190 protein-coding genes and 2 pseudogenes (2 of these 192 cut by a window edge) are annotated in these 230,686 nt (G+C 70.9%); 100 read left to right on the top strand and 92 right to left on the bottom strand.

Going from position 1 to position 230,686, the window contains the following annotated elements; genetic code table 11:
* On the bottom strand, positions 1–263 hold the 5' portion of the coding sequence (locus AS97_RS28465) for a MarR family transcriptional regulator (protein WP_185930012.1). 238 nt of this gene lie to the left of the window's left edge; only the first 263 of its 501 coding nucleotides appear in the window; it begins with the start codon at positions 261–263; its stop codon lies off the left edge, out of view.
* Positions 264–491: 228 nt separating this feature from the next.
* On the opposite strand from AS97_RS28465, the gene ilvA reads away from it, so the two are divergent.
* The 3 genes from ilvA (at position 492) to AS97_RS28480 (ending at position 4,179) form a co-directional block, all read left to right on the top strand.
* Positions 492–1,934, top strand: a complete 1,443-nt coding sequence (gene ilvA / locus AS97_RS28470) for a threonine ammonia-lyase (protein ID WP_247204519.1) — start codon at positions 492–494, stop codon at positions 1,932–1,934.
* 395 nt (positions 1,935–2,329) lie between these two features.
* Positions 2,330–3,316 carry an ATP-binding cassette domain-containing protein gene (locus tag AS97_RS28475; RefSeq protein WP_059147879.1) on the top strand — a complete coding sequence of 329 codons (987 nt, stop codon included), beginning with the start codon at positions 2,330–2,332 and terminating at the stop codon, positions 3,314–3,316.
* Complete coding sequence (locus AS97_RS28480) at positions 3,316–4,179, top strand: ABC transporter permease (RefSeq protein ID WP_059147880.1); 864 nt, start codon at positions 3,316–3,318, stop codon at positions 4,177–4,179. The genes AS97_RS28475 and AS97_RS28480 overlap by 1 nt, the downstream gene beginning before the upstream one ends.
* Positions 4,180–4,250: 71 nt before the next feature.
* Here the strand turns inward: AS97_RS28480 and greA are convergent, their stop codons facing one another.
* Both greA and AS97_RS28490 read right to left on the bottom strand, forming a co-directional pair.
* Complete coding sequence (gene greA, locus AS97_RS28485; protein WP_014054533.1) at positions 4,251–4,748, bottom strand: transcription elongation factor GreA; 498 nt, start codon at positions 4,746–4,748, stop codon at positions 4,251–4,253.
* A gap of 187 nt (positions 4,749–4,935) precedes the next feature.
* Positions 4,936–5,340, bottom strand: a complete 405-nt coding sequence (locus tag AS97_RS28490) for a DUF4307 domain-containing protein (protein ID WP_059147881.1) — start codon at positions 5,338–5,340, stop codon at positions 4,936–4,938.
* Between the two features lie 97 nt (positions 5,341–5,437).
* Between AS97_RS28490 and mca the strand changes: the two genes are divergently transcribed.
* Both mca and AS97_RS28500 read left to right on the top strand, forming a co-directional pair.
* Positions 5,438–6,310: a mycothiol conjugate amidase Mca gene (mca, locus tag AS97_RS28495; RefSeq protein ID WP_079059770.1), complete on the top strand. Its 873-nt coding sequence runs from the start codon at positions 5,438–5,440 to the stop codon at positions 6,308–6,310.
* 7 nt (positions 6,311–6,317) lie between these two features.
* Positions 6,318–6,566, top strand: a complete 249-nt coding sequence (locus tag AS97_RS28500; RefSeq protein ID WP_059147898.1) for a hypothetical protein — start codon at positions 6,318–6,320, stop codon at positions 6,564–6,566.
* Positions 6,567–6,743: 177 nt separating this feature from the next.
* Here the strand turns inward: AS97_RS28500 and AS97_RS28505 are convergent, their stop codons facing one another.
* Both AS97_RS28505 and AS97_RS28510 read right to left on the bottom strand, forming a co-directional pair.
* A complete protein-coding gene (locus AS97_RS28505) occupies positions 6,744–10,028 on the bottom strand; it encodes a tetratricopeptide repeat protein (protein ID WP_079059771.1) in 3,285 nt (1,094 codons plus the stop codon).
* A gap of 128 nt (positions 10,029–10,156) precedes the next feature.
* Entirely contained in the window at positions 10,157–10,552 is a 396-nt protein-coding gene (locus tag AS97_RS28510) for a hypothetical protein (RefSeq protein ID WP_210565891.1), read from the bottom strand.
* 227 nt (positions 10,553–10,779) lie between these two features.
* On the opposite strand from AS97_RS28510, the gene AS97_RS28515 reads away from it, so the two are divergent.
* Positions 10,780–12,816, top strand: a complete 2,037-nt coding sequence (locus AS97_RS28515; RefSeq protein WP_059147884.1) for a thioredoxin domain-containing protein — start codon at positions 10,780–10,782, stop codon at positions 12,814–12,816.
* A 46-nt stretch (positions 12,817–12,862) separates the two neighbouring features.
* Here the strand turns inward: AS97_RS28515 and AS97_RS28520 are convergent, their stop codons facing one another.
* Positions 12,863–13,576, bottom strand: coding sequence for a TetR family transcriptional regulator (locus AS97_RS28520; RefSeq protein ID WP_210565892.1), 714 nt, complete (start codon positions 13,574–13,576; stop codon positions 12,863–12,865).
* A gap of 1 nt (position 13,577) precedes the next feature.
* A complete protein-coding gene (locus AS97_RS28525; RefSeq protein WP_125759293.1) occupies positions 13,578–14,279 on the bottom strand; it encodes a hemolysin III family protein in 702 nt (233 codons plus the stop codon).
* Positions 14,280–14,534: 255 nt separating this feature from the next.
* Between AS97_RS28525 and AS97_RS28530 the strand changes: the two genes are divergently transcribed.
* Complete coding sequence (locus AS97_RS28530; protein WP_059147887.1) at positions 14,535–16,424, top strand: phosphoenolpyruvate carboxykinase (GTP); 1,890 nt, start codon at positions 14,535–14,537, stop codon at positions 16,422–16,424.
* An 86-nt stretch (positions 16,425–16,510) separates the two neighbouring features.
* Here the strand turns inward: AS97_RS28530 and AS97_RS47720 are convergent.
* From AS97_RS47720 to AS97_RS28540, 3 genes and pseudogenes are all read right to left on the bottom strand, one after another.
* A pseudogene (locus tag AS97_RS47720) lies at positions 16,511–16,723 on the bottom strand (hypothetical protein); the annotation flags it as partial.
* Between the two features lie 172 nt (positions 16,724–16,895).
* Entirely contained in the window at positions 16,896–17,309 is a 414-nt protein-coding gene (locus AS97_RS28535) for a hypothetical protein (protein ID WP_086711222.1), read from the bottom strand.
* Positions 17,310–17,380: 71 nt separating this feature from the next.
* Positions 17,381–18,592 carry a pyridoxal phosphate-dependent aminotransferase gene (locus AS97_RS28540; RefSeq protein WP_059147900.1) on the bottom strand — a complete coding sequence of 404 codons (1,212 nt, stop codon included), beginning with the start codon at positions 18,590–18,592 and terminating at the stop codon, positions 17,381–17,383.
* A 265-nt stretch (positions 18,593–18,857) separates the two neighbouring features.
* Between AS97_RS28540 and AS97_RS28545 the strand changes: the two genes are divergently transcribed.
* From AS97_RS28545 to AS97_RS28570, 6 genes are all read left to right on the top strand, one after another.
* Entirely contained in the window at positions 18,858–20,486 is a 1,629-nt protein-coding gene (locus AS97_RS28545) for an ABC transporter substrate-binding protein (protein ID WP_125759291.1), read from the top strand.
* A gap of 5 nt (positions 20,487–20,491) precedes the next feature.
* Complete coding sequence (locus AS97_RS28550; RefSeq protein WP_210567297.1) at positions 20,492–21,451, top strand: ABC transporter permease; 960 nt, start codon at positions 20,492–20,494, stop codon at positions 21,449–21,451.
* Positions 21,448–22,380, top strand: coding sequence for an ABC transporter permease (locus AS97_RS28555; protein ID WP_107119347.1), 933 nt, complete (start codon positions 21,448–21,450; stop codon positions 22,378–22,380). Before AS97_RS28550 ends, AS97_RS28555 begins: the two co-directional genes overlap by 4 nt.
* On the top strand, positions 22,380–24,242 hold the full coding sequence (locus tag AS97_RS28560; RefSeq protein ID WP_210565893.1) for an ABC transporter ATP-binding protein: 1,863 nt from the start codon (positions 22,380–22,382) through the stop codon (positions 24,240–24,242). Before AS97_RS28555 ends, AS97_RS28560 begins: the two co-directional genes overlap by 1 nt.
* Positions 24,243–25,022: 780 nt before the next feature.
* On the top strand, positions 25,023–27,035 hold the full coding sequence (locus AS97_RS28565) for a CocE/NonD family hydrolase (protein WP_210565894.1): 2,013 nt from the start codon (positions 25,023–25,025) through the stop codon (positions 27,033–27,035).
* Positions 27,032–27,670, top strand: a complete 639-nt coding sequence (locus AS97_RS28570) for a TetR/AcrR family transcriptional regulator (protein ID WP_236670305.1) — start codon at positions 27,032–27,034, stop codon at positions 27,668–27,670. The genes AS97_RS28565 and AS97_RS28570 overlap by 4 nt, the downstream gene beginning before the upstream one ends.
* Positions 27,671–28,103: 433 nt before the next feature.
* On the opposite strand, the gene AS97_RS28575 is transcribed toward AS97_RS28570, so the two are convergent.
* From AS97_RS28575 to AS97_RS28585, 3 genes are all read right to left on the bottom strand, one after another.
* Complete coding sequence (locus AS97_RS28575; RefSeq protein ID WP_059146287.1) at positions 28,104–28,733, bottom strand: hypothetical protein; 630 nt, start codon at positions 28,731–28,733, stop codon at positions 28,104–28,106.
* A gap of 148 nt (positions 28,734–28,881) precedes the next feature.
* Positions 28,882–30,501 (bottom strand): D-aminoacylase, encoded by a 1,620-nt coding sequence (locus AS97_RS28580; protein WP_210565895.1) that lies wholly within the window; start codon positions 30,499–30,501, stop codon positions 28,882–28,884.
* Between the two features lie 46 nt (positions 30,502–30,547).
* Complete coding sequence (locus AS97_RS28585; protein ID WP_210565896.1) at positions 30,548–31,837, bottom strand: alanine racemase; 1,290 nt, start codon at positions 31,835–31,837, stop codon at positions 30,548–30,550.
* Between the two features lie 146 nt (positions 31,838–31,983).
* Here AS97_RS28585 and AS97_RS28590 point away from each other — a divergent pair, with 146 nt between their 5' ends.
* The 7 genes from AS97_RS28590 (at position 31,984) to AS97_RS28620 (ending at position 41,455) form a co-directional block, all read left to right on the top strand.
* Positions 31,984–33,177, top strand: a complete 1,194-nt coding sequence (locus tag AS97_RS28590) for a sugar kinase (RefSeq protein WP_059146284.1) — start codon at positions 31,984–31,986, stop codon at positions 33,175–33,177.
* The gene (locus AS97_RS28595; RefSeq protein WP_125758705.1) at positions 33,174–34,007 is read left to right on the top strand and encodes an IclR family transcriptional regulator; all 834 of its coding nucleotides are present in this window, start codon (positions 33,174–33,176) and stop codon (positions 34,005–34,007) included. Before AS97_RS28590 ends, AS97_RS28595 begins: the two co-directional genes overlap by 4 nt.
* Entirely contained in the window at positions 34,004–34,417 is a 414-nt protein-coding gene (locus AS97_RS28600; protein WP_059146282.1) for a RidA family protein, read from the top strand. Before AS97_RS28595 ends, AS97_RS28600 begins: the two co-directional genes overlap by 4 nt.
* A gap of 177 nt (positions 34,418–34,594) precedes the next feature.
* Positions 34,595–36,067 carry a gluconate:H+ symporter gene (locus tag AS97_RS28605; protein WP_093464286.1) on the top strand — a complete coding sequence of 491 codons (1,473 nt, stop codon included), beginning with the start codon at positions 34,595–34,597 and terminating at the stop codon, positions 36,065–36,067.
* A gap of 317 nt (positions 36,068–36,384) precedes the next feature.
* The gene (locus AS97_RS28610) at positions 36,385–37,326 is read left to right on the top strand and encodes an ABC transporter ATP-binding protein (RefSeq protein ID WP_059146280.1); all 942 of its coding nucleotides are present in this window, start codon (positions 36,385–36,387) and stop codon (positions 37,324–37,326) included.
* The gene (locus tag AS97_RS28615) at positions 37,323–38,699 is read left to right on the top strand and encodes an ABC transporter permease (protein ID WP_210565897.1); all 1,377 of its coding nucleotides are present in this window, start codon (positions 37,323–37,325) and stop codon (positions 38,697–38,699) included. Before AS97_RS28610 ends, AS97_RS28615 begins: the two co-directional genes overlap by 4 nt.
* Positions 38,700–38,704: 5 nt before the next feature.
* A complete protein-coding gene (locus AS97_RS28620) occupies positions 38,705–41,455 on the top strand; it encodes an alkaline phosphatase family protein (RefSeq protein ID WP_210565898.1) in 2,751 nt (916 codons plus the stop codon).
* A gap of 81 nt (positions 41,456–41,536) precedes the next feature.
* Here AS97_RS28620 and AS97_RS28625 read toward each other — a convergent pair whose 3' ends face one another.
* Together AS97_RS28625 and AS97_RS28630 are read right to left on the bottom strand one after the other, a co-directional pair.
* Positions 41,537–41,764, bottom strand: a complete 228-nt coding sequence (locus AS97_RS28625) for a DUF397 domain-containing protein (protein ID WP_086706133.1) — start codon at positions 41,762–41,764, stop codon at positions 41,537–41,539.
* A complete protein-coding gene (locus AS97_RS28630) occupies positions 41,751–42,572 on the bottom strand; it encodes a helix-turn-helix transcriptional regulator (RefSeq protein WP_210565899.1) in 822 nt (273 codons plus the stop codon). Before AS97_RS28630 ends, AS97_RS28625 begins: the two co-directional genes overlap by 14 nt.
* A 291-nt stretch (positions 42,573–42,863) precedes the next feature.
* Here AS97_RS28630 and AS97_RS28635 point away from each other — a divergent pair, with 291 nt between their 5' ends.
* The gene (locus AS97_RS28635) at positions 42,864–43,193 is read left to right on the top strand and encodes a hypothetical protein (RefSeq protein ID WP_059146275.1); all 330 of its coding nucleotides are present in this window, start codon (positions 42,864–42,866) and stop codon (positions 43,191–43,193) included.
* Positions 43,194–43,530: 337 nt separating this feature from the next.
* Here the strand turns inward: AS97_RS28635 and AS97_RS28640 are convergent, their stop codons facing one another.
* Complete coding sequence (locus AS97_RS28640) at positions 43,531–44,886, bottom strand: M14 family metallopeptidase (protein WP_210565900.1); 1,356 nt, start codon at positions 44,884–44,886, stop codon at positions 43,531–43,533.
* 193 nt (positions 44,887–45,079) lie between these two features.
* On the opposite strand from AS97_RS28640, the gene AS97_RS28645 reads away from it, so the two are divergent.
* Together AS97_RS28645 and AS97_RS28650 are read left to right on the top strand one after the other, a co-directional pair.
* A complete protein-coding gene (locus AS97_RS28645) occupies positions 45,080–46,717 on the top strand; it encodes an IS200/IS605 family element transposase accessory protein TnpB (RefSeq protein WP_086706136.1) in 1,638 nt (545 codons plus the stop codon).
* 107 nt (positions 46,718–46,824) lie between these two features.
* Positions 46,825–47,709, top strand: a complete 885-nt coding sequence (locus AS97_RS28650) for a serine protease (protein ID WP_125758719.1) — start codon at positions 46,825–46,827, stop codon at positions 47,707–47,709.
* A gap of 84 nt (positions 47,710–47,793) precedes the next feature.
* On the opposite strand, the gene AS97_RS28655 is transcribed toward AS97_RS28650, so the two are convergent.
* Together AS97_RS28655 and AS97_RS28660 are read right to left on the bottom strand one after the other, a co-directional pair.
* Positions 47,794–48,804 carry a chitinase gene (locus tag AS97_RS28655; protein WP_059146271.1) on the bottom strand — a complete coding sequence of 337 codons (1,011 nt, stop codon included), beginning with the start codon at positions 48,802–48,804 and terminating at the stop codon, positions 47,794–47,796.
* A 285-nt stretch (positions 48,805–49,089) separates the two neighbouring features.
* On the bottom strand, positions 49,090–50,802 hold the full coding sequence (locus AS97_RS28660) for a glycoside hydrolase family 18 protein (protein ID WP_059146270.1): 1,713 nt from the start codon (positions 50,800–50,802) through the stop codon (positions 49,090–49,092).
* Positions 50,803–51,083: 281 nt separating this feature from the next.
* On the opposite strand from AS97_RS28660, the gene AS97_RS28665 reads away from it, so the two are divergent.
* The 12 genes from AS97_RS28665 to AS97_RS28720 all read left to right on the top strand — a co-directional run bounded on the left by AS97_RS28665 (position 51,084) and on the right by AS97_RS28720 (position 62,285).
* The gene (locus tag AS97_RS28665; protein ID WP_210565901.1) at positions 51,084–51,989 is read left to right on the top strand and encodes a hypothetical protein; all 906 of its coding nucleotides are present in this window, start codon (positions 51,084–51,086) and stop codon (positions 51,987–51,989) included.
* A gap of 26 nt (positions 51,990–52,015) precedes the next feature.
* Positions 52,016–52,720 (top strand): Flp pilus assembly protein CpaB, encoded by a 705-nt coding sequence (gene cpaB / locus AS97_RS28670; RefSeq protein WP_059146268.1) that lies wholly within the window; start codon positions 52,016–52,018, stop codon positions 52,718–52,720.
* Positions 52,721–52,736: 16 nt separating this feature from the next.
* Positions 52,737–54,479: an AAA family ATPase gene (locus AS97_RS28675; protein WP_086710816.1), complete on the top strand. Its 1,743-nt coding sequence runs from the start codon at positions 52,737–52,739 to the stop codon at positions 54,477–54,479.
* Between the two features lie 256 nt (positions 54,480–54,735).
* A complete protein-coding gene (locus tag AS97_RS28680; protein WP_059146298.1) occupies positions 54,736–55,122 on the top strand; it encodes a TadE/TadG family type IV pilus assembly protein in 387 nt (128 codons plus the stop codon).
* Complete coding sequence (locus tag AS97_RS28685) at positions 55,119–56,585, top strand: CpaF family protein (RefSeq protein ID WP_210565902.1); 1,467 nt, start codon at positions 55,119–55,121, stop codon at positions 56,583–56,585. Before AS97_RS28680 ends, AS97_RS28685 begins: the two co-directional genes overlap by 4 nt.
* Positions 56,586–56,593: 8 nt before the next feature.
* Positions 56,594–57,532 (top strand): type II secretion system F family protein, encoded by a 939-nt coding sequence (locus tag AS97_RS28690; protein ID WP_059146265.1) that lies wholly within the window; start codon positions 56,594–56,596, stop codon positions 57,530–57,532.
* Positions 57,533–57,568: 36 nt separating this feature from the next.
* Positions 57,569–58,456: a DUF5936 domain-containing protein gene (locus AS97_RS28695; RefSeq protein WP_210565903.1), complete on the top strand. Its 888-nt coding sequence runs from the start codon at positions 57,569–57,571 to the stop codon at positions 58,454–58,456.
* 275 nt (positions 58,457–58,731) lie between these two features.
* Positions 58,732–58,896, top strand: a complete 165-nt coding sequence (locus AS97_RS28700; protein WP_037950645.1) for a Flp family type IVb pilin — start codon at positions 58,732–58,734, stop codon at positions 58,894–58,896.
* 8 nt (positions 58,897–58,904) lie between these two features.
* Entirely contained in the window at positions 58,905–59,612 is a 708-nt protein-coding gene (locus tag AS97_RS28705; protein ID WP_210565904.1) for a pilus assembly protein TadG-related protein, read from the top strand.
* A gap of 42 nt (positions 59,613–59,654) precedes the next feature.
* Entirely contained in the window at positions 59,655–60,242 is a 588-nt protein-coding gene (locus tag AS97_RS28710) for a hypothetical protein (RefSeq protein ID WP_086710819.1), read from the top strand.
* 8 nt (positions 60,243–60,250) lie between these two features.
* Positions 60,251–60,886, top strand: a complete 636-nt coding sequence (locus AS97_RS28715; RefSeq protein WP_059146261.1) for an OmpA family protein — start codon at positions 60,251–60,253, stop codon at positions 60,884–60,886.
* Between the two features lie 136 nt (positions 60,887–61,022).
* Positions 61,023–62,285, top strand: a complete 1,263-nt coding sequence (locus AS97_RS28720; RefSeq protein ID WP_210567298.1) for an SLC13 family permease — start codon at positions 61,023–61,025, stop codon at positions 62,283–62,285.
* 109 nt (positions 62,286–62,394) lie between these two features.
* Here the strand turns inward: AS97_RS28720 and AS97_RS28725 are convergent, their stop codons facing one another.
* Complete coding sequence (locus AS97_RS28725; protein WP_059146260.1) at positions 62,395–62,802, bottom strand: cold shock domain-containing protein; 408 nt, start codon at positions 62,800–62,802, stop codon at positions 62,395–62,397.
* A 102-nt stretch (positions 62,803–62,904) separates the two neighbouring features.
* Positions 62,905–63,378: a DUF192 domain-containing protein gene (locus tag AS97_RS28730; protein ID WP_086711914.1), complete on the bottom strand. Its 474-nt coding sequence runs from the start codon at positions 63,376–63,378 to the stop codon at positions 62,905–62,907.
* 83 nt (positions 63,379–63,461) lie between these two features.
* On the opposite strand from AS97_RS28730, the gene AS97_RS28735 reads away from it, so the two are divergent.
* The 5 genes from AS97_RS28735 (at position 63,462) to AS97_RS28755 (ending at position 69,882) form a co-directional block, all read left to right on the top strand.
* Entirely contained in the window at positions 63,462–64,205 is a 744-nt protein-coding gene (locus tag AS97_RS28735; RefSeq protein ID WP_210565905.1) for an A24 family peptidase, read from the top strand.
* 284 nt (positions 64,206–64,489) lie between these two features.
* Positions 64,490–65,251: an isoprenyl transferase gene (locus AS97_RS28740; RefSeq protein WP_059146257.1), complete on the top strand. Its 762-nt coding sequence runs from the start codon at positions 64,490–64,492 to the stop codon at positions 65,249–65,251.
* Positions 65,252–65,647: 396 nt separating this feature from the next.
* Positions 65,648–66,982 carry a PhoH family protein gene (locus AS97_RS28745; protein ID WP_059146256.1) on the top strand — a complete coding sequence of 445 codons (1,335 nt, stop codon included), beginning with the start codon at positions 65,648–65,650 and terminating at the stop codon, positions 66,980–66,982.
* 427 nt (positions 66,983–67,409) lie between these two features.
* Complete coding sequence (locus AS97_RS28750) at positions 67,410–68,123, top strand: transglycosylase SLT domain-containing protein (RefSeq protein ID WP_059146255.1); 714 nt, start codon at positions 67,410–67,412, stop codon at positions 68,121–68,123.
* Between the two features lie 145 nt (positions 68,124–68,268).
* Complete coding sequence (locus AS97_RS28755) at positions 68,269–69,882, top strand: AI-2E family transporter (protein WP_210565906.1); 1,614 nt, start codon at positions 68,269–68,271, stop codon at positions 69,880–69,882.
* A 100-nt stretch (positions 69,883–69,982) separates the two neighbouring features.
* Here AS97_RS28755 and AS97_RS28760 read toward each other — a convergent pair whose 3' ends face one another.
* Both AS97_RS28760 and AS97_RS28765 read right to left on the bottom strand, forming a co-directional pair.
* Positions 69,983–70,522, bottom strand: a complete 540-nt coding sequence (locus tag AS97_RS28760; protein WP_014054603.1) for an alkyl hydroperoxide reductase — start codon at positions 70,520–70,522, stop codon at positions 69,983–69,985.
* A gap of 11 nt (positions 70,523–70,533) precedes the next feature.
* The gene (locus AS97_RS28765) at positions 70,534–71,088 is read right to left on the bottom strand and encodes a peroxiredoxin (RefSeq protein ID WP_059146252.1); all 555 of its coding nucleotides are present in this window, start codon (positions 71,086–71,088) and stop codon (positions 70,534–70,536) included.
* A gap of 139 nt (positions 71,089–71,227) precedes the next feature.
* Here AS97_RS28765 and AS97_RS28770 point away from each other — a divergent pair, with 139 nt between their 5' ends.
* Positions 71,228–72,187 carry a hydrogen peroxide-inducible genes activator gene (locus AS97_RS28770; protein ID WP_086707320.1) on the top strand — a complete coding sequence of 320 codons (960 nt, stop codon included), beginning with the start codon at positions 71,228–71,230 and terminating at the stop codon, positions 72,185–72,187.
* Positions 72,188–72,190: 3 nt separating this feature from the next.
* On the opposite strand, the gene AS97_RS28775 is transcribed toward AS97_RS28770, so the two are convergent.
* From AS97_RS28775 to AS97_RS28800, 6 genes are all read right to left on the bottom strand, one after another.
* Complete coding sequence (locus AS97_RS28775; RefSeq protein ID WP_125757471.1) at positions 72,191–72,790, bottom strand: Uma2 family endonuclease; 600 nt, start codon at positions 72,788–72,790, stop codon at positions 72,191–72,193.
* Between the two features lie 168 nt (positions 72,791–72,958).
* Positions 72,959–75,376 carry an FtsX-like permease family protein gene (locus AS97_RS28780; protein WP_059146249.1) on the bottom strand — a complete coding sequence of 806 codons (2,418 nt, stop codon included), beginning with the start codon at positions 75,374–75,376 and terminating at the stop codon, positions 72,959–72,961.
* A complete protein-coding gene (locus tag AS97_RS28785; protein ID WP_059146248.1) occupies positions 75,373–76,059 on the bottom strand; it encodes an ABC transporter ATP-binding protein in 687 nt (228 codons plus the stop codon). Before AS97_RS28785 ends, AS97_RS28780 begins: the two co-directional genes overlap by 4 nt.
* Entirely contained in the window at positions 76,056–76,580 is a 525-nt protein-coding gene (locus tag AS97_RS28790; RefSeq protein WP_014054635.1) for a PadR family transcriptional regulator, read from the bottom strand. Before AS97_RS28790 ends, AS97_RS28785 begins: the two co-directional genes overlap by 4 nt.
* An 87-nt stretch (positions 76,581–76,667) precedes the next feature.
* Positions 76,668–76,916 carry a hypothetical protein gene (locus AS97_RS28795; protein ID WP_247204833.1) on the bottom strand — a complete coding sequence of 83 codons (249 nt, stop codon included), beginning with the start codon at positions 76,914–76,916 and terminating at the stop codon, positions 76,668–76,670.
* A 47-nt stretch (positions 76,917–76,963) separates the two neighbouring features.
* Entirely contained in the window at positions 76,964–77,920 is a 957-nt protein-coding gene (locus AS97_RS28800) for an SPFH domain-containing protein (RefSeq protein WP_086707310.1), read from the bottom strand.
* 216 nt (positions 77,921–78,136) lie between these two features.
* Here AS97_RS28800 and AS97_RS28805 point away from each other — a divergent pair, with 216 nt between their 5' ends.
* Complete coding sequence (locus AS97_RS28805) at positions 78,137–80,368, top strand: transglycosylase domain-containing protein (protein WP_210565907.1); 2,232 nt, start codon at positions 78,137–78,139, stop codon at positions 80,366–80,368.
* A 65-nt stretch (positions 80,369–80,433) separates the two neighbouring features.
* Here AS97_RS28805 and AS97_RS28810 read toward each other — a convergent pair whose 3' ends face one another.
* From AS97_RS28810 to AS97_RS28820, 3 genes are all read right to left on the bottom strand, one after another.
* A complete protein-coding gene (locus AS97_RS28810; RefSeq protein WP_125757448.1) occupies positions 80,434–81,876 on the bottom strand; it encodes an Nramp family divalent metal transporter in 1,443 nt (480 codons plus the stop codon).
* 68 nt (positions 81,877–81,944) lie between these two features.
* Positions 81,945–83,750, bottom strand: a complete 1,806-nt coding sequence (locus AS97_RS28815) for a sugar phosphate isomerase/epimerase and 4-hydroxyphenylpyruvate domain-containing protein (protein ID WP_210565908.1) — start codon at positions 83,748–83,750, stop codon at positions 81,945–81,947.
* Between the two features lie 2 nt (positions 83,751–83,752).
* Positions 83,753–84,661, bottom strand: coding sequence for a shikimate dehydrogenase (locus AS97_RS28820; protein WP_210565909.1), 909 nt, complete (start codon positions 84,659–84,661; stop codon positions 83,753–83,755).
* A 120-nt stretch (positions 84,662–84,781) separates the two neighbouring features.
* Here AS97_RS28820 and AS97_RS28825 point away from each other — a divergent pair, with 120 nt between their 5' ends.
* Positions 84,782–85,429: a TetR/AcrR family transcriptional regulator gene (locus AS97_RS28825; RefSeq protein WP_059146241.1), complete on the top strand. Its 648-nt coding sequence runs from the start codon at positions 84,782–84,784 to the stop codon at positions 85,427–85,429.
* A 55-nt stretch (positions 85,430–85,484) separates the two neighbouring features.
* On the opposite strand, the gene AS97_RS28830 is transcribed toward AS97_RS28825, so the two are convergent.
* From AS97_RS28830 to AS97_RS28855, 6 genes are all read right to left on the bottom strand, one after another.
* Positions 85,485–87,932, bottom strand: coding sequence for a SpoIIE family protein phosphatase (locus AS97_RS28830; protein ID WP_210565910.1), 2,448 nt, complete (start codon positions 87,930–87,932; stop codon positions 85,485–85,487).
* A 57-nt stretch (positions 87,933–87,989) separates the two neighbouring features.
* On the bottom strand, positions 87,990–88,709 hold the full coding sequence (locus AS97_RS28835; protein WP_059146239.1) for a class I SAM-dependent methyltransferase: 720 nt from the start codon (positions 88,707–88,709) through the stop codon (positions 87,990–87,992).
* A 133-nt stretch (positions 88,710–88,842) separates the two neighbouring features.
* Positions 88,843–89,544 carry a DUF402 domain-containing protein gene (locus AS97_RS28840; protein ID WP_086707639.1) on the bottom strand — a complete coding sequence of 234 codons (702 nt, stop codon included), beginning with the start codon at positions 89,542–89,544 and terminating at the stop codon, positions 88,843–88,845.
* Between the two features lie 68 nt (positions 89,545–89,612).
* A complete protein-coding gene (locus AS97_RS28845; RefSeq protein ID WP_086707642.1) occupies positions 89,613–91,031 on the bottom strand; it encodes a class II fumarate hydratase in 1,419 nt (472 codons plus the stop codon).
* 78 nt (positions 91,032–91,109) lie between these two features.
* Positions 91,110–93,197, bottom strand: a complete 2,088-nt coding sequence (locus AS97_RS28850) for a bifunctional polysaccharide deacetylase/glycosyltransferase family 2 protein (protein ID WP_059146296.1) — start codon at positions 93,195–93,197, stop codon at positions 91,110–91,112.
* 287 nt (positions 93,198–93,484) lie between these two features.
* Positions 93,485–94,351: a hypothetical protein gene (locus AS97_RS28855; protein WP_210565911.1), complete on the bottom strand. Its 867-nt coding sequence runs from the start codon at positions 94,349–94,351 to the stop codon at positions 93,485–93,487.
* Between the two features lie 166 nt (positions 94,352–94,517).
* On the opposite strand from AS97_RS28855, the gene AS97_RS28860 reads away from it, so the two are divergent.
* Entirely contained in the window at positions 94,518–95,612 is a 1,095-nt protein-coding gene (locus AS97_RS28860; RefSeq protein WP_210565912.1) for a chitinase, read from the top strand.
* Positions 95,613–95,785: 173 nt separating this feature from the next.
* Here AS97_RS28860 and AS97_RS28865 read toward each other — a convergent pair whose 3' ends face one another.
* A complete protein-coding gene (locus tag AS97_RS28865; RefSeq protein ID WP_210565913.1) occupies positions 95,786–97,489 on the bottom strand; it encodes a fumarate hydratase in 1,704 nt (567 codons plus the stop codon).
* A gap of 207 nt (positions 97,490–97,696) precedes the next feature.
* On the opposite strand from AS97_RS28865, the gene AS97_RS28870 reads away from it, so the two are divergent.
* Together AS97_RS28870 and AS97_RS28875 are read left to right on the top strand one after the other, a co-directional pair.
* Entirely contained in the window at positions 97,697–98,452 is a 756-nt protein-coding gene (locus tag AS97_RS28870) for a DUF1707 domain-containing protein (RefSeq protein WP_210565914.1), read from the top strand.
* Positions 98,453–98,631: 179 nt separating this feature from the next.
* On the top strand, positions 98,632–98,988 hold the full coding sequence (locus tag AS97_RS28875) for a WhiB family transcriptional regulator (protein ID WP_020868722.1): 357 nt from the start codon (positions 98,632–98,634) through the stop codon (positions 98,986–98,988).
* Positions 98,989–99,086: 98 nt separating this feature from the next.
* On the opposite strand, the gene glpX is transcribed toward AS97_RS28875, so the two are convergent.
* Complete coding sequence (gene glpX / locus AS97_RS28880) at positions 99,087–100,118, bottom strand: class II fructose-bisphosphatase (RefSeq protein WP_059146233.1); 1,032 nt, start codon at positions 100,116–100,118, stop codon at positions 99,087–99,089.
* A gap of 185 nt (positions 100,119–100,303) precedes the next feature.
* Here glpX and AS97_RS28885 point away from each other — a divergent pair, with 185 nt between their 5' ends.
* Positions 100,304–100,843 (top strand): DUF4245 domain-containing protein, encoded by a 540-nt coding sequence (locus AS97_RS28885; RefSeq protein ID WP_079059561.1) that lies wholly within the window; start codon positions 100,304–100,306, stop codon positions 100,841–100,843.
* 100 nt (positions 100,844–100,943) lie between these two features.
* On the opposite strand, the gene AS97_RS28890 is transcribed toward AS97_RS28885, so the two are convergent.
* The 3 genes from AS97_RS28890 to xseA form a co-directional block, all read right to left on the bottom strand.
* Positions 100,944–101,534, bottom strand: coding sequence for a malonic semialdehyde reductase (locus AS97_RS28890; protein WP_059146232.1), 591 nt, complete (start codon positions 101,532–101,534; stop codon positions 100,944–100,946).
* Positions 101,535–101,810: 276 nt separating this feature from the next.
* Positions 101,811–102,119 (bottom strand): exodeoxyribonuclease VII small subunit, encoded by a 309-nt coding sequence (locus AS97_RS28895; RefSeq protein WP_059146231.1) that lies wholly within the window; start codon positions 102,117–102,119, stop codon positions 101,811–101,813.
* A 10-nt stretch (positions 102,120–102,129) separates the two neighbouring features.
* Positions 102,130–103,350 (bottom strand): exodeoxyribonuclease VII large subunit, encoded by a 1,221-nt coding sequence (gene xseA / locus AS97_RS28900; protein WP_210565915.1) that lies wholly within the window; start codon positions 103,348–103,350, stop codon positions 102,130–102,132.
* 53 nt (positions 103,351–103,403) lie between these two features.
* Between xseA and AS97_RS28905 the strand changes: the two genes are divergently transcribed.
* Together AS97_RS28905 and ppgK are read left to right on the top strand one after the other, a co-directional pair.
* Positions 103,404–104,444 (top strand): 4-hydroxy-3-methylbut-2-enyl diphosphate reductase, encoded by a 1,041-nt coding sequence (locus AS97_RS28905; protein ID WP_210565916.1) that lies wholly within the window; start codon positions 103,404–103,406, stop codon positions 104,442–104,444.
* Entirely contained in the window at positions 104,441–105,232 is a 792-nt protein-coding gene (gene ppgK, locus AS97_RS28910; RefSeq protein ID WP_185929822.1) for a polyphosphate--glucose phosphotransferase, read from the top strand. The genes AS97_RS28905 and ppgK overlap by 4 nt, the downstream gene beginning before the upstream one ends.
* On the opposite strand, the gene AS97_RS28915 is transcribed toward ppgK, so the two are convergent.
* A complete protein-coding gene (locus tag AS97_RS28915) occupies positions 105,138–105,812 on the bottom strand; it encodes a DUF6542 domain-containing protein (protein WP_210565917.1) in 675 nt (224 codons plus the stop codon). The genes ppgK and AS97_RS28915 overlap by 95 nt on opposite strands.
* A 208-nt stretch (positions 105,813–106,020) precedes the next feature.
* On the opposite strand from AS97_RS28915, the gene ychF reads away from it, so the two are divergent.
* Complete coding sequence (gene ychF / locus AS97_RS28920) at positions 106,021–107,109, top strand: redox-regulated ATPase YchF (protein WP_059146229.1); 1,089 nt, start codon at positions 106,021–106,023, stop codon at positions 107,107–107,109.
* Between the two features lie 250 nt (positions 107,110–107,359).
* Here ychF and AS97_RS28925 read toward each other — a convergent pair whose 3' ends face one another.
* Positions 107,360–107,902, bottom strand: coding sequence for an SUMF1/EgtB/PvdO family nonheme iron enzyme (locus tag AS97_RS28925; protein ID WP_247204521.1), 543 nt, complete (start codon positions 107,900–107,902; stop codon positions 107,360–107,362).
* Positions 107,903–107,926: 24 nt separating this feature from the next.
* Between AS97_RS28925 and AS97_RS48675 the strand changes: the two genes are divergently transcribed.
* Positions 107,927–108,061, top strand: coding sequence for a hypothetical protein (locus AS97_RS48675; RefSeq protein WP_282615694.1), 135 nt, complete (start codon positions 107,927–107,929; stop codon positions 108,059–108,061).
* Between the two features lie 537 nt (positions 108,062–108,598).
* On the opposite strand, the gene AS97_RS47725 is transcribed toward AS97_RS48675, so the two are convergent.
* From AS97_RS47725 to AS97_RS28940, 3 genes are all read right to left on the bottom strand, one after another.
* Positions 108,599–109,651, bottom strand: a complete 1,053-nt coding sequence (locus tag AS97_RS47725; protein ID WP_247204522.1) for a hypothetical protein — start codon at positions 109,649–109,651, stop codon at positions 108,599–108,601.
* Positions 109,652–110,510: 859 nt separating this feature from the next.
* Positions 110,511–111,728, bottom strand: coding sequence for an IS110 family transposase (locus AS97_RS28935; protein WP_210565918.1), 1,218 nt, complete (start codon positions 111,726–111,728; stop codon positions 110,511–110,513).
* Positions 111,729–112,057: 329 nt separating this feature from the next.
* A complete protein-coding gene (locus AS97_RS28940) occupies positions 112,058–113,281 on the bottom strand; it encodes an IS4 family transposase (protein ID WP_247204523.1) in 1,224 nt (407 codons plus the stop codon).
* A gap of 808 nt (positions 113,282–114,089) precedes the next feature.
* On the opposite strand from AS97_RS28940, the gene AS97_RS28945 reads away from it, so the two are divergent.
* Both AS97_RS28945 and AS97_RS28950 read left to right on the top strand, forming a co-directional pair.
* Positions 114,090–114,272 (top strand): helix-turn-helix domain-containing protein, encoded by a 183-nt coding sequence (locus AS97_RS28945; RefSeq protein ID WP_059145335.1) that lies wholly within the window; start codon positions 114,090–114,092, stop codon positions 114,270–114,272.
* Positions 114,273–114,307: 35 nt separating this feature from the next.
* Entirely contained in the window at positions 114,308–115,567 is a 1,260-nt protein-coding gene (locus AS97_RS28950) for a site-specific integrase (RefSeq protein ID WP_210565919.1), read from the top strand.
* Positions 115,568–115,680: 113 nt separating this feature from the next.
* Here AS97_RS28950 and AS97_RS28955 read toward each other — a convergent pair whose 3' ends face one another.
* From AS97_RS28955 to AS97_RS28980, 6 genes are all read right to left on the bottom strand, one after another.
* Positions 115,681–117,855 (bottom strand): DEAD/DEAH box helicase, encoded by a 2,175-nt coding sequence (locus AS97_RS28955; protein ID WP_247204524.1) that lies wholly within the window; start codon positions 117,853–117,855, stop codon positions 115,681–115,683.
* The gene (gene brxD, locus AS97_RS28960; RefSeq protein ID WP_059145333.1) at positions 117,852–119,183 is read right to left on the bottom strand and encodes a BREX system ATP-binding protein BrxD; all 1,332 of its coding nucleotides are present in this window, start codon (positions 119,181–119,183) and stop codon (positions 117,852–117,854) included. Before brxD ends, AS97_RS28955 begins: the two co-directional genes overlap by 4 nt.
* Positions 119,180–121,933 (bottom strand): BREX-2 system phosphatase PglZ, encoded by a 2,754-nt coding sequence (gene pglZ / locus AS97_RS28965; protein WP_059145332.1) that lies wholly within the window; start codon positions 121,931–121,933, stop codon positions 119,180–119,182. The genes brxD and pglZ overlap by 4 nt, the downstream gene beginning before the upstream one ends.
* Entirely contained in the window at positions 121,930–125,850 is a 3,921-nt protein-coding gene (locus AS97_RS28970) for a hypothetical protein (protein WP_210565920.1), read from the bottom strand. The genes pglZ and AS97_RS28970 overlap by 4 nt, the downstream gene beginning before the upstream one ends.
* A 262-nt stretch (positions 125,851–126,112) precedes the next feature.
* Positions 126,113–126,580, bottom strand: a complete 468-nt coding sequence (locus tag AS97_RS28975) for an NUDIX domain-containing protein (RefSeq protein WP_210565921.1) — start codon at positions 126,578–126,580, stop codon at positions 126,113–126,115.
* Positions 126,573–127,328 carry a DUF5919 domain-containing protein gene (locus AS97_RS28980; RefSeq protein ID WP_210565922.1) on the bottom strand — a complete coding sequence of 252 codons (756 nt, stop codon included), beginning with the start codon at positions 127,326–127,328 and terminating at the stop codon, positions 126,573–126,575. The genes AS97_RS28975 and AS97_RS28980 overlap by 8 nt, the downstream gene beginning before the upstream one ends.
* Before the next feature lie 313 nt (positions 127,329–127,641).
* On the opposite strand from AS97_RS28980, the gene AS97_RS28985 reads away from it, so the two are divergent.
* Genes AS97_RS28985 through AS97_RS28995 form a run of 3 tightly spaced genes read left to right on the top strand, consistent with a single transcriptional unit; the run spans position 127,642 to position 128,398 of the window.
* A complete protein-coding gene (locus AS97_RS28985) occupies positions 127,642–127,866 on the top strand; it encodes a hypothetical protein (protein WP_210565923.1) in 225 nt (74 codons plus the stop codon).
* Complete coding sequence (locus AS97_RS28990) at positions 127,863–128,180, top strand: hypothetical protein (RefSeq protein WP_210565924.1); 318 nt, start codon at positions 127,863–127,865, stop codon at positions 128,178–128,180. The genes AS97_RS28985 and AS97_RS28990 overlap by 4 nt, the downstream gene beginning before the upstream one ends.
* Entirely contained in the window at positions 128,177–128,398 is a 222-nt protein-coding gene (locus AS97_RS28995) for a hypothetical protein (RefSeq protein WP_349017607.1), read from the top strand. Before AS97_RS28990 ends, AS97_RS28995 begins: the two co-directional genes overlap by 4 nt.
* 154 nt (positions 128,399–128,552) lie before the next feature.
* Here AS97_RS28995 and pglX read toward each other — a convergent pair whose 3' ends face one another.
* From pglX to pglW, 5 genes are all read right to left on the bottom strand, one after another.
* Positions 128,553–132,389 carry a BREX-2 system adenine-specific DNA-methyltransferase PglX gene (gene pglX / locus AS97_RS29000; RefSeq protein ID WP_247204525.1) on the bottom strand — a complete coding sequence of 1,279 codons (3,837 nt, stop codon included), beginning with the start codon at positions 132,387–132,389 and terminating at the stop codon, positions 128,553–128,555.
* A gap of 96 nt (positions 132,390–132,485) precedes the next feature.
* Positions 132,486–133,973, bottom strand: coding sequence for a hypothetical protein (locus AS97_RS29005; protein WP_210565926.1), 1,488 nt, complete (start codon positions 133,971–133,973; stop codon positions 132,486–132,488).
* Positions 133,970–135,367, bottom strand: coding sequence for an AAA family ATPase (locus AS97_RS29010; protein ID WP_059145325.1), 1,398 nt, complete (start codon positions 135,365–135,367; stop codon positions 133,970–133,972). The genes AS97_RS29005 and AS97_RS29010 overlap by 4 nt, the downstream gene beginning before the upstream one ends.
* Positions 135,364–135,876, bottom strand: a complete 513-nt coding sequence (locus tag AS97_RS29015) for a hypothetical protein (RefSeq protein WP_156107552.1) — start codon at positions 135,874–135,876, stop codon at positions 135,364–135,366. The genes AS97_RS29010 and AS97_RS29015 overlap by 4 nt, the downstream gene beginning before the upstream one ends.
* 41 nt (positions 135,877–135,917) lie before the next feature.
* Complete coding sequence (pglW, locus tag AS97_RS29020; RefSeq protein WP_210565927.1) at positions 135,918–140,363, bottom strand: BREX system serine/threonine kinase PglW; 4,446 nt, start codon at positions 140,361–140,363, stop codon at positions 135,918–135,920.
* 215 nt (positions 140,364–140,578) lie between these two features.
* Between pglW and AS97_RS29025 the strand changes: the two genes are divergently transcribed.
* A complete protein-coding gene (locus AS97_RS29025; protein ID WP_210565928.1) occupies positions 140,579–142,678 on the top strand; it encodes a UvrD-helicase domain-containing protein in 2,100 nt (699 codons plus the stop codon).
* Between the two features lie 653 nt (positions 142,679–143,331).
* Here the strand turns inward: AS97_RS29025 and AS97_RS29030 are convergent.
* The 4 genes from AS97_RS29030 to hisD all read right to left on the bottom strand — a co-directional run bounded on the left by AS97_RS29030 (position 143,332) and on the right by hisD (position 148,852).
* Positions 143,332–145,119: a thiamine pyrophosphate-binding protein gene (locus AS97_RS29030; protein WP_059145320.1), complete on the bottom strand. Its 1,788-nt coding sequence runs from the start codon at positions 145,117–145,119 to the stop codon at positions 143,332–143,334.
* A gap of 36 nt (positions 145,120–145,155) precedes the next feature.
* Positions 145,156–145,824 (bottom strand): ThuA domain-containing protein, encoded by a 669-nt coding sequence (locus tag AS97_RS29035; protein WP_086706118.1) that lies wholly within the window; start codon positions 145,822–145,824, stop codon positions 145,156–145,158.
* On the bottom strand, positions 145,821–147,431 hold the full coding sequence (locus tag AS97_RS29040; RefSeq protein WP_079059478.1) for an amino acid permease: 1,611 nt from the start codon (positions 147,429–147,431) through the stop codon (positions 145,821–145,823). Before AS97_RS29040 ends, AS97_RS29035 begins: the two co-directional genes overlap by 4 nt.
* 95 nt (positions 147,432–147,526) lie before the next feature.
* Positions 147,527–148,852 carry a histidinol dehydrogenase gene (gene hisD / locus AS97_RS29045; RefSeq protein WP_059145318.1) on the bottom strand — a complete coding sequence of 442 codons (1,326 nt, stop codon included), beginning with the start codon at positions 148,850–148,852 and terminating at the stop codon, positions 147,527–147,529.
* 127 nt (positions 148,853–148,979) lie between these two features.
* Between hisD and AS97_RS29050 the strand changes: the two genes are divergently transcribed.
* Positions 148,980–150,587: a PucR family transcriptional regulator gene (locus AS97_RS29050; protein ID WP_059145317.1), complete on the top strand. Its 1,608-nt coding sequence runs from the start codon at positions 148,980–148,982 to the stop codon at positions 150,585–150,587.
* A 28-nt stretch (positions 150,588–150,615) separates the two neighbouring features.
* Here the strand turns inward: AS97_RS29050 and AS97_RS29055 are convergent, their stop codons facing one another.
* Complete coding sequence (locus tag AS97_RS29055) at positions 150,616–152,199, bottom strand: GMC family oxidoreductase (protein WP_059145316.1); 1,584 nt, start codon at positions 152,197–152,199, stop codon at positions 150,616–150,618.
* Positions 152,200–152,396: 197 nt separating this feature from the next.
* Here AS97_RS29055 and AS97_RS29060 point away from each other — a divergent pair, with 197 nt between their 5' ends.
* Positions 152,397–153,977, top strand: a complete 1,581-nt coding sequence (locus AS97_RS29060) for a GMC family oxidoreductase N-terminal domain-containing protein (RefSeq protein WP_086706116.1) — start codon at positions 152,397–152,399, stop codon at positions 153,975–153,977.
* Positions 153,978–153,993: 16 nt separating this feature from the next.
* Here AS97_RS29060 and AS97_RS29065 read toward each other — a convergent pair whose 3' ends face one another.
* On the bottom strand, positions 153,994–154,755 hold the full coding sequence (locus tag AS97_RS29065; RefSeq protein ID WP_086706124.1) for a DeoR/GlpR family DNA-binding transcription regulator: 762 nt from the start codon (positions 154,753–154,755) through the stop codon (positions 153,994–153,996).
* A gap of 90 nt (positions 154,756–154,845) precedes the next feature.
* Here AS97_RS29065 and AS97_RS48680 point away from each other — a divergent pair, with 90 nt between their 5' ends.
* From AS97_RS48680 to AS97_RS29090, 5 genes and pseudogenes are all read left to right on the top strand, one after another.
* Complete coding sequence (locus AS97_RS48680) at positions 154,846–154,977, top strand: hypothetical protein (protein ID WP_282615695.1); 132 nt, start codon at positions 154,846–154,848, stop codon at positions 154,975–154,977.
* Positions 154,935–155,666: pseudogene (locus tag AS97_RS29070) on the top strand (MFS transporter); the annotation flags it as partial. The gene AS97_RS48680 and the pseudogene AS97_RS29070, both read left to right, overlap by 43 nt.
* A gap of 102 nt (positions 155,667–155,768) precedes the next feature.
* Entirely contained in the window at positions 155,769–156,755 is a 987-nt protein-coding gene (locus AS97_RS29075; RefSeq protein WP_210565929.1) for an LLM class flavin-dependent oxidoreductase, read from the top strand.
* 35 nt (positions 156,756–156,790) lie between these two features.
* Positions 156,791–157,402: an HAD family phosphatase gene (locus tag AS97_RS29080; RefSeq protein WP_210565930.1), complete on the top strand. Its 612-nt coding sequence runs from the start codon at positions 156,791–156,793 to the stop codon at positions 157,400–157,402.
* A gap of 947 nt (positions 157,403–158,349) precedes the next feature.
* Entirely contained in the window at positions 158,350–158,724 is a 375-nt protein-coding gene (locus tag AS97_RS29090; RefSeq protein ID WP_059145308.1) for a hypothetical protein, read from the top strand.
* A 139-nt stretch (positions 158,725–158,863) separates the two neighbouring features.
* On the opposite strand, the gene AS97_RS29095 is transcribed toward AS97_RS29090, so the two are convergent.
* From AS97_RS29095 to AS97_RS29110, 4 genes are read right to left on the bottom strand one after another with little or no spacing between them, the layout of a single operon-like run.
* Complete coding sequence (locus AS97_RS29095; RefSeq protein WP_210565932.1) at positions 158,864–159,874, bottom strand: DUF5914 domain-containing protein; 1,011 nt, start codon at positions 159,872–159,874, stop codon at positions 158,864–158,866.
* A complete protein-coding gene (locus AS97_RS29100) occupies positions 159,871–160,902 on the bottom strand; it encodes a phytoene/squalene synthase family protein (protein WP_210565933.1) in 1,032 nt (343 codons plus the stop codon). The genes AS97_RS29095 and AS97_RS29100 overlap by 4 nt, the downstream gene beginning before the upstream one ends.
* A complete protein-coding gene (locus tag AS97_RS29105) occupies positions 160,899–162,674 on the bottom strand; it encodes a phytoene desaturase (protein WP_210565934.1) in 1,776 nt (591 codons plus the stop codon). Before AS97_RS29105 ends, AS97_RS29100 begins: the two co-directional genes overlap by 4 nt.
* On the bottom strand, positions 162,671–164,008 hold the full coding sequence (locus tag AS97_RS29110; RefSeq protein WP_210565935.1) for a polyprenyl synthetase family protein: 1,338 nt from the start codon (positions 164,006–164,008) through the stop codon (positions 162,671–162,673). Before AS97_RS29110 ends, AS97_RS29105 begins: the two co-directional genes overlap by 4 nt.
* Before the next feature lie 265 nt (positions 164,009–164,273).
* Between AS97_RS29110 and AS97_RS29115 the strand changes: the two genes are divergently transcribed.
* From AS97_RS29115 to AS97_RS29130, 4 genes are read left to right on the top strand one after another with little or no spacing between them, the layout of a single operon-like run.
* Complete coding sequence (locus AS97_RS29115; RefSeq protein WP_210565936.1) at positions 164,274–165,551, top strand: lycopene cyclase family protein; 1,278 nt, start codon at positions 164,274–164,276, stop codon at positions 165,549–165,551.
* Positions 165,548–166,276: a class I SAM-dependent methyltransferase gene (locus AS97_RS29120; protein ID WP_125761612.1), complete on the top strand. Its 729-nt coding sequence runs from the start codon at positions 165,548–165,550 to the stop codon at positions 166,274–166,276. Before AS97_RS29115 ends, AS97_RS29120 begins: the two co-directional genes overlap by 4 nt.
* Positions 166,273–167,853 (top strand): FAD-dependent oxidoreductase, encoded by a 1,581-nt coding sequence (locus AS97_RS29125; protein ID WP_185930335.1) that lies wholly within the window; start codon positions 166,273–166,275, stop codon positions 167,851–167,853. Before AS97_RS29120 ends, AS97_RS29125 begins: the two co-directional genes overlap by 4 nt.
* Complete coding sequence (locus tag AS97_RS29130) at positions 167,850–168,818, top strand: SDR family oxidoreductase (protein ID WP_247204526.1); 969 nt, start codon at positions 167,850–167,852, stop codon at positions 168,816–168,818. Before AS97_RS29125 ends, AS97_RS29130 begins: the two co-directional genes overlap by 4 nt.
* 246 nt (positions 168,819–169,064) lie before the next feature.
* On the opposite strand, the gene AS97_RS29135 is transcribed toward AS97_RS29130, so the two are convergent.
* Entirely contained in the window at positions 169,065–169,817 is a 753-nt protein-coding gene (locus tag AS97_RS29135; protein WP_059145301.1) for an SDR family oxidoreductase, read from the bottom strand.
* A complete protein-coding gene (locus AS97_RS29140) occupies positions 169,814–170,131 on the bottom strand; it encodes a hypothetical protein (RefSeq protein WP_059145300.1) in 318 nt (105 codons plus the stop codon). Before AS97_RS29140 ends, AS97_RS29135 begins: the two co-directional genes overlap by 4 nt.
* A 70-nt stretch (positions 170,132–170,201) precedes the next feature.
* Here AS97_RS29140 and AS97_RS29145 point away from each other — a divergent pair, with 70 nt between their 5' ends.
* Positions 170,202–171,092, top strand: coding sequence for a LysR family transcriptional regulator (locus tag AS97_RS29145; protein ID WP_125761610.1), 891 nt, complete (start codon positions 170,202–170,204; stop codon positions 171,090–171,092).
* Positions 171,093–171,196: 104 nt separating this feature from the next.
* Here the strand turns inward: AS97_RS29145 and AS97_RS29150 are convergent, their stop codons facing one another.
* Complete coding sequence (locus AS97_RS29150) at positions 171,197–172,663, bottom strand: M1 family metallopeptidase (protein ID WP_210565937.1); 1,467 nt, start codon at positions 172,661–172,663, stop codon at positions 171,197–171,199.
* Between the two features lie 463 nt (positions 172,664–173,126).
* Between AS97_RS29150 and AS97_RS29155 the strand changes: the two genes are divergently transcribed.
* From AS97_RS29155 to AS97_RS29175, 5 genes are all read left to right on the top strand, one after another.
* A complete protein-coding gene (locus tag AS97_RS29155; protein ID WP_059145297.1) occupies positions 173,127–173,879 on the top strand; it encodes a GntR family transcriptional regulator in 753 nt (250 codons plus the stop codon).
* A gap of 241 nt (positions 173,880–174,120) precedes the next feature.
* Entirely contained in the window at positions 174,121–175,824 is a 1,704-nt protein-coding gene (locus tag AS97_RS29160) for an APC family permease (RefSeq protein ID WP_247204527.1), read from the top strand.
* A 160-nt stretch (positions 175,825–175,984) separates the two neighbouring features.
* On the top strand, positions 175,985–176,170 hold the full coding sequence (locus AS97_RS29165) for an SPOR domain-containing protein (RefSeq protein ID WP_059145295.1): 186 nt from the start codon (positions 175,985–175,987) through the stop codon (positions 176,168–176,170).
* Positions 176,171–176,322: 152 nt separating this feature from the next.
* Entirely contained in the window at positions 176,323–176,823 is a 501-nt protein-coding gene (locus AS97_RS29170) for a (deoxy)nucleoside triphosphate pyrophosphohydrolase (protein WP_086709635.1), read from the top strand.
* Positions 176,824–177,160: 337 nt separating this feature from the next.
* Positions 177,161–179,764 carry a SpoIIE family protein phosphatase gene (locus AS97_RS29175; protein ID WP_201724635.1) on the top strand — a complete coding sequence of 868 codons (2,604 nt, stop codon included), beginning with the start codon at positions 177,161–177,163 and terminating at the stop codon, positions 179,762–179,764.
* 104 nt (positions 179,765–179,868) lie between these two features.
* Here the strand turns inward: AS97_RS29175 and AS97_RS29180 are convergent, their stop codons facing one another.
* The 4 genes from AS97_RS29180 to AS97_RS29195 all read right to left on the bottom strand — a co-directional run bounded on the left by AS97_RS29180 (position 179,869) and on the right by AS97_RS29195 (position 183,819).
* Positions 179,869–180,639, bottom strand: coding sequence for a succinate dehydrogenase/fumarate reductase iron-sulfur subunit (locus tag AS97_RS29180; RefSeq protein ID WP_059145293.1), 771 nt, complete (start codon positions 180,637–180,639; stop codon positions 179,869–179,871).
* Positions 180,636–182,591 (bottom strand): fumarate reductase/succinate dehydrogenase flavoprotein subunit, encoded by a 1,956-nt coding sequence (locus AS97_RS29185; protein ID WP_059145292.1) that lies wholly within the window; start codon positions 182,589–182,591, stop codon positions 180,636–180,638. Before AS97_RS29185 ends, AS97_RS29180 begins: the two co-directional genes overlap by 4 nt.
* Before the next feature lie 15 nt (positions 182,592–182,606).
* Positions 182,607–183,458: a hypothetical protein gene (locus AS97_RS29190; RefSeq protein ID WP_210565939.1), complete on the bottom strand. Its 852-nt coding sequence runs from the start codon at positions 183,456–183,458 to the stop codon at positions 182,607–182,609.
* A gap of 76 nt (positions 183,459–183,534) precedes the next feature.
* Positions 183,535–183,819, bottom strand: a complete 285-nt coding sequence (locus AS97_RS29195) for a hypothetical protein (protein WP_059145290.1) — start codon at positions 183,817–183,819, stop codon at positions 183,535–183,537.
* Positions 183,820–184,126: 307 nt separating this feature from the next.
* Between AS97_RS29195 and AS97_RS29200 the strand changes: the two genes are divergently transcribed.
* From AS97_RS29200 to AS97_RS29230, 7 genes are all read left to right on the top strand, one after another.
* A complete protein-coding gene (locus tag AS97_RS29200; protein ID WP_210565940.1) occupies positions 184,127–186,244 on the top strand; it encodes an ABC transporter family substrate-binding protein in 2,118 nt (705 codons plus the stop codon).
* Between the two features lie 811 nt (positions 186,245–187,055).
* Positions 187,056–188,951, top strand: coding sequence for a translational GTPase TypA (gene typA / locus AS97_RS29205; RefSeq protein WP_059145288.1), 1,896 nt, complete (start codon positions 187,056–187,058; stop codon positions 188,949–188,951).
* A 514-nt stretch (positions 188,952–189,465) separates the two neighbouring features.
* Positions 189,466–191,109 carry an ABC transporter substrate-binding protein gene (locus AS97_RS29210; RefSeq protein WP_059145287.1) on the top strand — a complete coding sequence of 548 codons (1,644 nt, stop codon included), beginning with the start codon at positions 189,466–189,468 and terminating at the stop codon, positions 191,107–191,109.
* A 148-nt stretch (positions 191,110–191,257) separates the two neighbouring features.
* Entirely contained in the window at positions 191,258–192,184 is a 927-nt protein-coding gene (locus tag AS97_RS29215) for an ABC transporter permease (protein ID WP_059145286.1), read from the top strand.
* Positions 192,177–193,154: an ABC transporter permease gene (locus AS97_RS29220; RefSeq protein WP_059145285.1), complete on the top strand. Its 978-nt coding sequence runs from the start codon at positions 192,177–192,179 to the stop codon at positions 193,152–193,154. The genes AS97_RS29215 and AS97_RS29220 overlap by 8 nt, the downstream gene beginning before the upstream one ends.
* Positions 193,155–193,165: 11 nt before the next feature.
* Positions 193,166–194,224 carry an ABC transporter ATP-binding protein gene (locus AS97_RS29225; protein ID WP_059145284.1) on the top strand — a complete coding sequence of 353 codons (1,059 nt, stop codon included), beginning with the start codon at positions 193,166–193,168 and terminating at the stop codon, positions 194,222–194,224.
* The gene (locus AS97_RS29230) at positions 194,217–195,374 is read left to right on the top strand and encodes a dipeptide ABC transporter ATP-binding protein (protein ID WP_125758754.1); all 1,158 of its coding nucleotides are present in this window, start codon (positions 194,217–194,219) and stop codon (positions 195,372–195,374) included. The genes AS97_RS29225 and AS97_RS29230 overlap by 8 nt, the downstream gene beginning before the upstream one ends.
* A 79-nt stretch (positions 195,375–195,453) precedes the next feature.
* Here AS97_RS29230 and AS97_RS29235 read toward each other — a convergent pair whose 3' ends face one another.
* From AS97_RS29235 to AS97_RS29245, 3 genes are all read right to left on the bottom strand, one after another.
* On the bottom strand, positions 195,454–195,729 hold the full coding sequence (locus AS97_RS29235; RefSeq protein WP_086710079.1) for a hypothetical protein: 276 nt from the start codon (positions 195,727–195,729) through the stop codon (positions 195,454–195,456).
* Positions 195,726–196,085 (bottom strand): hypothetical protein, encoded by a 360-nt coding sequence (locus tag AS97_RS29240; protein ID WP_059145282.1) that lies wholly within the window; start codon positions 196,083–196,085, stop codon positions 195,726–195,728. The genes AS97_RS29235 and AS97_RS29240 overlap by 4 nt, the downstream gene beginning before the upstream one ends.
* A 62-nt stretch (positions 196,086–196,147) precedes the next feature.
* Positions 196,148–196,585 carry an ATP-binding protein gene (locus AS97_RS29245; protein ID WP_059145281.1) on the bottom strand — a complete coding sequence of 146 codons (438 nt, stop codon included), beginning with the start codon at positions 196,583–196,585 and terminating at the stop codon, positions 196,148–196,150.
* Between the two features lie 157 nt (positions 196,586–196,742).
* Between AS97_RS29245 and AS97_RS29250 the strand changes: the two genes are divergently transcribed.
* Both AS97_RS29250 and AS97_RS29255 read left to right on the top strand, forming a co-directional pair.
* Positions 196,743–197,633, top strand: coding sequence for a helix-turn-helix transcriptional regulator (locus tag AS97_RS29250; RefSeq protein ID WP_125758751.1), 891 nt, complete (start codon positions 196,743–196,745; stop codon positions 197,631–197,633).
* Positions 197,634–197,646: 13 nt separating this feature from the next.
* Positions 197,647–197,847 carry a DUF397 domain-containing protein gene (locus tag AS97_RS29255; RefSeq protein ID WP_125758749.1) on the top strand — a complete coding sequence of 67 codons (201 nt, stop codon included), beginning with the start codon at positions 197,647–197,649 and terminating at the stop codon, positions 197,845–197,847.
* Between the two features lie 105 nt (positions 197,848–197,952).
* Here the strand turns inward: AS97_RS29255 and AS97_RS29260 are convergent, their stop codons facing one another.
* The 4 genes from AS97_RS29260 to AS97_RS29275 form a co-directional block, all read right to left on the bottom strand.
* On the bottom strand, positions 197,953–198,243 hold the full coding sequence (locus AS97_RS29260) for a hypothetical protein (protein WP_143670583.1): 291 nt from the start codon (positions 198,241–198,243) through the stop codon (positions 197,953–197,955).
* A 39-nt stretch (positions 198,244–198,282) separates the two neighbouring features.
* The gene (locus tag AS97_RS29265) at positions 198,283–198,507 is read right to left on the bottom strand and encodes a hypothetical protein (protein ID WP_349017608.1); all 225 of its coding nucleotides are present in this window, start codon (positions 198,505–198,507) and stop codon (positions 198,283–198,285) included.
* A gap of 107 nt (positions 198,508–198,614) precedes the next feature.
* Positions 198,615–198,812, bottom strand: a complete 198-nt coding sequence (locus tag AS97_RS29270) for a hypothetical protein (protein WP_086711230.1) — start codon at positions 198,810–198,812, stop codon at positions 198,615–198,617.
* 109 nt (positions 198,813–198,921) lie between these two features.
* Entirely contained in the window at positions 198,922–200,046 is a 1,125-nt protein-coding gene (locus AS97_RS29275; protein WP_125758747.1) for an epoxide hydrolase, read from the bottom strand.
* A 482-nt stretch (positions 200,047–200,528) separates the two neighbouring features.
* Here AS97_RS29275 and AS97_RS29280 point away from each other — a divergent pair, with 482 nt between their 5' ends.
* The 5 genes from AS97_RS29280 to AS97_RS29300 are packed head-to-tail and all read left to right on the top strand — an operon-like array spanning position 200,529 to position 206,148.
* A complete protein-coding gene (locus AS97_RS29280) occupies positions 200,529–202,169 on the top strand; it encodes an ABC transporter substrate-binding protein (RefSeq protein ID WP_210565941.1) in 1,641 nt (546 codons plus the stop codon).
* 3 nt (positions 202,170–202,172) lie between these two features.
* The gene (locus tag AS97_RS29285) at positions 202,173–203,096 is read left to right on the top strand and encodes an ABC transporter permease (protein WP_086710738.1); all 924 of its coding nucleotides are present in this window, start codon (positions 202,173–202,175) and stop codon (positions 203,094–203,096) included.
* Positions 203,089–204,126: an ABC transporter permease gene (locus tag AS97_RS29290; RefSeq protein WP_059145274.1), complete on the top strand. Its 1,038-nt coding sequence runs from the start codon at positions 203,089–203,091 to the stop codon at positions 204,124–204,126. The genes AS97_RS29285 and AS97_RS29290 overlap by 8 nt, the downstream gene beginning before the upstream one ends.
* An 8-nt stretch (positions 204,127–204,134) precedes the next feature.
* Positions 204,135–205,130: an ABC transporter ATP-binding protein gene (locus AS97_RS29295; protein WP_210565942.1), complete on the top strand. Its 996-nt coding sequence runs from the start codon at positions 204,135–204,137 to the stop codon at positions 205,128–205,130.
* Complete coding sequence (locus AS97_RS29300) at positions 205,123–206,148, top strand: dipeptide ABC transporter ATP-binding protein (protein ID WP_210565943.1); 1,026 nt, start codon at positions 205,123–205,125, stop codon at positions 206,146–206,148. Before AS97_RS29295 ends, AS97_RS29300 begins: the two co-directional genes overlap by 8 nt.
* Here the strand turns inward: AS97_RS29300 and AS97_RS29305 are convergent.
* Complete coding sequence (locus AS97_RS29305; protein WP_185930254.1) at positions 206,138–206,674, bottom strand: hypothetical protein; 537 nt, start codon at positions 206,672–206,674, stop codon at positions 206,138–206,140. The genes AS97_RS29300 and AS97_RS29305 overlap by 11 nt on opposite strands.
* Here AS97_RS29305 and AS97_RS29310 point away from each other — a divergent pair.
* A complete protein-coding gene (locus AS97_RS29310; RefSeq protein ID WP_210565944.1) occupies positions 206,673–207,458 on the top strand; it encodes a GNAT family N-acetyltransferase in 786 nt (261 codons plus the stop codon). The two genes, AS97_RS29305 and AS97_RS29310, sit on opposite strands and share 2 nt — an antisense overlap.
* A gap of 77 nt (positions 207,459–207,535) precedes the next feature.
* On the opposite strand, the gene AS97_RS29315 is transcribed toward AS97_RS29310, so the two are convergent.
* From AS97_RS29315 to AS97_RS29335, 5 genes are all read right to left on the bottom strand, one after another.
* Positions 207,536–208,681, bottom strand: a complete 1,146-nt coding sequence (locus tag AS97_RS29315) for an oligopeptide/dipeptide ABC transporter ATP-binding protein (protein ID WP_210565945.1) — start codon at positions 208,679–208,681, stop codon at positions 207,536–207,538.
* A 19-nt stretch (positions 208,682–208,700) separates the two neighbouring features.
* Complete coding sequence (locus tag AS97_RS29320) at positions 208,701–209,774, bottom strand: ABC transporter ATP-binding protein (RefSeq protein ID WP_125761154.1); 1,074 nt, start codon at positions 209,772–209,774, stop codon at positions 208,701–208,703.
* A 19-nt stretch (positions 209,775–209,793) separates the two neighbouring features.
* On the bottom strand, positions 209,794–210,771 hold the full coding sequence (locus tag AS97_RS29325) for an ABC transporter permease (RefSeq protein ID WP_059145267.1): 978 nt from the start codon (positions 210,769–210,771) through the stop codon (positions 209,794–209,796).
* 253 nt (positions 210,772–211,024) lie between these two features.
* A complete protein-coding gene (locus AS97_RS29330; RefSeq protein ID WP_185930256.1) occupies positions 211,025–212,818 on the bottom strand; it encodes an ABC transporter substrate-binding protein in 1,794 nt (597 codons plus the stop codon).
* Positions 212,819–212,889: 71 nt separating this feature from the next.
* Positions 212,890–213,894 carry an ABC transporter permease gene (locus AS97_RS29335; protein WP_059145266.1) on the bottom strand — a complete coding sequence of 335 codons (1,005 nt, stop codon included), beginning with the start codon at positions 213,892–213,894 and terminating at the stop codon, positions 212,890–212,892.
* Positions 213,895–214,369: 475 nt separating this feature from the next.
* Between AS97_RS29335 and AS97_RS29340 the strand changes: the two genes are divergently transcribed.
* Positions 214,370–215,611: a hypothetical protein gene (locus AS97_RS29340; RefSeq protein WP_210565946.1), complete on the top strand. Its 1,242-nt coding sequence runs from the start codon at positions 214,370–214,372 to the stop codon at positions 215,609–215,611.
* 273 nt (positions 215,612–215,884) lie between these two features.
* Here the strand turns inward: AS97_RS29340 and AS97_RS29345 are convergent, their stop codons facing one another.
* Complete coding sequence (locus AS97_RS29345; RefSeq protein WP_125760748.1) at positions 215,885–218,047, bottom strand: alpha/beta fold hydrolase; 2,163 nt, start codon at positions 218,045–218,047, stop codon at positions 215,885–215,887.
* Positions 218,048–218,366: 319 nt separating this feature from the next.
* Between AS97_RS29345 and AS97_RS29350 the strand changes: the two genes are divergently transcribed.
* The 8 genes from AS97_RS29350 (at position 218,367) to AS97_RS29385 (ending at position 226,305) form a co-directional block, all read left to right on the top strand.
* Entirely contained in the window at positions 218,367–218,561 is a 195-nt protein-coding gene (locus tag AS97_RS29350) for a hypothetical protein (RefSeq protein WP_014054695.1), read from the top strand.
* Positions 218,562–218,623: 62 nt separating this feature from the next.
* Positions 218,624–219,508 (top strand): N-acetyl-1-D-myo-inositol-2-amino-2-deoxy-alpha-D-glucopyranoside deacetylase, encoded by an 885-nt coding sequence (gene mshB / locus AS97_RS29355; protein ID WP_210565947.1) that lies wholly within the window; start codon positions 218,624–218,626, stop codon positions 219,506–219,508.
* Complete coding sequence (locus AS97_RS29360) at positions 219,505–219,873, top strand: DUF6113 family protein (RefSeq protein ID WP_059145262.1); 369 nt, start codon at positions 219,505–219,507, stop codon at positions 219,871–219,873. The genes mshB and AS97_RS29360 overlap by 4 nt, the downstream gene beginning before the upstream one ends.
* A gap of 196 nt (positions 219,874–220,069) precedes the next feature.
* On the top strand, positions 220,070–222,253 hold the full coding sequence (locus AS97_RS29365) for a hypothetical protein (protein WP_210565948.1): 2,184 nt from the start codon (positions 220,070–220,072) through the stop codon (positions 222,251–222,253).
* A gap of 197 nt (positions 222,254–222,450) precedes the next feature.
* Positions 222,451–223,440, top strand: coding sequence for an ABC transporter ATP-binding protein (locus AS97_RS29370; RefSeq protein WP_125760744.1), 990 nt, complete (start codon positions 222,451–222,453; stop codon positions 223,438–223,440).
* Positions 223,437–224,180: an ABC transporter permease gene (locus AS97_RS29375; protein WP_210565949.1), complete on the top strand. Its 744-nt coding sequence runs from the start codon at positions 223,437–223,439 to the stop codon at positions 224,178–224,180. Before AS97_RS29370 ends, AS97_RS29375 begins: the two co-directional genes overlap by 4 nt.
* 154 nt (positions 224,181–224,334) lie before the next feature.
* Positions 224,335–225,606, top strand: coding sequence for a sensor histidine kinase (locus AS97_RS29380; protein ID WP_079059471.1), 1,272 nt, complete (start codon positions 224,335–224,337; stop codon positions 225,604–225,606).
* A gap of 84 nt (positions 225,607–225,690) precedes the next feature.
* Positions 225,691–226,305 carry a response regulator transcription factor gene (locus AS97_RS29385; RefSeq protein WP_093464452.1) on the top strand — a complete coding sequence of 205 codons (615 nt, stop codon included), beginning with the start codon at positions 225,691–225,693 and terminating at the stop codon, positions 226,303–226,305.
* A 307-nt stretch (positions 226,306–226,612) separates the two neighbouring features.
* Here AS97_RS29385 and AS97_RS29390 read toward each other — a convergent pair whose 3' ends face one another.
* Together AS97_RS29390 and AS97_RS29395 are read right to left on the bottom strand one after the other, a co-directional pair.
* A complete protein-coding gene (locus AS97_RS29390) occupies positions 226,613–227,449 on the bottom strand; it encodes a transglutaminase-like domain-containing protein (protein WP_059145258.1) in 837 nt (278 codons plus the stop codon).
* Between the two features lie 18 nt (positions 227,450–227,467).
* Positions 227,468–228,484, bottom strand: coding sequence for a GNAT family N-acetyltransferase (locus AS97_RS29395; protein ID WP_210565950.1), 1,017 nt, complete (start codon positions 228,482–228,484; stop codon positions 227,468–227,470).
* Positions 228,485–228,598: 114 nt separating this feature from the next.
* On the opposite strand from AS97_RS29395, the gene fdxA reads away from it, so the two are divergent.
* Both fdxA and dapC read left to right on the top strand, forming a co-directional pair.
* Entirely contained in the window at positions 228,599–228,925 is a 327-nt protein-coding gene (fdxA, locus tag AS97_RS29400; RefSeq protein ID WP_059145256.1) for a ferredoxin, read from the top strand.
* 215 nt (positions 228,926–229,140) lie between these two features.
* Positions 229,141–230,262 (top strand): succinyldiaminopimelate transaminase, encoded by a 1,122-nt coding sequence (gene dapC / locus AS97_RS29405; protein WP_059145255.1) that lies wholly within the window; start codon positions 229,141–229,143, stop codon positions 230,260–230,262.
* A 76-nt stretch (positions 230,263–230,338) separates the two neighbouring features.
* On the opposite strand, the gene AS97_RS47730 is transcribed toward dapC, so the two are convergent.
* Positions 230,339–230,686, bottom strand: the 3' portion of a protein-coding gene (locus AS97_RS47730; RefSeq protein ID WP_236670102.1) for an ATP-binding protein. The gene runs 204 nt beyond the window's last position; 348 of the gene's 552 nt are visible here — the last part of the coding sequence; its start codon lies beyond the right edge, outside the window; it ends in the stop codon at positions 230,339–230,341.

The raw sequence follows: 230,686 nt of genomic DNA on the forward strand, positions 1-230,686 counted from the left end.
GAGTCGACCAGCGGGGCGACCTGGCGGGTCACGGTGGACGAGTCGATGCCCATGCTCCCCGCGAGCGCCTTGACCCCCATCGGGCCTTCCTGGTCGAGCCGGTTGAGCAGCAGATACGCGGCTCGGTCCATGGAGTTGCGGGCCTGGCCGACGCCGCCGAGCCGGGTCTGTTCCGCACGGCGGGCGAAGACGGCGACCTGATGCTGGAGCGTGTCCAGTACGCCGGTGTCGAGTTGAGTCGTCATGTCCGATTGGGTGGGCATGGCCTAGGGCTCACTTCATGCGGTGGTCTGTGGGATGTGGCACAGAGTACGCGGCCGGGGCCCTGCCCGTACGGGGGCTGCAGAAACCTGACGACCTCCGAGCCACAACCTGCCGTTCTGAGCCGTTCTCCGTCGCCGTGGCCCGCCGGTGGGCCTTGGCCCGGCGCCCGGCCGGCACCGGCCCGGGGCGCGGGGGCCCGCCGGGGGTGAGCTGCGAGACTGGGGACCATGGCTGCACGACACGGCGACGAGGACGGGCCCGGCTCCGGGGCCGGCCCGGCCTCGCACCCCACCTCCTCCGCTTCTGCTTCCGCCTCCACTGGTTCCGCGGGGTCTGGCCTCGCTTCCGACCCCGCTTCCCGCTCCGGGCGGTCCGCCTCCGCTTCTGGCCCCGAGGGGTCCGGGTCCGCGGGCTCCGCCCCCGGGGGCTCTGCCGCCGCTTCCGCCTCCGGGGAGCCCGAGACGATCAAGACGATCACGCTCGACGACATCCGCGGGGCGCAGAAGACGCTGTCGGGGATCTCCCGGCTCACCGCGCTGGAGGGCAGCCGCTATCTGTCCGGTCTGGTCGGCTCGCCGGTCCACCTCAAATGCGAGAACCTGCAGCGCACCGGGTCGTTCAAGTTGCGCGGCGGCTATGTGCGGATCTCCGGGCTCAGCCCTGAGGAGCGGGCGGCCGGGGTGGTCGCGGCGAGCGCCGGGAACCATGCGCAGGGCGTCGCCCTCGCGGCCTCGCTGCTGGGGGTGCGCTCGACGGTCTTCATGCCCGAGGGCGCCCCGCTGCCGAAGATCGCGGCCACCCGGGACTACGGCGCCGAGGTGCGGCTGCGCGGCCAGATCGTGGACGAGACGATGCGGGCGGCGCAGGAGTACGCCGAGCGCACGGGCGCGGTCTTCATCCACCCGTTCGACCACCCGGACATCATCGCGGGGCAGGGCACGGTGGGGCTGGAGATCCTGGAGCAGTGCCCCGAGGTGCGCACCGTGGTGGTGGGCATCGGCGGGGGCGGGCTGGCGGCCGGGATCGCGGTGGCGGTGAAGGCCCTGCGGCCGGATGTGCGGGTGGTGGGGGTGCAGGCGGAGGGCGCCGCGGCGTATCCGCCGTCGCTGGCGGCCGGGCGGCCGGTCTCGATCGAGGCGCCCGTGACGATGGCGGACGGCATCAAGGTGGGGCGGCCGGGCGATGTGCCGTTCCAGATCATCGACGATCTCGTCGACGAGGTCCGTACGGTCACCGAGGACGAGCTGTCCAGTGCACTGCTGCTCTGCCTGGAGCGGGCGAAGCTGGTGGTGGAGCCGGCGGGCGCGAGCCCGGTGGCTGCGCTGCTGTCGGCGCCGGAGTCGTTCGAGGGGCCGGTGGTCGCGGTGCTCTCGGGCGGCAATGTCGATCCGCTGCTGATGCAGCGCATCCTGCGGCACGGCATGGCCGCGGCGGGACGCTATCTGTCGCTGCGGCTGCGGCTCACGGACCGGCCGGGGGCGCTGGCCACGCTGCTCGGGGTGCTGTCGACGCTGGACGCCAATGTGCTCGATGTCAGCCATGTACGCACCAATCCGCGGCTCGGGCTGAGCGAGGCCGAGGTGGAGCTGCACCTGGAGACGAAGGGGACCGACCACTGCGAGGAGGTCCGGGAGGCGCTGCGCGGGGCCGGCTACACGGTGATGGCCTGACGACGGGAGACGGCCCGCCCCCGCGGCTCCCGCCGCTGCCGCGGCTCCCGCCGCTGCCGCGGCTCCCGCGGCTCCCGCCGCTGCCGCGGCTCCCGCGGCTCCCGCCGCTGCCGCGGCTCCCGCGGCTCCCGCCGCTGCCGCGGCTCCCGCCGCTGCCGCGGCTCCCGCGGCTCCCGCGGCTCCCGCGGCTCCTGCGGCTCCCGCGGTGGGGCTGATGCCCTGGCTCTGCCCGGGGGCCGCCGTCGCCCCCGGGCTTAACTATCTTCGCCTCGCGTATGTCGCGATGTATCGCGTTCCCGGTACCATTGCCGTCCAGTTGCTGCCGAGCGCTGCCCATATGGGCGGACTTATGCCTTGATTGAGTGTGGAACGGCCCCAACCCCGGGAGTGCCAACATGCCAGGCGCTATTCACGCCGAGGGTCTGGTGAAGACCTTCGGCGACGTAAGGGCTCTGGACGGCGTCGACCTCGACGTACCGGAAGGAACCGTGCTCGGATTGCTCGGCCCCAATGGCGCCGGCAAGACCACCGCGGTGCGCGTGCTCACCACGCTGCTGCGCCCGGACAGCGGAACGGCGGTGGTCGCGGGGGTGGACGTGCTGAAGAACCCCGACGAGGTCCGCCGCTCCATCGGGCTGTCCGGCCAGTTCGCCGCCGTGGACGAGTATTTGACCGGCCGCGAGAACCTCCAGATGGTCGGCCAGCTCTACCAGATGGGAGCGCGGGTGGCCAAGGCCCGCGCGAGTGAGCTGCTGGAGCGGTTCAGCCTCGCCGAGGCGGCCGACCGCACCGCCAAGACGTACTCCGGCGGGATGCGCCGGAGGCTGGACCTCGCCGCGGCCCTGGTGGTCAGCCCGCCCGTGATGTTCATGGACGAGCCGACCACCGGTCTGGACCCGCGCAACCGGCAGGCGCTGTGGGAGGTCATCCAGGAGCTGGTGGCCGGTGGCACGACGCTGCTGCTGACCACGCAGTATCTGGAGGAGGCGGACCATCTGGCGCATGACATCTGCGTGATCGACCGCGGCCGGGTCATCGCCCGCGGCACCTCCGACCAGCTCAAGGCCCATACGGGCGGGGAGCGGGTGGAGGTCGTGGTGCACGAGCGCGAGCACATCGCGGTCGCCGAGCAGGTCCTGCGGGTCCTGGGCAAGGGCGAGACGACCGTGCAGCAGCACACCCGTCAGGTCACCGTCCCGGTCGTGGGCGGTGCCAAGCTGCTCGCCGAGGTCATCCGCGAACTGGACACCCGCGGTGTGGAGATCGACGACATCGGACTGCGCCGCCCGACCCTGGACGACGTGTTCATCTCCCTCACCGGCCATGGAACCGAGGACGGACTCCAGGGCGGCGGCGAGGCCGAGAGCAAGGGGGTCGAGTGATGGCCGTCGTCGAGGAGACCGGTGCCACCGTCGCGGCGGCCCCCCGGCCGCGCGGCGGTCCGCTGCGGTCCGTCCGGGACTCGCTGGTGGTCGCCAAGCGCAATCTCCTGCGGATGATGCGCATCCCGGAGATGGTGGTGTTCGGCCTGGTGCAGCCGATCATGTTCGTGGTGCTGTTCAGCTATGTCTTCGGTGGCGCGATCATGGTGCCGGGACAGGCCAGCGCGGATGCCACGGTGTATCGCGAGTTCCTGATGGCGGGGATCTTCGCGCAGACCGTGACGTTCGCCACGGCGGGCGCGGGGGCGGGGATCGCCGACGATATGCACAAGGGGCTGATCGACCGCTTCCGCTCACTGCCGATGGCGCGGGGCGCGGTGCTCACCGGCCGTACGCTCGCCGATCTCGTGCAGACGGCGCTGACGCTGGTGGTGCTGGCGATCGTCGCGGTCATCGTGGGCTGGCGGGTCCATGACGGCGTCCTGAAGGCGCTGGGCGCGTTCGCCCTGCTGCTTCTGCTCGGCTACGCCTTCTCGTGGATCGGCGCGCTGATCGGCCTGTCGGTACGGACGCCGGAGGCGGCCACCTCGGGCGGGCTGATCTGGCTCTTCCCGCTGACGTTCATCTCGAACGCCTTCGTGCCGTCCAGCAAGATGCCCGCCGTGCTGGGCCATATCGCCGACTGGAACCCCTTTAGCGCGACGGTGCAGGCGTCCCGGCAGCTGTTCGGCAATCCGGAGGGCGTGGTCTCGGATGCCTGGCCGATGCAGCACCCGGCGCTGGCGTCGATCCTCTGGTCGCTGCTGATCATCGTGCTCTTCCGGACGCTGGCGGTGCGCAAATACCGCTCGGCGACCGCCTGAGCGGCCCCGCTGAGGGGTGTGGCGATCGTGGAGGAGCCCCGGCCGTCCGGCCGGGGCTCCACACCGGGCGCTCAGCCCTGGTACGGCTTGGCCTCCAGGATCCGCACCGAGGCGGTGCGGCCGTTGGGCAGCTCGTATTCCGCGTCCTGGCCGACCTTCTTGCCGTTCACACCCGAGCCCAGCGGGGACTGCGGCGAGTAGGTCTCGATGTTCGCGCTCGCGTACTCACGGGAGGCGAGCAGGAAGGTCAGGGTGTCGTCCGGGTCGCCGTCGAACGCGATGGTGACGACCATGCCGGGGGCGACCACGCCGGTGTCCGCGGGTGCCTCGCCGACCTTCGCCTGCTGCAGGAGCTGCGTCAGCTGACGCACTCGGAGCTCCTGCTTGCCCTGCTCCTCCTTGGCGGCGTGGTAGCCCCCGTTCTCCCGGAGGTCACCTTCCTCCCGGGCAGCCTCGATCTTCTTCGCGATCTCGACACGTGCGGGACCCGACAGGTACTCCAGCTCGGCCTTGAGCTGGTCGTACGCCTCCTGGGTCAGCCAGGTGACGTTCTCGCTGGTCTGGGTCACAGGTGCTCCTCGTCGGTGCTGGGAATACAAATGAACGCCCTACTCAGAAGGGTGCGCCTTCAAAGCGGGGCGAAACCACGAGCCTAACAATTCCGGCAAGAAACGGGGAGGAGGGAACTGGGCGCAATGCGCAGGAAAGCCGTCAGTGCTGGTCAGATCGGGGCAGCCGCCGACACGTGCGGTTCGATTATCGTCCGGGCTCGCAGCCGATCAGCTCGGCGGTGGTCGCCCGGGCCGTGGTGCGCACGGTCACCACCTTGACCAGGTCGCCCTCGCGCTGGTCGAAGGTGAAGTCCTTCCGGCCCACCTCGTCGTGATACTCATCCAGGGTACGCACGGTGCAGACACCGGTTACGTCCTTGTCCTTGGTGATCTCCAGCCGGACGTCGACGGCGTCGTCGGCGACCACCTTGAAACCGGTCAACCGCCCGCTGACGTCCTGACCGGCGATGTAGTCGTATCCGAACCACGCGATCAGGGCCAGCAGCCCGGCACCGAGCACCGCGCCGACGATCTTCAGCGTGCGGTCGGCACGCGCGTCCGCGGACCGGCCGTAACGCCCGTCGGGCAGACCCTCGCGCACGGCGGCCATGTGCGTTCCTCCTGCTGGGAGAGACATCGGAATTATTTGTCCCTGGTTTAGGTCACTATAGAAGCCGTCTCCCACGACGAATCACTGAGGATCGAACTTGACTGAGCAGCTGCGTTTGATGGCCGTGCACGCGCACCCCGATGACGAGTCGAGCAAGGGCGCGGCCACCATGGCCAAGTACGTGTCTGAGGGGGTGGACGTGCTGGTCGCGACCTGCACAGGTGGAGAGCGCGGCTCCATCCTCAACCCCAAGCTCCAGGGCGACCCCTACATCGAGGAGAACATCCACGAGGTCCGGGCCAAGGAGATGGACGAGGCGCGCGAGATCCTCGGCGTCAAGCAGGAGTGGCTGGGCTTTGTGGACTCCGGACTGCCCGAGGGCGATCCGCTGCCGCCGCTGCCCGAGGGCTGCTTCGCCCTGCAGGACGTCGAGGCGGCGGCGGAGCCCCTGGTGAGGCTGATCCGCTCGTTCAAGCCGCAGGTGATTACCACCTATGACGAGAACGGCGGCTATCCGCACCCCGACCACATCATGACCCACAAGATCACGATGGTGGCCTTCGAGGCGGCGGGTGACCCCGAGAAGTACCCGGAGGCGGGGGAGCCCTGGCAGCCGCAGAAGCTCTACTACAACCAGGGCTTCAACCGGGCGCGCACCGTCGCCCTGCATGAGGCGCTGCTGGCCCGCGGGCTGGACTCGCCGTACGAGGAGTGGCTGGAGCGCTGGAAGACCTTCAACCGGCCCGAGCGCACCCTGACCACCTATGTGCCCTGCGCCGACTTCTTCGAGATCCGCGACAAGGCGCTGATCGCGCACCGTACGCAGATCGATCCCGACGGCGGCTGGTTCCGGGTGCCCATGGACGTCCAGCGGGAGGTCTGGCCCACCGAGGAGTACGAACTCGCCAAGTCTCTTGTGGACACCTCCCTCCCCGAGGACGACCTCTTCGCCGGCATCCGCAACAATTGAGCCCATGATGAGCGCCACCAGCACCCTCGCCATGACGCACCTCGTCCCGCTCGCCAAGGACCTGGACGAGAACAAGGTGACACCGGGCGTCCTCGGTTTCATCGTCTTCGCCGTGATCGGCGCGGCGGTGTGGTTCCTGATGAAGTCCATGAACAAGCACATGAAGCGGGTGGACTTCGAGGAGGGGCCGGAGCCCGGCAAGGCACCGGCGACGGCCTCCGCCGAAGCCACCAAGGGCGAGGAGCGCACGGCCTGAACCCTGGCCGGGTCCGACCGCGTGCCCCGCGTGAGCGGGGCCCCACGGCCCGGCCGACGGGATCTCGCGTATCCCGGCCCGGCCGACTCGACGGGATCCCATGTATCCCGGCCCGGCCGACGGGATCCCACGTATCGGCCCCCTCTCCGCGCTCTTCGTGACCAGGCCCTGCCCGGCCTAGCCGCGAGGCTCCGCCAGCACGGCCATGACCTCGCGCGAGTGGCGGCTCGGCACCATGCCGAGCTGCCATGCCTGCCACCCCGTTTCCGGCTCGACGCCGCGCTCCAGCACCAGCGCGAACGCCTCCGCGCACCCCTCCAGCCGGGAATCGCCCGCCGTGCCCTCCTCGCGCATCTCCCGCGCCAGCTCCGCCAGCTCCTCCTGGGCCACCGCCGTGCCGATGACCGAGCCCCCCGCGGAGGCGAACGGCAGCAGGGTGCAGCGCAGGAACCGGGCCCAGGAGCGGCCGCGCCGGTCCCCGTACCCCGCGAACAGCCCGGCCGCCTCGTCCACCAGCTCCAGCGCCTGCGCCGCCTTGCCGTTTCCCGCGTCGATCACCGCCAGCTCGACGCAGGACCATGCCTCGCCATGGGCCACGCCCACCCGCCGGAAGTCATGCCGCGCGTCCTGGAGCAGCTGCCGGGCGAAGCCGCTGTTGCGCAGCGAGCCCGTCTGCGCCGCCCGCAGATCACGGGTGACCCGAGCTGAGTGATGACGGGAGCACGCCAGCCCGTACACATCCCGCATCCGGTTGAACATCAGGCGGGCCCGCTCCAGCTCGCGCAGCGCCGAATCGTGGTCGCCGCGCTCCTCCAGGGCCTGACCCAGGTAGTACAGCGTCCATGCCTCACCGCGCGCGTCCTCGTTCTCCCGGTGGCGGGAGAGGGCCTGGCGCAGCTGGTCGACGGCCGCCGACGCCTCCCCGGCCACCAACCGGGCCCGGGCGAGCTGGGTGAGCGCCCATGCCTCACCGCGCTGGTCATGGGTGCGGCTGTAGGCGTCCAGCGCGCCCCGCAGCTCGTCCTCGGCGCGTGGCACATCGCCCATCCGCAGACATGCCTGGCCGAGCTGGAAATGCGCCCACGCCTGGCCGTGCAGGCTCTCGTTCTCCTGATGCAGCTCCAGGGCCGCGTCCAGCAGCTCCAGCGCCTCGGCCAGGCCGCCGCGGTCACGCTCCACCGCCGCCAGGGCGTGCATCGTCCAGCCCCGGTCACCGCGCAGCTCCTCGGCCTGCTGGAGCTCCAGCGCCTCGCGCAGCTTCGCCGCGGCCTCCCCGAGATTGCCCTGGTGATGCAGGGTGATGCCGAGGCTGCACAGGGCACGGGCCGCGCCCGCCTGGTGCTGGGCCTCGAAATACAGGTCCACCACCGAGGACAGCGTGGTGCGCGCCTGGTCCAGCTCACCGAGCTGGCGGGCCGCGATACCGGTGCGCCACTGCACGGACCGCATCAGCAGCCCCTGGTCCACGGCCTGGGTGAGCTCGCTGATCTCGCCCAGCCGGTAGAGATCGCCGCGCAGCAGGCAGTAGTCGCACAGGGCGCCCAGCAGATGCAGCACCGCGGACTGGTCCACGCCCTCCGCATGGCGCAGCGCGGCGGTGATGAAGCTCGATTCGTCGTCCAGCCAGCGCAGCGCCGCGTCCAGCGAGGTGAAGCCATGGCCGCCCGCGGCGCCCTTGCCGAACATGTCGGCACGGGTGGAGGTCTTGCCGTCGACCAGTCGGATCACCGAGTCGGCCAGCTCGGCATAGCTGCGGATCAGCCGCTCCTGCGCGGCGGTGCGCTGCTCCGGCTGCTCCTCGTCGAGCAGCCGGGCATGGGCGAAGGAGCGCACCAGGTCATGGAGGCGATAGCGGCTGCCGCGCACATGCTGGATCAGCCCGGCCCGGCCGAGCGCCTCCAGATGGCGGCCGGCCTCCTGCTCATCGGTGTCCAGCAGCGCCGCGGCCGCCGCGCCGCCCAGGCTGGCCCGCCCGGCCAGCGCCAGCCGGCGCAGCAGCCGCCGGGCGCCGTCCTGCTGATCGGTGTAGCGCAGCCATAGGGCGCGCTCGATCGCGCCCACCGGGCCGTACGCCTCCAGCTCGGTGACCAGGGCGGCGGGGGTGCGCGGGCCGAGCGAGGAGCCCGCGATCCGCAGCGCCAGCGGCAGCCGCCCGCACAGCTCGGCGATCCGCTCCACGGACTGCCCGTCATAGGGGCCCGCCCCGGTGGGCTCCTCGGCGGAGGTCCGCAGCAGCTCCTCGGCGCCCGGCTCGTCCAGCGGGCCCACCTCCATCCGGTGCACCCGGGCGGCGAGGTCGGCCGGCAGATCGAGCGGAGTGCGCGAGGTGATCAGGACCAGGCTGTCGGACCGCTCCGGGATCAGGGTGCGCACCTGCTCGGCGTCGCGGGCGTCGTCCAGCACGATGGTGACCGGCAGTCCGGTCAGATACTGGTGATACAGCTCGGTGAGCCGTCTGATGTGCTGGTCCTGCGTGGACCGCTCCCGGAAGAGCAGCTGGTCGCGGGGTGCGCCGAGCCGGTTCAGCAGATGCAGCAGCGCGTCGCGGGTGGGCAGCGGGGCCTGCTCGGGGCTGTCGCCGCGCAGGTCGACCAGGCACGCACCGCGGAACTGATCGCGCAGATGGTGGGCCGCCCGCACGGCCAGCATGGTCCGGCCGGATCCCGGCGGACCCTCCAGCAGCACCACCGTGGGCTGGGTCTCGGTGGACACGCGGGCCTGCTGCACCCACTGCGCGATCTGCGTGAGCTGCGCCCGGCGCCCGGCGAACGGGCCCTCCGCCTCGGGGAGATGGGCGAAGGACTGCTCCAGCACGGTGCGCCTGCGGGCCGCCTGGCTGCGGTCCGCACCGCGCAGCCTCGGCGCCTGACCGGCGGCGGAGGCGGAGCGCTTGGCCGAACCGCCGCCCTGGCGGGTGGCGGCCGAGGTCATCCGGTGCTGGTCGATGAACGGCCGGATGCCGCGCACCTCGACCGCCGTGAGCCACTGCAGCCGCAACTGCTCGGGCCCGCCGGGCTGGTTGCGCAGCGCGGCCTGGCGATGGGCGGCGGGCCAATGGCGCGCCGTGAGCTTGACGAAGGCGGCGGCCGAACCGGCCACGGCGGCCGTCACCCCCGCGCCCAGCGCTGTGCCCGCCGAGGTGCCATAGGTGAGATCCGCGCCGAAGGCCGCCGCCGCGGCGACCGTCGCGGCCAGCGCCGGGGTGCCGAGCTGACCGCGCGACAGCCGCGCCGAGAGCGGACTGCTGCCCGCGTCGGATTCGTCCAACGCGCTCACATACGCCCCGTACTCCTCCGCGGCGGTCGCGGCCATCTCATCCAGCGCGCCCCGCGCCCGGCTGAGCAGCACCCCGCCATCGGTGCGCCCGCCCGAGCGGCGCACTTCCTCCTCCACGGCCCGCGACAGCAGCCGCTCAACTTCCGTCCGGTGGCTGTCCCGCAGCACCGCCAGTGACCCCGGCATGTGATCCCCCTCCTGCAGCAGTGCCCTCAGTCTTCCCTTTCTGGCTCTTTTCCGGCAGCCCTGTGGATAACTCCCCTGTGGACAACTCCGCCTGCCCCGCGCGGCGGTGACGCCCGGTCTTCAACTCGCTACGGCCCCCTGACCGGCGGGGCTGAGGGGTCAGCGGTCGCCGTCGGCCCGTCGTTCTCGGACTCCGACGCCGGCTCGGCCGTCGTGCGGCACCTCGACCTGGTCCTGCCAGCCGTCCGCAGCAGCCGGACGTCCAGTCCCGGGTGGCGGGAGGCCAGGGCGCGCACCGCCGGGGTCACCGTGATGCCCGGCATGAAACCGATGGTGAACCTCGGGGTCTCGGCGGCCGCGGCGGTGACCGCGCGGACCATCGCCGTGCTGGCCGCCAGCAGCCGGGGGGCTTCCGCCAGGAGCCGGGCTCCGGCCGCGGTCAGCTCGGTGCCCCGCCGGTCGCGGCGGCCATGGTCCGGATGATCGGCTCGGTGAAGGTGCCGGCAGCCGTCGAGGAACGTCATATACGGGATCAAAGCCCCGCATAACCATCGTCGCGCCGTCGGGCCGTATGCGCCCACTCCGCGCTCCCGGCCCCACCCCCGGCCGCGCTCATAGGATTGCCGCCTTCCGCATCCCCACGCAGGGTGAGCCGCCGAGTCCGCTGCGGTGCACCGCGGATTCGGGGGCCTGTTGGTTACGCGCTGTGGATAACTTCGGTCTGCCTCGCCGGGTGGGGGAGGATGGACCCATGCCGAACCGTCTGGCGCACGAGATGTCCCCCTATCTGCTTCAGCACGCCGAGAACCCGGTCGAATGGTGGCCGTGGTCGGACGAGGCGTTCGAGGATGCGCGCCGCCGCGGGGTGCCCGTGCTGCTGAGCGTCGGCTATGCGAGCTGCCATTGGTGCCATGTCATGGCCCATGAGTCGTTCGAGGACAAGGAGACCGCCGAGTATCTCAACGCCCACTTCGTCTCCGTGAAGGTCGACCGCGAGGAGCGGCCGGACGTCGACGCGGTGTACATGGAGGCGGTGCAGGCCGCGACCGGGCAGGGCGGCTGGCCCATGACGGTCTTTCTGACCCCCGAGGCCCAGCCGTTCTACTTCGGCACGTACTTCCCGCCCCGGCCCCGGCCCGGTATGCCGTCCTTCCGGCAGGTGCTGGAGGGGGTCAGCGCCGCCTGGGCGGACCGCCGCGAGGAGGTGGTCGACGTCGCCGGCCGGATCGTGGAGGACCTGGCCCAGCGCACCGGGATCGCCCTGGGCTCGGATGCGCCCGCGCCGCCCGGCGAGGAGGATCTGCACGCCGCGCTCATGGGGCTGACCCGTGAGTTCGACGCCACGCGCGGCGGTTTCGGCGGTGCGCCGAAGTTCCCGCCGTCCATGGCGCTGGAGTTCCTGCTGCGCCACCACGCCCGCACCGGCTCCGAGGGCGCGCTCCAGATGGTGTCGGCCACCTGCGAGGCGATGGCCCGCGGCGGTATCTACGACCAGCTCGGCGGCGGTTTCGCCCGCTATTCCGTCGATGCCGGCTGGACCGTGCCGCACTTCGAGAAGATGTTGTACGACAACGCACTGCTGTGCCGGGTCTACGCCCATCTGTGGCGCGCCACCGGCTCGGATCTCGCGCGCCGTGTCGCCCTGGAGACGGCGGACTTCATGGTCCGCGAGCTGCGCACCGCGCAGGGCGGCTTCGCCTCCGCGCTGGACGCCGACAGCGACGACGGCACCGGCAGGCATGTCGAGGGCGCGTACTACGTGTGGACGCCCGAGCAACTGCGCGAGGTGCTGGGGGAGGCCGACGCGGAGTTCGCCGCCGGGTATTTCGGCGTGACCCAGGAGGGCACCTTCGAGCAGGGAGCCTCCGTGCTGCAGCTGCCCGACGGGGAGCGGCCGGCGGACGCGGGCCGAGTCGGCTCCGTACGGGAGCGGCTGCTGGCCGCCCGGGAGCGGCGGGCCCGCCCCGGCCGCGACGACAAGATCGTGGCCGCCTGGAACGGGCTGGCCGTCGCGGCTCTCGCCGAGACCGGTGCCTATTTCGACCGCCCCGACCTGGTGGACGCGGCGACCGAGGCGGCCGACCTGCTGATGCGCCTCCACATGGACCAGCGCGGGCGGCTGGCCCGCACCTCGCTCGACGGCATCGCGGGCGCCCACGCGGGCGTGCTCGAGGACTACGCGGATGTGGCCGAGGGCTTCCTCGCCCTGTCCGCCGTCACCGGAGACGGGGCGTGGGTGGACTTCGCCGGGCTGCTCATGGACACCGTACTGACCCGGTTCACCGCCGAGGACGGCACGCTGTTCGACACCGCCGATGACGCCGAGGCGCTCATCCGCCGCCCCCAGGACCCGACGGACAACGCGGCGCCGTCCGGCTGGACGGCCGCCGCCGGGGCCCTGCTGTCCTACGCCGCCATCACCGGCAGCTCCCGCCACCGGGAGGCCGCCGAGCGCGCCCTCGCCGTGGTGCGGGCCCTCGGCCCCCGCGTGCCCCGCTTCATCGGCTGGGGCCTGGCGGTGGCCGAGGCCCGGCTCGACGGGCCGCGCGAGGTGGCCGTGGTCGGCCCCGGCGATGACCCGGCGACCCGCGCCCTGCACCGCGCCGCACTCCTGGCCACCGCCCCCGGGGCGGTCGTCGCGGTCGGCGAGCCCGGCTCCGAGGAGGTCCCGCTGCTGCAGGACCGCCCCCTGCTGGAGGGACGCCCGGCGGCGTACGTCTGCCGCGGCTTCACCTGCGACGCGCCCACGGCCGATGTCGAGGCCCTGACGGCGAAGCTGGGGGGCTGAGCCGCCGGAAGCGCACGGCAGGGCACCGCGGGCCCCGCACCGCGGGTCAGAGCGGGATGCCCCGGGAGAGGAGGTCCAGGGCCCGGTCGATGGCCGTCGTCATGGCGTCGGCGCGGGTGGCGGTGGCCTTCGCGGTGCTCGCCGTGGTGGCCGGCGGCCGGTGGTGGTCCAGGCAGTGGAAGACGGCTTCGCGCAGGGCGCCGAGGACGGCGCCCACCGCGACCCGCACCTCGAAGTCGTCCGGGGCCCGGCCGCTGCGCTCGGCCAGTGCCTCGCCCAGCAGCGTTCCGCTGTCGCCCAGGCCGCCGCTCATCCGAGCGCGCAGCGCCGGGACCTGCCGTACGAGGGCCAGCCGGGCCAGCAGTTCCTCGCGCTCAGCACCCGCCGCGGGCCCCAGCAGCCCCACGACGGCATGGCGCAGGGAGGCGGCCGGGGTTTCGTCCCCCGGGCGCTCGCGGATCGCCTCCGCCATGAGCGCGTCGTACTCATCGGTGAGGACGATGTCCTCCTTGGCCGGGAAGTAGCGGAAGACGGTGCTGGTCGAGACGTCGGCGGCCGCGGCGATCCGGTCCACCGGAGTGGCGTCGTAGCCCTGCTCCGCGAAGAGCCGCAGGGCGGCGCGCCGGATCGCCTGCCGGGTCTTGATCTTCTTCCGTTCGCGCAGCCCTGGCCCGGGCCTGCGCTCCGGCTGCGAGGGCTGCGAGGGCTGCGAGGGCTGCGAGGGCTGCGACGGCTGCGACGTGGTGGTGGCCTTGGACATCTCAGGCGTGCTGATACGCCACCAGGGAGATGCCGATGTAGTGCACGACGAAGGCGGCCAGCGTGAAGCTGTGGAACACCTCGTGGAAGCCGAACCAGCGGGGCGAGGGGTTGGGGCGCTTGGTGCCGTAGATCACCGCGCCCACGCTGTAGAGCAGCCCGCCGACGATGATCAACGTCATGACGGCGGCGCCGCCGGTGCGCAGGAAGTCCGGCAGGAAGAAAACGGCGGCCCAGCCCAGCGCGATGTAGCACGGGGTGTACAGCCAGCGCGGGGCGCCGACCCAGAAGACCCGGAAGGCGATTCCGGCGAGCGCCCCGGCCCACACCAGCCACAGCAGCAGCTGTTTCTTGCCGTCTGGCAGGAGCAGCATCGTGAAGGGCGTATACGTGCCCGCGATGATCAGGAAGATATTGGCGTGGTCCAGCCGCCGCAGCACCGCGGCGGCGCGTGGTCCCCAATTGCCGCGGTGGTAAAGCGCGCTGGTGCCGAACAGCGCACACGCGGTGAGCGTGAAGATGGCGCAGGCCAGCCGCCCGCGCGGACTGTCGGCGAGGGCCGTCAGCACCACCCCCGAGACCAGGACCGCGGGAAACATGCCGGCATGCAGCCAGCCGCGGAGCATCGGCTTCAGGGGGAGCGGCGGGGCCGCTTGGGGTGCTGGGGGGTTCTCAACGGCGGCATCGGGTGCGGCGGCAGTCATGGCGCTCATGCTACCTACGCCACCGTAAGTTACCGGTTCATGCCGAGTGGTGATGGTCACCAAAGCGCCCACTGGACAGATGGCCCACACAGTCGGATGATCAAATGAGCGCGGTCGGCACCGGATGAGCTGAGCATCCGGGTCGCAGCCCCCAAGGGGTAGCTGTCTCCATAAACGAATATGAGTGCACATATTCGTCCAAAACCCTCAATCAAGTCGCCGGAGCGTGTGCGGTTCCGGCGGGATGGAGCGATCGTGGCGCCCAGCAATGTGGCTTCCTCTCTCACGACCACCCCGAGCCCCACGAACCACCAGGAGCTCGTCTCCTGGGTCGGCGAGATCGCCGCCCTCACCCAGCCCGATCGTGTGGTGTGGTGCGACGGCTCGGAAGCGGAGTACGACCGCCTGTGCGCGGAGCTCGTCGAAAAGGGCACCTTCACGCGCCTTGATCCGATCAAGCGCCCCAACTCGTACTACGCCGCCTCCGATCCGAGCGACGTGGCGCGCGTCGAGGACCGTACGTTCATATGCTCCGAGAAGGAGGCGGACGCGGGCCCGACGAACCACTGGAAACACCCCGACGAGATGCGCGAGATCTTCGCCGGGGAGCAGGGCGTCTTCCGGGGCTCCATGCGCGGCCGGACCATGTACGTCGTGCCCTTCTGCATGGGCCCGCTCGGCTCGCCGCTGTCCGCGATCGGCGTCGAGATCACCGACTCCGCCTACGTCGCCGTCTCCATGCGCACCATGACCCGCATGGGACAGGAGGTCCTCGACGTCCTCGGGGACGAGGGCTTCTTCGTCAAGGCCGTCCACACCCTCGGCGCCCCGCTGGAGCCGGGCCAGGCCGACGTTCCCTGGCCGTGCAACCCGACCAAGTACATCTCGCACTTCCCGGAGGCGCGGGAGATCTGGTCGTACGGCTCCGGCTACGGCGGCAACGCCCTGCTCGGCAAGAAGTGCTACGCCCTGCGCATCGCCTCCGTGATGGCGCGGGACGAGGGCTGGCTCGCCGAGCACATGCTGATCCTCAAGCTCACCCCGCCGCCCAACAAGACAGCGGACCAAAGGTCCTCGTTTGAGGGTGGTGGCGGGCGACGGGAGGGCGAGTCGAAGTACGTGGCCGCGGCGTTCCCGAGCGCCTGCGGCAAGACCAACCTCGCGATGCTGGAGCCGACCATCCGGGGCTGGACGGTCGAGACGATCGGCGACGACATCGCCTGGATGCGGTTCGGCGAGGACGGCAGGCTGTACGCGATCAACCCCGAGGCGGGCTTCTTCGGCGTCGCGCCCGGCACCGGTGAGCACACCAACGCCAACGCGATGAAGACCCTGTGGGGGAACTCGGTCTTCACCAATGTCGCGCTCACCGACGACGGCGATGTGTGGTGGGAGGGCATGACCGAGGAGCCGCCCGCTCATCTGACCGACTGGAAGGGCAACGACTGGACCCCGGCGAGCGAGACGCCCGCGGCCCACCCCAACGCCCGCTTCACCGTGCCGGCCGGTCAGTGCCCGATCATCGCCCCCGAGTGGGAGGACCCCAAGGGCGTGCCGATCTCGGCGATCCTCTTCGGCGGCCGCCGGGCCAGCGCCGTTCCGCTGGTGACCGAGTCCTTCGACTGGCAGCACGGCGTCTTCCTCGGCGCCAACGTGGCGAGCGAGAAGACCGCCGCGGCCGAGGGCAAGGTCGGCGAGCTGCGCCGCGACCCGTTCGCCATGCTGCCGTTCTGCGGCTACAACATGGGCGACTACATGGCCCATTGGGTGAAGGTCGGCAAGAACGCGGACGCCGCCAAGCTGCCGAAGATCTACTACGTCAACTGGTTCCGCAAGGACGCCGACGGGCACTTCGTCTGGCCGGGCTTCGGCGAGAACAGCCGGGTGCTGAAGTGGATCGTCGACCGGCTGGACGGCAAGGCCGAGGGCGTGGAGAGCCCGATCGGGGTGCTGCCGACGCCCGAGGCGCTGGACACCGACGGTCTGGACCTCGGCGACGCCGAGCTCAAGTTGCTGCTCACGGTCGACAAGGAGGTCTGGCGCGAGGAGGCGGGGCTGGTGCCCGACCACCTCAACACCTTCGGTGAGCACACGCCGAAGGAGATGTGGGACGAGTACCACGCGCTGGTCAAGCGCCTGGGCTGAGCGCAGCCCGAGGCCCGGGGCCCGCACTCAGGTGCGGGCCCCGGGCCTTTTCGCGGCAGCGACCGTACAGCCCGCACCGCTGTGGCCCAGGAGCCGGAGGTCTCGGTCTTGACGGTGGGCCCTTGGTCCGCCGGCGCCTTCACGACGTCGGGATCGGCGAAGACGGCCTTCTCCGATCCGATCACGCCACGTACGGTCGTCGTTGCCGTGCCCTTGTCCTTGTCGCGGCCCGCGACGACGGCAACGGCCACACCGCCGATCAGCGGTACTGCCAGGACGATTCCCAGGATGCGTCTCACGGCGGCAGCGTCCTCGCGGAAGCCCGCGTTCCAGCCAGCTTCGGATGTACGGAACGTGGAGCGCTTATCGCGGTCCTCAACCGGAATGAGGCATTCGGCAGTCGGACCGAGCCATTCCGGGCCGAGAGTTGAGTGATGCGCTCAGACTGCGCCCACCCCCGGACGGTTCCGGCTACGCCTCGTTAAGCCCCAGTGCCGCCGCATGCGCCGCCAGTCGCTCGGCCGCCAGCGTCGAGGCCGCCGTGTCGTTCCGGGACGTGGCCACGACCAGGGCCCACCCGGCCAGGGTGTGGGCGCGCTGGTGGAGGGTGGCTATATGTGCCGCGTCCGGCTCCGTCGTCGAGGGTGCGGCGCGCAGCGGGGCGCGGCCGTCGCGCAGGCGGGCGGCCTGCTCGGCGAGGCGCTGGGCGGCGTCGTCGAGGCCGGGGTGCGGGGTGTGGGCACGCAGCTCGTCCGTCACGGTGAGCAGCGCGGTCAGATGCCCGGCCAGCCGGACGTCCAGCTCTTCCTCGCGGGTGCGGTGCGGGAAGTCGGGCGTGGGCTCGGCCATGCTGTGGACCGATTTGGTGCGGATCGGCTCGTACATGGATGGCCTCCAAGGGGTCAGGAGGCCATCCTAACTTAGACTCTGTCTAAAGTTGAGCTGAGACTAAAAGATCAGGGTTGGCCGTATCCGTCCAGGAAGTTCCCGATCCTGGTCACCGCGTCCGCCAGATCCTCCTTGGCGGGCAGCGTGACGATGCGGAAGTGATCCGGCTCCGGCCAGTTGAATCCCGTGCCGTGCACGATCATGATCTTCTCGGCCCGCAGCAGATCCAGCACCATCTGCCGGTCGTCCTTGATCTTGTAGACCTTGGGGTCCAGCTTGGGGAACGCGTACAGCGCGCCCCTGGGCTTCACGCACGTGACGCCCGGGATCTGGGTCAGCAGGTCGTACGCCGTGTCCCGCTGCTCCAGCAGCCGTCCGCCGGGGAGCACCAGGTCGTTGACCGACTGACGGCCGCCGAGCGCCGTGGCCACCGCGTGCTGCGCCGGCATATTGGCGCACAGCCGCATATTGGCAAGGATGGTCAGCCCCTCCAGATAGCTGGCGGCGTGCGCCTTGGGGCCGCAGACCGCGAGCCAGCCGCTGCGGTAGCCCGCCACCCGGTACGCCTTGGAGAGCCCGTTGAAGGTGAGGGTCAGCAGATCGGGGGCGACAGTGGTGGTCGGGGTGTGGGTGGCCCCGTCGTAGAGGATCTTGTCGTAGATCTCGTCGGAGCAGACGATCAGCTGATGGCGGCGGGCGATATCGGTGAGCCCGCGCAGCGTCTCCTCGCCGTAGACGGCACCCGTGGGGTTGTTCGGGTTGATGATGACGAGCGCCTTGGTGCGGTCGGTGACCTTGCGCTCGATGTCGGCGAGGTCCGGCAGCCAGTCCGACTGCTCATCGCAGCGGTAGTGGACGGCGGTGCCGCCGGCCAGTGAGACCGCGGCGGTCCACAGCGGATAGTCGGGGGCCGGGACGAGGACCTCGTCGCCGTCGTCGAGCAGCCCCTGCATCGACATCTGGATCAGCTCGGAGACGCCGTTGCCGAGGAAGATGTCCTCGACATCGAGGTCGATGCCCTGGGTCTGGTAGTGCTGCATCACCGCGCGCCGCGCGGACAGCAGCCCCTTGGCGTCGCCGTAGCCGTGGGCGTCGCCGAGGTTGCGGAGCATGTCCTCGAGGATCTCCGGGGGGCATTCGAAGCCGAAGGCCGCCGGATTGCCGGTATTCAGCTTGAGGATGCGGTGTCCTGCCGCCTCCAGCCGCATCGCCTCCTCGAGCACCGGGCCACGGATTTCGTAGCAGACGTTGGAGAGCTTCGTGGACTGGATCACCTGCATGTCGGCCACCATACGGCGGAGTATCCGGGGCCGCTCGGTGTTTTTCGCCACGTGGACCGTGCGCGGACGGTGTGCGGGGGTGCCGTGGGGCGGGGTCCGCGACCCCGCGCGCCGTCCCCGGGCCGCTCTCCGCGCCGGGTAACGACTCGGTTTCCGGGGTTAATTTTCGCGAACGAAGGGTTGGCCCGAACGCGTGTACTGGCTATCGTTCACGCACTTCACCCAATCGTTCCGCTGAACGAGTAAGGGAAGGGTGCCCCCGTTCATGCCCCCGTTCACATCCGAGACCTCCCACCGAGCTGCCCCCGCCGCGGCCGGGCTGCCACGGAGGTCGCTGCTCACCACCGCGGCGGCGATCGGCGGTGCGCTCGGCGGCTCCGCCCTGCTGAGCGGCTGCTCCGGAGCCGCCTCCGCGTCCCCGACGAGGGCCGTGCCCACCCGCGGCCCGGCCGGGCGGCCCGACCGCGGCGGCACCCTGCGCATCGCCCGGCCGCCCGCCTCCGACGCCGAGACCCTCGACCCCGCGAGCGCGCTCTCCGCGTACGAATACCTCGGCGCGCTCTACAACCGGCTCGTCCGGATCGGGCCCGACGGCACCGTCGCCCCCGACCTCGCCGAATCCTGGGAGCCCGACGCCAAGGCGACCACCTGGACCTTCCGGCTGCGCCGCGGCGTCACCTTCCACGACGGCCGCGCCTTCACCTCCGCCGACGCCGCCTACACCCTGCGCCACATCCTCGACACCGCGACCGCCTCCCCGCAGGCCCCCGTGCTGTCCCCGCTGATCGACCCGAAGCGGCTGCGCACCCCCGACGCCCACACCCTCGTCGTCCCGCTGAAGAGCCCGCACGCCGAGTTCCCCAGCCTGCTCACCCACTACAACTGCTACGTCGTCCCGGACGGCAGCGCCCGCTCCATCGGCCGCACCGGCATCGGCACCGGCCCGTTCCGGCTCGCGTCCTTCGCCGCCGCCGGGCCCGGCCGGGTCACCGCCTACCCGGACCACTGGGCCGGGCGCCCGGTCCTGGACGCCATCGACTTCTACTCCGTCGCCGATATGCAGGCCCGCTCGGGCGCCCTGCTCGCCGGACAGGTCGATCTGCTCTCCCAGACCAACCTCGACTTCGCCACCGCCCGGGTCATCGCCGCCTCCGACCGCGCCACCATCGCCCGCGCCGAGAACGCCCAGTGGTACGTGCTGCCGATGCTCACCACCGAGAAGCCCTTCACCGATGTGCGGGTGCGGCAGGCGATGAAGCTCGCCTACGACCCCGAGCACATCCTGAAGGCGGCCCTCCAGGGCGCGGGCACGGCCGGCTGGGACAACCCCGTCCCGCCGAACGACCCCGCCCACACCGCCGCCCACCCCGCCCACGACCCCGAGAAGGCCCGCCATCTGCTGAAGAAGGCCGGGTACGAGCGGCTGGCGGTGGACCTCTACACCTCCTCGTACGACCCGATCTTCACGCCCATGGCCCTCGCCTACCAGGAGTCGGCCGGGCGGGCCGGCATCCGGATCCGGGTCAAGACCGCGGCCGCCGACTCGTACTACACCCAGATCTGGATGAAGAAGCCGCTCATGGCCACCTACTGGTACACCGGGCGCCCCGTCGACCAGCTCCTCAACCAGGTCTTCCGCGGCGGCTCCTCGTACAACGAGACCGCCTGGGCCGACAAGGAGTTCGACGCGCTGCTCGACCGGGCCCGCCGGGAGACCGACACGGGCCGCAGGCGCGAGCTGTACGGACAGGCGCAGACGCTCGTCATCGAGCGGGGCGGGGCCATCACTCCGATGTTCGCCGACCGGCTCGTCGGGATCTCCCGGAAGGTGCGCGGCTACGCCGAGCACGGCTTCGAGTTCGACTACCTCCGCATCGGCCTGAAGGGGGCATGAGGCGCATGCTCACCTTCCTCGTCCGCCGTGTGGTCTCCGCGCTGGGCACCCTGATGCTCTCCTCGGTCCTGGTCTTCCTGGCCGTCCAGGCACTGCCCGGCGACGTCGCCACCCAGGTGCTCGGCAGGGACGCCACCCCCGACGCCGTCGCCACCCTGCGCAAGCAGATGGGGCTCGACCAGCCCGCGTGGGAGCGCTACGGCCACTGGATCAACGGCGCCCTGCACGGCGACTTCGGCACCTCGCTGGTCACCGCCAAACCGGTGGGCGGCGAAGTCGCCCAGTACCTCGGCAACTCCGCCCTCATCGCCGTGGTCACCATCCTCTTCGCGGTCACCGGCTCCCTCGTCCTCGGCATCGTCGCCGGGCTCTACCGCGACCGCTGGCCCGACCACCTGATCTCCACCGTCAGCCTGATCGGGATGAGCGTCCCCGAATTCGTCGTGGCCACCGTGCTGGTGCTCGCCTTCTCCGTCACCGTGCCGGTGCTGCCCGCCGTGGTGCTGTACGGACCGGGCGCCAGCACCGGGCAGCTCCTCCCGGCGGTCTGGCTGCCCGCCGCCTCGCTCGCGATCGTCATGGCCGCGTACATCGTGCGGATGGCCCGCACCTCGGTGATCGACGTCATGGCCGGCGAATACGTCACCACCGCCCGGCTCAAGGGCCTGTCCACCTGGCGGGTGGTCACCCGGCACGCCCTGCCCAGCGCCCTGCTGCCCACCCTCCACGTCATCGCGCTCAACGTGGCCTGGCTGGTCGGCGGCGTCGCCGTGGTCGAGAACGTCTTCAACTACCCCGGCATCGGCAAGCTGATGCTCTCCTCCGTCCAGAACCGCGACCTGCCCGTCATCCAGGCCATCGCCCTCATCAGCGCCGTCGTCTACGTCGTGTGCAACCTCGCCGCCGACCTCGGCTCCATGGCCCTCAACCCCAAGCTCCGCACCCGAGGAGGGAGGATCCGATGAGCTCGCTGGAAGACCCGACGAGCCCGCTGAAAGCGTCCGCGGGGGCGGCGCGGGCCGCCGCACCGCCCGCGCCCGTCCGCCCCGGTGTCGCCGCCCGCACCTGGCGCGCCGTGCGCTCCTCCCGCCCCACCGCCATCGGGCTCGCGATCGTCGCCGTCCACCTCGTGGTCGCGCTGCTCGCCCCGCTGCTCACCCCCTACCACCCCACCACCGGCGACGCCTCGCACGCGCTGCTCGGGCCCGGCGCGGACCACTGGGCGGGCACCGACAGCTATGGGCGCGATGTGCTGACCCGGGTGCTGTACGGCGGGCGGTACGCGCTCGGCGTCTCCGTCACCGCGACCGTCCTCACCGTCGCCCTCGGCGCCGTCCTCGGCTGCGCGGCCGCCCTGCGCGGCGGCTGGCTGGACGATCTGCTGATGCGCGTCCTGGACGCGGTGCTCTCCATCCCCGCGATCCTCGTCCTGCTGGTGATCGTCACCGCGCTGGGCACCGGTTCCTCGGTCATCGTGCTGGCCATCGCCGTCGTCTGCGTTCCCCAGGTGGTGCGTGTCGTGCGCGGCGCCGCGCTCGCCGTCGTCCCGCAGGACTACGTCACCGCGGCGCGTGCCCGCGGCGAGAGCACCTGGGCGATCCTGCGGCGCGAGGTGCTGCCCAACATCACCGACGTGGTGTGCGTCGAGTTCGCGATGCGTGCCTCGTGGGTGGTGCTGCTGATCTCCTCGCTGTCCTTCCTGGGCTTCGGCGCCGACCCGCCCACCCCCGACTGGGGGCTGATGGTCGCGGAGAACCGCACCGCCATCACCGTCGTCCCGATGGCCAGCCTCGCGCCGATCATCGCCCTGGCCACGCTGGTGGTCGGGCTCAACCTCGCGGCCGACGGCCTGTCCAAGGCGTGGGGCGTGGACCGGATCCGGGAGGGCTCCTGATGACGCGCATTGTTTCGGCGGACGGGAGTGTTCCGTCGGAGTCGACGCCCATCGTCTCGGTGGACGCCTTGTCCGTGGCCTACCGTTCGGGTGGGCCGGGTGGGCGCGAGGTGCCCGTCGTGGACGAGGTGTCGCTGGAGGTGCGGCCCGGCCGGACGCTGGCCCTGGTCGGCGAGTCGGGCAGCGGCAAGTCGACGGTCGCCGCGACGCTGCTGGGGCATCTGCGGCACGGATCGCGGCTGACCGGCGGACGGGTCGCCGTCGAGGGCAGGGACGTCTTCGCGCTCTCCGCGCGGGAGTTGCGGCGGCTGCGCGGCGGTACGGTCGCGATGGTCTCCCAGAACGCGGGCCACGCCCTGACGCCCAGCATGCGCATCGGACGGCAGATCGCGGAGGCGGGCGGCGAGGTGCCCGTCACGGACCTGCTGGAACAGGTCAGGCTGCCGCATCCCCGCGAACTCGCCCGCCGCTATCCGCATGAGCTCTCCGGCGGACAGCAGCAGCGCGTGGCCATCGCCATGGCCATCGCGGCCCGCCCCAAGGTGCTCGTCCTGGACGAGCCCACCACCGGCCTCGATGTGATCACCCAGCGCGGGGTGCTGGACCTGGTCGGCGCCCTGCGCGAGGAGCTCGGCCTCGCCGCCGTCCTGGTCAGCCATGACCTCGGCGTGGTCGCGCACATGGCCGACGAGGTGTGCGTACTGCGCGCCGGGCGGGTCGTCGAGGCGGCCCCCACCCGACGGCTCTTCGCCGCCCCCGCCGACCCGTACACCCGCCGCCTGCTGGCCAGCGTCCCGCGCATCGCGGACGCCGGGCTGGCGCTGGTGGGGGAGGACGGCACGCGGGAGATCCGGCCCAAGGCCGAGGTGCCCGGGGACGCGGCCGAGGCGCTGGACGTACGAGAGGTGACGATCGACTACGGCACCAGCCGCGCGGTGGACGGGGTCTCCTTCAGCGTGCGGAAGGGGGAGGTGCTGGCGCTGGTCGGCGAGTCGGGCAGCGGCAAGTCGACGATCGCGTGGTCGCTGGCGGGGCTGCGGGGGCCGTCGGGCGGGTCGATGCGGGCCGGGGCGGGGGGTGTGGTGGGCGGTGCGTCCGGAGCTGCGTCGGGCGGTGGGTCCGGGGGTCCGTCGGGCCGCACGCCCGACGGTGCGGTGGGCGGGGCGTCCGGCGGTGACCTGGGCGTCCCCGCGCGGCGGCGTCCGCTCGCCCTGCGCCGCACCGTGCAACTCGTCTTCCAGAACGCCGACACCTCGCTCAATCCGCGGCGTTCGGTGGGCGATGCGATACGGCGGCCCCTGCGCTTCTTCGGCTCGGCGGGGTCGCGGGGCGAGGCGGCCTCGCGGGCCCGGCAGCTGATCGCCGACGTTCGCCTCGACCCCGACTTCGCCGACCGGCTGCCCGCGCAGCTGTCGGGCGGCCAGCGCCAGCGGATCGGGATCGCGCGGGCGCTGGCCGGGGAGCCGGAGGTGCTGATCGCGGACGAGATCACGACGGCGCTGGATGTGTCCGTACAGGCCGATGTGTTGCGGCTGCTGGACGATCTGCGCCGGGAGCGGGAGTTGGCGTGCCTGTTCATCAGCCATGACCTGGCGGTGGTGCGGGGGATCGCCGACCGGGTGGTGGTGCTGCGGCACGGGGTGGTGGTGGAGGAGGGGCCCACGGATGCGGTGTTCGAGAGTCCGGGGCATCCGTATACGCGGGCGCTGATGGGGGCGGCGCTGGAGCCGGATCCGGAGGTGGAGGGGGCTGCGGCCTCGGCCCCGGCCGAGGAGTGGGCGGATGCGGCCGAGCCGGGGGCGGTGTGGGAGGAGTTGGGCGGGGGGCACCGGGTGCGCAGGTGGCGGCCGACGGATGGCTAGCCCCCCACCCCGCCCCTTCCCGAAACCGGGGCCGGCCCCGGCCCCCGTGGGGGGTGCCCCTCGGGGTATCGCCGCCGGGCGCGGGCCGGTGGGCCGGTTGCGCCCACCCGTTCCGCCGGGTGCACCTCCCAGCGGTAGCCGGGGGAGGAACGATTGCCCACAACCTGCGAGCCCCTCCGGCGATGGAGGAGCCGGGTCCGGGGCGGAGCCCCGGTTTCGGGGAGAGAAGGGGCGGGGTGGGGGCTAGCCCGCCGCAGGCGCCCCCGACCCCCAGGCGCTCCCGACCCCGCAGGCTCACCCCGACCCCCAGGCGCTCCAGACCCGCAGCCGCCCCCGCCCCCCAGGCGCCCCCGACCCCCAACCGCCCCCGACCCCCAGGCGCCCCCGACCCCCAGGCGCCCCCGACCCGCAGCCGCGCCTCCGACCCGCAGCCGCTCCCGCCCCCCAGGCGCTCCCGACCCCGCAGGCTCACCCCGACCCGCAGCCGCTCCCGCCCCCAGGCGCTCCCGACCCCGCAGGCTCACCCCGACCCGCAGCCGCTCCCGCCCCCCAGGCGCTCCCGACCCCGCAGGCTCACCCCGACCCGCAGCCGCTCCCGCCCCCCAGGCGCTCCCGACCCCGCAGGCTCACCCCGACCCGCAGCCGCCCCCGCCCCGCAGGCTCACCCCGACCCGCAGCCGCCCCCGACCCGCAGCCGCGCCCCCCACCCGCAGCCGCACCCAACCCGCAGGCAACAACCCACCCCCGCCCCACCTCCAACCCCACCCCGTAAGGAGAGGCGTGAAGTACCGCGAGACCTTCGACCGCAAGGTGCGGGTCGAGGACGTATGGATCCCCACCCGGGACGGGAGAACGCGGCTGCACGCACGCATCTGGCGCCCGTCGGACGCGGAGACCGCCCCCGTCCCCGCCCTCCTCGAATACCTCCCGTACCGCAAGAGCGACTGGACCGCACCCCGCGACGCCCAGCGCCACCCCTGGTACGCGGGCCACGGCTACGCCTCGGTACGGGTCGATCTGCGCGGCAGCGGCGACTCCGAGGGCGTGATGCTCGACGAGTACACCGCGACCGAACTCGCCGACGGCGTCGACGTCGTCAACTGGCTCGCGCGGCAGCCCTGGTGCACCGGCAAGGTGGGGATGTTCGGCATCTCCTGGGGCGGGTTCAACTCCCTCCAGATCGCCGCCCTGCGCCCCGAGCCGCTGAAGGCGATCGTCACCGTCTGCTCCACCGACGACCGTTACGACAACGACGTCCACTACACCGGCGGCGCCGTCCTCGGCATCGACATGCTCGCCTGGGCCGGGACGATGCTGGCGTTCACCGCCCGCCCGCCGCACCCCACCTCCGTCGGCGAGGACCGCTGGCTGCCCATGTGGCGGGAGCGGCTCGACGCGCTCGAGCCGTATCTGCACACCTGGCTCGCCCACCAGGAGCGGGACGACTACTGGCGGCACGGCAGCGTCTGCGAGGACTACGGCGCGATCGAGGCCGCCGTGCTCGCGGTCGGCGGCTGGGCCGATCCGTACCGGGACACCGTGCTGCGCCTGCTGGAACACCTGGACGCGCCCGTGCGCGGGCTCATCGGCCCCTGGTCGCATCAGTACCCGGACCGGGGGCTGCCGCCGGGCCCGGCGATCGGCTTTCTGCAGGAGACCCTGCGCTGGTGGGACCACTGGCTCAAGGACGAGCCGACCGGCGTGCTGGACGAGCCGCCGCTGCGCGCCTGGATCAACGACCCCGTACCGCCCGCCACCTCGTACGCGACCATGCCCGGCCGCTGGGTCGGCGAGGACGCCTGGCCGTCGCCGTCCGTCACCTGGGACGAACGTCCCCTGGGCGGCCCCGCCGACGAGCCGGTGATCGTCCGCTCGCCGCTGCACACCGGCCTGGACGCGGGCCGCTTCTTCCCCTTCGGCAACGCCACCGATCTGCCGCCCGACCAGCGCGAGGAGGACGGCCGCTCGGCCTGCTTCGACTCGCCGCCGCTGACCGATCGGGTCGAGATCCTCGGCCGTCCCCGCGTCCGCCTACGCCTCGACAGCGCCACCCCCCGCGCCCATGTCATCGCCCGCGTCTGCGATGTGGCGCCCGACGGCTCGTCCACCCTGGTCACCCGTGGCGTACTCAACCTCCTGTCGAGGAAGGGACGGGACAAGGCCGTCGAGTGGGAGCCAGGGCGGGAAGAGGACGTGGAGTTCGAGCTGAACGCCACCGGCTACGCCTTCCCTCCCGGCCACCGCATCAGGGTCGCCGTCTCCGACGCGTACTGGCCGTGGGTGTGGCCGCACGGCGAGCGCGGCCGGCTGACCGTACGGCCCGGGGACAGCGCCCTGCTGCTGCCGGTACGGGATCCGGGCGCCGACGCGGGCCGCCCGCCCATCGTCTTCGAGGAACCCGAGCAGGCCGCGCCGCTCGCCGTGACCGTCGACCCGCCCGCCCAACCACGCCCCGAGCGGACCCTCACCCACGATGTGGCGACGGGGGAGTGGGTGCTGGACGTGGACCCCAACTACGGTGGCTCCCGCACCTACCCCGACGGACTCCGCTACGAGGAGAGCGCCCGCGAGACCTACCGCATCCGCTCCGACGATCCGCTGTCGGCCGTGGCAAGCTCTCGGTGGACCATCCGGCTGCGGCGCGGGGCCTGGGACACGGTGGTCATCACCGCCGTGGAACTGCGGGCCACGGCGGAGGAATTCATCATGGACAGCAGCATCGAGGCACGGGCGAACGGAGAGACAGTGGTCACGCGCGCATGGCACCACACCACGCCGAGGACATCCGCGTGACGTCCCCCGCCGAACGCCGCCCCCCGCGCCGCGCCGTCGACGCCTCGCGCCGCACCCGGCAGCCCACCGAAGTACGCCGCCGCCTCATCGTGGAGGCCGCCGTTCCGCTCATCGCGGAGCGCGGCACCAAGGGGGTCGGGGTGCGCGAGGTGGCGGCCGCGGCCGAGGTCTCGGTCGGCACGGTCACGTACCACTTCGAGAGCGTGCAGGAAGTCCTCTCCGAGGCGATGGTCCTGCACATCGAGCGCTACTACGCCGCGCTGAGCGAGGCCGCCGCGAAGGCCACCAGCGGCGCGGAGGGGCTGCGGCTGCTCATCGACGCGCTCTTCACGGACGACACGGACCAGCACTGGCGGATGTGGTTCGACTACTGGAACGCGGGCGAACGCGACGAGTCCTTCGCCCATGGCCAGGCCGAGCGCTACGAGGCATGGCACGGCGAGATCCAGTCCCTGGTCGAACGGGGCCGCGACGAGGGCGACTTCGTATGCGACGACCCGGCCGACTTCGCCCTCCGCTTCTCCGCCCTGGCCGACGGCCTGGCCCTGCGCCGCCTGCGCCAGGCCCCCGCCCTGACCGTGGCCGACGCCCGCCGCCACCTGCGCCGCTTCGTGGCGGCGGAACTGGAGGGGTGAGCGGGGGTCCACACGCTCTCCCTTCCCATCACCCCTCCTTGGCAGGGAGGTCCTCTGAGAGCTCGCACAGATGGGCGTGGGGTCATGGTCGCGACGCCATCTGCCCTGCTGCTCGACTGCCGTGCCGCCCAGTACTCGCTGCCACCCGAGACATCGCTCGGCTCACGGAGACGGTGAACGCGATGCGTGACTCGGCCGCGGAGCCCTATGTCTCCGGGCCGTGTGACGCACGCCACGGGAACCTGCCCCGCCGCTTGGACGAAGCTTGACGTGGACTACTCATGGCACACCCGGATACGGGCAGGCGACCCCGGGCGGCGCTGCTCGAAGTCCTGGACAACCTGCCTGCCCACGAGGGCGGACAGCGGAGCGAGGGAACACCGCGGCGGTGGAGCCGCCGTAGGCAACTCCACCGCCGCGGTCGGGCAGGTGCTCACTCGTGGGCGCTGATCACGCCGCCGGCGCTGAGCACGATGTACACGCCGTTGGCGTCCATCCCGTCGTCGTGCTGGTTCGCCTCCAGCGTGCCGTCCACCGAGCCCTCGTTGCCGATGATGTCCGCACGGAAGTGGGCGTCGCCGACCTTGGTGACCTTGGCCGTCCAGCCGCCCGCGAGCTTGAAGGTGCCCGGCCCGCTGTGCTCGCCGCCCATCCAGGAGTGGACCTCGCCGCTCTGCGTGAACACGACGTACATGCCGTTGGCGTCGAGCCCGGCATCGCGCTGGTTCGCCTCCAGCGTGGCCAGGACGGCACCATCGTTGATGATCTTGAGGCGGTAATGCTGGGTACCGAGCTTGTCGATCTTGGCCGTGCTGCCGTCCGCCAACTTCTGGTCGCCGGTCGAGGATGGCGCCTTGTCCGTATCGCCCGTCTTGGCGTCGGAGCCCTGCGCACCGGTGGAGGAACCCCCGCTGTTGGACTCGGCGGAGGCCGCGGGCTTCTTCGTGCCGGTGTTGTCCGTGTCGTTGTTGCAGGCGGTCAGGCTGAGGCCGGCGGCTGCGATCAGGGCCGCGGCGGCGATGCGAAGGGTGCGGCGACGGCGGACAGTGGTGTTGGCGTTCATGTCGAGTCCCCCAGGGGCAGTTGGTGACGTTGTTCTCTCGGTACGTCACCCACTCTGGCCGGGGCCGCTACCGCAAGCCTGCCGCTCCGCTAACACCCCGCTAACAGAGGTGTCAGCGGGGCAAGGCCGCCCCCTTCGACGACAGACCCTAGGCGCGCCGCACCGAACGCCCCGCCAGGACGTCCGTCCGCCGGCCGTTCTCGATAACGAAGCGGCCGTCGATGAGGACGTGGGGGATGCCGGTCGGCAGGGTGCGGGGGGTGTCGAAGGTCGATCCCGCCGCCACCGTGTCCGGGTCGAAGAGGACGAGGTCGGCGCGGTAGCCCTCATGGATCTGGCCGCGGTCGGGGAGGCGGAGGCGGGCCGCAGGGCGGGAGGTGAGGTGGGCGACGCACTCCTCCAGGGTGAGGACGCCCAGCTCGCGGACGTAGCGGCCGAGGTACTGCGGGAAGGTGCCGTAGGCGCGGGGGTGGGGCTTGGCGCCCTGGAGGATGCCGTCGCTGCCGCCCGTATGGACGGGGTGCTTCATGATCGCCTGGACGTTCTCCTCATGCCCGACGTGCTGCAGGATCGTGGGGCCGAGGTGGTCCTCCAGGAGGAGGCGGCGGGCGGTGACCCAGGGGGCCTCGCCGCGTTCGCGGGCGCTCGCGGCGATGGTCCGGCCGACGTAGCCGGTGAGGGACGGGTCGTTCACGCCGGAGATCTCGATCGTGTCCCAGTCCATCGGTACGCCGTGGCAGCCGTCCGCCCCTTCCACCTCCATGACGTGCCGGATGCGCTCGGCCGTCGCGTCGTCGCGCAGCCGGGCGAGCGCCGCCTCGGGGCCGCCCTCGGCCGCCCAGCTCGGCATCATCGCGGCCAGCGTGGTGCAGCCGGGGAGGTAGGGGTAGGTGTCGAGGGTGATGTCGGCGCCGTCGGCGAGGGCGGTGTCGAGGAGGGTGAGGAGTTCGGGGGCGCGGCCCTTGTTGAGGCCGAAGTTCATGGTGGCGTGGGCGAGGTGGAGCGCGCAGCCGGCCTCGCGGGTGAGGGCCACCATCTCCTCGTACGCGCGCAGGGCGCCGACGCCGTAGGAGCGGTGGTGCGGGCAGTAGTAGCCGTCGTACGCGGCCACGACCCGGCACAGCTCGGTGAGTTCGGCGTCGGAGGCGTACATGCCGGGGGTGTAGGTGAGGCCGGAGGAGAGGCCGACGGCGCCCTGCTGAAGCCCCTCGGCCACCAGCTCCTTCATCCGGGCGAGCTCCGCCGGTGTCGCGTCGCGGTCCTCCCAGCCGACCGCGAGCATCCGGACGGTGCCCTGGGGGATGAGGTAGGCGGCGTTGACCGCGATGCCCCGGCCGTCGAAGCCGTGGTCCAGGCGGTCCAGGAACTCGCCGACGGTGCGCCAGGTGAAGTCGATGTCCGTACTCCCGGGCGCACCGCCGTTCCAGCCGGTGATGGCGGTACGGATCTGGGCGAGGGTCCGGTCGTCCACGGGGGCGTACGAGAGCCCGTCCTGGCCGATGACCTCGAGGGTCACGCCCTGCGCGGCCTTCGCCGAGTGGTCGGGGTCGCGCAGCAGCGCGAGGTCGCTGTGCGCGTGCATGTCGATGAAGCCGGGGGAGAGGACGAGGCCGTCCGCGTCCACGGTGCGGCGGGCGGTGGGTCGCGGCCCGCCGCCGTCCTCGCGGACGACGGCGGCGATCCGGCCGTCGTCCACGGCCACATCGGCCCGGTAGGCGGCACCGCCGGTGCCGTCGATGACGCGTGCGTCGCGGATGACCAGGTCCATGAGGTGCGTCTCCCTTTGCGCGGGGTGGGGCGGAGCCCCGGAGAGGTCAGAAGAAGGTGCGGATGTAGTCCGTGACAGTGCCGTCCGCCTCCGCCACCGGAATCATCTGCCACTTGTCGAAGCTGGTGCACGGATGCGAGAGCCCGAGGGCCACCCAGTCGCCGACCTCCAGCTCCGTGCCGTCCGCGACGGTGACCCAGGCGTGCTGGTCGGAGAGGGCCGTGATGGCCAGGCCCGTGGCGGGGCGGGTGGAGCCGTCCCGGGCGGAGCGGATGAGCTGGGGTGCGGGCAGGTCGAGGTCGTACGCCGCGTCCCGCTTGCCCGCGTTGAGGAACGCCTGGCCGGGCTCGGGGCGGGAGACGACCTGGGCCCACAGGCGGAAGGCCGGGTGCAGCTCGCCCTCCTCCGGGACGCGGTTGAAGGGGGTGATGTGCCGGTAGTGACCGTCGTCGTGGGAGACGTACGCACCCGAGCGCAGCAGCTTCAGCACCGGCCGGGACAGCGCGGGCAGCTCCGCGAGGACGTCGGCCACCGCGTCGAACCACGCACTGCCGCCCGCGCTGACGACCACCTCGTCCACGCCCTCGAAGCGGCCCGCCGCGTCGAAGTCCGCGGCCAGTGCGGTGAGCCGGCGCAGCCATGCCCGTACCCGCTCGCCGTCCGGCTTCGGCACCTCGCCCTCATAGCCGGCCACGCCGACCAGCCGCAGGGTCCCGGAGGCCGCGACCGCGTCGGCGACCGCCGCGCACTCCGCCTCCGTACGGGCCCCGGTGCGGGCTCCCTCGCCGCCGCCCAGCTCGACCACCACCTCGACCGGCCGCCGCGCGCCGGCCTCCCGCAGCGCCGCGTCCATCAGCTCGACGCCACGCGCCGAGTCGACGTAGGCGATGAAGCGGAAATCGGGGTCGGCGTCGAGTTCGGCCGCGAGCCAGTGCAGGGCGGCGGCGTCGACGAGCTCGTTGGCGAGGAAGATCCGCTGGATGCCGAAGGCCCGGTAGACCCGCACGTGGGTGGGGACGGCCGCGGTGATGCCCCAAGCCCCGTGGGCGAGCTGGCGCTCGAAGAGCTGGGGGGCCATGGAGGTCTTGCCGTGCGGGGCGAAGGCGAGCCCATGGGCGGCGGAGTAGCGCTCCATCGCCACCAGATTGTGCTCCAGTGCCTCGGCCGACAGGGCCAGGACGGGCGTGGTGAAGCCGCCGGTGAACAGGGAGCGCCGCTCGGCGGCCAGCTCGCCGACCGTCAGGCCCTCGGCGCTCGCAGGCAGCCCCTTGAAGCGGTGGTCCACGCGCTCCCGCGCGAGAGCGGCGACGGCCTGGTCGCTGTGGTCGGTGGCCATGGAGGCGCCTCCATACGGATTCCGGTTGCAATCTCTGCAACGTGCATTGCGCATATCGCTGAGCGCTGTCTAACATCCCGCCCAGCACCGGGTCAACGGTGTGTGGCTGACCCCCATCCGTCCATCCACGAGGAGCGAGACCAGACGTGCCCCCTCTCCCCAGCGTCGAGACCGCCGATGGTGTCGCTGATGCCGTCGATGACATCGACGTCGTCTGCCTCGGCGAGTCGATGGTGACCTTCGTGCCGTCCCGCCCGGGCCGGCTGGCGGACGTCCCCTCCTTCGCCCGGGGCATCGGCGGCGCCGAGTCCAATGTCGCCTGTGGCCTGGCCCGCGCCGGGCACCGCGCGCGCTGGATCAGCCGGGTGGGCACGGACGGCTTCGGCGAGCACCTGGTGCGCGAGATCGCGGCCACCGGCGTGGACACGGCCTACGTCCAGCGCGATCCGCACCGCCCCACCGGCATCTACTTCCGCACGGCGGGCGAGCGCGCCGTCGGCTCGGAGACGGTGGACGGGTCCGGCCCCGCCGACCGGAACGGCCCCGCCGACGGGTCCGGCCCCGCGCAGTCGCCGGCGCCGCTCGCCGAGGTGGTCTACTACCGGGCCGGATCCGCCGCCGCGGCCATGTCCCCGGTGCTCATCCCCCGGGAGCGGGCCTGGTCCGGCCGGGTGCTCCATCTGACCGGGATCACCCCGGCCCTGTCCGCCGACTGCCGCGCGCTGATGCGTGAGCTGACCGCCCGCGCGCCCGGCCGCCCCCTCGTCTCCTTCGACCTCAACTACCGGGTCTCCCTCTGGCAGCGGGAGGACGACGCCGAACAGGGCCCCGCCGTCCTGCTCGGCCTCGCCCGCGGCTGCGACCTGGTCTTCGTCGGCGAGGACGAGGCCGAGGCGGTCTGGGGGCTGCGCGGCCCGGCGGCGATCCGGGCGGCGCTGCCCGAACCGGAGACGCTGGTCGTCAAGCAGGGCAGTGCCGGGGCCACCGCCTACGCCCGCCGCCCCGACGGCACCGACGCCGTCACCTTCGAACCCGCCCCGCGCGTCGATGTCGTGGCCCCCGTCGGCGCGGGCGACGCCTTCGCCGCCGGTTTCCTCTCCGGCACCCTGCGCGGACTCCCGGTCACCGAACGGCTGCGCCATGGCCACCTCATGGCCGCCGCCGCCCTCACCGTCCCCGGCGACCTCGGCACCCCGCCCTCCCGGGAACAGGCCGACCCATTGGTGGCACTCGATGCCACGCAGTGGGGCACACTGCGATTCGGCCCCGGCTGGACAGATCTGCCGACTCCCGCCGGAAAGTGGGCCGAGACCGCAGTGGTGGAGGTATGCGACCCATGAGTCAGACCGTCGACCGAGCGCTGAGCATTCTGCCGTTGCTGGCGGAGGGCCCGGCCAATCTGGAGCAGGTCGCCACGCGGCTGGGCGTGCACAAGTCGACCGCGCTGCGGCTGCTGCGCACCCTCCATGAGCACGGCATGGTCTACCGCCAGCAGGACCAGCGCTACCGCCTCGGCGCCCGCCTCTTCGCGCTCGCGCAGGAGGCGGTGGAGAACCTCGACGTACGCGAGATCGCCCACCCCCATCTGTTGGCGCTCAACGAGCGGTGCGGGCACACCGTCCATCTCGCGGTGTACGAGGAGAACGAGGTGCTCTACATCGACAAGGTGGAGAGCCGCTACCCGGTACGGATGTACTCGCGGATCGGCAAGCCCGTCGCCATCACCGTCGCCGCCGTGGCCAAGCTGCTGCTGGCCGATCTGCCCGAGCCCGAGCTGCGGACACTGGCCGAGCGGCTCACCTACCCCGCGTACACGCCCCGTTCGACGCCGAACGCCGCCGCGTTCCTCAAGGAGCTGGCGACCGTGCGCGAACAGGGCTGGGCCACCGATCTCGGCGGCCACGAGGAGTCGATCAACTGCGTCGGGGCACCGATCCGGGGAACGGACGGGCGGGTCGTCGCCGCCTGCTCGGTCTCGGCGCCGAACGTCGTCGTCACCGCCGAGGAACTCCTCTCCCTGCTGCCGCTGGTGCGCCGCACGGCGGAGGAGATCAGCCGGGAATACTCGGGCGGCGCCCCGGTGTCCGCATCGGTGTCCCACGCCTCGCAGAACCCTTCCCAAGTAACAGCGGAAACACCCGAGAAGAAAGCCGAGGAGCCCTCCTCATGACCGAGAAGCTGCAGAAGACCGCGATCACCCCGGCCACGCACACCACCCCGCCCGCCAAGTTCTCCCACGGCGTGAAGAAGGGGAACGTCCTCCAGGTCGCCGGTCAGGTCGGCTTCGGCCCCGCCGTCCCGGGCCAGGCCCCCACCCCCGTCGGCCCGACCCTGCGCGAGCAGACCCTGCAGACCCTGCGCAATGTGCAGGCCGTGCTGGAGGAGGGCGGCGCGAGCTGGGAGGACGCCATGATGGTGCGCGTCTACCTCACCGACACCGGCCACTTCGCCGAATTCAACGAGATCTACAACGAGTTCTTCGCCGGCCTCAAGGAGGCCCCGGCCGCTCGTACGACGGTCTACGTCGGCCTCCCCGCCGGTCTGCTCGTCGAGATCGACGCCCTCGCCGTCCTGGGCTGACCCCGAAAGCCCCGCGGCGGGCGGGAGCGCCTTCCGCCCGCCGCGGGTTCCACCCCTGACTCGTCCTCACCGTCCCCGCCGTCGGAAGCTCGAGCCCTGATCAACCGCACCCACGCTCACCCAGCGCGCGGCCCCCCGCCGTGCGGCGGTACCCCCTACCCACACCCGGAGTTCCCCATGCTGCTCGCGGCCGCTCCCGCTGCCGAGACACCACCCCACACCGGTGGTCTGCTCGCGCTCATCGACGGCACCGCCGGTCTGCTGACCGTCGCCGCCCTCGGCATCGCGCTACTGCTCTACCTGATCATCAAGGTCCGGCTGCAGCCCTTCGTGGCGCTGCTCGGCGTCTCCATCGCGGTCGGCCTGGCCGCCGGTCTCTCGGTCACCGAACTCTTCGGCACGGTCCAGAAGTCGGACGCCGTCTCGCTCATCGAATCCGGTATGGGCGGCATCCTCGGCCACATAGCCATCATCATCGGCCTGGGCACCATGCTCGGCGCGATACTCGAGGTCTCCGGCGGCGCGGAGGCGCTCAGCGCCCGGCTGCTCGGCATCTTCGGGGAGAAGCGGTCACCGCTCGCGATGGGGCTGACCGGCCTGATCTTCGGCATACCCGTCTTCTTCGACGTCGGCATCTTCGTCCTCGCGCCAATCGTCTACGCGGCCGCCAAGCGCAGCGGCAAGTCCATCCTGCTCTACGCGATGCCGCTGCTCGCGGGCCTGTCCATGACCCACGCCTTCCTGCCGCCGCACCCCGGCCCGGTGGCCGCGGCCGGGCTGTTCCACGTCGACCTGGGCTGGGTCATCCTGATGGGCATCGTCGTCGGCATCCCCTCGGTGCTGGCCGCCTGGGGCTACGCCGCCTGGATCGGCAAGCGCATCTTCGTCCCCGTACCGCAGGACATGGTCGAGGCGGCCGAGGAGTCCCGGGAGGCGGTCGCGGCCCAGCAGCGCGCCTCCGGCGTCACCCCGGCCGAGCGGCCGGTTTCGGTGGCCACGGTGCTCGCGATCATCGGCACCCCGCTCGTCCTGATCCTCTGCGCCACCTTCTCCTCCGTCGCGCTCGACCCGAGCACCGGCCGCTCGGTCATCGAGTTCTTCGGCCACCCCTTCGTGGCGCTGACGATCGCCCTGCTCCTCGCCTACTACCTGCTGGGCATCCGGCGCGGCTGGTCCCGCAAGTCCCTGGAGACCGTCTCCACCGCCTCCCTCAAGCCCGTCGGCAACATCCTCCTGGTCGTCGGCGCGGGCGGGGTCTTCGGCGCGGTCCTCAAGGGCAGCGGTGTCGCCCAGGCCCTGGCCGACGCCTTCGACAGCGCGGGCCTGCCGGTCATCGTGCTGGCCTGGCTGATCTCGGTGGTGCTCCGGGTGGCCCAGGGCTCGGCGACGGTCGCGATCGTCACGACGGCGGGCATCGTCACCCCGATGCTCTCCGAGGGCCACTACTCCCAGGCCCATCTGGCGCTGGTCATCATGGCCATCTCGGCGGGCTCGATCTTCGCCTCGCACGTCAACGACGGCGGTTTCTGGATGGTGGCGAAGTACTTCGGCATCTCCGAGAGCGACACGCTGAAGTCCTGGACGGTGCTGGAGACGGTGCTGTCGGTGGCCGGTTTCGTGGTGGCGGCCCTGCTGAGCATCGTCATCTAGCGGACGGCGCCCGCATGACGACGGCCCCCGAATCCCGGCGGAAACCGCCGGGATTCGGGGGCCGTCGCTTCCAGCTCGATTCCGCTCCGTGCCCAGTTGGCATTCACCGCGACATTCACCATCGCAACTCATTCATGGGAGCATCCAAGTTTGATCAAATAATGGCAAAAAATGCTGATCGAAATGGAGGGATCCCGCTCGGCGGCGACGTCGTGAATGCCAAGTCGTTTCCTGTTCTACGTAGATTCAACTCTCCATCCTCCTGAGCAGCATGATCAATCCATAGGGTCCTTGAGGAATTTGAAGGAAAGGGACCCATGGAAGAACTCCGCGCAATCCGGGCTCGCGGTATCACGAAGAGCTTCGGTGATGTCGTCGCCCTGGACGGCATCGATCTCGAGGTGTCGCAGGGTCAGATCCACGGCCTGGTCGGACCGAACGGCGCCGGAAAAACGACGTTGCTCGGCCTTCTGCTGGGGCTCGCGGTGGCCGACAGCGGCCGCCTGGAGGTCCTGGGTACACCGGTCGAGCGGGCACTCGACGCTCCCGACGGTGCCGCCGGCTTCGTGGACGGCCCCGCTCTCTACCCCTCGCTCACCCCACGTCAGAACCTCGCCGCGCTGGCCGCACTCCGCGGCCACGACGCGCGCACGGCGGGGATCGACGACGTACTCGCCGAGGTCGGTCTCACCGACGTCGCCGACGACCGCACCCGCGGCTTCTCCCTCGGCATGCGCCAGCGGCTCGGGCTCGCCGCCGCCCTGCTGACCAAGCCCCGGCTGCTCGTGCTCGACGAACCGTCCAACGGCCTCGACCCGGCGGGCAAGAAGCACGTGCACGGTGTGCTCAACGGGCTCGCGGCCGACGGAACCGCCGTCGTGCTCTCCAGCCACAACATGGACGACCTCGAGGCGCTGTGCTCCGAGGTGACCATCCTCGCCGCCGGACGCGTCGTCTTCTCCGGCCCGCTGTCCAAGCTGGCCACCGAGAACCGTGAACTCGACTACCGGCTGCTCACCTCCGACCCGCAGGCCGCGCGCCGGCTGGCGGACGACGCGCCGGGGATCCAGGTCGTCGACGATGCCGGGGTACGGCAGAACGCCGAACTGCTCGTCGTACGGGCCCTGATGCCCGCCCTTGACCAACTCGTGGTGCGGCTCGTGGAGGGGGGCGTCACGCTGCGCGAGCTCACCCCCGTGGTGTCGCCGCTCGAAGCCGCGTTTCTCGCTCTCACCGAGCGGCAGGAGGCCGACAGATGACCGAGCCTCTCACCCGGAGCCGGGAGCGGGAACACGAGCAGGCGACCGGGGGCCGTCGCGTCCCCGTCACCCGTGCCTGTCGCTTCGAGTTCGTCAAGCTCGTCTCCCAGTGGCGGATCCGCCTGTTGGTGCTCGCCTGCTGGATCGCTCCCGCCCTCTTCGTCGCCGGGGTGAGCCAGCAGAGCACGCTTCCCGTCGACACCCTCTTCGGGCGCTGGATGCTCGCCTCCGGGTGGGCCGGGCCGCTGGTGATGCTCGGTTTCGCGGGGACCTGGGCGCTCCCGCTGCTGACCTCGGTCGTGGCCGGAGATGTGTTCGCCTCCGAGGACCGGCTCGGCACCTGGCGCCATCTGCTCGTCGCGGTCCGCTCGCCTCGGCGGATCTTCGTGGCGAAGGCGGTGGCCAGTCTCACCGTCCTGCTGTTGCTCGTGGCAGGGCTCGCCGTCTCCAGCACCGTCGGCGGCCTCCTCGTGGTCGGCAACCAGCCGCTGGTCGGTCTCGACGGCCATCTCCTGGCACCGTCGGACGCCGCCGTCTCGGTCTTGCTCTCCTGGGTCTGTGTCCTCGCTCCGACCCTGGCGCTCGCCGCACTCGGCTTTCTCGGGTCGGTCACGCTGGGACGGTCCCCGATGGGGCTGCTGGTGCCCGTGCTCGTCTCACTCGCGATGGCGGTCGCCCAGATGCTGCCGCTTCCGGTGGCCGTGCGCGTCGCCCTGCCGAGCTACGCCTTCGTCTCCTGGAACGGTCTGTTCACCAGCCCCCAGCAACTCGGCCCGCTGCTGATCGGCGTCGTTGTCAGCCTCGTATGGGCCGTGGTCGCGACGGCGCTGGCGTATGTGCTCTTCGTACGGCGCGACTTCACCGACCTGGCCCACGACGGTTCGGGCCGCCGTGCGATCACCGTCGGAGTCCTGCCGCTCGTCGGGGTGGCCGCCGCGTCGTTCGCGGTCGTCGCCGCGACGACCTCGGCGACGGGCTCCGGCATCGAGCAGGACAAGGTGCAGCGCTCGCTCGCCACGGCGTTCGCGCACCTGTATCGCATGCAGACCGACCAACTCAACCGACCCGCCGTCACCGAGGCCCGGCTGAAGGCCACGGCGTCGTGCAACAAGGGAAGCGTCAGGGTCGCGGCACAAGGCCCGGGCAACGACTGGCGCTGCGTCGTGACCTGGCATCTTCCCGGCGTCGAGGCCACAGGACAGGCCATCTACCAACTCGACGTCACTCCGGACGGGCGGTTCATGGCCGATGGCGATGGACCGAAGGAAGTGAACGGCTACTTCCTGGTGCGGACCCCCGATGGGGACGCACCGAACCCGCTGTGGCAGTTCGACGGCAACGTCGAACTGCTCGACACCACCCCGAAGGGATAACCTCAATGCAGGTAACTCGCCGCCGCAAACTCGTCGAGGAAGCCCGGATCAGCCTCATCAGCAGACGCATCGGCCGCCGGATACCGCTGTTGACGGCGGGCACCACCGCTGTCGCCCTCGTGGCCGCCGGCACGGCGCTCGCACAGACCCACCAGTTCGGCACGGACCAGGTCGGTCAGGTCACCGAGAATGGCCAGGTCGTCTCCAGCAACCAGTACATCGCCCCGTACGGCGACCGCCTTGTCATCAACCAGGGCAAGATCATGTCGTCCTCGGTCAGCCCGGACGGCACGCACATGGCCGCGTCGGTCACCGACGGTGGCGCGGCCCTGGCCATCGTGGACCTGAAGAACTGGAAGACGCAGCAGCTCGTCAGCAACGCCGCGTCGTCGAACCCCCGCATCAGCAGCAACAACGTGGGCCAGGAGGGCCCGACGTACTCGCCCGACGGCAAGGAGCTGTGGCTGGGCCAGCCGGACGGCTACACCGTGTTCACCGTGACCGCGGACGGCAGCGTCTCCAGCCCGCGGACCGTCGGCATCCCGGCGCAGGGGTCCAAGCACGCCCTGGTGGGCGCGGCGGCGTTCTCGGCCGACGGCAAGACCGTGTACTCCGCGGTCAACGGCCAGAACCGGGTCGTCTCCATCGACGCGGCGACCGGGACCATCAAGCAGAGCTGGAACGTGGGCAACGCCCCGCGCGGCATGGTCGTCGTCGGCGACAAGCTCTACGTCAGCAACGAGGGTGGCCGCCCGGCCAAGCCCGGCGAGCCCACGATCAACTCGTACGGTACTCAGGTACTCGCCGACCAGAAGACCGCCGCCACCACCAGCGGCACGGTCAGCGTCATCGACCTGGCGAACCAGGACGCCGCGGTCTCCAGCATCGAGGTCGGTCTGCACCCGACCGCCGTGTACGCCAAGAACGGCGTGGTGTTCGTCACCAACACCGCCGACAACAGCGTCTCGGTCATCGACACGGCGAAGGACAAGGTCGTCCAGACCATCTCCACCCAGCCGTGGGCCAAGGCCAAGGTGGGCTACGAGCCCGACGCGGTGACCCTCACCGACGACGGTCACCTGCTGGTGACCCTCGGCCGCGCCAACGCCGTCGCCGTCTACAAGTTCACCTCCGCGCAGGAGCCGGTCAGCTACGTCGGCCTGCTCCCCACGGACTACTTCCCCTCGGAGATCACCACCTCCGGCAACCAGGTGTACGTCTCCAACACCCGTGGCATCGACGCCCGCCGTAAGGCCACCGGCGGTCACGGCACCCACGACACGACGTCGAGCGTGCAGAAGTTCACGCTGCCCGACGACAGCGTGATCAGGTCCTACACCGGCAAGGTCTTCAAGCAGAACGGCTGGAACGGCGAGTCCCTCAAGAAGACCGACGGCACCCCGGCCAAGCCGGTGCCGGTCCCGGTCAAGCTCGGCGACCCCTCGACGATCAAGCACGTCTTCCTGCTCGTCAAGGAGAACCGGACCTACGACCAGGTCTTCGGTGACATACCGAAGGGCAATGGCGACCCGTCGCTGACCCAGTTCGGCGAGAACGTCACGCCGAACCAGCACGCCCTGGCCAACCAGTTCGGCCTGTACGACAACACGTACGACATCGGCACCAACTCCGCCGAGGGCCACAACTGGCTGATGCAGGCCGACAACCCGGAGTACACCGAATCCTCGGCCGGTGAGTACACCCGCAGCTACGACACCGAGGACGACGCCCTCGGCCACCAGAAGACCGGCTTCATCTGGACCGGTGCGCAGGCGGCCCGCAAGTCCGTCCGGAACTTCGGTGAGTTCCAGCAGTTCCTGACCAAGCCGTCGGGCGCAAGCTGGCAGAACCTGTACTGCGACACCAAGAACATGGCGGCGACCGGTCAGGACACCGCCTACCCGCTGAACTCGACCTCGCCGATCCCGTCGCTCAACGACGTGTCGGTGCACGGCTTCCCGAAGTTCGACACCAGCGTCCCCGACGTCTACCGGGCACAGATCTGGAAGAAGGACTTCAAGAAGAACGGGCCGGCGAACCTGAACATGTTCTGGCTCTCCAGCGACCACACCGGTGGCCCGGTGAGCCCTGCCTCCCAGGTCGCGGACAACGACCTCGCCGTGGGCCAGATCGTCGACGAGATCTCGCACAGCAAGTACTGGAAGGACTCGGCGATCTTCGTCGTCGAGGACGACTCCCAGGCGGGTCTCGACCACGTCGACGGCCACCGTGCCCCGGTCCAGATCATCAGCCCCTGGGCCAAGCACTCCACGGTGGACAGCCACTACTACTCGCAGATCAACATGATGCGGACCATCGAGCAGATCCTCGGGATCCAGCCGATGAACCAGAAGGACACCGCGGCCACCCCGATGGCCTCGGCGTTCACCCAGCACCCGGACTTCACGCCGTTCAAGGTGCTGCCCAACCGGACCTCGCTGACCGACGGTGTGAAGACCGCGCCGTCCTGTGGTCTGGACACCCCGGCGGCGCAGAGCCTGAAGGCGGCGGCCGTGCCGTCGTCCTCGGTGCCGGCGGACATGAAGGATGTCGCCGCCGAGTGGGACCAGTGGAAGTCGAAGCAGCGGCTGACCGGTCCCAACGCCGTCCCGGACTACGCTCCCCCCGCCCAGATGAACCACCTCACGTGGTACCAGACGCACAACTGGGCGAAGCCGTACCCGGGTGAGAAGAAGATCTACGCTCCTCAGGACGTGCCGGGCGCCTACATCCCGTCGGCGGAGAACGACGGCTGACGCGAACTCACGTGCAGGGCGGCCCCTGGTCGGCGTCATCGCCGGTCAGGGGCCCGCCCGCGGTGTGGCCCGCACTCCGGGTCAGACGGTGGGGAACTCCCCGCGCTTGACGGCGGAGACAAACGCCGACCACGCGGACGGCTCGAATATGAGCGCCGCGCCGTGCGGGTCCTTGCTGTCGCGGACGGGGACGTCGGCGTATACCCGCGTTATTTCGAGGCAGTCGCCGTTGCTGCCTCCGCTGTAGCTGGACTTGAACCACCCGGTGAGTGTGGAGGCATGGGGGGTGGTGTGCTTACTGCTGACCATGTTCGTGTTCCTCTGCTATGGCCCTGATCAGGGCCAGGGACTCCTGGCGCGTCGCCGCCTCGCTGAGAGCAAGAGAGTAGGCCGACTGGCTCGCGCGTACCAGGGACGGATCGTCCATCAAGTGTCCGACTCGAAACCCTTCGACGTAGGCGACCGGCGCGGCGTCCTCGAAGGTCATAAGGGTCATCATGCTCTCCATGAGCGCATGCGCCCCTGCTGCGAAGGGCAGCACGTGCAGGCGTAGCCGACGCGCCTCGGCCAAGTCGGCGATCCTGCGCAATTGCTCCGCCATCACCTGTGGGCCACCGACAAGGCGCCGTAGCACCGCCTCGTCCAGCAGCGTCCACACCACGGGCTTCAACGGATCATCGAGGATCCGGGCACGGGCCATGCGGTTTACAACGCGCCCGTCAAGATCAGCCCGATGATTGGGGCTGTACGCCTCAAAGACTGCGCGGGCGTATGCCTCCGTCTGTAGCAGACCCGGGATGAGGGAGATGCTGTACTGCTGGATCTCCGTGGCGTGCGGCTCCAACTCGGCCACGACCGCGAAGTGGTCGGCGAACTTCGACTCCAGGTCCTCCAACCACCGGACGAAGAACCCGTCGGTCCCCAACGCCTGGTCGATCCGAGCCGCGTCGTCCGGCTTCGGCAACCTGCGGCCAGCCTCGAAATGGCTGATCAGTGTGGGCGAGCAGACCACGCGCTCACTCAGCGCCTCCTGCGTCATATCGGCCGCTGTGCGCCGGATCCGCAGCTCCTCCCCGTACTTCTCCCTCGGGGTGCGTGGCCTCCGATCCATCTTCATGGCTGACTCCCTGAGTTGAAAGCTGTGCTGTCAGGCCCGCCCTCCTAGCAGCGTAGCCAGAACGACCTCCACTCTGTGAGGGAATCGCCACACAGCGTGAAGAGACGCAGGACCCTCGCGACCGGGGTGCACCGGCCCGAGGGCGTGGCCCACCAGCTGACAGGAGCTGATGAACGTGAGCAACCCTAGGGAGAGGTTCCTCGCATGCGCGAGGGCACTTCTCGCCGTACTGCCGCCCGGCCGTCATCGGGCCGGGGCCCGGCCGGTGATCCGTGGGGTGGAGGTGTCCGGATGGGCGCGGTGACCGGGCTGCGCCTGCTGCCGTGGTCGGATCCCGACGGCAAGCCGTGTTACCTGGCGTCGGACGACGCGCACAGTCCGCTGAGCCGACGTGCTGACGCGATCGAGGCCGTACAGATGTCCATGGGGGTGGAACTCCTCCGGCACGCTCGGGCGCTGCTGGCCGCCCCCAAGGCCGACGCGCGAGAACTCCGCTACCTCGCGGACCGGTTGTGTGAGGCGCTGCGCGATGTGTTGCGGGTCGCCGAGAGCAGGGGCGCCCGCCTGCCCCCGTGCGACGAAGGCGACGGTCCGGCGCCCGTAGGGGGCGGCTGTGACTGACTGGCGGATCGGTCCCGTTCCGGGCCGGGGCCTGCGCCGGGCGAACGGTGGGGAACTCGCGTTGCCGCTCCAGATCCTCCACGGCGGGCAGCATTGCGCCATCGCCCGACTTGAGTTGACCCCGGCCGAGGCGGAGCAGTTGCACGCGGCCCTGTGCTATGCGCTCGGTGAGCAGTCCCCGCCCCCCGATGCGCCCGAGTGCCGTCATCCTGTCCGCTACCCGGGCGGCCGACAGCGTTACTGAAGACGACCGCACTCGCGGCCTTCGCGAGGTGCCGTCCCGGAGGTCTTCCGCCGGGACGGCGCCCGCGTCGTGCCGTACGGCCTCGGCTCAAACTCAGGTGCAGTACTGGGCCTCCTTGCCGATCGAGCGGTACATGCAGTCCGCGTTCTCCACGAGTTGGAGCACCGCGTCGCGGTTGCGGCTGGTCTCGCGGTCGATGACCTCGTCGGGCGGGTAGAAGCCGCCGCCGCCGGAGCCGGTCGGGTACATCTCGAAGGTGTAGGCGAAGACCTTCTGGGTGCCCCACAGATAGTCGTCGATCGCGCCGTCGGTGATGTACAGCTCGCTGGACTGCTCGGGGGTGTAGCCGTTGCTCGCGGCCATCTTCTTGCCGACCGCGGCGAAGGCGTCGTAGTCGTCCCGCGTCATGCCGGTGGTGGTTTCGTCGTACGTCCAGCCGAAGGGCCACAGCACCAGTTCGCTGTAGGTGTGGAAGTCGATGGCGGCCTTGATCTGCTGCTTGCCGCCGACGACGCGGCTGCGGGCGAAGTCGGCGACGACCTTCACCTCGGGGGCCGACGCGGCTTTGGGCCCGCGGTAGGTCTCCGAGCCGGGGGAGCCGGAGGAGCCGCCGCAGCAGCCCCATTTGAAGTCCCAGTTGCGGTTGAGGTCGGTGCCGACGGACGAGGAGCCGGAGTTGGGCTGGCGGTTCTTGCGCCAGCTGCGGTAGGAGCCGGTGGCGATGTCGTACTCGCCGCCGTCCGGGTTCACATCCGGGACGATCCAGATCTCCCGGCCGTTGACCGCGCCCGTGATCCGGGAGTCGCTGCCGTAGCCGTCGGTGAACTGCCGCACCAGATAGAGGGCCATCTCCACCGTAAGGTGCTCACGGGCGTGCTGATGGGCGGTGAAGAGAACCTCGGGCTCGTTCTCGTCCGTCGCCACGTTGTCGCTGATCTTGAGGGCGATGATGTCCCGGCCCTCGTACGACTTTCCGATGACGCGCTTGCTGAGGATCGACGGATACTTCGCCACCGCCGCGTTGATCTCGGCATTGGCCTCGGCGTAGTTGTGGTACTTGGCGTCGGCCGAGGGGAAGTCGAACGGCTTGGCCGCCCTGCCCTCGGCGCGGTCGGGCGGGCCCTGGAGCCCGGTGAGCCGGTAGCCGAGCCCGCGCAGCCGCTTGGCCTGCGCCGCGTCGGCGGTGACGACCAGGGAGCGGGCGTCCACCTCGTCGATGGACACGCCGGTGGCGGCGACGGCCGAGCGGTCGGCCCGGGTGGCGGGGCCGGAGACCTCGTACTGCCGCACGCTCTCGTCGGCGCCCCGGGCGGTAGGGGGTGATGCGGTGCGGTCGGTGCCGGGCCGTGGAGCGGGATCGTCGGCCTGAGCTGCCATGGGGGCGGCGAGTGCGAGGGTGAGCAAGGCGGTGAGGGCGGTGGCCCGTCTACCGCGGATGCGACGTCGCATGACATCTCCTGGGGGGTTGGAACTGCTGCTAATTGACAGGGCCTGGGCGTGCTTGAGCGTGTAGGAGTGAGTGCTGCGGTGACGGCGGGCGGATTCGATGGAACGGGAGTTCTTGCATCGAATGCGTGACCTTCCCGGGGGAGGCTCGTTGTGAGGGATGACGGATCTTCGGTATCGGGCGGGGGTGAGGAGAATGGGTGGGCGGCGGGAGGTGGCGGCGCCGTTCGTCGCGTCCGGGCCTTGTGGTGTGGCGATCCGTGCCCGACTGAAGACGCTCACGCCCGAGGACGAGAAAGTCCTGACGCTGGTGGGTGCGCACCTGGGCTCGCTCGCTTCGAAGGACCTCAAAGCGCGTTGCACTGACGGTCTGGAGCACTCCGCTCGTACCTGGGCGACCCGGAAGCGGGAGCTGACGGCCGCCTCGTCGTCCCGGTGGGCGGGCAGCATCACGAAGGCAACGCACGATCAGTGGGCACTCGTCCGGCGCGGGCAGTCGGCATACGTCCAGTCTCTTGAAGCGAGCATCGGGACGCTTCAACGCCGTCTTTCCCTGCCGATTGGGGAGAGAGGAACCAGGCATTCGCCCGGTGGCTACCGGTCGGCGCACGAGTGGTTCCACAAGACACGCCGCCTGCATGCGCTCGAAGACCGGCTCGTCTCCGTCGGCGCCGACCGTGAAGCCGGTGTCGTGCGTGTGTCGCGGGGCGGGAAACGTCTGTTGAACACCCGGCACAACCTCGGCAAGGCGGGGCTCACTGAGGCCAAGTGGCGTGAGCGATGGGAGGCGGAGCGCTGGTTCCTCCAGGCCGATGGCGAGTCCGGCAAGAGGTTCGGGAACGAGACGATTCGCGTCACGCCCGAGGGCGAAGTGAGCATCAAGCTCCCGTCCCCCCTTGCCGAGCACGCGAACGCGGGGCACGGCCGGTACGTCCTCGCCGCGAAGGTCCGCTTTCCCCACCGGGGCACCGAGTGGGCCGACCGCGTCGCCGCGAACCGGGCCGTTGCCTACCGCATCCACTACGACGTACAACGGGGACGCTGGTACCTCACCGCGTCCTGGACGTTCCCCGTCGCCAAGCCGATCCCGCTCGACGCCGCACTCGCCGACGGAGTGATCGGCGTGGACGCCAACGCCGATCACCTCGCGGCCTGGCGCCTGGACACTCACGGCAACCCCATCGGTCATCCGCGCCGATTCTTCTACGACCTGTCCGGTTCGGCTGCCCACCGTGACGCCCACGTCCGCCACGCCCTGTCCCGGCTGCTGAACTGGGCCAAGACCTGCGGCGTCAAAGCCATCGCAGTCGAAGACCTCGACTTCGCCGCTGAGAAGACGCGGGAGAAGCACGGGCGCAGGAAGCGCTTCCGCCAGTTGATCTCCGGTATGCCCACCGGCAGGCTCCGCGCCCGACTCACGTCCATGGCCGACTCCACCGGAATAACGATCATCGCTGTGGACCCGGCCTACACCTCGAAGTGGGGCGCCCAGCACTGGCAAAAGCCGCTCACCACCAAGAACCGTAAGACGACCCGTCACGATGCCGCGAGCATCGCGATCGGGCGACGCGCCCAAGGGCATCCGATCCGGCGACGGACGGCACCGCCCCCTGCTCACCAGAGTGATGTGCAGGGGCATCGGACCGTCCAGGCCGGTGTGGAGGCTCCTGTGCGTGAGGGAACCCGCCCCCGCGTTCCCGGACCACGCACACGATGCGTGCCGCCGGACACGGAGAGAACGCGGGCAACCAGGACACCCAAAACCGTTCGGGATGTCCGCAGTGATCAGGTGTGGGTACAAGGCTCACTCCTTTTCACTCATGAGGAACGGTGAGGGGCGAGCGACTGCTGCGCCAGTGTTCGGCCATGCGCATGACATGCGCAAGGGTGGGAAATGGTCGAAGCCGAAGGAATCTCTCATCGAGGGAAGGAACCCCCCGCATGAACAGATCTCTCGTCGGCGCGTTCTCGGCCCTGTTGCTGGGCGGCGCGACCCTCGTCGGCGCGGGCGCGGCGCCCGCGGCGGCCGCATCCCCCGGCGCGGCACCTGCCAAGGCCCCGGCCCCCGCCAAGGTCTCCGCCAAGGCCCCGAAGGCCGTCACCTTCGCGGGCACGGTGGCGCTCAGCAACTGCTCCGGCTCCGTCGTCCGGACGCCGGGCTCGGCCGACACCGACCCCGCGCTCGTGCTCTCCAACGGCCACTGCCTGGAGAGCGGCTTCCCCGGCGCGGGAGAGGTGATCGTCGACAAGCCGTCGAGCCGTAGCTTCACCCTGCTGACCGCTTCGGGTGGCAGCGCCGGCACCGTACGCGCGAGCAAGGTCGCGTACGCGACGATGACCGACACCGACATCTCGCTGTACCAGCTGACGTCCACATACGCCCAGATCCAGTCGGCGTACGGCATCAAGGCGCTGCCGCTGTCGGACAGCCACCCGACCCAGGGCTCCGCCATCAATGTGGTCTCCGGCTACTGGAAGAAGATCTACTCCTGCAATATCGACGGATTTGCATACCGCCTTAAGGAGGGGGACTGGACCTGGAAGGACTCGGTCCGCTACACCTCCGCCTGTAACACGATCGGCGGAACCTCGGGCTCTCCCGTCGTCGACCCGGCGTCCGGCAAGGTCGTGGCCGTGAACAACACGGGCAACGAGGACGGCGGCCGCTGCACCCTGAACAACCCGTGCGAGGTGGACGAGAACGGCACGGTGACGGTGCGCCAGGGCATCAACTACGCCCAGGAGACCTACGGCATCACCAAGTGCGTGACCACCGGTAACAAGATCGACTTGAACCTGGCGGGGTGTGCGCTGCCCAAGCCGTAGCGAACACCGGTACGCCGGTGCGCCCCGCATGGTGTGAGCGGGGCGCACCGGCGTACGTCGAACTGTCGTTCGCGCCTTGAGGGTCTACAGCCCGTGGACGTGCGGGCCGACCGCCTTGGACCACGCGTTGCCCGCGGCCGCGTCCCAGTTGGTGGACCAGGTCATCGCGCCGCGGATGCCGGGGTAGGTCTTGGACGGCTTGAAGGAGCCGCAGCCGGTGCCCTTGGCGAGGCAGTCGAGGGCGTCGTTGACGACGCCCGGCTCGACATAGCCGGAGCCGGCGCCGCTGGTGGAGGCGGGCACGCCGATGCCGACCTGCGACGGGTCGAGGCCGTTCTCCAGCTGGATGCAGGCGAGGGCGGTGAGGAAGTCGACCGAGCCCTGGGAGTAGACCTTGCCGTCACAGCCCTGCATCGAGCCGCTGTTGTAGTACTGCATGTTGACCACCGTCAGGAAGTCCTTGATCCCCAGGGCGGTCTTGAAGTACTCGGTGGACGCCGACTGCATGTCGATCGTCTGCGGCGCCATGGTGACCACGACATCGCTCTTCTTGTCGTGGACGGCCTTGAGGGCCTTGGTCATGTAGGTGGAGTTGACGCCGTTCTCCAGGTCGATGTCGACGCCGTTGAAGCCGTACTTGTCCATCAGGCCGGTGATGGAGGAGGCGAAGGCGTCGGCCGAGGCGTCGTCGCTGACCGAGATGGTGCCCTTCTCGCCGCCGACGGAGATGATCACGGACTTCCCGGCCGCCTGCTTGGCCTTGATGTCGTCCTTGAACTGCTGCTCGTCGCTGTAGCCGGTGGCGGGGTCGAGCTTGAAGTCGACCGCTCCGGGAGAGCCGGTGGCGTCCGCGAAGGCGACCGCGATGATGTCGTAGTCGTCCGGGACGTCCGAGAGCTTCTGCTTCGTCGCGCCGTTGTCGAAATTCTGCCAGTACCCGGTGACGGCGTGCTCGGGGACGGCGGCGGCGTGCTGCTTGGCGTCGGAGTGGTCCTCCGACGCGTTGGCCGAGCCGGCGGATATCAGCCCTCCGGCGGCGATGGCGACGACTGCGGCGGCTCCGAGCAGCCGCTTGGTGAACTGTGCGCGTACCACGACAGCCTCCGTACGTGGGGGGAGAGGTGTGGGGGTGGTGTTGCGAGTGCGTGTTCAGGGGCCCCTGTGGCGTGCGTATAAGGTGGTCCAGACCAATGCCGTTGTCAACCCCGCGCGTCATCTTCCCTGTACATGAGGGTGAAAAATGCGGATGAGGGGGCCGAGCGGTTGCGCCCCGGCCCCCTTGGCCCATCCCCTCGTGATCGGCGCCCCCGGGAGGGGCATCCCCCCCCGGGAGGGGCATCCCCCCGGGAGGGGCATCCCCCCGGGAGGGGCCGCGTCACGCTACGGCAGACCGTGGACCTTGGGGCCCACCGCGTTCGACCACGCGTTGCCCGCGGTCGCGTCCCAGTTGGTGGACCAGGTCATCGCGCCGCGCAGACCCGGGTAGGTCCGGGCCGGTTTGAAGGAACCGCAGTTCGTGCCGCGGGCCAGGCAGTCCAGGGCGTTGTTCACGATCGCCGGGGAGACATAGCCGCTGCCCGCGCCGCGGGTCGAGGCGGGCAGGCCGAGGCCGACCTGGGACGGCGACAGACCGCCCTCCAACTGGATGCAGGCGAGGGCGGTGAGGAAGTCGACCGAGCCCTGGGAGTACACCTTGCCGTCACAGCCCAGCATCGAGCCGCTGTTGTAGTACTGCATATTGACCACCGTCAGGATGTCCTTGATGTTCAGCGCCGTCTGGAAGTAGGCGCCCGACGTGGACTGCATGTCGATGGTCTGCGGGGCCATGGTGATGACCAGGCCGGACCCGGCCTTCGCCGACAGGGAGCGCAGCGCCTGGGTCATATAGGTGGCGTTGAGGCCGTTCTCCAGGTCGATGTCGACGCCGTTGAAGCCGTACTCGCGCATCAGGGCGTAGACCGAGTTGGCGAAGTTGTTCGCGGAGGCCGAGTCGTTGATGGACACCGTGCCGTTCTGGCCGCCGATCGAGATCACGACGGACTTCCCGGCCGCCTGCTTGGCCTTGATGTCGTCCTTGAACTGCTGCTCGCTGCCGTAGCCGACGGCGGGGTCGAGGGTGAAGTCGACGGCTCCTGGGGTGCCGGTGGCGTCCGCGAAGGCGACCGCGATGATGTCGTACTGGTCCTGGACGTCACGCAGCTTCTGCACGGCCGCGCCGTTGTTGAAGTTCTGCCAGTAGCCGGTGACCGCGTGCTTGGGCACGGTGCCGTCGCCCCCGCCGCCTCCGGCCGTGGTCGTGCCCGTGACGGCGGACGACCTGGGGGACTCGCCCGCCGCGTTGGTGGCGGTCACCTGGAACTGATACGAGGTCGAGGCCGCCAGACCCGTCACGGTCGCCGAAGCGCCGCCCACCGACTGCACCCTGGCGCCGTCGCGGTAGACGTTGTAGCCCGTCGCGCCGGTCACCGGGGACCAGGACAGATCGATGGAGGACGAGGTGGCGCCGCCGGTACGCAGCCCGCTCGGCGCGCCCGGCACCGGGTCGCCGGGGTCGCCGCCGGGGCCGGTCAGGCTGATGTCGTCGGCGTAGTAGGCGGGCTGGCCGTACCAGCCGTGGGTGTAGACGGTCACCGAGGTGGTGCCCGCGCCGGTGGTGAAGCTGGTGCTGAGCTGCTGCCAGCCGGGCGCCGACGGCGTCCAGGTCGAGACATCGGCGGTGCCGGTGCCGCTGGCGCCGAGGTAGACATAGCTGCCCTGGACCCAGGCGCTCAGTGTGTACGAGGAGTTGGGCTTGACGGCCACGGTCTGGGCGCAGCGGGCGTTGTCCGTGCCCGCCGGGGTGGCCTTGAGCGCGGCCGAGCCGCCGTGGACGGGGCTCGCGACCGTGGTGCCGCTCCCGGCGGAACAGGTCCAGCCGCTGAGGCCGGATTCGAAGCCGGGGTTCTGGGCGAGGTTGGCGGCGGCGGCGCCCGCGGCGGTGCCGCCGAGGGCGACCAGGCCGGTGGCGCCCAGGGCGATGGTGGCGAATGCGCTGGTCAGCCGGGCGAGGCCGCGTCTGAGTCGGGTGGGGCGGGGATGTGGGGCACGGTCCATGACTGCCTCCGTGGGGGAATCCGTTGGGAAGCCGGTGTGAAGGAGGAGATTGCGGACGGTGGCCACCGTATGAACGTAAAGTGGTCCAGACCAATAACCTTGTCAAGAGGATGTGCGGACTCCGCATCGGGCCTGGGGTGCGTAACCCAGAGGAACTGTTCTCTCACGCCGCTTTCGTAGATAAAGTGACGACGCACCAGAACAGGGGCAGTAATGAGACAGGGGCAGTTGAGACCTGTGGCCGCCGCCGCTCGGCGCCGATGTGAGACGGGGTAGCCGACGTGCCCACCGCGATAGCAGTCACCGGCCGTGAGCTGGTGCTTCCGCCGCCCGACGGGCAGACCCCGTCGGCCGTCGTGCTCCGCCCGCCGGAAGCACAGTCACTCGACGACGCCCTCGCCGAGGTCGGGACCCTCCTCGACCAGCAGGGCTATCTCGTCGTGCTCTATCCCGCCGCGACCCCCGCGCCGGTGGTCCGCCGGCTCCATATCGTGCGCTCCGTCCTGGAGAGCGACCGGATGGCGCTGCTGCCGCTCGAACTGCCGCCGCTGGCCGTCGCCGTACTGGCCCGCCAGTTACGCCAACTGTCCATATCGGACTTCAGCCCCGGCGTTCTGGCGTGCGCCGCCCGGCTGCTCTCCCACTACATCCACGCGGGCGCCCTGCTGGGCAGCGTCGCCCGGTTGGACCGGGTCCCGGTCAGCCTCACCTCGCACGTCAAGTCCTGGGTGCCCGGCGCCCACTTCGGGGTGCTCGCCCATCCCACCCCGCAGTTGGTGAAGGTCGGCGGCGCGTCCGAGCTGCCCGCCCCCGGGTACGCCACCTCCATGACCGTCGCCCGGGGCCAGCTCAACAGCCATGGCCACGGGGACGGCGGCGCGGGCCGCGACGACTGGGTCACCGGCGCCCTCGCCCCGGCCTGGGGCGTACGCGGCGTGGAGGAGGTGCCGCCGCCCGTCGAGTCGACGCGCTGGTGGGGCACCCCGAAGCTGATCGAGTTCGCCGCGGCCATCCCCGACCTCTCGGTCCTCTACCAGCTTGTGGCCTCCGTAAGGAGAGAGGAATGCCACTGGTGCGGTTTCGAACTCATCGGCGACCGCTGTGCCTTCTGCTCCTGCCCGGTGGCGCGCGGCGATGAGATCCCCGCACTGCTCACGTCCCCACGTCCCGCCCTGACCAGCCGGTAACGTCCCCGAACGAGGTTGTGCGTCCCATGAATTCACGCCAGCGCCGCGGAGTCATCCTGCTGCTCCTGTCGGTCCTGTGCGCCGTCGGCGCCTTCGCCGGAGTGCTCTCCGTCGTCAACGACGTGGAGTCGAAGGTCGGCCCCGAGACCACCGCCTACAAGCTCACCTCGGACGTCCAGCCCTACAAGGCGCTGGACGCGGGAGAGTTCGAGAAGGTCTCGATGCCCAAGCGCTATGTGCCCTCCACCGCCGTCACCGATCTCGACGAGCTACGCGGGAAGATCGCGGTGACCCGGCTGACCAAGGGGTCACTGCTGCAACGGGACATGATCGCGAACCGGCCCGCCCTGAAGCCCGGGCAGCAGGAGATCGCCATCATGATCGACGCGGCCACCGGCGTCGCGGGCAAGATCACCCCGGGTGCGAAGGTCAACATCTACGCGACCTTCGAGGGTGACTCCCAGAACCAGGAAGCGGTCTCCAAACTGATCGTCGCGGGCGCCGAGGTGCTCGACCTCGGCAAGATCACCGCTCTGGAGCCCAACCGGGACGACAAGCGGCGGATCGACGAGGCCGTGCCGATCACCTTCGCGCTCAACACCAAGAACGCACAGCGCGTGGCCTACGCCGAGTCCTTCGCCTCGCATGTGCGGCTCGCGCTGGTCGCCCCCGGCGGAGGCACCTCCATAGGCCCCGGTGACCGCACCTACACCCTCGACGGCGACAAATGAGTGAGGAGGTGCCGCGGTGACGATCAGGATTCTGCCGGCCGTCGGCGACCCCGACGCCGCCCGCTCCCTGAGCGGGCTGCTCGGCCAGCTGCCCGGTGTCGAACCGTCGGCACCGGTCGGCGACTCGACCCTGCTGCTCGACACCCTCGCCTCGCTGGCCGCGGCCTCCCTGGAGGAGCTGCCGGAGGTCGTCCTCGTCCATGAGCGCATCGCCCCGGCCCCGGCGCTGGAGCTGATCCGCGAGATCGCGCTGCGCTTCCCGGCGGTGGGCGTGGTGCTGGCGACCGCCGACGCGGGCCCCGCGCTGTACTCGGCCGCCATGGACGCCGGGGCCCGCGGCATCGCCGGGATACCGCTGTCCTACGACGAGCTGGCGGCCCGCGTCCAGGGCGCCGCCCAGTGGGCCACGGGCGTGCGGCGCCATCTCGGGGGCGGCGGCGATCCGTTGGCCGCCGGGCCCGTCGGCAAGCTGGTCGCGGTCGCGGGCGCCAAGGGCGGCGTCGGCACCACCGTGACCGCCGTGCAGCTCGCGCTCGCCGCGCGGGCCGCGGGCCGTAAGGTCGCGCTCGTCGACCTGGACCTGCAATCCGGGGACATCGCCTCCTACCTCGACGTCCAATTCCGGCGCTCGATCGCCGATCTGGCGCAGATCAGCGACATCTCGCCCCGGGTACTCCAGGACGCGGTGTTCACCCACCAGACCGGGCTCGGGCTGCTGCTCGCGCCGGGCGAGGGCGAGCGCGGCGAGGAGGTGACCGACCGCACCGCCCGCCAGGTCATCGGCGCGCTGCGGTCGCGCTTCGAGCTCGTGGTCGTCGACTGCGGTACGCAGATGACCTCCGCGGGCGCCGCCGCCGTGGAGATCGCGGACATCGCGCTGCTGGTGACCACCCCGGACGTGGTCGCGGTGCGCGCCGCCAAGCGCATGGTCCGGCTGTGGGACCGGCTCCAGATCCGCAAGGCGGAGGAGACCGTGACCGTGGTCAACCGGCACACCCGCAGCGCGGAGATCCAGCCGCAGCTCGTCCAGCGGGCCACCGGGACGACCGTGGCGCGCACGGCGATCCCGGCCGGCTTCAAGGAGCTGCAGCCCGCCGTCGACTCGGGCCGGATGCAGGACCTGGACGCCAAGTCGGCCGTCAAGCAGGCGCTGTGGGGGCTGGCCGGCGAGCTGGGCCTGGTGGACGCCGCGCCCCCGAGTGGCGGCCGCCGCGCCGCCCACCGGGGCGGCCACGCGGCCGGGGGCGGCGGCGAGCGCGCCCTGCCGGGGCTGCGGCGGCGCCATGCCATAGAGGCGGGCGGCGACCCGGCGCGGGGCAGCGTGGGCGACGGCACCGACGCGCTCAATGAGATCGCCCCGCCGTCCACCAAGGGGTTCCTGCGCAAACGCGGCGGCGACCGCGGCCAGGTGACGGTCGAGTTCCTCGGCGTCCTGCCGCTGGCGCTGATCGTGCTCGCGGTCGTCTGGCAGGTGGTGCTGGTCGGCTACACGTACTCGCTGGCGGGCAATTCGGCCGACAAGGGCGCCCGCGCGGGCGCCACCAAGGGCGCGGGCGCCTGCCAGGACGCGGCGAGCAAGGACATCCCCGGCTCCTGGAGCGCCGACATCGACTGCGGCGGCGGCGACGGCTCGGTCTACAAGGCCACGGTCAAGCTCCACGTCCCGATCCTCTTCCCGGGCGCCGCCGACTTCCCCTGGACGGTCACGGGGACGGCGGGCGCGGCGGACGAGAGCGACCTGGCGGGCGGTGGGGAGTGACATGAGCCGTCACCGGGAACCGGCACGCCGCCCCGCCGACGCGCGCCTTACGGTGGCGCCCGCTTCGTCGCGCGGCCGCGCCGGGGCGGGCACGCCCGCGGGCGGCGGGGCCGTGGCGCGGCGCCGTCCCGAGACGGTCGGCACGCCGCGCGGTCGCGGGGCGGGCCCTCTCGCGTCCGCGCTTCGCGGTGTCGCGGCGACCGGCCACCGTGACCGTCCGGCCGCCGGGCGAGGCCGCGAACGAGGGTCGGCGTCCATCGAGTTCCTGGGGTTCCTGCCGATCCTCATCCTGGTCGCGCTCGCCGCCGTGCAGCTCGGCATCGCCGCGTACGCCGCCCAGCAGGCCGGGACCGCCGCGCGGGCGGCGGCGCGCACGGCGTCGCTGGACGAGCCGCGGACCAGCCCGCAGGCCGCCGGGGAGGCGGCGATCAGCGGGTGGCTGGCGGACGGCACCGGCATCAGCAGCGGCGGCTGCGGCGGCGGAGAGGCGCAGGCGACCGCGACCGTGGAGATCCCCTCCGTCATCCCCGGCTTCGACTTCGGCAGCGCCGAGAAGAGTGCCACGATGCCCTGCGACGACGGCGATGACTTCGACGGCGGTACGGACAGTCCGGGGGCGGCCGCGATGGGAGGCGACCGATGAGCCTGCGGGCCCGTATCACCGCGCCCGAGGGGCCCGGCGAGGGCAGTGGCGGACGCCAGGACGGCCACCTCGTCTCCGCCTACCGCGCCAAGCTGCTCGAGGAGATCGACCTCGCGGAGATGTCCTCCCTCTCCACCGCCGAGCGCCGCTCCCGGCTGGAGCGGGTGCTCGGCCACATCATCAGCCGCGAGGGCCCGGTGCTCTCGACCACCGAGCGCGCCCAGCTCATCCGCCGGGTGGTGGACGAGGCGCTCGGCCTCGGAGTGCTCGAACCCCTCCTCGAAGACGCCTCCATCACCGAGATCATGGTCAACGGGCCGGACCAGATCTTCGTGGAGCGCTCCGGCCGGGTCGAGCAGGTCCCCGTCCGCTTCGCCTCCGAAGAGCAGCTCATGCAGACCATCGAGCGCATCGTCTCCACGGTCAACCGCCGGGTGGACGAGTCGAATCCGATGGTCGACGCCCGGCTCCCGTCCGGCGAGCGCGTCAACGTGATCATCCCGCCGCTCGCCCTCACCGGCGCCACGCTCACCATCCGCCGCTTCCCCCGCGCCTACACCCTCCATGAGCTGATCGGCATGGGCACGCTGGACGAGCAGATGCTGATGCTGCTCGCGGCGCTGGTGCGGGCCAAGTTCAACGTCGTGGTCTCCGGCCCCACCGGCTCCGGCAAGACCACGCTGCTCAACGCCCTCTCCGGGCTGATCCCCGACGGGGAGCGCATCATCACCGTCGAGGACGCCGCCGAGCTGCAGCTGCAGCAGACCCATGTCATCCGGCTGGAATCCCGGCCGCCCAACGTGGAGGGCAAGGGCCGTATCACCATCCGCGACCTGGTCCGCAACTCGCTGCGGATGCGCCCCGACCGCATCATCGTCGGCGAGGTGCGCGGCGGTGAGACCCTCGACATGCTCCAGGCCATGTCCACCGGCCACGACGGTTCGCTGGCCACCGTCCACGCCAACAGTGCCGAGGACGCGCTGATGCGGCTGCAGACGCTCGCCTCCATGTCGGAGGTGGCGATTCCCTACGAGGCGCTGCGGGATCAGATCAACAGCGCGGTGGACTGCATCGTCCAGCTCGTTCGCAACGCCGACGGGTCCCGGCGGATCAGCGAGATCGCGCTGCTCGACAGCCACGGCCACGAGGCGTACCGCATCGCCACCGTCTGCCGCTTCGACGCCCAGCCCATGGGTGCGGACCGGGTGGTGCACGGGCGGTTCGGCTACTTCCCGCTGCCGGAGCGGGTCGCGGAGCGGCTGCGGCTGGCGAGCGAATCGGTGCCGCCGGCCTTCGGCGTGGCCGCCTTCCCGGCGCAGCTTGCCACCCGCGCGGCCGGATACGACCCGTACGACGGACCGCCGTACGACCGGCCGCCGCATGACCGGCCCCCGTTCGGCCGGCCTCCGCCCGACCGACCCTCGTTCGACCCACCCCCGTTCGACCCCAGGGACCGGAGGTAGCAGGGCCCATGGACCATCTCGCGACGGCCGCCCTCGGCGCGACGCTGGTGTGCGGCGCGCTGGGCGTCGTGGGCGTGCACACCTACGTGCGCGGCAAGGAGCAGCAGCGCGCGCTGATCGACCGGCTCTCGGAGACCGGCCCGCTGCCGGGCACCGGCCGGGCGCGCCGCTTCGCCGGGGTCGACCGGCGGCTGCGCACCACCTCGCTCGGCCGGAAGCTGGAGCTGCGGCTGGCGGCGACGGGCCTGGAGATCACCCCGGGCGAGTTCTTCGTCTACACGGCGGGGGCGGCGGCCGGGCTCTGGGTGATCGCGGCGTCCTTCCTCGCGGCGTTCTTCGGCCCGATAGCGGCGGTGGTCGCCGTCTGGGGGGCCTTCGCGTTCCTCAGCTGGCAGCGGCAGAAGCGGATAGAGCGCTTCATCAACCAACTTCCCGAGCTGTCACGGATCCTGGCCAACGCCACCCAAGCCGGGCTGGCGCTGCGCACCGCGCTCGGCATGGCGGCGGACGAGATGGAGGCGCCGGCGGGCGAGGAGCTGGCCAAGGTCGCGGCCAAGCTGGCCGTCGGCCACTCGATCGACGACGCGCTGGAGGAGCTGGCCGAGCGGCTGCCCTCCCGGGAGCTGGTGGTGCTGGTCACCACGCTGGTGCTGTCCAACCGCGCGGGCGGGACCGTGGTCAGCTCGCTGCGCAACCTCACCCAGACGCTGGAGGAGCGCAAGGAGACCCGGCGTGAGGTGCGCACCCAGCTCTCGCAGGTGACCGTCACCGCCTATGTCGTACCGCTGCTGGGGATCGGGACGCTGCTGCTGATGAACCGGATCTCGGCTGGTTCGCTGGACCGGATGACCTCGTCCTTCTGGGGGCAGGCGGCGGTGGTCGTGGCCTTCTGCCTGTACGGGATCGGCTTCTTCCTCATTCGCCGCATGTCCAAGATCGACGTCTGAGAACGTCCACGACCGTCCGAGAGGGGACTCAGGGAGATGGCACTGCTGCTGGCGCTGGCGGCCGGTCTCGCGGTGGCGGGCATCGCCTACGGCATCGCGCTGTACCGCAGCGAGGCCAAGCTGCCCAGCGACCTGGCGGTGGCCCTGGAGGTCGGCTCCAGCCGGACGACCGCGGTCGGTTCGGCAGTCGATCGGCTGGGCATCCGCTACGCCCCGCTGGTGCTGCGGCTGATGGGCGAGAAGCGGGTGGCCAGGGTCCGTCGCCGGATCGATCTGGCGGGCAATCCGGGCGGTCTGACGGTGGACCGCTACGCGGCCCGGCGGGCGGTCTACGGGGCGCTCGGCTTCGGCGGTGCGCTGGTGATGATGATCAAGGGTCAAGTCCTGCTGGCGCTGGTGCTGGTGGCGTTCGGACTGTTCTGGATCGAGGTCGGCATCTGGGCGGCGGTGCGGGAGCGCAAGGACGCGATCGAGCGGACGCTGCCGGACTTTCTGGACGTTCTGGCCGTCGTGGTGAGCGCCGGATTGAGCTTCCGTCAGGCCCTGGACCGGGTCGCGGAGAAGTACGAGGGTCCCTGGGCGGATGAACTTCGCATCACACTTCGGCAAATGGACATGGGTGTCAGCCGCCGCCATGCGTTCGAGGAGCTACGTAAACGTAATGACTCGGAACAGGTCGCACAGTTCGTCACCGCCCTTCAGCAGGGGGAGGAGCTGGGCGCTCCGATTGTCGAAACGCTGATCGCCATCGCGAATGACATGCGCCGTACGGACGCCCAGAACGCACGGCGGCGCGCGGCGCGCGCGGTACCGAAGGCGACCATGGTCATCACGACCTTCATGGTGCCCGGAACCATGGTGCTGCTCGTCGCGGGGTTCTTCATCGGGTCGGGCACCGACTTCGGCTCGGTGACCGGGGACTGACGGTCACTTTTAGGTGAAGCTCCTTCGCGGTTGCAATTGAATGTGGGACAGTCGTCGACGGAGAACTCCTCGGTGGCGGGAGGGGGTGAGACGGATGCACGACCGGGGCCGGTCGTCACGTCCACGGTTCGAACGTGGTGAACGGGGAAGGCAATGCTTCCTGGGGCACTGTTCCGAGACGGCTGTTTCGGCGTACTTTGCTCGTGTCGCGAGCGACACCACGGGGGTTGAGTCGCCGGACCACAGTGGGACGGCAGCCCATGGAGGGGAACACAATGGGGAAGCGCGTCATGAGGAACGATCGGGGACAGACCTCGATCGAATACCTGGGCATCATCGCCGTGGTGGTCGCCATCGTGCTGGTTGTGTCGAGCACGGACATCGGCAGCGAGATCGCAAACGCCATCTCCAACAAGGTCGCACAGGTCGTCGGCATCTGACCGGTCCCGTGACAGCGCGCCGAGATCTCAGGAGCGACGCGGGGCAGGCATTTCCGATCTACATCACCGCGGTGGCGGCCCTGCTCTTCCTCGCGCTCGCCCTTTTCGCCGTCGGCCAGGCCGGAGCCACCCGCAACGGCGGACAGACCGCCGCCGACGCGGCGGCCCTCGCGGCCGCCCAGGACTACCGCGACCAGTTGCGCAAGGGGTTCCTGGAGGCGATCGCGAACGGCAGCGTATGGGACGACCTGTTGAACGGACGGGGGATCGGCGCGGGTGACGCCTGCGAGCGGGCCCAGTGGTTCGCCCAGCAGAACGGTGCGGACCTCACGGGTCCGGGGTGCGTCCCGGGCTATCTCCCCACGTCCTTCACCGTCACCGTCAGGACGCAGAAGCCCGTGGGCAAGACCGTCATCCCCGGCACGGAGACCAAGCACGCGACGGCGACGGCCAAGGCGGTCGTCACCCCACGCTGCACGGCCGAGCCGCCCGCCCCGCCGACCAAGGGGCCCGACGACGGCCAGGGCGGCGGCGGCCAGGGCGGGGACGGCAGTAAGGGCGACGGCGACGGCGGTAAGGACGACGGAGACGACGGCAAGGACGACAAGCCGCCCATCGACCTCCGCTGCGACGGACTCGACCTGACCATCGACCCGACGCGCCTCGACCTCTTCCCCGATGCCAAGGACCTCTTCTCCGTGCACCTTGCCGACTGACGGCCGACTGACGAGCGAACGAAGAGCAAAGGACAGCGAGCGATGAGCATTCGGCACACGACGAAGGCCCGGAGGGGGGCCGCCGCGACGGCGCTCGCCGCGGCCCTGGCCCTCGCCGTGGCCGGGTGCGGCAGCGGCGACGGCGACGGCGGCAAGAAGCCCGGCGACGGCGCGGACCGGACGTCGACCGCGGCCAAGGACGACGGCGGGGAGCAGGAGCCCGCGGCTGATTCCTCCAAGACCATCGGCGAGATGAAGGGTCCCGGCGGGATCGTCGTCACCCTGCACTCCGCGGAGCGCGACGACGGGGGGTTCGTCACGGTGAACGCCACCGTCACCAACCACGGCAGCCAGCTCTTCACCGCGTTCGCCTGGCGCTCGAAGGAGACCGACGTGAAGCCCAACCCGTCCCTCTCGGGAGCATCCCTCATCGACGAGAAGGGCAAGAAGCGCTATCTCGTCCTGCGGGACACCGACGGCCAGTGCCTGTGCACCACGGGGCTCTCCGGGATCAAGCCCAATGAGAGCCGACCGCTGTTCGCCCAGTTCCCGGCCCCGCCGAAGAGCGTCACGGAGGTCGACTTCCAGATCCCGACCATGCCGTCCGTCAACATCACCCTCTCCGGATGAGCCGGGCCATGACACCGCAGACGACGGCCCGCCGCCCCGCGCGCCGCGGCCCCGTGCTCGCCGCGCTGGCCTCCGCCGCGCTCCTGGTCACCCTCACCGCCCCGGCGCCGCCCGCCCACGCGGACAGCGGCCCCGGCGCGCCCGCCGACACCACCCCGCCCCTGAAGATCGACGCCAAGGACTCCGATCTGCGGATGCCCGAGGGCGCCGAGCTGGCACCCGGCCGGGTCCTGGACATCAAGTCCGTGGTCGAGACGGACGACGGCGACGAGCGGCGGGAGGACACCAACGCCAAGGTGAAGTTCGCCCTCCAGGCGGAGGTGCTCTTCGGCAAGGACAGCGCGAAGCTGGGCGGCGAGGCGAAGGCCCGGATCAAGGAGATCGCCTCCGAGGCGGAGCGGCAGAACGCGAAGAGCGTCCGCGTCTTCGGCTTCACCGACGACCTGGGCTCCGCGAACCATGGCATCGTGCTGTCGAGGCAGCGGGCCAACGCGGTGCAGCAGGCGCTCGCCGAGGACCTCGACCCCTCGGTCAACTATGAGATCCGGGGTTACGGCGAGCAGTACCCGATCGCGGACAACGCGAGCGAGGAAGGCCGGAAGCGCAACCGCCGGGTGGAGGTCAGCTTCCCCAGGACCGCCTGAGCGGCCCGGTTCCGGCTCCTCAGGACGGGCGAGCTGAGCGGCCCCGGCTCCCGGCACCCCAGGACCGGCTGAGCGGCCGTGTCGGCGCGATGCCGCATCATGGGTGTGCCGATCACGCCATCCGCCGGAGTCCATTCTGAGTACCGCCGTCGCCGAGTCCCTTTCCGTCGTCCTGCTCCTCGGCGTACTGGCCTTCGCGGTGGTGCGCCCCCGGGGCCTGCCGGAAGCGGTCGCGGCCGTGCCCGCCGCCGGGATCGTCGTGGCCACCGGGGCGGTCTCGCCCGCCCGGGCCTGGGCGGAGACCCAGGAGCTGCTGCCCGTCGTGGGCTTTCTGGCCGCCGTACTGCTGCTGGCCCGGATGTGCGCGGACGAGGGGCTCTTCGAGGCGGCGGGCCAGGCCGTGGCGCGGGCCTGCGCGGGGCGTACGGACCGGCTCCTGGGCGGGGTGTTCGCGGTCGCGGCCGTCGTCACCGCCGTACTGAGCCTGGACGCCACCGTCGTGCTGCTTACGCCCGTGGTGTTCGCCACGGCGGCCAAGCTCGGGGCGCGGTCCCGGCCGCATGTGTACGCCTGCGCCCATCTGTCGAACTCGGCGTCCCTGCTCCTCCCGGTCTCCAACCTCACCAATCTGCTCGCCCTGCAGGCCGGCGGGGTCTCCTTCACCCGTTTCGCCGTGCTGATGGGGCCCGCCTGGCTGCTGACCATCGGCATCGAGTATCTGGTCTTCCGCCGCTTCTTCGCCGCCGATCTGGCCGCCGGGGCCACCGAGCCCCCGCCCGCCGACTGGCCCCGGGTGCCGGTCTTCGCGCTGGCCGTGCTGCTGCTGACCCTCGTCGGGTTCGTCGGCACCTCGCTGGCGGGCCTCGACCCCCAGTGGGCGGCCTGGGCGGGCGCACTCGTGCTCACCGTAAGGGCGCTGCGGCGCGGCGAGACGACCGTAAGGGGAGCCATTGGCGCGGCCGGGCCGCTGTTCTGCCTGTTCGTGCTGGCGCTCGGGGTGGTGGTGCAGGCCGTGCTGGCGGGCGGTCTCCAGGACGCGCTGACCCAGGTGCTGCCCACCGGGACGAGCCTGCCCGCGCTGCTCGGGATCGCGGCGGTCGCGGCGGTGCTGGCCAACCTCATCAACAACCTGCCCGCCGTGCTGGCGCTGCTGCCGATCGCCTCCGCGGGCGGCACCGGGCCCGTGCTCGCCGTGCTGATCGGCGTCAACCTGGGCCCCAACCTCACCTACGTCGGCTCCCTGGCGACCCTGCTGTGGCGGCGCATAGTGCACCACCATGCGCCGGGCACCGGCTCCGACCTGGGGGTGTTCACCCGTCTGGGGCTGCTGACCGCACCGGCGACCGTGGTGGTCGCGACGGCGGCGATGTGGATGATGCTGAAGGTCACCGGAAGCTGAGAAGCGCCGGAAGCCGAGAGGCGCCGGAACGCGAGGGGCGCCGGAACGCGTGGGGCCGCCGTCGCGACGGCCTGTCGCGGCGGCGGCCCTCAGGATTGAGGATCCGCTATCAGGATTCGATCCAGTTGTGCGCCTGGGCGAGTTCGATGACCCGCCTGCGCACCTGCTTGATCTGGTCGGCGGTCAGGCTGCCGCCCATCTCGACCAGCGCCTCGGTGAGCTCCTGCCGGAACTCGGCGACCGACAGCACATCGCACATCGTGTCGTCGCCGTCCGGCCCGGCGGAGGGCCGTACGACCGGCGCGGCGGCGCGCTCGAGGACGCGGACCTCCGACGCCTTGGGCCCCTTGTCGCCGTACTCGGGAACGAACCGCACCTTGGACCCCGGCTGGAACAGGTGCTTCTCGTCCAGCAGGTCGTTGGCGTGCATGAAGACGTCCTCGCCACCGTCGTCCGGAGCGATGAAGCCGTAGCCGCGGAACTCGTCGAAACGCAGAATCTTGCCCGTGGTCGTCACCGTGCCACCCCTACCCCTACTACCTCTACCTCGATGATCCCGACCGCTACCTCGATGTATCTCGACCGCGATCGATGGCGTCCCAACCATGACACCGAGAAGTCAGCGTACAGAAGGAGGGGGCGGCGTTGAAGGCCCGGGGGCGATCACGACGCGCACGCCCCGCCGCACGCCCCAGCGCTCCAACGCGCCTGCCTCCGCCTCCAGGACATGGCGGGAGCGCAGCCTGGGGCGCCCGAGCCGGCCGGGGCGCAGGGTGTGGACGTCCACGACGGTGAGCCGCCGGTCCAGATACGCGACGTCGATGGCGAACCGCATCCGGAAGGTGTGCACCCCGCTCGCCGGGGTGAGGAGGAGCGCGCCGGTCAGGCCGTCCCGCCCGAGCAGACCGCGGGCGCGGGCGCGGTAGGAGGCGGCGATGGTGAGCGGAATGCCCGCCGCGCGCCCCGCGCTCAAGCCCTCCGCGCGCCCCGCGCTGCCCTCCGCGCCCTCCCGGTCCTCCTCTGCGCCGTCCGCTCCGTCCGCGCCGCCGACCACGTGCAGCGTCCCCGTACCGTCCCGCCAGCGGCCCACCATCCGGCCCCCCTTCGGCCCTTCCCGCGCCGTCCGCCCTTCCCGCGCAGTGTTCCACCGGCCGGGCGCTTCCGTAGGCTCGGCCCGTGCAACCGCTGCTGATCGTGCTCGCCGCCGCGTACGGCGCGGCCGCCGGGCTGCTCGTACCGCGTCCGCTCTACCGGCTGGCCGTCGATCCGGAGGAGCCCTGGCGCGGCGCCTGTCCGCGCGGGCACGTGCTCACCGGTCCGGCGCGCGGCTGGCTGGGCCCCGCCCGCTGCGCCGGCTGCCGGGGCGGCGAGCGCGACTACGGAGCGGGTCCGGTGCCCGCGGTGCTCACCGCGCTGGCGTGCGCGGGCCTGGCGGCTGCCGTCGGCGCGCGCCCGGAGCTGGCGGTGTGGCTGCTGCTGGTGCCGCTGGGGGTGCTGCTCACCGGCGTGGACCTGGCGGTCAACCGGCTGCCGGACGTCCTCACGCTGCCCATGGCGGGCGGGGCCGCGGTGCTGCTCGGCGCGGCGGCGCTGCTGCCGCACAGCGCCGGGTCCTGGCCGCGGGCGCTGCTGGGCGGCGCGGTGCTGGGCGGGGCGTATCTGGTGCTGTTCCTGATCAGCCCGAGCGGGATGGGGTTCGGCGACGTCAAGCTGGCGCTGACGCTGGGGGTCGCCCTGGGCTGGTACGGCTGGGACGTGCTCTTCGTGGGCGCCTTCGCCGGGCTGCTGCTGGGCTCCTGCTGTGCCGTGGTCCTGGTGCTGACCCGCCGGGCCGGGCGCCGGACCGCGATGGCGTTCGGTCCTTTCATGATCCTCGGGGCGGGCGCGGGGCTGATCCTGGGGGCGCTCGGAGCCGGATGACACCGGCGCGCGAATTGTCGGCCCCGCCGATGCATGGACATCCCCTCACGAAGCGTTATGGTGGAAGCCCCCCCTCGGGCCGGTCCGTACTCCCCCCCACGGACCGGCCCGCTCTATTTCGGGCATCCGAGGCCCCGGGAGCGGCACGTATCCCGCACGGTCGGCTACGAAGCGTGACGCAGTGCGGTCCATTGGCCGTCCCGGTTAGCCAGCCCCTCCGCCCCGCAGTAGGGTGTCGGCCTTGGGGCGGACCGCCATGGCGAGGCACTGAGGGGCTGGAAGACGTGAAGTTGCGCGACCTGGTGTACGGGCTCTACGCACGCCGGGTGGAAGGCCGCCTCGATCACGCCCAGGTGCCCAAGCACATCGGCGTCATCCTCGACGGCAACCGCCGCTGGGCCCGCGCGGCCGGCGGCACCGCCGAGCAGGGCCACAAGGCAGGCGCCAGCAAGATCCAGGAGCTGCTCGGCTGGTGCAGCGAGACGGACGTCGAGGTCGTCACCCTCTGGCTGCTCTCCACCGACAACCTGGACCGCCCCGAGGACGAGCTGGGCCCGCTCCTGAGCATCATCGAGGGCGCGGTGCGCGATCTGGCCACCGACGGCCGCTGGCGGGTGCACCACGTCGGCAACCGCGATCTGCTGCCCTCCCGGACCCAGACGGTCCTCAAGGAGGCCGAGCGGGACACCGAGCACATCGACGGAATACTGGTCAACGTGGCCGTCGGCTACGGCGGACGGCAGGAGATCGCCGACGCCGTGCGGTCGCTGCTGCTGGACCACGCCACCAAGGGCACCTCCTTCGAGGAGCTCGCCGAGGTCGTCGACATCGACCTCATCTCCGAACACCTGTACACCCGTGGGCAGCCCGATCCCGACCTGGTCATCCGAACCAGCGGTGAGCAGCGGCTCTCCGGCTTCATGCTGTGGCAGAGCGCCCATTCGGAGTACTACTTCTGTGAAGTTTTCTGGCCCGCTTTCCGCAAGGTCGACTTCCTCCGCGCACTGCGCGACTACGCCGCCCGTCATCGCAGGTACGGCAACTAGTTCCGGTCTGTAGCACCGCAGTTCACCGGCCCGGGGCCGGACGCCGATCGGCGTCCGGCCCCGGGCCGGTGAAGCACGCTCGTTTCACAACGTTCATATCCGCGCCGTCATATGCCGTTGCATGCCCCCGCACGTTCGAGGGAATATCCCTTCCAGGTCGATGCCCTGTCCCACCTGTCCAGTTGGGTGTCGAACTGCCAGCGGACGGCATGGGCCGTTCGCCCGGGAGGCCCTTTGCACACGGACGACTGTGCGGATCGTGCGTATGACGCGGAGGGCCGGCGCTCGGCCCTCCCAGTAGAGCCTGAGCCCGGTCCGTTCCCCGTCTACGGCGGGGATACCTCACTCCCGCGACGCCGTCGCACCCCAACCTCTCCCGAGGGGGTACGTCCACCCGTGGTGACCAGCAAGAAACGCCGCGAGCACGACCGGCGCACCTATGTCCTCGACACCAGCGTCCTGCTGGCCGACCCCAATGCCATGGCCCGCTTCGACGAGCACGAAGTCGTGCTGCCGGTCGTGGTGGTCACGGAACTGGAGGCCAAGCGGCACCACCCGGAGCTGGGGTACTTCGCCCGGCAGGCGCTCCGCCTGCTGGACGAGTACCGCGTCCGTTTCGGCCGCCTGGACGCCCCGATCCCGATCGGCGATCTGGGCGGGACCCTGCGTGTCGAGCTCAACCATTCCGACCCGGGCGTCCTGCCCGCGGCCTTCCTGAATCACGGCCGTATGCCGGACAACGACGCGCGGATCCTCGCGGTCGCCAGAAACCTGCAGGCCGAGGGGTACGACGTCACCGTCGTATCGAAGGACCTGCCGCTGCGCATCAAGGCGTCCTCGGTGGGGCTGCTCGCCGAGGAGTACCGCGCGGAGCTGGCGATCACCGACTCGGGCTGGACCGGGATGGCGGAGCTCGCCGTCTCGGCCGAGCAGGTGGACGACCTGTTCGCCGCCGAGACCGCGGATGTCCCCGAGGCGGCCGGACTGCCCGTGCATACCGGTCTGGTGCTGCAGTCCGAGCGTGGCAACGCGCTCGGCCGGGTCACCCCGGACGGGCAGGTGCGGCTGGTGCGCGGCGACCGGGAGGCGTTCGGGATCCACGGACGCAGCGCGGAGCAGCGGATCGCGCTGGATCTGCTGCTCGATCCGGAGGTCGGCATCATCTCGATGGGCGGCCGGGCGGGTACGGGCAAGTCGGCGCTGGCGCTGTGCGCGGGTCTGGAGGCCGTGCTGGAGCGGCGTCAGCACCGCAAGGTGATGATCTTCCGCCCGCTGTACGCGGTGGGTGGCCAGGAGTTGGGCTATCTGCCCGGCACCGAGGCCGAGAAGATGAGCCCTTGGGCCCAGGCGGTCTTCGACACGCTCTCCGCGGTGACCAGCGCCGAGGTGATCGAGGAGGTCGTGGGGCGGGGCATGCTGGAGGTGATGCCGCTGACGCATATCCGCGGCCGCTCGCTCCATGACGCCTTCGTCATCGTCGACGAGGCCCAGTCGCTCGAGCGGAATGTGCTGCTCACCGTGCTCTCCCGGATCGGCGCCAACTCCCGGGTGGTGCTCACCCACGACGTGGCCCAGCGGGACAACCTCCGCGTCGGGCGGTACGACGGTGTGGTGGCGGTCGTCGAGAAACTGAAGGGGCATCCGCTGTTCGCGCATGTCACCCTGACCCGCTCCGAGCGTTCGCCGATCGCGGCGCTGGTGACCGAAATGCTGGAGGACGGCCACATCTGAGCTGGTTGAGTCGTTTGCGACCACGAGGCGCCGCGCGGAAAGGCAATGAGCTTAGCCGCGCGGCGTCTTGGCGCGCCGGGATTTCCATAAATTCTAGGGCGTAAACGGGATGTGAGCTTTCACACCTGGCGGGGAATTGCCTCGGGGCTCCGCGTCCGGCAGTGTGTGGGTTCTGTCAGGCCCCGCATACGGCACACCGGTACCCCCAGCGGTACAGAACCACAGCAGTACCAGAATTGAAGAGAGTTCGCCGTATGCCGCCCGAGCACCTCGAGGATCTCCCGCGGGTGATCCCCACCGGGCCCGTGCCTCCCGTGACCAGCCGACCCCACCGGGTACCACCGGGGACGGAACAAGGGGAGGCCAGCGTCAGGGGCACGATTGCGCCCGCGAGGTCACCTAAGCGGGCGAGCTGGAAGGAAACCGAGTGAGCCGGATTTCGGTCCGGGGATTCGCAGTGGCCTCGGCCACCGCGGTCACCACTGTGGGCGCCGTTGTCGGCGTCGCCGCGGGCGGACAGCAGCAGGGCTCGTCCGACCCGATCGAGGCGACTGCCGCCGACTCGACGCTCCTTGCGGACATACCCGCCGGGCAGCAGGCCGTTGCCCAGACCGCATCCCTGACGCAGCAGGCGGACGTTCAGTCCACCGCGGCCGACGCGGAGGCGCGCAAGTCCGCCGAGGAGGCAGCCCGCAAGCAGGCGGCCAAGGACGCGAAGGCCAAGAAGGCCGCCGCGGACAAGGCAGCCGCCGAGAAGCTGGCCAAGGAGCGGGAAGCGAAGAAGAAGGAGGATCTCGCGAGCCGTTCGGCCACGCGTGACGCCGGCGACTTCCCCCAGCAGGCTTCGTACACGATCTCCGAGGTCCAGTCGATGGCCCGGCAGATCGTTCCGAGTGGCCAGTTCCAGTGCTTCAGCAACATCGTGGACCACGAGTCCACCTGGAACTACCAGGCCACCAACCCCTCGTCTGGTGCCTACGGTCTGGTACAGGCGCTGCCCGCCTCCAAGATGTCCTCGGCAGGCTCCGACTGGCAGACCAACCCGGCGACCCAGATCAAGTGGGGCGTGAACTACATGAACGAGCGCTACGGCAGCCCGTGTGACGCCTGGGCGTTCTGGCAGGCCAACGGCCACTACTGAGCCGATCGGACCGGGCCTTCCCGGCAGCGGCGCACGCTCGCACACTTCACGAAACCCCCGGCCCATGGGTCGGGGGTTTCGTGCATCCCCAGCAGGTAACGTCTCCTTGACGGCCGAGGGGGAACCTGGGGGTAGGAAACGAGAAATGTCCAAATTGCCGCAGTGGGTCGGCAGGCTGGGAACCGGACTTACCCGGCTCGCCCACCGGCTGGAATCCCAACAGGCCGAAATGCGGGGGCGCGAGGACGACGGCGACGCCGGCCCGAGGTCCCCGTCGGGGCCCGAACCGTCGGAGGAGCGCCCGCGGGGGGAACGGCCGTCCGGCGGTGCGCCCGGCACCGGAGCGGACCAGGACCAGGACCAGGGCGCCGGGGCAGCACGGGGTGGCGCCGAGAGCGCCAAGGGGGCTGAGGGCCGGGAGAGTTCCGCGGGCCCGGGAAGCCCCGAGAGTTCCGCCGGCCCGGGAAGTCCCGAGAGCCCCGAGAGTCCCCGGAATTCCGCGGGCGCCGCGGGGAAGGGCGCGCAGGGCGAGTCCCTCCGGCCGGAGCCGTCCAGCGTGCCAGCCCCGCCCTCCTACGCCCCCGCCGTCTCCGCCAGACCCGATCCGGTGGCCGCCGTCCCCTGGGGCGTCCGCGTCGCCGCCGAGGCGGCCTGGCGGCTGCTGGTGCTCGGCGGCACGGTGTGGGTGCTCATGAGGGTCATCAGCTCCGTCCAGCTGGTGGTGCTCTCCTTCACCGTCGCGCTCCTCATCACCGCGCTGCTGGAACCCACCGTGACCCGGCTGCGCCGGCGCGGTGTGCCGCGCGGGCTGGCCACCACGCTCACCTTCATCGCCGGCTTCGTCGTCATGGGCCTGGTCGTATGGTTCGTGGTCTGGCAGGTCATGGAGAACGTCGACGAGGTCTCGGGCGAGGTCCAGGCCGGTATCGACGATCTGCGGCGCTGGCTGCTGCACAGCCCGTTCCATGTGACCGAGAAGCAGATCAACCATGTCGCCAAGAGTCTGCGCGAGGCGGTCGGCGCCAACACCGAGCAGATCACCTCGGCGGGGCTCGAGGGCGTCACGGTCGTCGTCGAGGTGCTGACCGGCCTTCTGCTGACGATGTTCTCCACGCTCTTCCTGCTGTACGACGGCCCGAAGATCTGGAACTGGACCCTCAAGATGGTCCCCGCCCCGGCCCGCGAGGGCGTGGCGGGCGCCGGTCCGCGGGCGTGGGCGACGCTGACCGCCTATGTGCGCGGCACGGTGATCGTGGCGCTGATCGACGCGATCTTCATCGGCGTGGGTCTCTTCTTCCTCGATGTGCCCATGGCGGTGCCGCTCGCCGTCTTCATCTTCCTCTTCGCCTTCATCCCGCTGGTGGGTGCGGTGGTCTCCGGCGCGCTCGCGGTGGTCGTGGCACTGGTCACCCAGGGCGTGTTCACGGGGGCGATGGTGCTGATCGTGGTGCTGGCCGTGCAGCAGATCGAGGGCCATGTGCTGCAGCCCTTCATCCTCGGCCGCGCGGTGCGGGTCCATCCGCTGGCCGTGGTGCTCTCGGTCGCGGCCGGTTCGCTGATCGGCGGCATCGGCGGCGCGGTGGTGGCCGTTCCCCTGGTGGCGGTCGCCAACACGGTCGTCGTCTATCTGCGCAGCTACAGCCAGGAGAACGCGATGCGCGCCGTCCCGGGCCCGCACGGCGCCACCGCCTCCGGCGCGGCGCCCACGCCCACCGACCCGCCGGGCGCCCCTCCGGAGAAGGGCACCGAGCCCCGGTAACCCGGGACCGGCCGTGGCCGTTGAACGCCGAAGGGCGCCCCACCGATCGGTGGGGCGCCCTTCTGGTCTCCGCGACCGAGCGGTCCTGTGACCGTGCGGGTCAGCCGTTCGCGGCCAGGACGCCCTCGGCGTCCAGGGTGGCGCCGACCGCCTGCAGCACCGAGGCGATCTTGAAGGCTTCCTGGATCGTCTCGCGGTCCACGCCCGCCTTGCGGAGCACCTGCTCATGCGAGTCGAGGCACATTCCGCAGCCGTTGATCGCGGACACGGCCAGCGACCACAGCTCGAAGTCGACCTTCTCCACACCCGGGTTGCCGATGACGTTCATCCGCAGCCCCGCGCGCAGGTTGTTGTACTCCGGGTCCGACAGCAGGTGCCGGGTCCGGTAGTAGACGTTGTTCATCGCCATGATGGCGGCCGCCGACTTGGCGGCGGTGTACGCCTCCGGCGAGAGGTTGGCCTTGGCCTCCGGCTCCAGCTCGGTCAGCACCCGCGCCGAGCGCGAGGCGATCGCACAGGCCAGCACGGTGCCCCACAGCTGCTGCTGCGGAAGCTCGGAGTTGCCGATCACCGAACCGAGGTTCAGCTTGAGGTCCTTGGCATAGTCCGGAAGCGCGGACTTCAGCTCATCGAGTGCCATGGGGAATCAGCTCACTCACCGGAGAGGAGGGCTACCGGGTCCAGGGTGTCCTCGCCCTTGCTCCAGTTGCAGGGGCACAGTTCGTCGGTCTGCAGGGCGTCCAGCACCCGCAGGACCTCCTTGGGGTTACGGCCCACGGAACCGGCCGTCACCATGGTGAACTGGATCTCGTTGTTCTGGTCCACGATGAAGACGGCGCGCTGTGCGAAGCCGTCCTCGCCCTCGATGCCCAGGTCGCGCATCAGCTCGTGCTTGGAGTCGGCCAGCATCGGGAACGGCAGGTCGCGCAGGTCCGGGTGGTCCTTGCGCCAGGCGTGGTGGACGAACTCGGAGTCGCCGGAGAAGCCCAGGATCTGGGCGTCACGGTCGGCGAACTCGTCGTTCAGCTTGCCGAAGGCGGCGATCTCCGTCGGGCACACGAAGGTGAAGTCCTTGGGCCATGCGAAGACGACGCGCCACTTGCCCTCGTAGGTCTTGTGGTTGATCTGCTCGAACTCCTTGCCGCTCTCCAGCGACACGCAGGCGGTCAGGTCGTACTCGGGGAACTTGTCACCGACGGTGAGCACGCGCACTCCTTGCAGGTTTTGCGTAGGAAAGGCCCGGTCATCCGGGTTTTCCTGGGGTTGGACGATTCCTACCCTGGCACAGAGTGCATTGATCAGTGAAATAGCTAGACTCGGTGGGGTTGATTGGAGGTGGCTATCAGTGGCCGCATCAGCCACACCGGCGGGCAAACCACGGCAGCCCAGCATTTCCCAGCTCAGAGCCTTTGTCGCGGTCGCGGAGCAGCTGCACTTCCGCGATGCCGCGGCCGCCATCGGGATGAGCCAGCCCGCGCTCTCGGGCGCCGTCGCCGCGCTCGAGGAGGCACTCGGTGTCCAGTTGCTCGAGCGTACGACGCGCAAGGTGCTGCTCAGTCCGGCGGGGGAGCGGCTGGCCGCCCGGGCACGCACCGTGTTGGAGGCGGTCGGGGAGCTGCTGGAGGAGGCCGAGGCGGCGCGGGCGCCCTTCACCGGCGTGCTGCGGCTCGGGGTGATCCCGACCGTGGCGCCGTATCTGCTGCCGACCGTGCTGCGGCTGGTGCATGAGCGCTACCCCAGGCTCGATCTCCAGGTGTACGAGGAGCAGACCGCCTCGCTGCTGGACGGGCTGGCCCACGGCCGCCTGGATCTGCTGCTGCTCGCGGTGCCGCTCGGCGCGCCCGGGGTGGTCGAAATGCCGCTGTTCGACGAGGACTTCGTGCTGGTCACCCCGCGGGACCACTGGCTGGGCGGACGCGATGACATCCCCCGTGAGGCGCTCAAGGAGCTGGATCTGCTGCTGCTCGACGAGGGTCACTGCCTGCGCGACCAGGCGCTGGACATCTGCCGTGAGGTGGGCCGCACCGAGGGCACCCCGGTGACCACCAGCGCCGCCGGGCTCTCCACCCTGGTGCAGCTGGTCGCGGGCGGGCTCGGGGTGACGCTGCTGCCGCGCACCGCGCTCCGGGTGGAGACCGCGCGCAACGACCACCTGGCCACCGGCGACTTCGCCGATCCGGCGCCCGCCCGCCGGATCGCGCTGGCGATGCGGGCGGGCGCGGCGCGCACCGAGGAGTTCGAGGCGTTCGCGGAGGCGCTGCGGGAGGCGCTGCGGCCGCTGCCGGTACGGGTCGCGCGGGGGTGAGTGTCAGGGGCGCCCGGCTGCCAGGACCGCTTCCACGTCCAGGGTGACCTCGGCGCCGATCGACTCCGGGAGGGTGATGTGCTCACCGGGGGCGTAGACGCGATGGTGGTGGTATTCGTTGGCGATCGGATCCGTCAGGACGTGGATGCGCTGCTTCGTGCGGTTGACGATCACGTAGACGGGGATCTTGGCGATAGCGTAGGCGGTGACTTTCGTCCTCAGGTCGTTGCCGAGGTTGCTCGAGGTGACCTCCAGGACCAGACGGAAGATCGTGGGGTCGTAGCAGTTGTGCTCGATGGAGTGGTCCCGGTAGTCCGCGTCGACCACCGCAAGGTCCGGTACGGCGTAGTCGAAGGGGCTGTTGGGAAGCCACACGCCCGAGCCTTGGACCACTCGCGTCAGCTTGCCGTGAGCAGGCGCGAAGGCAAACGTGAGGTCGGTCAGCGAATCCCCGTGAGGCATGTCGGGCGGTGGCGTCACGGTGATTTCTTCCCCGATGATCTCGACTCGATAGCCGGGGAGCATGGCGGAGAGCTGCTCGGCTTCTTCGAGCAGATTCCGCTCCGGACCGTCACAGGGGTACTCGACCGCTGCGGCAGACATGGCGCCTCCTCCTGGCTGGTATCGAGGACATCATCGTAGGCCGGAAACTGAGGAAGAGGCCCTTTGCCGTGATTCACCCAGACGGGTGGCATAACCGCTGGAAACAGAGACAAGGGGCCATTCCCGCAGATGGGAACGGCCCCCGACACGGGCGCGGCGGGACGGGACCTACTCCGTCCGCAGCCCCTCCGGCCGCATCATCCGCCACAGCGGCGGCAGGCTGACCAGGGTCACCAGCAGGATGACCCCGCCGCCGACGCCGGTCATGGTGCCGAGCCCGGTCCAGTCCACGGCCAGCGGCTGGCCGGCCATCTTCAGCAGCATCATGCCCAGCGCCAGCCCGCCCGCGATCGACAGCGCCAGGCCCAGCACCACCGGGACCGCGGTCTGCCACAGTACGGACCAGCTGAGCGTGGTGCGCCGGGTGCCGAAGGCGACCAGGACGGACAGCAGCCGCTTGCGCTCGCGGAGCTGCTCCAGAGTGGTCACGATCATGCTGGCCCCGATGAGCAGCAGGGTCGCGGTGGCGCCGATGAACAGGGCCTTGCGGATGGTCTGGAACTCATCCGACCGCGAGGTGCTGGAGAGCCGCATGACATCTATCGCGGGGGACAGCGCCGCGCTGGTGTTGCGCACATACTCGACCCCGTCCGGGACCTTCGGGTCCAGCCGGATCATGGCCGACGCCTGGGGGTCGGGCAGATCGGCGACGTCGAAGGCGCCGGGGGTGGCGAAGATGCCGGTGCGCTCGCTTCCGGTCGGGTCCGTCCGGGGCTTCACCTTGGTGGCCGAGTGGGGAATCGTCCACAGCTTCTTCCTGCGCAGATCCGGCTCACCGTTGTCGCGGTAGGCGAGGTTGACCTTGGCGCCCGGTGTGGCGAAGCCCTCCCCGTCCCCGAAGTAGGGCGACTCGACGAGGAAGACATCGCCGTTCTCGCAACTGGTGAGGCGGACGACCTCGCGGAGCGTGGGGCAGTCGGCGACCGTGATGGCCTCTTCCGGGACCGACGACGGGTCGTCCTTGCTGCGGTGCACATCGGAGACGTAGCCCCCGGTGACACCGAGCAGATCGCGCACGCCCTTGGTCGCGCGGTACCGCGTGAAGGCGTCGCGGGCCTTGGCACCGTTGGCCACCGGGACGTTCGCCATCAGCTGGGCGCGGTTCGGGTCCTGGCCGGTCGACTCGGTGTTGTCGGCCTGCACGCTGGTGAAGAGCATCTGGAGCGCCAGCGCCCCGGCGACGGCGACCGTGATGCCGCTGACCGCGCGCGAGGCGGTGCCGCTGCTGAGCTGGAGCCGGCGGGTGGCGAGCTGCCAGGGCACCGAGCCCCTGCCCCCGAACCGTTCCACCACGGCCTCGACGACCCAGGGCAGCAGCGCGGTGATGCCGATGAGCAGCAGGACGGCACCGGCCGCGGCCTGGTACGCCTTCATGTCGCCGGTCCCGCCGGCGGTGCCGGCCCCGAAGCCGCCCGCGAGCGGCAGCAGCATGGCCATGCCCAGCAGCGGCAGCAGCAGCCGCCACCACAGGCGCCGCCGCTTTGGCTTGGCGTTCCGGACCACCCCCAGCGGCTCGATGGCGATACCGCGCAGGGCGATCAGCGTGACCATGACGGCCGAGGCGGGTACGGCCGCGGCGATCACCAGGGCGAGCGGGGCGGACGGCACGATGTCGGAGGCGAAGAAGCTGATGCCCCAGATGTCGACACCGCTGATGAGCTCCCGCCCCAGCAGGAACAGTCCGCCGCCGACGGCGAGTCCGAGCAGGGAGCCGAAGAGCGACTCACCGGCGGCGATCCGCCGGGTCATATGGATGTCCGCGCCGACCAGCCGCAGCGCGGCCAGCCGCCGGTCCCGTCGCTCACCGCCGAACCGGGCCGCGGTGGCGATGAAGATGAGCACCGGCAGCAGCAGCACCACACAGCCCACGATGATCAGCAGCAGCAGCGCGGGGTCCAGGGGCTCGCTTTTGCCCGTCTTCTCCGTGCCCCAGTGGTCGATGTGGTCGCTGGAGTTGACGTGGCCGAACGCCTTCTGGGAGATCCCCGCGTAGTAGGTGAGTTCGGTCGGGCCGGACAGGCCGCTGTCGCCGATCACCCCGATGGTGCGGTACGGGAACCGGTCCCGGAGCAGCTTCCCCTCGTCGGAGTCGAGCAGCTTCTTCAGCGCCGGGGACACCCACATCTCACCGGCGGCCGGTATCCGGTCGATGCCGGGCGGCAGGGGCGGCTCGCCCTTGCCGTCGGGGGCCATGACCATGCCGCCGATGTCCCGGTCGCGGTAGGTGGTCCCCGCATTGGCGATCCGGAGCGTCTCGGGGCCGGGCCTCACCTCGGTGTCCATGAAGCTGAGCGCGGAGCGGGCGTCGCCCCGGTCATGGCGCGCCTGATACATGGTGGGGACGGAGGAGGCCAGCAGCAACAGCGCGACCCCCAGGCCGACGCCCACCGCCGTCATGATCGTCCTGGCCCAGCTCTCCCGGCCGCCGGTGACCGCGAACCGGGCGCCCATGGCGAGGTCGGCGGCCCAGCGGGCGACGGAGACGCGGGCGCGGGGCTCCTGCGCCGGGGCGTCCTGGCCGCTCATCGGACCCCTGCCATGTCCCGGGCCTTGCCGTCGCGGACCACGACCTCGCGGTCGGAGTAGGCGGCGACCCGGGCCTCATGGGTGACCAGCACCACGGCGGTACGGGACTCCCGGGCGGCCTCGGTCAGCAGCTCCATGACCCGCTCGCCGTTGAGCGAGTCCAGCGCGCCGGTCGGCTCGTCGGCGAACAGCACCCGCGGCGCGGTGACCAGCGACCGGGCGACGGCGACCCGCTGCCCCTGGCCGCCGGAGACCTCACCGGGCCGCTTGTGGGCCACGTCCGCGACCTCCAGCCGCTCCATCCAGGACGCGGCGCGGGCCTCGGCCTCCTTGCGCTTGGTGCCGTTCAGCCGCAGCGGCAGGGCGACGTTCTCCACACAGCTCAGCTCGGGGACGAGCTGGCCGAACTGGAAGACGAAGCCGAACTCGCCGCGGCGCAGACCGCTGCGCTCGGAGTCCGACATGGCGGTCAGCTCGCGCCCGTTGTAGTGGACGGTGCCGGAGTCCGGCCGCACGATCCCGGCCAGGCAGTGGAGGAGCGTCGACTTGCCCGAGCCGGAGGGGCCCATGACGGCGACGACCTCGCCGGGGTGGATGGAGAAGTCCGCACCGTCCAGGGCGGGGGTGTGACCGTACGTCTTGTTCAGGGACGTGGCGATCAGCAAGGAGCCTGCCGGGGTCATGAACGCACCGCCTTGGCGAGTTGGCCGAGGCGGGCGGCGGTGAGTTCCAGCCAGCGCAGATCGGCCTCGAGATGGAAGAGGGCGTGGTCGCAGATGAGTTGGTCGCTGAGGTCGCCTTCGCGCTTGCGCTGGGTCAGTTCGCGCATCAGCCGCAGATGTTCGGCGCGTTGGACGTCGAGGAGATCGGCCGCGTCGCGCCCGGTGAGCAGGGCGATGACGACCTTGGTGTAGAGGACCGACTGGAGATAGGGCTCGGGCTTCTCGGGCTCGGTGAGCCAGTGCTCCACATCGGTGATGCCCGCGTCGGTGATGGCGTAGCGCTTGCGCTCCGGGCCACCGCCGTGCTCGATACCGTCGACCTCCACCAGGCCGTTCTTCAGCAGCCGGGACATGGTCGAGTAGACCTGCCCGTAGTGCAGCGGGCGGTCGTGTCCGAATCGTTCGTCGAAGGCTCTCTTGAGGTCGTAGCCGTGGCGAGGACCGCCCTCGAGGAGTCCGAGCAGGGTGTGGCCAATTGACATGCCCGGCACTCTACACCATGCGTATACCCGGTGTGTATAGCTGCGTGGGGGAGTGCGTTATCGCAGGTCGGAGAGGTGTGAGCGGGGTCAGGGCTGATTCGGGGCGCGGCCGGGCCCCTCGGGGCCCTCGGCGGGGCCCCCGCCCTCGGCGCCCTCCGCGGGCCGCCGCGGCGGACGGCCCCGGCGCGGGATCGGGCGCGCCGCGCCGGGCAGCCGGCCCGCGTCCGCGAGCGCCTTGCGCAGCAGGAACTCGATCTGCGCGTTGGCGCTGCGCAGCTCGTCGTTGGCCCAGCGCGCGAGGGCGTCATGGATGGCCGGATCCAGCCGCAGCAGCATCTGCTTGCGCTGCCGCGGCTGCCGACCCGTCGGCCCGCTCTCGTCCGTCACTGGTACAGCGTGCCCGTGTTCACAACGGGCTGCGGGGAGCGGTCCCCGCAGAGCACCACCATCAGATTGCTGACCATCGCGGCCTTGCGTTCCTCGTCCAGTGTCACGATCTCCTCCTCGGTGATCCGGGCCAGCGCCGCCTCGACCATGCCGACCGCGCCGTCCACGATCTGCCGGCGGGCCGCCACCACCGCGCCCGCCTGCTGGCGCTGGAGCATCGCGGAGGCGATCTCCGGAGCGTAGGCGAGGTGGGTGAAGCGCGATTCGATGATGCGGACCCCGGCCGCCTCGACCCGGGCGTGCAGTTCGACGGCGAGCTTCTCGGTGATCTCCTCGGCGTTGCCGCGCAGCGAGAGCGCGTCCTCGTCATGGGCGTCGTACGGGTACTCGATGGCGATGTGCCGCACCGCGGCCTCGGTCTGAGTGGAGACGAACTCCAGGAAGTCGTCCACCTCGAACATCGCCTGGGCGGTGTCCTCGACCCTCCAGACGACGACCGCGGCAAGCTCGATCGGGTTGCCGTAGGCGTCGTTGACCTTGAGGATCGCGGTCTCGTGGTTGCGCACCCGGGTGGAGATCTTCTCCCGGCTGGTGAGTGGGTTCACCCAGCGCAGCCCGTCGGTGCGGATGGTGCCGCGGTAGCGGCCGAAGAGCTGGACCACCCGGGCCTCGCCGGGCGCGATCGTATTCAGGCCGCACATGGTGAGGATCGCGGCGACGATCACCACGATGCCGGAGACGATCAGCAGCGTCGACCCGGCGCCCTTGTGGTCGGAGGCGACGGCGGCCCCCGCGAAGATCAGGCCGACGCCGCCCGCGAGTCCGGCCAGGCCCCCGAGCAGGGCCAGCCCGCCGCTGACGTTGCGCGCGGGCCGCTCCCGGACCCGTGGCTCGGGAAGGGGCGGTATGCCGGCCTGGTCGGTGATGGGGCCGGTTGAGGTGGTCTCGGTCATGGAGGGCTCCCCGTTCCGTTCGGTGGTGCGTCTATCAAAGTGATAGCACATTATGAGTCGGTGGCAACCCTTGGCGCCCGTAAGCCGTCAGTTCCCTTGGAGTGGGTGCTTTTTGTCACCTTCGGAAAAAGCGAGATCGGTGAGCATTTGAGGGTTGTTGCGGTGTTAGCTTCATGAGCTGGCCTGGGGGGTTTATGGACTGGAGCGGCGGGAGCGATGGGTAGAGCGGAAGAGCGACGCGCGCGGCAGAAGGGCGCTCGCAGAGCCAAGCGGGCGGCGAAGTCGGGGGGCATACGCCGCTTCTTCACCTGGAAATGGGTGCTCGGCTACGTCCTGGGGTTCTGCGCGTTGCTCGTCGGGGCGTTCTTCGTCCTCTATCTGTGGGTCGATGTTCCCCCTGCCAACGCCGCGGCCAAGGCGGAGGCCAACGTCTACAAGTACAGCGACGGCTCGATCATGGCGAAGGAGGGCAAGGTCAACCGCGAGTCGGTGCCGTTGTCCAAGATCCCCAAGAAGGTGCAGCACACCTTTGTCGCCGCTGAGAACAAGGACTTCTACGGCGACTCCGGCGTCTCGTTCACCGGTACCGCCCGCGGTCTCATCAACACCGCGCTGGGCCGGGGCAAGCAGGGTGGTTCGACCATCACCCAGCAGTACGTCAAGAACTACTACCTGAGCCAGGAACAGACCGTCAGCCGCAAGCTGAAGGAGCTGGTGATCTCGCTCAAGGTCGACCAGCAGAAGTCCAAGGACTACATCCTCGCGGGCTACATCAACACCAGCTACTACGGTCGCGGCGCCTACGGCATCCAGGCGGCCGCCCGCGCGTACTACGACAAGGACGTCGAGGACCTCAGCGTCGGGCAGGGCGCCTATCTCGCGTCGGTGCTCCAGGCGCCCAGTCAGTACGACTGGTCGGCGGCGGGCCCCAACGGCAAGCGGCTGGTGAAGGCCCGCTGGAACTACGTCCTCAACAACATGGTCGAGAAGGACTGGCTGCCCAAGAGCGAGCGCGAGGGCATGAAGTTCCCCGTGCCCATCGAGCCCCGCCCCATCCCGGGTCTCGACGGCCAGGCGGGTTACTTCATCAGGGCCGCCAAGGACGAGCTCTTCAAGGCCGGGGTGGACGAGAAAGAGTTCGAGGCCGGCGGCTGGACGGTCACCCTCAACATCGACAAGAAGAAGCAGAAGGCGCTGGAGAAGGCGGTCCGTACCGAGCTGACCGACAAACTGGACCCGAAGAAGCGCAAGGTCGACGGGGACGCCCAGGTGGGCGCGGTCTCGGTGGACCCCAAGTCCGGCGGCATCGTGGCGATGTACGGCGGTGCGGGCGCGACCCAGCACTACTTCAACAACGCCACCCGCTCGGACTACCAGCCCGCCTCCACCTTCAAGCCGCTCATCCTGGCCTCGGCCCTGGAGAACGGCTCGGCCACCCAGGACGGCACGCCGATCACGGCCGGCACCGTCTACGACGGCACCAGCAGACGGCCCGTCAAGGGCTCTCTCACCGGCTTCGCCCCGCCGAATGAGGACAACAAGTCCTACGGACCCATCTCCGTCCAGAAGGCGATGAACAACTCCGTCAACTCCGTCTTCGCTCAGATGGCGGTGGACGTGGGCCTGGACAAGGTGAAGAGCACCGCCATCGACCTGGGTATGAGTAAGGACGCGGGCGGCTTCGACGTGCGCCCCGCGATGTCGCTGGGCGTGATGGGCGCCAGCCCCAAGGAGATGGCCGGGGTCTACGCCACCCTCGACAACCACGGCAAGAAGGTCACCCCGGCGATCGTGAAGTCCGCCGAGAAGGGCGATGAGCGGCCCCAGTTGCCCGATCCCACCAACGGTCAGGCGATCAGCCGGGGCGCAGCCGACTCCGTCACCTCCGTCCTCACCGGGGTGGTCGACGATGGCACCGGTCAAGCGGTGCGGCAGCAGGGCCAGGCGGTCGCGGGCAAGACCGGCACCTCGGACGACAACAAGTCGGCCTGGTTCTCCGGCTACACCCCCGACCTGGTCACCTCGGTCGGCATGTTCGGCGAGCTGAAGGGCGTCGGCAAGCAGGTCTCGCTCAAGGGCACCGCGGGCGGCGGCCGCGTCAACGGCGGTGACTTCCCGGCCAGGATCTGGGCCGCGTACACCCAGTCCGCGCTGAGCGGCCAGGAAGCCTCGAAGTTCGACCTGGACACCGACATGGGGGCGGCGGTCAAGCCGCCGCCGTCGCCGAGCACGAGCGCCACCTCGGAGTCGCCGTCCTCGTCCCCGTCCTCGTCCCCGTCGAACAGCGAGTCGGCCTCCTCGTCCCCGTCCTCCTCCCCGTCCAACAGCGAGTCGCCCTCGGCGTCGTCCTCGGGGTCGCCGTCCGCCCCGGGCTCCCCGAGCGCGCCCGACCCGTCGACTTCGTCCTCGGACGACGACGGCGGCGTTCTCCGCAGAGATCAACAGTGACGGCCCGGTGCGGGCGTGCCCCTCGGCACGCCCGCACCGGACCGCAAGGCCGTAGGGCCGTAAGGTCAGAAGTTCGCCTCGATCTGGCTCTTGAGCATCGCGAGGGCGAAGAAGCCGTAGAAGCCGATGGCCAGCAGCATCATGCCCAGCCGCGAGCCCCGCAGCCGTACGGCGGCCGGCAGATCGCGGCGGTTGAGCCGGATCAGCAGCGCCGAGTAGACGAGGGTGACGACCGAGGCGGTGCAGGTGGAGATGGTCAGCAGCACGATCGGCTGATTCACCCCGGACAGCAGGATCGCCGAGCCGATGCCCACCTCGGCCCATACGACCGCGAAGTACAGCCGCCCCTCGGTCCAGAAGGCCGACTCCCGCAGGTAGTTGCGCTTGGCGAAGTCGCTGACCACCCGTCCGATGACGTCGAGCAGACCGATCGAGGCGGCCCAGAGCGAGACCGTGGCCACCGCGAAGAACACGATCTTGAGCCAGTCGCCCACCTGCTGCCCCAGCAGATCGCCCTGGATCCGCAGGAACGTCGGGCTGTTCTCCACATCGTCGCGTCCGAAGAGGGTTTCGTACGCGAGCATGCTCATCAGCCCGATCGTCACCAGGCAGACCACGAAGAACGACACGATGTGCTCGGTGTTGGCCCGGCGCCACCACACCCGCCAGCGGGCCAGATTCGCCTCGTCCTGCGGGAAGGCGTAGCGGTCGGCGCCCGATGCCTCCGACTGGCCGGTGATGGGGGAGACCAGCTTGGGGACATGGGCGCCCATGCCGTAGCCCTTGTCCCGGATCCAGTTGCTGAGCACCAGATTGTGCACCCCGCCCGCCCCGGCGGCGCCGATCGCGCTGAGGATCATGGTGAAGGTGATGCCGTCCGGGATCCGGCCGGCGCCGGTGACGGTCTTCTCGCCCGCCGTGCTCCAGGTGTGCCAGCCGATGACGGCGACCGCGACGACGGCGAGGAAGAACAGCGTCAGTGCGACCTTGACCACCTCGACCTTCTCGATCGTGCGGTAGACCACGGGTGAGACGGTCAGCACCACCCCGAAGCCCACCAGCGAGCCCACGGTGATCCAGGTGACATCGCCGCCGCCGGTCAGATACGTGAGCACCGTCGAGCCGGAGGTGGCCCAGCCCGGCCAGACGTACTGGAACGCGCCGGCCAGGCAGATCAGGATGCCCCACGCCTTGGACCAGCGGGAGAAACCGGCGACCACGGTCTGCCCGGTGGCCAGGGTGTAGCGCTCGATCTCCAGATTGATCACGGTCTGGACTACCAGGGTCACCACCGCGAGCCACAGCAGCCCGAGCCCGCCGATCGAGGTCAGATACGGCCACAGGATGATCTCGCCCGCCGCCATGCCGATCCCGACGGCGACGACCCCCGGGCCGACCATCGTGCGCAGCGGCGGTGGATCGGGCAGATCGAGCAGATGGGGTGGCGCGTCGACCGGGTGGGACGGGCGCCGGGTGGATGGTGACGGTGTCGACGACGCTGACGACATGGCGGCTCCTCGGGGGGACGGCGAGGTGGTTACGGGGACGGGAAAGGGGGTTGGCGGTGCTCGGGTGCTCAGGTGCTCAAGGCCGTACGGGCGTGCTGCGCGGCCAGGCGCACGGGGGCGTTGGCCGCGCCGTAGCCCTGGTAGCCGTCGATCCGCTGGACGATTTCGAAGAAGACCCGGCCGACGGTGGCCGTGTACAGATGCAGGAACGTGCCGCTGTCGTCCTGGTCGTAGAGCAGGCCGAGTTCGCGCAGGGTGCGATGGAGCCCGGGGTCGAGCTCATGGCGTGCTTCGAGGTCGTCGTAGTAGTTGTCGGGGATGGGCAGCAGGGGTGCGCCGAGTTCCCGCAGTCGGCGCGCGGTGGCGAGGATGTCCCGGCTGTGCAGCGCGATGTGCTGCCACAGTGAGCCGGAAGGACCCGAACCCGGGCGGACCTGGGCCAGGTTGAGCGCGAGGCGCACCGAGCCGTCGGCGTTGGACACCGCCCGGCTGCGCAGCAGCCCGTACGGATCGGCCAGCTCCAGGGATTCGTGCGGCCGCAGCCCCAGGACGGCACGGTAGAACAGCGACGCCTCGTCGAAGTGGTGCCGGGGCTGGGTGAGCGCCACATGGTCGATATGGGTGATACCGGCGGGGGAGGCGGCGTGGGCGCGCGGGGTGAAGTCGCCGGTCCAGCTCGGGTGGTCGGGGTGTTCGGTGCGGCAGAAGAAGAGCTCGGTGGAGTCGGGTGCGGCGACGGCGTCCAGCGGGGCGTCCGCCACGGCCCGGTGGCGCGGCAGGACGGGGGAGAGCAGGGCCCGGGCCCGGCCCGCGGACGCGGCCGGGTCGGGGGTCTCCAGACCGATAGCGGCGAGCGCGGGTTCGGGGTGTCCGGTGGCGGCGTCGAGGCCGGAGTTGAGGACGATCCGGGCGTCGCCCTGCTCCCACAGCTCCACCGGTTTGGAGTGGTGGCGGCCGGTGCGGGCGAAGCCGAGCCCGGTCAGCAGCGACGACAACTCGGCGTCACCAGACGCCAGTTCGGCGAAGGCGAAACCGGTGGGGACCACGGGCGCGGGCAGATCGGTGCGGCCCGCGGCCTCCTCCAGGGCGATCAGCGAGCGCAGCGCGTCCACGGCGGTGCGGGCCGTATCGCCCTGTCGGAAGACGTCGTTGAAGACCTCCAGGGACAGCGGCCCGTCGTAGCCCGCCCGCAGCACGTGCTCCAGCAGTCCCGCCACGTCGAAGCCGCCCTGCCCGGGGAAGCAGCGGTAGTGGCGGCTCCACTGGAGGACGTCCATGGCCATCAGCGGGGCGTCGGCGAGCTGGAGAAAGAAGATCTTCTCGCCGGGGATCTCCTCGATGCCCTTGGGGTCCGAGCCGCGCGAGAGGATGTGGAAGCTGTCCAGGCAGGTGCCGAGCGCGGGGTGGCCGGCCTGCCGCACGATCCGCCAGGCGTGGTCGTAGGTGTTCACCTGCCGTCCCCAGGCCAGCGCCTCGTAGGCGATGCGGATGCCGTGGGCGGCGGCCCGTTCGGCGAGCAGCCGCAGCTGCTCGGCGGCGAGGGCGTCGTCGTCCAGGGCGGCGGGGGAGACGCTGGAGCACACCAGCATCAGATCGGCCCCGAGCCGGTCCATGACCGCGAACTTCTTCTCGGCCCGGCGCAGATTGCGGGCCAGCAGGTCCTCGGGGACGGCCTCGAAGTCGCGGAAGGGCTGGAAGAGGTCGATGGCCAGGCCCAGTTCGGCGGCGCGGTCCCGGACCCCCTCGGGGGACAGGGGGCTGGCCAGCAGGTCGTTCTCGAAGATCTCGACCCCGTCGAAACCGGCGGCGGCGATGGCGGTGAGCTTTTCCTCGAGGGTGCCGCTGAGGCACACGGTGGCGATGGACTTGCGCATGATCAGCCTCCGGCGGGGAACTCGAGCAGGTCGGTGAGGTCGGTGAGCATCCGCTCGGCGTCGGGTTCGCGGCCGCTGAAGAGCCGGAAGGCGTCGGCGGCCTGGAAGACGGCCATGCCGCCGCCGTCCAGGGTGCGGCAGCCGGCCGCGCGGGCGGCCGCCAGCAGCGGGGTGACCAGCGGGCGGTAGACCACCTCGGCGACCCACAGCCCGGGCCGCAGCAGCCCGGCGGGCAGCGGCAGCCCGGGGTGGGCGGCCATCCCGGTGGGGGTGGCGTGCACCAGCCCGTCGGCGACCTCGACGGCCGCCGGGAGTCCGTCGTCGGGCACGGTACGGACCCGGGTGGCGCCGAACCGTGTCGCCAGCGTCCCGGCGAGCCCGGCGGCCCGCGTCGGATCGGTGTCGGCCAGCGTCAGCCGGCCGGCGCCGACGGTCAGCAGCGCATGGGCGACGGCGGCGCCCGCCCCGCCCGCGCCGAGCAGCACGATCTCGCCGGTGGGGGCGTCGGGCAGGCCGCGGGCGAAGGAGCGGGCGAAGCCGGACCCGTCGGTGTTGTGGCCGATCGCCCGGCCGTCCTCGCCGAAGACCACCGTATTGACCGCGCCGAGCAGCGCGGCGTCCTCCGACAGCCCGTCGAGATGCCGGATGACCGTCTGCTTGCAGGGGTGGGTGATGTTCAGCCCGTCGAAGCCCAGCCGGGCGGCGGCCCGCACCAACTCGCCCACTCCGTCCGGGCCGAGCCGCAGCGGATCGATGTCGATCGTGCGGTAGAGATACCGCAGCCCGTGGCGGTCGGCCTCGCGCTGGTGCAGGGCGGGGGAGAGCGAGGGGCCCACTCCGGATCCGATCAGCCCCACCAGACAGGACTCCCGGCCCTGCCGCGACTCCCGCTGGTGTGCACTGCCCCGCATACGGGTGACCTCCTGCGTTCAGCAGCTCGGCTAATGTACGAACTGGTTCGTTAGTAGCTCGGACAGTAAAAACCCCAGGACGCCTTCTTGTGAACCCCCTGCACGTAGAGTGGGCCCAGCATGAGCGATCAGCCGCCGAAGAACATCCGCCTGCGCGACGCCGTCCGCACCCAGGCCGAGATCCTGGACGTAGCGACCCGGGAATTCGCCGAGCGCGGCTACGCCGGGGCCCGCGTCGACGAGATAGCCGCCCTCACCCGCACCACCAAGCGGATGATCTACTACTACTTCGGCGGCAAGGAGCAGCTCTACGTCAAGGTCCTGGAGCGCGCCTACACCGGCATCCGCGAGGCCGAACAGGCCGTGGACGTCACCGGTCTGGACCCCGCCGAGGCCATCCGGCACCTGGCCGAGCTGACCTTCGACCACCACACCGCACACGCCGACTTCATCCGGCTGGTGTCCATCGAGAACATCCACCGGGCCGAGCACCTGGTCAAATCCGAGACGCTGGCCAAGGCCGGCACCCCCGTGATCGACCTGATCTCCGGGATCCTCGCCCGCGGCCGTGAGCAGGGCGTCTTCCGGGACGACACCGACGCCGTCGACGTCCACATGATGATCAGCTCGTTCGCCGTCTTCCCGGTGGCCAACCAGTACACCTTCGGCACCCTCTTCGGCCGCGACCCCCTGGACCCGGAGCGCCGCGCCCACTACCGCCGGATGCTCGGCGACATGGTCGTGGCCTACCTCAGCGCGAGGTCGTGAACCGTACGGCCCCGCACCGGGCGGCCCGGGACCGTACGCCTCACGACCGTGCGCCTCAGGGCATCGCGAGCTCGAACCAGACGACCTTGCCCGTGGACAGCCGGGTCGCGCCCCAGCGCCGCGCCATCCGGTTCACCAGATACAGCCCGCGGCCGCCCTCGTCGGACGGCCGGGCCTGGCGCAGCCGCGGTAGCTGGGGGACGTCGTCCCCGACCTCGCAGCGCAGGACGTCCGTGCGCAGCAGCCGCAGGGTGATCGGCCGTTCGGCGTAGCGCACCGCGTTGGTCACCACCTCGCTGACCAGCAGCTCCACCGCGTCCGTCAGATCGTCCAGGTCCCAGCGGGCCAGTGCTCGGCGGGCCAGCCGGCGCGCCTGCCCGGCGGTCTGCGCCTTCGGGTCCAGGAACCAGTACGCGACATCGCTGGGCGCGATGCCCTCGAAGCGGGCCGCGAGCAGCGCCACGTCGTCGTCGCGGTCGCCGGGGCCGAGCATGTCCAGCACCTCGTCGCACAGCGGCTCCAGCGGCGGCGGGTTGGGGCCGGTGAGCCGGGCGGTGGCGGTCAGCCGCTCCCGCAGCTGCTCGATCCCGGTCCACACATCGCGCATCCGCGATTCGACAAGACCGTCGGTGTAGAGCATCAGGGTGGCCCCGGCCGGGGCGTCCAGCTCGACGGCCTCGAAGTCGACCCCGCCGACCCCGATGGGCGCCCCCGGCGGCACCCGCAGCACCTCGGCGCGGCCGCCCCGGTGCAGCAGAATGGGCGGCGGATGGCCCGCGTTGGCGACCACGATGCGGTGCGCGACCGGGTCGTAGACCGCGTACAGGCAGGTGGCCATGCGGTCGGTGCCCAGCCGCTGGGCCTGCTCGTCGAGGTGGTGCAGCACCTCCTGGGGCGGCAGGTCGAGCCCGGCGAGGGTCTGGGCGGTGGTGCGCAGCTGGCCCATGATCGCGGCGGAGGTCATCGAATGGCCCATCACATCGCCGACCACCAGCGCCACCCGGTTGCCCGGCAGCGGGATCGCGTCGTACCAGTCGCCGCCGACCCGCGCGGTCTCGGCGGCGGGCAGATAGCGGCTGGCCAGCCGGACGCCGGTGGGCTGCGGCAGCGAGTCGGGCAGCATGGTGCGCTGCAGCTCGTCCGCGATGTACACCTCGCGCCCGTACAGCACCGCCTTGTCGACCCCGAGCGCGGTGTGGGTGGCGAGCTGCGCGGCCACCAGCAGATCGTCCGGTTCGAACGGCGGCCGGTCCGGGCGGCGTACGAACACGGCCGCGCCGATCACCCGGCGGCGGCCGCGCAGCGGCGCCAGCACGGTGCGCTGACCGGTCGCCACCGAGGGACCCTCGCCGAGCAGTTCCGGCAGTGCGGCGCGGGCGGCCTGGGAGTCGCCGAAGACCGGCCGCACCCCGCGCAGCACCTCGGCCAGCGGACCGCCCGCCTCCACCTCGCACAGCTCGGCGGCCGGGCCGCCGCCCACGGCGGGCGACAGATCCGGCTGGGAGGGCAGCAGGGAGAGCCGGCCGCTGTCGGTGTCCGGGTCCAGCGGGATCCGGTCGGTGCGGCGCAGCCGCAGCACCACCGGGCCGACCGGGCGCTCGTCGCCGACCGGCAGCGGATCGCGCAGATACACCAGGATCGCGTCGGCGAAGGTGGGCACGGTGGCCCGGCACAGGCCCAGCACGATCTCGTCCAGGTCGATGCCGCGGGCGATCCGCCGGGTGGCGGCCCCCACGAACCGCAACCGGTCGCCGCCCCGGTCCCGCGTGGCGGCCTCGGCGGCCACGGTGCCGACCGCGGGCGGCACCGTGGGCACTCCGCCTTCCGGCGCGCTGTACGCCACCTCGCCCGCGGAGGCGGCCGCCGCGTGGGTCTCGACGGCGCGCTCCGGGTGCTCGCCCGCGGCGGCGCCCCGGCGCCCCGCTCCCCGGCCGCCGCTCTGGGCGGCCGGGGGCTGCTCAACGGGGCCGGTGCCGCCGCCCGGCCCTCCGGGCCGGCCCGACGCGCCTCTTGCGGCGTTGCGATCCGCGTCCCACACAGGCTCGCCCTCCGGTGTGCCGTGCTCCGGCTGCGCCGGGTGCTCGCTCTCCGCCGTGTTCCGGCGCTCCCTGCCTGCGCCACCGCGTGCCGCGGCGTCGCCTCTCCGCCCGTCGGCGCCGTCGGCGCCGCTCCGGCCGCGGCCACGGCGCCCGCGCCCCGTACGGTCGGCGCCGTCGGCGGGCTCGGGGGCGCCGCCGCGCTCTCTGGCGCGCGGTACAGGCTCCCCCTCGGGGCCCGGGGGTCCGCCATGGGCCGCCGGGCCCGCTTGGCCGTCGCCGACCGGACGGGGCGTGGCAGGACGTGGGCGGCCGCCGCCGGGCTCCTGGCCGGGGGCAGCCGTCTGCCGCACGGCGGTCCGCGGGTCCGGGACCGCGCCGTGCGCGTCGTCGGGCGCGGGCGCGCCCGGGGCGGCGGCGGAGGTGGCCGCCTGCCGCCTGTTGTGGGAGATGGGGTGCTCCGTCACGCGTGGGTTTCCATCCGTCCGGGGCCGTGCGCCCGCAGGTCGTGGGCGCACCGAGTGTCAGGCACGTCGTCGGCAGTTCAGATAGAGCTGGATCTCGGGTGGTACGTCCGTGCTGGCCGGGGCGTACGCGTGGGAATCCTCCCCGGCGATCTCGAAGCCCGCTTCGCGTACGACCTGGCGCAGCTCGTCCCGCAGATATCCGGATACCCGGACCGAGTTGCCGAGGAACGGGATGGGGAAGTCGTCGATGTCCGCCTCCACCATGCCCAGCCCCAGCAGCCCCCCGGGTCTGAGTACCGCGTGCAGGGTCCGCAGTGCGTACGGGATCTCCGGGCGGGGCAGCAGCAGCAGCGTGAAGTAGCCGGCGATGCCGTCGAAGGGGCCGAGCTCCCGGGGGCCTCCCGGGCCGTACCGGCCGCCCACCCGCAGATCGACGATGTCCACATGGTGGAAGGTGGCCTCCGGCACATTGTCCCGGGCCAGCTTGAGCATCCCCGGGGAGATGTCGATCCCGACCACCCCGTGCCCGGCGTCCACCAGCTGACGGGCCGTGGGCAGGCCCGTACCACAGCCGACGTCGAGCACCCGGGAGCCGGGCGGCAGCGATTCGGCCAGCCACTGGCCGGCCGCGATCTGGCCCTCCTTGTACGGAAAGGCATCGTCGTAGCGGTCGCTGATGGTGTCGAAGGCGTCCGCCTGACCGCTGCGGTCCAGTGCGAGGCGGTCGAAGTCCTCGTAGCCCTCGTAACCGTCCCTGCACGCGTCCTCACCGCTCACGACTCCGCCCCTCCTGTGACAATACGTCAGACCTTGCGCATCGCCCGTGACTTGCGTCGGCGTCTGGTGTCCCGCATGGGCAGTGTTCCGGACGACGATCCTACGTTTGAAACACTGGGACACGACAAGAGGTTCATGACCTCGAGTGTGCCGAGGTGCGCTTCTTGTCCGTACGGTCCCAGTCCGCCGGAAGGGCGGGCACCGACCATGCGGGGTCGGGCCGCCAGTCCTCCCACCCGTCCCGGAACGGCGCTCCCCAGGACTCGACGGTCGCCACGGCCGCCCGGCCCGCGGTGCGGACCCGCTCCGCCTGCTCGGGGCCCATCAACCCGGCCCGCTGCGCCTGCGCGAACTCGTCCTCGTCCTTCCATTCCCAGCTGCGGTCGGGGTAGACCGCGATGTCCAGGAAGTGGTCCTCGGAGTCCACTCCGCGGGCCCGGCGGACCAGCGGCTCCTCCAGGTTCACGTACCAGTTCTTGAACTGCCAGCCCTGGTCCCAGAACAACCAGACCGACCAGGGCTCACCGGGCCGGGCCAGCTTCAGCACCCCGGTGCCGAACCACTGGGACAGGGCGGTGGTCCGCGGCTTGGTGTAGCGGGTGGACAGCGGCTCGCGGTGTACCGAGGTGCCGTCGGTGAGCTGCGGTTTGACGCAGGGGGTGCCGGGGGCGAGCCAGACGGCGAGCAGCTCGGCGGTGTCCTCGACGACGGTCACGGGACGGCAGATGTGGATGAGTTCGGAGGCGTTGGCCCGATAGCGCCACAGGATATGGTCACCCGGTGCCCACCGGGCGATGTCCGCCGTCCCCGTCGTCTCCGCGATGTCCGCTGTCATGAGCAGATCTTAGGTGCGCCGGGGTCGCGATGCCGTGACCTATGCCGCAACCGGTGGCCAACGTCCGGCTAAGGACGCGTCATGCGCAGGACGTCGAGCGCCTCGTCGAGCTGCTCCACGGTCAGCAGCCCGCGCTCCACATAGCCGGACTCCAGCACCACCGCCCGGATGGTCTTGCGCTCCGCCAGCGACCGCTTGGCCACCTTCGCCGCCTCCTCGTAGCCGAGGTAGCGGTTGAGCGGGGTGACGACGGACGGCGAGGACTCCGCGTACTCCCGGGCCCGCTCGGCGTTGGCGGTGATTCCGTCGATGGTGCGGTCCGCGAGCAGCCGGGACACATTGGTCAGCAGCCGGATCGACTCCAGCAGATTCTTGGCGATCACCGGGAGCATCACATTCAGCTCGAAGTTCCCGGCGGCCCCGGCCATGGCGACAGTGGTGTCATTGCCGGTGACCTGCGCCGCGACCATCAGCGTGGCCTCGGGGATCACCGGGTTCACCTTCCCTGGCATGATCGAGGAACCGGGCTGCAGATCGGGCAGCGCGATCTCGGCGAGCCCGGTGCGGGGGCCCGACGCCATCCAGCGCAGATCGTTGGAGATCTTGGTGAGGCCGACCGCGATCGTCCGCAGCTGCCCGGACGTCTCGACCAGCCCGTCCCGCGCGCCCTGCGCCTCGAAGTGGTCCCGGGCCTCGGTCAGCGGCAGCCCGGTGGCGCGGGCCAGCTCGGCGATGACGGCGGCGGCGAACCCGGGCGGGGTGTTGATCCCGGTGCCCACCGCCGTACCGCCCAGCGGCAGCTCGGCCAGCCGGGGGAGCGTGGCGCGCAGCCGCTCGATCCCGTACCGCACCTGGGCCGCGTAGCCGCCGAACTCCTGCCCCAGGGTCACCGGAGTGGCGTCCATCAGATGGGTGCGCCCCGCCTTGACCACCTCGGCGAACTCGGCCGCCTTGCGCTCCAGCGCCTCCGCCAGATGGGCCAGGGCCGGGATCAGATCGCGGGTGACGGCCGCGGTGGCCGCGATGTGGATCGACGAGGGGAAGACGTCGTTGGAGGACTGGCTGGCGTTCACATGGTCGTTGGGGTGCACCGGGCGGCCCAGACGCTCGGTCGCGAGGGTGGCCAGCACCTCATTGGTGTTCATATTGGACGAGGTGCCGGAGCCGGTCTGGAAGACGTCCACCGGGAAGTGGTCGTCCCAGCGGCCCTCGGCGACCTGGGCCGCCACCTCCGCGACCGCCCCCGCGATGTCCTTGTCCACCACGCCCAGATCCGCGTTGACCCGGGCGGCCGCGCCCTTGATCCGGGCCAGCGCCTCGATGTGCGCCCGCTCCAGCCGCTGCCCGCTGACGGGAAAGTTCTCCACCGCCCGCTGGGTCTGGGCGCGCCACTTGGCGTGCGCCGGGACCCTCACCTCTCCCATCGAGTCGTGCTCGACGCGGTAGCCCTCCTGGGGGCTGTCGTCGCGGTGGCTCTCGTCGGTCATGGGGACACCTCCGTCCAGCACAGCGTCATCACGCCACCCCGTGTTCCCGCGCCCGCCGTGCCGAACGAGTGAGCCCGGTCACCGTACGGCCTCCGGTGCCCGCGGAGTCTCCACCTCGCCGGTGCGCTTGAGTTTCTGCCACGGCAGCAGGGCGCCGGTCGCCGCGGTGACACAGGAGTGCAGCAGCACCAGATACATCAACTGGCGGTAGACGATCTGCTGCAGCGGCAGGACGGCCAGAGCCCGGTAGTTCTCGCGGTCCAGCCGGAACGCGTACGCCGCCCCCAGCAGCTGCACCAGCAGCAGCGCGCCCCAGGCCAGCAGCGAGCGCACCGGGTCCAGGAAGATCACCCCGTACAGGGTGAAGAGGTCGATCAGCGGCGCGCACAGCGGGGTGAGGATCTGGAAGAGCACCACCAGCGGCATCCCCACCCGGCCGAACCGCCCCGAGGGCCCCCGGTCGATCAGCGAGCGGCGGTGCTTCCACAGCGCCTGCATGGTGCCGTAACTCCAGCGGTAGCGCTGCTTCCACAGCTGGCCGAGGGAGCTGGGCGCCTCGGTCCAGGCGCGGGCGTGCTCCTGGTAGACCACCTGCCACCCGGCCCGGTGCAGGGCGATGGTGATGTCGGTGTCCTCGGCCAGGGTGTCCGCGCTCATGCCCCCGGCCTCCAGCACTGCCCGGCGGCGGAAGGCGCCGATCGCGCCGGGGATGGTGGGCATGCAGCGCAGCAGGTCGTACATCCGCCGGTCGAGGTTGAAGCCCATCACATACTCGATGTGCTGCCAGGCGCCGATCAGCTTGCCCCGGTTGCCCACCTTGGCGTTGCCCGCGACCGCGCCCACCCGCGAGTCGGCGAACGGGCGGACCAGCTCGCGGATGGTGGTGGGCTCGAAGACGGTGTCGCCGTCCATCATCACGATCAGCTCGTGGCTCGCATGGGCGATGCCCCGGTTGAGCGCGGCGGGCTTGCCCGCGTTGGCCTGGCGCAGCACCCGCACGTTGGGCAGCCCCATCGCCTCGGCGATATCGGCGGTGCCGTCGGTCGAGCCGTCGTCCACGACCAGGATCTCGATCGGGTGGGTGGAGGCGGACAGCGACCTCAGGGTGCCCGCGATGCACTCCTTCTCGTTGTACGCGGGCACGATCACGCTCACCGGATCGGTCACCTCCTGCACCCGGCTCCACCGCCGCCGCTCCCGCGAGCGCCGGTGCCACCAGGCGAGGACCACCATCAGCAGCAGCCGCCCGATCACCGAGAAGCCCACCAGCCCCAGCAGCGCCATCAGCGCGGGCAGCGCGCTGTGGGTGAACGCGGCCGCCCAGATCAGCGCCCGGCCCTCCCAGATCGGCAGGGTGCGGGCCGGGTGGTTGGCGCTGTGGGCGCCGAGCGCGCCGGTGACGGTGGTGAAGGAGTAGCCCTTCTTCTGCATCCGCTCGATGTACAGCCCCAGGGCCGTCACGGTCCGCGCGCGGTTGCCGCCCGCGTCGTGGAAGAGCACGGACGCGCCCTTCTTCTTCTCGGGGGTCGCGTTCTGGACGATCTCCTTGACCGGGGGCCGCTGCCAGTCCTCGCTGTCGGTGTCCACGAAGGCGCTGATGTAGCCCTTGGAGCCGATGTGCTGCTGCACCGGCCAGGTGCGGTCGTCCAGCGCGCGGACCTTGGAGGCGTACGGCGCGCGGAAGAGTGAACTGGTGATGCCCGCCGCACCGGCCAGGGCCAGCTGGGACTGGGCCAGTTCGCGGTCCATGCGCCCCTTGTCCTGGTACGACAGGTCGACATGGGAGAAGGTGTGCACCCCGACCTCATGGCCCGCGGCCCGCATCCGGCGGACCAGCTCCGGATGGCGGACCACCATCTGGCCCAGTACGAAGAAGGTCCCCCGCACCCTGTGGCGGCGCAGGACGTCGAGGATCTCCGGGGTCCAGCGGGGGTCCGGGCCGTCGTCGAAGGTCAGCGCGATGGTCTTGGACGGGATGGCGTGCTCGGTGGCCTTCCCCTTCCGGTCGAAGGTGATCACCGGCCCGCCCTTGCGCAGCCGGTCGGGGACGGTGTGCGAGGCGTGTGAGCGGTACACCCGGGCGTCGTTGCCGACCTCGGCGTGCAGATAGCCGTCCAGCAGCAGGGTGCACACCAGCGCGAGCAGGGTGGCGAGGGCGAGCACCATCCGGGTGCGGGTGCGGAGCTTTCGCAGCTTGACGGTACGGAGCTTGGGAGTGTGGCCGTCAGCCTTGGACAGCTTGAGGGTGCGGAGCCTGCCCGTGAACCGGGGCCTGCCCGTGAACCGGGGCCTGCCCGTGACCCGGAGCCTGCCCATGACCCGGAGCCTGCCCGTGAGCCTCGCGGCGCGGCGCCCGGAGCCGGTCAGCCGGAACACCGTGCGGGGCGCGCCGTCCTGACGGGGCGCGGGGGGTCGGCGGCGGGGCCGCGGCAGCCTTGGCGGTCTGCCGCCGCTCATGACTCCTCGCCCTCGGCCTCGGGGGCGTCCGGCCCACCGGCCGGGTCGCCGCTGCCGGCGGGCCCCTGGGGGCCCTTCGGGGGCTTGGGCGTGTTGGCCTGCGGGGGCTTCTGGGTCTGGGGCTTCTGGGGGGACTTGGTGTGGCCGGGCTTCGTGGTGCGGCCGGGGGTCTGCGGGTGGCCGGAGCCCTTGGCCGGTGGCTTGGCGGTGGCGGGGTGCTTCTTCGGCGGGGTGTGCGACGCGTTCACGGGGTGCTTGGCGGGCGGGTGGGCGGCCGGATGCGAGGGCGCGTGGGTGCGCTTGCCGTGCTTGGCCGGCCGGTGTGCCTCGGTGGACTCGCGGGCGCCGGGGCGGGGGTGCGCGGGGGAATGCCGCGGCGCCGCGCGGTGGGCCCTGGGCGGGGCGGGCTGCGGGGGCGCGGGCCGCGGCCGGGTGGTGATGGGGGGCAGGGCCACGGGCTCCCGGGCGGCCTGGGGCCGCGGGCGCTCGGAGTCGTGCCGGTGGCGCTGGTGCTGACGGTGGGTCGGGACGTACGCGTACTCCCGCGCGTCGTCGTGCCGCTCATGCGACTCGGAGGGTCCCGAACGCCCCTTTGGGGTGTGCTTCGGCTGGCGGCCGAACGCCTCGGTGGAGACGGGATGCCCGGGAATCAGCGTCTGCGGCGCGAACGGCGTACCGCCCGCGTAGCCCAGCCCCAGGACCGCCGAATAGCCGAGGCAGGCGGCCCCCGCGAGTACGCCCACATGTCGTACCAATCGGCCACGGCGCCCGGAGAGGTCCACGAACACGGGCCCCTTCCGGGCCACGTCAGCGCGGAGGGGACGCGAAGGCGCGCGCTCGGCCACATCTGACTGAGGATCCATACGGAAGAGGCTAATGCAGAAAATACGACATGCGACATATAAGTCAAACATGCGGTGTGTCATAGTTCAGTAGGCTTCACCGAATATGCGAGGTTTGGCGAGGAGAACGGCACGGGCGGCGCAGCCCCCGGCGCCTCGTACCGGACCGCAAGAAGGAGCCAGAGCCATGAGGGCCAGCCCCCGCATGAGCGGAATCGCCGTGGCCGGCGCGGTGGTCTGCGCCACCATCGCCGTATGGGCGGGACACCACAAGCAGTCGCCCGAGCCGCACGCCGCCCCCTCACCGCCGCAGGCGTCGCAGTCTCCCGCGGCGCGGTCACCCGCCGAGTTCGTGCCGTACGTCAACGCCTGGTCGGACTCGGGGTACGACATGGCCGCCGCGGCCGCGCGCGGGGTCAAGGAGTTCACTTTGGGCTTCGTCGTCGCGGGCGACGGCTGCGTCCCGGTGTGGGACGGCGGCACCTCGCTCGACGACGAGGCGCTGGATGCCCGGGTCGAGGGCGCCCGCCGGGCGGGCGGTGACGTACGGATCTCCTTCGGCGGCGCCGAGGGCACCGAGCTCGCCGCCGTCTGCACCGACGTCCCCGAACTCGCCTCCGCCTACGCCGAGGTGATCGAGCGCTACCAGGCACACCGGATCGACTTCGACCTCGAGGGCGAGGCGCTCGCCGACACCGAGGCCGCCGCCCGCCGCGCCCAGGCGCTCGCGCTGATCCAGCGCACCCACGAGGGCCTGAACATCTCCTTCACCCTGCCCGCGATGCCCGACGGGCTGACCGCCGAGAGCGTCGCCCAGTTGGAGGCCGCCAAACAGGAGGGGGTCATCCTCTCGACCGTCAACATCATGGCGATGAACTACAGCGGGGACCATACGGGCGACATGGGCGACTACGCCGTCCAGGCGGCCACCGCCGCACAGGCCCGGATCCGCGAGGTGCTCGGCATGTCCGACGCCGCCGCCTGGAAGGTGCTCGCCGTGACACCGATGATCGGGGTCAACGACGTCACCGGCGAGACCTTCACGCTGGAGGACGCCTCCGGGCTGGCGCGGTTCGCCGCCGACAAGGGGATCGGACGGCTGTCGATGTGGTCCGCCGAACGCGACCAGCCGTGCACCCCGGAAATGACCCGGTCGGCCACCCCGACCGCTCCCACGGCCGGTGACGCGGGCCCCGAGACGGCCGAGAACGTCGTCCCGAACACCCGCTGCAGCGGCGTCATCCAACGCCCCGGCGCCTTCGAGGCGGCGCTGAGGGGGTGAGCCGAGCCGGCTCGTCCGGCGTTTGAGGACAGCCGGTCCCGGCAATTCCAGCCCGTCCGGCGTATGAGGACAAGGCCCGTCCCGGGCCGGGCGGGGACCCAGGGGCGGAACCCCCAGGATGGGACGGGTAAGGGCGGCGGGGGCGTATCCACGCCCCCGCCGACCCCAAGGCGTTACGCCACCCCCGGCCCCCGCACCGGAATACTCGTGAACGTCGGCTGCGGCGCCGGATCCTGGAAGAAGTCGTTCCCCTTGTCGTCCACCACGATGAACGCCGGGAAGTCCTCGACCTCGATCCTCCAGACCGCCTCCATGCCCAGCTCCTCGTACTCGAGGACCTCGACCTTCTTGATGCAGTCCTGGGCCAGCCGCGCCGCCGGACCGCCGATCGAGCCCAGGTAGAAGCCGCCGTGTGCGGCACACGCGTCGGTGACCTGCTTCGAGCGGTTGCCCTTGGCCAGCATGACCTTCGAGCCGCCCGCCGCCTGGAACTGCTCGACGTACGCGTCCATCCGGCCCGCGGTCGTCGGGCCGAACGACCCGGAGGCGTAGCCCTCGGGGGTCTTGGCCGGGCCCGCGTAGTAAACCGGGTGGTTCTTCAGGTACTCGGGCATCTCCTCGCCCGCGTCCAGCCGCTCCTTGATCTTCGCGTGCGCGATGTCCCGGGCGACGACCAGCGTGCCGGTGAGCGAGAGCCGGGTCTTGACCGGGTGCCGGGTCAGTTCGGCCAGGACGTCGTCCATCGGCCGGTTGAGGTCGATGGCGACCGCGTCCAGGTCCGGGCCCGCGCCCTTGGTCAGCTCCTCCTCCGTCGTCTCCGGCAGGAAGCGCGCCGGGTCGGTCTCCAGCTGCTCCAGGAAGACGCCCTCCGGCGTGATCTTGGCGAGCGCCTGGCGGTCGGCGGAGCACGAGACCGCGATCGCGACCGGGCAGGAGGCGCCATGGCGCGGCAGCCGGACCACCCGGACGTCATGGCAGAAGTACTTGCCGCCGAACTGCGCGCCGATCCCGATCTTCTGCGTCAGCTCGAAGACCTTCTCCTCCAGCTCCTTGTCGCGGAAGCCGTGCCCGGTCGGGGAGCCCTCGGCGGGCAGCTCGTCCAGGTAGTGCGCGGAGGCGTACTTGGCGGTCTTGAGCGCGTACTCGGCGCTGGTGCCGCCGACCACGATCGCCAGGTGGTACGGCGGGCAGGCGGCCGTGCCCAGCGAGCGGATCTTCTCCTCCAGGAACTTCATCATCGATGCCTCGTTCAGCACCGCCTTCGTCTCCTGGTAGAGGAAGGACTTGTTGGCCGAGCCGCCGCCCTTGGCCATGAAGAGGAACTTGTAGGCGCCGCCGTCGGTCGCGTACAGCTCGATCTGCGCGGGCAGGTTGGAGCCGGTGTTCTTCTCCTCCCACATGGTCAGCGGGGCCATCTGGGAGTACCGCAGATTGAGCTTGGTGTACGCGTCGAAGACGCCCCGTGACAGGGCCTCCTCGTCGCCGCCTTCGGTGAGCACGTTCTGCCCGCGCTTGCCCATGACGATCGCGGTGCCGGTGTCCTGGCACATCGGGAGCACCCCGGCGGCCGCGATGTTGGCGTTCTTCAGCAGGTCCAGCGCGACGAAGCGGTCGTTGGCGCTGGCCTCCGGGTCGTCGAGGATGCGGCGCAGCTGGGCGAGGTGGGCGGGGCGCAGATAGTGCGAGATGTCGTGCATCGCCTCGGCCGCGAGCTTGCGCAGCGCCTCCGGCTCGACCTTCAGGAAGGTACGCCCATCGGCCTCGAAGGTGCTCACGCCGTCGGAGGTGACCAGGCGATAGGGCGTGGTGTCCTCTCCAAGGGGCAGCAGGTCCGAATAGGCGAACGCTGGGTGGGCGGGACGGGAGACGGGGGGCATCGCGGCCATTCCTCACTCGACAGGGCTTCGGCTGACTTCGTCGACAGCGCGTCCATAAGCGTAGAACGGGGCGGCGGAACGGAACCTGTGAGGTAGGGCTCAGCGCCGGGCGCGGCCGCGGACGCGGGGAGGGGTAGGGGAAGGATCAGGGATCCGTCAGGGATCGTCCCCTAGTCGCGATAGATCGCGACTGGATACCCTGAGTCCGTGGATGAGCAGCAGCCCGTGCCCCTGACCAAATCCGCCCCCGCACCCGCCCCGGCAGCCCCGGCGGCCGCCCCGGCCGCCCCGGCCGCCCCGGCAGCCCCGGCGGCCCCGACTCCGGCTCCGGCTCCGACTCCGGCGTCCGCGCCCGTCGCGGAGGGGGAGCTCCGCGCGTCCGACGCGGACCGCGACCGGATCGCGGACATCCTGCGGGAGGCGCTCGCCGAGGGGCGGCTCCAGCCCGAGGAGCACGCCGAGCGGATCGACGCGGTCTATCGCGCCAAGACCCTCGGCGCGCTGGAGCCACTGGTGCGCGATCTGCCTGTCGCACCCGCCCGCGGCGCCGGCCCGGCGACGGCGCACGACGCGGAGCCGGACTGGGCACGCACCGTGCCCGAGTCGGAGAACCTGGTGGCGGTCTTCGGCGGTTCGACGCGCAGGGGCCGCTGGCGGGTCAGGCGCCGTACGAACGCCCTCGCGGTCTTCGGCGGCGTCGAGATCGATCTGACCGAGGCGGTCTTCGAGCACCGGGAGATCGTCATCAATGTCGTGGCCGCCTTCGGCGGGGTGGACATCAAGGTCCCGGAGAACGTCTCGCTGCGCGGCTCGGGCGCGGGCATCCTCGGCGGCTTCGACGTCAGGACGTACGAGGCGCAGGACCCCGACGCACCGGTGATCCACGTCACCGGGTTCGCGGTCTTCGGCGGTGTCGAGGCCAAGCCCAAGCGGGGGAAGCGGCTGAAGAACCTGCGGGCATAAGCCCTGAAGAACGAGCATGCGCGGGGGAAGTTCCGGGTGGGACAACGGTGTGCATAAGCGCGCGCACAGCGGGTAAGGCTTGGTGCATCGTCTCTCGTACGGCTGATGGGGGTGCTCACGGGGCCGTACACCTCGAGGCGGGCAAGGGTGACCACCGGAGCCGTCGTCAGGAGTAGACCGTGCTGCAACCGCATCAGCCCCTGCTGGAAGCCGCCGTGCCCCCGCAGCGCGTCCCCGCGCGGGATCAGGCCGGCCCCTGGCACTCGGAGGCGGTGTGCCGACGGGACGAGGCCGGGCTGTTCTTCGCTCCGTCCAAGGAGCCCACGGCTGCCAGGCTGTCGCGGGAAGAGGCCGCCAAGCGCGTCTGTGCGCGCTGCCCGGTCATGGTCGAGTGCCGGGAGCACGCACTGCTGCAGCCCGAGCCGTACGGCGTGTGGGGCGGGCTGACCGCGGCCGAGCGCCGGGTCGTGCTGGCCCGCCGCCGGCGCCGGGAGGCGGAGCTGCAGCGCGCGGTGCGGGTCGCCGCCGCGGGCTGAACTCTTCGGGACCTGGGCCGGGACCCGCCGGGAGGCGGGACCCGGCCCAGGTCATGTGCCGTCTGCGTTACCGGCTGTCCGCATGATGTACCGCGCGCTCAGCTGGGCCGTTCGAAGTCGACGGAGGCGTAGGCGCGCAGCTTGGCCAGCCGGTGGGTGGAGTCGATCTGCCGGATGGTCCCGGACTTGGATCGCATGACCAGCGACTGGGTGGTGGCGGTCTCCGCGCGGTACCGCACCCCGCGCAGCAGATCCCCGTCCGTGATGCCGGTCGCGACGAAGAACACATTGTCGCCGCTGACCAGGTCATGGGTTTCCAGGACCTGGTCGAGGTCGTGGCCCGCGTCGAGGGCGCGCTGCCGCTCCTCGTCGTCCTTGGGCCACAGCTTGGCCTGGATGGTGCCGCCGAGGCACTTGATCGCACAGGCCGCGATGATGCCCTCCGGCGTACCGCCGACGCCAAGGAGCAGGTCCACACCGGTGCTCTCGCGCGCGGCCATGATCGCGCCGGCCACATCTCCGTCGGAGATGAACTTGATCCGGGCGCCCGCCTCCCGGATCTCCTTGACGATGCCCTCGTGGCGGGGGCGGTCGAGGACCACGACGGTGACGTCCTCGGGGCTGGACTTCTTGGCCTTGGCGATCCGGCGGATGTTCACGCCGGGGGGTGCGGTGATGTCGACGAACTCGGCGGCGTCGGGGCCGGTGACCAGCTTGTCCATGTAGAAGACGGCCGACGGGTCGAACATGGTGCCGCGCTCGGCCACCGCGAGCACGGAGACGGCGTTGGCCATGCCCTTCGCGGTGAGCGTGGTGCCGTCCACGGGGTCCACGGCCACGTCGCACTCCGGGCCGGTGCCATCGCCCACGCGCTCACCGTTGAAGAGCATCGGCGCCTCGTCCTTCTCCCCCTCTCCGATGACGACGACGCCGTTCATCGAGACGGTGTGCACGAGGGAGCGCATGGCCTTCACGGCGGCGCCGTCGGCGCCGTTCTTGTCGCCGCGGCCCACCCAGCGGCCGGAGGCCATGGCACCCGCCTCGGTGACCCGGACGAGTTCCAGGGCGAGGTTGCGATCGGGAGCCTCGGGGCTGACCTCGAGCTGGGAGGGGAGATGATGCTCGGTCATCGGAGCGCACCTTTCTGTACGGCGACGGACCGGGAGGTCCCTCCTTCCCGCAGGGGGCTAGGAGGGTGAGGGTGTTCATGACCTTATCCGCTGATTGGCTAAGTGAGCAGACAGCCCCACGCGTGAGCACGGCCCTGTTGCGAGGTGCGGCGACCGGATGAGGGACGATAGGGGGCGTGGCAGGTATGCGTGGCAAAGAGACGGTCCGGGACATGGTGCTGTCGCTGGCGGCGATCGGCGTCGTCGCGGCGGCCATCTACCTTTTCGGTATCCCGCACGACGAGGGCGCCAAGGGCTCCGGGGTGAAGACGGTGGACTACCGCGTGGAGCTGGACACGGCCCGCCGCGCCGCCCCGTACCCGGTGGCCGCCCCCGAGCCCGGGAGCCTGCCCAAGGGCTGGCGCGCGACGTCGGTGACCTACCGCCCGGCCGCCGAGCCGGACGGCGCGCTCTGGCACCTCGGCTTCCTCGACCAGGACGAGGAGTACATCGCGGTCGAGCAGAGCGACGGCAAGCCCGTGCCGTTCGTGGAAGAGGTCACACAGCAGGCGCGGGAGACGAAGCGCACCCAGCGGATCGACGGCGAGGAGTGGGTCCGCTACGAGGGCGACAAGTACGACGCGCTGGTCCGCCAGGAGCCGGGCGTGACCACGGTGGTCACCGGGACGGCGTCGTACGGGCAGCTGACGAAGATGGCCACCGCGCTCATCGAGAAGAAGGGCTGAGCGCGACGATCGAAGGGCGTGGCCCGGACCAGCGGTCCGGACCACGCCCTTCGGCTTGTGGCCTGTGCTCTGTGGTCTGCGGCCTGTGGCCTGTGGCCGATCAGACCGTGGTGATGACCTGGTCGTAGTCCAGGCGCGGGCTACGGGGGAACCAGGCGTCCTCGCCCGGCTTGCCGATGTTGATGACCACCAGCGGGGTGTGGTCCTCATCCAGGAACTCCTTCTGGACCCCGGCGGCGTCGAAACCGGTCATCGGGCCGGCGGCGAGACCGGCGGCGCGGATGCCCAGGATGAAGTAACCGGCCTGCAGCGAGGCGTTCAGCCCGGCGGCCTGCTCACGGGCGGCGCGCTCGGAGAAGAAGACGTCCTTCGCCTGCGGGAAGTGCGGGAAGAGCGCGGGGAGCTCCTCGTGGAACTCATTGTCCGCGGCCAGGATCGCGACCAGCGGGGCGGTGGAGGTCTTGGCCTGGTTGCCCTCGGCCATGTGCTGGACCAGACGCTCACGGGCCTCGGGGGAACGGACCAGCACAACGCGCAGCGGCGACTGGTTGAACGCGGTCGGCGCGTACTTGATGAGGTCGTAGATCGCCTGCACCTGCTCCTCGGTCACCGGCTCGTCGGTGAAGGTGTTCGCGGTGCGGGCCTCACGGAAGAGAAGGTCCTGAGCGGTGGGGTCGAGTACGAGTGCCATGGAAGAAACCTCTGGATAAGGGGGGATATCGCTGACGGCTCCCACTGTACGGCGCTTAGGTTAATGTTCAACTAAAAAGCGGGCGCAGCGTGCGGAAGGTGCTCTGAATCACACAGTGTGCGGCGCGCCCGGGCCGGACGCGGTGGATCGAGTGCGACCGTACGACGGCGGGCAGCAACCCAGCCCGGCCGGTCGGCGGCGAGTAATAAGGGGTGAGCGGTAAGGGGTGAGCGATAAGCGGTGAGAGGTAAGCGGTGAGCGGTAAACCGCCGGCGGTCATCCCTCCGCCGGGCGCTCCGCGCCTTCGGCGCCCCCGCCGTCCCCCTCCCCGTCCGCATCCGTCTCGTCCGCCAGCGCCGCGTCCAGCCGCGCCCGCGCGCCTTCCAGCCAGCGGCGGCAGACCTTCGCCAGCTCCTCGCCCCGCTCCCAGAGCGCGAGCGACTCCTCCAGGCTGGTGCCGCCCGCCTCCAGGCGGCGGACCACCTCGACCAGCTCGTCCCGCGCCTGCTCATAGCCGAGCGTGGTCTCCGCCCGCGGTGCGTCGCTCCGCGCGGTCTGCTGGGCCTGCCCGTCCGTCTTCGCCATGCCCCTCACCCTATTCAGCCGGACCGACAGCGACGCGCGCCCGGAACTCGCCCTCGGCGACCCGGGCCCGCAGCTCCTCGCCCTCCGTGACCTCGTCGGCCGCCCGCACCACCGAGCCGTCGGGGTGCTGCAGCACCGCATAGCCGCGTCGCAGCGTCGCGGCGGGGGAGAGGGCCACCACCCGCGCCTGGGTGTGGGACAGCTCGGAGTCGGCCCGGTCCAGCAAATGGCCCAGGCAGCGGCGGGCGCGCTCCAGCACCGCCGTGATCCGCTCCGCCCGCTCGTCCACCATCCGGTGCGGCTCCCGCATGCACGGCCGGGCCAGCGCGGCGGCCAGCCCCCGCTCCTCCCGGTCCAGCAGCCCGTGCACACTGCGCAGCGCCCGCTCCCGAAGCTGCTGGACGCGCATCAGCTCCTCGCCCACATCCGGCACGATCTTCTTCGCCGCGTCGGTGGGCGTGGAGGCGCGCAGATCGGCGACCAGGTCGAGCAGCGGGGAGTCCGGCTCATGACCGATCGCGGAGACCACCGGCGTACGGCACGCTGCCACCGCCCGCACCAGCTGCTCATCGGAGAACGGCAGCAGATCCTCCACACTGCCGCCGCCGCGCGCCACCACGATCACATCCACTTCCGGCAGCGTGTCGAGCTCCTTGACCGCCTCGATCACCTGCGGCACCGCGTGCACCCCCTGCACCGCCACATTGCGCACCTCGAAGCGGACGGCGGGCCAGCGCAGCCGTGCGTTCTCCAGCACATCGCGCTCGGCGGCCGAGGCGCGCCCGCAGACCAGCCCTATCAGCTGCGGCAGAAAGGGCAGCCGCTTCTTACGGTCGGCCGCGAACAGCCCCTCCGCCGCCAGCGCCTTCTTCAACTGCTCGAGCCGCGCGAGCAGTTCGCCCACGCCCACCGGGCGGATCTCGGCGGCCCGCAGGGACAGCTGGCCCCGCGGCGCGTACCACTCCGGCTTGGCGTGCACCACGACCCGCGCGCCCTCGCTGACCGTGTCCGCGATCCGGTCGAAGACGGCGCGGAAGCAGGTGACGGTCAGCGAGATGTCGTAACTGGGGTCGCGCAGGGTCAGAAACACCACACCGGCGCCCGGGCGCCGGGAGAGCTGGGTGATCTGCCCCTCGACCCACACCGCGCCGAGCCGGTCGATCCAGCTTCCGATCAGCCGGGACACCTCGCCGACCGGGATCGGCGCCTCCGCGGACGTGTTGACAGCCATGACCGCGAGGGTATCGGTCACCACCGACAGACCCCGGGGCCATCGCCCCTACCATGGGGGACATGACTGCAACCTCCGCCCGCCGGGTCCTGCTCGCGGCCCCCCGTGGCTACTGTGCCGGTGTCGACCGTGCCGTGATCGCCGTCGAGAAGGCCCTGGAGCAGTACGGCGCGCCGATCTATGTGCGCAAGGAGATCGTCCACAACAAGTACGTCGTCCGGACCCTGGAGAAAAAGGGCGCCATCTTCGTCGACGAGACCGAAGAGGTGCCCGAGGGCTCCATCGTGATCTTCTCGGCGCACGGTGTCGCGCCGGTGGTCCACGAGGAGGCCGCCGAGCGCAAGCTGGCCACCATCGACGCCAGCTGTCCCCTGGTGACCAAGGTCCACAAGGAAGCAGTCCGGTTCGCCAAGGAGGACTACGACATCCTCCTGATCGGTCATGAGGGCCATGAGGAGGTCATCGGCACCAGCGGTGAGGCCCCGGACCACATCACCCTGGTCGAGGGCCCCGACGATGTGAAGAACGTCGACGTGCGCGACGAGTCCAAGGTCGTCTGGCTCTCCCAGACCACCCTCTCGGTCGACGAGACCATGGAGACCGTGGACGCGCTCAAGGAGCGCTTCCCGCAGCTCATCAGCCCGCCCAGCGACGACATCTGCTACGCCACCCAGAACCGCCAGATCGCCGTCAAGCAGGTGGCCGCCGAGTCCGACCTGGTCATCGTGGTCGGCTCCAAGAACTCCTCCAACTCGGTGCGGCTGGTGGAGGTCGCCATCGGCGCGGGCGCCAAGGACGGCCATCTGGTCGACTACGCGAGCGAGATCGACGAGGCATGGCTGGAGGGCGTCACCACGGTCGGTGTGACCTCGGGCGCCTCCGTTCCGGACGTGCTCGTCGAGGGCGTCCTGGAGTGGCTGGCCGAGCGCGGCTTCGGCGATGTCGAGGTCGTCCAGCCGATGCAGGAGTCCCTGACCTTCTCGCTCCCCAAGGAGCTGCGCCGGGACCTGCGGGCGGAGGCGGCAGCGGCCGCGGCGTCCGGTGGGCCGGAGGCCGCGGCGGTCGCCGCAGAGGCGGAGGGATCGCAGCGGTGACGCAGGACCAGGCGGCCACGGGGGTGTCCGCGGCGAAGGTGTTCGGCATCGACATCGGCGGTTCGGGCATCAAGGGCGCCCCGGTGGACCTGGACCGGGGCGAGCTCGCGGAGGAGCGCCATAAGGTGCTCACCCCGCACCCGTCCACGCCCGAGGCGGTGCTGGACGGTGTGGTGGAGGTCGTCCGGCATTTCGACTGGTCCGGGCGGCCGGTCGGGGTGACCTTCCCGGGCGTGGTGAAGAACGGTGTCACCCTTACCGCCGCGAATGTCGACAAGAGCTGGATCGGCACCGATCTGGCGTCACAGCTCGGAGAGCGGCTGGGCTGCCCCGTCACGGTGCTGAACGACGCGGACGCGGCAGGGGTCGCGGAGGTGGCCTTCGGCGCCGCCCGCGGCGTCAAGGGCACCGTGATCGTGCTCACCCTCGGCACCGGCATCGGCAGCGCGGTCTTCACCGACGGGCATCTGCTCACCAACACCGAGCTGGGCCATCTGGAGCTGGACGGCCACGAGGCGGAGAAGCGGGCCTCGACCAAGGTCAAGGACGATCACGACCTCAGTTGGTCGCACTGGGCGCGCCGGGTGCAGAAGTACCTCCATCACCTGGAGATGCTCTTCTCTCCCGAGCTCTTCGTGCTGGGCGGCGGGGTGAGCCGTAAGGCGGACAAGTTCCTGCCGCTCATCGAGGGCGTCAGGGCCGAGATCGTGCCGGCGCAGCTTCAGAACAACGCGGGGATCGTGGGTGCCGGGATGGCCGCGGCCGCTGCTGCCGGCGACGCCGGGTGACCAGCACCGCCCGCCGCACGAGCACGATCAGCACGGTCAGCAGCGTCCCCGCGTAGAGCCAGCCGGCCTGCAGCGACAGTGCGGTGAACACCCCCACCGCCTGTCCGCTGAACCCCGCGGAACCGTCGTTGATCGGCAGCAGCCCGACCGTATAGGCCAGCGGCGCCGTCACCGGCGCCGCCAGCAGATCGGCGGGGCGCACCCACAGCCCGCAGGCCGCGCAGGCCGGCAGGAAGAGCACGCTGTACACGGTGGGTGAGCCGGAGAACAGCAGCGCGTCCAGGCAGCCGATGCCCAGCATCGTGAGTGCGGTCAGCAGCCCCGCGCCCAGCCCGGTCAGCCGGGGGCCCGGGAGGGACAGCCCTCGGGCCCGCCGCAGCGCGGCGGGCAGCGCCGCGGCCGGACCGGACGGCGCCGTCCGCCGCGCGGGCGGCCAAGCGTCCCGGACCGCGCCGCCGGGCCGTCCACGGCCCTGACCGGCGCCGGCGCCTCGGCTCCGGCCGGTGTACGTGTCGTCCGCGGCCGGGCGGGGCGGCGGGGCCGCCGCGCGGCGCGGCGTACGCGTGCTGTATTGCTCCACCCGACCAACGTAGGCGGCCGGAGGGCGGGAATCCGGTCTTGGACACGCCCTTCGCAGGACCTTGGCAGTGTGTTCGACCGATTGTCAGCCCGGTCGGGTGATCGGCCGGGTGATCGGGGGCGGCCCCGTAGACTGGTGGACCGGCCCCGCCGGGGTCCGTCCTCTGTCCTCACATCCCGACCACGGGAAGTTACGGGAAGTCGCCAACGTGTCGCTCACGATCGGAATCGTCGGTCTGCCGAATGTCGGCAAGTCGACCCTTTTCAACGCCCTGACCAAGAACGACGTGCTGGCGGCCAACTACCCGTTCGCCACCATCGAGCCCAACGTCGGCGTGGTCGGCGTCCCCGACCCCCGCCTGGACAAGCTCGCCGAGATCTTCGGCTCGGCCCGCAAGCTTCCCGCCACCGTCGACTTCGTCGACATCGCGGGCATCGTCAAGGGCGCCTCGGAGGGCGAGGGACTGGGCAACAAGTTCCTGGCGAACATCCGTGAGTCCGACGCCATCTGCCAGGTCATCCGCGCCTTCAAGGACGAGAACGTCGTCCACGTCGACGGCAAGATCTCGCCGAAGAGCGACATCGAGACGATCAACACCGAGCTGATCCTCGCCGACCTCCAGACCATCGAGAAGGTGCTGCCGCGCCTGGTCAAGGAGTCCCGGATCAAGAAGGACAAGCAGCCCCAGGTCAAGGCCGTCGAGGAGGCCAAGGCCATCCTCGAGGAGGGCCACACCCTCTTCTCCGCCGGCATCGTCCAGGGCAGCGAGCGCGCCGCCCTCCTCCACGAGCTGCACCTGCTCACCACCAAGCCCTTCCTCTACGTCTTCAACGTCGACGAGGACGAGCTCACCGACGAGTCCTTCAAGGCCGAGCAGCGCGCCCTCGTCGCCCCCGCCGAGGCGATCTTCCTCAACGCCAAGCTGGAGGCCGACCTCGCCGAGCTGGACGAGGACGAGGCCCTCGAGCTCCTCCAGTCCGTGGGCCAGGAAGAACCCGGCCTCGCCACCCTCGCCCACGTCGGCTTCGACACCCTGGGCCTGCAGACCTACCTCACCGCCGGCCCCAAGGAATCCCGCGCCTGGACCATCAAGAAGGGCGCCACGGCCCCCGAGGCGGCCGGTGTGATCCACACCGACTTCCAGAAGGGCTTCATCAAGGCCGAGGTCATCTCCTACGAGGACCTGGTCGAGACGGGCTCCGTCGCCGAGGCCCGCGCGGCCGGTAAGGCGCGCATGGAGGGCAAGGACTATGTGATGCAGGACGGGGACGTGGTGGAGTTCCGCTTCAATGTGTAGCGGGCGTCATGGCACGGTATCGGCGATCTAGCAAACATGCAGGTCAAGCGGGGTCACGCGCGCCGGGGCGTGGCCCCGTTCCCGTAACCGTGCTGGATCGGTGCTGGATAACCTGACGCGTCGTCACCTGCGATCACCTCTGTATATCCGTACCGTGCTGGATCAGTGCTGGATCAAGCCGACGGCGCGCCGGAAGCCTGGGGCCGCGTCCGGGCTTGGACCGGCGGCCTCGGACTGGACTGGCGCCTCGTTACGTGGGGCCCACGCAGCGGAAGGAGGTGTCGTTGTCCAGCATGGTGGCGTTCGCCGCGTTTCTCAGCGATGGGGCAGCGCGCTCGAACGGTGAGGTGAAGGCTGACCTCTGCAGTTCGTACCGGCCGGGCTTCGCCTCGATGGAGCACCACTCCCAGGTGTTCCCGCACAGGTCGAACACCCCGTACGGGCTGACCCCGGCCTGGTACCGGGCGACGGGGGTTGTCCTCCCTATCCCGGCTTCGGCCACGTTGCATTTCGCGGCAGTGGGCTCGTCGCCCCACGGGTAGATGCCTCCCTTCGGGCCGCGGGCGGCTTTCTCCCACTGTCGGGCGGTGGGGGAGGTCTTGCCGCTCCAGCGCGCGTAGGCGGCGGCGTCGTGCCACGTCACCCACACCACGGGATGGTCGAAGAGGCCATCGGCGCACCGGCCGCCGGGCCAGTGCTGTGGTGAGCGGTGGCCGGTGGCGCGTACGAAACGCTCGTACGCGGCGTTGGTGGTCGGGAAGACGTCGATGCGAAAGGCGCCCACGAGGGTCACGACTACGACTTTGCCGTCGACCGGGTGCTTGGCGCTGCGCGGGTCGCGGCGCAGGAGTTCCTCGGCGCGCTCGTCGTGCTCGGCGGCTGCCTGTTCGGTGAGGAGCGCCGCGAACCGCTGCTGTACGGCGGTGCCGGCGCGGGCGAGCAGGGTGGATGACGGTCATGAGGCTAATGAGCGACTCGCCAGGCTGAGCGCGAATTCCTGGAAAGGTCACGTCACGGACTGCGGATGCTCGGGTTGACAATCACGTGCCGCCAGGCGGTGAGTGGCTCGGATGGGCCGATGGCGTTTCCCCCGTCGTTTCCATCGGCGTGTCCGGGGCCGTCCTTGGACGCGACGCCCCCGTGCAGGGCTTCACCGCAGGCCAGGCCGTAGACGAAGCAGTTGCTGGCGAGGGCGACTGTATATCGGTACAGCAAAGCATTCCGATCTACTTGACCCGGCGGCCCCGGCAACCGCCTCGCCTGCGTGCTCAAGGACCGCCTGTACGACGTGCGGCGCCCATGCCTTGCCCATCGCGATCGCTCAACCCGAGTCCCACTTGGTTCAACCTCGACCACACCAGCCGCAATGACCCGCCCGAGTTCGGCTGCGACGGCGACGCCCCTGAGAGCATCCCGGCAGCGCCATTGGCGGCGCCGTCGACGAGTGGGCGGCCGTCCTCGGCGCCGGTCCCGGTTCTTGAGCTGACCCTCAGCCGTTCGCCGGTCTGTTTCCATCTGGGTCTACGGAAATCCGCAGGATCTTGTCCCACGCCGCCACCAGGCCAGCGGCGGCGGCCGTGGCCAAGGCGATTCCCACAGCCGATGAAGCCAGGGCGAAGACGATGCCAGCAAGACAGAGAGTGAACGCCAAACCTCGCAGCATCTGCCCTCGCCATGCCTTTCGTTCGTGGTGGCTGCGCAGCAGATCGCCAGCGGCCACGTTGTTCGGCGCGAGGTCCTGCATCCGGCCGCTCGCAAGGACCTTGAGAATCCGCTCCACTTCGAGCAGCGCTCGTTTCGCTCCGTCGATACGGTCGAGTTCAACGTCATCGCGAAGTTCGCGCACGAGGGCTGCAGCCGACGAGAACTGGGCCACAACCTGGGGCATGGGGTTACGTCCGTCAGGCAGTGCACGCTGCATGGCGTACTTTTCCAAGGCGATAGCGAATTCCTCCAGCGCCCGGACCGCTGTGACCTGCGGGGAATTGAAGGGAGCCTCCGACGAAGGCTCCCGTCCAGACACATCCGGAGGATTCAGCAGAGCCAGATATGCCCGACGTGCTGTGGCTGCCACGATCTCAGTCGTCCACCGCTGCTTACCTTGGTGACCCACGAGCCAGCTGATCACAAAGGTGGTCGCCATCGGCGCAAGCAGGGTTGCTATGGCGAGGACATCCCGCCAGACGCGCCAACTTGTGCGTTGCATGACGAGCGCAGCCAGGGCGCCGCCCGCTGACACGGATGATGCGACGGGTACCACCATCTTGACGGCCAGCGCCTTCTTGGACGCTTGGTACAGCACGTCCTCACGTTGCAAGTAGTCCAGCGTGCGATCGTCTGGAAGCGTCGCCAGGTCGCTCTCACGCACGTCGCGCTCCAGCTTTGTCCGACGCGTCTCGGCCCGCACGCGAGCCCACCTCCAACAGATTCGCTCCAAGAACGCCTTGTTGCCGCGGCTCTGTGACGTCGCCGTCATGCTCAGTGCCCAGATCGATAACGTCCATACGGCGATGATGACTGCCCCGAACTCGGCCTTCGACAAGTCATTCCCCTTCCGGAACTTCGTGAGTCCCAGCCCAATCTCTATGCCCTCGGGAGTTCCACCGCCTCAGCTTGCTGGGCCCACCCCCTATGTGTGAGGAGCCGCGCTGTGACCGAGCCCCTGTCCGTCGCTGCCCTGCGCGCCGAAGCCGAAGCAGCCTATGAAGCTTTGCCGCTCACCTTGGGATCCGGCGCCGGTGACTGAGCTGCTGGAGCATCATCCGAGAGCCAGTAGTGAGCCAGCAGCGAGCCATCGGGGCCATGGAGCGACATCAGGACCGGGCGCCACTCCGCTCTCTGGGCGGTACTCGGCCGTCGGCTGATCCGCCTCGTCTACCGGTCGCTCCCGAGTGTGGCGGTAAGCCGGTAGGCGCGTGGACGTTCGATTCCCTGCTTGGCCAGCGTAACCAGTGCGTTGGCGATGGAATGCTGTGCGGTGGCCAACCAGCCAAGCCGCTCCCGACGCCCCGGGGGGTGCATCTCGCGCCGGGGCGTCGGGTGCGGTCCCGGGTGCGCGTTGAGGTGCGGGTGCTCCCGGGGTGCGCTCGGTGTCGAAGTGCGGAGCTGGCGGGCGTGGTGTTGGCCCAGGTGCAGATGGTGGCGAAGCTGGCGGATGCTGATCGGCGAGGTCCAGTGCGGGGAGCCCGGGCGTACGGGGGCGTCTGCATCGTGTTGCGTATCCGGCTGGCCCGGGGGCCCACCGGGATGGGATTTGGGGCTGTCAGGGTGTGTTGTGGCCGCTGTTTGGCCGCCAATTCCCCTGTCCGGGTGGGCGGACGGTGGTGGGGGATGTGGGGGTGCCTCTATGTCTTCCGTCAAGGCATCCCTGTCGGTTTTGGGGTGGTTCGGGGTTGCTGGGGTTAGGCGGCGAGTTCGAGGTCTCTCGGTGTCCGGGGTTCGTAGAAGGTGCCGTCGCGGAGCATGGCGAACAGGACGCTGATGCGTTGGCGGGCGAGTCGGAGGAGGGCTTGGGTGTGGGTCTTGCCGCGTGCTCGTTGCTTGTCGTAGTAGGCGCGGGAGGCGGGGTCGGCGTTCATGCAGGCGAAGGCGGACAGGAACATCGCCCGTTTGAGCTGCCGGTTGCCGCCTCGGGGTGCGTGTTCGCCGTGGATCGAGGTGCCGGAGGACTTGGTGGTGGGGGCGAGTCCGGCGTAGGAGGCGAGGTGGGCGGCGGTGGGGAAGCTGGTGCCGTCGCCGACGGTGACCAGCAGGACGGCGGCGGTCCTGACGCCGACGCCGGGCATCGACGTCAGGACCGGGGAAAGAGGGTGGGCCTCCAGCAGGGTGTTGATCTGGGCTTCCATCGCCCGGCGCTGGGTGTGGACGGCGGCCAGGGAAGCGGCCAGAGAGGGGATGACGATGTCGAGGGTGCCGGTGCCGGGGACGACGACGGTCTGTTCGTCCAGTGCGTCGAAGATGTCGTCGGTCAGCCGCTGGGCCATGCGGGGGGCTTTCGGGCGGATCAGCTCCGCGAGTCTGCGGCGGCCGGCCTTGCGCAGGGCGGACGGGGAGCCGTAACGCTCCAGCAGCCAGGTCACGGCCTGGTGGTCCAGGCGCGGGCCCAGGACGCGTTCCAGGCTGGGGTGGAACTGGGTGAGCAGGCCGCGTATCCGGTTGGAGGTGCGGGTGGCCTCGGCTGCGAGGTCCTGGTCGAAGCCGACGAGGACCGTGAGTTCCGCGGTGATCTCGTCGGTCAGTTCCAGGGACCGCAGGGTGTGCGGCATGGTGCGGGCCGCGTCCGCGATCACCGCGGCGTCCTTCGCGTCGGTCTTGGCCTCGCCGGGGTAGAGGTCGGCGATCCGGCGCATGGCAAGGCCCGGCAGGTAGGCCACTTGACAGCCCGCATCGCGGGCGACGTTCAGCGGCAGAGCGCCGATCGAGGCGGGCTGGTCGACGATCACCAGGACGGTGCCGAACTTGGCGGTGAGCTTGTCGAAGACGGCCCGCAGTTTCGGCTCGCTGTTGGGCAGCGGCTTGTCGAAGACTTTCTTTCCGGCCGGGGTGAGTCCGTGGCCGTGGTGGGCACTCTTGCCGACATCCAGGCCCAGGAAAACGCCCACGTCTTCGATCTTGAACATCGTGCCCCTTCCCAGGGGGTGTTGACGGTGCCGGCCTCGGCTCGGATGTCGTGCTCGCGCATCCACGTTATGCAGACCTGCCGCCCGCGAACTGTCCGGCGTTGCGCTGGACCGGACGGTGGCCGGACCTCTGATCAGCGTCTCCGACGGACACCTCCCGGGCCCGGCGACACCACCCCCCAGGTCATGCCGTCCAATGCCGTTGCTTTAGCACTCATTCCCACCGGTGATGCAGAGTGACGATCACGGGTGGACGGTGCTGGCTGCTGGGCTCGCCGGGAGCCTTACTGCCGTAGCCGGTGATGCATGACCGGATCTTGCGGGGGCAGTCACGAAGCCGACGATGAGGCAGGAGGCTGTGGCCGATCTCGGTGAGTCCGAGGTGCCGGTCGCGTCTGCGGGCGGAGGGGGGAAAAGCCGCTGGGTGAGATCACCGTGCGGCGGACGACGTGCAGGGTCCGGGTGAACGAGGTCCGCTCGGCGGTGCTGGAGTGCAGGCGGGCGGCTTCGTCCAGCAGGTCGCGGGTGGCGTGGTGCACGATCAGGTGTGCGTAGATCTCCTGCCGCACCCCGTCCGGAGTCTGCGATCTGAGGACTGGCCGGCCGCGTTGATGGGTCTTGATCTCATCGAGGACCAGCTCGATCTCCCAGCGTCGGGCATAGAGGGCGGCGAGCTCGGCGGCCGGGTACTTCTCGTGGTCAGTCAGGCTCGTGATCAGGCGGACGATGTCGGGCTGCCCGTCGATGCGGTACTCGATCACCCGCACCAGCGCCGGCGGGGCCTTTGCCGTTCCGGCTGCCTTGCTGTGTTTGTTCGCCTCGATCCGGGCCAGGTAGCTGCCGTCGGGCAGGACGTCCTGGACCTGGCGGGCCTTGCGCCGCTCGATCCGCCATAACAGGTGAGTGCCCCGTTCCCGCAGGTGGTGCCAGCGAGCCAGGCCCCAAAGGCCGCGATCGGCCAGCAATAAAGTGCCAGCTCCGATGTGGGCCTCGAGCGTGTCGGAGACGATGCGTTCGGACTCCTTGAACCCGCCGATCACGGCGTCGAGCACCGCGTGGGAAGAGCACTCCGCGACGGCGACAACCCTTGCCTGCGGATATCCCATGGGACTGCGCTCGGAGCCCGACTTGCCGAAGGCGTCGTTGTTCCCTGCTGAGTCGGGCACGGCCAGCAAAGTCCCGTCCAGGGCAAGGACCCGCAGACCGCGGAACAGCTCTCCACTCCCGCCCAGGGGCCGGGCCACGGCACGAAACAGATCCCGCATCACGGCCCATCCGAGCCTCTGCCGGGCCCTGGTCAGCGACGACTTGTTGACCCCGGTCCACGACCGCAGTCCCGGATCCCCGGTCTTCACCAGGCGCAAGACCTCCAGGTAGTCGGCCTGCGGAAACAGGCACATCACCAGCACGAAGTAGACCGTGAACCGAGCAGACAGCAGACGCCGGCGCCTCTCCGAGCGACCAGCGTCACCGACTACCCGGTCCACCAAGTCCGGCGGGCACGACCGGGTCAGGACGCCCAGCCCCAACCGCTCCAGACGGGATATCAGCACATGGGCTCAACCGGCCGACCGCCTCAAAAGCAACGGCATTGTCATGCCGTCGACAGGGGGCAACAGTCATACCGGGCCCGGAGGCCAGCGGCCCCATTGCGGGACCGCGAAAAACATAACGGGGGCGGGGGTGCGAGTGCTCCTCGGGTGTTCCCGGATTGCTCCGTGTAGTGGTTCGGGTGGGGTGCGGGTGAACCTGGGAGGTGCGCCACGGTGGGCGTTGACGGTTTCGGTCAGGCCATTGAGGAGCCGGTGGAGGAGCACCCAGGCGGGGCCGGGGTGTGAGGCCAGGGGATGCGGTAGTCGGGCCATAGGGATGTTCAAGGCGGCGCGCTGATGCAGAGCCAGCATGTTCGAGGGACGACGCTGACGGCGTAACGACTGGAGCGCACAGGTGGTCAACACCCAGCAGAAGATGGCAAAGAGCTGCGTCCCGAATCCCTATTGATTACGTCAGCACCAGACGGCCGGACCTCCTTTCCCGGCGCCGCCAGTGATTCCTGTGCTCCACCGCCACCGTCCGCTCCCCATCTCGATCTGGATCCTCAGCCCACGCGATTCCGGTCTGTATTTCGATACGAGGACGCGCCGCCCTGCGGCGCAATTGAAAAGCGACACATCGAGTTCGTCCGTCACCCCGCCGCGGCTTCCTGTCGTGAACAAGATCGCGCGCTTGACGACGTGGCCGAGACGGAGCGTCCATGGTCGTTCGGTCGGCACGACGGGCCTGCCTGGCCTTGCCATGTCCGCACACATCTGCTGAGCAAGCAAAGGAAAACAGGATGAGTCATCCCGGGGCGGTGCCCGCATGACGCGAGGTGGAAGCAACCGGCTGCTGACCCCAGAAGAGGTCGCGAAGTGGCTCAAGGTCAGCGAGAACACTGTGCGGAACAAATACCGCGCATGGGGGCTGAAACCGCAGAAGGTGGGGCGGCTTCTGCGATTCCGTGAGCGCGACATCGTCGCCTATCTGGATGACAACTACGGGTGAGGCTTGCCCGAAATCGAACCGGAAATGGAGGGCCCATGGCCACTGTTTTTCAGCGGTGTAAGACGGATAAGCGAAACAGGTACTTTCCATGCGAGAAGGTTCGGTGCGGTCACGACTGGACGGTCCGGTACCGAGAGCCCGGAGGGCGTACGAGTCGTCAACGTGAGGAGACTTTCAAGAAGAAGTCGCTGGCCGAGGCCCACGGCGCGAAGATGGAGAGCGACAAGGTCCAGGGCGCGTACATCGACCCAGACGCCGGGAAGATCACTGTGAGGGCCTATGTTGAAGACTGGTTGGAGCGTCGTGTGGTCAGCGACTCGACGTTGGCCAATTACCGGGGCTTCATCGACAAGCACCTGGTCCCACGACTTGGCCGCAAGACGATTACAGGTGTCACAAGACGAGACATCGAGCACTTCGTTGCTGCGATCAGCAAGGAACTCGCCGCGAGTACGGTCTATGACCGCATGAAGATGGTGAAGCATGTCTTCTGGTCCGCGAAGGAAGAGAAGCGGATTCAGGAGGGCCCCGCCAAGGGTGTGAAGATCGCTCTCGGCAGCCTCGGGGTCGATGAGGACGAGATCCCCTCACTGGAAGAGGTCCTCCTCATCGCCGAGCACATCCCACCTCAGTACAAGCTCACCGTGTGGCTCCAGGCCGGGCTCGGGCTGCGGATCAGCGAGACGCTGGCCTTCAACACAGCATGTCGGCTCCCCGGCCTCATTCGGGTGCGTTGGCAGGTCAGCGCCAAGGCAAACCGGGCGGACTGCAAAACCCGGCTCGCGCCGCTCAAGCACAGGGACGAGGGTGAGTACCGGGACATCCCCATGCCGCCGTTCGTCGGCGACGAGATCGATGCCCACATGGAGCAGTGGGGAGCAGTGCCGCTGGTGTTCAAAGACAAGGCGGGCAGGGGCAGGGAGGCGGAAGTCCTTTTCGCTCCTCGGGAACGGGGGAAGGGGGTCATGCCCACGGCCACGACATACGGCTACCACTTCCGGAAGGCGCTGAAGGCTGCTGAGCTGGTCAGCGAGGACGGCAAGCCGAAGTACACCCCACATGGCCTTCGGCACTTCTTCGCGTCCACCGCCCTGGCGAATGGAATCCCCATCCACGAGCTCTCGCGCTGGCTCGGGCACAAGAGCATCAAGACGACGGTCGACATCTACGGCCACGTCGTTCCGGAAGCGTGGGACCGGTGCCGCGCCATCATGCAGGCCGCCATGCGGCCGGTGCCTGTGGAGGTGCCCACGGAGACACCAAACAGGCCGTTCCGATACGGCGAAGCGGCCTGACGTGGTGCTGGATCGCTTCCGACCGTGCTGGATCTGTGCTGGATCCGATCTTCGGAGTCCGACGTGGCACTTCACACGCTGGCCCGCGCTGGGGCGATCGGGCTCAGCTGCGCTCAGGATTCGGCCTGAAGCATGGCGAACCGGACCGACTCTTCGAGGATGCAGCGGGCACTTGCCTTGTCCACGGTGCGTGCGGCCAGCGTCGCCTCGGCGAGCCTGGCGGGCAGCGCTTCGGCGAATTTCAGGCCGCGTACAGCGTGCCCGTCGATCTCGGGCAGGCTCAGACCTTCGTCTGCTCGGGCCATGGCGCTTGCCCAGTCCGCACGTGTGATGTCGTCCCGCAGCTGGATCCAGTGGGCGTGGGCGCGGCGGCGGGGTGAGATGGCGGGCAGCAGGGTGGCGGCGAGCGTGGCGTTCGCGCGGTGGCCGGCCCAGGTCCACCACCGTACGTCCCCATCGGGGCGTCGGACGATGACGGTACCTCCGGGATGCACCGTGTTCACGTGCGCCTCCCTGGCCTGAGCGAGGCGTGCCGAGGCCCGCCCGGTGAGGCGCACGGGCGGGTTCTCTCCGAGGAGGACGTCGCGTGCGGCGCGGGTCAGCTCGAAGGAGAGGATCCGCTCGGCGCCGAAGCCGTTCCACCGTGCCCGCCCGCCCTCGTCAGCCGGGGTGACGAAGCACCGGCGTCGGCTGAAGTCGATGTGGGTCACCTGCCAGCTACGTCCCGCCAGCAGGAGCCTGCGAGGCCCCTGGACCTCCTCGGTGAGTAGGTCGGGGTCGGTGCGGCCGATCTCGCTGCGGCCGTTGAGGACAGTGAACTCGGGCGGGGCGGTGAAGACGGCCGTCAGGTTCATGAAATGGCGGTGCCCGTAGCGCTGTTCGGCCTCCGGACCGATGAACAGAAGGCCCGAGTCCTGGTCGAGGTAGCCCTGTTCGACCAGATGCCGGACGACAGGAGCGGCTCCGGGGCCGAAGGGGCCGATACCGCCCCACCACTGTTGCCACACGTTCTCGCCGACCTGATGTTCCTGGAGGCATAGGGCCAACAGCTGCTGGGCGACGAGATGACGGGGCTCGGGGGGCGGGGTGACGGGTTCCACCCAGTTACGCGACCACTGCAGCAGCAGGGCTGCCGAGGCGAGGAGCCCTTCGTCGTCCAGCGCGAGGTAGAGGCAGTTGCGGCTGCTGCCGGTGCGGCGCCCGGTGCGGCCCAGGCGCTGGAGGAAGGCGGCGACGGTGCGGGGTGCGTCGAGCTGGATGACCCGGTCCAGGTCGCCTACGTCGATGCCCAGTTCCAGGGTGCTGGTCGAGACGATCACACAGTCCCGCGCCTCGGCGAACGCCGATTCAGCCCGTCTGCGTTCGTCCACGGAGAGCGAGGCGTGGGAGAGGAAGGTCGTGACACCGCGCAGGCGCAGCTGCTCGCCCAGCTCCTCGACGGTGCGCCGGCTCTCGCAGAAGACGAGACGCTTCTCGCCGCGGTGGAGAGCGGCGATGACGATCGCGGCGTTGGCGACGGAACCGACGTAGTCGAGTTCGACCTCTCCGGGTGGTTGCGTGGTCCCCGCCGACGGAGGCAGCGGCCGCGCATCGGGGGCGATGACGTGGCCGGGCCGTCGGCCGTGCCCGGAGCCCTGGAGCCAGTCCAGCAGCTCGGTGGGGTTTCCGATGGTCGCGGACAGGCCGACGCGCTGGAGGGGACGGCTCGCGATGCGCGCCAGACGTTCGAGGACGGCCAGCAGGTGCCAGCCGCGGTCGTCGCCGGCGAAGGCGTGAACCTCGTCGATGACGACCGAGCGCAGGCCGCTGAAGAAGGAGTGATGGTCGACGTGGGTGCTGACCAGCATGGACTCCAGGGACTCGGGTGTGGTCAGCAGGATGTCGGGGCGTTCGACGAGCAGTCGGCGGCGGCGCGAGGTGGTGACGTCGCCGTGCCACAGGCCCGTGCTGCGGCCCAGCCAGCCCGCGTACGTCTCCAGGCGCGGGTGCAGGTTGTTGAGGAGGGCCTTGAGCGGGCACACGTACAGCACGCTGGTGCCCTTCCAGCCGCGCCGGTTCATCCGGGTCAGCAAGGGGAAGACGGCCGCTTCGGTCTTGCCGCCCGCGGTGGGGGCCAGCAGCACGGCGTCCTCACCGTCGAGGAGCGGGGCGATGGCCTCGGTCTGCAGGGGGCGCAGGGTGTGCCAGCCGAGCGTGTTGACGATGTGGTGTCCGAGTACGGGGTCGAGCAGGTCGAAGGCGTCGGGCGCGCGCGGCTCGGCTGCCTCGTCGGACACCCGGTCGCTCACGGCAGGTCCAGGGGGACGTCCGCCGCGCTGCTCGCGGCGTTGCGCTCGGTGTCGCTGAGTTCAGCTGTGTGCAGGGTCAGGGAGTAGTGCCTGCGGGGGTCGAAGTCCTCGAACTCGTCGATGCGGTCCAGGACATCGGCGACCAGCTTGCGCAGATACAGACGCGGCGCGATGCCGACTTTCCCGCCGAGCGCACCGGTGACGGCGCGGGCCAGCTCGTCGAGGTAGGTGTCGTCCGCGAGCGCGGCGAGCCGCGCGGGATGACGGGCGTCGGCCGCGAAGATGTCGCGCACCTTGCGCCCCAGTTCGCCGAGGGAGGCGAGGTCGAAGCCTGGCAGCCGCAGTTGCACCGCCCGCGGGGAGTCGAAGCGCGGGTCGGTGGTGAAGTCGGTGGCGAGGCGCTGGGCGAGGGGCGCCAGGCGCTGTACGCCCTGCTGACCGTCGTAGAAGGCGGGGGTGCCGGTGATGACGAGGAACAGGCCGGGGAATCGTCCGGTGTCGATCTCGTCGAGGAGCTGGCGCAGCGCGTTGAGGGACTTTTCCCGGACGTCGCCGCGTACCCGCTGCAGGGTCTCCACCTCGTCCAGGACGAGCAGGAGTCCGGGATGCCCGCAGTCCCGCAACACGGTGAGCAGGCCCTGGAGGAAGCCGAGGGCGGCGAAGTGGTCGAGGTCGCCGCGGATTCCAGCGGCGCGCTTGGCGGCGGCGGCCACCGACTTCTGGCCGCCGAGCCAGGCGATCAGGGCTTCGGCGAGGGCGCCCTCGCCGGCTGCCACGGCCCGCCGGTATCCGCGCAGTGCTGCCGAGAAGGCGGGGGTGGTGCGGGCGACGGAGGCCAGCCGCTGCTCCAGGAGCACGTCGACGGCGGCTGCCAGCGCCTCCTCGTCGTCGTCCGCCACGTCGCCTCCGGCCAGCGCCTCCTCCTCCAGGGCGTAGAACCAGGAGTCGACGACAGCGCGCAGTGCGGACGGCTGATGGGTGGCGGTGGTGAGCCGTTCGGTGAGTCTGCGGTAGACGGTCTCCAGCCGGTGCAGCGGGGTCTCGGTCTCCGAGATCTGGACCTCGCTGACGGCAAGCCCGCGCCGTTTGGCCCGCTCGGCGAGCCATCGGGCGAAGAAGGTCTTGCCGGAGCCGTACTCACCGCGCAGGGCGTGGAAGGCGGCCCCGCCACGGGCGACGGTGGCCAGGTCGTCGTCGAGCGCGCCCTCGAAGCGCTCCAGCCCGACGGCGAACAGGCCCAGCCCCGCCTGCGGGACGGTGCCGCGCCGCAGCGCGTCGACGACGTCCCGGCGGCGCGCGGCGCTGATGTCGAGGGCAGGCCCGGTCATGCGCTGCCTTCCGACGACAGGAACTGCTGGCTGAGCAGGGCGCGGTCGAGCTGCACGGTGCGGCCCGACTCGACCAGCTGGAGCACGGGGTAACCGTCGATGTTGAGCAGCCGCTCCAGCATCGTGGCGAAGCGCGCCGGGTTGCGCTGCGACTTGCCGGTGGCGGCCTGGGCTGCTGCGGCAACCGCTCCGGGCGACAGCTTCCCGCCCGCCGCGTCCAGGGCGTCGAGCGCCGCCTCGACGGCCTTGTCGGATGGCGCTCCGCGGACGAACTCGCGCTGCGTCCGGTACGGGGCGCTGCGCACGGTCCGCTGCCCGAGGGTGAGCCGCCCGGACGCCGTGGAGCGGCGGGCGGGCCGAGCCTTCGGCTCCTCGAGGCGGGCGGGTGGTTCCGGCGTGTCCTGGGCCACCGCATCGGGCGCGGCCGCGGCGCCGGATGCCTTCCACCACGCGGGCTCGGCCGACTCGGGCGGCAGCAGCACCCAGCCCGACGGCACGGTGCCTCCGGACGGCACCAGGGTGATCACGGGAACGGTGACCTCGGCGAGTGAGGCACCGCCGTGGTATCCGGCCTGCCGCGCGGTGTAGCGCAGGTCGTCACGCCAGGCGGCCGTGATGCGCCGGCCGTCGGTCAGTACGCGCGGACCGGCCAGGGCGACTTCCCCGTCACGGGGGTCCCCGGTGCGCCAGCGGGCGCCGCGCACCCCAGTGACCTCGGCGGGCTGGTGTCCGCGCTCGGTGCGGTCGACGATGTGGCCGTGATCGGAGACGAGCACGACCGGACGCCCGTAGTCGCGGGCGGCGTTGAGCAGATCGGGCAGTTTCCCGATGTCGGCCAGGCCCCAGCGGCCGCTGGTTCCCTCCCGGCCGTCGGCCAGCGCGTCGTCGATGGTGTTGACGACGACGGCGACGATGTCGTCGGAGGCGAGGGCCTGGACAAGTTCGGGGGCGAGCCGGTGACCGGGCGGGCCCTCGTAGCCCCCCTTGTGGAAGAGGTGCGCGTCGCGGTGCCGCTTGCGCCAGAAGGCGGCGAAGCCGGTGCGCTCGGCGCCCTGGCCGCCCTCGGAGGGCCGACCGCTCAGCAGGGACGCCCGGCTGACACGGGTGACCGACGGCAGCATGGACACCGCTGCCTGCCTCAGCGGCAGGGTGCCCTTCGCCGCGGCTGGCACGATCTCGGTCCACGCCCTTCGGTCCAGTTCCCCAGCGGTCCGGACGGCGACGTCCGCGCTCATCCCGTCCAGGACGATGATCAGCGGACGGCCGCCGCCGTGGGCGAGCGGGGCCGCCGTCCGGGCGAGGACGTCCTCGATGAGCAGCGCACCGCCGTTCGCCTGCTGGCAGGCAGTCTCGGACCAGGAGGCGAGCAGGTCGGCGAAACGGGCGTCGAGAGCGGCGCGGCGCTCCCGCGCCGCTCCTATCAGCCGCCGGTACGCCTCGCCTACGGCCGCGTCCCGGGACGCGTCTCCCTCCGCGAGGACACCGATGGCCAGGTCGGCCCAGCCCGAGGAGGCCAGGTGTTCCCGCACGCCCTGAGCGACGGTCGCGGGAGACGGGGGCGCGGTGGCGAGCCAGCGCATCAGGCGGACGGCGGTACGGGCGGTCTCGGTGGACTCGGCGTGGAGCAGGGCGAGCTGATGTGCTTCCAGGTCGTGCAGGGCGGACTCGGCGAGTGCTGTCGCGCCCTCGCCACGGCTGCCGAGGCAGGCGGCCAGGGCCCGCAGCCGCCCCAGGTAGCCCGACGGAAGCAGCCGGTCGCCGCGGACCAGATCGGTGAGGCGCGCGTCGGCGGCGAGCTGGTCGGCGCGTTCGAGGACGGCCACCACCCGGGAACGAGCCGCGCCAGCCGGTGCGGTGGGGCCCTCGGCCTGCGCGATCCAGCGGGTGAGAACGCCCGTGGCGGCGTCGGCGAAGGGCCGCAGCGTGTCGAAGGAGGCGAGGGCCGGACCGAACAGGGTGCCCAGGGCGAAGCCCGCGGCCTCCGCCGACCGTGAGCCCAGGGCGGCCGAGGCGAGCACGCCCAGCGGCAGCGCGTCACTGCCCCGCTCCTCGGCGGCCAGCGTGAGGAGTGTGGGAGCGGCGGGCCCGATGGTCCGTGCCAGCCAGTTCTCCAGACCGCGCTGTTCCTCCCTGGGCAGAGCGGCGTAGCGCGAGGGCCCGGCTGGGGTGCGGGTCCAAGCGAACAGCGCGTCGGCGTCGAGGTCCAGGGTGTCGGACGCGGGGTCGCCGAGCCCGAGGCGCGCACCGAGCAGGGCGCGTACGGCCCGGTCGCGGGTGAGGACGGCACCGACCCGGGGCCAGCCGTCGAGCGGCTCGGCCTGGAGCAGCGCGTCGAGCAGCCAGTGCTCGCCCAGCATGCGCGGGTCGAGGTCGGCGGCCCCGAAAAGCTGGGCGACGATCTCGGCGCGGTCGACGGGCAGCGGATGCCTGCGCACCGCGTGGGCCCGCAGGTCCAGGCCGAGCTGGTCGGACGGGACGGTGCCGGTGATGACGAGGAGGCTGTCGTCGTCCCCCGTGCCGCCCGCGAGGTGGCGGTGCCAGGCATCGGTGACGCCGAGTGGGGATCGCTGGTCGGTGACGACGACGCGGCGGTGCCCGCCGTCGACCGCGACGGTGAACTCGGTGTCTTTCTCCTCGGGATCCCACACCGCGTCGACCAGGACGAGCCGGCGGTCGGGTGCGTGCCTCAGCTCGGTCTGGAGCAGCACCTCGATGGCGCGTCGGCCTGCGACGGGACGGGTGATCGTCACCGGCTCTCACCGTCCGGCTCGGCACGCCAGGAGATCTCCACCGGGGTGTCCGGGTGCAGGGCGCGGAATGCCTCGACCTCCTCGCGTACGGCGCTGAGGTCGGCGTGGAGCGCGGCCGGGCCGGGGGCGATGACCCGGCGGGCGGCCCGCACCGGGCGGGGCTCGTCGGCGTCGGTCCCCGAGTCCTCGGGCTCCCAGGACAGCGGCTGCTGCTCGCCCCGCACGGGCCCCGCTGGGTCCGAAGAGATCGGCGGGGCGCCGTGCTCGGACAGCGTGACCTGCCCGGCGTCCGTCACCGGGTCCGGCTCGGCGGAGGGCTCGCCGGGGGCGGGCCGCTCCAGCCGGAGAGCGGAGTCCACCAGGGCGTGCCCCAGCTCACGGACCTCGCCGAGCACGGGGATCAGGGACCGCTGGAGTTCGGGAGCGCGCGCCGCCTCGCCGATCCGGTCCATGAGCCGCTGTGCGCGGTCGCCGATGCTGTCGTCGCGGCCGGTGAGCCCGTGCACGCTGGTCAGCAGCCGCCAGTCGGTGCCGTCCAGGGCCGCCAGCACGTCGGCGGCGCTGTCCATCGCGTGGGACAGCTCCCGGGCGGGCGTGTCGTACGAGACGGAGGCCAGCTCGCACACCAGCCCGGTGGCGTCGTCGGTGTGGCGCACGAGGCGGGCCAGCAGGGCGGCGGCCTCCCGCAGGATACGGCCGCGCTCGGCCGTGCCCTCCCCGTCGAGCCCGAGCAGGGTGGCGTGCCGCTTGAGCACGGTGCGCACGTCGCCCACGCTCTTCTCGTACGCGGTCGCCCTGGCCAGGACGTCGGTGGCGAGCCGGTTGACGTTCCGGGCGAACAGGCCGGGCTTGGCGGTGACGCCGAACAGCCGGCCGGCGCGGTCCCGGGCGGTGGCGTATTCCTCCTCGGTGGGCAGCCGCTGGGCGCGCAGCTTCCAGCCCAGACCGATCTCGGACAGCGGGGGAGGCGTGGTCTCGGTGCCGGAGTACAGCACCCAGGAGCGGTCGTCGAACAGGGCGTAGGCGGCGATGAGCAGACTGGAGACGTGCTTGTCGAGCCCGCGCAGGCCGAGGTCGTCCCTGATCCAGTTGCGGATGTCCTCGACCGCGAGTTCGCCGTGCTCGCCGTGTGCGGAGGCGGCCTGGTTGATCCGCGTGCGCAACTGGTCGCCGCGCACGACGAGCGGACCGTCGTGGACGGTGCCCAGCTCCAGTGCCTCGACGACGCGCTTGACGGCCCGCATCTCCTTTGTGTCGACCTCGGCCCGGCCGCCTTCGTCCACGGCGCGGATGAGCCACTTCAGGGCGGTGGCGAGGTCGGCCGGGGTGACCGCGCGGGGCGTGCTGCCCGGTCCCGGTCCGAAGTCGGGGTGCTTGTCGTAGAGGGCCGAGAACATGCCGTCGGCGAGCTGTGCCACCGCCAGGTCGAACGGCTTGCTGCCCTCCGGCTGCGGGCGCGGGAACTCGGGCTGGAGGGACAGCACATGCCGCCCGTCGGCCACCTCGGCGCCCCGCGTGCCGTCCTTGGCCTCGGCGAGCCCGTACACCTCACGCAGCGACTCGACCAGGGTGCGGGTGAGATTGTCGCGGGCATGCTCCAGGCTGCGGCGGGCCTTGAGACGGTCGTCCGGCGGGAAGGTGCGGGTGTAGTCCGACAACCGGTCGCGTTCCAGCAGGAAGTTGATCCTCATCAGGCGGCCCAGCTGGGCCTTGCGCTGCTCGGAGAAGTGGTCGCACAGCCAGACCAGCACGGGGGCGCCGGGATGCGAGGTGCGCAGGGCGGCGACGCGCCGGTAGGCGTCGTCGGGGGAGCGGCCCGGTTCCTCGTCGAAGGGGCAGTCGAGGATGATCCGCAGGTTGCCCGCGGTGGCCGGTTCGAATGCCTCGTCCGCGACACTGCGCGCGTTGCGGACCTCGCCGAACACGAACTCCACCGTGCGCTCGGAGCCGCGCCACACGATCTTCTTCTCGTCGAGGAGCTGCCCCTGCCGGCCGGTGAGGCCCAGCTCCTCCCACAGCCGCTCGCGCAGCCAGGCGCGCCGCGCACCGCCCTTGTCCTCGCCGACGACGGCGTCGAGGATCGGCTCGATGTCGAGGTCGGACAGGTGGAGGGAGAAAACCGGGTCGTCGGTGCCCTCGGAGCGCAGCTCGCCCGGGAACTCGCCCTGCACTGCCCGCATCCGCTCGATGACCTTCTCCCGCACGGGCACGGCCCGTGAGCGCAGCGAGCCGTGGTTGAGGGCGGCGAGCCGGCCGGCGGTCAGGCGGCGCAGCGCGGGTACGTCGGGCGCGAGGGCGGCGAGCAGCAGCGTCTTGACGTAGCGCTCGTCGGCGAGGAAGTCGGGGTGGTCGGCACGCCCGTACTTGTTCAGCAGGAAGCGGCGGGCCTTGGCGTGGAAGCGGCGGGCGGTCTCCGACTCCTGCTGGAGCTTGGCGGTGAACGCGGTGCTGGTGGCGTCCACGAGGACGTCCCACAGGTCGCCGAGCGGGATCAGCCGGCCGACCTCGGCGTCCGCGTTCCGCTCCAGCAGCTGCTGGACCAGCTTGAGGCCGGTGCGTTCACGCTGGAGCGCCCCGGACAGGGCCACGAGGACGTTCAGCAGGGCGGGGGAGAGCGGGTAGACGGCCCGGAAGTCCTCCCAGTCGGCGCCGGTGGCACCCTCCCCGTCGAGGAGCACGTCCTTGACGAGCTGGCCCGCCTTGTCGATCCCGGTGAACGCGGCCTCCAGCACCCGCTCCTGTCCGGGGAGCGGCCTGAGGACCCGCTCCTTGATGATCTCGGGGAGGTTGCGGTCCTCTAGATCGACGACAGTGACGCGCTCCTTGAGGTACTCCAGGGCCTGCTGGAGGTTCTCCACGTCCGAGCCGAGGATGTCGGAGCCCATGAGCTGGGACAGGTCGCGCTGGCGGGAGATGAACGAGATGATCGGCACCGGCCGGTCGGGGTTGCTGGACTCGATCAGCTTGACCAGCTTCTGGATCTCGTCGTTGATGAACGTCCGGTTGGACATCCGCGCCTGGAGCCACAGCACCAGCTCGTCGAGGAACAGCACCACGCCGTCGTAGCCGAGCGACCGGGCATGCTTGCTCATTTCACTGAGCCCGTCGTCCAGCGCCACATACGCGGCGGCGTCACCGCTGACCGTCTCCGCGTAGTGCTTGTTCGGCCCGTTGAACAGGGCCGTCAGCAGCTGGTCGCGCTGCGGGTCGCCGGCGGGCGCGCGGAACGCGGCGTCGAGGGCCGCGCTCGTCCAGCCGACGACGGGGACGGCGCCGATGGGGGGGAGCTCCCCGTCCTCGTCGTCCTCCCCGTCCAAGTGGTCCTCGTGGTCCGCCGCGGCGGCCTGCGGGGCGACGGGCGCGGGCAGCAGTCCGATGAACGCCTCGTCGCCGATCTTCGCGCGCAGCTCACGCGCGTCGGCGAGCAGCGAGTCGGCCCGGAACACCAGGGGCGTCGGCGCCTCGGGCCGCTCCCGGCGCACGGCCTTCACATAGCCGCCGAGCAGCGCCGACTCCAGGCTGGCGGCGCCCACCAGGTGGTAGGGCACCATCAGGAACTTCCTGCCGGGCAGCCAGTCGGCGTGCTCGGCGACCACCTCCCGCAGCCGCGTCTTGTTCTCGACGGCCGGGTCCCCGTTGAGCACGGCGTGCAGCACGGTCAGGAAGTGGCTCTTACCGGCGCCGAAGGAACCGTGCAGATACGCGGCGTGCGAGGCGTTCTTGCGCAGGGCACTGCCGACCAGCTTCAGGGCCTTGCGGAACTCGCCCTGGAGCTGCGGTGTGACGACGTACTCGTCGATCGACCCGGCGGCATCGCCGGTGAACCCCTCGGACAGGGCGACCTTGAAGTCTCCGGAGAGAACGTCCTCCTTGATGTCGAGGACATCCCTCAGTACGACCCCGCTGCCTCGCGCCATCAGCCGCTTCCGCTCCCCACAGCATCGTCACGCCCGGCTGCCGCGTCCGGGCCCCTCGGCGGGCACCGGCCCGCGCACACCACGAATGTCCATCCTGCCAGGGGTGGGGGCGCCGGTGGGAGGGCCGGGGGAATCGGCGTCAGGACGGGGCGCCCGGCCCCTCCGCCCGCAGCAGCGCCCGGACGTACCCGGGGGAGCGCAACAGCCCCTGTCGAGTGGGTCAGGGGCCGACGGAATTGGCGGGCGATCACCGGACCATTGACTACCGAATGGCAGGCATATTTCCGTTTCGCCAGTCATCCACGCGCTTTCGAATGCTGGGCACCATTTGGAGGGCGGAAATCTCTCCGGGAGTGAACCAGCGAACATCTATAGATTCCTCGGACACGGCTATTTGACCGCCGACCGGTCGGGCCAGGAAGCAAATGGAGAACTCTTGCCGAACTTCGCCGTCATCGTATGCGAAGACGTGACCGGGGTTTGTGTAGGTACCGACAATGCCGACAATTTCAACTTCAATCCCCGTCTCTTCGCGCGTTTCCCGAATAGCGCATCCCGGCAATGATTCACCAATTTCCATGACGCCGCCGGGGAGTGCCCACATGTTGTTATCGCACCGACGCTGAAGCAGGATGCGTCCCGAGTCATCGACGACAACTACAGAGGCGGCGGGAACCATGCTGTTCGCTGCTGGGGCATTCGGGTCGTCCTCGTAGTCTCTCCTACCCATTGCGCTCCTCTCCCCAGACTGGGGCGCCCCGCTTCCATAGTTCCTCAGTGTGCGAAGCAAAGCGGTCGAATATGCCATCGTCCTGTTGCCGACGCAGATGCAACGTGGGTGCATCGTGGCCAACGCTGTGAGTCAGCAAAGGCGTGACAATCATGTCATCGTCGAAGCGAAACACGGACAAGTGTGCATGCCCATTGCTGTACCTCGCTTCAACTCCTGGCTGAATTTTGATTTTCTCCAATTCAGCGAGTGTTACCTGGATGCGCGTGGAAAGTGTAAGGGTGGCCTCCTCGTCCTTTTCTCGGGACTTGGTCAGGTCGCTATTCGGGTTGCCGAGCAGAAAGCGCACCCGGCATCCGTTGGATGCTTTGCGGCGCAGAGTGGCGCCGAATCGGGGTTGTTCGAGCCACAAGAAATAATTGGTGTAGCCCGCGAATGTCAGCTCCTGTTCGGCCTTTGTGATCAGTGATTGCCACAAGGAAGCTGGGCAACTGGACCGATATGGATATACGGAAACAACCTCACGGTCGGGGCCGACCTTGATTGCCTTCTTTGTGGCTGCTGGCCATAGCGTCGTCTCGTCCACTCCGAGTGCTTCGCAGATGGCCCACCGATGGCGGGCGCGAGGTACCCGCCCACTCTCGGTGATCCATCGACCTACGGTCTTGACGTCAACGCCGCAGCTTTCTGCTAACTGACGGTCCGTCACTCGGGATCTAAGCATGGCTCGGCGCAGAACTTCGTTCACGGCCACCTCCTAGGACGTTAGGCACGCTTCATACGGTAGGCGCACTCCGTGTCTAACGGTCACCTAACGCGGTAGGAACGCACCGCCAAAGGCGGAAGTGTGGTGCGCAAGTAGCGCAAGACCCCCGCGACCTGGCCGGGTCCGGGGGCGTGGCCCACCAGCTGTAAAGGAGCTGATGAACATGAACAACCCTATCGGGTGGTTGTTCGTATGGGTGAGGGCAGTTCTGGCCTTACGGCCGTCCGGCCGTCACCGTGCCGTCCCAGGTTTCCCCGCCCCGTACCCGGGGCCTTCCCGGCCCGTGGCGGGGGCCGTGGACTCCTCGAGCATCACCCACCGACCGGCGCCCCCGCGCCCGTACAACGACTCCCCAACCCTCGAACTGCACACCGTCCCCCTCCTGCCGCTGGACAGCGAGCTGCCCGCGCTGGTGCGTCCCTACCTGGTGGCCGATGAGCGGCAAAAGCAACAGCGGCCGAAGAGCGTTCCGCGGGTGGAGTTGATCTGTGCCCCACACGGCATGGTGGTGATCCGGTGACGGCCAACGGCCATGCCGCGACCGTCCCGGCCCCCGGCTGTGCCCTGTGCACCACCCCCGGCACCTTCGGGCCCCGTCACCCCGCCGACCCGCGTTCGGGCCTGTGCCCTGCATGTATCGCGGCCGGAAAGCCCACCCGCGACGGTCTTGAGCGGGCCGTCGTCATCGTCGCCGGACAGAGCCTCGCTGCTGCGGAAGCCCTGAGCTTGGCCACCGCGACGCCGGAAGAACTGACCTATCACCTTGGTGCGGTCAAGCGCAGTCTGCGGACCGTGCTTCAGCTCCTGGCCCCCGTTGAGGGGGAGCCCCGGTGATCGCCGACAAGAGCCGGGGCGGAGGCGAAGCGCCCCGCATGACGATCCGCGTCTACACCATGGCTCGCGACGGGATCGTGACCGCACGCCGTGCGGTGGTGGCCGTTCTGGTCGGCAAGGACAGTACCGACGCTTACGCGCTGGGTCAGGCGTGGCCACCGTGCCAGTGCCCCCGCCACCGCGACGAGAACGACGCCCGCCGCTTCCGGCGCACCTGAGACGGCCGTCCGCCCCGTGCCTGCCCGTGGGGCCGGGCGGACGGTCCCCCGGTCCCGGTCGCCGTGCTCCCTCGTGGCAGACGACCGGGGCCACCCTCAACAACCGCCGAACTCCAACGGCTCAGAGGCGGGACCTGTGCCGAGTCGGCCGGAGCTACTTGCCCGCCCGGCCCCGCTTCTTCTTCTCCGGGCGCCAGGCGGTGAGGTCGTCCAGGGACAGTTGGCGGCCGTACATGCCGGCGACGAGGGCGCTGTTGAAGTCCTCGGCGGGGTTGCCCTCCCACTCGTCGTCGTACTCGTCGTACCACTGCTTCACCCATGGCATGACCTCCGCGAGCCCGGCGAGGAGCGGAAGGAAGCGGGGGTCCTCCTTGCGCCAGCCGTCGACGTTCAGGCGGTCGTTGAGGAGGTTGACGACAGCCTCGGCCTGGTGGCGGTGGTTCCAGCCCGCCCAGCCGATGAGGAGGGAGGGGTCATTGTCGGGGGAGGCGCCGGGGTAGGAGACGAACCGTTCCTTGGGGACGTCGAGCTTGCCCCGGTTCGACCAGTAGCTGTGCTTGAGGAAGTCGGCGGACGTGTACTTCGGCGGGACCTTGATGTCACGCCGCTTGCCGTCCTTGTCCTCCTCGCGCTGCTCCTCCCAGACCTGCTCCCACTGGGCGCGCTTGCGCAGGCCGGACTCCTTGTAGCGGAGGGCGGCGAGGTACGGGACGTGCTCGGGCTCGATGACGGCGGCCAGGACGGTGGACAGCGGGACGTCTCGCTTGCCGAGGTGACGGTCGGCGTAGAGCGCGGCGATGTCCTGCACGTCGCTGTCGTGACGGAGGGCGTCGGCGAGCTGGAAGATCGTGAGCGGGCACGGGGAGTCGATCCCGTCGCGCTCCTCGAACCACAACTCCTCGCGCTCCATGGCGTCCAGCAGCCATGACCGCAGGGCGGCGGCCTCCCTGTCCTTCCAGGGTTTGGTGGACCAACGGCGCTTGAACTCGGGCCGCTCGATCAGGCGGATGTCCTTGTTGTCGGCGATGAGATCGAGCCGTGCCTGAACGATTCGACGGTAGGACTCGGGCCACTCGGGTGAGGGAGGGATCTCGGTGACCGGGGTGGAACCGTGGCGCTCGAACCACGCGGTGTCGGCGCCGCTGCGGGCAAGCGCGATCTCGAACGCACGCTGGCCGAGTCTGAGTTGCGGTACGTCGGCGTCGGTGAGGTCGGCCGGATCACCGGGGAGGGTGGTTCGTGCGACCTCGGCAGGCGTGAGCAGCCCGTACAGCCCGTACACGATCCAGTCCAGCTCCTCCTGGAGCAGGATCATGCGGGCGCGGATCCGCTTCTGCTCGGCTTCAGCGGCGTCGAGGGCTTCGCGGGTGGGGGGTGTGGCGGAGGAGGCGGTGGAAGCGGATGGCTCGTGGACGGCCAACTCTTGGGCGAGGGCGTCGAGTTGGCGGGCGAGGGGGAGGGGGAGCTCCCTGGGGACGGGGAACTGCTGGAGTCTGGTGGAGTTGAACTGGTAGAAGCGTTCCCATGCCTCGAAGGCCCACCGGTTGCCGCCGCCGCTGTTGTTGTCCGCGCCCCCCTTCTGCTGGGCGACCTGCTTCATCCAGAAGCCGCCAGTCGACGAGTTCAGCATCCCGAGCAACTCAAGGTGCTGCTCCTCGCTCGCGGTCTCGGGCAGCTTGATCACCGGCGCGGTCTGCTTGAACACCTTCCCGCCCCGGTCCAATACAAAGTGGTTGTGCGTCCCGACCTCGCCGTACGTGATCGACAACGGCGTCCGCAGCTTGCTCGGGTACAACTCCTGCCACTCGTACCAAGCCATGCCACGTTCCAGCATGGGAACGCCGAAACGCTTGCGTGAAGAAATGGCGGTTCGGTAGGGCTCCAGCAGACGCTGCGAGGTACCGATTGCTTCCCAGGGCAGTGTTTTGAATGTTTCGTCGTACACCCACAGAGCATCGAACTCCGGACTGAGCGTGAAGTCGCGGATGACGTCGCCGGTGACCATCTGGTGCGTCGCGGCGACACCGAGTCGCGCAGCCGCGCCGTTGCGCGGCATGAGGTAGAGGTCGTCCTCCCCGGTGACAGAATTGATACCGATCGATGTGGCGATGTCGCCCAGCTTTTTCACTGCCGCAGCTTCGATCGCCTCCATGAGCGGGCCCGCCCCACCGCCACTCAGCGACCAAGGATGCCCAGCAAACCGCTGCCGCTCCACATCCTCAACGCTCACCCACTCCTCAGACCCCGCCCCCGGCTTCCGCCACTGCGAGACGATCGCCTGCCACACCTGCCCCCGCGCCGGGTCCTTCGGCTGGCTCGGCTCCCCCCGAACCCCCAGCACCGCCCGAATCGGCAGCGACTGCCGCGGCCCCTGATTGCGCCCCACCAGAATCACCGTCGGCGTACCGTGCCCCGGGATGAACGCCCCCGACGTGTCCAGCACATGGGTCAGCTCCACGCCCGGAGAGTCCCGCCAGCGTCGCGTCTGCGGGTCCTTGTAGCGGCTTCCGTGGAAGAACGACTCGATCAGCGTCGCCCCGAACTCCCGCTTCATGAAGGAGTTCGCCGTGATCTGCCCGGTGAAGCCCCCGTTCCGCTGGTCACCGCTCGCCCGGACCGCCAGTTCGAAGATCCGCTGGGCGAACGGAACGGACAGCGCGTACTTCCCGGAGCACGCCCAATAAATCTTGCGGTAGTTCTCGTTCTCCGCCTTGTCCTTGACCGTGATGTACGGCGGGTTCGCCACGACCACGTGATACGAGCCGCGCCCCAGCAGGTCGGCCTCCTTCACGTACTGCGCCACATCCTCCGTGCGGTACGTGAACGTCTCGCCCCGATCGACGTCGTCGAACGTCGGGTCGGTCTCGCGCCCCGCCTCCCGCCCGTGCAGCAGGGAGTCGGCGACGGCGATACGGATCGGCATCGACGGAGCCGCGGAGAGACGGCCGACCCCGCACTCCTTGAGCATGTCGACCAGCAGGCGGAAGCGGGCGATGGAGACGGCGAAGGGGTTTTTGTCGGCGCCGTGGACGGACTCCAGGGCGCGGCGCACCAGCGTCCAGTTCTCCGTGCCGGGCTCGGCCTCGCGCCAGGCGGCGAGGACCCGGCGGAAGAGGCCGAGGAGGAAGTGGCCGGAGCCGCAGGCGGGGTCGATGCAGCGCAGGCCGCGGACGACGGTGGTGAGGTCGCCGTTCTCGTCGATCTCTTCGGACGTCTCGCCCCGCCAGCCCTCGGGAACGTGCTTCCACGCCGGGTTCAGGTCGAACTCCTCCAGGGCCGGGTCCAGGGTGAGGTCGAGGATGAACTCCTCGACGAACTCGGGGGTCTGGAGCAGCGCGTACGTCTTGCGGGCGTGCTCGGACAGGTGCTGGTAGAGGTCGCCGAGGAAGCGGGTGTTCAGGGCCGGGTCGGTGAAGTCGTGGCGGATGCGGCCGTCGGGGCCGCGCTCGCGCCAGAAGGAGAGCAGGCGGGACGCGGCGCTGTAGGAGGGGTCGAGCTCCCACAGCGGGTTGTGGGCGGGATCGAAGAGGCCCTCGGCGATCTCGTGCTCGCGGCTGAGCTCGCGGAAGGACTCCTTGAGCCAGTCGCGGTCGTTGAGCTCGGGGCGCTCGCGGAAGAACGCGTCGTGGTTGTCCTGCGCCTCGGCGAGCCGTTCGCCAGGTCCCGAGAGGCGGGCGTCCGGGACGAGGCCGTTGTCCTCGCAGAAGCGGACGAAGACGCAGGCGAGGACCCAGGCAGCGGCGATCTGCACCACCCGCTCCTCCAGCCACGACTCGTACATGACGGAGGTGCGGTCGGACAGGAGGGCCCGCTCGTACTCGGCCTTCAGGGCCGCGGTCTGCTCGCTGTCGCCGTGGGCGCGCTCACGCAGGTCCGCCTCGAGGGCCGCGACCTGCTTCTGGAGGTCCTTGAGCAGCGCGTCGTGGTCCAGTGACGCGGCGACCGGCGTGTCCGTCGCTTCCGCGGTCGTACGGGCATCCTGGGAGGGCACCGGGGTCATTCCTTCGCTTCGGGATCTGCGGCGTGTTGCTCTCGCGCCGGTCCGTCCATCCTGCCAGCCCGGATGGTACGGCGGGCCCACCAGGACTTACCGCTTGGCGAGCGGAATCCCGCCGAGGCGGCCCAGGCCGAAGGCGAGGCGGTAGATGTCGGGCAGGTCGAGGAGGGAGTACTCGTCGACGGTGCGGTCGCGGCGGCGCAGTACGCCGAGGTCGATCAGCTCCTGGACCAGACGCGGCAGGTCGTCGGGGTGGCGAGGGCCGGTGCGGACCAGTTCGGGGCGGTCGGCCTGGGCGTAGCGGGCCGTGTCCTCCCGCAGCAGCTTCGGGAGGTTGCGGTTCTTCCAGATGTTGATGATCTTTCCCTGGGCGAGGGGGACCTGGCAGCCCGCGAGCGGCTTTATGGCCCGCTCGACCCACGGAACGTCCTCGCAGATCTGGACCACACGCACCGCGGACGCCTCGCGGACCCCGCTCCGGATGGCGTCGTGGTGCAGCGCGCGGCCGTGCGAGGGGTAGGAGGCGCGCGTCGTCTCGGCGGCCACGTCGAGGGCCTTGAGGAAGCTGCGCGGACTGATCCGGCCGTTGCTGTCCATCAGGTGGTTGGGCAGCCAAGCGTAGGGGCGGCCCCGGCGGACGTTCGTGCCCATGAACGGGTCGGCGATGCGCTCGAACAGCTGCTGCTGGGCCTTCTCGTCGTTGCGCAGGCCGGGCGGGGCCGCGTACCGCACCGCTGTGCCGGCCTCGGCGAGCTGCCAGCCGCCGGTGAAGCGGCGGAACCGCTCGGCCGCCTCGTCGTCCTCGTTGCTCAGGTGGTGGAAGAGGAGCCCGTACAGGTCGGCGCGGGTCCATTCCAGGTGGGCCGCGTTCCCGGACAGCTTCGACGCGTCGGGGAAGAGCTGCTTGGCCGCGTCGAACATGTCGGGGCGCAGGAACACCTTCAGGCGGATGTTGCGGGTGCCGAACCGCATCCGCATCGCCAGGCGGAGCAGCTCGGCGATCATACGGTTGCGGGTGTTCCAGTCGCTGTGCAGGTGTTCCAGGCCGTCGAAGACCAGCAGGTGCACGGTGTCCTCGGCGGCGGCCTCCGCGTCCGCCCGCGCGAGGGTGGTCTCGGCCGGTCCGGCGTTGGCGCGCACCCAGGCGACGCGCTCGGCCCAGTCCTCCGTCGCCCGCAGTTCGGGCTGTGCCAGGGCGGTGAGCAGGACGGCCTGCCAGATCTCCTCCGGGAGCGCGCCGCCGGTGAGCAGGGCGGGCAGGGCGAGCGGGCCCGGGTAGTGCGGCACGATGTCCATGCCGTAGCCGGGTGTGACGCGCAGGCGGTTCAGCCGGTTGATGCGGTATTCGCGGGCCGCCGCCGCGCGCAGGTCGGCGTCGAGCAGGGAGCGCGCCCAGAATGTCTTGCCGACACCCCGGTCGCCCTGGACCACGGTGCTGTCCACGTACAGCGCGGCGCGGTGCGCGTCCGGCATGTACAGGGTGTGCGGCTCGGGGGGCCGGGTGTCCGCGTCCACGGTGCCCTCCAGCGCGCGCGACAGCAGGTCGCGGTACTCGTCGGAGGTCAGCGGCTCGGTCATGGGCGGTCGTCCTCGGACTCGGTGCCGGAATCCTCGGCCGGGCCCGCCAGGATCAGCGGGACGGCCGTGTCTAGGAAGTCACGGTACGCGGCCTCGACGAAGGCACGCTCCTGCCAGTCCGGGGAGCGGGGCACGTTCATCCCGACCAGACCCGGCTCGAACAGGATCGGGATCGGGGAGTGGGGCGCGTCGTCGTCGTCCAGGTCCCAGGAGCCCTCCGTGGCGCCGGCGACCTCGTCCGGCGCGAGCGAGTCGTAGAGGATGCTGAACGTCATATGGGCGTTCTGGCGGAAGGACCAGAGGTGGGTGTCCTTCGAGTAGTGCACCGAGTCCGGGACCATCGACGCCACCATGCGCAGCTTCTGCCGGATCGCCGGGGCCTGCCCGGACGCCGCCCACGCCTCGAACAGGTCACGGTAGCCCGACCACGTCTGGTCGTTGTCCGCGCCGAACAGCAGCGCGTAGTCGCACAGATGGGAGATGGTCACGGCCGCCACGTCGTGGATGCCCGCCCGGCTGTCGAGCAGCACCACATCGGGCAGACGGCCGCTGTCGCTCCGTTCCACCGCCTCCTCGCAGGCACGGACCGTGGCGGCCAGGCGGTCGGAGAAACGAGCGCCCTCCGTGTCGGCGTACACCCGGTTCAGCTTGTCTACGTACGCGTTGGGAACGCCCTCGGTGCCCGCGCCGCGCGCCGGCGCGATCCACAGCTCGCCCCGGTTGCGCGGCGTGTAGCCGGAGCGGACCACGATCTCCAGGCCGTCCGCGTTGCCGAGCGCCGACTCCACCAGGTGGTCCACGACACCGTGGGTGCACAGAGTGCCGTCCCCGAGCAGGAGCGGGCCCACACCGGGCGACTCCAGGTCGAGGTCCAGGACCAGCACGATCAGCCCCTCGTCGGCGAGCCGACGGGCGAGAACCGCGGCCGCCGTCGTGCGGCCCACGCCGCCCTTGAACCCGTACAGGGCCGTACGACGGGGGCGGGACGCCCCGCCGTTCTCGGCGGCGGGGGGAGTGGTGACATGGGACCATTCCTCGCCGACGACGGTGTTGTCGAGGAGCCGGACCGCGCCCGCCGTGCCGGTGGCCGCCACCACCTCCAGGGTGCGGGGTGAGGCCGTCAGGGTCTTCGGCAGACGGGTGACCGAGGTCAGCACGAGCGGACGGTCGCCGCTGTAGCGGCCCAGCCGGCGGGTGAACGACTCCCGCCAGCGTTCGGCCTGTCCGGCGCTCGCCCCGTCGTCCCGCTCGCCGTCGTCCACCACCAGGGAGAACCTGCCGAGTACATCCCTGATGAGGAGGACGTCGAAGCCTGCCGCGGCGACCTCGCGGGCGAGGGCGACGGCGGCCGGGCGCGCCTCGTCGAAGCGGACCGGTGCGTCGTGGAGGGTCATGGCAGCTTTCCGGTGAATTGGACGTGCAGATGCAGCTCGTGGGCGAGTGTCGCCGCCTCCTGACGGCGGGACAGGAGCGCCCGGTCGAGGTGGGTTCCGTCGGTGTAGCGGTCGTTGACGATCCACTTCTCGAAGTCCGCCGAGACCCTCGTCAGGGCTTCGGTGAGAGAGAGACCGGGACGTCCGTCGAGCAGCAGGGGGAGGGCCTTGCGCATCTCGTTGATATGCCCCAGAGCCTTCCGCTTCTTGTTCTGGTTCTTGGCGTCGGGGTCGTCCCACCAGAGCCGGTCGTCGTCGGAGCCCCCGCTGTTCCGCATGGACACCTGGTGGTGCGGCCCGGCGAACCGCAGCAGGAGCCCCTTCATCAGGCACTCGACCGCGAGCCCGAACAGATGGTCCGCGTTCAACAGCCGTCCGTCGCCGTGGAGATAGGCGGCGTCCTCGTAATGCCGTTCCCCCGCGCAGGCGTAGTCCGTCTTCGCCTTCTTGCTTTCCTCGTCGTCCCCCACGACCCCGATCATAGGGTCTTCGGCTGATCCCGCGTCAGCCGTCAGCGCGCTTCCAGGAGCTCCTCCAGCTCCTTCATGAACAGCCCCTCCAGGACCACCCACTCGCTCACCCGGTCCACCACGTCCACCGTGCGGCCGTCCAGCGCCGGGGTGGCCTGCGGGTCGTCCATGGGAACCAGCAGCCACAGACCGTGCGGTACGGCGGCCGGGCGGCGTGCCGCCTCCTGGAGGGACACCAGCAACTCGCGGCCGCCCGCCTCCCAGTACCGGGCTACCAGGGAGGCACGGTGGGCGAGGAGAACCCTCCGCGGGCCTGTCTGCTCGGCGAGCGTCGTGCAACGGGCGGTGACGTGCTCGGCGGCAAGCCGGGTGTAGGACGCCAGCGCGGGCCCGATGCGGCCAGTGGTGGTGTACTTGGCGTCCGCCTTGAGCAGGGCCCCCCACCTGACCTGCTGCTCCTCGGCCAGGGCACGCAGGGCAGCCAGGAACAACTCGTCCACATCGACCGGTAGCACATCGAACCGGGCGGCGAGGCGCTCGGCCGTGCCGGGCAGTTGGGCGGCTCGCACGGTCAAGGCGAGAAACCCGCCCCGGCGCGCCGCCTCCTGAAGCCGTACCTCCATCACCCGGCGCGGGTCGCGGCCCTCAGCCAGCTGGCCCTGCGCGGCCTCGTACAGCGCGCCGGTGCTTGTCAGCACCGAGCCGGTGTGGGCCGGGCGGCTCTGCTCGGCGTCCCGCGCGGGCGGGTAGAAGCGTCGCCTGTCCCGGTCGTACTCCAGCGGGAAGTGCGCCGCGGTCAGGGCTTCCTCCCACTCCACGTAGGTGACGCCCGCCAGCGTGGCAAGGCCGGGGAAGCGGGACCTGACCCGGCTCAGCAGTTCCTCGGCACCGATCCCGATACCGGGACGCACCCCGGCCGCGGCCTGCGAGATCCGCAGCGCCCGGTCGAGGCCGAGGTTCAGCGGGAACAGCTCGAAACGCGGCGTGACGCCGACTCCGTCCGCCATCGCGGCGGCCAACGTCAACAGGCGGGTGTCGGCCAGTGGGGCCGTGTCCTCCGGGGCGGGCACCGCGCGCAGCTCCCGCAGGACGGTGCCCCCGCCGGGCAGCGGATCGCGGGCCGTCACCTCCTCGGCGGCCCGGCCGAGGAGGGTCGCGTACTCGGCGAGCTCCACGGGCGTCGGATCGTCGCTGCCCGGTAGATCCACCAAGGCCAGCAGCACCGTGCTGGCGCGCCGCAGCAAGGTGAAGCGGGAGGCGCCGTCCTCGTCGCCGTTTCCCGCGGCGGCGGCGGCGTCGCGGCGGGCCTCGACTTCGGTGGCCGCCCGCAGCACGGCCAGGGCCTGCGTCTGAAGCCCGGACCGGCCCTCCGCACCGCCCTCATCGAGCGGCCTGTGGCGTACTCGCAGTTCGGTGGCGAGTTCTTGTGCCGTCATGACCCTGCCCTGCTCGGACAGTATGGTCACCAGCTCGTCCCGCACCTTCTCCAGCCACGGAAGCGCCGCCCACCGCTCGATCGCGGCGCTCAGACTGTCCGAGACCTCCGACTGGCTGACGGCCAGGGCCCTGACGATCACCGACTGGTCGGGCCACGGCGGCAGTTCACCGGACTGCTCGACGTCCGACAGGCCCAGTGTCGCCAGGACGATGTCGCACCGGCGGTGGGCGCCGGGTCCGGCCTCGGCCGGGACCAGCTGGGACGCGAGGGTTCCGATGGACTCCGTGGTCTCGACGGGCGTGTCGGCAGCCACCCGTACGGGCTGCTGGGCCGTGGCGCGCCCGCGGAGCTGCCGGGTCCACTGGCGGTGGCGCCGGTTGAGCTCCTTGCGGATGACGTTGCCCGCGCCTCGCGCGCGGGAGATCGTGTGCGGCGGGACGTCCAGGAGCTGGCCCACCGTCTCGGCATGGAGGCTGGCGGCCACGGACACCGCCCGCGGCGAGAGTCCCGCGGCGTGCAGGGGGGTCGTCAGGTCCGCGGCGGCGGCGGCCTGCTCACGGGCGTCCTCGATGTCCGCCGCCTGCGTGTCGACCGTCGCGGGGGTGGTAGGCGGGGGCGCTGAATCCGCCCGGCGGAAGACCTGGCGCCAGGCCTCCTGCATCTGGCGGAGGCTGTCGAAGCGCTGCTCGACATCACGATGCAGGGCCTTGGCGAAGAACTCGGTCAGCCCGTCCGCCAGCGCGGGCTCGAACAGTTCGCGGGGCACGTAGAGCTCCGCCTGGGGGACGGTCAGCGGATCGCACTGGCCATCGCCCCACACCGGCCGTTCGCCCGAGGCCATTTCGTGCAGCGTGACCGCCGTCGCGTACCACTCCGCGTGGTCGTCGTAGCGGGCGCGGCGGCTGCCGCCCAGGAAGGGGTCGAGATAGCCCCGGGTGCCCGCGTGGAGGTCCTGGTCGGAGACTTCGGCCAGGGAGAAGTCGAACAGCATCAGCTGCCAGGAGCCGTCACTGCGCTTGAACAGCCCCAGATTGTCCGGCTTGATGTCTCGGTGCCGCACCCCACGAGCGGCCAGGCTGTCCAGGGCCTCGAAGAGATCGTTGCCGAACCGCTCCAGCTGGGCGTATCCCAGCCGGCCCTCGCCGCGCAGCCGAGACCCGAGACTGACCGGCTCCCGGTCGTCCGCCGGCCGGAACCCGCCCGCGTACTCGATCTCCAGAAGGGTGTGGCCGGCCAGTTCACGCGGGGGCGCGAACAGCTTCACGACGCGGTTGCCGCCCACCTCGCGCAGCGCCTTCGCCTCCGCGTGGAGCCGCCCGTCCTTCTCCCGGTCGAGCCCCACCTTGAACACCCGAAGGGACGACGGGTCCGGTACCCCGTCCTCGACGCGGCGCACCAGCAGGGCGCGGGCGGTCGCGCCGGTGCCGAGGACCCGTACGACCTCCCACTCGGCGTCGACGCGGCAGCCGGCCTTGGCCGTGAGCGGGTCCACGACCTTGACGGCCCCGCGCCGGGCCGCGGCATCGTCCGCCTCGGCGGCGTCGAGCAGTCGCAGGAACTCTTCGGCGGACGACAGCCTGTTCTGCACGTCGGAGGCAGTGGCCCGGAAGACCAGGTCGTCCAGCGCCGCGGAGACGCTGTCGGACGCCGCGGACGGATGGAGCCCGCCCTCCGCGGCGAGCCGGTCCACCAGAACACCCCGCGCGTCGGCGGGCGGCTTACCGGTGAGCAGCAGATAAGAGACGGATCCCATGCCGAAGACGTCGAGGTCCACCGGGTCGGCGAACTCCCTGGCGGCCTCCGGGGCGAGGTACACCTGGGCGATGTCGGCCACCAGTCCGGAATCCAGCGGTGTCTGGCCGAGGCTGAGGTGCGAGGTGGTGCCGAAGTCCCTGGCGGCGGTCTGCCAGTCGGCGATCCGCAGCACCGGTTCCGTGTCGTCCTCACGCGCGGACACGTACACCGAGCGCGCCGACAGCGCCCGGTGGTACAGCGATCGGTTGTGGGCGTAGCGGACGGCCTCGGCGAGTTGGCGCACCAGGTCCAGGCGCATGGCGGGTGTGAGCCGGTCGCCGTACGCGTCCAGGTACGCGTCGAGCCGCAGGTCCGACTTCCGGTGCCGGAAGAGGATCGCCGGGCCGCCCTGGTGCTCGCGGATCTGGACGGCCTGGACGATGCCGCGGTGGTTGATGCCCTGGAGCACCTGGTACTCGCGCCGGGCCGCCCGGTCCACCCGGCCGCGCTGCTCCGCCGACGCTGCCTGGCCCGACAGATAGATCCGGACCCTGCCGCTCTCCTTGACCAGGCCGTCGTCGCGTACGGCGAGCCGGTCCTCCCAGCCGGGGCCCGCGTCCAGCGCGCGCGGCGCGAGCCGCCAGTCGTCTCCGAAGCGCAGGTGGCTGGTGGAGTGGCTGATCCCGATACGCTTCATCAGCATTTCGAGCCGCTGGCTGTCCTGCGGGGTGACCCGCCAGCTCTCCCGCTCCGGCGGCAGCCCGAGCAGACCGTCCCAGATGCCGGGCAGACCGCTGGTACCGCCGTCGCGCCCGTAGACCGACGCGCGCTGGAACTCGTCCAGCTCGCTCACCAGGTCGGTGTCGTGCAGGAAGACCGCGGGCTTGATGTAGGGAATCTTCGCCTCGGGGACCCCCGCCGCGTGCGCGGCACGCTCCAGCTGTGCCTTGAGCTCCTTGGCCTTGAGGTCGGTGAGGTGCAGAGGGTTGCGCAGGGTCCGCACCCGGTCACCGTGGAACTGCCAGGTGTCCCCGTGGTTCACCACCCGGCCGGGGTGCCCCTTGAGTTCCAGCAGGTAGACGCCGCCGGGCACGGCGATCAGCAGATCACACTCGTTGACCCGGCCCGTGACACCGGTGAACCGGAATGTCGCCCACGCCCGATACGGCTCGGCGTTCGGCATCAGCTGCCGTACGTGCTCAAGCCCCTCCTGCTCCCACCGGAAACCGGACCGGCGCGGCTGGAACCAGTGCTCGCGACGCGCCGGGGGGCCGGGCTTGGCGGCGGTCGGCGTCACGTGGAGTCCTCCGGTCATGGGTGGCGCAGTAATGAGGCAAGCCTAGCGATGTCAAGCGCGCAGCCGGAGGCCGCTTCTGGCGGCTGTGTGCTGGCTCGATCGCCGACTGCAAAGCCTCAGCCGCCGCTCCGCGTATCCGGTGATCGCAGCGCATGGCCGAAGTCAGCCGTGCACCCTGTCCTGCCATCGCTGATCGTTTTATGATCACTACTCTGCGTACGAGGGGGAGCTGTATGGCGGCTGGTGGATCGGCATCGCGGCGGGCGCAGGAGGCGCGACACCAGGAACGGCTGCTGAGAGAACAGTGGCAGGCGGCCCGGCAGCAAGCACGCCGATGGGAAGCCGCGAGTGAGGGCGAACGCAGGGTCGCGGCCCAGCTGCTGGTCCTGACCGCGCGCGGGTGGCGGTTACTGGTGGATCGCAGGTGGCCGGGGACGCGGATGGCCAATGTGGACATGTTGTTGGTCGGCCCCGGCGGGGCGTTCGTCCTCGATGTGAAGAACTGGCGCTCCGCACCGGAGTGTTTGGAAGGGAGGCTCTGCGTCAGCGGCGAGCCTCGCGACGAGCATGTGGCCAAGCTCCTTGCCGTGACGAAGGTGGCCGAGTCGGCGTTGGCGTCCTTGGGTATGTCCCCGGTCGCGGTCAAGCCCGTCATGGTTTTCGCAGGGCACCGCGTCGATGCTGAGCTGGGCAGGATTCGGCTGCTGGGGGAGCATGAGGTCGGACCGGCCCTGCTCTCGGAGCGCCACCGATTGCGCCCGGAATCCGTACGTGTCATCGCCGACCACCTGGATCGGGCCTTCCCTGAGTACGAGCGAGCCTCCGTGACTCAGGCGATATCGCCTCCGCCGCAGGCACAGCCCCAAGAAGAACTGTCCGACGGCCTGTTCGACCTCGACGGACTGCGCGAGGCGGCTCTGGAAGAAGCACTGCGGGCCCCGATCGAGCAGTGGATGACCTTCCTCCACCCCGATCAGGTAGCTCTGGTACGCCGGAACTGGGCCGGCCCCGCGCGGATCAGCGGCCCGGCGGGCACGGGCAAGACCGTCGTCGCTCTGCACCGCGCGGCCCACCTCGCCCAGCGCACCACCGGCCGGATCCTTTACGTCACGTTCGCCAACAACCTCCCGCGGGTGCAGGCCACCTTTCTCAAGACCATGTCTCCCGCCGTGGCGGACAGGGTCGACTTCCGCAGCCTGCACTCCTGGGCTCAGGAGTTCCTGCGCGACTGCGGCGTCTCGGTCCGGTTGCATGGAGAAAGGGCCCAGACCGCCTTCAGCCTCGCTTGGAAGAACGTCGGCCGCGACAGCTGCCTGGCCGAGATCGACCCGGCACCGGGCTACTGGAAGGAGGAGATCGACCACGTCATAAAAGGGCGGGGCATCACCTCCTTCGAGGAGTATGCAACGGTGCCCCGCCGACGCCGTCGCGCCAGCCTGCGCCGCCCGCATCGGCAGGCCGTCTGGGCTCTGTACGAGGCATACGAGGCGCTTCGTGTCGAGCGTGGCGTGCACGACTTCAACGATGTCCTCTCCCTCGCCCTGGCGGAGGCCCTCCGCCGCATGGGGCAGCACCGCTACGCGGCTGTGGTCGTGGACGAGGTCCAGGACTTGACTCTGGTCGGAGTGCGCCTTCTGCATGCTCTCGTCGGTGACAGTCCCAACGGACTGTTGCTGGTCGGTGACGGTCAACAAGCCGTCTACCCCGGAGGGTTCCGCCTGTCCGACGCCGGCATCGATATCCGCGGCGACCGGGGACAAGTGCTGCACACCAACTACCGCAACAGCAAGGAGATCCTCGACGCGGCGCTTGCTGTCGTCGCTGAGGACTCTTTCGAGGACATTGACGGCCTGCGCACACCGGGCCGCCGAGACGTCGACCTCACGTACCACGACGGCCACGTGATCCGTGTTGCGAAACCGACACCGGCCGAGCACGACCAAGCTCTTCTGGAGGCCCTGCACAGCCTGCCACCCGGAGCCCGCGCCGACACCGCGGTGCTTTGCCCCTCCATGCGCGCCATTGGCCGCTACCAGCGGCTCCTCGAACGGGCGGGCATCCCGATATGCCCACTGGAACACTACGACGGCCGGCCTGTCGACGCCGTCAAGCTCGGCAGCTATCGCCGGGCCAAGGGGCTTGAGTTCAAGCGCGTTTACCTCCCAGAGCACGACGCAACCTTGCCGAACGGCTCGCGTACACCCGACGCGGAAGTCTCCGAAACGGGGCGCGAACGCGACGAGCTGTCTCGCAGCCAGCTCTTCGTGGCCATGACCCGAGCGCGTGACGTGCTGTGGCTGGGCAGCGTGAACCGACCGCTGGCGGGGCGATAACAGCAGGGCTTGTGGCCCAGCTCGCTCATCCTCTCGGACACCGTCGGGGGACGCGACGCCACTGCGACTTCCATCCGCAGTGGTGCCGTCACCGGGCGGCGACGCCGGTGGATTGCCCCATTCGTGCAGTTCCCATGGTTGACGTCGCCACTCCTCGTTCCCGGTACGTGGGACCGGTACCGCGCCATCATGCAGGCGGCCACGCGGCCGGTGCCCGTGGAGATGTCCACGGACACACCGGAAACGCCGTTCCAATACGGCGAGGCGGCCTGACGTGGTGCTGGATCGCTTCCGACCGTGCTGGATCTGTGCTGGATGCGATCTTCGGAATCCCGGGTTTCCGCAGGTGGCAGTGGTGTGCGCAACGTTCCGCTTCAATGTGTAGCGGGTGAGCACCACCACATCGCTGATCTTGTAAATGCATCGCATCTGGCGCCGGCGTGAACGTGAAGTACCAGGCGTGAACGTGAAGTACCAGGAGACGCCCCGGGCGGGCTCGCGGTGAACATCATCGAGTGCTGAGGGGCTGGGGCTCCTACCCGGGTCCACGCGGCTCCCACCCGGGTCCACGCACCCCGGACGCGATGACGACCGCCCGTGCGGCCGGGTCTCGGCTGCACGGGCGGTCGTCTGCCGGCGGGCGCGGGGCCGTCTCAGAGGTGCTGTTCGGTGGCCCGGGTGCGGTGGTACTCGTCCTGGCGCTCGTCGGTGATGTACGCCGGGATCGGGAAGTCCCACCAGCCGGGCACCCAGGGGCCCGCGGCGTCGCGGTCCGTGGGAACCTCGATCACGGCGGGCGCTCCGGACTGGACCGCCTTGCGCAGGGTCGGCTCCAGGGACGCGGCGTCGTCGACCTTCCACGACTCGATGCCGAAGGCCCGGCCCATGGCCGCGAAGTCGGGGCTGTACGGCGAGCCGTCGGGGTGGGAGAACTCGGTGCCGATGTGGCGCGAGGTCTGCTTGCGCTGGCCACCGCGGATCGACATGTAGCCCGCGTTGTTCTGGACGACGAAGATCACCGGTGCGCCGGCGGTGACGCTCAGGGCGATCTCCTGGGAGGTCATGAGGAAGTCGCCGTCGCCGAGGACACACACGACCGGGCTGTCCGGTCGGGCGAGTTTGGCGCCGATGGCCGCCGGGATGGCCCAGCCCATGGAGGAGAAGCCGCCGGAGGTGAGGTGGGTGCGCGGTGAGTAGACGGGGAAGGTCTGCTTGACCGCCCCCTGGGTGTTGCCCGACCCGGCGACGATGATCGCGTCGCGCGGGAGCACGGAGCGCAGGGCGCCGAGCGGGCGCTGCGAGGTGAACGGGAAGCGGTCGCTGTCACGGCGGCCGGCGAGCTTCTCCTCCCAGTCCTGCTTGAGGCTTGCGAGTTCGGCGAGGTACTCGGAGCGGTCTACGCCCTTGCTGGGGAGGGAGTCGACGATGGCTGCCACGGCTCGCTGCGCGTCCGCGACGATGCCCACTTCGGCGGGGTAGTTCTTGCCGATCTCGTGCGGGTCGATGTCGATGTGGATGAGCTTCGCGGGCGGGATGGAGAAGCTGATGCCCTTGGCGTAGCTGGAGGCGGACCAGTCGGTGAAGCGGCAGCCGACGGAGATGACGACGTCGGCGGAGCTGGCGATCGCGTTGCCGGTCATCGTGCCGGTCTGGCCGACACTGCCGGCGAACAGCTCGTGGTCCTCGGGGAAGGCGCTCTTGCCGTTCCACGTGGTGACGACCGGGATCTGCCACCGCTCGGCGAGCGCGAGGACCTGGTCGGACGCCTCGGACGTGATCGCACCGCCGCCGACCACGATGACCGGCCGGGTGGCCGCGCGCAGCACGTCGACCGCACGCTCCACGGCCTCCGGGTCGGGGTGCTGGCGGCCGACCGGGATGCGCCGCTCCAGGTCGTGAAGCTGCACGTCCGCCGCCTCGGCCTGTACGTCCATGGGGACTTCGAGGTGCACCGGGCCCGGGCGGCCGGTCAGCATGGAGTTGAAACAACGGTGCAGGACGAAGGGGAGCTCCTCGACCCGGGTGACGACCCAGTGCCGTTTGCTGACGGCCTCGGCCACCTTGGGGAAGTCGTTCGCCGTGTAGCGGTCGAGTTCCTGCAGCAGTCCGTGGCCGCGCATGTGGGTCGGCGGGCCGCCCGTGACGACGAGGACACTGGTGGAGTCCGTGAACGCGGTGCCCATGCCGATGACGGTGTTGCTCGCGCCGGCGCCGATGGAGGTCACCGCGGCCTGCGGGCGGCCGGTGGCGCGGTAGTAGCCGTCGGCGAGGTGGACGGCGCTCTGCTCGTGGAAGGTCTGGATGAAGGGGATCCTGGACTCGTCGTCCAGGAAGGCGTCGGTCAGTGACCAGATGCCGTGGCCGGGGATACCGGCGACGACGTCGACCCCGTAGTTGCGCAGGGTCCGCGCGACGATCTGGCCTCCGGTGAGGACAGGCATGGTGTGTTCCCAATCAGCTCGGGTCGGACGGTGGGATCAGGCGTTCTGACGGGCGGCCCAGGTGAAGCCCTGGGTGCACAGGCGGGTGACGTCCGGGTTCTGGAGGTCGTCGAGGTCGTGTCCGACCGCGCTGTAGAAGACGCGGCCCTCGCCCCAGGTGCGGGTCCATGCCTGAGGGATCGTCTTTCCCTCCAGCCACGGCAGGTGTTCGCCGGTGAAGGTGGACTCGGCCAGGACGTGGTTGTTGGGGTCGACGGACATGTAGTACTGCTCCGACGCGACCCGGAAGTCCTTCACCCCGGCGGTGATCGGGTGGCCGGTGTCCGTGACGGTGACCTCGTAGGGGTACTTCACGCCTTCGCCCGCTGGGTGTTCGAGGAAGCTGCCGCCGAGCAGCCAGTGGTACTTGAGGCTGGTGCGGAACGCGGCGGCCGCGCCGTGCCAGGCGGCGATCCCGGTGCCGCTCTCCACCGCCCCCAGCAGGTTCGACTCCTGGGCGGCGGTCAGCCCCTCGGACAGCAGGGCGTTGTTCCAGTTGAGCGCGATGAGGTCGTAGCCGGTGAGGTCGGCGTCGAGCGAGAAGATGTCGTTGGTCTCGTCGACGTCGAATCCGAGGCTCTTGAAGATCGGGAGGGCCCACTCCTCGGCCACCTGGTAGGGCTTGTGCCCCGGCCAGCCTCCGTACAGATACAGGACGCGTGTCATGCGGTGTTCCCTCCGGTCGTGCTCTCAAGGGCCGCGGCGCGGCTGCGCAGGCGCTCGGCCACCTCCATGGCGTCGCCTTCCGGCGCGGTCGACTTGCGGTCCGGCTTCATGGTCAGCAGATACACCAGACCCACGGCCGAGACGACGAGGAAACCGACGAGTGCGATCCACTGGTCCACGAACGAGGTTCCCGAGCCGCCGGTGGGCAGAGCGAGAAGAACCATCCCGAGCACGCCGTAGACCAGGGCCGCCACGTTGACCACGAAGCCCCAGCGGCCGAGGCTCCAGGCTCCGGCGGGACGCCAGCCCTTCAGGCGCATCCGCAGCGCGGCCAGTACGACCATCATGAACGCCGCGTATCCGGCCAGCACCTGGAACGACACGATCTTGGTGAGGGAGTCGGGCGAGAAGTAGACGAACACGAAGATCAGCACCGGGACGACGTTCACGGCCAGCAACGCGTTCATGGGGACGCGGCGCTTGCGGGAGATCTTCGAGAAGACGCGGGATCCCGGGAACATGTCGTCGCGGGCGAAGGAGAAGACGATCCGGCTCGCGGCGGCCTGCTGGCTCATCACACCCGCGATGAAGGACGTGATGGTGACCGCGAGCACCGCCTTCGTGCCCACGATGCCGAGCGAGCTCTGCAGGATCGAGGGGATCGGGTTGGTGTCCTTGCCCGAGAGGATCGAAGCGAGGTCCGGAGCCGCGAGGGCGTAACCGACGAACGCGAGGAGCGCGGCCACTCCACCGACGGCCACGGTCAGCTGCATGGCCCGCGGGATGCTGCGGGAGGGATTGGGGACCTCCTCCGCGATCTCGCCGCATGCCTCGAAGCCGTAGAAGAGGAAGAGCCCGACGAGCGAGGCGGCGATGAAGGCTATGAGGTAGTTGTCGTGGTTGGAGCTGCTGGTCTGGAAGAAGATCGAGACGGAGTTGTGCCGTTCGAAGATCAGCAGGTAGAGGCCCACGAGAACGATGCCGATCAGCTCCGCGGCGAGTCCGATCTTCGAGATCAGAGCCAGTGTCCTGGTGCCGAAGCAGTTGCAGATCAGGCAGATGACGGTCATGCCGATCGCGATCCACAGGCGCTGGGTGGGGGTGGAGCTGATGCCGGGCGCGTCGGCGGTTCCGGCGAAGAGGCTGGCCAGGAAGTCCGAGCTGAAGAGTGCGGTGCTGGTGATGCCGATGGTGATGGTACAGATGTAGATCCAGGCGTTGAACCAGGCATATCGCCCGTTCCACAGCCGTCTGACCCACTGGTAGAGCCCGCCCGCGAGCGGGAACTGCGAGACGACCTCGCCGAAGACCAGCGCGACCAGGAACTGCCCGACCCCTACGATGCCGATCCAGAAGACGGACGGTCCGCCGGCCGTCGCCAGACCGACCGCGAAGAGGGACACGACACCCACGAGGGGTGAGAGGTACACGAAGCCCAGGGCGAAGTTCCCCCACAGGCTGACCTTTCGGTCGAACTTCTGCTCATAGCCCAGTACGGCGAGCAGTTCCGCGTCCTCGGCCGATGAAACAGGGCTCGCGGCCCCGCCCGCGGGCCCTACGGGGGTGGATGTGGGCGCCGTGCGCGCCTCGTTTTCTGTAGCTGACATGACGATCTCCGTGGCTCGAGGGGGACGTGCTCCTTGTCGAACGGCTGCCGGGCCGATGCTGCGGTCCGGCATAAATCGCGATCCGTCATCGCGGTTCAGCTCTGCTCGAAGGTGTGGTCGGTCCAGTCCAGCCGGGCCGATCCGTACCGCGCGGCGCGGACATCTGCGGAGCGCGCGTGTCCCTCGAAGTTCTCGATGCGTGAGGCCCTGCCGCAGATCTCGCCGAGCCGGGCGCTGGACCCCGCGTCCCTGATCTCCTGGTAGGTCACGGTCTTCAGGTACTTGCCGACCCAGAGACCGCCGGTGTACCGGGCCGCTCCCAGGGTGGGCAGCACGTGGTTGGTGCCGATGACCTTGTCGCCGTACGCGACGCAGGTCTTGTCCCCGAGGAACAGGGCACCGTAGTTGCGCATCCGGTGCAGCGCCTCGCGGGGCTCGGCGGTGAGGATCTGGACGTGCTCGCTGGCGTACTCGTCGGCGAGTGCGTAGGCGGCGTCCAGGGTGGGGACCACGATCACCTCGCCGTGGTCGCGCCAGGCCGGCCCGGCGACTCCTCCGGTGGGGAGGTCCGGCAGCAGTTCGTCCACCCAGGCGATGGTCCGCCTGCCCACCTCCTCCGAGGTGGTGATGAGGACCGTCGGGGAGTCGGGGCCGTGCTCGGCCTGGGACAGCAGGTCCGTCGCCACCACGAACGGGTCCGCGGTGTCGTCCGCGACGATCAGCACCTCCGTCGGTCCGGCGAAGAGGTCGATGCCGACCTCGCCGAAGAGCTGGCGCTTGGCCTCCGCCACGTAGGCGTTGCCGGGGCCGGCGAACATGTCGACCGCGTCGATCGTCTCGGTGCCCAGTGCCAGGGCGGCCACGGCCTGGACACCGCCCATGACGTAGATCTCGTCGGCTCCGGCCAGGTGCATCGCGGCGATGCTGACGGGCGGCGGCGCGCCCCGGTCCGGCGGGGTGGTCGCGGCGACCCGTTCGACACCGGCGACCTTCGCGGTCAGGACGGTCATGTGGGCCGACGCGGTGAGGGGGTAGCGGCCGCCGGGCACATAGGCGCCGGCCGCGCTGATGGGGATGTTGCGCTGCCCCAGGAACACGCCGGGCAGCGTCTCCACCTCGAAGTCGGTGAGGGAGTCCCGCTGCGCCTGGGCGAAGCCGCGGATCTGCTTCTGGGCGAACCGCAGGTCGTCGAGGACCGTCTCGGGGACGGAGGAGAGGACGGAAGCGATCCGGTCGGGGCCGAGCCGGTAGGACTCAGGGCTCCAGCCGTCGAACTTCTGCGACCAGCGGCGCACGGCGGCGTCGCCGTGGGCCCGTACGTCGGCGATCACGTCCGCTACGGTCTCGACGATTTCCGGACGGCTGGTCCGCGACGTCTTCACGGCGACAGGAACCTTGATGGTCTGGTGTTGGGCTGACACTCTGCACTCCTTGCACGGGGTCGTGCCTGCGGGCTTGACCTGAAGTCTGGGGAAACGGTGGGTGTGACGACAGGCACAACGTGTGCAATATTGGTTGCGGATCCTGCACACACCGAGGTCGTGGCTCATGGCTGAATTCCTGACGGTTCGCACCGCGCTGGAGCTTGAGGTGTTCACGCGCACCACCGTGCGGGTGTATGCCGGGGAGAGGAATCTGGACCGCCCCGTGCGCTGGGTGCACACCGGGGAGATCCCGGACATCCACCGCTTTCTCACGGGTCAGGAGATGCTGCTGACGGCCGGCCTCGGCATGGGCGCGACGGAGCTGGAACAGCGTGCGTTCATCCGACGGCTCGCGGACGCCCACGCGGCCGTCCTCGTCATCGAACTGGCCGGGCGCGTGTTCGCCGCCATGCCGGAGGCGGTGACCGAGGAGGCGGAGGCGGTCGGCCTGCCCCTGGTGGGGCTCGCCGACGAGATCCCCTTCGTCGAGACGTCGGCCCAGGTCCACGAGGTGCTGGTCGGGACGCGCGTCAAGCAGCTGATCGCCGAGGAGGCCACCAGCCAGGCGTTCATGGATCTGCTCCTGGCGGACGAGGACTACGTCGGCGTGGTCAGGGAGCTGGCCCGTCGCACCGGGCACCCCGTGGTGCTGGAGGACGTCGCCCATCAGATGCTGGCGTACGGCGGCGCGTCCCCGGAGGGCGACCGGGTCGTGGACGAGTGGAGTGCGCACTCCCGGGCGATCCACGAACGCCACCCCTCGCTCCTGGCGCAGGGCCCCGGGGTTCCGACCGCCTCGGCGGCGTCGTTTCGTGAGGTCGCGCCGTGCGCTCGCCAGCCCGTGGTGCTCCGCGGCGAGTCGTGGGGGTGGCTCCACCTTCTGCACGGGCGGAGGCAGCCGAGCCCGCCCGAACTGCGCACCCTGGAGCGGGCCGCCGCGGCCGTGGCGATCTCGCTGCTCAGCGAGCGGGAGGGCGGCGCCCGTGCCTCCCAGCGCCAGACGGCGCTGCTCAACCGGCTGCTGCTCGGCGACATCACAGGAGAGCGGTTCGTCACCCTCGGCCTGGCGCTCGGCCAGGACCTGCGCGGCCGGGACCTGATCGTCGTCACGGCGTGGGCGGGGGACGAGGAGCCCACCAAGGACCACCTCCTCGCCCGCCTTCTGCGGGAGGCCGGCTGGCCCGCCGTCGTGGGCGACACCGGGGACTTCGACATGGCGGTCGTGGGCCTGCCCGCCGCCGCCGACGCCGGCCATGTGCGGACCCTGCTGGCCGACCACGGGGTACGCGGTGGCCTCAGCCGCATCGTGGAGCCGGCGGTGCTTCCGCTGGCCCTGCGCCAAAGCCGCAGCGCGGCGTCCGTCGCCGCGGCGGCCTCGACCGCGGAAGTGCGACATTTCGACGACCTGGGAGCTCTGCGCCTCCTCGTCGCCCTCTCCGAAGGTCCCGAGCTCAGGCGTTACGTCGAGGACGAACTCGGTCCGCTCCTGGAGCACGACGCACTGGTGAAGAACCCTCTGCTGCCCACCCTCCGCACGTTCCTCGACAGCGGCGGCAACAAGGCGCGGGCGGCGGAGGAACTCTTCATCCAGCGACGCACCCTCTACCACCGCCTCGACAAGCTCTCCGAGATCCTCGGCCTCGACCTCACGCAGGTGAGCAACCAGCAGCGGCTGCAACTGGCCGTGCGCGGACAAGACTTGCTGCGCAAGCCGACGCTGCGGCGGACCTGACCTGCGGACGCCTCCGGCCTCCGTGCCGTCAGCCCTTCGTCGCCCTGGCGAGGGACGGGGCGATGCGCAGGGCGTTCGCGCCGATCGTCAGGGCCGGGTTGAGGGCCGCGGAGGACGGGAAGAACGACGAGTCGGTCACCCAGAGGTTCTCGACGTCATGGCTGCGGCACAGGGGATCGAGCACGCTCTCCGCCGGGTCGTGACCGGCCACGGCCGTCCCGCACATGTGCGAGTTGGTCTCGATGCCCATGCGCTGGGTGAAGATCAGCGGATAGCCGGCCTTGCGGACCGCCCGGGTCACCCGGCGCACGAGTTCGTGGTGGGGCGCGACGTTGGTCGGCGTCCAGTCGATGAGGATGCGCTCGCCGTCCACGCGCACCCGGTTGTCCCGGGACGGGAGGTCCTCGGTCGTCAGGTAGATGTCGAGACTTCTGGCCGCCATGAGCTTCAGGGCCCACGTCGGTGCCCACGGACGCGCCGGCTTCAGCATGGGGGCCCGCAGCTTGCCCAGCATCTGGAGGTTCCCGAGCGGGAAGCGCGTGCCCGGTCCGGCTTCGTAGAAGTCGTTCAGACCGAGCGTCTTCTGCCACTGTGTGGGGTTGGTCCGCAGGGGGTTGACCCCGACGAAGAACGTGCTGTTGTGGACCATGTAGTTGCGGCCCAGCAGTCCTGACGAGTTGGCGAGACCCTGAGGGTGCGCGTCGTCGGCCGAACGGAGCAGCAGCGCGGCCGAGTTGACGGCACCTCCGGCGAGGGCGAACGTCTTGGCGTTGATACGGATGATCCGGCCCGCGTGCCGGGCCTCGGCGGCGACGACCTTCCGGCCGTCGGGCGAGGTGATCAGGCGGGTGATCTCCGCACCCGTGAGGATCTTCACGCCGTCGCGCAGCGCGGGCAGGAGGAGCCGGTTCTCGGCGTCCGACTTCATGCCCGTCTCGTCCGGACAGCCGTCGGCGGACGTCACGGCGGCTCGGTCGGCCTGTGTGCTGATGTTCAGGGCGTTCGGCGTGTGGAACGGGTGCAGGCCCTGCCGCCGCAGTGACCGGGAGAACCGCTCGATCTCCGGTTCGTGCCGCAGCGCCGGGTACGGGTAGGGCTTGGAGCGGGGCGGCTCGGTCGGGTCCTCGCCGGTCTGCCCATGCACCTGGAGCAGCTGCTCCATGGTGGTGTAGAAGGGCTCCAGGTCGTCGTAGGCGAAGGGCCAGGCGCGCGAGACACCCTCATGGTGTTCCACCTCGGTGAAGTCGCTGCGCCGGAAACGGGGCAGCATGGCGCCGTAGAAACGGGTGTTTCCGCCCACCCAGTAATAGACACCCGGCGCGAACGGCTTGCCGGTGCTGCCGTCGTACCAATAGCCGGCGTTCTTGTACCGGCCCTTCATGTACATCTCGGCCGGCTGCGAGTTCTCGGGTTCACGTGGAAGGAAGTGGCCCCGTTCCACGACGAGTACGTCGAGACCGGAGTCCTTCAGTGCCCAGGCCAGTGAGGACCCGCCCATGCCGGAGCCGATGATCAGGACATCGCTGCTGATCTCTTCGACGGTACCGGCTGGGACAAGGGCATCGGGCCGAAGCTCCGGGGGTGTGTAATCCAGACGGACCGGGTGGGACATGAGTGGGGATCCCCTCTTTGCCACGATAGTTCGAAGAGAGCCTAAGCAGCGGCATGGATGCAGCACACGCACGAAATGGGTAATGACTGCCGCTTTAATTGCTCACCTCGTGCATGGGCCGCGCATGCCCGGCGTCCCTAGCCTCTCCGGGAACCACCACGCGCCGATCAGGGCGACCGAAGTTCCACGGAGGCGAAATGGACAGGGAATCGTATGACTACGTCGTCGTCGGGGCCGGCTCGGCCGGCTGTGCGGTGGCGGCCCGGCTGTCCGAGGATCCGGGGGTCACGGTGGCACTGATCGAAGCGGGGCCGCCGGCCCGGGGCCGCCTCTTCGAGATACCCGCGCTGTTCTCGCAGCAGCTCAAGACGGTGTACGACTGGGACTTCGAGACCGAACCCGAGCCACGACTCGGCGGGCGCCGCGCCTACCTGCCCCGCGGCCGGGTGATCGGCGGCACCAGCTCGATGAACACGATGCTGTACGTCCGCGGGCACCGCTACGACTACGACACCTGGGAGCGGCTCGGCAACCCGGGCTGGGGGTACGACGACGTTCTGCCCTTCTTCAAGAAGTCCGAGGACAACGAGCGCGGAGCCGGTGACTTCCACGGCGTCGGCGGCCCCCTCACCGTCAGCGACCCCCGCTCCGTCCACCCGCTGCTGACGGCGTGGGTCGAGGCGGCTCAGGACGCGGGGTACAAGCACAACTCGGACTTCAACGGAGCCGAGCAGGAGGGCGTGGGCTACCACCAGGTCACCCAGCGCAACGGCCTGCGGTGCAGCAGCGCGATCGCGTTCCTGGAGCCGGCCGCGGGGCGTCCGAACCTCACCGTCCTCCCCTCGACGACCGCCCTACGCCTGAGCCTCGACGGCTCGCGGGCCGCCGGCCTGGAGGTCGACCACCTCGGAACCGTCCGGACGATCCATGTCGACCGTGAGGTCGTGCTGTCCCTCGGCGCCTACAACTCGCCCCACCTGCTCCTGCAGTCCGGTGTCGGGCCGGCCGACGAACTGACCGCGGGAGGGATCACCCCCCTGCACGACCTGCCTGATGTCGGCAGGAACATGCAGGACCACACCGGGTGTTTCATCAGCTTCTTCAGCGACACCGAGCCGCTCCTGGGACCGGACACCTCCGCGGCGGAGCGGCTCCTTCGCGAGCAGGCCACCGGCCCGATGGCCTGGAACGAGACCGGCGGCTTCTTCAGCTCCGGCGACGACGTCCCCGCCCCGGACATCCAGGTCCACGCAGCGCTCGGCATCGTCCGTGACGAGGGTCTCGCCGCGCCGCTCGAACCGGGAATGTCGTTCGGGCCCTACGTGGCACGGCCCGCGAGCCGCGGCTCGGTGCGGCTGCGGCACTCCCACCCCTACGCCAAGCCGCGCATCTTCCACAACTACCTCGACGACCCCGACGACCGCCGACGGCTGCGCGAGGGTGTCCGGCTGTGCATGCGCATCGCCCGTGAGCAGCGGCTGACGTCCCTGCTGCAGTCGGACCTGCGCGGGGCCGCCGACGCCGGACTGGCCCCGCGGTCGGACAGCGACCAGGACATCGACGAGTTCATCCGCACGCAGTCGTTCTCCTTCTACCACCCGTCGGGCACCTGCATGATGGGCAAGGTCGTCGACCACGAACTCCGCGTGCGCGGGCTGGAGAACGTCCGCGTGGCGGACACGTCGATCATGCCGACCCTCGTCACCGGGAACACCAACGCCCCCGCGATCATGATCGGGGAGAGGGCCGCCTCGTTCATCCGGACGTCGGCGGGCTGACGCCCGGGGCGCGGGGTCACACGGTCCGGACGACGGTGCCGCCGGCTTCGAGCGCGGTGACTTCCTCGGCGGCCGCGGTGGTGTCCGTGACGAGGGTGTGCAGGAGGGCGGCGGGGCCGACGTGGGCGTAGGCGGTGTGGCCGAGTTTGCTGCCGTCGGCGGCGGCGATGACGCGGCGGGCGGAGGCGATGCCCGCCTTCTTCACCGCGGCGTCGTCGAGGTCGTAGGCGGTCAGGCCGTCGGCCGCGGTCAGCCCGCAGCAGCCGATGACCGCGGTATCGAAGCGCAGGGCGGCCAGGGAGGCGAGGGTGAGGGGCCCGGTGAGGGCTCCCTCGGCGGCGCGGGGCTGTCCGCCGGGCACGACCAGGGTGGCGTGGTCGGGTGTCTCGGCGAGCAGGTGGATGGCCTGCAGGGACAGGGGCATCACGGTGACGGGCCGTTCGCGCAGGAGGCGGGCGACCTCCAGGCAGGTGGTGCCGCTGTCCAGCAGGACGCTCTCGCCGTCCACGAGGAGTGCGCAGATCTCGGCGGCGATGCGGCGTTTGGCCTCGACCGCCTCGTGGGCGCGCAGCGCGAAGGGAGGCCCCTCGCCCCGGAGCAGCAGGGTGCGGGCCCCGCCGCGGACGCGTTCGAGGACGCCCTGGGCGGCGAGGGTGTCGAGGTCGCGCCGGATGGTCATCTCGGAGGCGCCGGTCAGCTCGGCCAGTTCCTGGACCGTGGCCCTTCCGGAGTCCCTGACGACCTTCGCGATCAGCCCGTGCCGGTCTGCGTTGTTCATGCCGCGATTGAACACCACCAAGAAACAAACAATCGACTTGTTCATTATCCAGCTTTTCAAACACGCTAAATGTTCGTTACGGTGGTCGGCGTGGAACGTTCCCTGCGAGCCGCCCGCGTGGCGACCTATGCCTACTTCGTCCTGGACGGCACCTTGCTGGGCACCTGGGTGGTGCACATCCGGCCGAGGCCATGGCCGCGATGGGAGCGGTGGGCATCGTGATCGCCCCGGTCGCGGCACGTGACCTGCTGCCTGCCGCTCCCGACGTCGAGAGCGCGGGCTTTGCGGAGGAGGCCGGGACGTCACTGCCCGCCGAGGGCGCCGGCAGCACGGCCCGGGTCTGGCTGCTGGCCGTCCTGGCGCTGATGGTGATGCGGTGCGAGGACGCCGCCAACGACGGGAGCGCCCCGCACCTGAAGGACGTCATGGGTGCGTCCGCCGGTGCGGCGGCCTTCGCGTACGGCACCTTCGCCGCGGCCATGACCGTCGGCCGACTGCTCGCCGACCGCGTCGCCGCCCGGTTCGGTTCCCTGACGATCCTGCGTCATGGCGCGGCCGTGGCCGCCGTCGGCATCACCATGGTGGCCCTGGGCCCGTGGATGTGGGCGGTGTTCACCGGCTGGACGCTGTTCGGGCTGGGTCTGTCCGGCTGCGTCCCGCAGCTGTTCAGCACGGTCGGCCACGCCGACCCCTCCGCCGCCGGGGCCAACGTCTCCCGCGTCGCCGGACTCGGCTACGTCGGCATGCTCGCCGGCCCGGCCGTGATCGGCTGGCTGACCCACGTCGTCGCCCTCAACCACGCCTTCGTCCTGTTGACCCTGCCGTGCGCGACCACCGCCGTGAGCGCCGGCGTCCTGCACACCGGACCCGACCGCGCCCGCCGCCCCGAGATGGCGGCCGGCGGCCACTGACCGCTTGTGCGGCACGGTCCCTGACAACCGTGCCGCACAAGCTCTCCTCCCCCGGTCACCAGGGCCGGGAGCAACGCCCTCAGCCGACCGAAGGAGCCCCAGATGTCCGAGTCACCCGCACCCCCCGCCCGCGGCACTGTCGGTGTGATGCTGCCGCTCGATCTCCCCGTCGGCGAGGTGCTGCCTTATGTCCGGCGCGCCGAGGAGCTGGGGTTCGACCAGGTCTGGGTGGTGGAGGACCTCGGCTGGCGCGGCGGTGTCGCCCAGGCTGCCACCGTCCTGGCCTCCACCGAGAACCTCACCGTCGGGATCGGGATCATGCCCGCCGGCGCCCGCAACGTGGCCTTCGCCGCGATGGAACTGGCCACCCTCGCCCAGCTCCACCCCGGCCGGCTCATCGCGGGGATCGGCCACGGCATGCCCGGCTGGATGCGCCAGGTCGGGTCCTGGCCCGAAAGCCCTCTGACGCTGATCAAGGAGTACGCGAGGGCGCTGCGCCTGCTCATCGCAGGTGAGCCCGGTCCCGAGAACGGCCGGTACGTCCGCTGCGAAGGCGTGGTCCTCACCGAGATCCCGGACATCGTCCCCCCGGTGATCCTTGGCGTCCGCGGCCCCAAGTCGCAGGCAGTCGCGGGCGAGGTCGCCGACGGGCTCCTGCTGGCCGAGCCCGCCGCACCCGCGTACATCACCGCCTCCCTGCGCAACCTGGGCGCCTCCGCGAACCCTCGGGAGACCGTCGTCTACGACGCTGCAGCCGTGGACGACGACGAGGAAGCCGCCCTGACCCGTGTCCGCGCCGGCCTGGAGTCGGTCGGTGAGCCGCAGTGGGCCGCGCACATCGACCCCCTGCCCTTCGCCGAGGAACTGCGCGCACACCGCGCCGCCAGCCCCGACGCCCGGCACTTCGCCCGGACGATGCCCGCCGACTGGGTCCGTCAGCTGAGCATCGCCGGCACCCCCGCCCAAGCCCGCGCGGCGATCGACGCCCGCCATGCCGCCGGGGCGACCAGCGTCGTGCTCGCCCCGGCGGGCCCCGACGCCCTGGCCGCCCTCGACTCCCTCGCCCGCGCGCTGCCCGGGCGGCACTGAACTCGACGCCCCGAGACCCAAGGGAACCGACCCTCATGACCACCGACCGCCGCCGCATCGTGCTCTTCGACCTCTTCGGGGTCATCGCCCGCCACCAACGCCCGGGCGCCCTGGAGAAGATGGCCGCCCGCTGCCACACCTCCGCCGACGCCTTCACCACGGCCTACTGGACCCACCGCCCGCCCTACGACGCCGGCCGGCACACCGCATCCGCGTACTGGACCGACGTACTCCACGAGCTGTCCCGCCCTGCCGACGCCGACACGATCGAAGAGCTGCGGCTCACCGACATCGACAGCTGGTCCCGCGTCGACGACCGCATGGTCACCTACGTGCGGACCCTGCGGGACCGCGCCCGGGTCGCCCTGCTGTCCAACATCCCGGCGGACCACGCGGACGCCTTCCTCGCCGCCCAGCCCTGGCTGCACGACCTCGACCACATGGCGTTCTCCGGGAAGATCGGTGCGGCCAAGCCCGATCCGGCCGCCTTCCAGCACTCGGTCGTCGCCCTGCGCGCGGTACCCGCCGACTTCCTCTTCGTCGACGACCGCGAGGAGAACGTCCGCGCGGCGCGGACCGTCGGCATGAACGGGCACATCTTCGACGGCCAGGACGACCTCGCAGCCGCCGTCGACGCGTGGCTGTGAACCGATGAGCGGCACGGCATTGAGGTCAAGGTTCCCGACGTTCCGCTTCAACGTCTCATGCGTCCGGCGAAAGGCCGTCTGACCTGCGGCGGAGCGGGTCGGGCGGCATTCGCGGTCCGCACAGAGTCCGCAGCGTGCTGGATGAGTCCGGCACGCGGACGGGCGGGGAGAAGCAGCCGGGTTACCCGCTGGGCGCTGCAGGGTGAGCCGGGACTCAGCCGGTCGACCCGACGGCGGCGACTGGTGCCTTTCGGGGTGCGAGTGAAGCCGACCTGTCCGTGGGAGAGCAGGTCGCGCTCCCGGCCCGCCGTGGCCTCGCGCGACATCGACCGGAGCAAGGACCGCCACATCCTGCGGTACAGGGACACCGAAGGTGACCGCGTCGACTACAGCAAGCTGCCCGTGTGGTCCGCCGTTGAAGCGTGGTCGTTCGGGACGCTGTCCAAGGCCATCGAGCGCGGAGCCGGCGGCGCACTGGCCGATGCCGTGGCGACCAGCGTCGGGGTCGCGAAGGCCGGGTTCGCCTACCGTGTGAGGCCGTTGGTCTACCTGCGCAACCGGTGCCCCCACCACAGCCGGCTGTGGCATCACTCGGTCCTCGACGCCGGCCCTACGCCGAACAATGTGCGTAACAAGGCGAAGCGGCTGGCGGGGCAGTTCGAGTCGCGTTCGGTTCTCGATGCCTCGGCCCCCGGCCACTGGCGGCCAGGCCGCAGGACACTCGTAAACAGCCATCGGGAGCCAACGCATGCCAACGGAGAAATGGCTGGTCAGAGCAGTGGATGGGGCTCCGCCGCAGGTCGGGATCGGGCCGCAGGCATTCCGGTTCAACGGGTGAACTCCCCCGCGTCGCTGACCCGGGGGCGACCCCGGCAGGGGCCCCGGCACGTCAGCCGCCGCGTCCAGTGGGATACAGCCGGCCGGATCGATGAATAAAATCGGCTCTCATGTCGAACGCTGACGAACTACTCGTTGACGTGGCCGCCATGGTGGAGTCCGAGCAGAGCAATCAGATGTCGCTGACCGTGGTCACCGGCGGCGCTGTCATCACCGGACGGTTGGCGCCCGAAGCCGTGTGGAGGCGGCGTGTGTCGGAGATCCTGAGGGACTCGGACCGCCTCCGCCCCTTCGCCGGTGTTTTCACCGCCGACGGGACGCAGGACGGGCCCGACCGTGGTGGGCCGCCCACCCATCTGCATTTTCACGTGGCCCGAATCCTGCAAGGAAGCATGGGGATCCCCGAGACGGGGGGGATGTATCGCGTCGCGATCAAGGACGTCAGCGGTTGGACCGTTGGCGACTTCAGCTACTCCGACTCATGAGTCACGGACCTCTGGTCGGGCCTGGAGGCGCTGTCCTGCCGACCGGACACTGAACGCGTTGAGGGCTCGACCGGCGCGCGCCGGTCGAGCCGGTGACCGTCGGGTGGGGGAACGGGCTCGGGAACGCCTCGCGCTCCGCTCAGCCCGGGAAGCGGCCGGTCGACCTGAGCTGCCAGCGCCGCTCGGCGTAGGCCAGGTCGTCCCGCCACAGCCGCCCGGCCACGGCACGCACCAGGGGACGCAGCAGTGGCGCGGCCCGGCGGGCGGCGGCGAAGCCCGGACGGTCCGAGGCGGTCACCACCGCCTCGATGACGGCGGTGCGCGGGCGGCCTAACTCGTCCGCGCCGAGCGGGGTGGCGTGGGTCTCCACGACGGAGCCCGCGCCCTCGCCCTCGGCGATGCGCATGACAACGGTGCGGGGTTCGGGCGCCGTGAAGACGGCACGGACCGGCACGACCAGCCGGCCCGCCACCTTGAACGACACGTCGATGGTAAGGCCGTCCGCGCCGCCGTCCGCCGCGCAGGCCGGTCCGCCGGGCGCGTCCACCACCGTCAGGTCGACGAACGAGTAGGGGTGGAACCACGCCCCGTGCCATGGATCGAGCCGGTTGGCGAGCACGTCCTCGGGCTCACAGACACCCACCCCGGTGTAGACGGCCGTCAGGGCGCGGGTGGGCTCGGGCCGTCGCGGTACGACCGGTGCGTCCAGCGGCTCCTCCCCGCCCGCCGTGTCCAGCCGTACCCACACCAGCACCCCGTCGTCGTGCACCGGCAACGGCGACCAGCCCGCGTACGGGCTGCCGTCCAGGGCGAGCCCGTGCCAGTGGCACACCAGCGTGCCGCAGCGCACCGGGCTGTCCCGCAGCGGCGCCCCCAGGTGCGGGCAGATCCCCGGTCCGCCGACGAGGTGCCCGCCGGGGCCGCGCCAGACCACGACCTCCTGACCCGCCACGGTCAGCGACGCCGGCTTGGCGTCCCCCCGCAGGGCTCGGGAGGCGCCGACGACGTACCAGTTTCCGGACGGGCGGGCCTGCGCCCGCTTCAGTGCCCCGGCGATCACCGTCGGCCGAGCCTCGCGCCAGGTGGGCCGCTGACGCTCCCAGGGCACGGCGCGGTGACGCAGCGACAGCGGCAGGCGACGGCGGTTCACGCGACCTCCTCGGCGGAGCGAACGGCCATCGCCGGCGAGGACGCGGCCGCGGGCAGGGGGCGGGCGCAAGCGGGCGGCCGGTCTCCGGGACCGGTCCGCGCACGCAGCCGGGCCGCCGCCACCCGGGCCAGCCCGTCGACGGCGACCACCGCCCTGCGCCGCCGCTGCACCGCCGACCGCCGGTGCAGCACGGCGTAGCCGTCGCGGGCGACGGTGTCCAGGATGCCGCCGTACAGGACGGCCGCAGTGCGGATACAGGGCCGCGCCACCGGTTCGAGCAGATCGATGCCGGGCACCGCCGTCCGGTACACGCCGCGGGTCAGCGCCTCGAACTCTTTGAGCGCGGCGGTGATCCGGCGGTCCGGATGGCCCGTCGCGCGGCTGCGGACCAGCAGCTCCCGGTCCACGCCGTGACCGGCGAGCAGGTCGGCGGGGAGGTAGACGCGCCCACGGTCCAGGTCCTCGCCGACATCCCGCAGGAAGTTGCTCAGCTGGAAGGCGACGCCGAGCGCCGCGGCGTACGGCGCGGCCTCCTCCCGAGGCACCACCGTGCCCAGCACCGGCAGCATCTCGAGCCCGATCACCGCGGCCGAGCCGTGCATATAGGCGCGCAGATCGGCGTAGGTGGGGTAGGCCGTCACGACCAGGTCGGAGCGCATCGCGGTCATGAAGTCCCGGAAGTGGGCGTGGTCGATGGCGTAACGGTGTGCGGTGTCGGCGAGTGCGCGCACCACGGGCTCCCCGCTGCCGCCCCGGCCCAACCCCTCCTCCAACTCGCCCTGGAGCCGGCTCAGCGCCCGCACCCGCCCATCCGGTCCGGCGCCGGGGTCGAGGGAGTCGACGATGTCGTCGGCCCAGCGGGCGAAGCCGTACAGGGCGTGCACGGCGGGCCGGCGCTCGACGGGCAGCAGCCGGGTGGCGAGGAAGTAGGTCTTGCCGTGCCGGGCGTTGAGGGCGCGGCAGTGGCGGTAGGCCGCACGCAGCGCCGGATCGGTGATACCCGCCGCGTCGAGTTCTCGATCGGTCATCCGGTCCTGCCTTCGGTCGCGGGGGCCGTGGGGTCGGTGAGGTCGGCCGGGGGGCTTTCCGGCACCGGGGACTGAGGCGCGGCGGGCGAGGACCGCGGTGAGGAGGCCGGCGGCTCCGGCGCGCCGGTCGGACCGGGGCGAGGTGCCTCGAGCGCTCGTGGGGCGGCCGCCGCCTCCCGCGTGACGGTCCGGAACACGGACGGGACCGGGGAACCCGGGCGGGCCGGGGCACCGGCCCTCGCCGGGAGGGCGGCGGTCGTGAAGGGGCGCGAGCTTGTGGCCCCCCGTCCGGGTGCGCCGGTCACGCGGGCCGCGGCCAGCTTTCCCGACAGCAGCACGGTCGGCACGCCGACGCCGGGCGTGGTGCCGCAGCCGGCCAGAACCGCGTTCTCCGTGCCGCGCACCAGGTTGCGGGGTCGGAACGGGCCGGTCTGGGCGAAGGTGTGGGCGGCGGAGAAGGGGGTCCCGGCGGCGTGCCCCTGGGTGTGCCAGTCGGCCGGGGTGATCAGGCACTCCTCCTCGATGGCGGCTTCGATGCCACCGAGTCCGCGTCGCTCCAGCTCCCGCAGCAGCGTGTCCCGGTAGCGCGGGCCGAGGTCGGACCAGGCCGCCGCGTGCGGGCCGATGGCGGTGTTGGGGCAGGGGGCGAGGATGTAGTGCAGGTGGCGGCCCGGCGGCGCGAGGCCGGGGTCGGTGGCGGTGGGTCGGGTGATGAGCAGCGACGGGTCGCTCATCAGCCGTCCGGCACGGGTGAGTTCGTCGAACGTGGTGTGCCATGCCGCGCCGAACGAGAGCGTGTGGTGGGCGAGGTGGGGCCAGGTGCGGTCCGTGCCGGCGTGCAGCACGACCGCGGAGGGGGAGTGGCGCAGCCGGAGCGGTCTGCGTGGCCGGCGGCCGAGCAGCCGGTAGGCGACGGGCAGGTCCGGGGTGAGGACGACCGCGTCGCACGGGATGCGGACGGTGTCGGTGACGACGGCCGTGATCCGCTCGCCCGACCGTTCCAGGCGGGTCACCCGTTGCCCGTACCGCAGCTCGGCGCCCGCGTCGGTGGCTGCCTCCGCCATCGCCCGCGGAAGGGCGTGCATGCCGCCCCGGGGGAAGTACACGCCGGCGACGGTGTCCATGTAGGCGATGACCGCGTAGGCGGCGAGCACCCGCGCCGGGGGCACACCCGCGTACAGGGCCTGGAAGGAGAACACCCGGCGCAGCCGCTCGTCGCTCAGGAAATGGCCGATCCGGGCGTCGAGGCGGCTGAAGCCGCCCAGCGCGGCCAGCCGGGCGAGGTCGGCGTTGAGCAGGCCGAGCGGCGAGTCGAAGTTGACGTCGATGAACCTGCGCATCTGAGCCCGGTACACCCGCTCCAGCCAGTCGCGCAGCCGCCGGTAGCCCGCCGCCTCGGCCGGCCCGGCGAACCGTTCCACCTCCGCGGCCATCGCGTCCGCTCCGGTGTGTACGTCGAGGCTGCTGCCGTCCGCGAAGCAGGCACGGTAGGCCGGGTGCAGCGGGACCAGGCGGACCCGCTCGTACAGGCTGTCGCCGACGGCGGCGAACGCCTCGTCGGCCAGCTCCGGCATGGTCAGCACGGTGGGCCCGGTGTCGATCCGGTACCCGGCCAGGTCGAGGCGTCCGGCCCGGCCGCCGGGCAGGTCCTCGCGTTCGACGACGGTGACGCGGCGTCCGGCGCCCAGCAGGTGCAGCGCCGCCGACAGCCCGGCGAGCCCGGCGCCGACGACCACCACGTGGTCCGTGGGACCGGGCAGGGCGCGGGTCATCGGCCGGTCCCCTCGGTGCCGCGGGGTCGAGTCCCGCGCGGATCGTGCGCGGGCCGCGGGCGTACGGCGCCGTCCTGACCCGGCCGCGCCCCGGCCGCCGCGAGCAGCAGACCGCGCAGCGGGCCGGTGCCCTCCGGGTCGAGCCGGGCGCGGTCGAAGTGCCCCAGCCCCTGCGCGGCAAGCCGGTCGATCGTGGTCTCCACGGTGGCGCGCGCCCCGGTCGCGATCAGCACGTCCCGCACCTCGTCCAGACCGCGCTCGGTGAGCGCCGCGTCACCGAGCCACCGCTCCAGCACGGCGAGCGCGGCACCGTGGTCGGCGGCCTCGGCCCGCGCACGGGCGACCGCGATCAGATAGGTCGGCTTGCCCTCCCGGATGTCGCCACCGCATGCCTTGCCGGTCTCCCGCGGGCTGCCGAAGACGTCGTCCAGGTCGTCGCGGAGCTGGAACGCCAAGCCGACACATCGGCCGGCGTCGCGCAGCCGGCGCAGTGTCGCCTCGTCCGCGCCCGCCACGGCGGCCCCCAGGGTGAGGGGCCGCTCCACCGTGTACAGGGCGCTCTTCAGGCGGGCGGCGCGCAGCGCGCGGGACAGCGACCGCGCGGCGGTGATCTGGCCCTGCACGTCCAGGTACTGACCCGCCACCATCTCCGTACGCATGTCGCTCCACAGCCGCCGCACCGCCACCGCGGTGGCGGGCGCCAGCGGCGTTTCCACCACCAGGTCGTCGGCCCAGGCCAGCGCCAGATCCCCGGCGAGGACCGCGGCCGACTGCCCGAACCGCTCGGCCCGCTCGGCCCCCACCCGGTCGGCGTAGCGATCGGCCAGGTCCGTGTGCAGCGCGGGCCGGCCGCGCCGCAGCACCGCCCGGTCCATCACGTCGTCGTGGACGAGCGCGCAGGTCTGGAGCAGTTCCAGGGCGCCTCCGATCCGTAGGGCCGCTGCCGCGGACGCCGGATCCCGGCCGGCGCAGGCCCGCGAGGCCCACCACACCAGCTGCGCGCGGGTGCGCTTGCCGCCCTCCAGGGTGAAGCGTGTCACCCGTTCGGCCAGCTCCTCGGCGAACAGCGGATCCGCCAGCCGAGCGTGGTGCAGGCGCTCCGCCAGCACATGGTCGAGCATCCGGCCGACGGCGCCGGGCACGTCGGCGTCGACCTGGCGCACTTCGGCGGGCCCGGTGGGGAGCGGCCCGCCCGCCGCGGGCCACGCCTCCGTAGTGCCGTGTCCAGTGCCGCCGTCGGCCACCGGCCTGCGCGGAAGTGACGGCACGGGCGCCACCGCGACCGGGCACGGCGGCGCGGTCGCGGGGTGGTCCTTCGCGTGGGTGGGGCGCATTCCGGTTCCCTCCGTCGGGTCCGTCGTTCTCGTCACACGTCTGCTTCGGTGCGGGCGGTGCGGACGGATATGCGAACGCCTCACGCGCGTGGCGACCACCGCCCTTTCACGGTGCCGTGTCCGGCGCTCGGGCGCTCGCCGTCAGGGGGCGCACTGCATCCGCCGGGGTACACAATGTGGGAAACCGGGCCAAGACGGCCGAAGACGGGTGTCGTGTGCCCCATCCGCCCGGCGGCACGGGAGCAGACCGAGGAAGGGAGGCATCGTGCCGGAGACGGACGTGGCCGTCGTGGGGGCGGGCGCCGCCGGGCTGTCGCTGGCCCACCGGCTCGCCGGACGCGTTCCCGGCCTGCGAACACCGTCCGTGGTGCTGGTGGACGCGCCGCCCGGCCCGCTGCGCCCGCCGCCGCGTACCTGGTGCTACTGGGCGGCGGGACCCGGGCGGTTCGACGCGGCGGTGCGGGCCGAGTGGCGGCGGCTGAGGGTGCGTCCGCGCACCGGCATCCCGGTCGAGGGGGACATCGCCCCGCTGCGGTACCGAATGATCCGCTCCGAGGACTTCGAGCGCCTGGTCTCCCGGGACCTGGCCCGCAGCCCCAACGTCCGGCGCCTGGAAGCGACCGTCGAAACGGTGGAGGACGTGCCCGGTGGCGCTCACGTCCACCTGAGGGACACCGACGGCCGGGCGTGGGTGCTCAGCGCCCGCTGGGTGCTGGACTCCCGCCCCCCGAGCAGCCTGCCGGCCGCTCGCACCACTTTGCTGCAGCACTTCCACGGCTGGTTCGTGCGCACCGCCCGGTCCGCCTTCGACCCGGCCGCCGTGGAGCTGATGGACTTCCGTACCCCGCAGCCCGCCCACGGCCTGTCCTTCGGCTACGTCCTGCCGCTGGGGCCGTGCGAGGCGCTCGTGGAGTACACCGAGTTCTCCCCGCGCACCCTCACGCCGGACCGTTACGAGGCCGCCGTACGCCACTACGCCGACGAAGTGCTGCGGCTCGGCGAACGGCAGGTCCTGGCCACCGAGACCGGCGTCATCCCGATGACGGACGCGCCGATCCCCCGGCAGGCCGGCGGCTCGGTCTTCCCCATCGGCGCCGCCGGCGGAGCGACCCGCCCCGCCACCGGCTACACCTTCGCCGGACTGCAGCGCCAGACCCGGGCCGTCGCCGACGCCCTGCGCCGCGGGCGCCGCCCGGTGCCGCCCGCCGCCCACTCGGTGCGCTCCCGCGCCATGGACGCCGTCCTGCTGCGCGCCCTGGACAGCGGCCGGGCCGACGGTCCGGAACTGTTCAGCCGCCTGTTCGCCCGCGTGCCCATGGCACGGCTGCTGCGCTTCCTCGACGGAGGCACCCGCCTGCACGAGGACGTGTCCATCGGCCTGCGTACCCCCGTTGGGCCGATGCTGCGCTCCGCCCTGGAACTACCCCGCTTGCCCCGCCGCCGCTGCGACCTGCCCGCGTTGCCGCATCCGCCGGCGCGTCCCGCCACTCCGCCGCTTCCCACGACGGACCCGCCCGCCCCGCCCCCCACGGAGACCGCATGACGCTGCTGCGCGACGAGCGCCTCGCCGCCGCCTTCGACCACGCCTCCGGCAGCTACGACACGCTCGTGGCCGCCAATCCCGGTTACCACGCCCACCTGCGCCGCTCGGTGCGCCGGCTCGGGCTGCCCGGACAGGGGCAGGGGCTGCGCCTGCTCGACCTCGGCTGCGGTACCGGCGCCTCCACCGCCGCGCTGCGGTGCGTCCTGCCCGCCGCCGACATCACGGCCGTGGACGCCTCGGCCGGCATGCTGCGGCAGGCCGCGGCCAAGCCGTGGGCAGGCGGGGTGGCCTTCGTCCACGCCCCCGCCGAGCGGCTGGCCGAGGCCGGGGTACGCGGCCCCTTCGACGCGGTCTTCGCGGCGTACCTCTTCCGCAACGTCACCGACCCCGACGCCGTCCTCGCCGGCGTGCGCGGGCTGCTGCGGCCGGGCGGCCGGCTCGGCGTGCACGAGTACACCCTCCGCGGGCGGCGGGCCGACCGCGCGGTGTGGACGCTGGTGTGCCGGGGCGTCGTCCAGCCCGTCGCGACCCTGCTGGGGGACGGGCCGCTGTACCGGCACCTGTGGCGCAGTGTGCTGGAGTTCGACACTGCCGGGCGGTTCGCGCGGCGCCTCGGCGCGGCCGGCTTCGACCGGATCCGCGCCCTGCCGCTGCCGGGTTGGCAGACGGGCATCGCCCACACCTTCGTCGCCCGCCGGGCACACGACCGGGGGAAGGCCGCATGAGGACCTCACGCCAGGGCGCCGCGCGCCGGGGACGCGACCGGCGGGCCCGGACGCTGCCGGCCCGGCCCGGCGTCCCCCGGGTGCGGGGGACCCCGCCGTCGGTGGCGGTGGTCGGTGCGGGCATCGCCGGCCTGGCCGCCGCCACCGGGCTCGCCGAGCGCGGGGTGGCCGTCACCCTGTACGAGAAGCGGCCCTACCTCGGCGGGCGGGTCGGCGGCTGGCCGACCGCACTGCGCGACGGCACCACGGTGACCATGAGCCGCGGCTTCCACGCGTTCTTCCGTCAGTACTACAACCTGCGTGGACTGCTGCGCCGGACCGACCCCGGCCTGGAGCGGCTCACCGGCCTCCCGGACTACCCGCTGCGGGGCGCCGACGGCCTGCACGACAGTTTCCGGCACGTCCCGCGCACCCCGCCGTTCAGCGCGCTCGGCTTCGTGGCGCTCAGTCCCTCCTTCCGGCTCGCGGACCTGCGCGCCCTCGACCCCGTGGCCGCCCTGCCCCTGCTCGACGTGCGCGTGCCGGAGGTGTACGAACGCCTGGACGGCACCAGCGCCCACGACTTCCTGGAGGCCGTGCGCTTCCCCGAAAGCGCCCGTCACCTGGCCTTCGAGGTGTTCTCCCGCAGCTTTTTCGCCGACCCGCGGGAGCTGTCGGCGGCCGAGATGGCGCTGACGTTCCACATCTACTTCCTCGGCTCCGCCGAAGGGCTGCTGTTCGACGTGGTCCGCGCCCCCTTCCCGGCCGCCCTGTGGGACCCGCTCGCCGGCTATCTGACCGGCCACCACGCCGAGGTGCGCACCGGCACGGCCGTCGAGCACATCGCGCCCCTCCCGGACGGCGGTTTCGTGGTCGCCTCCGACCGGGACGAGCGCCGCCACGACGGGGTCGTCCTCGCACTGGACACCGCGGGGCTGCGCTCGCTGGTCGCACGCTGCCCACAGTTGGGCGACGCGCCGTGGCGCGAGCGGATCGGACGGCTGCGCACCGCCCCGCCCTTCCTGGTCAGCCGCCTGTGGCTGGACCGGCCTGTCGCACCCGACCGGCCCGGCTTCCTCGGCACCAGCGGCTTCGGCACCCTCGACAACATCAGCGTGCTGGAACGCCACGAGGACGAGGCGGCCCGCTGGAACGCCCGCACCGGTGGCTCCGTCGTCGAACTGCACGCCTACGCCGTACCGCCCGACGCCCCCCGGGACGTCGAACACAAACGTCTCCTCGACCAACTGCACCGCGTCTACCCGGAGACCAGCACGGCCACGGTCGTCGACGCCCGCCACGAGTGGCACGACGACTGCCCCCTGTTCCCGGTGGGCGGCTACGGCGACCGCCCCACCGTCCGCACCCCGCACCCGCGACTGGTCGTGGCCGGCGACGTGGTCCGCACCGACTTGCCCGTGGCGCTCATGGAACGGGCGGCGACGAGCGGCTTCCTCGCGGCCAACGCCCTGCTGGAGCTGTGGGGGGTGCGGGGGCAGACGCTGTGGACGGTGCCGCACCGCGGGCGGGGCGCGCTCCTCAGGGCCCTGGCCACGTGGGGGCGGACGCCCGCCGTCCGCGGACGGTCGGACCCATGAGGACAAGCGGACGAGGACCCGGCCGCCACGGCATCGCCCGCCGCCCGAGCTCGCACACCGGCGTCTCACCACTGCGCGGACGCGTGGCCGTCGTCACCGGAGCCGCCCGCGGCGTCGGCGCGGCCGTCGCCGCCGCGCTGTCCGAGGCCGGTGCACGGGTGGCGCTGCTCGGCCGGGAGGAGGAGAGGCTGCGGGAGGCGGCGGCCGGGCTGCCCGCGCCCACCCTGTGCGTCGAGGCGGACGTCACCGACCAGGCCGCCCTGGACGCCGCCGCACGTGAGGTCGAGGCGCGGCTCGGCCCCGCCGACGTGGTCGTGGCCAACGCGGGCATCGCCGTCAGTGGACCCTTCCGCACCACCGCGGCCGACCTGTGGCAGCGGGTCGTCGACGTCAACCTGACCGGCGCGGCCAACACCGCCAGGGCCTTCCTGCCCCACCTCACCCGCACCCGCGGCTACTTCCTCCAGGTCGCCTCCACCGCCTCGTTCGGCTCCGCGCCCATGATGAGCGCGTACTGCGCCTCCAAGGCGGGTGCGGAGTCCTTCGCCCAAGCCCTGCGCTGCGAGCTCGAACCCGACGGCATCGCCGTCGGCGTCGCCTACCTGCACTGGACCGGCACCGACATGATCGGCGGCATCGACGACAACCCGGTACTGCGGGCCCTGCGCGCACATCAGCCCCGGTTCGCCCGCCGCGTCCAGACTCCGGCGCGGGTGGCCGACCTGCTCACCGCCGGCATCGCCCGCCGCGCTCCCCGCGTCCACGCGCCGCCCTGGCTGCGCTGGTGCCAGCCGCTGCGCCCGGTCTTCCCCGCCCTCGTCGCCCGCGTCTCCCGGCGGGAGTTGCGCCGCCCGGGCGGGGCCGAGTTAACCGCCGGCACCGGAGTCCTGGGCGCGGGCGGCCGCGCCGACTGGAGCGCGCACCGGTCCGCACCGAGTCCGCGGCCGGACGGGCAGGCGGACTGACCGGCAAGGACGCTACGGGGTGTCCGGGCCTGGCGCGCGGCCGGTTCCGGGATGAAGGCTTCTTCCACTTGATCCGATTCCGTTCGTCTGAACGTCGGGGCCCGAGCGCGATCCGCTGACTCGAGCCCCGGCGGCCCGGCCCCTCCGCACCCGGCTCCTCGGGAGCGCGGGCGACGGAGCACGCGGGGCGGGGGCCGGGGGCCAGGTGACCTCAGGAGGGTCCGGTGCCCGCGCGCGGCGGATTCCTCAGGCCCGCCGTCCGCCGTCGACCGACAGGGCGATGCCGGTGATGTAGGACGCCGCGTCCGAGCAGAGCCAGACGGCGGCGGCCGCGGCCTCGTCCGGGGTGGCCATCCGGCCGAGCGGCGTGATCGCCTCCTGCATGGCGATCAGGTCGGTACCGGCCGCCACCCGCTCGAACCCGGGAGTGCGGGTCGGGCCGGGGCAGACGGCGTTGACCCGGATGCGGTCCGGCGCGTAATCGACCGCGGCGACCTTGGTGAGCCCGACGATGCCGTGCTTGGCGGCCACGTAGGCGGGGGCGGTCGGGATCGCGTACAGGCCGCCGTTGGAGGCGATGTTGACGATCGCGCCGCCCTCGCGGCGGCGCAGCTCGGGCAGTTCGTACTTCATGCACAGGAAGGTTCCGGCCAGATTGACATGAACCACGCGCTCGAACTCGTCCAGTGTCATCTGCTCGAGCTGCCGGTGATGGGAGTCCAATCCGGCGTTGTTCACGGCGAAGTCGAGCCCCCCGTACTCCGCGACCGTACGCTCGACGGCCGTCCGCACGGAGTGTTCGTCGCCGATGTCGGCGTGGATGGACAGTGCCTCCCCACCGTCCGCCCTGATCATCTCGGTGGTCTCGGCGGCCGTGCTCTCGTCGATGTCGAGCACGGCGACCGCGGCGCCGCACCGGGCGAACTCCAGCGCCGCCGCACGGCCGATCCCACTGCCCGCGCCGGTGACCAGACCCACCTTCCGGGTCGCGGCGCTCATGCGAGCGGCTCGTGGTTGGCCCAGGCGACCTTGTACGGGTGCCGCGACTGCCAGCGGTGGATGATCTCGTGCAGGCCGGGCGCGGCGAACCCCTTCGCCAGAGCGTCGATGTCGGCCACGGCGAACTGCACGATCGCGGTCGCGATCAGCGCGGGAATGGCCTCCTCCCCGGGGACGGGAAGGTGGCGGCGGGCCACGACCGACTCCACGAAGCCGGTGTCGAGCATGGCCCGTTTGATATCCCCGAGGTATTGGTCGAGTTCCACATCGGGCAGAGGCTGATCGAAGGAGACGATCATCGTGTGCTGGATCATGTGGCAATTCTCGCGACCGCTTGCCGCAATTGTCCAAGATCAGTATGGAATTCGGCGATAACCTACAGGCATGGTTGAACTGGAGACCCGCGAACTCGAGTACGTCATCGCACTCGCCGAAGAGCTGCACTTCGGCCGGGCCGCCGCCCGGCTCTCGATCGCCCAGCCGGCGCTGTCGAAGGCGATCCGACGGATCGAGACCCGCCTCGGCGTCCCGCTGTTCCTCCGCTCCAGCCGGCACGTCGAGCTCACACCGGCCGGGGAAGCGCTGCAGGAGCACGGACGGCACGCGCTCAACGCGGTCGCCGCCGCCGTCCGCAGCGCCCGGCGTGCCGTCGACACCGAGGCTCACCTGCGGCTCGTGCTCAAGCCGGGCGGTGACGCCGGTCTGCTGTCCGGGATCCTGGCCGAGTACGCCCACCAGCCCGATGCCCGCCGGGTCGACATCCTCTTCAGCGGCCCCGCCGACCGCACCGACTTCCTGCTCGACGGCCGGGCCGACGTCGGCCTGCTCTACGTACCGTTCGACGATCTCGACGGCCTGGACCACGAGACGCTCCACGCCGAGGAGCGGGTGGCCATCGTCCCCACCGCACACCGCCTGGCCGGGCTCGCTTCGGTACGGATGGCCGACCTGGCGGGCGAGACACTGCCGAGCTGGAAGGGCGTGCCCGGGGGCGACGGCACCGGTCCGGAGGTCGCCGACGTGGTCCAGCTGCTCCAGATGATCAAAGTGAGCCGCATGATCGGGGTACTTCCCCGGTCGCTCGTCGAACCGCTCCCGCCCGGCCTGGTCGGCGTACCGGTATCCGACGCGCCGCCCAGCCGCCTCGTGCTCGCCTGGAACGAACAGGACCGCCGCCCGCTGCTCGCCTCGTTCGTGGCCGCGGCGCTGAGGGTTCCGCCCAGAATGGCCGGCATGGTCGGGGCTGACGCGTCAGGGGCGACCTTGACGTGGTGAGGGCGACCTTGACGTGGTGAGTCGGGCGCAGGGGGACCTCCCGCCCAGCGGGGAACACCCAACGCGGCCCTACGATGGGCTCAGACGGTCACCTTCCCCTGCCGTCAGGGCTTCTTCGGCTTGCCCTCGCCGTACAGCCAGACATCGAAGAGTCGGGTCAGATCCTTCCCCGACTCGCGTTCGCACAGCTCGATGAACTGCTTCGTATCCGCGTTGCCGTGCCGGTGCTCCTTCAGCCAGGTGCGGAGGATGGAGAAGAAGGTCTTGTCGCCGACGGCCCGGCGGAGCTGGTGCAGCACCATCGCGCCGCGGCCGTAGACGGGCGGGTCGGAGACGCTGGCGACGGTCGGGGGGTCGGCGGGTGGGAAGTCCCAGATGCCCTCGCTCTCGTCGTCGGTGCCGTCGTAGAAGTCGTCGAAGGTCTGCTGGGCGGTGCGGCCGTCGTGGTCCTCTTCCCACAGCCACTCGGCGTAGGTCGCGAAGCCCTCGTTGAGCCACATGTCCTTCCAGACCCGGGGGGTGACCGAATCGCCGAACCACTGGTGGGCGAACTCGTGCACGACGAGCGTCGTGTCCGGGGCCGCGTCGAAGTACGGCTTGGTCTGGGTCTCCAGGGCGTAGCCGAGGCCGGGAAGGTGGTCGACGACGGCGCCGGTCGAGGAGAAGGGGTACGGGCCGAAGGTGCGGGTCTCCCAGGTGATGACGTCGTCGACCTGGGCGGTGATGTTCTTGGCGCGTTCGGCCTCGGTGGGGTCGACGGCGACGTAGACGGGCAGGCCCTTGCCGGTGGTCGTGGTGCGGACGCCGAAGCGGCCGATGGCGACGGTGGCCAGATAGCTCGCCATGGGTTCGCCCATATGCCACCGGAAGGTGGTGTGGCGGTCGCGGCTCTGCCGGCCTTTCAGCTCACCGTTGGAGACGGCGGTGTAGCCCTCGGGAACGGTGACGGCGATGTCGTAGGCGGCCTTGTCGGAGGGGTGGTGGTTGCCGGGGAACCAGGTCATCGAGCCGGTCGGCTCGCCGAGCGCCACGGCGCCGTCGTCGGTGCGGATCCATCCCTCCTTCCCGGTGTCCTCGCCGGTGAGGGTTTTCGGCTTGCCGTCGTAGACGACGGTGGCCGTGAAGGTGCGGCCCTCGGGGAGGGCCGAGGCGGAGGTGAGGATCAACTCGGTGCCGCTGCGGGTCGCCCTGGCGGGGCGGCCGTTTACCGTGGCCTTCCGCACCGCCAGCCCGGCGAGGTCGAGGTGGAAGGAGCGCAGGGCCCGGTCCGCGCGGGCGGTGATCCGGGCGGTGCCCCGCAGGTGGCGGGTGCCGGGTGTGTAGTCGAGGGCCAGACGGTAGCTCCGCACGTCGTAGCCGCCGTTGCCGAGCCGGGGGAAGAGCGCGTCGCCGACCCCGGGGGCGCCCGCTCCGGTGCGGGACGCCCCGGCCGCGCCCTGCGCCCCGGAGCCACCGGTGCAGCCCGCGACGCACAGCGCCAGCAGCAGCACGCCGGGCAGCACCCGCGAGATGCGGCGAACGGGCCGGGGCGCCACGCGGTGGGGCTCCGGGGCGAGCGGTTCGTCGTCCATCGCGGTCCCTACGCTTCGGCGGCTGCTTTCAGGAGAGTAACGGTCGCCGGGGCCCGCCCGGCGGAGATCCAGGGCCCGCCCGGCGGACATCAGGAGCGGCCACGCGTGAGCAGAAGGGGCGCTCCGTCGCGACGTGCTGGATCGGGCAGAGGTACCGGCACTTCGAGGACCCGAAGCCCGGCTACGTGGCCGACTGGGCCGATCTCCCCGACTGACAGAAACAGAAGGAGACGGACGCGGACATCTTCGAGGCGATCGAGAAGAGCGTGAGCTGACGGGGCGGCAGCGCGTCGCGGCCGCAAAGGGCGGGGCGGGGGCCGGGGTTGGGCAGCTCAGCGGGCTTTGAGCGAGTTAAACGTCTCTGAGCTGCAGTTCACCACTTCTAGTGAAGCTATGGCCTTGAGTTGCAATCGGCAACGCTGAGTTGCCAAGCTGTTGCCGACTGTCAACCCAGGGAGTGCACGTGGCCTTTGGTGACCAGCCCGCATACCTCCGCGTCGCCGACGATCTGCGGAAGAAGATCGCCGGGGGTGAGCTGCCACCGCATGCGCGTCTCCCCTCTCAGGCCAGGATCCGGGAGGAGTACGGGGTTTCGGACACCGTCGCCCTCGAGGCTCGGAAGGTGCTGATGGCCGAGGGCCTGGTCGAGGGGCGGTCGGGGTCGGGGACGTATGTGCGGGCCCAGCCTGTGCCGCGGCGGGTCGTCCGAGGTGGATTCCATACCGCTGGGGAGGCCACGCCGTTCCGGCAGGAGCAGGCCGATGAGCGGGTCATCGGGAGCTGGGACGCTCACAGTGAGCAGGATGAGGCCGGGGCGGAGATCGCCGGGCGGTTGGGGATCGACGTGGGGGAGCGGGTGATGCGCACCCGCTATGTGTTCCAGTCGCAGGGTGAGGCGGTCATGCTCTCCACCTCCTGGGAGCCGCTTGCCGTCACCGGCCGTACGCCCGTGATGCTGCCCGAGGAGGGGCCCCTGGCCGGGCGCGGGGTCGTCGACCGGATGGCCGCCCTCGACCTGGTGGTGGACAACATGGCGGAGGAGGTCGGCGCGCGCCCCGGCCGGGCCGAGGAGGTGCTGGCGCTCGGCGGGGTGCCGGGGCACTGGGTGCTGGTCACCTCGCGTACGTACTTCGCGGGCGGCCGTCCGGTCGAGACCGCCGATGTGGTGGTGCTCGCCGAGCGCTATCGGGTCGCCTATCGGCTGCCGGTGAAGTGATGCTTCGTTCGGCCCGTGCGGTGGTCGGCGTCTCCGGCACCTGACCGTGGACCCTGCCCCGCCCACGGCCCCTGAGCCCGGTTCCCGCCCACGGCCCCTGAGCCCGGTTCCCGCCCACGGCCCCTGAGCCCGGTTCTCGCCCACAGCACCCGAGCCCGGTTCCAGCGCCCGCTGTTGTAAAACTCACATCAGCGCAGGTGAAAGGGGTTACCGGAAGGCGATCATCCATTTTGCTCTTACGATGGACCGGTTTGTGTCCGGTCGTCGGGGGGCGAAGGGAGTGCCAGGAACGTTGAGCACGGAGCAGGGTTCCCACTCGCATTACCGAAGGTCACTCGGACCAGTGGCCCTCACCGCCGTGGGGCTTGGGTCGATCATCGGTTCCGGCTGGCTCTTCGGCGCCGAGCGCGCCGCCGCGCTGGCCGGGCCCGCCGCCATCCTGGCCTGGGTGATCGGCGCCGCCGTCGCCCTGACCATCGCCCTGACCTACTCCGAGCTGGGTTCGATGTTCCCCAAGGCCGGCGGCATGGTCCGGTACGGGCAGTACTCCCACGGCTCCCTGGCCGGATATCTGGCCGCCTGGGCCAACTGGATCGCCATCGTCTCGGTGATCCCCGGTGAGGCCACCGCCTCCGTGCAGTACATGAGTTCCTGGGACTTCGGCTGGGCCAAGGCGCTGTACGACGGGAAGGAGCTGACCGGCAGCGGTGTCGCGCTCGCGTCCGTGCTGCTGCTCTTCTACTTCTTCCTCAACTGGTTCGCGATCACCCTCTTCGCGAAGACCAACACCGCGATCACCGTCTTCAAGGTGGTCGTGCCGACCCTGACGGCCGGGGCCCTGCTGCTGTCGCACTTCGACACCGGCAATGTCACCGACCACGGCGGCTTCACCCCCAATGGCTGGAGCTCCGTATTCACCGCGGTCGCCGTCTCCGGCATCGTCTGGGCCTACAACGGCTTCCAGTCGCCGCTCAACATGGCCGGTGAGGCCCGTAACCCCGGGAAGTCGCTGCCCAAGGCCGTCATCAGCTCGATCCTCATCTCGCTGGTGATCTACGTCGCGCTGCAGATCGCCTTCCTGACCGCCGTCCCCGCCGCCGATCTGGCGCACGGCGGCTGGTCCGGGCTCTCCTACAACTCCCCGCTCGCCGATCTGTCCCTGGCCTGGGGCCTGAACTGGCTGGCGATGCTGCTGTACGCCGACGCCTTCGTCTCGCCGTCCGGCACCGGCATGATCTACGCGGCCACCACCTCCCGCATGATCCAGGGCGTCCAGGAGAACGGCCATCTGCCGGGGATCTTCGGCAAGGTCGACCCCAAGACAGGTATTCCGCGCCCGGCGCTGCTGCTCAACCTGGTGATCGCCTTCATCTTCCTCGCGGTCTTCCGCGGCTGGGGCTCGCTGGCCGAGATCGTCTCCGTCGCGACCGTGATCTCGTACATCACCGGTCCGGTCGCCGTGATGTCGCTGCGCCGCCTCTCCCCGGACCTGCCGCGCCCGGTGCGGCTGCGCGCGATGCCGGTGATCGCGCCGATCGCGATGGTCTTCGGCTCGCTGGTGCTGTACTGGGCCCGCTGGCCGCTCACCGGCAAGGTCATCTTCATCATGGCCATCGGGCTGCCGATCTGGGCCTGGTACGAGCTGCGCAAGCCGTGGGCGCAGCTTCGGCCGCATCTGGCGGCTGGTGCCTGGATGGTCACGTATCTGCTGGTCATGGCCGCGGTGTCGTGGGCCGGCGGCACGGAGTTCGGCGGCCGCGGCTATCTGCCGGGCGGCTGGGACATCCTGGTCGTCGCCCTGATCGGGCTGGCCTTCTACGTCTGGGGCGTACGCAGCGCATGGCGCAATCCGACGCTGCTGGAGGCCGAGCGTGAGCTGGGCACCACCCCGGCCGGTGCGGACAGCGAGGACGACGAGCGGGCGAAGGCCGGCGCGCGCGTCTGAGAGATACCTCTGCGACATGGCCGGATGAGTGCCTCGTTGTAAGAACTCGTATCCGCTGCGTGAAGGTAGGGCGTAGGCTCGGGCATATGCGGATCGGGATTTCCTTCATGGTGTCGCGGGGGCGTGCGCCCGGGCGTGCCACAGCGGAGAGGGCGGGGAGATGAGTGACGGGAACGCTGTGCTGCCCTGGCTCGTGATCCGCCAGGACGCCAATGGCAACCGCTACCGCGTCGGGCGCTACGCCACGAGGACGGAGGCCCAGGACGTGGCCGACCGCCTGGAGGGCCAGGGCCAGGAGCAGTTGTACGTGGTCGAGCGGACCGCCGCGTCCCGTCAGTCCGGCTAGGCCGCGGGAATCGGCCAGGCCGCGGGAATCGGCTGGGCCGACAAGAAGCGGGCCCGCCCGCGGAAATGCGTATGTCTTCCCAGGCCCCGGGGCGTCCGCCCCGGGGCCTGGTGTGTATCGGCGCAGGCCAGGCAGGCTATAAGGTGCGGCGCATGAGCGTGCGTGTGGTGGTGGGTGGAGCGGTGTTCGACGGGGGGCGGCTGCTGGCCGCGCGGCGCAGCGCCCCGCCCGAGCTCGCGGGCCGCTGGGAGCTGCCCGGCGGCAAGGCCGAGCCCGGGGAGACGCCGCCGCAGACGCTCGTCCGCGAACTGCGCGAGGAGCTCGGGGTCGAGGTCGAGCCGCTCGAACCGCTGCCGGGGGAGTGGCCCTTGAAGCCCGGCTATGTGCTGCGGGTGTGGACCGCGGCCCTGCGCTCCGGCGAGCCGCGCCCGTTGGAGGACCACGACGAGCTGCGCTGGCTCCCCCCGGACCGGGTGGACGAGGTCGACTGGCTGGACGAGGACCGTCCCGCGGTGGCCGAGGCGGTCCGCCGACTGCGCGCGGCGGAGGGGGCCGGGCAGGACGCCGAGCGGGGTGCCGGGCGCGGCGCCGGGCAGGGCGCCGAGCGAGGGGCCGAGCGCGGCGCCGAGGGTGCCCCTCCGCGTACCCCCTGAGGCCCGTCCCGCGCGGGGCCCGTTCGAGGTCTCGTACAGGGAGAATCCATGGGGTTCGAGCCGCCTCCACCTGGTTAGGAGTGAGGGGGAACGCTGATCATGAGCGCTTCACCAAAAGCCGGGACGGAAACCGATGGCGGGCTGAGATAGTGCTGTGATCGTGAAGACCGTACTCGGGATGGCCGAAGTGCTGGATACTCGGCTATCTGGAGCCGGTCGGAGCACCTGAGCCGGAGGGGACGGGCGCATGAGCGAGAAGCCAGCGGGGGCTGATATGCCCGAGGAGGCGGTTGGTTCGCAGGTGTCGCCGGCGTCACAAGGGTCTTCGCTGCCGGACATGTCGCCCATGTCCTCGATGTCGGCGGTGTGGCAGAGCAGCCCGCCCGGCTCGATCTATGACTACATCAAGGTGGCTTCCTTCGCATTGGGGCCCGACGGCCGGATCGCGCAGTGGAGCGAACGGGCCGCGGAGTTGCTGGGGCTGACGGCGCACCAGGCCATCGGCAAGGATCCGGTGGAGGCGTTCGTGCCGCCCGAGTACCAGGAGACCGGCCATCGCGCGGTCGCCGACATCCTGGACGGCCGGGAGTGGACCGGGCTGGTCCCCTACCGTAGCCCCCGGTCGCCGAGCGGACACGGCATCGCCGAGGTCTATGTGATGCCCGCTCAGGATGAGAACGGGAAGCGGTCCGCGCTCTGTATCGCGGTGGACGTCAGCGCGTTGCGCGGGCTGGAAACGGATCTTGCTTCTTCACAGGCCGTTTTCGGTCAATCTCCGCTCGGTTTCTTCCTCTTCGGGACCGACCTGCGGATGCTCCGGGTCAATGAGCGTTTTGCGAAGGTTTTCGGCCGCCCCGCCGAGGAATACCGCGGGGTGACCCCGCACGATCTGCTGCCGCGCGGCGAGGCCGACCGGCTGGCCGCCGCCCTGCGCCAGGTCCTGGACTCCGGGCAGGCGCTGACCGATATGCCGCTCATGGGCCAGACTCCGGGCAGCACCGACCGCCGCCGCTGGTCGGTCTCGCTCTACCGGCTGCACAGCGGCTCCGGCCGTCCCATCGGCATCGCCGGACTGGCCACGGACGTCACCGGCCGCCGCCGCGCAGAACAGGAGGCCGCGGGCGTACGGCGCAATCTGGCGCTGCTGAACGAGGCCGGGGCCCGAATAGGCACCTCGCTCGATCTGGAGACCACTGCCCGGGAACTGCTGGACGTGGCCGTGCCGCAGTTCTGCGACCTGGCCTCCGTCGACCTCTACCAGGGGCTGCTCTCCGGCGACGAGACCCCGCCGGGACTCGCCGACGGCAGCGCCGAGTTGCGCCGCGTCGCCTTCGCCAGCGCGGTCTCCGACGGCCCGGTCGCCTTCGGCGACATCTGCCGCGTCAACACCGCCGAGGACCCCAAGCCCATCCAGGTCGGCGAGGTCCACCGCTACCCCTTCAACTCCCTGTGCGCCCATGCCCTGCGCACCGCCCAGGTGCGGGTCGTCCCCGGCCGGGACGGCAGCGAGAACCTGGAGTTCGGCGCCATGCTGCAGTCCACCCTCGTGGTGCCGATGGTCGCCCGTGACACCGTCGTGGGCCTCGCCCAGTTCTCCCGGACCAAGGGCAGCGAGCCCTTCGGCGAACGGGACCGCGCGCTCGCCGTCGAGCTGGCCGCCCGCGCCGCCGTCAGCATCGACAACGCCCGGTTGTACCGCAGAGAACATGAGCGCGCGCTGATACTCCAGCGCAGCCTGCTCCCGCCCGGCGACCCGGAGGCCGCCGGGCTCGACATCGCCTGCCGCTATCTGCCGGGGAACGCGGCGACCGAGGTGGGCGGCGACTGGTTCGACGTGATCGAGCTGCCCGGGCACCGCACCGCGCTGGTGGTCGGCGACGTGATGGGGCGGGGGCTGCGCGCCGCCGTGGCCATGGGCGAACTGCGCACCGCCGTACGCACCCTCGCCCTGCTCGACCTGGAGCCCGCCGAGGTGCTCTCCGCGCTGGACGAGATCGCCCTCGGCCTCGGCACACCGGGCGGCTCGCACGCCGGCGCGCGGCCGGGATCGCGTGCCCTCGCCCGTGGCGGCCAGGCCGCCGAGGACTCCTCCGACTTGACCGAGGTCTACCTCGCCACCTGCGTCTACGCCGTCTACGACCCGGTCACCCGCCGCTGTACCTTCGCCAACGCCGGGCATCCGCCCCCCGTCCTGGTGGAACCGGGTGAGAACGCCCTGCTGATGGAGGTTCCGCCCGGCATGCCGCTGGGCGTCGGCGGTGAGCCGTTCGAGGAGATCGAGGTCGAGCTGCCCGACGGCGCGCTGCTGGCCCTCTACACGGACGGTCTGGTCGAGTCCCGCGACCACACCCTCGACGAGGGGCTCCAGGCCCTGCGCTCGGCCCTCGACACCCCCGACGGCGGAAACGCCGCGGCCGGATCCCTCGAGGACGTCTGCGACCACGTCCTGAGCACCCTCGACACCCACCACGGCGAGGACGACATCGCCCTGCTGATGGCCCGGATGCAGGGCCTGTCGGCCGAGTCGGTCGGCGACTGGCACCTTCCCAGCGCCCCGCAGTCCGTGGGCCGGGCCCGCGAACTGGCCCGGGAGCAGCTCGAGTCCTGGGGCCTGGACGGCCTGGTGGACACCACCGAGCTGTTGGTCAGCGAGCTGGTGACCAACGCCCTGCGGTACGGCGAGGGCGAGATCAGGCTGCGGCTGCTGCTGGACCGCACGCTGGTCTGCGAGGTCTGGGACGGCGGTCTGGTCCAGCCCCGGCGGCGGCGCGCCCGGGACACCGACGAGGGCGGGCGCGGGCTGCAGCTGGTCGGCCTGCTCAGCGCGGGCTGGGGCAGTCGGCGGACCCCGCTCGGCAAGACCGTCTGGTTCGAGCTGGCCCTGCCGGACGGCCAGTCCTCGGGGCCGGACTCGGTGGAGGCGCTGCTCAGCCTCTGGTGACGGCGGCGGGCCACGGCCGGTACGGCGGTGGGCCACGGCCGGTACGGCGGTGGGCCCCAACGGCAGCGGGCCCGCCATCGGCGGGCCCGCGACACGAGGGGGAGCTACTGCCCCCGGCGCCGGATCTTGTTGCCGAGCCAGACCAGCGGATCGTACTTACGGTCCACCGCCCGCTCCTTGAGCGGGATCAGCGCATTGTCGGTGATCTTGATCTGCTCGGGGCAGACCTCCGTACAGCACTTGGTGATGTTGCAGTAGCCCAGTCCGTGCTCCTCCTGGGCGGCGCTCTTGCGGTCAAGACCGGTGTCGGCCGCCGCGTCCAGCGGATGCATGTCCAGCTCGGCCACCCGCATCAGGAACCGCGGCCCGGCGAACGCCTCCTTGTTCTCCTCGAAGTCCCGCACCACATGGCAGACGTCCTGGCACAGGAAGCACTCGATGCACTTGCGGAACTCCTGTGACCGCCCCACGTCCTCCTGCCACATCCGGTACTCGCCAGGCCCCAGCCCCTCCGGGGGCACGAAGGACGGCACCTCACGGGCCTTGGTGTAGTTGAACGACACATCCGTCACCAGGTCCCGCACCACCGGGAAGGTCCGCAGCGGGGTGATGGTGATCGTCTCGGCCCGGTCGAACACCGACATCCGGGTCATGCACAGCAGCCGGGGGCGGCCGTTGACCTCGGCGCTGCACGAACCGCATTTACCCGCCTTGCAGTTCCAGCGGACCGCCAGATCGGGGGCCTGGGTCGCCTGCAGCCGGTGGACGATGTCGAGAACGACCTCGCCCTCGTTGACCTCGACGTGGAAGTCCTTCAGACCGCCGCCGTCCTGGTCGCCCCGCCACACCCGGAAGTGGGCCTCGTACGCACTCACTGGGTCAGCTCCTCGTCCGTCAGGTACTTCACCAGCTCGTCCTTCTCGAACAGGTTGAGCAGATCGGGCCGGATGGGCGGCATTTCGCGCCGCTCCAGCCGGATCTGCCCGTGTCCGGTGTCGGGCGCCGCCAGCCCGCCCGACGGGTCGGAGAGCCGGCAGACCAGATTGAGCCGCCGCCAGCCGCGGTCCATCTCCGGGCAGTCGTCGCGGGTGTGCCCGCCACGGCTCTCGGTCCGCTCCAGCGCGGCACGGGCCACGCACTCGCTGACCAGCAGCATGTTGCGCAGATCGATCGCCAGATGCCAGCCGGGGTTGAACTGCCGGTGGCCCTCGACCCCGGCGCGGCGCGCCCGGACCCGCAGACTGGCCAGCCGGTGCAGCGCCTCCTCCATCTCCCCGGCCTTGCGGATGATCCCCACCAGGTCGTTCATGGACTGCTGGAGCTCCTGGTGGAGGGTGTACGGATTCTCCGGTGGCCCGGCAGGACCCGCGCTCTCGTCCGGCTCACCGGCCTCGGCGCTGAACGGGCGCAGCGCCTCGGCCGCCGCCAGGTCCAGCTGGGTCTCGTCCGGCACCGGACGGGTGCCCGAGGCCGCGGTCTCCTGGGCGTAGCGGGCCGCGTGGAGCCCGGCGCGGCGCCCGAAGACCAGCAGATCGGAGAGGGAGTTGCCGCCGAGCCGGTTGGAGCCGTGCATCCCGCCCGCGACCTCGCCGGCGGCGAAGAGACCGGGCACGCCGGTCGCGGCCGCGGTGTCCGGGTCGACGTCCACCCCGCCCATCACGTAGTGACAGGTCGGGCCCACCTCCATGGGCTCGGCGGTGATGTCGACGTCCGCGAGCTCCTTGAACTGGTGGTGCATGGAGGGCAGCCGCCGCTTGATGACCTCGGCGGGCATCCGGGTGGACACATCGAGGAAGACCCCGCCGTGCGGGGAGCCCCGGCCCGCCTTCACCTCGGCGTTGATGGCGCGGGCCACCTCGTCGCGGGGGAGCAGCTCGGGCGGGCGGCGGTTGTTGTCCGGATCCTCGTACCAGCGGTCGGCCTCACCCTCGGACTGGGCGTACTTCTCCTTGAAGACGTCCGGGATGTAGTCGAACATGAACCGCTTGCCCTCGCTGTTGCGCAGCACCCCGCCGTCGCCCCGCACCGACTCGGTGACCAGGATCCCCTTCACCGAGGGCGGCCAGACCATACCGGTCGGATGGAACTGCACGAACTCCATGTTGATCAGCGGGGCGCCCGCGAGCAGCGCCAGCGCGTGACCGTCGCCGGTGTACTCCCAGGAGTTGGAGGTCACCTTGAAGGACTTGCCGATACCGCCGGTGGCCAGCACCACGGCCGGGGCCTCCAGCGCGAAGAAACGCCCCGACTCGCGCTCGTAGCCGAAGACACCGGCGACCCGGTCGCCGTCCTTGACGATCCGGGTGACCGTGCACTCCTGGAAGACCTTCAGCCGGGACTCGTAGTCGCCGGTGGCGGCCTTGTCCTCCTGCTGCAGGGAGACGATCTTCTGCTGGAGGGTGCGGATCAGCTCCAGGCCGGTGCGGTCCCCGACATGGGCGAGGCGGGGGTACTCATGGCCGCCGAAGTTCCGCTGGGAGATCTTGCCCTCGGGGGTGCGGTCGAAGAGCGCGCCCCAGGTCTCCAGCTCCCAGACCCGGTCCGGGGCCTCCTGGGCGTGCAGCTCGGCCATCCGCCAGTGGTTGAGGAACTTGCCCCCGCGCATGGTGTCGCGGAAGTGCACCTGCCAGTTGTCGCGCTCGTTGACATTGCCCATGCTGGCGGCGATGCCGCCCTCGGCCATCACCGTATGGGCCTTGCCGAACAGCGACTTGCAGATGACGGCGCAGCGCATGCCCTGCTCGCGGGCCTCGATCGCGGCACGCAGCCCGGCGCCGCCCGCGCCGATCACGACCACGTCCCACGCCTGCCGCTCGACTTGCGTCATCGATGAGCACCTCTCCTAGAAAAAGCGGGGATCGTCGAAGGCACCGCTCGCCACCAGATAGACGTAGAAGTCCGCGACGGCGACGCTGATGAGAGAGGCCCAGGCCAGCTGCATATGGCGGGCGTTGAGCCCGCTCACCCAGCCCCAGAGCCGATAGCGCACCGGGTGCCGGGAGAAGTGCTTCATCCGGCCGCCGACGATATGGCGGCAGGAGTGGCAAGAGACGGTATACGCCCAGATCAGCGCGATATTGGCGAGCAGTACCAGGGTGCCCAGGCCCATATGGCCCCAGCGGCCGTGCTCGTCCCGGAAGCCGAGCACGGTGTCATAGGTGAGGATCCCCGCGACGATCACCGCGAAGTAGAAGAAGTAGCGGTGGATGTTCTGCAGGACCAGCGGGAAGCGGGTCTCGCCGGTGTACTTGGCGCGCGGCTCGGGGACCGCGCAGGCGGGCGGCGAGGCCCAGAAGCCCCGGTAATACGCCTTGCGGTAGTAGTAGCAGGTGAGCCGGAATCCCAGCGGGAAGATCAGGATCAGCAGCGCGGGGGACAGCCCCCACCACGCGCCGAAGATCTCCCAGTTGGCTCCGCCCTTCATGGGCACGCAGTTCTGGGCGATGCACGGCGAGTAGAAGGGGGAGACGTACGGCTCTGCGTAGTAGTCGTCCCCGGCGAAGGCGCGCCAGGTGGAGTAGACGATGAACGCGAACAGCCCGGCGGCGGTGATCGCCGGGGAGAGCCACCAGCGGTCGCTGCGCAGATGGCGTGCGGGGATGGCGGCGCGTGAGGCGCCGTGCACGCCGTGCGGGGCCGTCCCGCCGCCTGCCGGCGCGGATGTGGTGGCTTGGGGGTCGGTGCCTGTGGCCAAGGGGAACTCCGCGGTGGAGTGGTATGGGGGGACGATGGGGGGGCGCCCCGACGACAGGAGGCGCGCCGGGCCGTCCCTAGGGCGCGTGGCGATCGCGCGCGCCGAGGCCCTCGTCGTCGACGTCCAACCACAGCGCACTGTTGTACGGCCCATCGGGGACCGGAATCATGTCGGGGCGTGATCGCTCCTCGGGAGCGGTCTCGCGCAGGAGGGCGAGGCTCTCGCGGAGGTGGTCCGCGTCGGTGCGGACCCGGCGTATCTCCAGCCCGTCGGCGTCCACCCGCTGCTCCAGCCGGGCGACAGAACGGACCAGCTCATCGAGACAGCGCTGGACGGCCGTCAAGTCGTCGTTCAAGGACATGACTTGCCCTCACTTCCGCGGTTGCGGTTGGCGACGCTCATGCGACAGCGAGTGTTACGCGCCACGGTCGTGGTTGTGAAGGGATCTGTCGCGATTGGCGGCGCCACCGGCGGGATTCCGCCGCCGCGCGCCGGAGTGCGCGCCCGCCGCATTGATCCGGTCGGGTGATCCTTTCCCCTCATGGCCGTCTCCATGGCCTTCTCGGCGTGCTGTCCCATGAACCGTCGCTTTGAGTGAGGAGTATATGCGATCAGCGTCACACTATGCCAAATGCGCATATATCCGTCACCCTGCGGAGGTACGAGCCATGCCCCTCACCAAGCGCCGCCGCGCCATGCTGCTCGCCACGGGGGTGATGCTGCCGCTGCCCGTGCTAGCCGGCTGCAGCTCGGACGACGACGGCCCGGCGCCGCCCGCCGCCTGGGACATCGCCTCCGCGCCACGCACCGCGACCTCCGGCACCGGCACTCTGCGCTGGGCCCTGGACACGGCACCCACCACCCTCAACGCGTTTCAGAAGACCGCGGACACGGGCACCCAGCGGATCGCCGGCGCCGTGCTGCCCTCCCTCTACACCCTTGACGCCCGGGGCAGGCCCCAGCGCAACGGCGACTATCTGACCGCCGCCGACGTCACCTCCTCCGACCCCAAGCAGGTCGTGGTCTACAAGCTCAACCCCAAGGCGGTGTGGAGCGACGGCCGCCCGATCGGTGCGGAGGACTTCCAGGCCCAGTGGCGGGCGCTGCGCGGCACCGACGAGGCGTACGGGACGGCGCGCAACGCCGGATACGACCGGATCGCCAAGATCGAACCCGGGGACAAGGAACACGAGGTCAAGGTCACCTTCGCCAAGCCGTACACCGACTGGCGCTCGCTGTTCACCCCGCTGTACCCGAAGAGCGTGATGGGCAACCCGGCGGTCTTCACCGCACCGGCCACCAAGGGGCTCGCGGTCGGCGCCGGGCCCTTCATGGTGCGCGAGGTCTCGGACGGCTCGGTCACCCTGGTCCGCAACCCCCGCTGGTGGGGCGACCGGGCGCGGCTGAGCCGGCTGGTCTTCCAGGCGGTGCCGGCCGAGAAGCGGGACGAGGCCCTGATCGCCGGGCGGCTTGACCTGGCCGAGGTGGACCGGGCCACCGCCCGGCGCATCCGGGCCACCGCACCGGACAAGCGGGCCGCGGGCACCGGGCAGGGCTCTTCGGCCCCGGGCAAGGCGGGCGCGCCGGAGCCGTCCACCGGCGGCCGGGAGGCGTCCGGAGCCGAGGGAGGGGCCACCGGCGACACCGGCAAGGCCACTGGCGACACCGACAAGAACCGGTCGCGGACCCGGGCGCTGAGCAGGTTCACCCTGCGCAAGGCGCTGGACTCCGCCTACACCCAGCTCGCCCTCAACGGCACCAAGGGCCCGCTCGCCGACGAGCGGGTGCGCCGCGCGGTGGCCCGCGCGATCGACCGGAAGGCCCTGGCGAAGCTGGTGCTCAAGCCGATGGGGCTGCCGTCCGAGCCGCTCGGCAACCATCTGCTCATGGCGGGCCAGCCGGGCTACAAGGACCACAGCGGCGCCCTCGGCGACCCGGACACCAACGCCGCGCAGTCGCTGCTCGCCGACGCGGGCTGGCGGGCGGGCGACGCGGGTCGGCAGAAGGCGCTCGACGGCAAGACGGACGACCGGGGCAAGCGGCACAGCGCCCCGACCGCCACCGCCACCGCCACGGACCCGGCCACCGGCGGCGCCACGGACCCGGCCACCGACAGCGCCTCCGGCACCGCGTCCCAGAGCGCCTCCGGCACCGCCTCCGCCTCCGCCTCCGCCACGAACACCGAGCGCCCCTCCGGCGCCGCCCCCGCGGCTGGTGACGCCGGGCGGTCCGGTCGGCTCGGCGAGGCGGCCGTCGTACGGAAGAAGGGACGACCGCTGGTGCTGCGCTTCGTCCTCCCCGACGACCGGACCGCCGCCCCGCTGAGCACGGTCGGCGAGCGCATCGCGCGGATGCTGGAGAAGATCGGCGTCCGGACCGAGATCACCAAGGTCCCGAGTGAGAGCTACTTCCGGGACCACATCGCCACCGGCGACTACGACCTGGCCCTCTACTCCTGGCCCGCTTCCGCCTACCCGGCCACCGACGGCCGCCCCATCTACGCCAAGCCGCAGCCCGCCGCCGACGGCTCCCTGGTCGTCGAGCAGAACTACACCCGGGTGGGCACCGACCAGATCGACCAGTTCTTCGACCAGGCGCTCTCCGAGTTGGACAGCGGTGCGTCCCGCTCCCTGGTCAGCCGCGCCGACTCCCGGATCTGGGCGGCCGCCGGATCGATTCCGCTCTACCAGCGCCCCCAGCTGATCGCGATGCGCAAGGGCCTGGTCAACGCGGGCGCCTTCGGCTTCGCCACCCCCCGCTATCAGGACATCGGCTTCCGCCGCTAGGGGGTGGCCGACGGATCTTGACGCCTGCGGCGGGCTCTTCCCCTCCCCGCCCCTTCCCGAAACCGGGGCTCCGCCCCAGCCCCCGAAACCGGGGCTCCGCCCCAGCCCCCGAAACCGGGGCTCCGCCCCAGAGCCCCGGTCCGGGGTTCTGCCCCAGCCCCTGGCCCGGGGTTCTGCCCCGGCCCTTGGTCCGGGGTTCTGCCCCGGCCCTTGGTCCGGGGTTCTGCCCCGGCCCTTGGCCCGGGGTTCTGTCCTAGCCCCCGAAACCGGGGCTCTGCCCCAGAGCCCCGGTCCGGGGTTCTGTCCCGGCCCCTGGTCCGGGGTTCTGTCCTAGCCCCCGAAACCGGGGTTCTGCCTCAGCTCCCGGTCCGGGGTTCTGTCCTAGCCCTTAGTCCGGGGTTCTGCCCCAGCCCCTGAAACCGGGGTTCTGCCCCAGCCCCCGGGCCGGGGGCTCTGTCCCAGCCCCCGGCCCGGGGCTCCGCCCCTTCCCGCAGCGTCGATATGCGGCTCCGCCGCGTGGTGGGGCTTCGCCCCAGACCGCGGGTACCAGGGGCGAAGCCACTGCCAACCCAGCCCCTCCGGCGTTTGAGGAGCGGGGTCCGGGGCGGAGCCCCGGCGGGGGTCCAGGGGCGAAGCCCCTGGTATCGGGAAGGGGCGGGGAGGGGAAAGAACCGGCGGGAACGGGCTGCGGCATCCGTCTCGGCGCCGCCCCCGTACCATGGGGGTGAGGCCGAGGCGTGATCAGCCCGGCGGAAGGCGCGTCGCACAAGGAGCGCGCCGCCACCCACGAAACCGGGAGAAGCGCGCTTCTATGCCCACGCGCCACGACATTCGTAACGTCGCCATCGTCGCCCACGTCGACCACGGCAAGACGACCCTCGTCGACGCCATGCTCAAGCAGGCGGGTGCGTTCGCCGCCCACCAGCAGGTGGACGACCGGGTCATGGACTCCAACGACCTGGAGCGCGAGAAGGGCATCACCATTCTCGCGAAGAACACCGCCGTGAAGTACCACCCGGCGGACGGCGGCGACCCCGTCACCATCAACATCATCGACACCCCCGGCCACGCCGACTTCGGCGGTGAGGTCGAGCGCGGCCTGTCCATGGTCGACGCCGTGGTCCTGCTGGTGGACGCCTCCGAGGGGCCGCTGCCGCAGACCCGCTTCGTGCTGCGCAAGGCGCTCCAGGCCAAGCTGCCGGTGATCCTGTGCATCAACAAGACGGACCGCCCGGACTCCCGGATCGACGAGGTCGTCAACGAGGCGTACGACCTCTTCCTGGACCTGGACGCGACCGAGGAGCAGATCGAGTTCCCGATCGTCTACGCCTGCGCCCGTGACGGTGTGGCCTCGCTGACCAAGCCGGAGGACGGCACCGTCCCGGCCGACAGCGACAGCCTCCAGCCGTTCTTCTCCGCCCTGCTGGAGACCGTCCCGGCGCCGGAGTACGACGCGGCCGCGCCGCTCCAGGCCCATGTCACCAACCTGGACGCGGACAACTTCCTCGGCCGGATCGCGCTGCTCCGGGTCGAGCAGGGCGAGCTGAAGAAGGGGCAGACGGTCGCGTGGATCAAGCGCGACGGCACCATCTCCAACGTCCGGATCACCGAGCTGATGATGACCGAGGCGCTCACCCGCAAGCCCGCCGAGGTGGCGGGCCCCGGTGACATCTGCGCGGTCGCGGGCATCCCGGACATCATGATCGGTGAGACCCTGGCCGACCCGGAGAACCCGATCGCGCTGCCGCTGATCACCGTCGACGAGCCCGCGATCTCGATGACCATCGGCACCAACACCTCCCCGCTGGTCGGCCGCGGCCCCGGCGGCAAGGGCGCCGACAAGTCGGCCGTGAAGGACCGGAAGGTCACCGCGCGGCTGGTCAAGGACCGGCTCGAGCGCGAGCTGATCGGTAACGTCTCGCTGCGCGTGCTGCCCACCGACCGCCCGGACGCCTGGGAGGTGCAGGGCCGGGGCGAGCTGGCGCTGGCGATCCTGGTGGAGACCATGCGCCGGGAGGGCTTCGAGCTGACCGTCGGAAAGCCGCAGGTGGTCACCCGGGAGATCGAGGGCAAGCTCCACGAGCCGATCGAGCGCATCACCATCGATGTGCCCGAGGAGCACATGGGCGCCGTCACCCAGCTCATGGGCACCCGCAAGGGCCGGATGGACAACATGTCCAACCACGGCTCCGGCTGGGTCCGCATGGAGTTCATCGTCCCCTCCCGCGGTCTGATCGGCTTCCGTACCGAGTTCCTGACCGCGACCCGCGGCACCGGTATCGCGCACTCCATCCACGAGGGCCACGAGCCGTGGTTCGGCGAGCTGAAGACCCGCAACAACGGGTCGCTGGTGGCCGACCGCTCGGGCGCGGTGACCGCCTTCGCGATGACCAACCTCCAGGAGCGCGGCGTGCTGTTCACCTCGCCGGGCACCGAGGTGTACGAGGGCATGATCGTCGGCGAGAACTCCCGCTCCGACGACATGGACGTCAACATCACCAAGGAGAAGAAGCTCACCAACATGCGGTCCTCCACCGCGGATGTGACCGAGTCCCTGGTCCCGCCGCGGCTGCTCTCGCTCGAGCAGTCCCTGGAGTTCTGCCGCGACGACGAGTGCGTCGAGGTGACGCCGGAGACGGTGCGGATCCGCAAGGTGGTGCTGGACCAGAAGGAGCGCGCCCGCTCCGCGGCCCGCGCCAAGCGGTGACGCTCACGCCCGGGCGCCGGGCGCCGGGGCCCGCTCCGGGCGCCGATGCGCACTCCGGAGCCGATCACGGAGTGTAGGCGCCCCCCTGTGCGTCAGTGAGCTGCCAACGGCCCGGACCTCCCGCTTCCGCGGCGGAGGTCCGGGCCATTGCCATGTCAGGAAGGTGCCAGTCAAGCGGTTATCCGGATCTGAGCGTCCGAGTATCGGATCTCAGGCTCCGCATGATGTGTTAACAGTCCGTTTCGCGTGTGTCTGTCTGGGGCAGTTTTGTCCGGATTTCGAAGCTCCGCGCGTAGATGCTGTGACCAAAGCGAGACCCATAAGGTGTGGTTTAAGGGCCGGACGTGCTCAATCATGGGGTCCATTGAGCTCGGGTCAATGGGTCACACGCTGTGGGGAGCGCGGACCTACGAGCACATCTGGGGGGTTCCGGTCCCTTTCGCTGTCAGGGGTGTCAGCGTGTCTCCGGGTGCCCCCTCTCGTAGTGACAGTGGACTCCTGAGGAGGCAAACCCATGCGCGGTGCCAAGAGCGCCAAGTGGGTCGCGTTGGCGGCGGTTGTGGCGCTGGCCGCGACCGCCTGCGGTGGTAACGACAGCGACGGCGGCAGCAATGACATGAACAAGGGCGCGGCGGACCCGAACGGGATACTCACCGCCCAGCTCGGCGAGCCGCAGAACCCGCTGCAGCCGGCGAACGCCAAGGAGAGCCAGGGCAGCCGCGTGCTGCGGGCGATCTTCGCGGGCTTGGTGGACTATGAGCCCGGCACCGGCAAGCTGGTGTACGTCAACGCCGAGTCCGTCACCCCCAACAAGGACTCCTCCGTCTGGACCGTCAAGCTCAAGCCGGGCTGGAAGTTCCACAACGGCGAGGCCGTGACCGCCAAGTCCTACGTGGACTCCTGGAACTGGTCCGCCAACGTCGAGAACAACCAGACGAACTCCAGCTGGTTCCAGGACATCAAGGGCTACGGGGACGTCCACCCCGATAAGGGCAAGCCCAAGTCCGACAAGATGTCCGGCCTGAAGGTCGTCAACGACAACGAGTTCAAGATCGAGCTCAACAGCTCGGTCTCGTACTTCGCCTACAAGCTGGGCTACGACGTGTGGGCCCCGCTGCCCAGCGGGTTCTTCAAGGACCCCAAGGGCTTCGGTGAGAAGCCGGTCGGCAACGGTCCCTACAAGTTCGTCTCCTGGGACCACAAGAAGATGATCAAGGTCCGGAAGTTCGACGGCTACCAGGGCCCGAACAAGGCCAAGAACGGCGGCATCGACTTCAAGAACTACACCACCGCCGACGCCGCCTACTCGGACCTGCGCTCGAACAACCTGGACTGGATCGAGCAGGTCCCGACCACCGCGCTCACGAACTACAAGAGCGACCTGGGCAAGCGCGCGATCGACGAGGAGTACTCGGCGGTCCAGTCGATCGTCCCGGCCTTCTACACCAAGCAGTTCAAGGACATCGACCCCAAGGTCATCCAGGGTCTGTCCATGGCGATCGACCGTGACACGATCACCAAGACCGTGCTCCACGGCTCCCGCACCCCGGCCGACAGCTATGTCGCCCGCGGCGTGATCGGCTACAAGGCCGGTGCGCTCAAGGAGCAGGTCACCTACGACCCGGCCAAGGCCAAGGCCCTCATCAAGGAGGGTGGCGGCGTCCCGGGCAACAAGATCTCGATCCAGTTCAACGCCGACCAGGACCACAAGCCCTGGGTGGACGCGGTCTGCAACAGCATCCGCAAGGCCACCGGCGTCGACTGCGTCGGCGACTCCAAGCCCGACTTCCAGGCCGACCTGAACGCGCGTGACAAGCACCAGGTCAAGTCGATGTACCGCGGTGGCTGGGTGCTCGACTACCCGGTCAACTCGAACTTCATGAGGGACCTGTACGGCTCCAAGGCGGCCGGTAACACCAGCGGCTACGCCAACAAGGAGTTCGACCAGCTCGCTGCCAAGGCCGACAAGGCCGCCACCCTGGACGAGACCGTCAAGCTCTACCAGGAGGCGGAGCAGGTCCTCGCCAAGGACATGCCGGCGATCCCGCTGTGGTTCTACAAGGTCAACAGCGGCCAGTCCAACAAGGTCCTGGGGAAGATCCCCTACGGCCAGGACGGCGACCCCATCTTCACCGACGTCCAGGTGAAGAAGAAGTAATCATCGGGACCGCCGGCCGGTGCCGCCGCTCCTCCCACCGGGGAGCGGCGGCACCGGCCCGCAGGCGTGAGGCCCGCAGCTCATCCCCCCACCCGCGTGGCGCAGACGAGACGTGGCCTCCGCCGCCCCCCAACGGCATGGAGGCATGATGGGGCGCTATGTCGCCAGGCGACTGCTCCAGATGATCCCGGTGTTCATCGGGACTACTCTGATTATTTTCCTCATGGTCCACGTACTGCCCGGTGACCCTATCCGGGCGATGTGGGGAGACAAGGCCGCGGACCCCGCGCAGGTCGCGTCCCTCCGCCATGAGTTCGGGCTGGACCAGCCTCTGTGGAGGCAGTACATCGACTACATGGTCAACCTCTTCCAGGGAGACTTCGGCAAGACCTTCGGCGGTCGCCCGGTCTCCGAGGAAATGGGGATGGCCTTCCCGGTGACCCTCCGCCTCGCGGCGGTGGCCCTCACCATCGAGATCATCGTCGGCATCGGGCTCGGTGCCTGGGCCGGTCTCAAGGCCGGCCGCGCCGTGGACACCGGCGTCCTGATCTTCACACTGATCGTCATCTCGATGCCGGTCTTCGTGCTCGGCTACCTGGCCCGGTTCATCTTCGCCGACGAGCTCGGCTGGCTGCCACCGAACGTGCAGAACTCGATGGACGTGGAGCAGCTACTGCTGCCCGGCTTCGTGCTCGCGATGCTCTCCATGGCGTATGTGGCCCGGCTGACCCGGACCACGTTCGCCGAGAACCTGCGCGCCGACTACATGCGCACCGCGCTCGCCAAGGGCCTGCCGCGCCGCCGCATCATCGGCGTCCACCTGCTGCGCAACTCGCTGATCCCCGTGATCACCTTCCTCGGCACCGATGTCGGCGCGCTGGTCGGCGGCGCGGTGGTCACCGAGGGCATCTTCAACGTCCAGGGCGTCGGCAATCTGCTGTTCAACGCGCTCGGACGGCGGGAGGGCTCCACGATCGTCGGGGTCGTGACCGTCTTCGTCCTCGTCATCCTGCTGATCAACCTAGTCGTCGACCTGCTGTACGCGGTCCTGGACCCGAGGATCCGGTATGCCTGACATGACCAAATCCCAGTCCGGTACGGCGGTCGACACGGCGGTCGACGCCGTGGCCCCGCCGACCGAGGTGGACAGCGCCCCCGCCGCCGGCCCCGCCCCCCAGGGCAAGCCGCGCTCGCTGTGGGGCGACGCCTGGTTCGAGCTGCGCCACCGGCCGCTGTTCTGGGTCTCGGCGGTGCTGCTGGTCCTGCTGCTCAGCATCGCGATGTTCCCCGGTCTCTTCAGCGGCGCCGACCCCAAGGACGGCGACCTGACCAACCACTTCCTGACCAAGCCGGAGCTGACGCACTTCTTCCAGGCCGACTGGTTCGGCTACGACGGGCAGGGCCGCTCCATCTACGCCCGGGTCATCTACGGCACCCGCGCCTCCATCATGGTCGGCGTCGGGGTGACGGTCGTGGTCACCCTCTTCGGCGGCCTGCTGGGCATGCTGGCCGGGTACTTCGGCGGCTGGATCGACTCGATCGTCTCCCGCATCGTCGACATCTTCTTCGGTCTGCCGTTCCTGCTCGGCTCGATGGTCGTGCTGAACGCGTTCACCGAGCGCAAGGTGTACGTGGTGATCGCGGCGCTGGCCTTCCTGGGCTGGACCACCATCGCCCGCGTGATGCGCAGCTCGGTGATCACGGCCAAGCAGGCGGACTACGTCACCGCGGCGCGCGCCCTGGGCGCGGGCACCAGCCGGATCCTGTTCCGGCACGTCCTGCCCAACGCGCTCGCGCCCACCATCGTGGTCGCGACGATCTCGCTCGGTGCCTACATCTCCGCCGAGGCCACGCTGTCGTACCTGGGTCTCGGCCTCGCCGACCCGACGATCTCGTGGGGCATCGACATCTCGTCGGCCAAGGACGCCATCCGGGACAACCCGCATGTGATGCTGTTCCCGGCCGGAATGCTGAGCCTCACGGTCTTCGCATTCATCACGCTCGGCGACGCGGTGCGCGACGCCCTCGACCCCAAGCTGCGCTGAGGAGGGCGTACGTGACCACCATCGAGAAGACCGCGGACGACGCCGTCCGCGAGGGTGCCGGCGACGATGGCACCCCCCTGCTGGAAGTCCGCGATCTGCATGTGGAGTTCCACACCCGGGACGGTGTCGCCAAGGCCGTCAACGGCGTGAACTACAGCGTCGACGCCGGTGAGACCCTCGCCGTCCTCGGCGAGTCCGGCTCCGGCAAGTCGGTGACCGCCCAGGCGATCATGGGCATCCTGGACATGCCGCCCGGGAAGATCCCGCAGGGCCAGATCCTCTTCCGCGGCGAGGACATGCTCACCATGTCGGGGGAGGAGCGCCGGAAGATCCGCGGCCGGAGGATCGCCATGATCTTCCAGGACGCGCTCTCCTCGCTGAACCCGGTGCTCTCCGTCGGCTATCAGCTCGGCGAGATGTTCCGGGTCCACCAGGGCCTGTCCAAGAAGGAGGCCAAGGCCAAGGCCATCGAGCTGATGGACCGGGTCCGCATCCCGGCGGCCAAGGAGCGGGTGAGCGACTACCCGCACCAGTTCTCCGGCGGTATGCGCCAGCGCATCATGATCGCCATGGCGCTCGCGCTGGAGCCGGACCTGATCATCGCCGACGAGCCGACCACGGCCCTCGACGTCACCGTCCAGGCCCAGGTGATGGACCTGCTCGCGGAGCTTCAGCGTGAGTACAACATGGGTCTGATCCTGATCACCCATGACCTGGGCGTGGTCGCGGACGTCGCCGACAAGATCGCCGTGATGTACGCGGGACGGATCGTCGAGACCGCCCCCGTGCACGAGCTCTACAAGCGCCCGGCCCACCCCTACACCCGGGGCCTGCTGGACTCCATCCCGCGCCTGGACCGCAAGGGGCAGGAGCTCTACGCGATCAAGGGGCTGCCGCCCAATCTGCTCAAGATCCCCTCGGGCTGCGCCTTCAACCCGCGCTGCCCCAAGGCGGAGGACATCTGCCGTACGGACGTCCCCGCGCTGGTGCCGGTCACCGAGCAGGACGGCGCGGAGCTGCCGGGCCGCGGCAGCGCGTGCCACTTCTGGAAGGAGACCCTCCATGGCTGACACCGAGAAGAACGAGGCCGCCATGGAACCGGCCGTGGACGCCACCCCCAACGTCACGGAGGTGGAGACGGTCGACGCCGCCACCGAGGACGAGGCGGTCGCGGCCCTCGAGGCCAAGGTCGACCGTGGCGAGCCGATCCTCCAGGTGCGCAATCTGGTCAAGCACTTCCCGCTGACCCAGGGCATCCTCTTCAAGCGGCAGATCGGCGCGGTCAAGGCGGTCGACGGCATCTCCTTCGACCTCTACCAGGGCGAGACCCTCGGCATCGTGGGCGAGTCCGGCTGTGGCAAGTCCACCGTCGCCAAGCTGCTGATGACCCTGGAGACCGCCACCGCGGGCGAGGTCTTCTACAAGGGCCAGGACATCACCAGGCTGTCGGGCCGTGCGCTGCGGGCCGTCCGCCGCAACATCCAGATGGTGTTCCAGGACCCGTACACCTCGCTCAACCCGCGGATGACGGTGGGCGACATCATCGGGGAGCCCTTCGAGATCCACCCCGAGGTGGCTCCCAAGGGCGACCGGCGCCGCAAGGTCCAGGAACTCCTGGACGTCGTGGGCCTCAACCCCGAGTACATCAACCGCTATCCGCACCAGTTCTCCGGCGGCCAGCGCCAGCGCATCGGCATCGCGCGCGGGCTCGCCCTCAACCCGGAGATCATCATCTGCGACGAGCCGGTCTCCGCGCTCGACGTCTCCGTCCAGGCACAGGTCATCAACCTGATGGAGGGTCTGCAGGACGAGTTCAACCTGTCCTACATCTTCATCGCCCACGACCTGTCCATCGTCCGGCACATCTCCGACCGGGTCGGCGTGATGTACCTGGGCAAGATGGCCGAGATCGGCTCCGACACCGAGATCTACGACCACCCGACGCACCCCTACACCCAGGCACTGCTGTCGGCCGTCCCGGTCCCGGACCCGGAGTCGCGCGAGGGCCGCGAACGCATCATCCTCACCGGCGACGTCCCCTCCCCGGCCAACCCGCCCTCTGGCTGCCGCTTCCGCACCCGCTGCTGGAAGGCCGAGGACAAGTGCGCCAAGGAGATCCCGCTCCTGGCCATCCCGGAGCGCTTCGCCGGATCGGACTCGCCCGCGGCACACGAGTCGGCGTGCCACTTCGCGGAGGAGAAGGACGTGGTCCACGCCTGACCCCTCCGCGCGGGCCGCTGTGTGAACGACGAGGGCCGCCCGGGACGTGATCCACGTCCCGGGCGGCCCTCGTCGTCGTTCAGGCCCCGTCCGGCTCGGGCCAATGCTGTACCCGGACGACGAAGACGGTGGTGAAGCGACGATGCTCCTGATACCAGACGATCAGTCGGCCCTCTGCATGGTCGAGTAAGTTCGAAACCCCGGACTCATGAATCGGTGGGTCGCCGAGATACTTGACGGCAGCGGCATCGGCCAGCCGCTGGGCAAGTCGCTCCACATCGTGCTTGATCTGCGGATTCAGACCGCCGACCACGTTCTCGGCATCGGGAAGGTACTCCCAGGTCCAGTCGCTCACCCTGCTACCTCACGGCGCGCGGCATCCAACAGCACTCCGATCTGTGCGGAGGCCCGCCGGGCGTCCTCGATGCTGGGTGCGTCGGCGACGGCCGCTTCCAACTCGTGGAGTCGTCGAGCCCGATCCGGGTGGCGCCGCAGAGCAACGAAGACTCCCCAGCGGTGGAGGAAAGTGTGCATGGGGACGGTGCTGTCCGTCTGCACCGCCTCCTGCCAGGCGCTGTGGAATTCCTCCTCGAATCGGACGGCCGCGCCGAGGTCGAGGGAGCGAACAGCGACCCGCAGAGCCTGCTCGGTCAACGGCGGCATGGGGAACAGCGGCTCGTCGTGGGAGTCCTCTATGGGCTGTGTGCTCACGGCGCTGTCTCCTCCGGTATGCCGTAGGTCGTCCACGTGGGGTGATCGCTTCAGGCAGGCGTTCATCCAGTTTGGCCCATCGCGGGTGGCGGCGGGTTCAGCGTGAACCATACGGCCTTGCCGGTGACGCCCGCGTCCTTGTCGGTGTAGTCGTGCACGCCCCAGGTGTCGGAGCACGACTCGACGAGCGTGAGCCCGCGCCCGCTCTCGTCCTCGGTGTCCGCCGCCACCGGCTGCGGCAGCCCGCACCCGGAGTCCCAGACGGTGACCCGGAAGTCGGACGGCGATGGCTCCCAGTCCATGCTGACGTACGCGTCGGTGGTGGTGTTCCGGTACGCGTTGGTGACCAGCTCCGACACGAGCAGTTCGGCCGTGTCGACGATGCAGTCGAGCCGCGCCGCCCGGAGGATGTGACGGATGGTGGCCCGCGCGACGCCCACGGCGCGTGGGTCGTGGGGGATGAACAGGCCGTAGGACCAGGGCTCTTCGGGCGTGCGCATGTGGCAGCCTCCAAGTGAGTGCCTTCTGTGACTGGCGCCATACGTAAGGTAGCGATGTCGCTCGTATATATTCAACCCAGTTGGGCCGACGGGGGTTACGGAGTGGACGCATGCACGTGCACCGCGCAACACTCGCCGCACAAGAGAGGGGAACCGCATGGGGCTCAGGGGTGATCCCACGTATCGGCAGCGCCGATTCGGCATCGAGGTGCGCAGGCTGCGCGAGGCGGCGGGGTTGACCGTTGGCGAGGCGGCCCAGGTGGTGGGCATGCGGCAGCCGCACTTCAGTAACGTCGAAGCGGGCCGCACTGGTCTGTCTACCGAACGCTTCCAGAAGCTGTCCCAAGCGCTGAGTGGTACGTATACGTATCCCGTTGATGCCCTACTGGCCCTGGGGCAGGAGTCTGGGAGGGGATGGTGGAGCGATTACCGCGCGACTCTCGGTGCGACCCACCTCGACCTGGCAGAACTGGAAGCCGGAGCCGTCGCCCTGCGCAACTATGAGCTGCTGTTCATCCCGGGTCTGCTCCAGACCTTCGAGTACACGACTGCTGTGCACAGCAGCGGCTTCTCGCCGACTGTGAGTGAAGTGCGGGACACGGCCGTGGAGTTCAGGATGCGGCGGCAGAGGGTTCTGTCGGGCGAGCGGCCTCCCCAGTTCCACGCCATCATTCACGAGGCGGCGCTGCGTGTTCTCTACGGGGGCCGGGCGGTGATGCGTGATCAACTGCTGCGGCTGATCGAGCTGTCGCGCTTGCCGAACGTCACGATCCAAATCGTCCCCATCGACAACGAGGGAAGCGCGGCCTTCAGCCACCCGTTCATGGTGATCGAGCCCGGCGTGGTGGAATTGGGCACGGTACTCGTCGACCAGGTGGGCAAGGCACAGTTCCTCGACGAGCGCCAAGCGCTGGCTGAGTATGGGGAGTCGTTCGCGAGGCTGAGTGAACTGGCCCTGCCACCGGTCGATGCTGAGGCTGTGCCGGAGGCTCGTACGGCGAAGGATTCCCTCGGGCTCATCCAGCACATCCTCTATCCGCTTCTCTAAAGGAGAGAGCCGCATGTCCTCGCTTCCGTGGCGGAAGTCCAGCTTCAGCACGGGTGACGCCCCCAACTGCGTCGAACTCGCCGCCGACGCCACCGGCACCCCGCACCTCCGGGAGAGCGACGACCCGGAGGTCGTCATAGCCACGACCCCCGCCGCGCTCCGTGCGTTTCTGCGGGCTGCGAAGGCGGGGGCGTTCGACCGGCCGGGGTGTTGAACCCGGGGGCGCGGTGGGTTGGGGGTACGGGGACGCCGACGCCACGGCATGCCACCGCGCCGAACCCACCGCGACGTCACCGGCCCGGAGCCTGGTCCGCGGCGATCACTTCATCATGTAGCAGACCTTGTGGGGCGAGATCCAGACCTTGTAGCTCTTGCCGTCACGCGTGACCGTCTTGGTGTGGGCCTTCATGTCCATACAGTGTTTGCCCGACTTGGAGGGCGACGGCGTGGGTGACGGGGCGGTCCCGTGCTGGGTGGTGTCCGCCTTGGTGTGCGTCGCCGACGTGGTGGGCGTCGCGAAGGCGGTACCCGGAGCGGCGACGGCCGCACCACCGGCCATCACAGCCGCCGCGGCACCGGTTGCCAGGGTACGTACGATCGAGTTCCGCATCACGGTCACCTTCTCGCGTCGTCTCTCAACTGCCTCATTTCATTGTTCGCCCGCTTCTGGTGAGCATGCATGTGGATCAGAGTGGGGCTCCGGGGCGGGGCCGTAGGCGGCGGCGGGCGCGGGGTCGGCTCGCCGGGGGTCCACGCGCAGCCGGCCCCGGCAGTCGACCAGCGGTTCGCCGCAGCCGCGTACCGGGACCGCCCTGACGCGTGGGTCGCCGATCAGGACGATCCGCTGGTCCGCCGGGAAGGGCGAGTCGGTCACGGGGCTCTCCTCGCGGGTGCTGGGCGGCCGTTCTCCCTACCTGCCCAGCGCTTCGTTCGGATGAACCGCCGTCCGTGGGCGCCCGGAAGGGGCGGTGTCGACTTCCCTCACGTGCCCCACGCCATGTTGACGAGGGCCACGCACATCACGAGGACCATGCCCACACCCTGCACGGCCGTGCCCCAGGCAGGCATGGACTCGCCCCTCCGGGTCGCCGAGCGTCGCGCGAAGAAGGCGGTCACCAGCGCGATGACGCCGATGGGAGCGAACACGATGGACAGCCAGTCGGCTTGCACAGGGGTCATGGCGGACTTCCTTGGTTACTCACCTCGGTGACAGGGCGGCCATCATCCGGGGGAGTGCCCGGGACCCCTCCCGCGCAGGGTGCACCGGTACGGACGGTAGGGGCCCCGGTCAGCGGAGGGCGCGGAAGAACGTCCGTACGTCACCAACCAGCAGTTCCGGGACCTCCATCGCCGCGAAGTGGCCGCCCGCCTCGAATTCCGACCAGTGGGTGATCGTGTGGTGCGGCTCGGCGAGGCGGCGGATCGCGGTGTCGCCCCGGAAGACCGCCACGCCGGTGGGGACGCCGGAGCGTTCGGGGGGTGTGCCCCAGGCCGAGGCGGCCTCCTTGTAGAGGCGGGCGGAGGGGCCCGCGGTGTTGGTGAACCAATAGAGGGAGACGTTCGTCAGGACCGCGTCGCGGTCGAGGGCGTCCGGTTTGTCGCCGTGGGCGGCGAACCAGTCGAGGTTCCAGGCCAGTTGGCCGGAGGGCGAGTCGGCGAGGCCGTAGGACAGGGTCTGGGGGCGGGTGCCCTGGAGGGCGGCGTAGCCGGACAGCTCGCGGTGCCAGCGTTCCCGCCCGGCGAGGCGGGAGCGTTCCGCCGGGGTCAGGTCCTCCGGGTCGGCCGGGTCGGCCGGACCTACGGTCACCAACGCGTTCACGTGTACGCCGACGACCCGGGACGGTGCCACCCGGGCCACTTCGGGGGAGATCAGCGAGCCGAAGTCGCCGCCCTGTGTGCCGTAGCGCTCGTACCCCAGGCGTCGCATCAGCTCCGTCCACGCGGTGGCGATGCGGCGGATGCCCCAGCCGGGTTCGCGGGGCGGGGCGGAGAAGGCGAAGCCGGGGAGGGACGGGATGACGACGTGGAAGGCGTCGGCCGGGTCGCCCCCGTGCCCGCGCGGATCGGTCAGCGGGCCGATGACCTCGGTGAACTCCGCGACCGAACCGGGCCAGCCATGGGTGATCAGCAGCGGCAGGGCAGCCGGCTCGGGCGAGCGGACATGGAGGAAGTGCACCCGCTGCCCGTCGATCTCGGCCGTGAACTGGGGGAACGCGTTCAGCCGCGCCTCCTGCGCCCGCCAGTCGAAGCCCGTGGCCCAGTACCCGGCCAGCGCGCGGACGTGGTCGAGCGGGGCCCCGTCGGACCAGCCGGGCCCCGGGAGCGGTTCCGGCCAGCGGGTGTGTTCCAGGCGCCGGCGCAGATCGTCGAGGTCGGGCTGGGGGACGGCGATGCGGAAGGGACGGATCTCCATGGCCCGCAGGGTAGAGGCGGTCGCGGACGGGGAGCGTCCGCGACCCGGCGGGGGTCTGTGGTGCCTGGTGGTCTGGCGGTGGCGGGGGTCTGCGGCGGTCGGGGGCCCGCGACCTCGGGGCCTGCGGCGGCCGGGGCCCGCGGTGCCCGGGGCCCGCGGTGCCCGGGGCCCGCGGTGCCCGGGGCCCTGCGGCGCCGAATATAAAACGCTTGCGCGTCGCCTGTCACCCGAGGCGGGAATGGATCGCTCCAACTCCGGTAACAGCACTTGAAATCTGGAGTGTTCTTACGGGACAGTGCTCTAGAAAGCGCTTGCCGAGCGAGGGACGTACCGCTCGGCTCGCGCTTCCCCATCGCGCCTCACCCGCGTCGCTCCACCCACCGCGCGCCACCCCGGACAGCGGTCATCGACGTGCGCCGTCGCCCCGGCGGATGTCAGATGGAGCCAAAGGCGGATCTTGGACCGGATCCTCGGGAGGCGCCATGCGCGGAGCCCCGTATTCCCTGTGTGCCAGGCGCGCGCTGTCCGCGCTCTGCGTGTCCGCCGTCGCCCTGCCCCTGACGGCCTGCGGCGGCGGGGACGGCGGCGCCGAGGACGGTGTCGTCCGCTCGTCCTGGGGCGATCCGCCCAACCCGCTGGAGCCGGCCAACATCAATGACGTCCAGGGCGGCAAGGTCCTCGACATGATCTTCCGGGGGCTCAAGCGCTACGACCCCAGGACCGGTGAGGCCAAGAACGCGCTCGCGGACCGGATCGAGAGCTCCGACCAGCGGAACTACACCATCACCCTCAAGAAGGACCGGCGGTTCGCCAACGGGGAGAAGGTCACCGCCGCGTCCTTCGTGAACGCCTGGAACTACGGCGCCCGGATCGACCACAAGCAGCGCAACGCCTACTTCTTCGAGTACATCGAGGGCTACGACAAGGTCCATCCCGCCTCCGGCGGCGCCCCCACCGCCAAGACCCTCTCCGGGCTGCGGGTCAAGGACGAGCGGACCTTCACCGTCCGGCTCACCCAGAAGTTCTCCACCTGGCCCAAGACGCTGGGCTACAACGCCTATGCGCCGCTGCCCCGGGCGTTCTTCGAGGACCATGCCGCCTGGCTGCGGAAGCCCGTCGGCAACGGCCCGTACCAGGTGCGGTCGTACACCGAGGGCTCGGTGATGAAGCTGCGCGCCTGGGACGGCTACCGCGGCCCGGACCAGGCCCGTAACAAGGGCGTCGATCTGCGTGTCTACACCGACAACAACACCGCCTACACCGATCTCCAGGCGGGCAATCTCGATCTGGTCGACGATGTCCCGGCGCAGCAGCTCAAGTTCGTCCGCTCCGACCTCGGCGACCGCTACATCAACCAGCCCGCCGGGATCATCCAGACCCTCACCTTCCCGATGTACGACCGCGCCTGGAGCGGCCCGGCCAAGGCCAAGGTCCGCCGGGGGATCTCGATGGCGATCAACCGCGCGCAGATCACCGAGCGGATCTTCCACGGCACCCGCACCCCCGCGACCGACTGGACCTCGCCGGTCCTGCGTCGCCAGGGCGGCTATCAGCCGGGGCTGTGCGGGGACGCCTGCCGCTACGACCCGGCCCGGGCGCGCAAGCTGATCAAGGCCGGCGGCGGGCTGCCCGGCGGCCGGATGACGATCACGTACAACGCCGACAGCGGCTCCCACAAGGACTGGGTGGACGCGGTCTGCAACAGCGTCAACACCGTGCTGAGAAGCGACCGGGCCTGTGTCGGCAAACCGGTCGGCACCTTCGCCGACTACCGCAACAAGATGGCGGGCAAGGAGATGACCGGGCCGTTCCGGGCCGGCTGGCAGATGGACTATCCGCTGATCCAGAACTTTCTCCAGCCCCTGTACTACACCGGCGCCTCCTCCAACGACGGCCACTTCAGCGACACCGGCTTCGACCGGATGGTGAACCAGGCCAACGCCGCCACCGCGGACGGCCGGGCCATCGCGGACTTCCGGGACGCGGAGAAGGTCCTCGCCGAGCAGATGCCCGCCATTCCGCTGTGGTACCAGAACGGCAGCGCGGGCTATTCGCGGCGGCTCAGCGAGGTGGCGCTCAACCAGTTCAGCGTCCCGGTCTACGCACAGATCAGGGTCGGCTGAGCCATGGGCCGCTACGCACTGCGCCGGCTGCTTCAGATGATCCCGGTGTTCATCGGCTCCACCTTCCTGATCTTCTTCATGGTGTACGCGCTCGGTGACCCGGTCGCCGCGCTCTTCGGTGACAAGGCCCCCGACCCCGCCACCGCCGCCCGGATCCGCCAGGACCTCTATCTGGACGAGCCGCTGTGGCGTCAGTACGTGCACTACATGGGGCAGGTCTTCAGCGGGCACTTCGGTACGGCCTTCAACGGGCAGCCGGTGACCGAGCTGATGGCGAGCGCGTTCCCCGTCACCCTCCGGCTCACCGTGGTCGCGATCGTCTTCGAGATGGTGCTGGGCATCACCCTGGGCGTCCTCAGCGGGCTGCGCCGCGGCCGGGGGCTGGACACCTCGGTGCTGCTGCTCACCCTGGTCGTGGTCGCCGTCCCGACCTTCGTCAGCGGCACGGTGCTGCAGTATCTGTTCGGCGTGACCTGGGGCTGGGCCAGACCCTCGGTCTCCCCGGAGGCGCCGCTGACCGAACTGCTGCTGCCCGGGGTGGTGCTGGGGCTGGTGTCGCTCGCGTACACCACCCGCCTCACCCGCACCTCCATCGTGGAGAACGCCCGAGCCGACTACGTCCGCACCGCCGTCGCCAAGGGGCTGCCGCGCCACCGCATCGTCACCCGCCATCTGCTGCGCAACTCGCTGATCCCGGTGGTGACCTTCATCGGCACGGACATCGGCGCGCTCATGGGCGGGGCCATCGTCACCGAGCGGATCTTCAATATCCACGGTGTGGGCTACCAGCTCTACCAGGGCATCCTGCGCCAGAACTCGCCGACCGTCGTCGGCTTCGTGACCATCCTGGTGATCGTCTTCCTGCTCGCCAATCTGCTCGTCGACCTCCTCTACGCCGTGCTCGACCCGAGGATCCGGTATGCCTGAGCCCTGTGACCCGCGCTACGACATGACCGAGGCGATCGCACCGGCCGGCAGCGGCGGCGGTCCCATGGACCTCACCACCTCCGGCCCCCAGACCCTGAACGGCGGACCACGGCGCGGCCCCTGGCGCCTCCCCCTCCCCTGGCGCAAGGAGCCCGGCCGCCGCTCCGGCGGACCGGCCGCGCCCACCGGACGGGGGCTGTGGTCGGATGCCTGGCACGATCTGCGCCGCGACCCCGTCTTCATCGTCTCCGCGCTGACCATCTTCTTCCTCGTCCTCATCGCGATCTGGCCGCAGCTGATCGCGAGCGGCAACCCGTACCACGGCGACCTCGCCAGGGCGCAGGACGGCCCGGCCCCCGGCCACCCCTTCGGCTACGACCTCCAGGGCCGCGACGTCTACACCCGCACGGTCTACGGCGCCCGCGCCTCCATCACCGTCGGCATCTGCGCCACCCTCGGCGCGGCGCTGCTGGGCAGCGCGCTGGGAGGACTCGCCGGGTACTTCGGCGGCTGGTGGGACGCGCTGCTCTCGCGGATCGCCGATGTCTTCTTCGGCATCCCGATCCTGCTGGGCGGCCTGGTCTTCCTGTCGGTGGTCACCAGCGGCTCGGTCTGGCCGGTCGTCGGCTTCATCGTGCTGCTGGGCTGGCCGCAGATCTCCCGGATCGCGCGCGGCTCGGTGGTGACCGTCAAGGAGCACGACTACGTCCAGGCGGCGCGGGCGCTGGGCGCCGGCAGCGGCCGGACGCTGCTGCGCCATATCGCGCCCAACGCCGTGGCCCCCGTGATCGTCGTCGCGACCATCGCGCTGGGCACCTACATCTCGCTGGAGGCCACCCTGTCGTTCCTCGGCGTGGGGCTCAAACCGCCCACCGTCTCCTGGGGGATCGACATCTCCTCCGCCGCCACCCAGATCCGCAACGCCCCGCATATGCTGCTGTGGCCCGCCGGAGCGCTGTCGGTCACGGTGCTCGCGTTCATCATGCTCGGCGACGCGGTGCGCGACGCCCTCGACCCCAGGCTGCGGTAGGTCCGGCGATGAACCGCCTGCTGGAGGTCCGGGACCTCCGCGTCGAATTCCGCACCCGGGACGGGGTCGCCGAGGCCGTCGGCGGGGTGAGCTACGGCCTGGACGCGGGCCGCACCCTCGCCGTGCTGGGCGAGTCGGGGTCCGGCAAGTCCGTGACCGCCCAGGCCGTCATGGGCATCCTCGACTCCCCGCCCGGTCGGGTCACCGGTGGCCAAGTGCTCTTCCGGGGACGGGATCTGCTGACGATGGGCGCGCGGGAGCGCCGCCGGATCCGGGGCGCCGCGATGGCGATGATCTTCCAGGACGCGCTCTCCGCCCTCAACCCGGTGCTCCCCGTGGGCGCCCAGCTCGCCGAGATGTACGAGGTGCACCGGGGGATGTCCCGCAAGGACGCCCGGCGGCGGGCGGTCGAGCTGATGGACCGGGTCCGCATCCCGGCGGCGGGGCAGCGGGCAGGGGACTATCCGCATCAGTTCTCCGGGGGGATGCGCCAGCGCATCATGATCGCCATGGCGATGGCGCTGGAGCCGGAACTGATCATCGCCGACGAGCCGACCACCGCCCTGGACGTCACCGTCCAGGCCCAGGTGATGGACCTGCTCGCGGAGTTGCGCCGGGAGTACGCCATGGGGCTCGTCCTCATCACCCATGACCTGGGCGTGGTCGCGGACGTGGCCGACACCATCGCGGTGATGTACGCGGGCCGGATCGTGGAGACCGCGCCGGTGCGCGACCTCTACCGCCGCCCCGCCCATCCGTACACCCGCGGACTGCTGGACTCCGTGCCGCGCGTGGACCACCGGGGCGAGCGGCTCTACGCCATCAAGGGCGCGCCGCCCAGCCCCCTCGCCATGCCCTCCGGCTGCCCGTTCCATCCCCGCTGCCCGCGCGCCCAGGACGTCTGCCGCGCCGAACGGCCGCCGCTGTACGTGGTGGCGGCGGACGCCGGGGCGGGCAGCCGGACCAGCGCCTGCCACTTCTGGAAGGAGGAGCTGCATGGCTGAGCCCGATGGGCCGGTCCTGGAGGTCCGCGACCTGGCCAAGCTCTATCCCCTGACCCAGGGTGTGGTGGTCAAGCGGCGGGTCGGTGCCGTCCGGGCGGTCGACACGGTCTCCTTCGCCCTGCGGCGCGGCAAGACGCTCGGCATCGTCGGCGAGTCCGGCTGCGGCAAGTCCACCGTGGCCAAGCTGCTGGTCAGCCTGGAGCGGCCGACCGCCGGGACGATCCACTACCGGGGCGAGGACATCACCAGGCTGTCGGGCCGTGCGCTGCGGGCGGTCCGCCGCAACATCCAGATGGTGTTCCAGGACCCGTACACCTCGCTCAACCCGCGGATGACGGTGGGCGACATCATCGGGGAGCCCTTCGAGATCCACCCCGAGGCGGCCCCCAAGGGCGACCGGCGACGGGCGGTCCAGGAGCTGCTGGAGGTGGTGGGGCTCAGCCCGGAACACCTCAACCGCTACCCCCACCAGTTCTCCGGCGGCCAGCGCCAGCGCATCGGCATCGCCCGGGGCCTGGCGCTACGGCCGGAGGTCATCGTCGCGGACGAGCCGGTCTCGGCGCTGGACGTATCGGTGCAGGCGCAGGTGGTCAATCTGATGGAGCGGCTGCAGGACGAGTTCGGCCTGGCGTACGTCTTCATCGCCCACGATCTGTCGGTGGTCCGGCACATCGCCGACCGGGTCGCCGTGATGTACCTGGGCCGCTTCGCCGAAATGGGCACCGGCCCCGAGATCTACGACCACCCCACCCACCCGTACACCCAGGCCCTGCTCTCCGCCGTCCCGGTGCCCGACCCCGTGGCCCGCACCCGCCGGACCCGCATCCTGCTCCCCGGCGACGTCCCCTCCCCGGCGAACCCGCCCTCCGGCTGCCGCTTCCGCACCCGCTGCTGGAAGGCGCGGGACCGCTGCGCGACGGAGACGCCGGTGCTGGCGGTGCCGAGTGGACTCGCGGGCCCCGCCGCCCACGCCTCGGCCTGCCACTTCGCGGAGGAGCGCACGGAGGTCAGGGCATGATGTCGAAGATGCTCCCGCCGGACCCGTACCCCGGCCCGCCGGCGTACCCCGGCCCGTCGCCCTGCCCCGGGCGCAGCCGGCGCACCGGGTGGACACGCAACTGAACGTGCGGGGCGAACGCCCGCACCGCGGCGGCGAGCCGGGTGGGGTCCACCTTCCAGAAGGCGATGACGCGGTTGTTCCTGACGACCGGGTACTCGATATGCGGCGCCGCACGCGCGGCGAGCTGCGGGCTGATCTTCACGTCGGGGCCGGGAACATCCGGCACACCCGGCCGCAACTTCAGACCTATCCGCCGTATCGGCCGCTCCATTTGCTTTTTCGTGGCCCACACGACGACGGCTTCGATGTCCCGCCACGGCACGACGGCCAGGAACCGGTGGTATCGCGTCACGGGGCCGCCGAGGGTGACGCCCGACTCGTCGGCCCGGAAGGCCACCAGCCGCTTCCATCCGACGCCGGAGAAGAGCTGAAAGGGTGTGCGGGTGTAGTACTCCTGATAGACCGGAGGATGAGGAACAGCCATGCCAGGACCCTATGATGCGCGGCGCGTCCAGGACTTCCGGATCTCCTTCGCCCGTCGTCAGGCCGGTGAGGTGCGGGAGGTGCCGGGGGGATTCCTGGTGCTGCATGCGGGTTACGCACGCTCCCATGAGCACAATCAGCTGCATATCGTCGGGCCCGCCGACCCCGAGGGGCTGCCCGCCCTCGCCGACGAGGTCATGGCCTTCCTTCCGCACCGCCGGATCACGGTCCATGACGAGGCGCTGGGACTTCTCTGTGTGCCCGCGCTCGAACGGGCCGGGTACAGCCATATGACCGAGGTGCTGATGGTCCACACCGGGCCGGTGCCGGAGGCCACGGCGGCCGATGTGGTGGAGCGGGAGCTGGGGCCGGATCCGCACGGGCCGCTGCGGCGGGCGGTGACGGCGCAGCAGCGGCGGTGGATGCCGGACGCGGACGAGCGGACCGTGCACGACCTCGTGGAGCGGCGTACCGCCCGGCGGGCCGGGGCCGAGGAGGTGCTCTTCCTCGCCGCCCACGACGACAGCGGCGAGGTCGCCTCCTGGGCCGATCTGTACCTGGAGCCCGCCGCCGGGATCGCCCAGATCGAGGAGGTGGTGACCGCCGAGCCGTATCTGCGCCGCGGCCACGCCGACGCCGTTCTGACCGCGGCGCTGCGCCGCGCGGCCGCCGCGGGGTGCGGGCTGCGGTTCCTCGTCGCCGACCAGGACGACTGGCCGCTGCACTGGTACGGCCGCCGCGGGTTCACCGCGATTGGCCGTACGCATGCCTTCTCGCGCTTCTGAGATCCCTGAGAGCGCAGGGGGGCCCGGGCTGCTGCGCTTCTGGGCTTCTGGGCTGCTGAACCCGGGCGGCCCGTCCCTTACGGCTCCTTGCGCGGCGGCGCTCCCGCCCCCGACTCCGCCGCGATCAGCGCCGGGTCCAGGACGACGTCCTCCTCGCGGGCCTCGAGGGTCGGGTCCTCGGGGAAGTGACAGGCGGACAGATGGCCCTCGCGGTTGCCGTCCAGGCGCCGGAGCGGTGGCTCTTCCCGCGCGCACTTGTCCTGGGCCTTCCAGCAGCGGGTGCGGAAGCGGCAGCCGGAGGGCGGGTTGATGGGGGAGGGGACGTCCCCGGCGAGCCGGATGCGTGTCCGGCGGGCGGTCCCTTCGGCATCCGAGGTGTCCGCCGTGCCCTTGACGTTCTCGGCCATCACCGCCGCCGCGTCCGGCACCGCGGACAGCAGGGCGTGGGTGTACGGGTGGCGGGGGCGGCGGTAGATCGAGTCGCGGTCGCCCACCTCGACCACCTTGCCCAGGTACATCACGGCGACGCGCTGCGAGAAGTGGCGTACGACGGCGAGGTCATGGGCGATGAACAGGAAGGCGATGCCCAGTTCCCGCTGGAGCTTCTGGAGCAGATTGACGACCTGCGCCTGGATGGAGACGTCCAGCGCGGAGACCGGCTCGTCGGCGACGATCAGCTTGGGTTCCAGGGCGAGCGCGCGGGCCACGCCGATGCGCTGGCGCTGGCCGCCGGAGAACTCGTGCGGGAAGCGGTTGTAGTGCTCGGGGTTGAGGCCCACGATCTCCAGCAGTTCGCGCACCCGGGTCTCGCGGCCGCCCGGCGGATTGATGCCGTTGATCTCCATGGGGCCGGAGATGATGGTGCCGACGGTCTGCCGGGGGTTCAGCGAGGAGTACGGATCCTGGAAGATCATCTGGATCTCGGAGCGGATCGGGGCCAGCTCCTTGCGGCCCGCGTGGGTGATGTCCTGACCCCGGTAGGTGATCTTCCCGGCGGTGGGCTCCAGCAGCCGGGTCAGCAGCCGGCCCGTGGTGGACTTGCCGCAGCCGGACTCGCCGACCAGCCCGAAGCTCTCCCCGGCGTGCACGGTCAGATCGATCCCGTCCACCGCCTGCACGGCCCCGACCTTCCGCCGATACGGAAAGCCGCCCATGATCGGGAAGTGTTTGGTCAGCTTCTCGGTGACCAGGAGGGGTTCGGGTATGCCCGACTCGATGCTCATGCGTCAGCGCTCCTAGGCCCTAGCCCAGCCGGGGCTTGATCTGCTCGGTGAAGAGGGTCTGTTTCCGCTCGGCGCTCAGGTGGCAGGCGGCGCCGCGGCCGTCCGGCAGCACGGGCCGCTCGGTGGCGCAGCGGTCGCCCTCCACCCGGTCGGTGTAGTGGCACCGCGGATGGAAGGGACAGCCCGGCGGGGGGCTGAGCAGGCTCGGCGGGGAGCCGGGGATGGGGTTCAGCGGCTCGTCCACGGCGGAGGACAGCCGCGGCATGGAGCCCAGCAGCCCCCAGGTGTACGGGTGTTGGGGTGCGCGCAGCACCTCGCGGACCGTACCGCGCTCCACGGCCCGGCCCGCGTACATCACCAGCAGATCGTCGGCGGTGTTGGCGACCACGCCCAGGTCGTGGGTGATGAGGATGATCGCGGAGCCGAACTCCTGCTGGAGGTCCTTCAGCAGATCCAGGATCTGGGCCTGGACGGTGACGTCGAGCGCGGTGGTCGGCTCGTCGGCGATCAGCAGATCGGGGTCGCAGACCAGCGACATCGCGATCATCGCGCGCTGCCGCATCCCGCCGGAGAACTGGTGCGGATAGTCGTCCACCCGCAGCCGGGGGTTGGGGATGCCGACCTTCTCCAGCATCTCGATCGCCCGGGAGCGGGCCTCGCTCTTGGAGGCGCCGGTGTGCTTGCGGTACGGCTCGGCTATCTGGCGGCCCACCGTGTAGTACGGCGACAGGGCGGTCAGCGGATCCTGGAAGATCATCGCCATGGTGTTGCCGCGCAGCCGCTCCAGGGTGCGCTCGGGCGCCCCGGTCAGCTCCTGCCCGTTGAGCAGGATCTCGCCGCTGACGGCGGTGGTGCGCGGGTCGTGCAGGCCCAGCACGGTGAGGTTGGTGACGGACTTGCCGGAGCCGGACTCGCCGACGATGCCGAGCGTCCGGCCGCGTTCGAGGTCGAAGGAGAGGCCGTCGACGGCCTTGACGACGCCGTCCTCGGTCGAGAAGCGGACGTACAGATCGCGTACCGACAGGAAGGCGCCGTCGCCGGGGCCGGCCGGCGGGGGCGTCGCGCCGTCGTCGGGCTTGGTGAGTGTGGTCATCTCGGCAGCTCCGGGTCTGTCAGGCGAGGCGCACGCGCGGGTCGATGAAGGCGTAGGCGGCGTCGACCAGGATGTTGAACACCACGATGGCCGCGGAGCTGACCAGCATCACCCCCATCAGCATGGGCAGATCGGTGAGCTGGACGGATTCCACCGCCAGCCGCCCGATGCCGTGCAGGGTGAAGGTGTACTCGGTGACCATGGCCCCGCCGAAGAGCGATCCGAGGTCGATGCCGAAGATGGTGACGATGGGGGCGATGGCGCCGCGCCAGGCGTAGCGGAAGAAGACCGTACGGCTGGAGAGCCCCTTGGCTCTCGCCGTGCGGACATGGTCCTCCTGCAGCTGCTCGACCATCTGGGAGCGGGTCATCCGGCTGTAGTTGGCCAGGAAGATCAGTGAGAGCACCACCCAGGGCAGCAGCATCCCGCTGAACCACTTCGCCGGATTGTCGGTGAAGGGGTAGTAGGCCGGCTGATCCATGATCCCCAGACCGCTGACGAACCAGGCCAGGGCGAGCACCCCGACGAAGTAGATCTGCATCGAGGCGCCGAGCAGCGACAGCGAGCTGAAGAACTTGTCGATCCAGGTGCCGCGCCGCCAGGCCGCGATCATGCCGATGCCGATCCCGCAGACCAGGAACACGGCGGCGCCGCCGAGGGCGAGCGAGAGGGTGGTGGGGAAGCGGTCGGCGATGGTGCCCCAGACGGGCTCCTGGCTGACGAAGGAGTAGCCGAAGCAGGGGGCGCTGCAGTGCCCCACGGCGAAGTCCCGCCCGGCGACGATCCCCACCATGAACTTCGCGTACTGGATCGGCACCGGCTGGTCCAGGCCCAGGTTCTTGTTGATCATGGCGAGCGAGACGGGGTCGCAGTTCTTGCCGCAGGCGAGCCGGGCCGGTTCGGCGGGCAGGGCGAAGAAGAGGAAGAACGTGATCGCGCTGATCAGGATCAGGATCACGATCGCGCCGAGGGACCGGCGGGCGAGGAATCTCAACATGACGTCGGTGATCTTCCGATAGGGGGTGTCTCGTGGATCAGGCCGGATCAGGGAGCGGTGTCTGGTGCGTGCAGCCGCAAGGCGGAGGAGGAGAGCGCAGCGGCGCTGCGTGCGACGACGACAACGCGGCGGATGTGCGTGCCAGACGCCGCGAGCCCGGCATGATCCACGAGACACCTCCTATGGGCGGGTCCCGGCCGCACCCGCCGATACGGGTGCGGCCGGGGTCTGCGCTGCCTGGGTACGGCCGCGGCTACTTGATGAAGATGGCCGTCGGGTCCACGGCCCCGTAGACCGAGTTGAACTTCACTCCGCCGATGCCCGAGCCCCAGAGGGTGAACAGCCGGTTGTAGAAGGTCGGGACCGCGGGGACCTCATCGGTGAGGATCTTCTCGCTGAGCTTGATCCACTCCGAGGTGGCCCGGTCGAGGTCGCTGACCTTGGCGACCTTGCCGATCTCGTCGTTGACCGCCGGGACGTTGAGGTGCGAGTAGTTCGAGGAGTCGTCGTAGACGTTCTCGCCGCCGTACACCGGCGGGACCACGGTCGAGGCGGACGGCCAGTCGGCACCCCACGAGGACCGGTACAGGTCGAACTTGTTCTTGACCTTTCCGATCTGCGTGTAATAGGTCGACTGGTCGATCTCCTTCTTCTGCACCTTGAACCCGGCCCGCTCCAGGGCCTGCTGGACGACCACTGAGGCGTCCTGGTGGGTGTCGCCGTTGCCGTAGGCGTAGACGAGCTCGTAGTTCTCCTTGCCCGCCTCCTTCAGCAGCTCCCTGGCCTTCTTGGCGTTGCCGCCGGGGTACTTCTTCTTCTGGAACGGGTCGAAGGAGGGGTCGTAGCCCTTGAGCGTGGGGCCGACCAGCCCGCCGCCGACCTCACCGCCCTTGGGGCCGCCGAACTGCTGGAGGTACTGCCCGCTGGGGAAGGCCCAGGCGATAGCCTCGCGCACCTTCTTGTCCTTGACCCGATCGGTGTTGATCGAGACGACGTCCACATAGGGCTGCGTCTCGGTCAGCGACCGGGCCATGGCCTCCTTGTCCTTGAGGACCGTGGAGATCTGCGAGGGGTCGACCGCGTTGGTGAGCGTCATCCCGTTCCGGTCGGCGCCCTTGCTGGCCTGGAGCCGGCGGGTGGAGTCCACCCACTGGTGGCCGAAGGAGACGTCGAACCCGTCGACGTACTGATGGCGTATCGAGTCGGTCTTGGGGTCCCACTGGTCGTTCTTGACGAACTCGACGCCCTTGCCCGACTTGAAGTTCCGGACCTTGTACGGGCCCGAGGCCAGCGGGGCCTTGTCGTACTTCTCCTTGGTGTCCTTGCCCGGCGGCACCGCGGTGATGTTGGGCATGGCGACCGCGAACGGCACCTCGGCACGGGGCTGGTCGAAGTGGAAGACGATGGTCTTGTCGTCCGGGGTGTCCAGCACCGACGAGGGCAGATGCTTGCCCTTGTAGGGGCCGTCCGGAAGCGCCTTGCGGTACTTCTGGCCCTCACCGGAGAGCCACTGCTGCAGATAGGTCGGCCCGTTCGTCTGATACGGCGCGTAGAGCCGCTCGACGGCCTGCCGGACGTCCTTGGAGGTGATGGGCGAGCCGTCCTCGTACTTCAGCCCGTCCTTGAGGGTGTACGTCCAGGTACGGCCGCCGTCGGAGGACTTGCCGGTGTCGGTGGCGAGGTCGCCGACCAGCTTGGCCTTGCCCGTCTTGTCGTCGAACTGGTAGTTCGTCAGCGTCCGGTTGTAGAGGGTCTGCGCGATCAGCTCATCGCTGACGTAGATCTGCCCCGGGTCCAGATGCTCGAAGGCGTCCCGCTGCAGCACCGTGACGGTGCCGCCCTTCTTGGCGCCCGGCAGATCCTTGGCCGGTCCGGTGGAGTCGGCGGCGGTGCCGAGGGTGACGTCCTGGGACTCCATCTTGGGCTCGTTCGACCCCTTGGGGTCCGAGTCGCCGCCTCCGCTGCTGCACCCCGCGAGTGCCAGGGCGCCCGCGGTCAGGGCGACGGCGTAGGTACGGGCTCTGCGACTGCTCTTCTTCGGCGTCATCGTGGTCACTGCACCTGCCTCATCGGACGGAAGACTTGCCGTTCTCTGCCTTGGGCCCTCCGGCCCCCCGGTCACCGCGTGGTCTTCGGGTCCATCGCGTCCCGGACCGAGTCCCCGAGCAGGTTGAAGGCGACCACGAAGACCACCATGGCGATGCCGGGGAAGAACATGTAGGTGATGTCGCCCTCGTAGAAGTTCGCGCCCTTGGCGAACATCCGGCCCCAGTCGGGGGTCGGCTCCACCACGCCGACGCCGAGGAAGGACAGTGCCGCTTCCGTCGTCACGAAGTTCGGCAGCATCAGCGTGGACTGCACCAGGATGGGCGTGACGAGGTTGGGCAGCAGCTCCTTGCGGACGATCCGCCATGGCGAGGCGCCGGTCACCCGGGCCGCCTCGACGAACTCCCGCTCCCTCAGGGACAGCACCTGGCCGCGCAGCAGCCGGGCCAGCTGCATCCAGCCCAGCAGCCACAACACCATCACCAGGGCCGTCACCCGGAAATAGGTGGGCGTCTCCTTCTGCGGGCTGACGAACAGCGCGGTGACCACCGGCATGAAGGCGACGAAGAAGAGCTGCTGCGGAAAGGACAGCAGCAGATCGATGAGCCGGCCGAGGAAGTAGTCGGTGCGGCCGCCCAGATAGCCCGCCACCACGCCGATCACGATGCCGGTGACCGTGGACAGCACGGTCGCGGCCAGCCCGATCAGCAGCGAGGTGCGGATGCCGTAGACGAGCTGGGTCAGCACATCGCGGCCCAGCTTGGGCTCGATGCCGAACCAGAACTCCCCGTCGATGCCCCCGTTGGGCTTCATCGGATAGCTGGTGAGGGGGTCCAGCAGCTCGGGCCGGTCCAGGCCGTAGGTGGTGTACGGATCCTTGCCGTACAGCCAGGAGATCACCGGAGCCAGCACGGCGACGGCGAAGAAGAAGATCACCACACACGCGGAGATGACGCCCGTGCGGTCGCGTTTGAACCGCCGCCACATGAGCTGGCGGGGCGCCAGACCGGCCGGCGCCTCGCCCTCCGCCCCCGGTGCGGCCTTCTCGACCACGCCGGACTGGGATGGACTCGTCATCGCGTAGCGTCCCCCCGCACTGGTGTCACACCGTCAACTCGCGTTATCTATGCGCGTCATGTCGCCGCCCGCTCGCCAGGGTGGGGCGTGCGTACCGGGTTGAGCGGACTTTCGCAATCGGGGAACGGCTCAGTCAAGGGGCCGGGGAGGGTGGATGTGCTGCCCATTCGAGTCTTGAGCGAAGATTTGGCAGATCGAGGTCCGGGCGTGCTTGACAGGGATCCGCCATGAGGGACAAAGCATGTTCTATGGGCAGGAGTTGCGTTAACACACCGGCAACTCATCCGTCGCAACACCGATATACGGACGCGTCAGGCTGAACTGCGTACGGCCGTGCGGGTCCGTCGGACCGGCCGGGGCGCGCCATGTGGCCCCGGCCGGTCGCACCCCCGGCGGCCGCCGGACGGTCACGATCCGTATTTTTCTTCGCCCCGCGACGGTTGCCCGGGGTACGAGGCGGGGGAAACCTACGGCTATGGGGCAGGGACGGATACTCAACAGCGGAGGGCGCCTTTTCGGGGCGCTCGTCTGCGCGGTCCTCGGGCTGATCTCGCTGGCGTGGATCATCCACGACCTGGACAAGGCCGACGAGGCGAACCATCTGTGGTGGACGTGGGCGGGGCTGCCGTTCCGGGCCACCGGGGGGATCTTCGGTTCCTCCCTGCTCGACCTCGTGCTGCTGCTGGTCTACGCGGTCGTCGGGATCACCGCCCTGCGCTCACCGGCCGCCGCGGGCGCGCTCGGCACGGTCGCGGTGGTGACCGTCGTGGTGCGTCTGCCCAGCCTGTGGAACCTGAACTCCGACTGGCTGCAGGGCATCCCCGGCGATCTGAAGACGCGGGGGAACCTCAGCGCCTGGGCGCAGGTGGTGCTCGGGGGGCTGCTGCTGGCCGTGGTGGCCGCCGCCCGCCACCCCGCCGGCCTCGCCCCGCCCGGACACCTGGCCTCGCCCGCCGATCGGCCGCCGGGCCGCCCCTCGCCCGGGGCGGCGGTCACCGGCGCGCTGTTCCTGGGCGCCGTCGGGGTCGTCATCGCCGCCTGGCAGATCTACTGGGCCCAGGAGCGGGGCTGGGAGATCTACAAGTACCTGCTCACCGGCAAGCACTCGCTGCCCACCCTGCTCTCGCCGCCCGGTGCCTGGACGGCGTGGGCGGCGGTCGCGCTGTGCCTGGCCGCAGCGGCGGCCGCGCTCGCGCGTGCCCCGCTGGCGCGCCCGCTGGGGACGACGGCGGCGGCGCTGGTCGTGGCGACGGGGATCAGCGAGGCATCGCTCTACATCAAGCTGGACTATGTGGACCACCTCGGCGATCTGCCGACGGTGGGCGTGCTGAGCGTGTTCACCGGCTTCTTCGAGGCGGTCGCGGGGCTGATCGCGCTTCTGGCGCTGGCTCGGCGGGGCCTTGAGGAGGGCGCCGGGTTCACCGGGGAGCCGGGGCCGGGCGCCCCGGCGTACGGCGGCCATGACGGCTATGGGTCCGGTGGTTATGACGACGGCTCCGGGCCCGGGGGCTACGGCGGCGGATACGGGAGCGGTGGCTACGGGAGTGGTGGACCCGGGAGTGGTGGTTACGGCGGGGGCGGTTACGGCGGCGGGGGATATGGCCCGCCGCCGCCCAGCACCCCGCCGCTGGTGCCCCCTCCGCCCGGGGCCCCACCCGCGGCGCCCCCGCCGCCGTCCGCACCGCCCGCGCCCCCAGCCCCGCCGCCGGGCTGGTGACGGCGAGCTGGTGACGCCGGGCTGGTGACCGCGGATCAGCGCGGCCATGGGGCCTGGCGAGGACCTGGCCGGTGGATCTTCGCGGGCCCCGCGGCGGCAGCCGCTGATGTCGCGGGCGCGAAGATCCACCGGCCGGATGACGTCCGGTGCGGTTCGGACGCGCCCCGAAGGAGCGCGGGGCTGTGCCGATGTGCGGCTCCGCCGCGTGGGCGTGACCAGCCACGACGCAGCCGCAGACAAAGGACGGCAGCCGACGGCGCTTCCCGCGGAGCGCTACCGCATCCCGAGGGACCGCTTGAGGAAGTCCACCTGCAGCAGGAGCAGATTCTCCGCGACCTGCTCCTGCGGGGTCATATGGGTCACCCCGGACAGCGGCAGCACCTCGTGCGGACGGCCCTCGGCCAGCAGCGCCGAGGAGAGCCGCAGGGTGTGCGCGGCCACCACATTGTCGTCCGCCAGACCGTGGATGATCATCATCGGCCGGACGGTCTCCGCCGCGCCGGACAGCCCCTCGTCGGTCACCAGCGAGTTGGCCGCGTAGACCTCGGGCTGTTCGTCGGGCAGGCCCAGATACCGTTCGGTGTAGTGGGTGTCGTACAGCCGCAGGTCCGTCACCGGCGCGCCCACCACGCCCGCGTGGAAGACATCCGGGCGGCGCAGCACCGCCAGCGCGGCCAGGTAGCCGCCGTAGGACCAGCCGCGGATGGCGACCCGGCCGAGGTCCAGTGGATAGCGCTCGGCGAGCGCCGTCACCGCCTCGACCTGGTCCTCCAGGGTGACCGAGGCCAACTCGTCGCGCACCGCCTTCTCCCAGGCGGGGGAGCGGCCGGGGGTGCCGCGGCCGTCGGCGACGATCACCGCGAAGCCCTGGTCGGCGAACCACTGCGAGGTGAGGTGGGCGTTGTGCGAGGCGACCACTCGCTGGCCGTGCGGCCCGCCGTAAGGATCCATCAGGACCGGCAGCGGTCCGTCGCCCTCCCGGTGGCCGCTGGGCAGCAGCACGGCACAGGGGATGTCCCGCTTGCCCGCGAAGAGGAGCTCGGGGCGGGCGGTGATGACGGGCCGCTCGGCGTACGAGGCGATCTCGGCGATGCGCTCGGCCGCCCCGTGGTCGGCGGGCCGGAGGATCTCCACGCTCACCCCGGGCCGCTCCAGCCCGGTATACGCCAGTGCGAGCACCTCACCGCCGCGCACCGCGGAGTGGACCGCCGGGAAGGGCCGCTTGCCGACCGGCTCCCAGCCGCCCTGGTCGCCGCTGCCCCGGAACCAGGCGCGATAGACGTCGATCTCGCCCGGCTGCTCGGGCAGCGGGGCACCGGCCCCGGGAGAGGCGGAGAACAGCACGTCGTCCGTGCCGATGTCGAGGACCGCGCGCACCTGGAGGGCGCCGGACGTCAACTTGCGGTCGCCGACCATCAGCACCCGGGCGCCGCCCTCGTCCGCGATGCGGACCAGTCGTCCGTCCTCCGTCCAGGCCGGCACCCCGGGGAAAAGATCCAGCCAAACCGCGTCCTCGTCCACATGGACCGTGCTGGTCCGTCCGGTGTCGGTGTCCACGGCCAGATAGAGCTGGCTGCGCTGGTCCCTGGCCTGGACCAGAAGCAGGGGCGGGCCGTAGGCCGACCAGTGCACCCGCGCGAGGTACGGATAGCGCTCCCGGTCCCACTCGATCTCCGTACGGGAGCCGTCCAGACCGAGCAGAACCAGCCGCACCTCGGCGTTGGCGGTGCCCGCGGCGGGATAGGCGGCCTCCGCGGGCTTCCGGCCAGGGTGGGCCGGGTCGGCGGTCCACCAGCGCTGTACGGGGGCGTCGTCGGCCCGGGCGGCCAGCAGGGCGTCGCTCCGCGGCGACCACCAGAAGCCGCGTGAGCGGTCCATCTCCTCGGCCGCGATGAACTCCGCGAGGCCGTAGGTGACGGTGTCCTCCTCCGGCTCCGCGAGCGCCCGGTCGTCCTCGCCGTCCGTGCCCGTGACCCGCAGCGCCCCGCCCGCCGCATAGGCGATGTGGCGGCCGTCGGGCGAGGGGCGCGGGTCCACGACCGGACCGGGGACGCGCAGCTCACGGGTGGTGCCCGCGGGCAGATCGGTGGTGAAGAGCCGTCCGGAGAGGGCGAACGCGGCCCGTTCGACGGCGGCGTCCACCGCATAGCCGACCACTCCGGCCGACCCCTCGCGGCTGCGCTCGCGCCGTGCCCGCTCCTCGGGGGACAGCTCCTCGCCGGCGCCGCCGAGCAGCTCGGCCGGGTCGGCGGCGGGGTACTCGCGCTGCCCGGCGAGGTCGTGCACCCACAGGAGGCCGGTCCGGTCGGTGCCCGAGCGGGAGCGCAGGAAGACGACGCGTGAATCGTCGGGGGCCACGGTCAGGGCCCGCGGTGCCCCGAGGGTGAAGCGTTGGGTCCGCGCGTGCTGCCGTGGGAACGAGAGCTGTCCGGTCATAGGGCGAGCGTACGGCTCAGGATCATCGCGAGGGAGAGTACGGATCGGTAGGCCGGGGCGGCATTGCCCCTGGCACGGTCCGGCCGGAACGGCGCGGGGGCCAACCGGCCCCGCCCGATGGCGAGATGGCGCATAACCACCGAGAAACCGCCCCGGGGGCAAGGAAGTTCGTGCGATCAGGCATGCGCCCCTGTCATGCTCCCGTGCACCGAGTCATGTGTACACCGCCATAGTTATGATCGATTGCGCATAGTGGGTAGCCCCTCTGTGGCATCAATATGTTGTCCGTCCGAGTGCGTGTATCTGGAGGTGAGCCGCTGTGGCGCTCTCGATCTCGGTGTCAGTGCTATTGCTGATCATCGTCTTCATGCTCGTAAACAAGGCAGGGCTGAAGGCGGTTCATGCGGTCGTCTGTGTCCTCCTTGGCTTCTACCTGGCGAGTTCTTCGGTAGCCCCGACGATCGATGACCTCACCACCAACGTGGCGGACATGATCGGCGGCGTGAAGATCTGACCCCGAGCGGGGCCGGGACGTGCGACCCGTGGGCACTGGTGTGCGAATCGTAGGCTGTGCCCATGACCGCTCTTCCCGCCCGTCGTCTGCTGCTGGTGCACGCACATCCGGACGACGAGTCGATCAATAACGGCGCGACCATGGCGAAGTATGCCGCCGAGGGCGCACACGTCACCCTGGTGACCTGCACCCTCGGTGAGGAAGGCGAGGTCATCCCGCCTGCCCTCGCGCATCTCGCCGCCGACCGCGACGACGCGCTCGGTCCGCACCGGATCGGTGAACTCGCCGCGGCCATGGACGCCTTGGGGGTCGAGGACCACCGCTTCCTGGGTGGTCCGGGCCGCTATCGCGACTCCGGGATGATGGGCGCCCCGCAGAACGACCGGCCGGACTGCTTCTGGCGGGCCGACCTGGACGAGGCCGCGGGGCACCTGGTGGCCGTGGTCCGCGAGATCCGGCCACAGGTTCTCGTGGCGTACGACACCCGTGGGGGGTACGGCCACCCCGATCACATCCAGGCGCACCGCGTGGCGATGCGCGCCGTGGGACTCGCCGCCGACGCGGACTTCCGCCCCGAGCTCGGCGAGCCGCACGACATCGCGAAGGTCTACTGGAACTGCGTGCCGCGCTCGGCCGTCGAGGAGGGCTTCGCCCGGCTGCGGGCCGCGGGCCGCGACTCCCTCTTCCCCGGCGTCGCCACGGTCGACGACATCCCCGGAGTGGTGCCGGACTCGGACGTCACCGCGTTCATCGACGGCACCGCTTACGCCGGGGCGAAGGCGGCGGCGATGCGCGCCCACGCCACCCAGATCGCGGTGGACGGCCCCTTCTTCGCGCTCTCCAACGACCTGGGCCAGCCCATGTTCGTCCACGAGCACTACCGGCTCGCCAAGGGCGAGGCCGGGGCGGACCGCGAGGACGACCTGTTCGCGGGGGTGGCGGCATGACGGCCCTCCGTCTGGGCGGATACGCCCTGCTCGCCGTGGCCGGGGTGCTGGTGGGCGCCGCGGGCGCGCTGGTCCAAGCGGCATGGTTCCCCGGCGGGTTGCTGCTGGCGCTGCTCGCGATTGCGGGCCTGTGCTATGGCGGGGTCAAGGCCGCGGGTGCCCGGATGGGCGGCGGAGTGCCCGCGGGGGCCTGGACGGTGGCCGTGTTGCTGCTCACTTCCTCCCGCTCCGAAGGGGATTTCCTTTTCGGTGCCGGGCTGGGGTCGTACGCTTTCCTCCTCGGCGGAATGTTCATCGGTGTGATGTGCGCCACGTTGCCTTTGGTGCCGCAACCTCCTGGCCCGCCGGTCCGACTTGGTAAGTGACGTGACGTTTTCGGCACGACGTCCCCGGCACTTGGTGGCCCTTCGGGCATGCGGCGAAGGGTGCGCCTCGGGCGTACCGGATGTGGTGATCCGGCGGCCGTCAAGTGCGCGTCCGCACCGCCCAGTATGGTGGTGCCGCCGCCGAGCCGCCCGCGCGAGGTCTGACGGGCGGCGGAGCTAACTGGGAGAACCTGCTTTGAGCCGTGAATCTGACAGTTCGTCCTCCGGGCCCCGGGAGGGAAGCGGCGGTGCCGCCTACCCGTCGGGTACCCCGCCGTACGGATCCCGCCAGTACCCCTCGCCGAACCCCACGCAGGAGGCTCCGCAGGAGTTCGCCGACGACGGGCAGGCGCGGGCCGCGGCCAAGCCGGAGGAGCCGAAGACCGAAACCACGCTGACGACCCGGATCAAGATCAACATTCCGGGGTCGCGGCCCATCCCGCCGGTGGTCATGCGCACGCCCGTCGCCGAGGACGGAGTACCCGCGCAGCGCTCCGGCGGGGACGACGACGCCCCCGAGCCCACCGGCGCACTCCCCCGGGTCGACTACACGCCGACGCCGGAGCGCGGTGTGCCGGCCGAGCCCGGCGGGTCCAACGAGCCTTCCGAGAGCCGCGAGAAGAAGGGTGAGGGCGAGCAGCGGACCAGCGACTGGTTCTCGCCCCGTAAGCCCAGGGGCGGTTCGTCGGCCACCGGCAGTACGCCGACGCCGCCGATGCCCCCGGCCCCGGACACCACCCAGGGGTTCCCCGCTCCGGACATCACGCAGGGATTCCCCTCCCCGGAGACGACTCAGGGGTTCCCGGCGCCGGACACCACCCAGGGATTCCCGGCCCCGCAGCAGGGCGGCGGCCCCGTCGCCGACCTGCCGTACTTCACCGACGCCCAGGCCCCGTCCGGGCACCCCGAGCCGACCGGGCCCACCACCGGCCCGATGACCGGCGACATGTTCATGCCGCCGTCCGGCCCCGGTGCGGGCCCGCACGACAGCGAGTTGCTGGCCCCGCCCGGACCGGGCCCCGCCGGCGGCCCGTACGGCGGTGACCCGCAGACGCCTCCGGGCGGTGTGGGGCCGCTGGCCGGCGGCCCCGCCGCCCAGCCGCCGACCCCGCCGGGCGGCTCGCCGATGTCCGGCAGCCTCGGTGCCACCACCGGCGCGGGCCCGCTGACCGGCCCCGGGGAGGGGTTCCGGGGCGACCTCGGGAGCGATCCGTCCCCCTCGCTGTTCCGCGATCCCGACCCCACGCCGGGCGGCGGGGTGCCGTCGGACCAGATCTCCAGCGACACGCTGGTCAGCGGGGTGCCCGTGGTGCCGTCGGGCGAGGGCCGGTCCAGGCCGCCCGCGCCACCCGCCCCGGGCGGCCTCGGGGCCCCGGCGCGCGGCGGCGACAGCGCCCCGGCGCCGTCCGCCCCGAAGGCCGGCAAGCCCAAGAAGAAGGGCCGTTCCAAGGTCGTCATGGCCGCGGGCCTGCTGTTGGTGATCGCGGGCGGGGCCTACGCCGCCGGTCTGGTCATGAACCACGCCGATGTGCCGAACGGCACCACCGTCCTCGGCGTCGACATCGGCGGCAGCTCCAAGGAGGTCGCCGTCGACAAGCTGGACACCGCGCTGGGCAAGCGCACCACCGCCCCGCTGACGGTGTCCGTCGACGGCCAGCAGAAGGAGATCAAGCCCTCCGTCGCGGGTCTGGCGCTCGACACCGAGGCCACGGTCCGGAACGTCGCGGGCCGGGACTACAACCCGGTCACCGTGATCGGCTCGCTCTTCGGCGGCACCCATGAGGCCGACCCCGCGGTCACGGTCGACGAGGAGAAGCTGCGGGACGCCCTGGAGCGGCTCGCGGGCGACTCCGGCACGGCCCGCGAGGGCGGCATCGACTTCAGCTCCGGCAAGCCCGTCGCGGTGTACGGCAAGGAGGGCAGGGGGCTGGACGTGGACAAGGCGGTCAAGGCCGTCTCGGACGGGTTCCGCCTGCGCGCCGAGACCGGCCAGAACAAGGCCATCACCCTGCCGGTCGCCACGCGCCGCCCCACGGTCAGCGACGCCGAGGTCGACCGGAAGATGAAGAGCTTCGCCAAGCCCGCGATGTCGGGTCTGGTCACGGTGCAGACGGACCCCCAGCACTCGATTCCGTTCGGCCCGGACAAGTCGCTGCCGAAGATCCTTTCCATGAAGGTGGTCGACGGCAAGCTGGTGGAGCACTACGACCTGTCGGTCCTGAAGCAGCTGTACGGCAGCACCTTCGACGGCGTTCTGCTCGAACGGGGCGACGGCAGCAAGAAGCCCGTCACCCCGGAGGACGTGGAGTCCGCGCTGCGGCAGGCGCTGCTCGGCAAGACGCCCAGCGAGCGCATCGGCGTCATCGGCAAGGACAACTGAGCGGGCCCCGCTCGTTCACCACGCGGCCCCCGCCCGGCACCGGGCGGGGGCCGCGTCATGTCCCTGGCCGCCTCGTGTCTCCCGGGTCGCGTCACGTCTCCCTGGCATGTCATGCCCCGACCCATGACATCTGTCATCCCCAGGTCACGACCGCTGACACTGCCGGGCACCGCCCGCCCTCGGCCAGGCTGGTGGCCATGACCGCAACGACCGCTGTTTCCGCCCCCGGCGCCGGGGCCGCCACCACGGGCGCCCCGCCCGTGGTCCGCTTCGAGCAGGTGAACAAGAGCTACGGCAGTGTGCGCGCCGTGGCCGATCTCGATCTCACGCTGTACCCGGGGGAGACCGTCGCCCTGCTGGGCCCCAACGGCGCGGGCAAGTCCTCCAGCCTCGATCTGCTGCTCGGCCTGCGCCACCCCGACTCCGGGCGGGTGGAGGTCTTCGGCACCACCCCGCGCCAGGCCATCGTCCGCGGCCGGGTCGGCGCGATGCTGCAGAGTGGCGCTCTGATGGAGGACGTGACGGTCCGCGAACTGGTGGGGCTGGCCTGCGATCTGCACCCCAAGGGCCATCCGGTGGACGAGGTGCTGGAGCGGGCGGGGATCGCCGAGATCGCCTCCCGCAAGGTGAACAAGCTCTCCGGCGGTCAGGAGCAGCGGGTGCGCTTCGCGTTCGCCACCGCCGGCGCCTCGGATCTGATCGTGCTGGACGAGCCCACGACCGGTATGGACGTGGCGTCCCGGCAGACCTTCTGGGGCGCGATGCGGGAGCAGACGAAGCAGGGCCGCACCATCCTGTTCGCCACCCACTACCTGGAAGAGGCAGACGCCATCGCCGACCGGGTGATCGTGCTGCACGGTGGCCGGGTGCTGGCCGACGGCTCGTCCGCCGAGATCAAGGCGATGGCCGGAGCCCGGCGGATCTCCTTCGAGCTGGACGGGCCGATCGACGAGACGGCGCTGCGCGCTCTGCCCGCGCTGACCGGGATCGACATCTCCGGGCGTACCGTACGGATCCGGTCCACCGACGCGGACGCGACCGTGCACGCGGTCTACGGGCTCGGGTTGTATCCGCGCGGGCTGGAGGTCACCGGCCTCGGCCTGGAACAGGCGTTCCTCGCCATCACCGATGCCGCCACCGACACGGCCACCGACGCCGTGCCGACAGTTGAGGAGTCCGCCCGATGAAGGCGCTGGTCAAGCTGGAGATCGCGCGGACCCTGCGCAATCGCAAGTTCATGTTCTTCACGATCATCTATCCGTCGGTGCTCTTCCTGCTGATCGCGGGCAGCACCGACGCCGACGACCGGGTGCCCGGCACCCGGCTGTCGATGCCGCTCTACTACATGGTCGCGATGGCCTCCTTCGGGGCGCTCACCGCCGGGCTGATGGGCAACGGCGAGCGGATCGCCAAGGAGCGCGAGGGCGGCTGGACCCGGCAACTGCGGCTCACCCGGCTGCCCGGCCGCGGCTATGTGGCGGCCAAGATCGCCGTGGGTGCGGTGGCCACCCTGCCGTCGATCGTGATCGTCTTCGTGGTGGCCGCCGCACTCAAGGGCGTGCGGCTGGACGCCGCCTGGGAGTGGGCGGCGCTGACCGGCGCCATCTGGGCCGGCTCCCTGGTCTTCGCCGCGCTGGGGGTGGCCATCGGCTATCTGGCGACCGGGGACGCGGTCCGCCCGCTGACCATGATCATCTACTTCGGTCTGTCGATTCTCGGCGGGCTGTGGATGCCGACCACGTCGTATCCGCAGTGGCTGCGGAACATCGGCGACTATCTGCCCACCCACGCCTACACCGCCCTCGGCCAGGCGATCGAGCTGGGCGGCGCCCCGCACGTCAAGGACGTCGCGTTGCTCATCGGCTATCTCGCGCTCTTCGCGGGCGGCGCGGCGTGGCTGTACCGCAAGGACACCCGGAAGGCGTGAGGGACAGCCGTAAGGAGTGAAGGACAGCCGTAAGGCGTGAGAGGCATCCGTAAGGCATGAGCGACACCCGTAAGGCGTGAGGGACAGCCGTAAGGCATGACCGGGGGCGTGCCCCGAGGCGTGATCCGAGGCGTGATCCGAGGAGAGAAGAACCATGGCTGACCGGGCCGAGTGGACCGACGGCGATCCGGAGCGCCGCCCCGGCGTGCTCCGCCGGCTGACCTGGTGGGCCGACGCGATGGCGTACGACGACGAGAACGACCGGTCGGCCGCCATCGGCCAGAGCCCCGAGAACCTCCGGCAGGCCCTGATCAAGCTGATGTGGATCGGGATCTGGATGGCCTATATGGGCGCGCCGGTGAGCGATCTCGTCGACGGGCACCACACCGTCCCCGCCACGGTGTGCGGCGCGCTCGGTCTGCTGGCCTTCGTCGCCATCTATCTGGTGCTGGTCTTCCGGCACACCGGGCGGGCGCTGAGCCGGGCCGCGGTCTTCGGGGCGCTGGGTACGTGCTGCGTGCTCGCCGCCGTGCTCACCCTCACCATGGGCGACGCCTGGCTGGTGCTGTGCGTCTATGTGTCCGTCGCCTACGGGGCGGTGCTGCCGCTGCGGCTCGCGCGGTGGGCGATTCCGCTGAACACCGCGTTCATGGTGGCCGTCGGGGTGCTGGTGCGCGGTTCGCACGGGCTGGTGTCCGCCCTGGTCATCCCGTCGCTGCTCGGCGGGTTCGCGATGAGCGGGGTGCGGCAGATGGTCCGTACCACCCGGGCGCTGCGCGCCGCCCGCGCCACCGTGGCCCAGCTCGCCGCCAACGAGGAGCGGCTGCGGCTCGCCCGCGATCTGCACGATCTGCTGGGCCACTCGCTCTCCCTGATCACGCTCAAGAGCGAGTTGGCGGGCCGAATGCTGCCCGACAAGCCCGAGCAGGCGGCGCGGCAGGTCGCCGATATCGAACGGGTCAGCAGGCAGGCGCTGGTGGACGTCCGGGAGGCGGTCAGCGGCTTCCGCCGCCCCACCCTGGAGGCCGAGGTCGCCGGGGCCCGTACCACCCTCGCCGCCGCGGGCGTCGCCGCCGACCTGAGCCGGGCCGCCGCCCACCACCCCGACCTTCCGCCCGACCAGGAGGGGGCGCTGGCCTGGGCGCTGCGCGAGGCGGTCACCAATGTGGTGCGGCACAGCGGAGCGCGCCGCTGCGCGGTCACGCTCGACGAGATGGACGACGAGCTGTGCCTGACCGTCACCGACGACGGCCGCGGCGCGACCGGCCCGCACGGCAACGGACTCACCGGGCTGGCCGAGCGGCTCCAGCTGGCCGACGGCCGCCTGGAGACCGGCCCCGGGGAGCGCGGCGGGTTCGTCCTCCGCGCCCTGGTCCCGCTCTCCCGCGGCGTCCGCGTCGAAGCGCCCTCACCGGCCGCCCCATAGCGCGGGCAGCGCCGTAAGGAGCGCACGGAGGGAGCGCGTGGAAGACGGAGCGCGGGGAAGAGCGGCCTACGAAGAGCGGATACGCTGCGGGGCGTGATCCGGGTACTGCTGGCCGAGGACCAGTCCATGGTGCGGGAGGCGCTGGCCGCGCTCCTCGGGCTCGAGGACGAGATCGAGGTCATCGCGCAGGTGGCCCGCGGCGACGAGGTCGTGGACGCCGCCCGGACCCATCGCCCCGATGTGGCGCTGCTGGACATCGAGATGCCCGGCCTGAGCGGGATCGAGGCCGCCGCCGCGCTGCACCGGGCCGCGCCCGGGATCCGGATCGTGATCCTGACCACCTTCGGCCGCCCCGGCTATCTGCGCCGCGCCATGGAGTCCGGCGCCGACGCCTTCCTGGTCAAGGACGCCCCGGCGGCCCAGCTCGCCGACGCCATACGGCGGGTGCTGCGCGGGGAGCGGGTGATCGACCCCACGTTGGCAGCCGCCGCGCTCGTGGACGGGGCCAGCCCGCTGACCGCGCGGGAGCGCGAGGTGCTGCACGCCTCGGCGGACGGCTCGACCAACGCCGAGCTGGCCCGCGCCCTGCACTTGTCGCCGGGCACGGTCCGCAACTACCTCTCCACGGCCATCCAGAAGACCGCCGCCCGCAACCGGGCCGAGGCCGTCCGCATCGCCCGCGAAAAGGGCTGGCTGTAGCGGTCCGGGCTTTCCCCTCCCCGCCCCTTCCCGACACCTGACGATACGCGGCTCCCCTACGTGGGGCCCGGCCCTAGCCGGGGCTCCGCCCCTGGGCTCCGCTCCTCAGACGCCGGAGGGCTGGAAGGCCGGGTCGCCGCCCCGCGACGGCCGGCCCGCCGGAGGTGCCAGGCCCTGCCCGGCGGAGGCGCCAGGCCCTGCTCGGCGGAGGCGCCAGGCCCTGCTCGGCGGAGGCGCCAGGCCCTGCCCGGCGGATCGGGCCGGGCAGCCGCCGATGCCACAGGCGCGAAGACCCACCGGGCAGCCGCTAGTTCAGCATCGCGCGGGCGGCGCGAGCCTCGTGGCGTACGGTCTCGGCGGCGTCGGGCCGCACCGCCTCCACCACCTCCGCGTATTCCTCCAGCTCCTTGGCGCCGGTCATGAAGTCGCCCCGCTCCACGAGGAGTTGTGCCCGCTCGTAGCGCAGCTCGGCCGGGTGGCTGGGCAGCAGCAGGGACAGCTCGACCGCCCACAGCCGGACATCGGTGCGCTCGGGGCGGGCGGACGCCCAGGCGCGGATGTTGTTGAGGATCCGCAGCACGATGTCCAGCGATCCGGCCGGGCTCAGCATTGACGCGGAGAGCGGGGCGCCCGTGGCGCCCGACACCAGCGTCGCCGCGTCCTCACTGGACAGCGGCCGCCCGCCGTCGAACGGATCGGCCAGCACATGGCTGCCGTAAGGATCGCCGAAGCCGACCACGAAATGGCCCGGCAGTGCCACCCCGTACACCGGCGCCCCCGCTCGCCGCGCCACCTCCATCCACACCACGGACAGCAGGATCGGCAGTCCACGGCGGCGCCGCAGCACCGTGTGGAGGAGCGAGGACCCCAGCCGCTGGTAGTCGGCCGGGCCGCCCCGGAAGCCATGGCGCTCGCCGAGCAGGCGGGCCAGCGCGGCGGCCCAGTCCTCGGGGCCGCCGGGGGAGAAGGGGAGCTGACCGGCCAGCCGGTCGAGCTCGATCTGCGCTTCGTCGATTCCGGTCTCGTCCAGTCCGGAATCGGCCTCCATGCCGACCAGCAGGCACAGCAGCGCCAGATCGGGGCGCTCTTCGCGGGCCGCATCGGCGAACCGCCGGCGGCGGGACGTGTCGTTCATCCGTGGCATAGCCGACTCGTACCCCGCTCAGCGCACATCGTGTCCAGATGCGCGCCAGTGATGGTAGCTGTGGTGGACGGTGAAGCCCATGCCCTCGTAGAGGGCGTGCGCACCGTCATTGTCCGTCTCCACCTGGAGATACGCGGCCGAGGCGCCCTCGTCGAGCGCCTTGCGGGCCAGCGCCGTCATCACGGCCTTGGCCAGGCCCTGACGCCGCCGCTCCGGGGCGACCTCCACGGCGGTGAACCCGGCCCAGCGGCCGTCCACCACACAGCGCCCGATCGCGGCCGGGGCGTCTCCCTCCCGCCCCGGCACGGTGGCGAACCACACCGAAGGGCCGCCCGACAGCACCGTCCGCGCCTCGGGGGAGGGCTCGCCGGACGACCGCTGGTAGCGGGCCAGCCAGGCGTCGTCGAGCCGGCGGGAGAGCGTCACCGCCGAGGTGTCGACGTCCAGGTCCCCGATGGGGGCGAGCGCCGCGATGCGTATCCGCGCCGAGACCTCCCGCGTCCAGCCGCGGGTCTCCAGCTCCGCCGCGAGCAGCTCCTGGGTGCCCTCGGCGCCCGTGCTGACCTGGATGTACGCGGGCAGGTCCCGTGCCGCGTACCAGTCGGTCACCCGGCGCAGCGCCTCGTCGAGGGCCATCCCGGGGTCGCCGAGGGGCAGCACCGAATTGGCGCGCCGGGTGAATCCTCCGGAGGCGCGCAGCGTCCACTCGCCCAGCGGCTCGCTGACCAGGGGCGGCCAGGCCCGGGCGGAGACCCGGGCCAGCTCGGGCGCGGTCGCGGCGGGGCCACGGCGGCGGGCCGGAGCGGCGGGCACCACCTTCCCCGCCACCAGGGACGACTCGGCGATCCGCACCGCCTCCCCGGTGCGCCGCGTGATGCGGAGCGAGCCCTCGGTCCACGATGTGAGAACACCGACCACGTCGGTGAAGGTGGGGGCGGGCTCACGCTCCCCGGTGATCAGTCTGACCGAGACGCGTTTTCCCACGTCATCCGGGGTGATCCGGACTTCGAGACGTCCGCCAGTGGTGAAATCCACAGCTCAGTCAGCCCCTCATGTGCGTCTGGTGCCCAGGAACGGAGATACTAGGTGCGGGCATCGACGACGCCGCGCTCCCGCGCGATAGCAGCCCTAACGAGGAGGAACGACAGCGTGACCTACGTCATCGCGCAGCCTTGTGTCGACCTGAAGGACAAGGCGTGCATCGAGGAGTGCCCCGTCGACTGTATCTACGAGGGCCAGCGGTCCTTGTACATCCACCCGGACGAATGCGTCGACTGCGGGGCCTGTGAGCCGGTTTGCCCGGTCGAGGCGATCTTCTACGAGGACGACACTCCCGAGGAGTGGAAGGACTACTACAAGGCGAATGTCGAGTTCTTCGACGAGCTCGGTTCGCCCGGTGGCGCGAGCAAGCTCGGCCTGATCGAGCGGGACCACCCCTTCGTCGCCGCGCTTCCGCCGCAGGAGCACGACGAGTAACCCTGCCCCCGGCGTCAGCGCCCGGAAGCAGCCGGCGGTCCCGTATGGCCTGTGGCCTGCGGGACCGGGCTGTTTCCCGGGCGCTCCCGGCGTTCCCGTGGGTCCCGGGTCTTCTCGGGACTCCACCGGTTCGGCCGGAATCCACCGGGTTCCCGGGCCCTCGGTCCGGGCAGTTCCGAAGAACCCGGGCAGTTCCGAAGAAAGTGAGCCACCCCGTGCCACCCGTATCCGCCCGCCTCCCGGTCTTCCCCTGGGACCGGCTCGAACCGTACAAGGCGACCGCCGCGGCCCATCGCGACGGCATCGTCGACCTTTCGGTGGGTACCCCCGTCGACCCGGTCCCCGAGCTGATCCGCGCGGCCCTCGCCGACGCGTCGGACAGCCCCGGCTATCCGACCGTCTGGGGCACGGCCGCGCTGCGCGACGCCCTCACCGGCTGGGTGGAGCGGCGGCTGGGCGCGGCCGGGGTGACCCACACCCAGGTGCTGCCCGTGGTCGGCTCGAAGGAACTGGTGGCCTCGCTGCCCGCGCAGCTGGGCCTGGGCCCCGGCGACCGGGTCGCCTTCCCGCGGCTCGCCTATCCGACGTACGAGGTGGGCGCGCGGCTGGCGGGCGCCGAGCCGGTGCCGTACGACACGCAGACGTTCGCGGCCGGCACCGCGGGGACCGACCTCGACCCGGCCGGGCTGAAGCTGCTGTGGCTCAACTCCCCGTCCAACCCCACCGGCCAGGTGCTCTCCAAGGACGAGCTGCGTACCGCGGTCGCCTGGGCCCGCGAGCACGGGGTGCTGGTGGTCAGCGACGAGTGCTATCTGGAGCTGGGCTGGGAGGCGGACCCGGTCTCCGTGCTCCACCCGGACATCTCCGGCGGGTCCTTCGAGGGGCTGGTGGCGGTCCACTCGCTGTCCAAGCGGTCCAATCTGGCGGGCTACCGGGCGGCCTTCCTCGCCGGTGACGAGGCGGTGCTGGGCGAGCTGCTGAAGATCCGCAAGCACGGCGGGATGATGGTGCCCGCACCGGTGCAGGCGGCCACGGTCGCGGCGCTCGGCGACGAGAAGCACGTGACGGAGCAGCGTGAGCGCTATGAGCGGCGCCGGGCCGCGCTGCGGTCGGCGCTGGAGGGCCGGGGCTTCCGCATCGAGCACAGCGAGGCGTCGCTGTATCTGTGGGCGACGCGGGACGAGCCGTGCTGGGACACCGTGAGCGCCCTCGCCGAGCGGGGCATCCTGGTGGCCCCGGGCGAGTTCTACGGCGCGGCGGGGGAGCGGCACGTCCGGGTCGCGTTCACGGCGACCGACGAGCGCGTGGCGGCGGCGGTGCGGCGGCTGGCGGGCTGAACAGCCCAACAGGTGAACGACCATGAGGAGCCCGGGGAGTACGAGACTCTCCGGGCCCCGTGTTGGTCCGGCGAGATCAGCCGAGCAGCGGCAGGCCCTTGATCGGCAGGTCCTTGACCGGGAGGTCCGGGCCCTGCGGGGCCGGCGCGGGGGCCTGCGGGGCGGCGGCCTGAGCGGGCTTGGCGGCCTTGCCCTTGCCCTTGGCGTGGGCGCCGCCCTTGCCCTTCCCCTGGCCGAGGGCCCTGCCTTCGCCCTTACCGGCGGGCTTGGCGTGAGCGGCCCTGGCCGGGCCGGCCTTGGCGGCCTTGGAGGTCTTCGCGGCCTTGGCGGGCTTCGCGGGCTTGGCCGGGGCCGCCGTCGCCGGGGCGGCCTTGCCCGGCAGGATCCCCTTGACGGTCCCGCCGGCCTTGCTGCTGACGTCACC

The sequence above is a fragment of the Streptomyces sp. AgN23 genome (genome assembly GCF_001598115.1).
GTDB classification, from domain to species: domain Bacteria; phylum Actinomycetota; class Actinomycetes; order Streptomycetales; family Streptomycetaceae; genus Streptomyces; species Streptomyces antimycoticus.

Excerpts from the sequence above, each read along its gene's own strand:
- ilvA (WP_247204519.1), top strand. The coding sequence starts at position 492 with ATGGCTGCACGACACGGCGACGAGGACGGGCCCGGCTCCGGGGCCGGC.
- AS97_RS28475 (WP_059147879.1), top strand. The coding sequence starts at position 2,330 with ATGCCAGGCGCTATTCACGCCGAGGGTCTGGTGAAGACCTTCGGCGAC.
- AS97_RS28480 (WP_059147880.1), top strand. The coding sequence starts at position 3,316 with ATGGCCGTCGTCGAGGAGACCGGTGCCACCGTCGCGGCGGCCCCCCGG.
- AS97_RS28490 (WP_059147881.1), bottom strand. The coding sequence starts at position 5,340 with ATGGCCGCCGTGCGCGAGGGTCTGCCCGACGGGCGTTACGGCCGGTCC.
- AS97_RS28500 (WP_059147898.1), top strand. The coding sequence starts at position 6,318 with ATGAGCGCCACCAGCACCCTCGCCATGACGCACCTCGTCCCGCTCGCC.
- AS97_RS28505 (WP_079059771.1), bottom strand. The coding sequence starts at position 10,028 with ATGCCGGGGTCACTGGCGGTGCTGCGGGACAGCCACCGGACGGAAGTT.
- AS97_RS28510 (WP_210565891.1), bottom strand. The coding sequence starts at position 10,552 with ATGACGTTCCTCGACGGCTGCCGGCACCTTCACCGAGCCGATCATCCG.
- AS97_RS28515 (WP_059147884.1), top strand. The coding sequence starts at position 10,780 with ATGCCGAACCGTCTGGCGCACGAGATGTCCCCCTATCTGCTTCAGCAC.
- AS97_RS28520 (WP_210565892.1), bottom strand. The coding sequence starts at position 13,576 with ATGTCCAAGGCCACCACCACGTCGCAGCCGTCGCAGCCCTCGCAGCCC.
- AS97_RS28525 (WP_125759293.1), bottom strand. The coding sequence starts at position 14,279 with ATGACTGCCGCCGCACCCGATGCCGCCGTTGAGAACCCCCCAGCACCC.
- AS97_RS28535 (WP_086711222.1), bottom strand. The coding sequence starts at position 17,309 with ATGTACGAGCCGATCCGCACCAAATCGGTCCACAGCATGGCCGAGCCC.
- AS97_RS28540 (WP_059147900.1), bottom strand. The coding sequence starts at position 18,592 with ATGCAGGTGATCCAGTCCACGAAGCTCTCCAACGTCTGCTACGAAATC.
- AS97_RS28545 (WP_125759291.1), top strand. The coding sequence starts at position 18,858 with ATGCCCCCGTTCACATCCGAGACCTCCCACCGAGCTGCCCCCGCCGCG.
- AS97_RS28550 (WP_210567297.1), top strand. The coding sequence starts at position 20,492 with ATGCTCACCTTCCTCGTCCGCCGTGTGGTCTCCGCGCTGGGCACCCTG.
- AS97_RS28555 (WP_107119347.1), top strand. The coding sequence starts at position 21,448 with ATGAGCTCGCTGGAAGACCCGACGAGCCCGCTGAAAGCGTCCGCGGGG.
- AS97_RS28560 (WP_210565893.1), top strand. The coding sequence starts at position 22,380 with ATGACGCGCATTGTTTCGGCGGACGGGAGTGTTCCGTCGGAGTCGACG.
- AS97_RS28575 (WP_059146287.1), bottom strand. The coding sequence starts at position 28,733 with ATGAACGCCAACACCACTGTCCGCCGTCGCCGCACCCTTCGCATCGCC.
- AS97_RS28580 (WP_210565895.1), bottom strand. The coding sequence starts at position 30,501 with ATGGACCTGGTCATCCGCGACGCACGCGTCATCGACGGCACCGGCGGT.
- AS97_RS28585 (WP_210565896.1), bottom strand. The coding sequence starts at position 31,837 with ATGGCCACCGACCACAGCGACCAGGCCGTCGCCGCTCTCGCGCGGGAG.
- AS97_RS28595 (WP_125758705.1), top strand. The coding sequence starts at position 33,174 with ATGAGTCAGACCGTCGACCGAGCGCTGAGCATTCTGCCGTTGCTGGCG.
- AS97_RS28600 (WP_059146282.1), top strand. The coding sequence starts at position 34,004 with ATGACCGAGAAGCTGCAGAAGACCGCGATCACCCCGGCCACGCACACC.
- AS97_RS28605 (WP_093464286.1), top strand. The coding sequence starts at position 34,595 with ATGCTGCTCGCGGCCGCTCCCGCTGCCGAGACACCACCCCACACCGGT.
- AS97_RS28610 (WP_059146280.1), top strand. The coding sequence starts at position 36,385 with ATGGAAGAACTCCGCGCAATCCGGGCTCGCGGTATCACGAAGAGCTTC.
- AS97_RS28615 (WP_210565897.1), top strand. The coding sequence starts at position 37,323 with ATGACCGAGCCTCTCACCCGGAGCCGGGAGCGGGAACACGAGCAGGCG.
- AS97_RS28620 (WP_210565898.1), top strand. The coding sequence starts at position 38,705 with ATGCAGGTAACTCGCCGCCGCAAACTCGTCGAGGAAGCCCGGATCAGC.
- AS97_RS28625 (WP_086706133.1), bottom strand. The coding sequence starts at position 41,764 with ATGGTCAGCAGTAAGCACACCACCCCCCATGCCTCCACACTCACCGGG.
- AS97_RS28630 (WP_210565899.1), bottom strand. The coding sequence starts at position 42,572 with ATGAAGATGGATCGGAGGCCACGCACCCCGAGGGAGAAGTACGGGGAG.
- AS97_RS28635 (WP_059146275.1), top strand. The coding sequence starts at position 42,864 with ATGGGCGCGGTGACCGGGCTGCGCCTGCTGCCGTGGTCGGATCCCGAC.
- AS97_RS28640 (WP_210565900.1), bottom strand. The coding sequence starts at position 44,886 with ATGCGACGTCGCATCCGCGGTAGACGGGCCACCGCCCTCACCGCCTTG.
- AS97_RS28645 (WP_086706136.1), top strand. The coding sequence starts at position 45,080 with ATGGGTGGGCGGCGGGAGGTGGCGGCGCCGTTCGTCGCGTCCGGGCCT.
- AS97_RS28650 (WP_125758719.1), top strand. The coding sequence starts at position 46,825 with ATGAACAGATCTCTCGTCGGCGCGTTCTCGGCCCTGTTGCTGGGCGGC.
- AS97_RS28660 (WP_059146270.1), bottom strand. The coding sequence starts at position 50,802 with ATGGACCGTGCCCCACATCCCCGCCCCACCCGACTCAGACGCGGCCTC.
- cpaB (WP_059146268.1), top strand. The coding sequence starts at position 52,016 with ATGAATTCACGCCAGCGCCGCGGAGTCATCCTGCTGCTCCTGTCGGTC.
- AS97_RS28685 (WP_210565902.1), top strand. The coding sequence starts at position 55,119 with ATGAGCCTGCGGGCCCGTATCACCGCGCCCGAGGGGCCCGGCGAGGGC.
- AS97_RS28690 (WP_059146265.1), top strand. The coding sequence starts at position 56,594 with ATGGACCATCTCGCGACGGCCGCCCTCGGCGCGACGCTGGTGTGCGGC.
- AS97_RS28695 (WP_210565903.1), top strand. The coding sequence starts at position 57,569 with ATGGCACTGCTGCTGGCGCTGGCGGCCGGTCTCGCGGTGGCGGGCATC.
- AS97_RS28700 (WP_037950645.1), top strand. The coding sequence starts at position 58,732 with ATGGGGAAGCGCGTCATGAGGAACGATCGGGGACAGACCTCGATCGAA.
- AS97_RS28710 (WP_086710819.1), top strand. The coding sequence starts at position 59,655 with ATGAGCATTCGGCACACGACGAAGGCCCGGAGGGGGGCCGCCGCGACG.
- AS97_RS28715 (WP_059146261.1), top strand. The coding sequence starts at position 60,251 with ATGACACCGCAGACGACGGCCCGCCGCCCCGCGCGCCGCGGCCCCGTG.
- AS97_RS28730 (WP_086711914.1), bottom strand. The coding sequence starts at position 63,378 with ATGGTGGGCCGCTGGCGGGACGGTACGGGGACGCTGCACGTGGTCGGC.
- AS97_RS28755 (WP_210565906.1), top strand. The coding sequence starts at position 68,269 with ATGTCCAAATTGCCGCAGTGGGTCGGCAGGCTGGGAACCGGACTTACC.
- AS97_RS28760 (WP_014054603.1), bottom strand. The coding sequence starts at position 70,522 with ATGGCACTCGATGAGCTGAAGTCCGCGCTTCCGGACTATGCCAAGGAC.
- AS97_RS28775 (WP_125757471.1), bottom strand. The coding sequence starts at position 72,790 with ATGTCTGCCGCAGCGGTCGAGTACCCCTGTGACGGTCCGGAGCGGAAT.
- AS97_RS28780 (WP_059146249.1), bottom strand. The coding sequence starts at position 75,376 with ATGAGCGGCCAGGACGCCCCGGCGCAGGAGCCCCGCGCCCGCGTCTCC.
- AS97_RS28785 (WP_059146248.1), bottom strand. The coding sequence starts at position 76,059 with ATGACCCCGGCAGGCTCCTTGCTGATCGCCACGTCCCTGAACAAGACG.
- AS97_RS28790 (WP_014054635.1), bottom strand. The coding sequence starts at position 76,580 with ATGTCAATTGGCCACACCCTGCTCGGACTCCTCGAGGGCGGTCCTCGC.
- AS97_RS28795 (WP_247204833.1), bottom strand. The coding sequence starts at position 76,916 with ATGCTGCTGCGGCTGGATCCGGCCATCCATGACGCCCTCGCGCGCTGG.
- AS97_RS28800 (WP_086707310.1), bottom strand. The coding sequence starts at position 77,920 with ATGACCGAGACCACCTCAACCGGCCCCATCACCGACCAGGCCGGCATA.
- AS97_RS28805 (WP_210565907.1), top strand. The coding sequence starts at position 78,137 with ATGGGTAGAGCGGAAGAGCGACGCGCGCGGCAGAAGGGCGCTCGCAGA.
- AS97_RS28810 (WP_125757448.1), bottom strand. The coding sequence starts at position 81,876 with ATGTCGTCAGCGTCGTCGACACCGTCACCATCCACCCGGCGCCCGTCC.
- AS97_RS28815 (WP_210565908.1), bottom strand. The coding sequence starts at position 83,750 with ATGCGCAAGTCCATCGCCACCGTGTGCCTCAGCGGCACCCTCGAGGAA.
- AS97_RS28820 (WP_210565909.1), bottom strand. The coding sequence starts at position 84,661 with ATGCGGGGCAGTGCACACCAGCGGGAGTCGCGGCAGGGCCGGGAGTCC.
- AS97_RS28825 (WP_059146241.1), top strand. The coding sequence starts at position 84,782 with ATGAGCGATCAGCCGCCGAAGAACATCCGCCTGCGCGACGCCGTCCGC.
- AS97_RS28840 (WP_086707639.1), bottom strand. The coding sequence starts at position 89,544 with ATGACAGCGGACATCGCGGAGACGACGGGGACGGCGGACATCGCCCGG.
- AS97_RS28845 (WP_086707642.1), bottom strand. The coding sequence starts at position 91,031 with ATGACCGACGAGAGCCACCGCGACGACAGCCCCCAGGAGGGCTACCGC.
- AS97_RS28850 (WP_059146296.1), bottom strand. The coding sequence starts at position 93,197 with ATGGTGCTCGCCCTCGCCACCCTGCTCGCGCTGGTGTGCACCCTGCTG.
- AS97_RS28855 (WP_210565911.1), bottom strand. The coding sequence starts at position 94,351 with ATGGATCCTCAGTCAGATGTGGCCGAGCGCGCGCCTTCGCGTCCCCTC.
- AS97_RS28860 (WP_210565912.1), top strand. The coding sequence starts at position 94,518 with ATGAGGGCCAGCCCCCGCATGAGCGGAATCGCCGTGGCCGGCGCGGTG.
- AS97_RS28865 (WP_210565913.1), bottom strand. The coding sequence starts at position 97,489 with ATGCCCCCCGTCTCCCGTCCCGCCCACCCAGCGTTCGCCTATTCGGAC.
- glpX (WP_059146233.1), bottom strand. The coding sequence starts at position 100,118 with ATGACCGAGCATCATCTCCCCTCCCAGCTCGAGGTCAGCCCCGAGGCT.
- AS97_RS28885 (WP_079059561.1), top strand. The coding sequence starts at position 100,304 with ATGCGTGGCAAAGAGACGGTCCGGGACATGGTGCTGTCGCTGGCGGCG.
- AS97_RS28890 (WP_059146232.1), bottom strand. The coding sequence starts at position 101,534 with ATGGCACTCGTACTCGACCCCACCGCTCAGGACCTTCTCTTCCGTGAG.
- AS97_RS28895 (WP_059146231.1), bottom strand. The coding sequence starts at position 102,119 with ATGGCGAAGACGGACGGGCAGGCCCAGCAGACCGCGCGGAGCGACGCA.
- xseA (WP_210565915.1), bottom strand. The coding sequence starts at position 103,350 with ATGGCTGTCAACACGTCCGCGGAGGCGCCGATCCCGGTCGGCGAGGTG.
- AS97_RS28905 (WP_210565916.1), top strand. The coding sequence starts at position 103,404 with ATGGGGGACATGACTGCAACCTCCGCCCGCCGGGTCCTGCTCGCGGCC.
- AS97_RS28935 (WP_210565918.1), bottom strand. The coding sequence starts at position 111,728 with ATGTTCAAGATCGAAGACGTGGGCGTTTTCCTGGGCCTGGATGTCGGC.
- AS97_RS28945 (WP_059145335.1), top strand. The coding sequence starts at position 114,090 with ATGACGCGAGGTGGAAGCAACCGGCTGCTGACCCCAGAAGAGGTCGCG.
- AS97_RS28950 (WP_210565919.1), top strand. The coding sequence starts at position 114,308 with ATGGCCACTGTTTTTCAGCGGTGTAAGACGGATAAGCGAAACAGGTAC.
- brxD (WP_059145333.1), bottom strand. The coding sequence starts at position 119,183 with ATGACCGGGCCTGCCCTCGACATCAGCGCCGCGCGCCGCCGGGACGTC.
- AS97_RS28970 (WP_210565920.1), bottom strand. The coding sequence starts at position 125,850 with ATGGCGCGAGGCAGCGGGGTCGTACTGAGGGATGTCCTCGACATCAAG.
- AS97_RS28975 (WP_210565921.1), bottom strand. The coding sequence starts at position 126,580 with ATGGGTAGGAGAGACTACGAGGACGACCCGAATGCCCCAGCAGCGAAC.
- AS97_RS29005 (WP_210565926.1), bottom strand. The coding sequence starts at position 133,973 with ATGACCGAGCCGCTGACCTCCGACGAGTACCGCGACCTGCTGTCGCGC.
- AS97_RS29010 (WP_059145325.1), bottom strand. The coding sequence starts at position 135,367 with ATGACCCTCCACGACGCACCGGTCCGCTTCGACGAGGCGCGCCCGGCC.
- pglW (WP_210565927.1), bottom strand. The coding sequence starts at position 140,363 with ATGACCGGAGGACTCCACGTGACGCCGACCGCCGCCAAGCCCGGCCCC.
- AS97_RS29025 (WP_210565928.1), top strand. The coding sequence starts at position 140,579 with ATGGCGGCTGGTGGATCGGCATCGCGGCGGGCGCAGGAGGCGCGACAC.
- AS97_RS29030 (WP_059145320.1), bottom strand. The coding sequence starts at position 145,119 with ATGCCTGTCCTCACCGGAGGCCAGATCGTCGCGCGGACCCTGCGCAAC.
- AS97_RS29035 (WP_086706118.1), bottom strand. The coding sequence starts at position 145,824 with ATGACACGCGTCCTGTATCTGTACGGAGGCTGGCCGGGGCACAAGCCC.
- AS97_RS29040 (WP_079059478.1), bottom strand. The coding sequence starts at position 147,431 with ATGTCAGCTACAGAAAACGAGGCGCGCACGGCGCCCACATCCACCCCC.
- AS97_RS29050 (WP_059145317.1), top strand. The coding sequence starts at position 148,980 with ATGGCTGAATTCCTGACGGTTCGCACCGCGCTGGAGCTTGAGGTGTTC.
- AS97_RS29055 (WP_059145316.1), bottom strand. The coding sequence starts at position 152,199 with ATGTCCCACCCGGTCCGTCTGGATTACACACCCCCGGAGCTTCGGCCC.
- AS97_RS29060 (WP_086706116.1), top strand. The coding sequence starts at position 152,397 with ATGGACAGGGAATCGTATGACTACGTCGTCGTCGGGGCCGGCTCGGCC.
- AS97_RS29065 (WP_086706124.1), bottom strand. The coding sequence starts at position 154,755 with ATGAACAACGCAGACCGGCACGGGCTGATCGCGAAGGTCGTCAGGGAC.
- AS97_RS29075 (WP_210565929.1), top strand. The coding sequence starts at position 155,769 with ATGTCCGAGTCACCCGCACCCCCCGCCCGCGGCACTGTCGGTGTGATG.
- AS97_RS29080 (WP_210565930.1), top strand. The coding sequence starts at position 156,791 with ATGACCACCGACCGCCGCCGCATCGTGCTCTTCGACCTCTTCGGGGTC.
- AS97_RS29090 (WP_059145308.1), top strand. The coding sequence starts at position 158,350 with ATGTCGAACGCTGACGAACTACTCGTTGACGTGGCCGCCATGGTGGAG.
- AS97_RS29100 (WP_210565933.1), bottom strand. The coding sequence starts at position 160,902 with ATGACCGATCGAGAACTCGACGCGGCGGGTATCACCGATCCGGCGCTG.
- AS97_RS29105 (WP_210565934.1), bottom strand. The coding sequence starts at position 162,674 with ATGACCCGCGCCCTGCCCGGTCCCACGGACCACGTGGTGGTCGTCGGC.
- AS97_RS29110 (WP_210565935.1), bottom strand. The coding sequence starts at position 164,008 with ATGCGCCCCACCCACGCGAAGGACCACCCCGCGACCGCGCCGCCGTGC.
- AS97_RS29120 (WP_125761612.1), top strand. The coding sequence starts at position 165,548 with ATGACGCTGCTGCGCGACGAGCGCCTCGCCGCCGCCTTCGACCACGCC.
- AS97_RS29125 (WP_185930335.1), top strand. The coding sequence starts at position 166,273 with ATGAGGACCTCACGCCAGGGCGCCGCGCGCCGGGGACGCGACCGGCGG.
- AS97_RS29130 (WP_247204526.1), top strand. The coding sequence starts at position 167,850 with ATGAGGACAAGCGGACGAGGACCCGGCCGCCACGGCATCGCCCGCCGC.
- AS97_RS29135 (WP_059145301.1), bottom strand. The coding sequence starts at position 169,817 with ATGAGCGCCGCGACCCGGAAGGTGGGTCTGGTCACCGGCGCGGGCAGT.
- AS97_RS29140 (WP_059145300.1), bottom strand. The coding sequence starts at position 170,131 with ATGATCCAGCACACGATGATCGTCTCCTTCGATCAGCCTCTGCCCGAT.
- AS97_RS29145 (WP_125761610.1), top strand. The coding sequence starts at position 170,202 with ATGGTTGAACTGGAGACCCGCGAACTCGAGTACGTCATCGCACTCGCC.
- AS97_RS29150 (WP_210565937.1), bottom strand. The coding sequence starts at position 172,663 with ATGGACGACGAACCGCTCGCCCCGGAGCCCCACCGCGTGGCGCCCCGG.
- AS97_RS29160 (WP_247204527.1), top strand. The coding sequence starts at position 174,121 with ATGGACCGGTTTGTGTCCGGTCGTCGGGGGGCGAAGGGAGTGCCAGGA.
- AS97_RS29165 (WP_059145295.1), top strand. The coding sequence starts at position 175,985 with ATGAGTGACGGGAACGCTGTGCTGCCCTGGCTCGTGATCCGCCAGGAC.
- AS97_RS29170 (WP_086709635.1), top strand. The coding sequence starts at position 176,323 with ATGAGCGTGCGTGTGGTGGTGGGTGGAGCGGTGTTCGACGGGGGGCGG.
- AS97_RS29175 (WP_201724635.1), top strand. The coding sequence starts at position 177,161 with ATGTCGCCCATGTCCTCGATGTCGGCGGTGTGGCAGAGCAGCCCGCCC.
- AS97_RS29185 (WP_059145292.1), bottom strand. The coding sequence starts at position 182,591 with ATGACGCAAGTCGAGCGGCAGGCGTGGGACGTGGTCGTGATCGGCGCG.
- AS97_RS29195 (WP_059145290.1), bottom strand. The coding sequence starts at position 183,819 with ATGTCCTTGAACGACGACTTGACGGCCGTCCAGCGCTGTCTCGATGAG.
- AS97_RS29200 (WP_210565940.1), top strand. The coding sequence starts at position 184,127 with ATGCCCCTCACCAAGCGCCGCCGCGCCATGCTGCTCGCCACGGGGGTG.
- typA (WP_059145288.1), top strand. The coding sequence starts at position 187,056 with ATGCCCACGCGCCACGACATTCGTAACGTCGCCATCGTCGCCCACGTC.
- AS97_RS29210 (WP_059145287.1), top strand. The coding sequence starts at position 189,466 with ATGCGCGGTGCCAAGAGCGCCAAGTGGGTCGCGTTGGCGGCGGTTGTG.
- AS97_RS29215 (WP_059145286.1), top strand. The coding sequence starts at position 191,258 with ATGGGGCGCTATGTCGCCAGGCGACTGCTCCAGATGATCCCGGTGTTC.
- AS97_RS29220 (WP_059145285.1), top strand. The coding sequence starts at position 192,177 with ATGCCTGACATGACCAAATCCCAGTCCGGTACGGCGGTCGACACGGCG.
- AS97_RS29230 (WP_125758754.1), top strand. The coding sequence starts at position 194,217 with ATGGCTGACACCGAGAAGAACGAGGCCGCCATGGAACCGGCCGTGGAC.
- AS97_RS29245 (WP_059145281.1), bottom strand. The coding sequence starts at position 196,585 with ATGCGCACGCCCGAAGAGCCCTGGTCCTACGGCCTGTTCATCCCCCAC.
- AS97_RS29250 (WP_125758751.1), top strand. The coding sequence starts at position 196,743 with ATGGGGCTCAGGGGTGATCCCACGTATCGGCAGCGCCGATTCGGCATC.
- AS97_RS29255 (WP_125758749.1), top strand. The coding sequence starts at position 197,647 with ATGTCCTCGCTTCCGTGGCGGAAGTCCAGCTTCAGCACGGGTGACGCC.
- AS97_RS29260 (WP_143670583.1), bottom strand. The coding sequence starts at position 198,243 with ATGCGGAACTCGATCGTACGTACCCTGGCAACCGGTGCCGCGGCGGCT.
- AS97_RS29270 (WP_086711230.1), bottom strand. The coding sequence starts at position 198,812 with ATGACCCCTGTGCAAGCCGACTGGCTGTCCATCGTGTTCGCTCCCATC.
- AS97_RS29275 (WP_125758747.1), bottom strand. The coding sequence starts at position 200,046 with ATGGAGATCCGTCCCTTCCGCATCGCCGTCCCCCAGCCCGACCTCGAC.
- AS97_RS29280 (WP_210565941.1), top strand. The coding sequence starts at position 200,529 with ATGCGCGGAGCCCCGTATTCCCTGTGTGCCAGGCGCGCGCTGTCCGCG.
- AS97_RS29285 (WP_086710738.1), top strand. The coding sequence starts at position 202,173 with ATGGGCCGCTACGCACTGCGCCGGCTGCTTCAGATGATCCCGGTGTTC.
- AS97_RS29290 (WP_059145274.1), top strand. The coding sequence starts at position 203,089 with ATGCCTGAGCCCTGTGACCCGCGCTACGACATGACCGAGGCGATCGCA.
- AS97_RS29295 (WP_210565942.1), top strand. The coding sequence starts at position 204,135 with ATGAACCGCCTGCTGGAGGTCCGGGACCTCCGCGTCGAATTCCGCACC.
- AS97_RS29300 (WP_210565943.1), top strand. The coding sequence starts at position 205,123 with ATGGCTGAGCCCGATGGGCCGGTCCTGGAGGTCCGCGACCTGGCCAAG.
- AS97_RS29310 (WP_210565944.1), top strand. The coding sequence starts at position 206,673 with ATGCCAGGACCCTATGATGCGCGGCGCGTCCAGGACTTCCGGATCTCC.
- AS97_RS29305 (WP_185930254.1), bottom strand. The coding sequence starts at position 206,674 with ATGGCTGTTCCTCATCCTCCGGTCTATCAGGAGTACTACACCCGCACA.
- AS97_RS29315 (WP_210565945.1), bottom strand. The coding sequence starts at position 208,681 with ATGAGCATCGAGTCGGGCATACCCGAACCCCTCCTGGTCACCGAGAAG.
- AS97_RS29320 (WP_125761154.1), bottom strand. The coding sequence starts at position 209,774 with ATGACCACACTCACCAAGCCCGACGACGGCGCGACGCCCCCGCCGGCC.
- AS97_RS29325 (WP_059145267.1), bottom strand. The coding sequence starts at position 210,771 with ATGTTGAGATTCCTCGCCCGCCGGTCCCTCGGCGCGATCGTGATCCTG.
- AS97_RS29330 (WP_185930256.1), bottom strand. The coding sequence starts at position 212,818 with ATGACGCCGAAGAAGAGCAGTCGCAGAGCCCGTACCTACGCCGTCGCC.
- AS97_RS29335 (WP_059145266.1), bottom strand. The coding sequence starts at position 213,894 with ATGACGAGTCCATCCCAGTCCGGCGTGGTCGAGAAGGCCGCACCGGGG.
- AS97_RS29340 (WP_210565946.1), top strand. The coding sequence starts at position 214,370 with ATGGGGCAGGGACGGATACTCAACAGCGGAGGGCGCCTTTTCGGGGCG.
- AS97_RS29345 (WP_125760748.1), bottom strand. The coding sequence starts at position 218,047 with ATGACCGGACAGCTCTCGTTCCCACGGCAGCACGCGCGGACCCAACGC.
- mshB (WP_210565947.1), top strand. The coding sequence starts at position 218,624 with ATGACCGCTCTTCCCGCCCGTCGTCTGCTGCTGGTGCACGCACATCCG.
- AS97_RS29360 (WP_059145262.1), top strand. The coding sequence starts at position 219,505 with ATGACGGCCCTCCGTCTGGGCGGATACGCCCTGCTCGCCGTGGCCGGG.
- AS97_RS29370 (WP_125760744.1), top strand. The coding sequence starts at position 222,451 with ATGACCGCAACGACCGCTGTTTCCGCCCCCGGCGCCGGGGCCGCCACC.
- AS97_RS29375 (WP_210565949.1), top strand. The coding sequence starts at position 223,437 with ATGAAGGCGCTGGTCAAGCTGGAGATCGCGCGGACCCTGCGCAATCGC.
- AS97_RS29380 (WP_079059471.1), top strand. The coding sequence starts at position 224,335 with ATGGCTGACCGGGCCGAGTGGACCGACGGCGATCCGGAGCGCCGCCCC.
- AS97_RS29390 (WP_059145258.1), bottom strand. The coding sequence starts at position 227,449 with ATGCCACGGATGAACGACACGTCCCGCCGCCGGCGGTTCGCCGATGCG.